Source organism: Actinokineospora diospyrosa (assembly GCF_024171925.1).
GTDB lineage: Bacteria > Actinomycetota > Actinomycetes > Mycobacteriales > Pseudonocardiaceae > Actinokineospora > Actinokineospora diospyrosa.
This window is the reverse complement of the sequence record NZ_JAMTCO010000006.1, coordinates 230,685-461,370: the sequence shown is the minus strand read 5'-3', so window position 1 is coordinate 461,370 and position 230,686 is coordinate 230,685. Positions and strand designations below refer to the sequence as shown.

The 230,686-nt window shown below is 70.8% G+C and carries 155 protein-coding genes and 1 pseudogene (2 of these 156 only partly in view); 78 read left to right on the top strand and 78 right to left on the bottom strand.

Features of this window, described 5'->3' with window-relative positions; translation table 11 throughout:
- Positions 1-36 carry the start of a VOC family protein gene (locus tag LV75_RS13545; protein WP_253887231.1) on the bottom strand. It extends 435 nt beyond the left edge of the window, so the window shows 36 of its 471 coding nt (coding positions 1-36); the start codon lies at positions 34-36; the stop codon falls past the left edge of the window.
- 111 nt (positions 37-147) lie between these two features.
- Between LV75_RS13545 and LV75_RS13540 the strand changes: the two genes are divergently transcribed.
- The 3 genes from LV75_RS13540 (at position 148) to LV75_RS13530 (ending at position 2,425) form a co-directional block, all read left to right on the top strand.
- Positions 148-1,035, top strand: coding sequence for a LysR family transcriptional regulator (locus tag LV75_RS13540; protein ID WP_253887230.1), 888 nt, complete (start codon positions 148-150; stop codon positions 1,033-1,035).
- A 63-nt stretch (positions 1,036-1,098) separates the two neighbouring features.
- Positions 1,099-1,416 (top strand): nucleoside triphosphate pyrophosphohydrolase family protein, encoded by a 318-nt coding sequence (locus LV75_RS13535; protein ID WP_253887229.1) that lies wholly within the window; start codon positions 1,099-1,101, stop codon positions 1,414-1,416.
- A 40-nt stretch (positions 1,417-1,456) separates the two neighbouring features.
- Positions 1,457-2,425, top strand: coding sequence for a nitrilase family protein (locus tag LV75_RS13530; RefSeq protein WP_253887228.1), 969 nt, complete (start codon positions 1,457-1,459; stop codon positions 2,423-2,425).
- On the opposite strand, the gene LV75_RS13525 is transcribed toward LV75_RS13530, so the two are convergent.
- Together LV75_RS13525 and LV75_RS13520 are read right to left on the bottom strand one after the other, a co-directional pair.
- The gene (locus tag LV75_RS13525; RefSeq protein ID WP_253887227.1) at positions 2,400-3,359 is read right to left on the bottom strand and encodes a carbon-nitrogen hydrolase family protein; all 960 of its coding nucleotides are present in this window, start codon (positions 3,357-3,359) and stop codon (positions 2,400-2,402) included. The genes LV75_RS13530 and LV75_RS13525 overlap by 26 nt on opposite strands.
- A 288-nt stretch (positions 3,360-3,647) precedes the next feature.
- Positions 3,648-5,318: a hypothetical protein gene (locus LV75_RS13520; RefSeq protein ID WP_253887226.1), complete on the bottom strand. Its 1,671-nt coding sequence runs from the start codon at positions 5,316-5,318 to the stop codon at positions 3,648-3,650.
- Positions 5,319-5,466: 148 nt separating this feature from the next.
- Between LV75_RS13520 and LV75_RS13515 the strand changes: the two genes are divergently transcribed.
- Positions 5,467-5,694: a hypothetical protein gene (locus LV75_RS13515; protein WP_253887225.1), complete on the top strand. Its 228-nt coding sequence runs from the start codon at positions 5,467-5,469 to the stop codon at positions 5,692-5,694.
- A 71-nt stretch (positions 5,695-5,765) separates the two neighbouring features.
- Here the strand turns inward: LV75_RS13515 and LV75_RS13510 are convergent, their stop codons facing one another.
- The 7 genes from LV75_RS13510 to LV75_RS13480 all read right to left on the bottom strand — a co-directional run bounded on the left by LV75_RS13510 (position 5,766) and on the right by LV75_RS13480 (position 16,292).
- The gene (locus LV75_RS13510; RefSeq protein WP_253887224.1) at positions 5,766-6,368 is read right to left on the bottom strand and encodes a hypothetical protein; all 603 of its coding nucleotides are present in this window, start codon (positions 6,366-6,368) and stop codon (positions 5,766-5,768) included.
- A gap of 67 nt (positions 6,369-6,435) precedes the next feature.
- Entirely contained in the window at positions 6,436-6,684 is a 249-nt protein-coding gene (locus LV75_RS13505; protein ID WP_253887223.1) for a hypothetical protein, read from the bottom strand.
- A 4-nt stretch (positions 6,685-6,688) separates the two neighbouring features.
- Positions 6,689-6,964, bottom strand: coding sequence for a WhiB family transcriptional regulator (locus LV75_RS13500; RefSeq protein WP_253887296.1), 276 nt, complete (start codon positions 6,962-6,964; stop codon positions 6,689-6,691).
- Between the two features lie 221 nt (positions 6,965-7,185).
- Positions 7,186-7,692: an RNA polymerase sigma factor gene (locus LV75_RS13495; protein ID WP_253887222.1), complete on the bottom strand. Its 507-nt coding sequence runs from the start codon at positions 7,690-7,692 to the stop codon at positions 7,186-7,188.
- 340 nt (positions 7,693-8,032) lie between these two features.
- A complete protein-coding gene (locus tag LV75_RS13490) occupies positions 8,033-8,467 on the bottom strand; it encodes a hypothetical protein (protein ID WP_253887221.1) in 435 nt (144 codons plus the stop codon).
- A 23-nt stretch (positions 8,468-8,490) separates the two neighbouring features.
- On the bottom strand, positions 8,491-14,793 hold the full coding sequence (locus LV75_RS13485) for an RHS repeat-associated core domain-containing protein (RefSeq protein WP_253887220.1): 6,303 nt from the start codon (positions 14,791-14,793) through the stop codon (positions 8,491-8,493).
- A 257-nt stretch (positions 14,794-15,050) separates the two neighbouring features.
- The gene (locus LV75_RS13480; protein ID WP_253887219.1) at positions 15,051-16,292 is read right to left on the bottom strand and encodes a phospholipase D-like domain-containing protein; all 1,242 of its coding nucleotides are present in this window, start codon (positions 16,290-16,292) and stop codon (positions 15,051-15,053) included.
- A gap of 197 nt (positions 16,293-16,489) precedes the next feature.
- Here LV75_RS13480 and LV75_RS13475 point away from each other — a divergent pair, with 197 nt between their 5' ends.
- The 3 genes from LV75_RS13475 (at position 16,490) to LV75_RS13465 (ending at position 18,890) form a co-directional block, all read left to right on the top strand.
- Positions 16,490-17,023, top strand: a complete 534-nt coding sequence (locus LV75_RS13475; protein ID WP_253887218.1) for a GNAT family N-acetyltransferase — start codon at positions 16,490-16,492, stop codon at positions 17,021-17,023.
- A 154-nt stretch (positions 17,024-17,177) separates the two neighbouring features.
- Entirely contained in the window at positions 17,178-18,515 is a 1,338-nt protein-coding gene (locus LV75_RS13470; RefSeq protein ID WP_253887217.1) for an MFS transporter, read from the top strand.
- A gap of 21 nt (positions 18,516-18,536) precedes the next feature.
- Positions 18,537-18,890 carry an ArsR/SmtB family transcription factor gene (locus tag LV75_RS13465; RefSeq protein WP_253887216.1) on the top strand — a complete coding sequence of 118 codons (354 nt, stop codon included), beginning with the start codon at positions 18,537-18,539 and terminating at the stop codon, positions 18,888-18,890.
- 794 nt (positions 18,891-19,684) lie between these two features.
- Here LV75_RS13465 and LV75_RS13460 read toward each other — a convergent pair.
- The gene (locus tag LV75_RS13460) at positions 19,685-20,836 is read right to left on the bottom strand and encodes a Dyp-type peroxidase (protein ID WP_301319111.1); all 1,152 of its coding nucleotides are present in this window, start codon (positions 20,834-20,836) and stop codon (positions 19,685-19,687) included.
- A gap of 46 nt (positions 20,837-20,882) precedes the next feature.
- On the opposite strand from LV75_RS13460, the gene LV75_RS13455 reads away from it, so the two are divergent.
- On the top strand, positions 20,883-22,202 hold the full coding sequence (locus tag LV75_RS13455) for a right-handed parallel beta-helix repeat-containing protein (RefSeq protein WP_301319110.1): 1,320 nt from the start codon (positions 20,883-20,885) through the stop codon (positions 22,200-22,202).
- 8 nt (positions 22,203-22,210) lie between these two features.
- Here LV75_RS13455 and LV75_RS13450 read toward each other — a convergent pair whose 3' ends face one another.
- Complete coding sequence (locus LV75_RS13450) at positions 22,211-22,927, bottom strand: hypothetical protein (RefSeq protein WP_253887213.1); 717 nt, start codon at positions 22,925-22,927, stop codon at positions 22,211-22,213.
- Between the two features lie 144 nt (positions 22,928-23,071).
- On the opposite strand from LV75_RS13450, the gene LV75_RS13445 reads away from it, so the two are divergent.
- Positions 23,072-25,591, top strand: coding sequence for an SdrD B-like domain-containing protein (locus LV75_RS13445; protein ID WP_253887212.1), 2,520 nt, complete (start codon positions 23,072-23,074; stop codon positions 25,589-25,591).
- Positions 25,592-26,205: 614 nt separating this feature from the next.
- On the opposite strand, the gene LV75_RS13440 is transcribed toward LV75_RS13445, so the two are convergent.
- The 4 genes from LV75_RS13440 to LV75_RS13425 form a co-directional block, all read right to left on the bottom strand.
- Positions 26,206-26,532, bottom strand: a complete 327-nt coding sequence (locus LV75_RS13440) for a hypothetical protein (protein WP_253887211.1) — start codon at positions 26,530-26,532, stop codon at positions 26,206-26,208.
- Between the two features lie 18 nt (positions 26,533-26,550).
- A complete protein-coding gene (locus tag LV75_RS13435) occupies positions 26,551-27,267 on the bottom strand; it encodes a pentapeptide repeat-containing protein (RefSeq protein ID WP_253887210.1) in 717 nt (238 codons plus the stop codon).
- A 31-nt stretch (positions 27,268-27,298) separates the two neighbouring features.
- Positions 27,299-27,493, bottom strand: coding sequence for a DUF4926 domain-containing protein (locus LV75_RS13430; protein WP_253887209.1), 195 nt, complete (start codon positions 27,491-27,493; stop codon positions 27,299-27,301).
- A 108-nt stretch (positions 27,494-27,601) separates the two neighbouring features.
- Positions 27,602-28,906, bottom strand: coding sequence for a glycoside hydrolase family 18 protein (locus tag LV75_RS13425; RefSeq protein WP_253887208.1), 1,305 nt, complete (start codon positions 28,904-28,906; stop codon positions 27,602-27,604).
- Between the two features lie 346 nt (positions 28,907-29,252).
- Between LV75_RS13425 and LV75_RS13420 the strand changes: the two genes are divergently transcribed.
- The 4 genes from LV75_RS13420 to LV75_RS13405 are packed head-to-tail and all read left to right on the top strand — an operon-like array spanning position 29,253 to position 34,955.
- The gene (locus LV75_RS13420; RefSeq protein ID WP_253887207.1) at positions 29,253-29,780 is read left to right on the top strand and encodes a YbaB/EbfC family nucleoid-associated protein; all 528 of its coding nucleotides are present in this window, start codon (positions 29,253-29,255) and stop codon (positions 29,778-29,780) included.
- A gap of 4 nt (positions 29,781-29,784) precedes the next feature.
- Positions 29,785-30,096, top strand: a complete 312-nt coding sequence (locus tag LV75_RS13415; RefSeq protein ID WP_253887206.1) for a type VII secretion target — start codon at positions 29,785-29,787, stop codon at positions 30,094-30,096.
- A complete protein-coding gene (locus LV75_RS13410) occupies positions 30,097-34,401 on the top strand; it encodes an RHS repeat-associated core domain-containing protein (protein ID WP_253887205.1) in 4,305 nt (1,434 codons plus the stop codon).
- A complete protein-coding gene (locus tag LV75_RS13405; protein WP_253887204.1) occupies positions 34,401-34,955 on the top strand; it encodes a hypothetical protein in 555 nt (184 codons plus the stop codon). Before LV75_RS13410 ends, LV75_RS13405 begins: the two co-directional genes overlap by 1 nt.
- Before the next feature lie 32 nt (positions 34,956-34,987).
- Here the strand turns inward: LV75_RS13405 and LV75_RS13400 are convergent, their stop codons facing one another.
- Positions 34,988-35,458: an NBR1-Ig-like domain-containing protein gene (locus LV75_RS13400; RefSeq protein ID WP_253887203.1), complete on the bottom strand. Its 471-nt coding sequence runs from the start codon at positions 35,456-35,458 to the stop codon at positions 34,988-34,990.
- Between the two features lie 5 nt (positions 35,459-35,463).
- Complete coding sequence (locus tag LV75_RS13395) at positions 35,464-35,829, bottom strand: helix-turn-helix domain-containing protein (protein WP_253887202.1); 366 nt, start codon at positions 35,827-35,829, stop codon at positions 35,464-35,466.
- A gap of 152 nt (positions 35,830-35,981) precedes the next feature.
- Between LV75_RS13395 and LV75_RS13390 the strand changes: the two genes are divergently transcribed.
- Positions 35,982-36,386, top strand: coding sequence for a spore-associated protein A (locus tag LV75_RS13390; RefSeq protein WP_253887201.1), 405 nt, complete (start codon positions 35,982-35,984; stop codon positions 36,384-36,386).
- Between the two features lie 829 nt (positions 36,387-37,215).
- Positions 37,216-37,665, top strand: a complete 450-nt coding sequence (locus LV75_RS13385) for a DUF4383 domain-containing protein (protein ID WP_253887200.1) — start codon at positions 37,216-37,218, stop codon at positions 37,663-37,665.
- Positions 37,666-37,815: 150 nt separating this feature from the next.
- Here the strand turns inward: LV75_RS13385 and LV75_RS13380 are convergent, their stop codons facing one another.
- Positions 37,816-38,340 carry a GNAT family N-acetyltransferase gene (locus LV75_RS13380; RefSeq protein WP_253887199.1) on the bottom strand — a complete coding sequence of 175 codons (525 nt, stop codon included), beginning with the start codon at positions 38,338-38,340 and terminating at the stop codon, positions 37,816-37,818.
- 531 nt (positions 38,341-38,871) lie between these two features.
- Here LV75_RS13380 and LV75_RS13375 point away from each other — a divergent pair.
- Positions 38,872-39,981 (top strand): chymotrypsin family serine protease, encoded by a 1,110-nt coding sequence (locus LV75_RS13375; protein WP_253887198.1) that lies wholly within the window; start codon positions 38,872-38,874, stop codon positions 39,979-39,981.
- A gap of 36 nt (positions 39,982-40,017) precedes the next feature.
- Here LV75_RS13375 and LV75_RS13370 read toward each other — a convergent pair whose 3' ends face one another.
- The 3 genes from LV75_RS13370 to LV75_RS13360 form a co-directional block, all read right to left on the bottom strand.
- Positions 40,018-40,827, bottom strand: a complete 810-nt coding sequence (locus tag LV75_RS13370) for a TIGR02569 family protein (protein ID WP_253887295.1) — start codon at positions 40,825-40,827, stop codon at positions 40,018-40,020.
- Between the two features lie 92 nt (positions 40,828-40,919).
- Entirely contained in the window at positions 40,920-41,363 is a 444-nt protein-coding gene (locus tag LV75_RS13365; protein WP_253887197.1) for an FG-GAP repeat domain-containing protein, read from the bottom strand.
- A 73-nt stretch (positions 41,364-41,436) separates the two neighbouring features.
- Positions 41,437-42,411: a hypothetical protein gene (locus LV75_RS13360; protein ID WP_253887196.1), complete on the bottom strand. Its 975-nt coding sequence runs from the start codon at positions 42,409-42,411 to the stop codon at positions 41,437-41,439.
- Positions 42,412-42,545: 134 nt separating this feature from the next.
- Between LV75_RS13360 and LV75_RS13355 the strand changes: the two genes are divergently transcribed.
- Complete coding sequence (locus tag LV75_RS13355; protein ID WP_253887195.1) at positions 42,546-42,986, top strand: hypothetical protein; 441 nt, start codon at positions 42,546-42,548, stop codon at positions 42,984-42,986.
- A 412-nt stretch (positions 42,987-43,398) separates the two neighbouring features.
- Complete coding sequence (locus LV75_RS13350) at positions 43,399-44,823, top strand: DEAD/DEAH box helicase (protein ID WP_253887194.1); 1,425 nt, start codon at positions 43,399-43,401, stop codon at positions 44,821-44,823.
- A 106-nt stretch (positions 44,824-44,929) separates the two neighbouring features.
- Here LV75_RS13350 and LV75_RS13345 read toward each other — a convergent pair whose 3' ends face one another.
- From LV75_RS13345 to LV75_RS13305, 9 genes are all read right to left on the bottom strand, one after another.
- Positions 44,930-45,331, bottom strand: a complete 402-nt coding sequence (locus LV75_RS13345; protein ID WP_253887193.1) for a hypothetical protein — start codon at positions 45,329-45,331, stop codon at positions 44,930-44,932.
- Positions 45,332-45,390: 59 nt separating this feature from the next.
- Entirely contained in the window at positions 45,391-46,098 is a 708-nt protein-coding gene (locus LV75_RS13340; protein ID WP_253887192.1) for a glycosyltransferase family 2 protein, read from the bottom strand.
- Positions 46,095-47,375 (bottom strand): PIG-L family deacetylase, encoded by a 1,281-nt coding sequence (locus LV75_RS13335; RefSeq protein ID WP_253887191.1) that lies wholly within the window; start codon positions 47,373-47,375, stop codon positions 46,095-46,097. The genes LV75_RS13340 and LV75_RS13335 overlap by 4 nt, the downstream gene beginning before the upstream one ends.
- A complete protein-coding gene (locus LV75_RS13330; protein ID WP_253887190.1) occupies positions 47,372-48,367 on the bottom strand; it encodes an acyl-CoA dehydrogenase family protein in 996 nt (331 codons plus the stop codon). Before LV75_RS13330 ends, LV75_RS13335 begins: the two co-directional genes overlap by 4 nt.
- Before the next feature lie 109 nt (positions 48,368-48,476).
- Positions 48,477-50,717 (bottom strand): catalase, encoded by a 2,241-nt coding sequence (locus LV75_RS13325; protein WP_308210944.1) that lies wholly within the window; start codon positions 50,715-50,717, stop codon positions 48,477-48,479.
- 484 nt (positions 50,718-51,201) lie between these two features.
- Positions 51,202-51,414 carry a hypothetical protein gene (locus LV75_RS13320; RefSeq protein ID WP_253887189.1) on the bottom strand — a complete coding sequence of 71 codons (213 nt, stop codon included), beginning with the start codon at positions 51,412-51,414 and terminating at the stop codon, positions 51,202-51,204.
- A gap of 104 nt (positions 51,415-51,518) precedes the next feature.
- A complete protein-coding gene (locus tag LV75_RS13315; RefSeq protein ID WP_253887188.1) occupies positions 51,519-52,301 on the bottom strand; it encodes an isocitrate lyase/PEP mutase family protein in 783 nt (260 codons plus the stop codon).
- Between the two features lie 95 nt (positions 52,302-52,396).
- Positions 52,397-53,290 carry an SDR family oxidoreductase gene (locus LV75_RS13310; RefSeq protein WP_253887187.1) on the bottom strand — a complete coding sequence of 298 codons (894 nt, stop codon included), beginning with the start codon at positions 53,288-53,290 and terminating at the stop codon, positions 52,397-52,399.
- Between the two features lie 92 nt (positions 53,291-53,382).
- Positions 53,383-54,009, bottom strand: a complete 627-nt coding sequence (locus LV75_RS13305) for an HSP18 transcriptional regulator (RefSeq protein WP_253887186.1) — start codon at positions 54,007-54,009, stop codon at positions 53,383-53,385.
- Between the two features lie 168 nt (positions 54,010-54,177).
- On the opposite strand from LV75_RS13305, the gene LV75_RS13300 reads away from it, so the two are divergent.
- Positions 54,178-54,609 carry an Hsp20/alpha crystallin family protein gene (locus tag LV75_RS13300; RefSeq protein WP_253887185.1) on the top strand — a complete coding sequence of 144 codons (432 nt, stop codon included), beginning with the start codon at positions 54,178-54,180 and terminating at the stop codon, positions 54,607-54,609.
- Positions 54,610-54,762: 153 nt separating this feature from the next.
- Here the strand turns inward: LV75_RS13300 and LV75_RS13295 are convergent, their stop codons facing one another.
- Positions 54,763-54,915: an alpha/beta fold hydrolase gene (locus tag LV75_RS13295; RefSeq protein WP_253887184.1), complete on the bottom strand. Its 153-nt coding sequence runs from the start codon at positions 54,913-54,915 to the stop codon at positions 54,763-54,765.
- A gap of 304 nt (positions 54,916-55,219) precedes the next feature.
- Here LV75_RS13295 and LV75_RS13290 point away from each other — a divergent pair, with 304 nt between their 5' ends.
- Positions 55,220-55,585, top strand: coding sequence for an STAS domain-containing protein (locus tag LV75_RS13290; RefSeq protein ID WP_253887183.1), 366 nt, complete (start codon positions 55,220-55,222; stop codon positions 55,583-55,585).
- Between the two features lie 87 nt (positions 55,586-55,672).
- Here the strand turns inward: LV75_RS13290 and LV75_RS13285 are convergent, their stop codons facing one another.
- From LV75_RS13285 to LV75_RS13265, 5 genes are all read right to left on the bottom strand, one after another.
- Positions 55,673-56,263 (bottom strand): hypothetical protein, encoded by a 591-nt coding sequence (locus tag LV75_RS13285; RefSeq protein ID WP_253887182.1) that lies wholly within the window; start codon positions 56,261-56,263, stop codon positions 55,673-55,675.
- A gap of 224 nt (positions 56,264-56,487) precedes the next feature.
- Entirely contained in the window at positions 56,488-56,832 is a 345-nt protein-coding gene (locus LV75_RS13280) for an STAS domain-containing protein (RefSeq protein ID WP_253887181.1), read from the bottom strand.
- A gap of 107 nt (positions 56,833-56,939) precedes the next feature.
- Positions 56,940-57,404, bottom strand: a complete 465-nt coding sequence (locus LV75_RS13275) for an ATP-binding protein (protein ID WP_253887180.1) — start codon at positions 57,402-57,404, stop codon at positions 56,940-56,942.
- Positions 57,405-57,447: 43 nt separating this feature from the next.
- Entirely contained in the window at positions 57,448-58,749 is a 1,302-nt protein-coding gene (locus tag LV75_RS13270) for a PP2C family protein-serine/threonine phosphatase (protein WP_253887179.1), read from the bottom strand.
- 488 nt (positions 58,750-59,237) lie between these two features.
- Positions 59,238-59,723 (bottom strand): response regulator, encoded by a 486-nt coding sequence (locus tag LV75_RS13265; RefSeq protein WP_253887178.1) that lies wholly within the window; start codon positions 59,721-59,723, stop codon positions 59,238-59,240.
- A 172-nt stretch (positions 59,724-59,895) separates the two neighbouring features.
- On the opposite strand from LV75_RS13265, the gene LV75_RS13260 reads away from it, so the two are divergent.
- The 4 genes from LV75_RS13260 (at position 59,896) to LV75_RS13245 (ending at position 69,994) form a co-directional block, all read left to right on the top strand.
- A complete protein-coding gene (locus LV75_RS13260; RefSeq protein ID WP_253887177.1) occupies positions 59,896-61,188 on the top strand; it encodes a GAF domain-containing protein in 1,293 nt (430 codons plus the stop codon).
- A gap of 521 nt (positions 61,189-61,709) precedes the next feature.
- Entirely contained in the window at positions 61,710-68,597 is a 6,888-nt protein-coding gene (locus LV75_RS13255) for an RHS repeat-associated core domain-containing protein (protein ID WP_253887176.1), read from the top strand.
- On the top strand, positions 68,594-69,064 hold the full coding sequence (locus LV75_RS13250) for a hypothetical protein (RefSeq protein WP_253887175.1): 471 nt from the start codon (positions 68,594-68,596) through the stop codon (positions 69,062-69,064). The genes LV75_RS13255 and LV75_RS13250 overlap by 4 nt, the downstream gene beginning before the upstream one ends.
- Before the next feature lie 183 nt (positions 69,065-69,247).
- Entirely contained in the window at positions 69,248-69,994 is a 747-nt protein-coding gene (locus LV75_RS13245; protein WP_253887293.1) for a class I SAM-dependent DNA methyltransferase, read from the top strand.
- Here LV75_RS13245 and LV75_RS13240 read toward each other — a convergent pair.
- The 7 genes from LV75_RS13240 to LV75_RS13210 all read right to left on the bottom strand — a co-directional run bounded on the left by LV75_RS13240 (position 69,978) and on the right by LV75_RS13210 (position 76,253).
- Positions 69,978-71,249, bottom strand: a complete 1,272-nt coding sequence (locus LV75_RS13240; RefSeq protein ID WP_253887174.1) for an MFS transporter — start codon at positions 71,247-71,249, stop codon at positions 69,978-69,980. The genes LV75_RS13245 and LV75_RS13240 overlap by 17 nt on opposite strands.
- 74 nt (positions 71,250-71,323) lie before the next feature.
- Positions 71,324-72,379 (bottom strand): D-alanine--D-alanine ligase family protein, encoded by a 1,056-nt coding sequence (locus tag LV75_RS13235; protein WP_253887173.1) that lies wholly within the window; start codon positions 72,377-72,379, stop codon positions 71,324-71,326.
- Positions 72,376-73,464: an alanine racemase gene (gene alr, locus LV75_RS13230; protein ID WP_253887172.1), complete on the bottom strand. Its 1,089-nt coding sequence runs from the start codon at positions 73,462-73,464 to the stop codon at positions 72,376-72,378. The genes LV75_RS13235 and alr overlap by 4 nt, the downstream gene beginning before the upstream one ends.
- Positions 73,461-74,060, bottom strand: a complete 600-nt coding sequence (locus LV75_RS13225; protein WP_253887171.1) for a M15 family metallopeptidase — start codon at positions 74,058-74,060, stop codon at positions 73,461-73,463. Before LV75_RS13225 ends, alr begins: the two co-directional genes overlap by 4 nt.
- 117 nt (positions 74,061-74,177) lie before the next feature.
- Positions 74,178-74,507, bottom strand: a complete 330-nt coding sequence (locus tag LV75_RS13220) for a serine hydrolase (RefSeq protein ID WP_253887170.1) — start codon at positions 74,505-74,507, stop codon at positions 74,178-74,180.
- Positions 74,508-74,680: 173 nt separating this feature from the next.
- Positions 74,681-75,115 (bottom strand): VOC family protein, encoded by a 435-nt coding sequence (locus LV75_RS13215; RefSeq protein ID WP_253887169.1) that lies wholly within the window; start codon positions 75,113-75,115, stop codon positions 74,681-74,683.
- 268 nt (positions 75,116-75,383) lie between these two features.
- The gene (locus LV75_RS13210; protein WP_253887168.1) at positions 75,384-76,253 is read right to left on the bottom strand and encodes a M23 family metallopeptidase; all 870 of its coding nucleotides are present in this window, start codon (positions 76,251-76,253) and stop codon (positions 75,384-75,386) included.
- 1,857 nt (positions 76,254-78,110) lie between these two features.
- Between LV75_RS13210 and LV75_RS13205 the strand changes: the two genes are divergently transcribed.
- From LV75_RS13205 to LV75_RS13155, 11 genes are all read left to right on the top strand, one after another.
- Positions 78,111-79,367 (top strand): NAD(P)/FAD-dependent oxidoreductase, encoded by a 1,257-nt coding sequence (locus LV75_RS13205; protein WP_253887167.1) that lies wholly within the window; start codon positions 78,111-78,113, stop codon positions 79,365-79,367.
- Positions 79,368-79,478: 111 nt separating this feature from the next.
- The gene (locus tag LV75_RS13200) at positions 79,479-80,675 is read left to right on the top strand and encodes an aromatic ring-hydroxylating oxygenase subunit alpha (RefSeq protein ID WP_253887166.1); all 1,197 of its coding nucleotides are present in this window, start codon (positions 79,479-79,481) and stop codon (positions 80,673-80,675) included.
- Complete coding sequence (locus LV75_RS13195) at positions 80,672-89,779, top strand: polyketide synthase (RefSeq protein ID WP_253887165.1); 9,108 nt, start codon at positions 80,672-80,674, stop codon at positions 89,777-89,779. The genes LV75_RS13200 and LV75_RS13195 overlap by 4 nt, the downstream gene beginning before the upstream one ends.
- Positions 89,776-97,923 (top strand): SDR family NAD(P)-dependent oxidoreductase, encoded by an 8,148-nt coding sequence (locus LV75_RS13190; RefSeq protein WP_253887164.1) that lies wholly within the window; start codon positions 89,776-89,778, stop codon positions 97,921-97,923. Before LV75_RS13195 ends, LV75_RS13190 begins: the two co-directional genes overlap by 4 nt.
- A gap of 846 nt (positions 97,924-98,769) precedes the next feature.
- Complete coding sequence (locus LV75_RS13185; RefSeq protein ID WP_253887163.1) at positions 98,770-104,688, top strand: type I polyketide synthase; 5,919 nt, start codon at positions 98,770-98,772, stop codon at positions 104,686-104,688.
- Positions 104,681-105,805, top strand: coding sequence for a DNA alkylation repair protein (locus tag LV75_RS13180; protein ID WP_253887162.1), 1,125 nt, complete (start codon positions 104,681-104,683; stop codon positions 105,803-105,805). The genes LV75_RS13185 and LV75_RS13180 overlap by 8 nt, the downstream gene beginning before the upstream one ends.
- Positions 105,802-109,383, top strand: coding sequence for a bifunctional SDR family oxidoreductase/pyridoxal phosphate-dependent aminotransferase family protein (locus LV75_RS13175; RefSeq protein ID WP_253887161.1), 3,582 nt, complete (start codon positions 105,802-105,804; stop codon positions 109,381-109,383). Before LV75_RS13180 ends, LV75_RS13175 begins: the two co-directional genes overlap by 4 nt.
- Positions 109,384-109,414: 31 nt before the next feature.
- Positions 109,415-109,714 carry a hypothetical protein gene (locus LV75_RS13170; protein WP_253887160.1) on the top strand — a complete coding sequence of 100 codons (300 nt, stop codon included), beginning with the start codon at positions 109,415-109,417 and terminating at the stop codon, positions 109,712-109,714.
- Positions 109,707-110,819, top strand: a complete 1,113-nt coding sequence (locus LV75_RS13165; protein WP_253887159.1) for a class II histone deacetylase — start codon at positions 109,707-109,709, stop codon at positions 110,817-110,819. The genes LV75_RS13170 and LV75_RS13165 overlap by 8 nt, the downstream gene beginning before the upstream one ends.
- Before the next feature lie 157 nt (positions 110,820-110,976).
- Positions 110,977-111,810: a thioesterase II family protein gene (locus tag LV75_RS13160; RefSeq protein WP_253887158.1), complete on the top strand. Its 834-nt coding sequence runs from the start codon at positions 110,977-110,979 to the stop codon at positions 111,808-111,810.
- A complete protein-coding gene (locus LV75_RS13155) occupies positions 111,807-113,348 on the top strand; it encodes an MFS transporter (protein WP_253887157.1) in 1,542 nt (513 codons plus the stop codon). The genes LV75_RS13160 and LV75_RS13155 overlap by 4 nt, the downstream gene beginning before the upstream one ends.
- A 66-nt stretch (positions 113,349-113,414) precedes the next feature.
- Here LV75_RS13155 and LV75_RS13150 read toward each other — a convergent pair whose 3' ends face one another.
- Positions 113,415-114,332 carry an AraC family transcriptional regulator gene (locus tag LV75_RS13150; protein WP_253887156.1) on the bottom strand — a complete coding sequence of 306 codons (918 nt, stop codon included), beginning with the start codon at positions 114,330-114,332 and terminating at the stop codon, positions 113,415-113,417.
- Positions 114,333-114,451: 119 nt separating this feature from the next.
- On the opposite strand from LV75_RS13150, the gene LV75_RS13145 reads away from it, so the two are divergent.
- Entirely contained in the window at positions 114,452-115,282 is an 831-nt protein-coding gene (locus LV75_RS13145) for an SDR family oxidoreductase (RefSeq protein WP_253887155.1), read from the top strand.
- A 1,370-nt stretch (positions 115,283-116,652) separates the two neighbouring features.
- Here LV75_RS13145 and LV75_RS13140 read toward each other — a convergent pair.
- Together LV75_RS13140 and LV75_RS13135 are read right to left on the bottom strand one after the other, a co-directional pair.
- Entirely contained in the window at positions 116,653-117,309 is a 657-nt protein-coding gene (locus LV75_RS13140; protein ID WP_253887154.1) for a response regulator, read from the bottom strand.
- Positions 117,306-118,406: a sensor histidine kinase gene (locus LV75_RS13135; protein ID WP_486303610.1), complete on the bottom strand. Its 1,101-nt coding sequence runs from the start codon at positions 118,404-118,406 to the stop codon at positions 117,306-117,308. Before LV75_RS13135 ends, LV75_RS13140 begins: the two co-directional genes overlap by 4 nt.
- A 145-nt stretch (positions 118,407-118,551) precedes the next feature.
- Between LV75_RS13135 and LV75_RS13130 the strand changes: the two genes are divergently transcribed.
- Both LV75_RS13130 and LV75_RS13125 read left to right on the top strand, forming a co-directional pair.
- Entirely contained in the window at positions 118,552-119,463 is a 912-nt protein-coding gene (locus LV75_RS13130) for an ATP-binding cassette domain-containing protein (protein ID WP_253887152.1), read from the top strand.
- Positions 119,460-120,215: an ABC transporter permease gene (locus tag LV75_RS13125; protein WP_253887151.1), complete on the top strand. Its 756-nt coding sequence runs from the start codon at positions 119,460-119,462 to the stop codon at positions 120,213-120,215. The genes LV75_RS13130 and LV75_RS13125 overlap by 4 nt, the downstream gene beginning before the upstream one ends.
- Positions 120,216-121,297: 1,082 nt before the next feature.
- Here the strand turns inward: LV75_RS13125 and LV75_RS13120 are convergent.
- The 3 genes from LV75_RS13120 to LV75_RS13110 all read right to left on the bottom strand — a co-directional run bounded on the left by LV75_RS13120 (position 121,298) and on the right by LV75_RS13110 (position 123,733).
- Entirely contained in the window at positions 121,298-122,425 is a 1,128-nt protein-coding gene (locus LV75_RS13120) for a serine hydrolase domain-containing protein (RefSeq protein WP_253887150.1), read from the bottom strand.
- A 115-nt stretch (positions 122,426-122,540) separates the two neighbouring features.
- Positions 122,541-123,227 (bottom strand): hypothetical protein, encoded by a 687-nt coding sequence (locus LV75_RS13115; RefSeq protein ID WP_253887149.1) that lies wholly within the window; start codon positions 123,225-123,227, stop codon positions 122,541-122,543.
- On the bottom strand, positions 123,224-123,733 hold the full coding sequence (locus LV75_RS13110) for a SigE family RNA polymerase sigma factor (protein ID WP_253887148.1): 510 nt from the start codon (positions 123,731-123,733) through the stop codon (positions 123,224-123,226). Before LV75_RS13110 ends, LV75_RS13115 begins: the two co-directional genes overlap by 4 nt.
- A gap of 213 nt (positions 123,734-123,946) precedes the next feature.
- On the opposite strand from LV75_RS13110, the gene LV75_RS13105 reads away from it, so the two are divergent.
- A complete protein-coding gene (locus LV75_RS13105) occupies positions 123,947-124,711 on the top strand; it encodes a hypothetical protein (RefSeq protein WP_253887147.1) in 765 nt (254 codons plus the stop codon).
- A gap of 302 nt (positions 124,712-125,013) precedes the next feature.
- Here LV75_RS13105 and LV75_RS13100 read toward each other — a convergent pair whose 3' ends face one another.
- Positions 125,014-127,104: a tetratricopeptide repeat protein gene (locus tag LV75_RS13100; protein ID WP_253887146.1), complete on the bottom strand. Its 2,091-nt coding sequence runs from the start codon at positions 127,102-127,104 to the stop codon at positions 125,014-125,016.
- Positions 127,105-127,320: 216 nt separating this feature from the next.
- Between LV75_RS13100 and LV75_RS13095 the strand changes: the two genes are divergently transcribed.
- Positions 127,321-127,857: a GNAT family N-acetyltransferase gene (locus LV75_RS13095; RefSeq protein ID WP_253887145.1), complete on the top strand. Its 537-nt coding sequence runs from the start codon at positions 127,321-127,323 to the stop codon at positions 127,855-127,857.
- A 61-nt stretch (positions 127,858-127,918) separates the two neighbouring features.
- Here the strand turns inward: LV75_RS13095 and LV75_RS13090 are convergent, their stop codons facing one another.
- The 5 genes and pseudogenes from LV75_RS13090 to LV75_RS35495 form a co-directional block, all read right to left on the bottom strand.
- Positions 127,919-129,472, bottom strand: coding sequence for a M4 family metallopeptidase (locus LV75_RS13090; protein ID WP_253887144.1), 1,554 nt, complete (start codon positions 129,470-129,472; stop codon positions 127,919-127,921).
- A 617-nt stretch (positions 129,473-130,089) separates the two neighbouring features.
- Positions 130,090-130,770: a hypothetical protein gene (locus tag LV75_RS13085; RefSeq protein WP_253887143.1), complete on the bottom strand. Its 681-nt coding sequence runs from the start codon at positions 130,768-130,770 to the stop codon at positions 130,090-130,092.
- A gap of 98 nt (positions 130,771-130,868) precedes the next feature.
- Positions 130,869-134,468 carry an nSTAND1 domain-containing NTPase gene (locus LV75_RS13080; protein WP_301319108.1) on the bottom strand — a complete coding sequence of 1,200 codons (3,600 nt, stop codon included), beginning with the start codon at positions 134,466-134,468 and terminating at the stop codon, positions 130,869-130,871.
- 87 nt (positions 134,469-134,555) lie between these two features.
- Positions 134,556-135,044 carry a MerR family transcriptional regulator gene (locus tag LV75_RS13075; protein WP_308210939.1) on the bottom strand — a complete coding sequence of 163 codons (489 nt, stop codon included), beginning with the start codon at positions 135,042-135,044 and terminating at the stop codon, positions 134,556-134,558.
- 33 nt (positions 135,045-135,077) lie between these two features.
- Positions 135,078-135,230, bottom strand: a pseudogene (locus LV75_RS35495) (MerR family DNA-binding transcriptional regulator); the annotation flags it as partial.
- A 122-nt stretch (positions 135,231-135,352) separates the two neighbouring features.
- Here LV75_RS35495 and LV75_RS13070 point away from each other — a divergent pair.
- Positions 135,353-136,447 (top strand): erythromycin esterase family protein, encoded by a 1,095-nt coding sequence (locus LV75_RS13070; RefSeq protein ID WP_253887141.1) that lies wholly within the window; start codon positions 135,353-135,355, stop codon positions 136,445-136,447.
- Positions 136,448-136,451: 4 nt separating this feature from the next.
- Here LV75_RS13070 and LV75_RS13065 read toward each other — a convergent pair whose 3' ends face one another.
- The 8 genes from LV75_RS13065 to LV75_RS13030 form a co-directional block, all read right to left on the bottom strand.
- On the bottom strand, positions 136,452-137,432 hold the full coding sequence (locus LV75_RS13065; protein WP_253887140.1) for a CU044_5270 family protein: 981 nt from the start codon (positions 137,430-137,432) through the stop codon (positions 136,452-136,454).
- Positions 137,433-137,952: 520 nt separating this feature from the next.
- Positions 137,953-138,477, bottom strand: coding sequence for an RNA polymerase sigma factor (locus LV75_RS13060; RefSeq protein ID WP_253887139.1), 525 nt, complete (start codon positions 138,475-138,477; stop codon positions 137,953-137,955).
- Between the two features lie 79 nt (positions 138,478-138,556).
- Positions 138,557-139,324, bottom strand: a complete 768-nt coding sequence (locus tag LV75_RS13055; RefSeq protein ID WP_253887291.1) for an AfsR/SARP family transcriptional regulator — start codon at positions 139,322-139,324, stop codon at positions 138,557-138,559.
- Positions 139,325-139,448: 124 nt separating this feature from the next.
- Positions 139,449-140,633: an ATP-grasp domain-containing protein gene (locus tag LV75_RS13050; protein ID WP_253887138.1), complete on the bottom strand. Its 1,185-nt coding sequence runs from the start codon at positions 140,631-140,633 to the stop codon at positions 139,449-139,451.
- A complete protein-coding gene (locus tag LV75_RS13045) occupies positions 140,630-141,580 on the bottom strand; it encodes a DMT family transporter (protein ID WP_253887137.1) in 951 nt (316 codons plus the stop codon). Before LV75_RS13045 ends, LV75_RS13050 begins: the two co-directional genes overlap by 4 nt.
- Positions 141,577-142,674 (bottom strand): aminotransferase-like domain-containing protein, encoded by a 1,098-nt coding sequence (locus LV75_RS13040; protein ID WP_253887136.1) that lies wholly within the window; start codon positions 142,672-142,674, stop codon positions 141,577-141,579. The genes LV75_RS13045 and LV75_RS13040 overlap by 4 nt, the downstream gene beginning before the upstream one ends.
- Positions 142,671-143,759 (bottom strand): alpha-hydroxy acid oxidase, encoded by a 1,089-nt coding sequence (locus LV75_RS13035; protein ID WP_253887135.1) that lies wholly within the window; start codon positions 143,757-143,759, stop codon positions 142,671-142,673. The genes LV75_RS13040 and LV75_RS13035 overlap by 4 nt, the downstream gene beginning before the upstream one ends.
- Complete coding sequence (locus tag LV75_RS13030; RefSeq protein WP_253887134.1) at positions 143,756-144,673, bottom strand: TauD/TfdA family dioxygenase; 918 nt, start codon at positions 144,671-144,673, stop codon at positions 143,756-143,758. Before LV75_RS13030 ends, LV75_RS13035 begins: the two co-directional genes overlap by 4 nt.
- A 171-nt stretch (positions 144,674-144,844) precedes the next feature.
- On the opposite strand from LV75_RS13030, the gene LV75_RS13025 reads away from it, so the two are divergent.
- On the top strand, positions 144,845-145,309 hold the full coding sequence (locus LV75_RS13025; protein ID WP_253887133.1) for an Lrp/AsnC family transcriptional regulator: 465 nt from the start codon (positions 144,845-144,847) through the stop codon (positions 145,307-145,309).
- Here the strand turns inward: LV75_RS13025 and LV75_RS13020 are convergent.
- Both LV75_RS13020 and LV75_RS13015 read right to left on the bottom strand, forming a co-directional pair.
- A complete protein-coding gene (locus tag LV75_RS13020) occupies positions 145,284-146,621 on the bottom strand; it encodes an MATE family efflux transporter (RefSeq protein ID WP_253887132.1) in 1,338 nt (445 codons plus the stop codon). The two genes, LV75_RS13025 and LV75_RS13020, sit on opposite strands and share 26 nt — an antisense overlap.
- Entirely contained in the window at positions 146,618-152,665 is a 6,048-nt protein-coding gene (locus LV75_RS13015; RefSeq protein WP_253887131.1) for a non-ribosomal peptide synthetase, read from the bottom strand. Before LV75_RS13015 ends, LV75_RS13020 begins: the two co-directional genes overlap by 4 nt.
- 995 nt (positions 152,666-153,660) lie before the next feature.
- On the opposite strand from LV75_RS13015, the gene LV75_RS13010 reads away from it, so the two are divergent.
- The 7 genes from LV75_RS13010 (at position 153,661) to LV75_RS12980 (ending at position 173,089) form a co-directional block, all read left to right on the top strand.
- Positions 153,661-154,677, top strand: coding sequence for a quinone oxidoreductase family protein (locus LV75_RS13010; protein ID WP_253887130.1), 1,017 nt, complete (start codon positions 153,661-153,663; stop codon positions 154,675-154,677).
- Entirely contained in the window at positions 154,678-155,613 is a 936-nt protein-coding gene (locus LV75_RS13005) for an HpcH/HpaI aldolase/citrate lyase family protein (RefSeq protein ID WP_253887129.1), read from the top strand. It abuts the gene before it with no gap.
- Entirely contained in the window at positions 155,610-156,866 is a 1,257-nt protein-coding gene (locus tag LV75_RS13000; RefSeq protein WP_253887128.1) for an aminotransferase class I/II-fold pyridoxal phosphate-dependent enzyme, read from the top strand. The genes LV75_RS13005 and LV75_RS13000 overlap by 4 nt, the downstream gene beginning before the upstream one ends.
- A gap of 34 nt (positions 156,867-156,900) precedes the next feature.
- Positions 156,901-157,434 carry a MaoC family dehydratase gene (locus LV75_RS12995; protein ID WP_253887127.1) on the top strand — a complete coding sequence of 178 codons (534 nt, stop codon included), beginning with the start codon at positions 156,901-156,903 and terminating at the stop codon, positions 157,432-157,434.
- An 8-nt stretch (positions 157,435-157,442) separates the two neighbouring features.
- Positions 157,443-158,720: an MFS transporter gene (locus LV75_RS12990; RefSeq protein WP_253887126.1), complete on the top strand. Its 1,278-nt coding sequence runs from the start codon at positions 157,443-157,445 to the stop codon at positions 158,718-158,720.
- 1 nt (position 158,721) lies between these two features.
- Positions 158,722-172,194, top strand: a complete 13,473-nt coding sequence (locus tag LV75_RS12985) for a non-ribosomal peptide synthetase/type I polyketide synthase (RefSeq protein WP_253887125.1) — start codon at positions 158,722-158,724, stop codon at positions 172,192-172,194.
- A 163-nt stretch (positions 172,195-172,357) separates the two neighbouring features.
- The gene (locus tag LV75_RS12980; RefSeq protein ID WP_253887124.1) at positions 172,358-173,089 is read left to right on the top strand and encodes a discoidin domain-containing protein; all 732 of its coding nucleotides are present in this window, start codon (positions 172,358-172,360) and stop codon (positions 173,087-173,089) included.
- Positions 173,090-173,137: 48 nt separating this feature from the next.
- Here the strand turns inward: LV75_RS12980 and LV75_RS12975 are convergent, their stop codons facing one another.
- On the bottom strand, positions 173,138-173,779 hold the full coding sequence (locus LV75_RS12975) for an SMI1/KNR4 family protein (RefSeq protein WP_253887123.1): 642 nt from the start codon (positions 173,777-173,779) through the stop codon (positions 173,138-173,140).
- A gap of 551 nt (positions 173,780-174,330) precedes the next feature.
- On the opposite strand from LV75_RS12975, the gene LV75_RS12970 reads away from it, so the two are divergent.
- Entirely contained in the window at positions 174,331-176,187 is a 1,857-nt protein-coding gene (locus LV75_RS12970) for a M6 family metalloprotease domain-containing protein (protein ID WP_372504171.1), read from the top strand.
- Between the two features lie 122 nt (positions 176,188-176,309).
- On the opposite strand, the gene LV75_RS12965 is transcribed toward LV75_RS12970, so the two are convergent.
- Positions 176,310-179,909, bottom strand: coding sequence for a BTAD domain-containing putative transcriptional regulator (locus LV75_RS12965; RefSeq protein ID WP_253887121.1), 3,600 nt, complete (start codon positions 179,907-179,909; stop codon positions 176,310-176,312).
- A gap of 102 nt (positions 179,910-180,011) precedes the next feature.
- Complete coding sequence (locus tag LV75_RS12960) at positions 180,012-181,736, bottom strand: AfsR/SARP family transcriptional regulator (RefSeq protein ID WP_253887120.1); 1,725 nt, start codon at positions 181,734-181,736, stop codon at positions 180,012-180,014.
- A 185-nt stretch (positions 181,737-181,921) separates the two neighbouring features.
- On the opposite strand from LV75_RS12960, the gene LV75_RS12955 reads away from it, so the two are divergent.
- The 6 genes from LV75_RS12955 (at position 181,922) to LV75_RS12930 (ending at position 187,605) form a co-directional block, all read left to right on the top strand.
- Positions 181,922-182,278 (top strand): hypothetical protein, encoded by a 357-nt coding sequence (locus LV75_RS12955; protein ID WP_253887119.1) that lies wholly within the window; start codon positions 181,922-181,924, stop codon positions 182,276-182,278.
- A gap of 134 nt (positions 182,279-182,412) precedes the next feature.
- Positions 182,413-183,036 (top strand): helix-turn-helix transcriptional regulator, encoded by a 624-nt coding sequence (locus tag LV75_RS12950; RefSeq protein ID WP_253887118.1) that lies wholly within the window; start codon positions 182,413-182,415, stop codon positions 183,034-183,036.
- 165 nt (positions 183,037-183,201) lie between these two features.
- Positions 183,202-184,464, top strand: coding sequence for an ABC transporter substrate-binding protein (locus LV75_RS12945; RefSeq protein WP_253887117.1), 1,263 nt, complete (start codon positions 183,202-183,204; stop codon positions 184,462-184,464).
- Positions 184,465-184,528: 64 nt separating this feature from the next.
- Positions 184,529-185,401, top strand: coding sequence for a carbohydrate ABC transporter permease (locus LV75_RS12940; protein ID WP_253887116.1), 873 nt, complete (start codon positions 184,529-184,531; stop codon positions 185,399-185,401).
- On the top strand, positions 185,398-186,219 hold the full coding sequence (locus LV75_RS12935) for a carbohydrate ABC transporter permease (RefSeq protein WP_253887115.1): 822 nt from the start codon (positions 185,398-185,400) through the stop codon (positions 186,217-186,219). Before LV75_RS12940 ends, LV75_RS12935 begins: the two co-directional genes overlap by 4 nt.
- 6 nt (positions 186,220-186,225) lie before the next feature.
- Entirely contained in the window at positions 186,226-187,605 is a 1,380-nt protein-coding gene (locus LV75_RS12930; RefSeq protein WP_253887114.1) for a GH1 family beta-glucosidase, read from the top strand.
- A 47-nt stretch (positions 187,606-187,652) separates the two neighbouring features.
- On the opposite strand, the gene LV75_RS12925 is transcribed toward LV75_RS12930, so the two are convergent.
- On the bottom strand, positions 187,653-188,921 hold the full coding sequence (locus LV75_RS12925) for a COG1470 family protein (RefSeq protein WP_253887113.1): 1,269 nt from the start codon (positions 188,919-188,921) through the stop codon (positions 187,653-187,655).
- A gap of 151 nt (positions 188,922-189,072) precedes the next feature.
- On the opposite strand from LV75_RS12925, the gene LV75_RS12920 reads away from it, so the two are divergent.
- From LV75_RS12920 to LV75_RS12825, 20 genes are all read left to right on the top strand, one after another.
- The gene (locus LV75_RS12920) at positions 189,073-189,696 is read left to right on the top strand and encodes a response regulator transcription factor (RefSeq protein WP_253887112.1); all 624 of its coding nucleotides are present in this window, start codon (positions 189,073-189,075) and stop codon (positions 189,694-189,696) included.
- Between the two features lie 129 nt (positions 189,697-189,825).
- Positions 189,826-192,819 (top strand): hypothetical protein, encoded by a 2,994-nt coding sequence (locus tag LV75_RS12915; RefSeq protein ID WP_253887111.1) that lies wholly within the window; start codon positions 189,826-189,828, stop codon positions 192,817-192,819.
- Entirely contained in the window at positions 192,816-193,496 is a 681-nt protein-coding gene (locus LV75_RS12910) for a Pvc16 family protein (RefSeq protein WP_253887110.1), read from the top strand. Before LV75_RS12915 ends, LV75_RS12910 begins: the two co-directional genes overlap by 4 nt.
- Positions 193,493-195,433 carry an ATP-binding protein gene (locus tag LV75_RS12905; RefSeq protein ID WP_253887109.1) on the top strand — a complete coding sequence of 647 codons (1,941 nt, stop codon included), beginning with the start codon at positions 193,493-193,495 and terminating at the stop codon, positions 195,431-195,433. The genes LV75_RS12910 and LV75_RS12905 overlap by 4 nt, the downstream gene beginning before the upstream one ends.
- A gap of 9 nt (positions 195,434-195,442) precedes the next feature.
- Positions 195,443-197,074 carry an eCIS core domain-containing protein gene (locus LV75_RS12900; protein WP_253887108.1) on the top strand — a complete coding sequence of 544 codons (1,632 nt, stop codon included), beginning with the start codon at positions 195,443-195,445 and terminating at the stop codon, positions 197,072-197,074.
- A 109-nt stretch (positions 197,075-197,183) separates the two neighbouring features.
- On the top strand, positions 197,184-198,698 hold the full coding sequence (locus tag LV75_RS12895; protein WP_253887107.1) for a phage tail sheath family protein: 1,515 nt from the start codon (positions 197,184-197,186) through the stop codon (positions 198,696-198,698).
- 11 nt (positions 198,699-198,709) lie between these two features.
- Positions 198,710-199,150: a phage tail protein gene (locus LV75_RS12890; protein WP_253887106.1), complete on the top strand. Its 441-nt coding sequence runs from the start codon at positions 198,710-198,712 to the stop codon at positions 199,148-199,150.
- Complete coding sequence (locus tag LV75_RS12885) at positions 199,147-199,611, top strand: hypothetical protein (protein WP_253887105.1); 465 nt, start codon at positions 199,147-199,149, stop codon at positions 199,609-199,611. Before LV75_RS12890 ends, LV75_RS12885 begins: the two co-directional genes overlap by 4 nt.
- Positions 199,608-199,766, top strand: a complete 159-nt coding sequence (locus tag LV75_RS12880) for a DUF6760 family protein (protein WP_253887104.1) — start codon at positions 199,608-199,610, stop codon at positions 199,764-199,766. Before LV75_RS12885 ends, LV75_RS12880 begins: the two co-directional genes overlap by 4 nt.
- A 2,534-nt stretch (positions 199,767-202,300) precedes the next feature.
- Complete coding sequence (locus LV75_RS12875; RefSeq protein ID WP_253887103.1) at positions 202,301-202,606, top strand: hypothetical protein; 306 nt, start codon at positions 202,301-202,303, stop codon at positions 202,604-202,606.
- 9 nt (positions 202,607-202,615) lie between these two features.
- Entirely contained in the window at positions 202,616-203,041 is a 426-nt protein-coding gene (locus tag LV75_RS12870; protein ID WP_253887102.1) for a phage tail protein, read from the top strand.
- 40 nt (positions 203,042-203,081) lie between these two features.
- The gene (locus tag LV75_RS12865; RefSeq protein WP_253887101.1) at positions 203,082-203,801 is read left to right on the top strand and encodes a CIS tube protein; all 720 of its coding nucleotides are present in this window, start codon (positions 203,082-203,084) and stop codon (positions 203,799-203,801) included.
- The gene (locus tag LV75_RS12860; RefSeq protein ID WP_253887100.1) at positions 203,798-205,567 is read left to right on the top strand and encodes a VgrG-related protein; all 1,770 of its coding nucleotides are present in this window, start codon (positions 203,798-203,800) and stop codon (positions 205,565-205,567) included. The genes LV75_RS12865 and LV75_RS12860 overlap by 4 nt, the downstream gene beginning before the upstream one ends.
- Before the next feature lie 12 nt (positions 205,568-205,579).
- Positions 205,580-205,879: a PAAR domain-containing protein gene (locus LV75_RS12855; RefSeq protein ID WP_253887098.1), complete on the top strand. Its 300-nt coding sequence runs from the start codon at positions 205,580-205,582 to the stop codon at positions 205,877-205,879.
- Positions 205,876-206,379, top strand: a complete 504-nt coding sequence (locus tag LV75_RS12850; RefSeq protein ID WP_308210937.1) for a GPW/gp25 family protein — start codon at positions 205,876-205,878, stop codon at positions 206,377-206,379. Before LV75_RS12855 ends, LV75_RS12850 begins: the two co-directional genes overlap by 4 nt.
- Complete coding sequence (locus tag LV75_RS12845; RefSeq protein ID WP_253887097.1) at positions 206,379-208,322, top strand: putative baseplate assembly protein; 1,944 nt, start codon at positions 206,379-206,381, stop codon at positions 208,320-208,322. The genes LV75_RS12850 and LV75_RS12845 overlap by 1 nt, the downstream gene beginning before the upstream one ends.
- Positions 208,319-208,921, top strand: coding sequence for a phage tail protein (locus LV75_RS12840; RefSeq protein ID WP_253887095.1), 603 nt, complete (start codon positions 208,319-208,321; stop codon positions 208,919-208,921). The genes LV75_RS12845 and LV75_RS12840 overlap by 4 nt, the downstream gene beginning before the upstream one ends.
- Complete coding sequence (locus tag LV75_RS12835; protein ID WP_253887094.1) at positions 208,918-210,006, top strand: NADase-type glycan-binding domain-containing protein; 1,089 nt, start codon at positions 208,918-208,920, stop codon at positions 210,004-210,006. The genes LV75_RS12840 and LV75_RS12835 overlap by 4 nt, the downstream gene beginning before the upstream one ends.
- Before the next feature lie 54 nt (positions 210,007-210,060).
- The gene (locus LV75_RS12830; protein ID WP_253887093.1) at positions 210,061-211,017 is read left to right on the top strand and encodes a LysR family transcriptional regulator; all 957 of its coding nucleotides are present in this window, start codon (positions 210,061-210,063) and stop codon (positions 211,015-211,017) included.
- Positions 211,018-211,290: 273 nt separating this feature from the next.
- The gene (locus LV75_RS12825; RefSeq protein ID WP_253887092.1) at positions 211,291-212,469 is read left to right on the top strand and encodes an esterase/lipase family protein; all 1,179 of its coding nucleotides are present in this window, start codon (positions 211,291-211,293) and stop codon (positions 212,467-212,469) included.
- Between the two features lie 70 nt (positions 212,470-212,539).
- Here LV75_RS12825 and LV75_RS12820 read toward each other — a convergent pair whose 3' ends face one another.
- From LV75_RS12820 to LV75_RS12800, 5 genes are all read right to left on the bottom strand, one after another.
- Positions 212,540-213,118 carry a hypothetical protein gene (locus LV75_RS12820; protein WP_253887091.1) on the bottom strand — a complete coding sequence of 193 codons (579 nt, stop codon included), beginning with the start codon at positions 213,116-213,118 and terminating at the stop codon, positions 212,540-212,542.
- A gap of 81 nt (positions 213,119-213,199) precedes the next feature.
- The gene (locus tag LV75_RS12815; protein ID WP_253887090.1) at positions 213,200-215,005 is read right to left on the bottom strand and encodes a hypothetical protein; all 1,806 of its coding nucleotides are present in this window, start codon (positions 215,003-215,005) and stop codon (positions 213,200-213,202) included.
- A gap of 199 nt (positions 215,006-215,204) precedes the next feature.
- Complete coding sequence (locus LV75_RS12810; RefSeq protein WP_253887089.1) at positions 215,205-216,782, bottom strand: IPT/TIG domain-containing protein; 1,578 nt, start codon at positions 216,780-216,782, stop codon at positions 215,205-215,207.
- 459 nt (positions 216,783-217,241) lie between these two features.
- Entirely contained in the window at positions 217,242-217,994 is a 753-nt protein-coding gene (locus tag LV75_RS12805) for a hypothetical protein (protein WP_253887088.1), read from the bottom strand.
- Positions 217,995-218,017: 23 nt separating this feature from the next.
- Positions 218,018-218,929: a fatty acid desaturase family protein gene (locus tag LV75_RS12800; RefSeq protein ID WP_253887087.1), complete on the bottom strand. Its 912-nt coding sequence runs from the start codon at positions 218,927-218,929 to the stop codon at positions 218,018-218,020.
- A gap of 1,148 nt (positions 218,930-220,077) precedes the next feature.
- Here LV75_RS12800 and LV75_RS12795 point away from each other — a divergent pair.
- Positions 220,078-221,244, top strand: coding sequence for a hypothetical protein (locus tag LV75_RS12795; RefSeq protein ID WP_253887086.1), 1,167 nt, complete (start codon positions 220,078-220,080; stop codon positions 221,242-221,244).
- A 16-nt stretch (positions 221,245-221,260) separates the two neighbouring features.
- On the top strand, positions 221,261-223,327 hold the full coding sequence (locus LV75_RS12790; RefSeq protein WP_253887085.1) for a tetratricopeptide repeat protein: 2,067 nt from the start codon (positions 221,261-221,263) through the stop codon (positions 223,325-223,327).
- Between the two features lie 44 nt (positions 223,328-223,371).
- Here LV75_RS12790 and LV75_RS12785 read toward each other — a convergent pair whose 3' ends face one another.
- The 3 genes in view from LV75_RS12785 to LV75_RS34905 are tightly spaced (at most 9 nt apart) and all read right to left on the bottom strand, a layout consistent with a single transcriptional unit that may run on beyond the window.
- Positions 223,372-223,998 (bottom strand): hypothetical protein, encoded by a 627-nt coding sequence (locus LV75_RS12785; RefSeq protein ID WP_253887084.1) that lies wholly within the window; start codon positions 223,996-223,998, stop codon positions 223,372-223,374.
- 9 nt (positions 223,999-224,007) lie between these two features.
- Complete coding sequence (locus LV75_RS12780; RefSeq protein WP_253887083.1) at positions 224,008-224,535, bottom strand: SMI1/KNR4 family protein; 528 nt, start codon at positions 224,533-224,535, stop codon at positions 224,008-224,010.
- Positions 224,535-230,686, bottom strand: the 3' portion of a protein-coding gene (locus LV75_RS34905) for a LamG-like jellyroll fold domain-containing protein (protein WP_301319104.1). The gene runs 4,441 nt beyond the window's last position; the window shows 6,152 of its 10,593 coding nt (coding positions 4,442-10,593); its start codon lies off the right edge, out of view; the stop codon is at positions 224,535-224,537. Before LV75_RS34905 ends, LV75_RS12780 begins: the two co-directional genes overlap by 1 nt.

Sequence of the window (230,686 nt, the reverse complement as noted above, 5' to 3'; positions counted from 1 at the left end):
CCCGCATCCAAGGCCTGGCTGGGCGGTGTCGTTCAAGGTGGTCTCCTCCGGTTCGGTGGCGCCTGTGCGTGCTGAGGAGAGCCTCCCGCCTGCCGACCCATTCGTCCAATGACAGTAGTTGGGCCAACCCATGCGTACTCTCTATACATGCTGGATATCCTGCGGTTACGGGTCCTCGCGGCGGTCGCCGAACACGGTTCGGTCACCAAGGCCGCCAAGCACCTGAACTACTCCCAGCCCGCTGTGAGCCACCATTTGGCCAGGTTGGAGGCCGAGACCGGGGCGAGGCTCGTCCAGCGGGTCGGCCGGGGCATCCGGCTCACCCCGGAGGGCGAGCACCTGGCCCGCCGCGCCGTCGAGATCATCGGTCGGGTCGACACCGCCGCCGCTGAGCTCTCCGCGATGGTGGGGCTGCGGACCGGTCGCGTCCGGGTCGCGGGGTTCCAGTCGGCGCTGGCCGCGCTGGTGCCGCACGCCGCGGGCACCCTGCGCCGCGAGCACCCCGGCATCGAACTGCACCTGGTGGAGGCCCATCCGCGCGTGGCACTCGACCTGCTTCGGGCCGGGCAGGTCGACGTCGCGGTCGGGTTCGGTTACGGAGACAGCACACCGGGCGACATCCGCGCCGCGCACCTGTTCGACGACCCGATGTATTTGCTCAGCCTCGAACCTGACCAGACACTCGTGGGCAATCGTCACTCCGCCTGGATCGCGGGTTGCGAGAACTGCCGCCGGGAGTTCCTCGTGGCCTGCGACAACGCGGGCTTCGTCCCGCCCATCGCGTTCACCAGCGACGACATCATCGTCCAGCAGGCACTGGTCGCCGCTGGAATGGGCGTGACCACCATGCCGGGCCTGGCCTTGCGCACCCACCGCGCGCCCGGGATCGAGGCCAGCGTCCTGCGCGACTTCCGACGGCACGTCTACCTGGCCACCTACGGCGACCCGCCGGACCCACCCGCTACCAATGCCTTCGTCGACGCGCTGCATCACGCCGTCCAGCAGACTCGACCAGGCGAGCCTCCGAACGCATAGCTGGTGTATTCGTCTCAAGTGGACTATTGTGTCAACGCTGACGTTGGCCTCTAGGGTACTTCCATGGACTTGGCGCGGCTCAGCGATGACGTCGAGGTGGTTTCAGATGGGTATGCCCGTGCGCACGGGTTCGCCCGCGATGAGACGTGGTTCCTCCTCAAGCTCCAAGAGGAAGTCGGCGAGTTGACGCAGGCTTTCCTGATGCGGACCGGTCAGGCCAGGTCCAAGGGGAACTCGCAGGAGGAGTTGGACGACAAGTTCGGCGCCGAGTTGGCGGACGTGTTGTGCCATGTGGTGCTGATGGCTCGGCACCACGGTGTCGACCTGGCGGAGCAGGTCGAGCGGAAGTGGCTGGTGTGGCATCCCGACCGGTCGGCCTGAGTGACTACACCCGTCGACAGCTGTGGTGTTGAGTGGTGACATGACTGAGGTGCTGAGGGTGGGCACGGTGCAGTTCGAGCACCGGGATGACGACAAGGCGTACAACTTGGGGCAGGTGCGTCGGTTCGCTGTCGAGGCGGCTGACGCGGGCGCGCGGTTGGTGGTGTGCCCGGAGATGTGTCTGGTGGGCTATTGGCACCTGCGCCGACGCACCCGGGAGGAACTGTGGGACCTGGCTGAGCCTTCGGACGGGCCGTTGGTGGCTGCACTGCGGGATCTCGCCGGTGAACTGGGCATCGGGGTCGGGGCGGGTTTCCTGGAGAGCGCGGGTGAGCGGCTGTTCAACTCCTACGCGGTGTGCTTGCCGGATGGTGCGGTTCACGTGCACCGGAAGCTGCATGCGTTCGAGCACGAGGAGATCTCCAGTGGGGACACCTACACCGTGTTCGACACGCCGTGGTCGGTGCGGATGGCGGTCTTGATCTGCTACGACAACAACCTGGTGGAGAACGTGCGTGCGTGTGCGCTGGCGGGAGCGACCGTCTTGTTGGCCCCGCACCAGACTGGGGGCACGCACTCGCGCAGTCCGCACGGTATGAAGCCGATTCCGTTGCCAGTGTGGGAAAATCGGCATCTTTATCCTAAGGCCGTCGAGGATGCCTTCCGTGGCACCAACGGGCGGGAGTGGCTGATGCGGTGGCTGCCCTCGCGCGCGCACGACAACGGCTTGTTCGTGGTGTTCGCCAACGGTGTCGGCCGCGATGACGACGAGGTCCGCACCGGTAACGCCATGGTCATCGACCCGTACGGCCGGATCGTCGCCGAGACGTGGGCAGCGGGCGATGAGCTCGTGCAGGCCGACCTCGACCTCGGGTTGGTGCCCCTGTCCACCGGACGCCGGTGGCTGGCCGCGCGGCGTCCGGAGCTCTACGGACCGCTGGTGGAGCGGCTGGGGACCGAGCGCGACCCGAGGACCGCCCGGTTCAGCCCCGATCCGGTCGAGTGGTGACCGCGCGGGGTGGCCGGGGGGTGTGGTCAAGGCGCAGGAGGTCTGGGCGGGAGTAGTGGCCTGTGACGTCCAGGTCGAGGTAGGCGCCGTCGAGCAGGCCCCGGTCGAGGTCGGTGACCAGGAGCTCGGGTTGGCCGAACACCGGACCGGCCAGCAACTCGCCGAACGGGTCGACGACGCAGCTCCCGCCGTTGATCATCGGGTGCTCCGGCGGGACTTGCTCGTCGAGCGGGTAGTCGGCGGGGTAGTCGCCGCGGGTGGCGAACTGGTTGGCCGACAGTACGAAACAGCGCCCCTCAACAGCGATATGCCGCATCGTCGCCGTCCACACGTCACGGGCATCGACTGTGGGCGCGCAATAGATCTCGACGCCCTGTTCATAGAGGGCCGCCCGGTAGAGCGGCAGGTAGCTCTCCCAACAGATCGCCATGCCGATGCGGCCGAGGTCAGTGGGGATGACCGCGATATCGGACCCGTCACCCTGGCCCCAGATCAGCCGCTCGACCCCGGTGGGCATCAACTTGCGGTGATGACCGATGAGCGTCCCTGCCTGGTCGAACAGCAAGGACGAGCAGTAGAGAGTATGCCCGGCCCGCTCGACCACCCCCACCACAACCAGACACCCAGCATCAGCCACCGCAGCCCGCACCCGGTCGAACGACTCACCGGGGATCTCTATCGCAGACCTGCGGTATCTCGCGAACAGTGCGCGCCCTTCGGACGTGCGTTCTCCGACCGTCGCACCGAAGGACGCGCCCTTCGGGTAGCCCCCGAGGAACGCCTCCGGAAACACAACCAACTCGGCCCCAGCATCCCGCGCCCGCCGCAGCAACACCTCAAACAGACCAAGCCCCCCACCCACCTCAAACAACGACGCCGCCGCCTGGACCACAGCCACCCGCACAACACACCTCCGGTCCGCCGAGACCGCCATCATCCCAGGCAGACAACCCGACACACCACCTGAAGCGACTCCGCACCCGGCGGTCCCCCGGCGCACCGGGGACCGCCGGCGCGAGTCAGAGACCCCCGATGAGGACGGGCGCCACGTCGGAGATCCGAGACAGGGTGACGAACGTGAGAGCGGTCAAGACCAGTGGGATCCACTTGCGCATAGGGGCGTGGCCTTCCTCGGCGGGGTGGGTGTTGTCGACCCCCGATTCTAGTACGCCCACTCACCAGTGTTGATCATTCCGCCCCAGCACGACCTGCGGTTTCGCCATCACGTGAGCAAGGTCGTCAGTTCGGATAGGCCGCGGTCTAGGCGGCGGAAGTAGGTGGCACGGCTGAGGTGTAGGTCTGCTGCTACGCGGGTGTGGTCGTGGCGGGCTTGGACGTAGTAGGTGTAGAGGGCGCGGCCTGCTTCCGCGAGTGTGGGGTCGTCTGAGGTGGTCAGGTGTTCTAGGGCGGTCAGGATTCGTGCGCGTAAGGCGGGGGCGCCTGCGTCGGCGAGGGGGTTTTGGGCTAGGGCGGTGTCGTCGCGGAGGTGTTCTAGGGCTTGTTTGATGTCTTGGCGGGAGTTGGGTGGGGTGGTGAGTTTGTCCAGCCAGGCGGGTATGGAGGTGAGGTCTTGGTGGTAGATCTTCGAGTCTCGGCCGCAGGCGTAGGGGTCGTGGCGGGCGTCGCCGATGTAGTGGAAACCTAGGAGTTGGGCCAGGTTCTGGTATTGCGGCCAGGGTGTGGCCACGACGATCCGGCGGGCGCGGATGCCGGTGGCCACGATGTGACGCAGGAGGGCGGCATGGCGCACCGGGTCGTCGCAGATGGCCATTCCGACGAATACGCCGCCGTCGTCGGTCAGGGTGTCGGTGTGTTGTTGCAGGAGGGGCTCGATGGCGGACACGGTCTTGGCGTCGATGCGGGGGACGTAGGCCATGCCGACGGGGCGGTCTTCGTCGTAGACCAGGTGGAAGCCGTCGGGGCTGTGGTCGAGCCAGCCGGTGAGGAGCCGTTCGCAGTGGCGGGCGTCCAGGTCTCGGTGCTGGGCCCAGCGGTGCATGAGCGCGGCGATGCTGTCGTGGTCGCCGGGGCCCGCCGGGCGTGGACGGAGTACGTCGCGGCCGCCGGGGAACAGGGCGCAGCGGATGGCGGGGTTGTCGGTGAGGAACAGGCCGTGCTCGGCGAGGGCGGCGCGGTCGCTGTCGCTGTCGTCGCCGGTGGCGGCCAGGTGCTGTCGGGTGCGGGCGGTGGCCGCAGTGAGGGCGGCTCGGCGGGCGGCTGGGCGACGCCATCGGGCGCGGAGGTCGAGGAGGGTGCGGAACGGCTCGGCGACGGCCAGTCCCCTGTCGGTGGCGTTGACCAGGTCGTTCTCGCTGATGGCGGTGAACAGGTCCTCGTCGGGGAGGAGGTCGGTCAACAGCTCCTCGTCACCGCGTCCGACGACCGCCAGGAGGTCCAAGGCGGCTGTGTCGGGGTGCCTAAGGCGATCCAGGACGTCGCGTAGGGCGTGGTCGGCGAGTGCCCCGGTGGCGTCGGCGGGGATCGGGGTGAGCAGCGCCCGGCACAGACTGCGCGCAACCAGGGGCAACCCACCCGCCAGCCGCACGACCATGTCGACGTCCTCGTCCACGCCGCGGGCCACCACCAGCCGCTCGATCTCCGCGTCGCTCCACTTGGGGACGCGCACGACGACGGCATCCCCCAGGAGCAGCGGCGTGCGGCTGACGACGACCACCCGGGGACCGAAAGACATGCGGCCGTCGGCGTAGTCGGCCCGCCCCGGGGCCTCGGCGGCGATCGCGGCGAGGACAGCCGACTTGCCGACGCCCAGCGGCCCGGTCAGGTTCACCACCAGGGGTCCATCGGCGTCGAGCAGGGCCACGACCTGCTCGACGACCGCGCGCTGCGATTCGCTGTGGACCCGGTCGCGCAAGACGGCGACGTTGGTGAGCATGACCGATCCCTCCCGATGTGTCTGATCACGAGTTCTACCCCAAGCGGCTCCCCGGCCTGGCGGGTATGAGACGCGGGTGAGACTCCACGGCCCCCGGGGACCCCTAGCGTCGGCGGCAGTGACCCGAGGGAGAGGAACCAGTTCCGTGGTGAAGAGATTCGCAGGTGTCGCAGCGGCCGTCGCGCTGAGCATCGGCCTGATGGTGGGCGCGGCCGGAACCGCGAGCGCCAAGCAGTGCACCCCGACGGACGAGGTCAAGGAGACCTACACCTTCGCCTACGTCCTATCAGGCACGAGCGTCTACGTGTACGAGGGCACCAACGGGGGCAAGTACTACTCCAGCACTTGGAAGGGCAGCAGCTTCGACGAGTGCTGACCAACGCCGGGCGCCCTCACCCCCTGTCACGAGGGCGCCCGGCAAGGCGCTGGCTTCTTAGCGGTGACAGATCACAGCGGCTCGGAGTCTTGGTAGACGAGGAAGCGGGTCGACTCGTGCACTGACACGCCCGCCGCGCGCAAGGCGGGGATCCAGGTGTCGGGCAAGCGGTGGTACCAGATGCGGCGCAACCGCACGGGTTGTCCGTTGAGGTCGAGGGTTCCGGCGACCTCTGTGGGGGTGTCCGAGTCGACGAACTGGCTGTATATCAGACTAATTGGGCCCAGGGTCGCTAGTGGATGACTCGTTTGGGTGCCGTCGTGTCTGCGGAGCACCAGGGCGTCACCGGACACCGTTGCTTCGACTACTTCGCGGCGGTAGCCCTTGCGCCACCAGCGGATGGTCGCCAGTAGGCCGCACACGCCAAGGACGTAGCTGGGGACGGTCAGTTCCGGGTGGCGGTGGAACACGTGGCGGACGAGTAGGACCAGTGGTGGTATGCCGATCAGCAGGGTCAGCAGGCCCACCACCGCCGCCCAGGGCACGCCGCCTGCGGACAGCCCGGCGAACCAGCCCAGGGTGGCGACGCCGCTGATGCTTAGGGTCGACCAGGCGGCTGATGCGCGTTGGGCGAGCGGACTCGGTTCCCACTTCCAGGCAGGTTCCGCTGGCATGTGGCCACGGTAGCCAGGTGGGTACCACCGGAGATGCCTGTTCTGGTTGGTGGGAAAGCCATCGCGGCTATTGCCGTCTGCTGGTGCGGAGTGCTCGCCACAAAGTCCCCGTTGCCGCAGCGCCACTGCACAGCCAGGCGATGTGGGGTGGGCTGTGGGCGAGTACGACGAGCGTGCCGATCACGAGGGGCAACAGCACCGTGGCCCCGGCGAGGGACCAGCGCAGGAGGCGCAGTGCGTTGCGGGTCCGGTCGGCGTCGGCCACCACGTAGCCGAGGAGGCCGTGTGGGGACGCGGCGCGGCGGGGTGTGGGCATGTCGTCAGGCGGTTTCGGTTCGGTTCTTGGCGCTGTGCCTGATCCGGGCCTCGTCGAGCAGCTTCCGCCAGGACCGCACGTCTGGCCTGCGCCGCAGCAACGCCCGGCGCTCCCGCTCGGTCAGCCCGCCCCACACGCCGAACTCGATGCGGTTGTCCAGAGCCTCGGCGAGGCACTCCGTGCGCACCGGGCACGCGATGCAGGTCAGCTTCGCCATGCGCTGCTCGGCGCCCTGCGCGAACAGCACGTCGGAGTCCTCGCCCCGACACGCCGCCAGCATCCGCCAACTGTCCGAGGGCGCTGCTGTGTGAGCGGCGGGGTGGTCAGCGACGACCCCGCGTGCCGACCCAGCTTGACCCGCCGCTACCGCGATCGGCACATCGCCGCCGGTCTCCGCCGCCAGCAGGCGGTCCTCCAGGTCAGACCGGGCCGCGCTCAAGTCGTAGTCGGCGTACTGCCGGTCCAGGTCCGTCGCGACGCGTCGTACCGTCTCCTCGAAGTTCACCGCTCCTCCTGCTGTGACCCGTTGTCGAGCCGCTCGAGCCGTTGACGCGCGTACGACAGGTGCGACCGCACCGCCGACTCGCTGATTCCCAAGTACCGCCCGATGTCGGCGGTGTCCTGCCCGAGCAGGGCGTAGAGCGCGAGGCACTCGGCCTGACGAGTGGGCAACGTCGCCAGCGCGCGCTCCAGATCCATCCGGGCCACCAACCCGGCGACGTCGTCCTGGGCGACGAGCCCGTCCAGGTCGTCACCCATCGCCTCGGGCCGCCTGGTCCGCCGCCGCCAGAAGTCGGCCAGCGAGTCCCGCAACACCTTGAAGGCGAGCGCTTCCTGGGACGCGGCCGCCCGCAACGTCGACCGGTTCCGGTACAGCGCCACGAACGCATCCCCGACGACGTCCTCGGCGTCTTGGCGGGTGAGTCCGCGCAGCTCGACGAACTTCACGAAGTTGGCCCGGTGCCGGTCGTGGAACGCGGCGAAATCACCGTCCAGCAGACCGAACACCCGGCACCCCCGAACCTCCCCGGACACAGGCAAGCCCTGCACGGAGACACCCCGGCACTGGTCACGCCCGACTCACCTCGCAAGTGCCCACAGCTCCCCGCCTCCCGACGCGTCCCCGTCCCCCGCTATACCGCTGCGCCAGGGCCAAACGTCCAAGCCCGGTTCCACCATCACCCGTTCGCACCACCGGGAACATGTCTAGTGGCGCGACGCCGATGTACGGCCCGGGTGCCAGCGGGGTGGCCTTGTTCTCCGCAGCTGGCTCGACCGGGGGTATCCCGGAATACGACCGTGACCCCGGTCATCTCGGTGAGACAACCGGGGTCACGGGTGGGGCAGATCAGGGGAGGTCGGGGTGGTCGACCGCCGCGAGGGTGTCGGGGATGAGCTCGGTCAACTGGGGGCGCCAGCCGCGGAACAGGAGGTATTCGAACACCTCGACGCGGAACATGTTCTGGTACCAGTCCTCGTCCACGGTGAACATCCGCCGCATGACCGTCTCGCACCGGCGGACCAGGTCGGTCCCCGCCGGGAGGTCACCCATACCCTGCAGCATCAGCTCGCCGATGTGGTTGGCAATGGGTGACTCGAGGATGACGTCCAGGAAGGTGCCCCGCTCCAGGGCGGAGTCCAGCTCCTTCTTGGCGTGCCGCACGAGGAACGGCCTGGCCTCGGGCAGCACCATCCACGTGATGTCGCCGAGCGCGCCCAGGCTCCACCGCATCCGCCCGGACGCCCACTGCTCGTGTTCGGCGACATCACTGGTGTCGGTCAACAGCGAACCCCCTTCCGCCGCCATCACGCGGGCGTCCAATCGTAGGTGGCGCAGAACATGCCTGTCACGTCGAACGCGACCACCGGTCCGCACGGGTTGCCGTCGGTGAACCCGCGAATGCCTTCGGCGATACCGGGCAAGATACCGATAACCCCCAAGCCGCGCATGAACCCGCGGGTGGTGGGCTCGCGAACCTGGACCGGCTTCTGCTTGGGGTGCTGCTGTTCGAACTTCGCGTCGCTGAAGGACTCCGCGATGGGCAAGCTGTTGATATTCTTCTTGATGTTCTCGAGTTGGGTCTTGCGGCCCGGACTCTCGTTCACGTACTTGGTCGACGCGCCGTCGATGTCTTCCAGTTGGAGGGTCTCGTAGCCGCGCTTGACGATGTCGGTTACCACTTTCCGGTCCTCAGCGGAGTAGAACGGCCTCTTGCGGTCTTCCTCCAGGAGGTTCACCAAGCCGTTCAAGCGATCGGCCGCTGCGACCACGTGGTAGGAACCCCACACCTTCTCACCGGTGAGGAACTCGTGTCGGACCGCGTCCCAGGTTGTCCCGTCACCCTTCCAGCGGGTCTGAGGCCCAGCAGGCAGGTAGATGTCCTTGAGAATCTTCCGGGTGTCCTCGTGACTGACGTGGGGTTGCTGCGCGCGTTCTCCTTGGGCGATCCCCGGCTTGCCCGCAGGTCGCTGGACGGGCGGGACGTAGGTCGGGTTGGTGCCGCCGGGTTTCTGGGAAAAGCGGACCGGCTCGGTCGGGCCCGACTGCAGCGGGATGCCCTCCTCACCCGGGTCGACCCGGGTGAGGCCGGTGGGGTCGCTGGAGGTGGTCGGGGCGTTGTTGGCGTAGCTGTAGGCCGCCCAGGACTGCGGGTCGGCGCCGTCGAAGACCGGGTCGACGCTGATGAACCGGCCGGTGGTGGCGTCGTAGCCGCGGGCACCGATGTCGACCAGCGACGTGCTGGTGTTGGTCGGCATGTCGAGGAAGCCGTGGTTGTCCTGCCACGGTCCACCCTGGACAGTGCCGATCGGGTTGCCGTACGGGTCGAACTCGCGGCGGGTGACCGCGAACCCGACGGCGGCGACCGAGACCTGCGCGGTGCCGTGGTGGTCGGCGTGCAGGTAGACCGGCGACGCTGCGCCCACCCGGCTGGCCACGACCGTGCCGTTGTGGGTGTAGTAGCGGGTCCCGACGACAGTGCCGGTGGCGTTGTCGCGGGCGAACTCCTGGCCGGGCAGGTACAGGATCGTCTTGCCCGGCTCGCGGCGGACCAGCTTGTTGCCGTCGGCGTCGTAGACGTAGGTGGTGTCACCAGCCGGTGACTGGACCTTCGCCAGCTTGTTGTTCTCGTTCCACGTCAGCGTGTGGGTCGCGCCCACGGTCCGCGTGGTGGTGTTACCGGAGCCGTCGTAGCCGTACGAGGTGCTCGACGACCCACCCGGCCCGGTGGTCGCGGTCGAGGTGAGGGTGTGCGGTCGGGTGCCCCCGGCGGCCGGGTAGGTGTAGCTCGTCGTCGTGTCCGCCTGGCCGATGCCGTGCTTGACCTGGCCGGTCCGCAGACCGGTCGGGTCGAACGTCCACGAGGTCCAGTACGGGTCCGGTCCGCCGACGGTGCTCGAGCTCACCGGCGCCGCGCAGGCGTCGGTAGCGGTCCATGCCTGGGTGAGGCGCCGCAGGGCGTCGTAGCCGAAGCACTGGGTGCGGGTGTTGGCGGGACGGGCATTGACGATCTTGGTGACGTTGCCCGCCGGGTCGTAGGTGTAGCGCAGGTCGTCGACCAGCGGGGTGGCGGCCTGCACGGACAGGTTCGTGCCGGTGAGCAGGTGGGTGCGGGCGTCGCGTTCGAAGCTCAGCGTCCCGGCGTTGTTGCCCGAGCTGAGCTGGTACTGCGTGGCCTCCCCCGCCGCGTTGTAGGTCGAGCCGGAGACGTAGTCCCACACGTTGCTGTAGGTCTGCGACTGGTTGCCGTACCGGTCGACGGTGAAGGTGAGCGCCTCACCGGGGAGCCCGCCCTTGGTCGGGGGCGTGACCCCGCTGCGCTGGCCGGTCGAGGTGTAGGAGAACGTCGTGGTGTACAGGCCGTTGAGGCCGGTGTCCGACGCGGGGATCTGCACCACGTTGTTGGTCGGCAGACCCTGCGAGTTGTAGCCGCTGACGCCGACCAGGTAGTTGCCGGTCGAGGTGTAGCGGGTGGAGGACTGGAGCTTGCCGACTCCCCCGGTGGCCGTGTCGTAGGTCCACGACGCGATCTTGGTCCGGCCCGCGCCGATGCCGCTGTACTCGGCGGTGCGGCGACCGAGCACGTCGTAGTCGTAGCTGAGCGACTGGCCGCGGCCGTCGGTGGTGGAGGTGGTCTGACCGGCGAGGTCGAGGACCTGGGTCCAGTGGCCGGTGTCGGGGTCGGTGGTGCCGGTCTTGCGGCCGAGGAAGTCGTACTCGTAGTCCCAGTTGTTGCCCGCCGCGTCGGTGCGCCGGTCGACCTGGCCCTGGGTGTTGTACCGGTTGGTCGAGGTGCTGCTGGTGCCACCGGAGACGACGTTGCCGGTGACCGTCGGTTGGGTGAGGTAGTCGCGCACCTCGGTCTCGCGGCCGAGGGCGTCGGTGACCGACATCCGGGTGGCGCCGCCGGTCGGGCCGAAGGTGGTGACGCGGTCGCCGCCGTGGACGGTCGTCGTGGTCGCCTTCGCGGTGAGGCCCTGGTAGGAGGTCGAAAGCACCTCGCGGCCGCTCGCGTCGTGGCCGGTGACGGTGCGGTCGTCCACGGACGCGTCCGGCACGGTGATCAGGGTCGTCGCGGGGACACCGGTGGTGACGTAGCGGTTGTGCGAGCCGGTCACCCAGCCGTGGGAGTCGTAGAAGGTCTCCGACACCACCCGCTTGGTGACCCCGGTGGGGTCGCTGACGTCGTCGGATTGGGTCTGCCGGAGCTGGCCGGTGGAGTCGAACAGCTGGATCGAGGTGACGTAGTTGGTCCCGGTCCCGTAGTCGACCAGGGTCTTGGTGGTCACCGCCAGCGGCCCGTCGGCGCGGACCAGGTAGCTGAACTGCAGGTTCGCGGCGTCACCGGCGGACTTGGAGCGCCCCGGCTTCCACACGGCGGTGACGCGCCCGAGGCTGTCGTGGCTGGCCTCGGTGATCCGGCCCGCGACGTCGACCGACTTGATCGTGGTGCCGTGGGCGGGTTCGGTGGTGACCGACGAGGTCTGGTTCTTCGGGTTGGTCATGTCCAGTTTGGACAGGACACCACCGCCGCTTGGCGTGTAGGCCGTGGAGCTCTGCCTGCCGAGCGCGTCGGTCGTGGTCAGCGCCCGGCCGAGGGCGTCGAAAGTCGCCGTCTCGGTGGTCGCGTAGGTCAGCGTGCCGCCGGTGTTGGCGGTCGCGGTGTCGGTCCTGGTCAGGTCACCCGCGCCGGGGACGGCGCCCAGGGTCGCCGACAGGTCGTAGTACTGGCGCTTGGCCGCGACGACCGGCGCCGGGGCGCTCACCTGGCCCGTGGTGGGGCAGGTGGCGGTGGAGGAGAAGGTCTCGGCCACCCGGTCGCGGATCCACGAGGTCGTGTTGTCGGCGTAGACCAGCGTGGTGCAGCGGTCGGGTATCCCGGTGGCGGAGTCGGTGGTGGACACCAGGCGGCCGGTGGCGTCGAACCGGTTCGTGGCCGAGGTCGAGCGGGTCCCGCCCGCGGCGAGTGCGGTGATCGTGCGCGTCTTGGTGGTCGCCACGATGTCCGCGGTGTCGGCGGGCAGACCGGTTCGGACCCTGGTCGCGGTGGTGGCGAGCTTGGTCGGCTCCGTGATCGACGAGGTGAGCTGGGCGCCGCCGGACCCGAGGAAGGTCTGGGTCTCGTGCGCCGTCCCGGCGAACACGTCGTCGTCGGCGCGGACCTCGCCGAGGGAGTTGGTGACGGTGGCGGAGCGCTGCTGGTTGCCCGGCAGGGTGTCGCCGTTCATGCCGCGGAAGTAGGTGGTGCGGGTGAGGGTCTGCGCGTCGGCGACGCCGTTGACCACGCGGGCCGGGTCGCCGTTGCGGATCTCGACCTGGCTATAGCCGCGGAACTGGCCGTAGGTGCGGTTGGCGGGTTTGACGAGCTCGTTGTCGTCGTAGTGCCAAGCAGGGTTGCCCAGGTAGCTGTAGTCGGTGCGCTGGGTCGGGGACACCGCGTTGGCGTCTTGGACCAGGATCCGGCTGACCGGGTAGATGTGGAAGAAGTCGAGCGTGGGGTTCTGGTTGAGCGGCAGCGTCCAGTAGACCGGGAAGCAGCGCTTGGTGTTGTTGGCCAGGTCGGTCGGAACCGTGGTCGAGGTGCACTCGGTGGGCAGGTAGGAGATCTGCACCTGGCTGCCGGTCTCGGTCGCCACGTTGGTCATCCGCCAGTGGGCCATGGCGGGCTGGCCGTTGTAGCCGCTGACCCGGTTGTCCAGCAGTTGGCTGGTGAAGGTGACCGGTGGTGAGGCGGTCCCGGTCCCGGCGGCGTCGTAGGCGGTCCGGACGATCTGGTCCAGCCGCAGCTCGGGGTCGCCGACCGTGGGGAACGACTGGGTCAGCGCGTAGGACTCGACCTTGACCGGGCCTGAGCCCGCGTCGTACTTCGTGGTGATGGTGCTCAGCCGCTTGGTGGTCCAGAAGCTGGGCGAGTGGTTGTTGCACGTGGCCCCGGAGAGGCATTGCTGGTCTTGCGGGGTGTCCGGCCAGGACGCGGCGTTGGCGGCGGTGAACTGGGCCGGGGCGCAGGTGATCGCGCCCGACGGGACGCAGCGCTCGGTCACGTCGAACACGACCTGGCCGGGGGCGGTGCCGTAGACCGAGCCGCCGACCTTGCGCAGGCCGTACTGGATGTTCTTCAGGGTGCCGCCGCGGGTGTACTGCACGCCCGTGGTGCCCTTGTTGGCGCCGTAGAAGTTGGTCTCGGGCGCGTAGTGGTAGAGGGTGGCGTTGCCGTGCGGGTCCTCGACGTAGTCCAGGTTCCAGCGCCACGCTTGGTCGCATTTGGACTGGGCGAAGCCCGCGGCGTTGTAGCAGGGGTCCCCGGAGCGGGGGCCGTAGACGGGCGCGGTCCACGTCGAGTTGGTCGGGTCCTGGGTGGTGCGGCCGGGGCCCTCGTTGCGGCCGAAGTAGAACTGGGCGCCGCTGGTGGTGGTGACGCGCCAGTACTCGCCGTTGCGGGCGCCGTTGGCGGCTCCGGTGAGCAACTCGACCCGGCTGCCGTCGTCGCTGGCCGGGCGCCAGGTGCCGTCGGCGTCGTTGCGGATCAGGGAGGTGGAGCGGCCCGCGAGGTGCATCGTCACGATGTGGCCCGCCCAGCACAGGTCACCGGTCTGCTGGGCCTGCGGCAGGGTCGTGTCGCTGGCGCAGGAGCGGTAGGTCCGTTCGACGAAGCCCGGCGTGTAACCCCAGCCCTGGCCGATCCAAGAGCTCTGGTTGTTGGTCGCGGAGGTGCGGCCGTCGACGCTGGCCGAGCTGTAGCCGAGGGTGACCTTGGGGTTGGCCGCGGAGCCCGCGGCGGCGGGCGGTAACGCGATCGGGTACGACCAGGAGAACCCGCCGCTGTTGCCCGCCACGCTCCAGGCGGAGGCGGGGGTCAGCGAGCTGGCCGTGAAGGCGCCGCTGGGGCCTTCCGCGCCCGCGGCGGCGGCCAGGACGGTCGGTCCGGCGGACCGCAGCGGCAGGTCGGCCGCGACGGACTGGGCGACGGCGTTGTTGCGCGAGGCCAAGGGGGTCTGCACCTGGCAGGCGGGCAGATCGGGGGTGGTGAGCGCGCACTCGGGCAGACCCACGAGACGCAGCCTGCTACCCAGGTCGGCGCCACCCGCGTAGCGGAACGAGGCGTAGTCGACGCTCACCGTCGCCGAACCCGGGTCACCCGCGGCGGGGCGCAACGCGAGGACGACCCCGTTGACCTTGGCGCGTTCAGCCAGCGAACGGGCCGCGACCTCGACGCGGACCCCGGACTTGCCCACCTTGCCGGTGGCGACGCGCACGGGCAGGTCACCGGCCTTCTGCGCGGCGGAGCCACGCAGCGAGCGGTCCGGCGCGTTGGCGGCCACGGGGGCGGCGCCCAGCACCACGTCCGCGGCGCCCGCGGCGGGCCAGGTGCTGCTCGACCTGGGGCCGGTGTCGGTCGGCGACGGGCGGCGGGTGCCCGTCAGGGCCACGTCCTGGTGCGGGATCACCTTGTCCGGGGTGGCGGCGGGCAACCTGGACGGCGCGGCCGAGGCAGCGGGTGGGTTGACCACGCTCAACCCCGCGGCGATCAACGCGATAACGGCCACCCAGACCATCAATAGATGTCTTCCCCAGCGAATCCGGGCAGCGTCGAACAAGCGGTACGGCATGTGTCCTCACCCCAGTGCGAGAGCCACTCCCCAGATGGGTGGCCGGGGGTCACTTAACCAGAGCGTGCGCGCGCTATGGAAGTCGCGATTTCGCTATCTCCGCCAGGTTCGGCGGTTTGACCGAAATGCTCCGGGATTTATCGCGCCGTCTGACCGCTATGCCGGAATCGGCCATGAGCATGCCCACTCGACGGCAGGTTCGGACCGCTGAGCCGGGAGGTGACCCGCTCCGCTCGTGGGAGCGGAGCGGGTTCAGGTCAGCGCGGTCCCGGTGTCCAGGCCACGCAGGTGGCGAAGTGCGAGTCGAACCGCTGTTGGAACGGTGTGTTGAGCGGGTGGTTGCGCAGCGCGAGGATGTTCTCGTCGTTCTGGCGCAGGGCTTGGTAAGTCAGGTTCTGACTACCGGTGTAGAGCGTTGATTGGGTGCCACGGCGCACGATCATGAACTTCTCGTGCATCGGGATGCCGCCCTTGTCGATGCTGCACATGTGGACCGGTAGGGCTCGGGCGAGGGCGACCAGGGCGACCATCGGTTCGCCTGCGTCGTGCGGGGCGCCGGACTTCGCGCCGGTGACGATCCGGACTTGGCAGCCCCGTTTGCTTGCGGCTTTCAGTTCGTCGACCACGGCGGCGCGTTGGATCCGGAAGTTGGCGAGGTCGATGCGCGTTCCCCCGGAGCAAGTCGTCCCGCGCAAGATCGAAACGATCGGGTCGTTGGTCGCGTTGCCCGGATTGCGACCCGATTCGCGGCGCGGGAATGTGTAGAGGCTGTGCGGGCCCGCTGAGATCGTCTTTCCGTAGTTGTCGTTTCCGCGCTTGCCGTAGCCCAAGAGATCGTTGAAATACCCCAGGTAAGCCCGGTAGATGCCCGCATCGCTCACGGTGAGTGCGTTCTCGTACGCCGAGTAGTAGTCGAGATTGGCGGAAGAGACGTAGACGATGTCGGAGGCGGTGCCGCCGCCTGCCAGGTGGACTTGCGACACCGTCATGAACTTGTTGTGCATCAGGGGCGCGTTGCGCAGCGGACTTGGTCCCGTGCGGGTGCCCATGCAGGCGGTCGACTTGGTGTCGGGGTTGTGCTTGCCGCACTCGACGACCTTGATCGTCGGGATCTTCTTGAGCGCTTGGTACTGGGCGTGCTTGGCGGTGGTTTGGCCGCCGTCGATCACCACGCGGACGGTCACGCTCCGGGCCGCGGCACGGGCTAGGGCGTCGACGATCTCTTGGCGGTTGAAGAAGTACAGGGTCAGCGAGAGCGTTGCCCCCGGCGACGCCGCGTCGATGAGTCGGCGGACATGGCCCGACACACCGCCGTGCATGTCTTTGTCAGCCTTGGTGTTGAACCACGTGTAGTTGTAGACCTCTTTTCGCGCAACGGGAACAGGCGTGGCGACGTCGGCCGTGGCAGTGGGCGCCGCGGTCACGCAGACCGCGATCGCGGCGACGGCCGCCGCTAAGAACCTGCCAAGACCGGACCGCTTCGCTCGGTCAACTTTCATCGAACCCCCTCGGATAGTGACCTGAGCCAGAGACGACCCGCCAACGACCCCCCTGACGAAGCGGGTCGCCTCGGCTGACACAAACCTTGCCCAGCGGATCTTGGATGGATCTGGGGGAAACCTGGTTCGGCGCTGCTCCCCCAGCCGCGTGCTCTATCGTCACGCGATCGCCCAATGCCACGGAGGTGACGACACCTATGCCTCTCATCGCCGAGCGGCTGGTCCTGCGCCCGTTCGAACCGGACGACGCTGGCGCGCTCGCCGCCTACCGCTCGGACCCGGAGATCGCCCGCTACCAGGCGTGGGAGACGCCGTTGTCACTGGAGCGGGCGGCCGAGAAGGCCGCTGAGTACGCGGGCGACGACCCGGAGGCGGCTGGGTGGTTCCAGTACGCGATCTCCCTAGACGGGGCCCTGATCGGCGACCTCGGCGTGAACCTGCACGAGAACCGGCTGCAGGCCGAGATCGGCTTCACCATCGCAGGGCCGTCGCAGGGGCGCGGGTACGGCACGGAGGCCGTGGCGCGGGTCCTGCGGCACCTGTTCGTCGACCGGGGTCTGCACCGGGTGTCCGCCGAGTGCGACCCCCGCAACGAGGCGTCCGCGCGCCTGCTGGAGCGGGTGGGCTTCCAGCGCGAGGGCCTTCGGCGGGCGAACACGTGGCTGCGCGGCGAGTGGACCGACGACCTGCTGTTCGGCCTGCTGGCGTCCGACTACTGCGCTGGGCGCTAGCCAGGAGTTGGGGTCGCCCAGCGCATGGCCACTGTCCCGTTTGCGCGCCTCTTGTTGTTGACCATGCCTCTCACCTGCACATTCTTGACTGTAGCAACGTCGACGCGTGCGCACACAAGCACGTATGGTGCTGCTGTCGAGGAGGGGGCGGGAGATGTCGGTGTTGGCCGATCGCACCTATCGGCGCTTGTTCGCCGCGCAGGTGGTGGCGCTGTTCGGGACCGGTCTGACGACCGTGGCGCTGGGGTTGCTGGCCTACGACCTGGCCGGGGTGGGCGCCGGGGCGGTGCTGGGCGGGATCTTGGCGGTCAAGATGGTCGCGAACGTCGTGATCGCGCCGGTGGCCACCGCGCTCGCCGACCGGCTGCCGCGGCGGACGCTGTTGGTCGGGTTGGACCTGGTGCGCTGCGCGGTGGTGCTGGCGCTGCCCTGGGTGGACCAGGTGTGGCAGGTCGTCGTGCTGGTCACGGTGTCGCAGGTCGCCGCGGCGGCGTTCACCCCGACCCTCCAGGCCGTCATCCCGCTCATCCTCACCGCGGAACGCGACTACACCCGGGCGCTGACCCTGTCGCGGCTGGCGTACGACCTGGAGGGGGTGTTGAGCCCGGTACTCGCGGCGGCGCTGCTGACCGTGGTCAGCTTCTCGGGGCTGTTCGTCGGCACCGCTCTCGGGTTCCTGGCCTCGGCGGCGCTGGTCGTCACGCTCACCCTGCCCGCGCACGCCCACGAACGCGCCCCGCTATTGGAGCGCACACTCGCCGGAACACGCGTCTACCTGCGCACACCTCGGCTGCGCGCTCAGCTCGGGTTGAACCTGGCCGCGGCGGCCGCGGGGGCGATGGTCCTGGTCAACACCGTCGTCGTGGTTCGGGGTGGTCTTGGGCACGGGAACGCGTCGGTGGCGATCGCCCTGGGGGTGTTCGGCGCCGGGTCGATGGTCGCGGCGCTCCTGCTGCCCAGGGTGCTCGACCGCCGCCCGGATCGGCAGGTCATGACCTGCGCCGGGGTCGCCTTGGTGGTGCTGATGCTCGTCGGCGCGGGGTTGTTCCACCTGGTGAGTGACCCGACCGGGCGGTGGGTGACGCTGCTGGGACTGTGGGTCGCGCTGGGTGTGGCGTATTCGGCGGTGCTCACCCCGGTCGGCCGGTTGATCCGCGCGTCCGCCGCGCCGGGTGACCTGCCCGCGCTCTTCGCCGCGCAGTACGCCCTCTCGCACGCGGAGTGGCTGGTCACGTATCTGCTGGCCGGTCTGCTCGGCAGCGTGTTCTCCCCCGCCGCGACACTGGCGTGCCTGGCCGTGGTCGCGGTCGGCGGTGTCGTGTTCGGTGTGCGCGCGTGGCGCGAGGGCGTCGAGCTGGAGCACGTGCACGCCGACCTCCCCGAGGACGACCCGCACCTCGTCGACGCGACCCACGGCACCGACGGCTGGCGGCACAGCCACCGCTACCTCATCGACCGCGCCCACCGCCGCTGGCCGACCGCACGCGCGTAGGAGCTGCGAGAATGCGCCACCATGCGCGCCCACCGTCCCGCCGCCACCCCGGACTGGCACCACCTACCGCCCGACGAACACGTGACCGTCGCCGTCGACTCGCTGCGCATGCTCGCCGACCCCACTCGCCTGCGGATGCTCTGGCTCCTGTGCGGCGAGGAGTACGACGTCACCACCTTGGCCGCCGCTGTCGGCATCGCCCGCCCCGCGGTGTCGCAACACCTGTCCAAGCTCCGCCTCACCGGCCTGGTCACCCTCCGCCGCGACGGCCGCCGAGCCCTCTACCGCGCCACCGGCGGCCACGTCCGCCACATGCTCGCCGAGGCCCTCCAAGCCGCCCACCACCACGCCGCGGGCATCCCCGACCACGACTGATCCCGCAGCTCAGCGACCACTACCACGGCAGACAGGCGCTTCACCACCGCCACGCCTTGGAAACCAACGCAAACCCACTCGCCCCGACTTCCCGCTTGCCCCCTGTTCGCCCTTCGCGAACCCGCCCTTCTACCGCCGCCCCCACCCCGCCCTCGCCCGCCGCCGTTCATGATCAACTCGACGCCGGGGGCCCGCCCACCCGGGGTTCGGGGTCCCACGTTCGAGGATATCGGGTTGGGGGGCTTGTCAAGGGGGAGTTGGGTTGGCTGTGGATGGTGGGGGAGGTTGTGGACAAGTCGAGTGGGCGAAGCGACAAGAGGGCCGCGGACAGATCGGGGAAGGCGGAAGCGGCGGGTGAGGTGGTCGACGAGTCGAGGCAGGCGCAAGCGGCAAGGGAGCGTGGACAAGTCGGAGTTGGCAGAAGCGGCAAGGGGGCACGGACTGCCGGGATAGGCGAAGTGACAGGGGAGAACGTGGACAAGTCGGAGTTGGCGGACTGTGAAAGGGGGTGTGGGTGACTTGGAGGTCGCGGCGGGGATCATCGCGCGGTTGCGCAAGGCGAGGCTGACGCCGGTGTACTGCGGGGCGACGATCCTGCGGGTCGGCGGCCTGGAGTTGACGGTGGGGTAAGGCAGCAGAAGGGCCGGGAGCGGCGATCACGCTCGGATGCTGCGCGGGCGCCAAGACCTGGCCACCCGGGCGTCACACAGGGGGAATCTGGTCCATATCTGCCTGAGGTAATGCGTGTGCTGTGCGATCGCGGCGGGAAGGACGAGGCGCGGAGGTAGCAACGGCTATGTGTGGAAGAGCGTGCTGCCCAGCGGACGTGTGTCGTCGAAGCCGGGGAGGATTAGGAAGGGTGCGGTGGCGGTTGTGGTGGTGAAAGAGAGCAGCGCGTCGCCGTTGGTCATGTGGGTGAGGGTTTTGGTGAAGGTCTGAATGTCGTTCTGGAAGCTGATGAAGAGAAGGCCGGGAGCGGGGTCGTTGACGCTGTAGGAGCGGCGCAGCATGAGGTTGACGCCGGCTGTGGTGGGGTGGGCTCGGCGTATGTGGGCGTCTGCGGGGATCCGGTAGCGGCCGTCGGGGGTTTTGGCGTTGAGGTTTGGGTCGGTGGCGATGGTGCCGCCGGACAGCGGTTCACCTGTCTCGCGGCGGCGTCCGAAGATCTCCTCCTGAACGGGGATGGGTAAGGCTGCGAATCGGGGGAGGTCGAGGTTCATTCGTCGGATCACGGCGATGGTGCCGTCTGCGACCGGAGAAGGTCCGGGTAGCCACAGGTTCTGTTGCTGTTGGGCGGTTGTGTGGGGGCCGACGATGCCGTCGGTGAAGCCGAAGAGGTTTCGTGGGGCGGTGCGGCCCTGATCGACCGGGATGGTCGAACCGCGGTGGCCGGACTGGCGCCAGCGTTCGCGTAGGCGGTTACTCGTGTGGTCCAGCAGGGCGGCAGCGGCGATCGGCGGGATCATCACGTCGTTGGCGCAGATCTGCATCAGCAGGTCGCCGCCACGGGCTTGCGGTGGGATCTGTTCGTGAGCGAACTCCGGGAGGTCCACCGCACCGGGCAGTGCGGGGTCAACCATGCGCACGAGTCGGGGGCCGATGCCGATGGTCACGGTGAGATCGCCTGACGGGAAGCCGAGCAGTCGCGCGTCCGTTCCCGCAGTGAGTGCCTGGACAGCCTTTCCGAGTTCGGCGAGCAGCGAACCGATCGCCACACCGTCCTCGAGATCAGCAACAACGACCAGCACGTTCGTCTGGGCTTCTTGCGGTGCAACGATCCCCGCTTGAAAGCGCCCGGTTGGCGGTACCGGAGCGATCGTAGTGGGCGCTATCTCCGGCCCGCACCCCGCGGTGAGGCCCGCAGCCGCAACAGCTGCTGTGGCGCCAAAGAACGCGCGACGTGACGGTTGGTCTGCGGCCTGGCGCACCGGTGGAGAGTGCCACATTCGCCCTACTGTCGGCGAATCCGGCGGCCGTGCCAAACTGGGCCTCATGCAACGTCGAGGTCTGACTGCAGTCTTGGCGGTACTAGCACTGGCTGGCTGCGGCTCCGACGGCGGCGGGCCAAGCAAAGGCACGCGACCAGAAGGCACGCGTGTAACCATCCGGGTTCCCGCCGATGCCCCAACGATCTCGGCCGGGGTCTCCCTCGCGCAGCCAGGAGACCTCGTGCTGGTCGCGCCCGGCGTGTACCACGAGTCGGTCAAGGTCGACACGGGGCGGATCACCCTGCGCGGCGAGTCCCGGGACGGGGTCGTCATCGACGGGCAACTGCGGCAACCGAACGGGATCGTCGTCACCGCGCCCGGCGTGGCGGTGGAGAACCTGACGGTCCGCAACAACACGCAGAACGGGCTCCTGGTCACCGGTTCAGCCAAGGCCGCCGCCGGTTCACCCGGGCAAGGCGGCTACAACACCGGCGACGAGCCGGTCGCGTTCCTGAAGTCGTTTCTTGTTTCCCACGTGACCGCCACCCGCAACGGGCTCTACGGCATCTACGCGTTCTCCGCCCAAGACGGCGTCATCGAGCACTCCTACGCGTCAGGTTCGCCCGACTCCGGCATCTACGTGGGACAGTGCAAGCCCTGTCGCATCGTCGTTCGAGACAACATCGCCGAGCTGAACGCGGTCGGCTACGAAGGCACCAACGCCAGCGGCGAGATGTTCGTCGTAGGCAACCGCTTCGTCGGCAACCGAGTCGGCCTCACCACCAGCTCCGACCACCAGGAGAAGCTACTCCCCCAGCAGCACGCCACCATCGCGGGCAACCTGGTGTCGGACAACCAGCAGGCCCCCACCCCCGAGCAGGCCGATGGCGGGTGGGGTATCGGCATCGGCGTGGATGGCGGTAGCGACAACACGGTCGTCCGCAACCGGATCACCGGCAACACCAATGCCGGATTGGTGATCACCGCGACCTCTGATACACCGGCCAACGGCAACGAAGTCGTGGACAACGCGTTCGCGGCCAACGGCGTCGACATCGGCTGGACGTTCCCCACCGCCACTCGCGGGCGTGGCAACTGCCTGCAGGGCAATGACTTGACGACGACAGCACCCGTCGGGCTCGCTGGGTCCGCCGCGTGCCCGGTCGCCGACGTGTCGCCATCAGCCACGTGGGCGCGGCCGAGCCCGCCCCGGGGCATCCCGTTCACCGACGTGGCCGCACCCGCCCCGCAGCCGCAGTTCCCCAACGCCGCCACCGCGGGCCCGACCGTCGTCCCCGACACGCCCGCTCTACCGGACGCCGCGAAAATCCCGCTGCCGCCGATGTCCCTGCTTGCCGATCGGGCATTGGTGCGGATGTCCTGAGTGACGGGCTATCGGATGACCCCGGGCGCAGGTTGTACTGGTACGTATGGCCGGGTGTTGAGGTCGATGACCACCGGCTGGGGCTCCGACGCCACATCGGCCTCCACTCGGTGCAGGGCGCTGTCCGCGTCCACCCAGTAGCGCACGTTGCCCGCGGTGCCGGGCTTCGCACGGGCGGCGGGCCCGGCCATGACATCCACGGTGCGGCCGCTCACCTGGTCGCCGCGAACCCACATGGCTCCGTTCTGCGGCAACAGTTCCGCGTTGTCCGGCCGGTCGTTGCCCAGGCTGAGGGCGATGAGCAGCGCGCTGTCGAGCGAACTGCCGGAGGTGTTCAGCGGGCGCCGGTGCCAGCCAGACCCGGGCGGCGCAACCGGTGGCTCCGCAAGGGAGTCCGTCATCGGATGGACGAACACCTCGGTGGTAGTCCACTGGATCAGCCCATCGCTGGACGTGTCACGGCCTTTGCCGCGCACCACGCCATAACCCAGATGGTCCCGGTAATCGACCGACCCGGTGATCACCAAGCCGCCGGAAGTGTTCGGCACAGTGATCGTCACCGATCGGCCGCCCGCCTGGTAGTTCAGAAACCGCGTGATCGCAAGCCGATTCGCCTCCTCGGCAGTCAGTGGACGCGGGTCCGTTGGTGTCGAAGGGGAATTGGCGATCAGGGCCACCGCCACGCCGACCGCCGCGGCGGCCACGACAGCGATGGCGACCACCATTCGGCGCCGCGGTGACCACGAACGCCGGAAAGGACGCTGTTGAGCTCGAATGCTCCGCACGCGGCGTGATCTTAACGGGCGGCTGATTCACCCCCATGATTCACCCGGTCGCCCGCACACAGCGAGTCACGCTTCTGGTTGTCTGTGGCGGTTCGCGACGACTTCCACGAGGGGACGGCGATGCGCCGGACAACCTGGCGATTCATGGGCGGGCAAACACGAGCGGGACTCGCTGTCGCGGTGCTCGCGTCCAGCGCGATGATCGGGACGCCCGGCGTCGCCGCCGCGGCCGCGCCGGACGGAACCGTGACGGTCCAGGTATTACGAGACTTCTTCGGCACTGGCGTCATCAACGCGACGATGGACGTGCCGCAGCGGGGCATCAACGTCCGGGTCGCCGACCGCGAAGGCCACGTGGTCACCGGAACCACTGATGCGACCGGCAAGGTCGTGGTTCCGCCGTCGACCGTGCTGGTTGGCGGGAGCTACCGCGTCGATGTCACGATTCCGGCGCCGTACAGCGACTACTTACGGGCCGCGCCCGCCTCGACGGCGACCAACCACTTCGACAGCTTCACGACGTTCGTCGAGGTGTCGAACGGCAAGAACGCCTCGGTGGTCACCGGGGTCTGGAACGCGGCGGACTACGCACTGCCGGATTCCCGGTACTTCGTTCCGGTCCAAAATGGAGGAATCGGGACGGACACCCGGGCGTTGGTGGCGTTCGGGGTGAACGCCAGGGGCACGTGTCCCGACCAGGTCGCATGCCCGACGACCCTCGCCACGCAGGCGCAGGTGGGCACGACTTTCGGCTTGGCCTATGACAAGTACCGCAATCGCCTGTTCCAGAGCGCGTTCGCCCGGCGGCACACCCTCTACGGACCCGATGGCGGCAACGCGATCCACACCGTGCCGGTCGACGGCGGCGGCGCACCGACGCTGTTCGCCAAGGTACCGGGCGCCGCGGTGACGCCACACGACACGGCAAACCTGGTCAAGGACGCTGGATTCACTGAGGCGCCGACAAAGGAGAGCATCGGCGGTCTCGCCTTGTCCGAGGACGGTTCCACGCTGTACGCGGTGAACCTCCTGACACGAAGCCTGGTCACCTTCGACGCGACCGGCAGCACCGCCACGACACCGCTGGCCACGGTGCCGATCCCTGACCCGGGTTGCGCGGCAGCCACCGACTGGCGACCTTTCGCAGTGTCCGCACACGACAATGCGCTCTACGTAGGTGGGGTGTGCAGCGCGGAGAGCACCCAGAACCGGGCGGATCTGAAGGCCGTCGTCTACGCCTACAAGGGCTCACAGTTCGCCACGGTACTGACCCAGCCGCTCGGTTTCGAACGCGGCGAGATCCTCGTGGGCTCGACCGGTAGCGCGCAGGGCAACCACTGGAACCCTTGGGACACCGCACTGGCGACGTGGGGCACGCACGACGTGAACGGCGGCGGCTCGATGATCGACCCGCAGCCGCAACTGGCCAGCCTGGCCTTCGCCCGTGACGGATCGATGATCCTCGGCTTCCGCGACCGGTTCATGGACGTCGTGGCCTGGGGCGGGCTGGACCCGCGACCGGGCAACAACGCCGCGCAGAACGGGTTCTCCGGCGGAGACATCAACATGGCTTGCGCCACCCCCGCCGGTGGGTACGAGTGGGAGGGCACCGGGAACTGCCCCGACCACGCGGCGACGACCAACGACGGCCAGCAGGGCGCCGGGGTGGTCGAGTACTTCCCCGGCGACTACTTCGCCCCGTCGGGCCCCGCGACGCGCGGACCGCACCAGGAGTCCGCGCAGGGCGCGGTCGCCTACATCCCCCAGCAGCAATGGGTGGTCAGCACGCAGATGGACCCGACGACCCGCGTCATCACCGGCGGGACCGGCTACTACAACATTGCGACCGGCCAAGGACCCGGCAACAACCCAGCCGCCAACGCGTACGAGTTCGTCGGCCCGAACCAGAACGGGTTCGGCAAGGCGGGTGGGCTCGGCGCCATCGCCTACCAGGCGGCGAACGCGCCCATCCAGATCGGCAACCTGGTGTGGTTCGACGGGGACCACAACGGTGTCCAGGACCCGGGCGACGTGCGGCTGCCGGGCGCGACGATCACCCTGGTGGACGCCGACGGCAAGCAGGTCGCCACCACCAAGACCGACGCGGCGGGCGAGTACTACTTCGGTGGCGTGGGCGCGGCCTACGAGCTCACGCGCGGCGCGAAGTACACAGTCCGGTTCAACGCCTGCACCGCGGACACCGCCAAGGTCCCCGACCGCCCAGCCGCGACCGACCTGCGGTTCACCCTCCCCCTGGTCGGCACCGACCGCGTCCACGACTCCAACGTGCCCCCGCCGACCACCGGCCAACTCTGCGCCGGATCCGGCCCCGTCACCGCGCCGAACAACCCCGGCGAGGTCGACCACACCATCGACGCGGGCGTGTACATCCCGAAACCGGACCCGACAACGACACCAGCCCCCACGACGACCACATCGACGACGACCGCGCCGCCGCCCGCACCGAGCGGCTCGCGCCCGCCGCCCCTGGCTGAAACGGGTGTCTCGGGCATCCCGTGGCTGGTCGGCCTCGGCGTCTTGGTGCTCGGCGCGGGTTCAGCGCTCATCTTCCTGAGCCGGAAACGTCGCACCAAGCGGAACTGAGAGCCTGGTCTGCCCGCCCGTTCAGCTCACGGGCGGGCAGACCACGGCCACGAACGGGTGAAAATCCGGCCCTTCCCCCACAGATCCCAGGTCCGAGTTATCCACAACCCGCCCCGCCATCCACAGCTTTCCGCCGCCCCCTTCCGCGGGGTTGACACCCGGTAGACTGGCACCGGGGCCGCCCCCCGGAGAGGGTGGGGGCCGGGCGCCACTCGTCGCGTGCGCGCGCGGGGAGGGGGCTGGGGGCGGATTGGGTGGTGGGCTTTGAGTGGTCCGGGGGGACGATGTTCGGGTTGTTGGCGGCGGGGGCTGGAGTAGCCAATCCGGCGGAGACGGCAGTGGGCAGGTAGGCGGGGGCGTTCATCTGGGAGTGGAACGGGGATACCAGGCAGCGGGCGTGGGGGCACTTGGCCGGTCGGCATCGCGGCGGGGGCGACGGTCGAGCACGCGGATGGCCGGTGTCGCGGGGGTGCCGTGTAGCGGGAGGATAAGGGGCGTAGAACAGCGACCCGATTGCCTGACGCCGAAGTGCGAGGTCGCCACCCGGTCACGCGGTTGGGCGAATCAGTAGCAGCACGGCCACCGCCGCGAATCCGAACATGTACACGATGTGGTCAGCATCCGTTCGGCTTGCTCGATGTACTGGGGCTGTCGCAGTTCGTGCGCCAGGTCTCGAGCGTGATCTCGATGTGCGCCAGCGAGTGCACCGGCGTTCCGGCACCTCCGTGCTGGACGATGGTGCGGGCCTCGTCGACCCAGACCATGTCGAACCCGTGCAAGTGCTGCAACGCCGAGTCGGTCATCACGTCCTCGACGAGCAGCTCGCCCTCGACCCACGGCGCGGCCCACTCGTGGGCGGCATCACGACTGATGGTGCCGTCCAGCACGCCCCGCCACATCCGTGCGACAGCGTCTCGGGTCGGTTCCTCGGGTGTGGCCACTGGTCCCTCCGACAGAGCTCAGGTGCTCGCGAGTCTGACCAGGTCCACGATCTTGTCGTACATGTCCAGCCCCGCATAGGTCTTGCTGTCCCAGGTCGCGGCCGTGAACAGGAAATGCCGCTGCCCGCCCGCCAAGCGCATCATATCCACTTCCACGGTCGCCACGATCCGCTCTTTGGCAGGGGAATCCGGCCATGCCTTCGCGAGGTCGAGCATCCTCGGCAACACGGTCGCGCCGTCCTCCACGAGGACGACGCCGGAGGTGGGCAACCGCTGGTCGAGCAGGTCGATGCCACCGCGGAAAGCCACTCCGGACAACGTGGCGCCGCTGAAGTCGTTGCCCTCGAACCGGTTGGTCGTGCGACCGATCATTCGCGCGTCCATGGGTGACATGGCGCCCGCGAAGTTGGTCTCACTGATCCGCCCGGTGAACACGCAGTCGATGAGCTCGATCGAGTCGCAGAGCCACTTCACCACGCGGGTGCCGCGGAACGTGCACCGCTCGAAACGCGCGACGCCAGGCGAGAGGGCGCTGAGGTGGGCCTTGTCGAACGTGCAGTCCACGTACTCCGAGGTCTCGACGCCCGCGCCGAAGCACGCCTGGCGGATCCTGGTCCCGTTGAATGAACACCGCTCGAACCGCGCGGCCACCGCCGTGAAGTAGTCGAGGTCAAGCCCCTCGAACGACTCCCTTATGTGGAAACCCTCTACATCCAGGCTCTTACCGGACGGCACAGTTCCACTCCTGCGTTGTAATAGTGGACCCTCACCAGGGCTCAAGTTCTTCAGGGGCAAAGCTTCCCTGGTACAGGGTGCGTCCGTTCTCGTCGGCGACCTCGATCTCGTACCCGGGGACCGGCGCCTCGAAGACGACCACAACCGTGCCGCAAGCGCCTGCTGCGAGGCCCTCTTGCGGCCGTCCGTTCTTGACGCGTACCAGGTCGAACAATGCGAAAGTCATGATCACCTCATCGCCAGGGCCTGGACCAGCATATTCCGGAGGTGGACGACAGGCGGGAATGACACCGCCCCGCTCACCGGGTTGGTGAGCGGGGCGGGCAGGTTGGGGTCAGCGTCGGTGCAGGCCCGAGGACAGGGCACGGATGAGTTCACCCTGCGGGGTGTCACCGTCGAGGGACCAGATCATGGCGCCGCCCAGGTTGCGGTCTCGGATGTAGCGGCCCTTGCGGGTGAGCTCGGTCGGGTCGTCGTAGGTCCAGAAGGTGGTGCCGTCGAACAGCCAGGCGTGGCCCGCCTTGTTGTCGCGGTGCAGCTTGTACTTGCCGCTCGTCAGCAGGCCCTTGAGGATGCGGTAGTCGTCGTAACCCGCTTCGTAGGTGCCGGGCGCGGGGCCGGTGGATTGCTGGAACAGGCCGTTGTTCTGGTTGGGCAGACCGGTCCAGCCCCGGCCGTAGTACGGGACGCCGAGGGTGATCTTGTCGCGGGGGGTGCCGCGCTGCAGGTAGGCGTCGACGACGATCTCGGCGCTGTCCTTGGGGGTGGTGGGGTCGCCGTCGGGGACGCGGAGGGCGGATTGCTGGTTGGCGGTCCGTTCCCAGGCGCCGTGGTAGTCGTAGCCCTGGATGGTGGCGAAGGTCAGCAGCCGGAACACCTCGGTGACCTCGAACCCGCGGTCGAGGGCCTCGCGGTTGGCGGGCAGGAACGCGGTGAGGTCGTAGCGCTTGTGGTCGGCGAAGCCCTGCCGGTCGAGCTGGGTGCGGTATTCGCGCAGCAGCGCGGTGAAGTTCTGCTTGTCCTCAGGCCGAACGACGTTCCCGGTGTTGCCCTCGGTCGCGGGCCATTCCCAGTCCAGGTCGATGCCGTCGAAGATGCCCTTGGCGGCGCCGCCGGGAGCCCCGGGCAGGTTGCCCTTGAGCCACAAGTCGATGCACGACTTCACGTGCGCCGCGCGGGATTGCGGGGTCAGCGCGGCGTTGGAGAAGTACGTGGAGCCGATCCAGCCGCCGAGCGAGATGTAGACGCGCAGCTTCGGGTACTTCTGCTTGAGCTGCTTGAGCTGGTTCAGGTTGCCCGCGAGCGGCTGACCGGGCCGATCGGCCTTGCCGTTGACCGAATCCCGCGCCGGGACCAACCGCTGGTAGTCGGCCACCGGGTCGGAGCTGACGCAGCCGCCCCGTTCGTCGAGCAGGCCGAAGGCGTAGTTGATGTGGGTGAGCCGCGACGCCGTGCCGTTGTCCACGAGGTAGCGGGCGGGGATGCCCCGATCCTTGTAGCTCCACTGCGTGTAGTACCCGACCGTGCGGACCCCATCGCCGCCACCGCCACCGTGGGCCTGAGCTGGCGTCCCGACGACCGCCACCCCGACCGCCAAGGCGCTCGCCGCGACTAAGGCGCCCCACCGCTTCCCGGACATGGTCCTCCTCCAACCGGCATCATGGTCCAGACCAATCTAGGCCAAGATCGAGACTCCCGATACGGCCAGACGGGGCGATCCGGACACCGCACGCCGCGGTCGACGGGGATCCGGTCCGGGCCCACCCACGCCAGTCCACACAGGATCACCCGCACACACCTTGACGTTGCGCGGCCTTGCGGCCTGTGATCTGCGGAGATGTCGCCGCGGGGGTCCACCGAGTCAGGCTTGCCCCGGCGGAACCCGCTCGTGGGGTCGCGCGTCAGAGCACAGATCCGCCCGCCGGCCTCCCCCGGTGGGCGGGGTTTCGCACGGTGTACCAACGATCGACCGCTGGAGCCCTGGGATGAGTGACCCGCTTGCTGACACGGCCAGGATGCTCGACGGTTGGGAGCGTGACGCCGCCGAGAAGGCGGCTCGGTTCCAGGCGTTGAACGAGCGTGTGGCCGGTGTCTCGATCACCGAGTCAGTCGCGGGTGGGGCGGTGAGCGCGACCGTCGGGAACAACGGTTTGCCGACGAACATCGCGATGACCGAGCGGGTGCGGCAGATGTCGCCCGATGAGATCGCCGGGCACGTCATGGCCGCGATCCGCAAGGCGCAGTCCAGGTACCCGCAGGTGCTGTCCGAGCTCGTGGCCGAGACGGTCGGCACGGACCCCGCGGGCCAGTTCATCCTCGACAGCGCCTACGCCAACTTCCCCGCTCCCGTCGACGAAGAGACACCGAGCGGACCGCGGTCGCACATCGGCGAACTACCGGACGAAGTGGACACTCCGCCGCCGCCTCGCAGACGTGCGACGCGCGACAGCAACAACGACAGCAGCGGCGACGAGGACTTCGGCGACTCGTCCATCTTGAGGCGAGGGGACTAGCGAGATGTCCGGCTACGACGTCGTGACCGCGGAGCTGACCTCGCACGCGAGCAAGGTGGCCGCACTCGCGGCCCGGCTGCGCGGCGCGGTCGACGCGGCGAACACCGTGACCATGGACGACAGCGCCTACGGGGTCGTCTGCCAGCCGTTCGCGATGCTGCTGCAGCCGTTCGAGGAGATGGGAGTCCGCGCGCTCCAGCAGGCCACCGACACCGTCGACACCACCGCGGGCCAGGTGCGGGACACGGTCGAGGGCTACGAGTCGAACGAGACCGCGGAGGCCGCTTCCTTCGGCTCGATCGAAGGAGCGCTCTAAGTGACCAACCCGCTCATCGCCCAGCCGAAGGACACCACCACCGCGTTCACCGGCATCGGTATCGCGGAAGCCGCGGACGGGCTGGCCCACGGGATCAGCAACGGTGACTGGGTGGAGGCCGGGCTCTCCGCCGCCGGGGTCGGCCTCGAGGTCTTATCGATGGTGATCGACCCGCTGGGCACCCTGGCCGCCTACGGCGTGTCCTGGCTGATCGAGCACGTCAAGCCACTGAAAGACGCGCTCGACTGGTTCGCGGGCAACCCGCCGGTGATCCAGTCCTTCTCCGACACCTGGCTCAACGTGGCCAACGAGGTCAACGCGGTCGCCGCTGACCTCGCCACGGAGTGCTCGGCGGGCACCGCCGGATGGACCGGCCCCGCCGCCGAGGCCTACCGGGCCCACGCCGCCGAGACCGCGGACGCGGTCACCGGTGCCTCCGCGCTGGCCGAGGGCATCTCGGCCGGGGTCATGCTCATGGGCCAGGTCGTGGCGTTCGTCCGCGAGTTCATCCGCGATCTGGTCGCCGAACTGGTCGGCAGGCTCATCGTCTGGGCCTTGGAGCTCGCCGCCACGCTCGGGCTGGCGACGCCGCTGGTCGTCGCGCAGGCGACCTCGGCGATCTCGAAGGTCGTCAGCAAGGTCACCACGGTCGTGCGCAAGCTGATCAAGACGATCAGCAACGTGGCGCCGCGGATCCGCAAGGTTGTCGACAAGCTGGACGAGATCATCGCGAAGCTGGCCAAGCTCGCCCGCCGCGGCGACGGCCCCGCCGCCCCGCACAGCCCGCACACCACCCCGGCGAAGGTCGACGGCGCCACGGCCCCGTCCGGCTCGACCACCCCCAACACGGCCACGTCCCCGAACTCCACGACCACGCCATCGAGCACAACGACACCGAGCTCGACGACCTCGACGCCTGACACCAGCACGCCCGGCAGTTCGACCACCCAGTCAAGCACGACCAGTCCCACCGGGTCCAAGCCGGGCGGCAACCCCAAGGCCAGGGACAACACCGACCCGACCAAGGACAGCAGGCCCAACGACGGCAAGTGCACCGGCGGCGACCCGGTCGACCTGGCCACCGGCGAGATGCTGATGACCCAGACCGACCTCGAGCTACCGGGCGTGCTGCCGCTGGTGCTGTCCAGGACGCACATCTCGACCTACCGGCTCGGCCGCTCGTTCGGCCCCACCTGGGCGTCCACCCTGGATCAGCGGGTCGAGCCCGATCCCCTGGGTGTCTGCTACGTCGCCGACGACGGCACCACCCTGGCCTTCCCGACCCCGCCCGCCGACGGCTCCCCCGTCCGCCCGGCCCGGGGCGCCCGCTGGGCGCTGCGCGTGGCGGCGGGCGGGTACACCGTGACCAACCCGTCCGACGGCGTCGTGCGCCACTTCACCGGGCCAGGGCTGCTGCTGTCCGGGATCGCCGACCGCAACGGCAACCGGGTCGAGGTCCAGCGGGACGAGGCGGGCACACCGACGGCGCTCTCGCACAACGGCGGGTACCGGGTAGCTGTGGACTCGGCTAACGGCCTGGTGACCGGCCTGCGCCTAGTCCGCCCCGGCAACCAGGACATCGCGCTCGTCGGCTACGGCTACGCGGGGACGCGACTGTCCACGGTGGCCAACTCGTCCGGTCGCGTGCTGCGCTTCGACTACGACGCCGCCGGGCGGGTGACTAAGTGGACCGACCGCAACGGGCACTGGTACGCCTACCGCTACGGCCCCGACGGTCGCGTGGTCAGCACTGACGGCAGCGGCGGCGCGTTGGCCTGCTCGATCGAGTACGACACTGCGAGCCGCGTGACGACCTATCGCGATTCGCGGGGCGCCGTGACCTCTTACCACTTCGATCGGGACTGGCAGCTCACCCGGCAGGTCGACCCGCTCGGCGCGACGACGGCGTACGAGTACGACGAGCACGGCCGCACGAGCGCCACAACCGATCCACTGGGCAACACCACGCGCTACGAGTACGGCCTCGGCGACGACCCGACCCGGGTCATCCGCCCGGATGGCAGCCAGACGTTCACGGTCGAGGACAGCGATGGTCTGCCTATAGAGGTCGTCGAGGCGACGGGTGCGCGGTGGCGCTACCGGCGGGACGAGCACGGCAACATCGTCGAGTCCATAGATCCGACGGGCGCCGTCACACGAACCACCTACAACGCGCTAGGCCACCGGGTCAGCGAGACCGACGCGCTGGGCAACACCTACCGCATCCACACCGACGCGCGAGGCCTGACCGTCGCCGTCACCGACCCGCTTGGCCGCACGACGCGCGCCGACCGCGACGAGTTCGGCCGGATCACCACCGAGGTCGACCCGCTGGGCGGCACGACCCGCACCAGGTGGACCGTCGAGGGCAAGCCGCTGACCCGGGTCCGCCCGGACGGGACCGTGGAGCGGTGGCGGCACGACCCCGAGGGCAACCTGGTCGAGTACTCGGTGGGCGACGGCCCGGCGCTCTCGCTCACCACGACCCACTTCGACCTGCCCACCGCCCAGGTCAACGCGGACGGCAGCCGGGTGGAGTTCGAGTACGACACCGAGCTCAACCTGGTGAAGGTGACCAACGCGCAGGGCCTGGAGTGGCGCTACGAGTACGACGCGGCGGGCGGCCTCGTGCGGGAGATCGACTTCAACGGTCGCGCGATCGCCTACGAGCGGGACGCTGCGGGCAGGCTCGCGCGCAAGACCACCAGCGTCGGCGAGACGACCACGTACCACCGGGACGCGCTGGGCAACGTCGTCACCGTCGAGTCACCCGCGGACACCACCCACTTCACCTACGACGCCGCCGGGCGCATCCTCACCGCGACCGGGCACGCCGCGACGGTCACGCTGACCAGGGATATCGTCGGGCAGGTGACCGCCGAGACGCTCAACGGCAAGACGGTGACCTCGACGTACGACCCGCTCGGCAGGCGGGTCCACCGGCGCACGCCCGGCGGCGTCAAGTCGACCTGGACCTACGACGCCGTCGGCACGCTCGCCGCGCTGTCCTCCGGCGGGCGGCGGCTGGCGTTCGCCTACGACGACGCGGGCCGGGAGGTCAGCCGGTCGACCGCGACGGGGATGCGGTTGACCCAGACCTGGGACGCGGAGGGCAGGCTCGCGGGCCAGGCCGTCGGGGGCAAGCAGCGCGCCTTCCACTACCGCGCCGACGGCAACATCACCGAGATCGCCGACTCCACCACCGGGCGGCGGCGCTTCGATCTCGACCCGTACGGGCGGGTCAACCAGGTGCACAGCAGCCGCTGGTCGGAGCGCTACCAATACGACGTGGCGGGCAACCTGACCGGCGCAACCGCACCGGGCGCCGCTGCCGGTCCGTGGCGGTACGCGGGGACGATGTTGCACGCGGCGGGCGACACGCGGTACCAGTACGACGGCGGGGGCCGGGTGACGCGCAAGGAGCACGGGTCCGACGTGTGGCGCTACACCTGGAACTCCGACGACCAACTGGTCGAGTTGATCACGCCGGACAACAGCGTCTGGCGTTACCGCTACGACGCGCTGGGGCGGCGGATCGCGAAGGAGCGGCACGCGAGCGGCCAGGTCGTCGAACGGGTCGACTTCATCTGGGACGGGACCGCGCTGGCCGAGCAGACCACGGCGGGCCGCACGACCACGTGGGACTACGACCCGAAGAGTCACCGGCCGTACACCCAGATCGTGGACGACCGGTTCTACGCGATCGTCACCGATCTCGTTGGCACGCCTACGGAGTTGGTCGACGAGCAGGGCGCGGTGGCCTGGTTCGGCCAGAGCACGACATGGGGTCTGCCGGTCGTGGAGGGCGGCACGGCGTCGACGCCGCTGCGGTTCCCCGGGCAGTACCACGACCGGGAATCCGGCCTGCACTACAACTACTTCCGTTACTACGACCCGGAAACCGGCCGCTACGCCAGCCCGGACCCGATCGGCCTCGCGGGTGGCTACGCCCCGCACAGCTACGTGCCCAACCCGCTGACCTGGCTCGACCCCGTGGGCCTCGCGCTGCTGGACGTCATCAAGAACGGCGTCCGCATCGTCGTCCACGAGTACGACGTCGACCGGCCCGCGCACGCGCACGTGACCGGCCGGGGCCAAGAGGTCCGCATCGGCCCGAACGGCCACCCGATCGACGGCCAGCCCGAACTGACCGGCCAACAACGGCAGGTGGTCGAGCAGTTCAAGGCGGAGGTCCGCAAGGCGGTGCGCAAACTGGGTCGCCGCAACCAGGCGGAGGAGCGGGCCGAACGCGAGGAACGCGCGCGCCGCGAGGCCGAGCGGGCCTGCCAGCGGGGTCGGCGCTGATGACCCGAGCCGACTTGGCCGCCCTGCTGGCGGCCGCGGACGTCACCGACGTGGATATCGACGCCGCCATGGCCGACGAGCACGTGCGTTCGTCGGCCTACCGGCAGGTCGTGTCGGCGGTCGCGGAGGGGCCGCGCGGCGACCTCGACGAGATCGTCGTACGCGTCTTCTTGCGGGACCCGGTGAACGTGGTCGCAAAGTCCGCCGTTGTTGCGTTCATTGACGCGGTCGCGCCAACTTTCTCTGACTCAGCCGGATTCGAGCGTTGGGCTGCCGCCTTGGCTCCGGAGTTCGAGCATCTCGCCACACCAACCGAACGCGAGTTCGTCCGCCACCGCATCCACGACTGGACGACCTACCTGGCTATCGCGTCGGGCGAGATCCCGGCGGCCGCGGACTTGGCTACGACCAGCAACTGGATGCAGAGCCTGCTGGCAAGTGAGTCCACCTCACTACCAGTCCTCGCCGCGCTGGCGGAATCGGGCAGCACCAAGAAGATCCGGAACGCAGCCCAGAACCGCGCGGGTAGCCGCCAACTCAGAGACGGGCGCTAGTTCGAGCGCCCGCGCGGGTTGGCCGTGCGGCGCTACCCGTGCACGTGGACGAGGAAGTACACCGGGCGCGACGAGGGGAAGAAGCGCCGCCCGTCCACGTCCACCATCTTCCACTTGACCATGCAGGTCGTGGCCGCCGCGGGCGCGGTGACGTTGACACTGATCTTCACCCGGTCGTTGGGCAACGTGTCGCCGATGGCGATGCGGTCAGGGGTCTGACACGCGTCCGGCGCCACCGGGAGGTCCTCGCGTTCGAGGTAGCGGCCACGCCAGATCGCCAGGCCCGCGTTCTCGATCTCCCAGACCTTGGTGAAGTGGGCTCCGGGAGCGACCACCGTGCCATCGGGGATGGTGATGTCGCCGACGAACCGGGCCCGATCATCGGCGACCAGGGGTCCCGGCACCTGCGGGGTGCTCGGCGCCGGTGCTCCCGCCTCGGTGTCCTGGCTGCTCGGGATCAGCAGCACCAGGATGGCGATCGCTAGCGCGGCACCGGCGGCCAACAGGATCAGCAGGCGCCGAGGGCCGCGCTCACGGGCATCGGTGGTGGAGCCGCCGGGCGCGGGTTCGGCTTCTTCGGGTTCGGCTTCCTCCGCAGCGGCATCGCCCGGCCCGGCCGGTGCCGACGCGGCGACCCAGCGCGCTCGCCACTCCTGCTCGTCCCGGCGCAGGCCCGGACGAACTCGCGGGTCGCTTCCCAGGACGGGAGCCGCGCGCCGGAGAGGCAGTCGTGCAAGGTCGTGTGCGAGATACGACCCGAGCGGGCCGCCATCTGCCGCAACGAGGGCTGCCCCGCCGCCGCCCGCAGTTCCCGCAGGTGCTCGGCGAACCGACGAGCAGCCTCCCGCCGCGATTCACCGTGCTCGTCGAGCATCGATGGCTCCCCTGTCAGGACTGTTGTCAGGGTGTGTAAACCCCTGTCGGACAACGTACGGACCGTGTGATCTTCGCAGGGTCGGGCAGCACGGACATCGACTGAACGCGTGATGGCCCGCTGCGCGATCACCCAACGACGAGGGGAACACGATGAGAGTGGCTCGCAATGCGGTCGCTGCCCTGGCGGCGGTCGGGATGGCACTGGGCACGGCGGTCTTGGTACCCGGGGTCGCGACCGCGGCCTCCTACAACGGCGCCTGCGGCAGCGGGTACGGCGTGGTCAACCGATACGACCTGATCGGCGGCACGGTGTTCCTCACCTACAGCAGGAGCAGCGGCCTCAACTGCGTCGTGACCGTGCGCGACAACCCCGGCCCCAAGCTGCCGATGACCGCGAAGGTCTCGCGGTCCGACGAGCTCACCTGGGTCGAAGACATGGGCGACTACGGCACGTACGCGGGTCCGGTGTACCGCCACGCCGCAGGCGTGTGCGTCGACTGGGGTGGGGCCATCGACTCCGACAGCGTGACGGTCTGGCGGACCAACTGCGGCTAGTGGCACGACCCGACCGGCAACCGCTCCCGGGTGGCGGTTGCCGGTCGGCACCGGCGGTGGCGGACGAGAGAGGGCTGCAATGACGGGGTTCTAGTGGCTCGACTCAGAACGTTGGCCGTGTATCGGCGGGTCCACGGCGTGGCCGGCAAGGCGCCGGAACGTCCTCGTACTGGATGTACTTGGGCGTTTCGGCAACGCCGCCAGGCACGTCGTGGGCGGGTCGAGACATGGTCGACGTTCTGGGTCGCGCCACTAGTGGTGCAGGGCTCCGGTGGTCCGCCAATTCGCTGCCCTGGTCCCAGGTGATCGAGTTATTCATGAACTCGGGAAGTTGTGACACGCGTGGGGCAACAGTGCCGCGACTGGGTCGACCTACCTGACCATCGAGATCCCCACGACCGTCAACTTGGCGGCGACGAGCACCTGGATGCAAGGCCTGCTGGCAGTGAGTCCACCTCACTGCCAGTCCTCACCGCGTTGGCGGAATCGGGCGGCACCAGCAAGATCCGCAGAACGGCCCAGAACCGCGCGGGCGGCCGCTTGTTCAGAGGCGGGCGCTAACTCACGTCGTCAGTGCGTGTTGTCCGCCTCGCGCCAACCGGTGGTGATGCGTACCCGCATCACCACGGCTACCTGCCCACGTGCCCCAAGCAGGCGGAGCCGGCCGCCACGTGGAGCGGTCGCCTGTTTACTCCCGTCGCACGGTGGTATCCGGGCCGGGTAGTGGAGGAACTTCGACATCGCTCGAGTACCCCGGCCCCCGGTGCTCATTCCCGCGCCTCTGCAACAGCGCCGCACAGGGCGCCCACCACGATACGAGGAGCGATACATGACCACCTCGCGCACCACGTCCACCAAGCAACCGGTTCAGCTGGCCGCGACCGTCGTCGGCGCGGTGTTCCTGCTCGTCGGGATCCTGGGTTTCATCCCCGGCGCCACCACCAACTACGACCAGCTCACCTTCGCGGGCCACCACTCCGAGGCGGCCCTGCTCGGGGTCTTCGCCGTCTCGGTGCTGCACAACCTCGTGCACCTCGCCTTCGGCGTCGCGGGCCTGGCGCTGGGCCGCACCGCGAGCAGTGCCCGGTCGTACCTGATCGGCGGCGGAGTCGTCTACCTCGTGCTCTGGCTGTACGGGATCGTCATCGACCACGACAGCGCCGCCAACTTCGTGCCGGTCAACACCGCCGACAACTGGCTGCACCTCGGTCTGGCCATCGGCATGATCGGCCTCGGCGTGGCCCTGTCCAGGAATCGCAGCGCCACCTCGTCCCGGTAGTCGCTGCCCTCGACGGCGTTGGGCGCCTGTGGCGACCGTGACCCCGGTCGGCCTCGGACCTGATGGGGCTATCCAGAGCCGGGGTGCTCGGTCGCCACAGGCCGTCGGTGTGCCCGCCTGCTCGGCTTCGCGGTTGGAAACCCGGCCGCTTCAGAGCTGTCGCGCGGTGAACAGCGTGATCCCGTGGACCGGGTCCGACTCCTCCCGTCCGGTCTCGGTGAAACCGACCTTGGCCAGCACTCGGCGAGACGCGGTGTTCCACTCCCAGACCGTGGCCAACAGGCGTGTGTAACCGGAGGCTCTCGCCCAGTCCAGAACGGCCAATGCGGCCTCGGTCGCGTATCCCCTGCCCCAGAACCGGCGGAGTAGCTCGAACGCCAATTCTGGTTCCTCTCCCCCACCGACCAGTCCGCAGTACCCGATGACGTCGCCTGCGGCCTTCAGCTCGACCGCCAGCAACCGCCTCGTCGATGGTCCGTTGGCCCGGATTGCGTCCTCCAGCTCCGCGACCGTAGGACGCCCATCGGCATCGATGTGACGGTGTGGTGGCACTCGCGGGTCGCGTTCGGTCCACAGTTCACGCTGGATGACGGCGTCGGCCACCCGCCACGGCCTGAGCAGCAAGCGGTCCGTCTCAAGTGGAACCCCGTAACCCGGCGTCAACCCAGCTGTCATGGCGACAACCCTGCCATAGACGGACAAGGCCGAGGTGCAGAAGGTCAGGGCAAGCGGACGATCGTCGGTAGCGTGCCGATGCTGAAACACTCCCCCTCCACTGTTGGCCAGTCGGGGGCAATTGCATGCTCGTCTTCATTGGTGTAAAGGCGACGGGGAATCACTACCAGGCTTCCGCGAGATTAACGACTGAGGTTGACAGCAAGAACAGGGGTATCGGGTAACACTGGGTCTGTGCTCCCATGGTTCTCTTCGGGGTAACGGAGGATGCCCGGCGCGAAGTGGTCGGGGTTGTGCAGGTGTTCGTAGCGTTCGTGTCCGTCGACAAGCGAAATGTGCTGGGTCCGTGGTACAGGCCGGTCAGGTGCGTCGGGACTTTCTCATGTTCAGTGAGCTACGAAACTAGGGGTACTGATGAAAATAGCGTTACGAAGAGCCCTTGCGATCGCCGGGGCTCTTGCCGTATTGCCGATAGCGGGGGTTTCGGCGCAGGCAGCACCTCAGGCGCTTTCGGCTGACGTGGTGGCCGCCATGTCGCCGGAGCGGCAGGGGAAGGTGCTGGAGCCGTTGCGGGTGGCCGCCGACGCGGTGGCCAGGGTGGGGCAGGGGGCTCGAGCGGACATCTACACGCAGGTGGAGATGGCCGCCGACTACCGGAAGATCAACGTCTACCTGACCGACGTGCGGCAGGGTCGGGACTTCATCGCCGCGGTGGCCAAGCTGGAACCGAAGGTCGACACCCGGCTGATCACCATCGTGCAGGGGAAGAAGACCTGGCTGCAGGTCCGCGAGGAGCTCTTGGCCGTCAGCAGCCGGTCGGACCTGCCGTTCACGGTGGTCTTGGCGGGCAGCTCGGTCGACGGCGGCACCGTGGAACTCGCGGTGGACAAGCCGGAGGCCGCGCGGGCGCACTTCGCCTCGGCAACCGTCGCGCGGCAGCGGAGCGCGACGGCGGCGCCGGAGATCCGCATCAGCAAGGCACCGACGACCAAGCTCCTGACCCGCTGGAACGACACTGCCCCGTTCTACGCAGGCGCCGCGCTCGGCCCCGCCTCCGGTGGGCAGTCCTACTGCACCAGCGGCATCCCGGCCATCAGCACGTGGGACGGCCGCCAGTGGCTGGTCACCGCGGCCCACTGCTACGGCGTCGGGGCCAACGTCTACACCGCGGGCGGCAACTTCATCGGCCAGGTCAAGTACACCCGGCCCGCGATCGACTCGGCGTTCATCGAGGCGCGGACCAACCGCTACACCTGGGACGGCGTGGACGCGACGGGCTACACCCGTTACCTCAACGGCGTGCGCAACGTAGCGGTCGGTGACTTCACCTGCCAGCTCGGCTACAACTCCAAGGTCATCTGCAACATCAGGACGACCCAAGCGGGCACCGCGAGCTGGTCGGCCAACGGCACGACCGTGCGCGGCAGCTGGGGCGTCCCGCACAGCGGCGGCGTCGTCGGCCGCGGCGGCGACAGCGGTGGTCCGGTGATCTACATCAACGACCCCAACTCCCGCCAGCTCAACGGCATCATCAGCGTCGGCTCCGGCTGCGACGCCAACAAGGTCTGCACCGGCGGCCTCGGTTGGGTCGACGTGTGGTCGATCTTCAACGATTTCGCCATCAAGCTCAATCCGTCCTAGTGGCAATGGTGCCCGGGCACTTGCCCGGGCACCGTTTCACCTGCTGCTGAGAACCAGTGCGATCACGGGTTCGTAGGCGCCGACGTGATCGGGTGTCCACCCTATTGCTCCGAACGCCCGGTCGTGGGTGACGATCCGGTAGATCAACGCGCGGATGAGCATCTGCGGCCACTCGGGCAGGTGTTGCCAGCGGGTGATCAGGTCGGGTTCCGCGTCGTACCAACACAGGGCATCAGCAACCGCGACCGCCGAGGCCCACGCGGTGGGGCGCCAGTACGGGGGCCAGTCAATGATGGCCGGTGGCAGGCCCTCGGCGAACAGGACGTTGCCGGGGAGGTCGCCGTGAACCAATTGGGATATCAGGGACACCGGCCGTCTCGCGTCGAACAGCGGCCGAAGCAGTCGCGTGGCGGGAGCTGATGCCCGGTGGGCTACGTCTTGCCAGGCAACACGATCTCCATGCGACCAGGCGTCGTCGCGCTGCTCAAGGAAGGCCGGACAGGGCAGATCAGCGACGGCGGCGTGAAAGGCGATCCCAGCACGCAACTGGTCATCCGTGCGGCTGACATCCGGCTCCCCTTCGACGAACCGACTCGCCTCCCAGCCCTCGCACACCCAAGCACCGGCCGCCGTCCTCAGTGGACGAGCAACTCGAAACGCGGACGACTCAGCCAGTCCGTCGAACACCTCGGCCCGCCACAACGTCTCGGCCAAGAACTCGACCGGTTTGAGGATCACCTGCCCCGCGCGCCAAGTCCCCCCTTGACCGCCCTCCAACAGAACCGGTTCGTGCCCAACGCCGAACGCGGCGATCACGGAGTCGGGCGGGACAGCGCGCGGTGACATCACGGCGCCGCATCGTACGGACAGCTGGGCGTAACCCGCGAGGAGATTACGACCAGGTCGTCGATGGCACCACAAGCCGGGCGGGCATGGTGTCAACCGTTGTAGGAACTTGTGCCCGCCCAGATCGGTGTGGTGAGGCCGGTCCTGATGGGGTTGCCGCTGTATCCGTTGAAGCCGCCACCGGGGTCTTTGAGGATCACCCGCAACGATCCATCCGCCGGACGGAAGAGAACGACGTCATCGCGGCCGTCACCGTTGTAGTCCAAGACATCGTGCCAGGTTCCTGGCTGGAGGCCTGGTGTGGAGGAACTGGTGGTGAAGTTCGGGGCTACCAACGTAGACAAGGTGGTCCCGCTCCACCAAGCAATGTCGTCGCGCTGCCCGTCACCGTCGAGGTCCGCCACCCCAGCCCACGTGGGAGCCCCGAGCCCGGTCCGGATCGGATTACCGCCATATCCGCTGAAACCGCCACCGGCGTTCTTGAGGATCACCCGCAACGATCCGTCAGCGGGGCGATAGAGGACGATGTCCGGCACAGCACCCTGGCCGTTACCACTCTCGTGGCGCTCGACCGCGTCGCCTATGACAGGCGATGGCTCAAGGGGCACGTCACGGCCGTTCGGAGGACCAGGCCGGGCCGTCGGTGAAGAGGCACATGCCCAAACCGGCTAGGGCGCTTCGGGAGCTGCAGAAGAGTTCGAGCTCGGTCTCCCCGACAGGGGCGGCGCCTGCGCCGAATCGGAAGTGTGGGCTCAGTGGTCCCCAGCCCTCGGTGGTGAACTCGCGTGTGGCGACGAACTCGGCCTCGGGGGCGCGGGGGTCGACGTGGATGTGCCAGAGGTCGGCATGGTCTTCCATGTCGACGCAGTGCATGACGCCCCGTAGGCCGATCATGTAAAGCTCGCCCGCGATGCTGGTCAGCAAGGCGATGTTGTCGTACCCGGTCTTCGTCCCGTCGACGTCGGCGCGGAACTCGACGATGGGGAACTCGGTGTCGAACGTCAAGGCCGGGTCACCGAGGGGGCGCCCGTTGGACCGGTAGAAGTAGGTCTTCCCGCACGGGTCGCTGCCGTAGACGGCGAGCACGTGCTGGTCGCCCAGCTGAGCGATCCCGACGGCGGCCGCGCTCCGGCCCGGCACCGTCACCTGCGGCTCGGGCAACGGCGTCGGTCCGCTGCGCTCGATGTCGCGCAGGTCGTAGAACCGCACCAGCGACGGCAACGACACCTCGGCCGTCGGTTCGACCCCGAGCACCAGGTAGTCCCCGATGACCTGCAGGCCACCCGGGTGCCGCATGCCGCCCGGGGTCGGGATCGGGTGGACCGCGACCTCGCCGGTCTCGCGGTCCCACACGGTGAACCAGCCCGCGTCCCAGATCAGCGTGCTGTGCGTCAGGATCACCCAGCGGTCCCGGTACACGCCCATGCCCTGGTAGTGACCGATCGGATCCGAGTCGACCACCGGCCGGTCGGCCACGCACGACTTCCCCCGCGCAGGCACGGCGGTGAACGCGGCGACCACGTCCACCAGGGGCGTGTTCCCGCCGCGCCCGACCTCAAGCGAACTCCCACGTGTCGCGGCCACGATCCACTCCTCCGCATCCGAACCGACTTGCCCAGACCGTATGGGCGGGGCGCAGACGGACCGCAGATCCAGCGCAGATCGGTGGCGCGGGTGCTGGTGGGCGGGGCGGCGGCGGGGCAGGCTAGTTTGCTCGGGTGAGTCTCCTCGATGACGTGGCCGAACGCGACGGCTGGCGGTGCTGGGTGTGCGACGAGCCGGTCGACGCCGAGATGTCGGTGAACGACCCGCGCGGGCCCAGTGTCGACAGCCGTACCGCCGACCGGAAGGCCAAGCTCGCGGAGCGGCTGGCGCACCGGGGGTGCAACACCCGCAAGGGCGCGGTCAAGGTCGTCATCCCCTGGCCGGACCGGCTGCACGTGGTCGAGCCCGCGCCGCTGATCACCGTCGCCGGGCGGCTGGAGCGCAAGGGCGGTCGCGAGATGGTCGGCCGCTGCCCGACCAAGCAGGACGCGCACGAGACCGCGGAGTGGCTGGTGGACCGCTTCTCCCGGTTGGCGCCCGGGCTACCCGTGACCGCGAACGTCGAACCGGGCGGTGGCCAGTTCCTCGTCATCCTGGTCGCGGGCAAGCGCTGACGATCCGTCAAACAGTCCTGTTAGGACCCCAAGGTCGCCGCGCTGTCGCTAGTGGTCGGATCCGAACACGGTACGCAGTGCGCTCGAGATGATCGCCAGAACCGCGGCCGCGGCTGTCTCAACACCTCGTCACCCACGAAGGCCGCCGGGGCGAGCGACAGTTCCCCGAAGCCGAACAGCCCTCCCTCAACCTCGCCACGCGGTCGCGCACAGCCTGTGTCGACGCCGCCTGCTCGTGCGACGTACGGCCGGTTGGCGCGATTTCATCGCACAGCGGCGGTTCGGTCCTGTATGGTTCAGGGGCGGTCTCGCCCGCACCGCTGCGGGCTGCCTACGCGTCGCGTCCGCGACGTGCGCCTGGATCTAGTGGCCCACGTCGCGCAGACCGTCCCTCAACGTTCCGGAGTACCCTATGGCGGCTCGCCGCCCCAGCAAGACCAGTCCGACCACGACCGATGACACCACGGCGGGGCGCACGTTCGCCCAGCTGGGAGTGCCCGCCGCGCTGGTCGACGTGCTGAGCGCCCGTGGTATCAGCACCCCGTTCCCCATCCAGACCGCCACGCTGCCGGACTCGCTGTCCGGCCGTGACGTGCTCGGGCGTGGCCGGACCGGGTCGGGCAAGACCTACGCGTTCGCGCTGCCCCTGCTCGCCCGGCTCGCGGCGAGCACCCGACCGAGGCGCCCCGGCAAGCCGCGGGCGCTGATCCTGGCGCCCACCCGTGAGCTGGCCGACCAGATCGCCGCCACCGTCGCGCCGCTGGCCGAGGCCCTGGCGCTGACCACGACGACGATCTACGGCGGTGTGCGACCCGGGCCCCAGGTGGCCGCGCTGCGCGCCGGGGTCGACGTGCTGATCGCGTGCCCCGGCAGGCTCGCCGACCACATCTCGACCGGGCGCGCCCACCTCGACGACGTCGAGGTCACCGTGCTCGACGAGGCCGACCACATGGCTGACCTCGGCTTCCTGCCCGTCGTCACCAAGCTGCTGGACAAGACCCCGCGCGGGAGCCAGCGGCTGCTGTTCTCCGCGACCCTGGACGCGGGCGTCGACGTGCTGGTCCGCCGGTTCTTGAGCAACCCGGCCACGCACAGCACCGACCCGCCGTCGGCGCCGGTCACGGCCATGACCCACCACGTGCTGCACGTGCAGCCCGCCGCCCGGCTGCCGGTCCTGGTCGACCTGGTCGCCGCGCCCGGTCGGACGGTGGTGTTCACCCGGACCAAGCGCGGCGCCACGAAGCTGACCCGCCAACTGGTCGCGGAGGGCGTCCCCGCGGTGGAACTGCACGGCGACCTCGGCCAGACGGCGCGCACCAGGAACCTGCTCGCCTTCACCGACGGCAAGGTGACCACCCTGGTCGCCACCGACATCGCCGCCCGGGGCATCCACGTCGACGACGTCGCCCTCGTGATCCACGCCGACCCGCCGGTCGAGCACAAGGCCTACCTGCACCGCTCGGGCCGCACCGCGCGCGCCGGCGCCGCGGGCACCGTCATCACCCTGATGACCGACGCCCAGGTCGCCGACGTCCGCGACCTCACCCGCAAGGCGGGCGTCACCGCGACCATCACCCGCCTGCGCCCCGGCCACCCCCTGCTCGCCGAACTGGCTCCCGGCGAACGCACCTTCGTCGCCCCGACGGCGAAGCCCGCGGCGACCCAGTCGACCCGCAACCCCCGCAAACCGGCCAACGCCAAGCGCCGCCAGGGACCGTCCACCCCGAAGCAGAGCCGGTCGACCGCCCCAGCCGCCCCGGAAGCCCCGGTGAAGACCGCAGGCGTCGCCGCCTTCTCAGCAGGCACCCGCAGCGGCGCCAGGCGCCGCGGCCGGTAACCGGCCTCGGCCACCGTTGCCACGCCCTCGATCGCGCTGAGTCCACACTGGACGCCGATCGAGCGACCAGGACTGAGCGGGTGGGCCGCCTAAACGGCCCACCCGCTCAGACTTCTGGCAGCCAATCCCAGTCGCCAGGACGCGCGCGCAGACCCTTGAAGCAGAAGCGCAAAGCCGCCGTCAACGACACCGCGTCGGTCCGGACCAGCGCGTCAGCAACGACTCCCGGTCCGGACAACACCACCGTCCACGGACGATCACGCTCGGCCGCCCGGACGTCGTCCACCTTGAGGATCACGGTGATGCCCCGCTCCCCCATATCGTTCATCAACTTCTCGACGTCAATCACGCCGCTCATCATCTCCGCCCCGGCAACCCGGTTTCCGCACAACGCCAAAGCGATGCCATCGACTTCAGCGATCTGCCCCTTGGCCAGGATGACGCGCTCCAGGTCCGCTGAGGAAGCACCTGACCTGACGTTGTCGCGCTCGATCAGCTTCTCGACCACCGCCTGCGCTGTTCGCTTGGTGCCATCGTTGTCTCGCGAGACCGTTCCGTCGTCGCTGGTCAGGCTGGGAGGGTGGCCAGGAGGTCGGCTAGGCCGCCGGTGGCGCGGCCTTGGGTTCGGGCGCTGGTGGTGACCGTGATGTGTTCGGCGTAGGTGCGGTGGTGGCCGGTGTGGCCGAGGCGGTGCCAGATGTGGTGGTCTTCGCCGGTGTTGATTGGGCCGAAGCCGCCGACGGTGTCGTAGGCGTCGGCGCGGATGCCCAAGTTGGCGCCGTAGATGTTGCCGTGGCCTTCGGGGATTCGGGCTAGGTCGAGGACTCTGGCGTAGTCCAGGATGGCTGCTCGGGGTAGGCCGTCGAGGTGGGCCATGCCTGCGGTGGCGTGGGTTCCGGAGTTGGCCAGCCGCAGGTGGTCGGTGAGCCAGGGGTCGGGGACAGTGGTGTCGGCGTCGGTCGACAGGAGCCAGGTGGCGGCCGGGGTGTGGGGTCCCAGGTGCTCACGGGCGTGCCGCAGACCCAGGTCGCGGACCTCGCCGAGTGGTCGGTCCCGGTCGTTGACCACGACGAGGGCGGGGTGTCCGTCCAGTTCGGACCGGGCGAGCGCGGCTGTGTCGTCGGTGCAGCGGTCGGCCACTACGCACAACGACCAGGCGACGGTGGGTGGCAACGCTTGCGCGGAGGCGGTGATCGCGCGCAGGCAGGCGCGGATGGTGTCGCGCTCGTCGCGGGCCGGGATGGCGATCGCGATGGCCGTGATCGGTGTCGTCATCGGCGGCGCAGGACGTGGACGGCGAACTCGTGGTCCAGGTGCTCGACCAGCGGGTCGAGGTCTGGGTGCTCGAGCAGGCGGCGGTGGGCGTCCATGCCGTCCCTGGGCGCCTCCGGGGCCCAGGGCAACCAGTGCGCGGCGAGCAGGTGTCCGCCCGGGCGGAGTGCGGCGACTGCCCTGTCCACTGTGGAGTCAAGGTCCGCGTCGTCGAGGTAGTACAGGATCTCGCTGAACACGACCAGATCCGCTGGTTCACCGGGGAAGTCGTCTGGCAACGCGCCGGGTACGACCTGAACGTGGGGCAGGTCCTCGGTGCGACCTCTGGCCCGCTCGACCGCCGCGTCTACCGGGTCGAACGCGGTCAACCGGTCGCACCGAGCAGCGAGTTCCACGGTGAGTTGGCCGATCCCGCACGCCGGTTCCACCGCCACCCCGTACCGCTCGTCCGGCAGGCAAGCGAGGGTGACGGCCCGTTTGCGGCGCTCGTACCAACTGTCGACCACCGACCACGGATCGGTCCGCGCGGCGTAGAGGTCGGCGAACCGGTCGACCGGAGCGCTCTCGCGTGGCGGCTCGCGGAACAGGACCTCCACCGCGCGGTCGAAGTGGCTCAGCGTCGCCGCGTCCAAGATCGGTTCCGAGGTGTCCACCTGGGATGTGAAACGCGCGATGGCGGCGGCTTTCCGTCGGCGCCGCGAGGAATCCATCGACACACCGAACGCACGGGAACGCGGCACGGCGGAGTCGTTGGGGCGCAACCAGTGCCACATCCAGATCGGGTACGACCAGCGGTGCGCGGTCACCGGCGCCACCCGCAGGCCGACCTCGCCCGCGCATTGGTGGTCCGGGTGCGGATCCCCCGGCCATGGCACCACGCACAAGTCGGCTCCCACCATCGCCGAACCGAGTGCCGAGGCCAGCTCGCCGCGGTGTCCGGTCAACTCCGAGTCCGGCAGGCCGAGCCACTGGACCTCGACGTCGTCAAGGCCCTGCACATGTAGCGCCGACATCAGTTCACGGCGCCGGGTGCGGCCAAGCTCGGCGCGTTCGGCGGGCGAACTCCCCGGGAACGCGGCCTCGCCGTCGGTGGCGACGACCAGCCGGATGTCGGTGCCGCGCTCGTGCAGCGCCTGGATCAGCCCACTGGCACCGAGAGTCTCATCGTCCGGGTGCGCGGCCACGACCACCGCGCGGCCGTACGACTCGTCCGGGAACTCGCGCAGACCACTCAGCCAGGACGCCCATTCGCTCTCGTCGGTGGTCGCCCGCCCGGTCACCGCGCGTCCAGCACGGTGCGCCCGAGCGCGGCGAGATCACGCTCGGCGTGGTGCTGCCGGACGTAGACCTGCAGGTCGGCCAGCCGTTGGGCGAACTGGCGGTCCCGGCTCAACGGCGTCGGCCCCACGATGCGCGGCACCCGGTCCACCACCTCCCAGGCAGCGCGTTCCACCACGGCCCGCGACGTGGCCAGGTGGTGGGCGCTCGCCACACCGTGATCCACCAGGCGAGCCACGTGTTCCAGGTGCGCCCCCGCGCCCGCTACGGCCGCGTGCAGCGCTCCGAGGTGGGCCAGCTGGTGCTCATCGGCCTCGCGACCACCCAACACGGCGGCGACGTCGTCGAGCACCCCGACCGCGCCGCCCAGCCACACCGCGGCGACCCCGCCCCCGCCGACCGCGAACCCGCCGCGAGCGGTGTACCAACCGGGCGGTCCGATCACCGCGACGGGCTCGACCCGGTCGAAGGACACGTCCGCGCTGTCGGAGGCGTCCATCCCGATGGCCTGCCACGTCCCCGGGTCTGGTGTGACCCCTGGGTGCGTCAAGTCGACCTCGACCAAGCACGCGCCACCGCCATCGTCCGCGACCACCAGCGCCCGGTCCAGGCCGGTCGCGCCCGAGCAGAACCGCATGGTCCCCTGCACCCGCCCGCGGACCACCCGCGCGCCCACGCCACCGGATCGCGATGCCCACACGCCGTAGAGCGAACCAGCGACCGGCGCCCGCCCCGCCTCAGCCAGGATGGCTACAGCGTCGACGTGCCCCTCGGCCAACCGCGCCACAGCGAGGTCGGTCCGCCCCAGGTCGACCAGGCTGCTCCAGCGCTCCAGCGTGTCCACGCCCGCCAACGGCAGGTCGAGGGCACCGCTGCCGAGCCGCGCCCGCACCTCGGTGATGACGGACGTGGCCGACCGCGGGGCCGGGATCCGCCTCGGGTGCCCGAGATCGAGCCACCCCAAACCAGTGGTGGTGCGCACAGCAGCCGACAACGGGCCTCCCTCGATGTTCCCCCAACGATGCGGGCATACCCCGCTACCAGCGGCTTCACGCTTCCCGGCCGGATGAGGTCGGACACGATCGGGCGCCGGGCCGGTCGGATCAGGTGGCCGACGCCGGGAACCGGTCCCACACGCGGTGACCGGCCAGCAGGTCCAGCACCTGGGGGAACACCTCCGCCGGGTCCTCGCCCACCACCACACCGACGTCGTCGAGTCCGATGCCCGCCTCGGTCAACGCCGCGCTCGCCGTCCCCCACCCGCCGATGACCTTGGCGTGCCGGTAGGCCTCTTGGAGCATGAGCACGATGCGGGGGTCGACGGCGGCGCGGTGCGGGACCGCGTCCGGGGCCGGGGGTGGGGCCGCTGCCACGAGCAGCGCGTCGAACTCGACGGAACGGGCGGTGAGGAAGGTCCGCTGCGCGGTCAACTCCAGTGGCAACTCCCCGCCGCGCGCGGCGATGACCAGCGGGGTCATGCCCGCGTCGGTGATCGCTCGCTGGAGCGCGGGTACCCCGTCGAGGCCGGACGGGTCCGTCGCGTCGACGACGATGCCGATCACCCGGCCGTCGGTCGGCCACCGCTTCCCCAGCTGCGACAGCGCGGGGCTGGGGGTCACCTCCGGTAGCACCGCGGTCGGTTCCGGGGCGGGCAGCCCGAGACCGGCGGCGACCGCCGCGCACAGCTCGGTGTCCACATTGGCCAGTACCCTCAGCTGCCGTTCCTTGATGGCCTGTTCGTAGCACTTGCCGAGTTCGAAGGTGAACGCCCGGATGATGTGCTGGCGCTCGAGGGGTTCGAGGCTGCGGTAGAACAAGCGCGGCTGGCTGAAGTGGTCGGAGAACGACGCAGGCGACTTGCGCTCCTTCACCGCCGCCGCGACCGGCGCGGCGATCTCCGCGTACGCGCCCGTGTCGGCGCCCGCCTGGAAGGGGCAACCGCCGTCGAGGCTGTTGGGCTTGTAGGGCGCGACACCGCTGTGCACCGCGTGCTGGTGGAGCCCGTCGCGCAGCATGTCGTTGACCGGGGCGTGCGGCCGGTTGACCGGGATCTGGTTGAAGTTCGGCCCGCCCAGGCGGCTGAGCTGGGTGTCGATGTAGGAGAACAGCCGGGCGTGCAGCAGCGGGTCGTCGGTGACGTCGATGCCCGGGACCAGGTGTCCGACGTGGAAGGCGATCTGCTCGGTCTCGGCGAAGTAGTTGGTGGTGTTGCGGTTGAGGGTCAGCACGCCGACCGGCCGCACCGGGGCGAGCTCCTCCGGCACGATCTTGGTCGGGTCGAGCAGGTCGATGCCCTCGAAGGTCTGCTCCGGGGTGTCCGGGAAGACCTGGATGCCCAGCTCCCACTGCGGGTAGGCGCCCGCCTCGATCGCGTCGAACAGGTCCCGCCGGTGGAAGTCCGGGTCGACCCCGCTGAGCAGTTGCGCCTCCTCCCACTCCAGCGAGTGCACGCCGAGCCTGGGCTTCCAGTGGAACTTCACCAGCGACGTCGCGCCCTCGGCGTTGACCAGCCGGAAGGTGTGCACGCCGAAGCCCTCCATCGTCCGGTAGGACCGCGGGACGGCCCGGTCGGACATGCTCCACAGGACGTGGTGGGTGGCCTCGGTGTGCAGGGACACGAAGTCCCAGAACGTGTCGTGCGCGCTCTGCGCCTGCGGGATCTCCCGGTCCGGGTGCGGTTTGGCGGCGTGGATGACGTCGGGGAACTTGATCCCGTCCTGGATGAAGAACACCGGGATGTTGTTGCCCACCAGGTCGAAGTTGCCCTCGGAGGTGTAGAACTTCGTGGCGAACCCGCGGGTGTCGCGCACGGTGTCGGCCGAACCGCGGGAGCCGACGACGGTGGAGAACCGCACGAAGACCGGTGTGCTCTCGCCCTCGCGCAAGAACGCGGACTTGCACACCTGCTCGGCGTTGCCGTAGCCCACGAACACCCCGTGCACACCGGCGCCGCGCGCGTGCACGACCCGTTCGGGGATGCGCTCGTGGTCGAAGTGCGTGATCTTCTCGCGCAGGTGGTGGTCCTGCAGCAACGTGGGGCCGCGCGACCCGGCCTTGAGCGAGTGGTCGGTGTCGCGCAGCCGGGTGCCGGTCGAGGTGGTCAGGAAGGCGCCCTGCTGCTCGCGGCTGTTGGCACCGGTCTGCGCGCCCGTGGCCGTGCGGGTCTCGGGTTCGGTTTGGTCGGGCTTGCGCGGCAGCGGCTCCCCCGGCTCGGTGGGTTCGTCCACCGCGGGCGACGTACTGCTCGGCGCACCCGGTGTCGCGGGTGCGGTGAGATCCGCGATCTTGTCCACCGCTCTCTCCAATGCTTCCTTGACGGCGCGGGCGGGCTTGATCGGATCCACAGGTTCCTCCTCGGCACGGCTACTCCCCCGGGCTACCCATCTCGACCAGGACTAGACCTTCGTCGTGCGCGCGGGCCGCTCGCCTCGGTCCAGGCGGGGTGGGTGGGGGCGGTGCTGCGTCGAGCTGTGGCGGTCCAGGCGAGCGAGTCCGCGATGGCCGCCGTGGTGGCGTGGGTACTCGACGACCGGGCCCCGGGGCTGCCGCGGCCGTTCCTGGGCCCGTACGCGGCGGTACTGGCCGAGGCCACGGTGCACCGACCGCGGAAGGCCTCGCCCAGCAGGTCATCGCCTCGGGGACCGCGGCCCGGTAGCGGTCCTGGCCTCGCGGCCGATCCCGAACCGGCCGTGGTCCGGGGGGACGCTGTGCAGGCGGCGCCGCTGGTCGGGACGTGGTCGGTCTTCGCGACAGCGGCAAGTGGATCGGCGTCCGGTGGGAACCGGGTCACCTGCGGGTCCTGCGCTGTGCCCCCGGTCGCAGCGGCGATCACCCGTACGTCGCCTCGGCCACCGCGTCGGCGAAGCCGTCGAGCCGCTCACCCGGCGAGGACCAGCGGGCCCGGTGATCACCACCGTCCTCGTCGCGCCACGCCACCGCGGCAGGTTCCTCGGCGCCCACCGGCCCGGGGTCGTCGACACGATCATCGCCGTCGCGCACCGCGGCCTGCCTGACGTCCCGTTGAACCAGGTCCTCAGGCAAGCCGACGACGCCACCGCGTGATCCGGCCCGCGCTCGTGGGCAGGCACGGGGACTGGTGTGGACTAGTGGCGCGACTCAGAACGTCGACGTTCTGAGTCGAGCCACTAGTTCAGCGGACGGGTGCCCTCCGGAACGCCGCCGCCTTGGTGGACGGTTTCGACGAGTTCGGCCAGCGCGGTGAGGGCGACTCGCTGCGACAGCGGTCCGAAGGACACCCGGGCCACGCCCAGCTTCTCCAGTTCGGCCAGGGAGGGTGTTCCGGGCAGGCCGATCAGGGTCAGCCGCTGCGGGCCGACGGCGTCCACCAGGGCGCTCACCTGCTCGAGGTCCAGCTTGCCCGGCACGAACACCACGGGCGCGCCCGCGTCGAGGTAGGCGCGGCTGCGCTCGATGGCGTCGGCCAGCACCTCGGCCGGATCACGGTCGCCCGCCTTGAGGAACACGTCGGTGCGGGCGTTGAGCACGAAGTCCGGCACGCCCTCCGCAGCCGCCGCCGCGACGACGGCCGCCACCTGCGCGACGGCCTCGGCGAGCGGCTTGACCTGGTCCTCCAGGTTCGCCCCGACCACGCCCACGGCGATCGCGCGGCGCACGGTGTCGGCGGCGTCGCCGTAGCCGCCCTCGAGGTCGGCGGTCACCGGCAGGTCGGTCGCGTCGACGATGTTCTTGACCTCGGCGATCATCTCCGCCACCGGGATCTTCTCGCCGTCGGGGTAGCCGCGGCTCGCGGCGATCGAGTGGCTGGCCGTGGCCAGGGCTTTCGTCCCCGGGACGTCGGCGACGACCTTGGCGGTGATGGCGTCCCACACGTTCACCACGGTGAGCAGTGCGGGATCCCGGTGCAGGCGCAGCAACTCCCGCGCGCGGTCGGACTGGCTGCTGGACATGGGTATCTCCCCAGACTCGGTGTGGCAGGTCGCTGGGCGCGATACTGGCCGAGTTCCGGCAGCGGCGCCAGGTGAGCCACATTGCGGACGCGGTCTCAAGTGATGGGAGACCCGCCGGTGACGGCGATGACCTCGCCGGTGGTGTAGCTCGATTCCTGCGACGCCAAGAAGACGTAGGTGGGCGCCAGTTCGGCGGGCTGGGCCGGGCGCCCGAGTGGCGCTTGGGCGCCGAAGGACGCCACCTTGTCCGGTGGCATGGTCGCGGGGATCAACGGTGTCCACACAGGACCGGGCGCGACGGAGTTGACCCGGATCCCCCGGTCGATCAGGTTGAGCGCCAACCCTTTCGTGAAGTTGACGATCGCCGCCTTGGAGGTGGCGTAGTCGAGCAGGTGCGGCGAAGGCTGGAACGCCTGGATCGACGAGGTCGTGATGATCGACGACCCCGGTGCCAGGTGCGGCAACGCCGCCTTGCAGAGCCAGAACAGCGCATAGACGTTGGTCTTCAGCACCCGGTCGAACTGCTCGGTGTCGATCTCCGGTAGCCCGCCGTCGCGCGACATCTGATAGGCCGCGTTGATGATCAGCACGTCGATGCGCCCGAACGCCGCCACCGCCCGCTCGACCACCCGCGCGTTCTCGGCCTCCACGCTCAGGTCGCAGACGACCACCTCCGCGCGCCTGCCCGCTTCGGTGACCAGCTCGACCGTGGCCCGCGCGTCCTCTTCCTCGTCGGGCAGGCAGGTGATCAGGACGTCGGCGCCCTCGCGGGCGAACGCGATCGCCACGGCGCGGCCGATGCCGGAGTCCCCGCCGGTGATCACCGCCACGGCGTCGGTCAACCGGCCCGAACCGCGGTAGGTGCGCTCACCGTGGTCGGGTTCGCTGTCCATCTGGTTGGTGGGGCCGGGGTGGTCGATGTCCTCGCCCGCGGACACCGGACCCGGGTACTGCGTGCGCGGATCACTGCGGGTGCTCTGGTCGGCCATCTGGGCTCCCCCGTGGGTGGTGGGCGTCGATCGCCGCGGGGATTCCCAGGCCGCCGCCGGTCAAACCCGCGGGTGGCGGTGGCGCAGGTCGGTCAGGACCCCGCCTCGTGGCGGGCGCGGTGGACGTGGTCGGCGACCCTGTCGATCCGGTCGGCCAACTCGGGGTGCGACTCGCGCAGGTGCCGCCCGGCGTCGGCGAGCGGGGTGAGCAGGTCCGCGCTGTCGGCGCCGCCCAGTGCATCGGTGACGTCGTCGACCGAGCGCTGTCCGTCGCGGTCCAGGCCGTCGACCACGCTGACCGCCGCGGCCAGCCGCCGCAGCAGCACCGCGTTGTCCCTGGCCCAGCGCACGACGGCGCGGTCCCCGGCGCGGCGGTCGCGTTCGGCGCGGACCCGTTGCTCGCCGGTGCTCGTCGTCGTGCCGTCCGGTCGGCCCCGCAAGTAGCGGCGCTCGGCGGCCTGCCTGCTGGCCACGCCGAGCGCGGGGGCGATCCGGGCCCAACTGACCCCGGCCGCGCGCGCGGCCTCGATCAACCGCGGCTCCCACCCGGCGAGCTCGTCGCGGATGTGGCGCAGCAACGTGAGCGCGGCCAGCACGTCGGCGGCGTCGGCGGTCTCGTGCTCGGCGACGGTGCGGACCAAGGCGAGGTCGGCGAACGCGCCCTCGTCGGCGGCATCCGCGCGCAGCCACGACCGCGCGTCGCCGCGGTCGTCATCCATCGTGGCTCCCGTTCGTCGTCACTGGGATGACTTTAGCCGGATTCCGGAAGGGTGACGACAGTCTTGTAGGTCATCAGTTGAGCGACATCACAGTTGTCATCGTTGTGATGACATGTTAGAAAGGTGGTGCGCGTTGACGACCGCACGGACAACACAGGAGGTGGAACGATGTTGATGCGCACCGACCCGTTCCGGGAGCTCGACCGCATCGCCCAGCAGGTGTTCGCGGGCGCCCAGGGAACCTGGTCACGGCCGTCCTCCATGCCGATGGACGCCTACCGGGCCGGGAACGAGTTCGTGGTCCGCTTCGACCTGCCCGGCGTCGACCCCGACGCGATCGAACTCGACGTCGAGCGCAACGTGCTGAGCGTGCGCGCCGAACGCAGGCCCCAGGAGGCCAGCGACGGCGTCGAGTTCCAGGTTTCCGAGCGGCCGCACGGCGTGTTCAGCAGGCAACTGTTCCTCGGCGACACGCTCGACACCGAGCACATCAGCGCCGCCTACGACCACGGCGTGCTGACGCTGCGCATCCCGGTGGCCGAACGCGCCAAGCCACGCAAGATCGCCATCGGCGGCAACCGCAAGTCCATCGACGCCTGACCCCCGGGGCGCGCCGTGGGGCCGGGACGGACCCGGCCCCACGGCGTCGTCCACAAGAGTTACTGCAGTTCGGTGCCAGCCCGATGCGACCACAGACCGCCCTAGCGAGGTCGAGCGCGGCGGACACCGGTTGGTGTCCGCCGATCAACCGGCTTAGGCACGAAGGAAAGCGGTCGGCGCGGGCCCGCGGGACCTGCCATAGCCGCGCAAATCGGGGCACACCAACGCGAATCCCTGCTCGACCAGCAACGGCGCTACCCGGTGCCATGTCGAGGAGGGGCGGGAATGGCCGTGCGACAACAACACCGGAGGCCCCGCCCGCCGTGGCGCGCGAAGACACGAGCCGCACCCACGTCGATCGTCGCCTCGGAGAACCCCTCGAACATCGCTGCCACAGGTCGTGGATACCCGCCCAGCGGGGATCACGAACCCTGCCCCGACCACAGCGGGGAGCACACCGCCGAACGACGCGGGTCACTGCTCACCTCGCGGACATCACGCGCCATCGGCGGTCAATCATGCACCGCGAAACATGAATCGATAGTGTTAAGTCACCTATCCGGGCGGTTGAGCACCAGCTGCCCACACCGCGCGGACTGGAGGCACCGGCATGTCCACCCTGTTCACGGTGTCCGTCGAGCAGGAGCCTGACCGCACCACCCTGCACGCAAGCGGCGAGATCGACATGGGCACCGTCTCGACCTTGGCCGACGCCCTCGACACCGCCCAGGAGTCCGGCTCCGCGGTGGTGGTCGTCGATCTCACCGAGGTCACCTTCCTCGCCTCAGCCGGACTCGCCGCCCTGGTCGCAGCCGACCAACGGGCCCGGACGACCGGCGGCGCACTGGTCGTGGTCAGCCCACCGGCAGGCGCGGTGCACCGAGCCATCACCGTCAGCAGCCTCGACCGGGTGCTCACCCTCGCCGAAGACGCGGTGACGGCGGATCGGCAGGTCCGGGAACGGCGTGATACTTAGGACAGTGAAGCGCACGGGGAAGCAGTGGGCCCGCACGGACATCCGCGAACTCTCACCGCTCCAAGACTTCGGTCTGCCTCGTCGTGATCAAGTCACTTGAGGTCGCAGCTCAGACATCCGTTCCGCCAGACGGTCATCCCCGAAGTAGGACACAACTCGACCGGCATTGCGAAAGAACCACTCCGACACCGGCATCCGATAGGCCTCAACCCAGTCGAAGAGTTCCTCGACCGCGCCGCGCAGATCACCCGACTCCACCCGGATGTGCAGCCCGATCAACACCTCGCGGTCGAGTCCACAGGAGACAATCACCAAGTGCCGTACCGAGCGCTCCACAGTGGTTGAGTCGACCACAAGATCCGCCTCTTCCTCCGGCGGCTCAGTCCCCCAGTGAACCTGGCAGCGCAGCCTGGTCACGGCCATCCAGGCACGCTCATAGGCCAGGTAGTCCCCCACCGCCGCCACCTGCCGGAAGTACCGCGGCGTCAGCGATACCTCCTCCTCCATGAGCCAGTCGGTCAGGAAGTCGAACGCGAGCTCCCACTCCCTCTGCGCCACATCGTCCCGGATACCATCGGCCAGCCCAACCGGCAGGCCGGGCATCTGATCGACCAGCAGCCCCAGCACGGCCGCCATGGTGTGCGTATCCACAACCACAACCCGTTCCGATTCGGTCATACCCGTCATCTCACCAGCAATTCCGATAAACGCCAACGTAAGCAGCGTCCTCCACCCGGGTCAGACCGGACGTCGACTCGGAGAACAGAGCGGCCAGCATCCTTGATCCCTGGGTCAGCCGCCGCGCTGGCCGGGCCGACCACGCGAACGCCTTGCCCACGGCGGCACCAGACGACCGTTCATCCCGGCGCACGGGTGCGGCTGCCTTCGTCGTCGCGTGAACGCTAGTTGCGACCGTGGAGCAGGGCCTTGTCGACGGTGGTGGTCATGGTGAGGACGTTGAGCAGGCCGGTGATCTCGAGTACTCGGTGGGGTGAGCCGATGTGGTCGGCGACGATGATCATGGGGGTGGGGTTGTCGTTCTCGTGGATAGCGACCAGGGCCGCGACCCCGGCGGAACCCATGAAGTCGACGTCGGTGAGGTCGACGATCAGCTTGTGGTGCGCGGCGTTGTGGGCTCGGTCGAGGGCTTGGCGCAGTTGGCTGCCGGTGAGGAGATCGATGTCCCCGGCGACCCGCAGGACCACGGCGTGGTCGACGGTCCGCACCCTGGTCGAGAACCGCCTCATGCTCGATCGCCTTCCACGGTGATCGCGGCGGCCTGCCGCCGCGGTTCGGCGGACAACCTACTCGTCCCGGTGGCGTCGAGCCGGGAATGTGACCGGAGACCGGTCACTCAACCGGGGCGGCGGAAGCGGGCCGTGAGCGTGGTGTGACCATCGGTGTGGGTGACCGCCATCGTCTCGGCGAGCGACTTGATCATCGGTAGGCCCCAGCCGTGGGAGACGCCAAGACCGTCCTGCGCGGGTCGCCAGTGGCCGTGGTCGAGCACGGTGACCACGATGGCGGTGCCGAGCAGTTCGACCGAAAGCCGCACCTCGCCGGTGGTGTCGCCGCGGTAGCCGTGCTCGATGGCGTTGGTCACCGCTTCGTCAGCGCACAGGACCACGTCGTCGAGCACCCCACCCGCGACTCCGTGTCCCGCCAGCCACTGTCGGAGGCTCCGTCGAGCGTGGGCCACACTGGTCGGCTCACCGGGCAGGCTCATCGAGAACAGCGCGGAGTTGCCCGCGCCGGGGGGCACCATCTGGTTCACCGGCCGCACCGGGCGGCAGGGGGTGATCGCCGCGCGAGTACCCACCCGCCGGTCACGACCGCGTCCCCGGAACCCTGCCCCTCGGGTTTCACGGCGCCTCGCCGGTAGGCGGTACGCGTAGTGCGAGCAGGGCGGTGTCGTCGCTGGCCCAGTCGTGGGTGTGGTGGGCGATGGCGTGGTTGAGGCGGTCGATGGTGGCCGCGGCGGTGAGGTCGTGGCAGTCGGCGAGAGCGTGGATGAGGCCGTTGTCGCCGAACATGGGGCCGCTGGCGTGGTCGGCGCGGGCCTCGGTGGCGCCATCGGTGTAGAGCAGCAGTGTGTCACCGGGGTTCAGGTGGAAGGCGACGTCGACGAGGTCGACGGTGGGCAGGATGCCGAGGAGGGTGCCTGGGGTGCCGAGGGGTTCCACGTGGCCGTTGGCGTGGCGCAGCAGTGGCGGTGGGTGCCCGGCCAGGCACAGCAGGCCGGTGAGGCCGTCGCGGGTGACGCGGAAAGCGAGGTGCACGGCGGTGAGGAAGCGGCCGTCGTCGCGCTGGGCCATCAGCGCGGAGTTCAGGCGAGTCAGCACAGCGGCGGGTTCGGGGTGGTGGCTCGCTTCGGCGCGCACGGTGTAGCGGGCCAAAGCGGTGACCTCCGCGGCGGCGACACCCTTGCCGCACACGTCACCCAGGACCGCGTGCCACTGGTCGTCTTCGCCGCGGAACAGGTCGTAGAAGTCGCCGACCACGGCGATCCCACCGCCCGCCGGTACGTAGGAGGCTGCCGCCTCGACCCCGGGGACCTGCGGCAGCAGCGGGGGGAGCAGGCTGTCTTGCAGACTCCGAGCCAGCCCCGCGCTCAACTCGTGGGCGGCGACGGCCTCGGCGAGGGTTTGGCGCATGCTGATCTCGGTGCTGACCGCGCGCGCCAGGGTCGCCAACGAGGCCAGCACCGCCGGTTCCCACGGGTGCGGTCGGTCGTCGATGACGCACAGGCTGCCCAGGACCCGGCCGTCGCGGTCGAGGATGGGGTGCCCGGCCCAGGCGCCGATGTTCATCGGCCGCACCGACGGGTGGTCCCGGGTCCGCGGATCGTTCGGGGCGTCTTCCACCGCGAACGCGTCGCCCAAGCCGACGAGGAAGTAGCAGAAGCTTTCCCGCACCGGGTTCTGCCGGTCGGGGACCTCGTGCAGGTCGACCCCGATGCAGGCCTTCCAGAACGAGCGCCGCTCGTCGACCAGCGTCACGAACGCCCGGTCGCACCCGGTCAACCCGGCAGCCAGTGACGCGAGGTCGTCGAACGCCGCCTCCGGGCCGGTGTCGAGCAGACCCGTCGCCCGCACCGCGGCCACCCGGACCGGATCCGACAGGGCCGCGGGCAGGCCGTCCTGGCGCACTCCGCTGGGAAACACCACAGTCCCAGCTCTCACAACAGCTCGGCCCTTCCCAGCCCACCATCGATCGCGGTGGGCGAACAGCCACACACTACAAAGTGGACTACCCAGTGCCAACGCTCCCAGTACCCGGCACTGCCGACTCGCGGATCCTCCGCTCGACGATCTCCGACGCAAGCGCGCTGCACGGCCGCGTCCCACTCCCCCTCGTTGTCGTCCCCGACCGTCCCCTGGTCACAAGCCCGCCACGGTGATACCCACAGCGCTCGCTCGTCACACCTGCAGCGTGGTCGGATTCGACACTCACCCGTTCGCGAACGGGTGAGTCACCAGGACCGGGTCTTGTCTTGACGGGCGACGGCTGGTCGTGCGGATCGCCGGTGTGCTGCGCACGTTGTGCGGTCAGGGAGAAGTCGGATCACGTCAACGTCCAAACCCGCTACGCCACCGTCACCGGCCCCCGACAGCGGCGTTCGGTTCGCCTCGACACGTGACCACCAGGCGGGTCAGTCGCCATCCGACGGCGCGGGGAGGCGGACGGTGCCGCCGAAGAACTCGTCGACCTTGCCGATCGCCGACATGAACTCGTCGAGGTCGGCGGGCTTGGTCACGTAGGCGTTGGCGTGCAACGAATAGCTGCTCACGACGTCGTCGTCCGCGGCGGAGGTGGTCAGCACGACCACCGGGATCGAGGTCAACGCGGGGTCGTCCTTCACCTGCGCGAGGACCTCGCGGCCGTCCATGCGCGGCATGTTCAGGTCCAAGAGGATCAACTGGGGCCGCGGTGCGTCGTGGTACTGCGCTTCCCGGCGCAGGAACGCCACCGCGTCCACCCCGTCGTTGACCACGTGCAGCCTGCTGCGCTGCCCGTGCAGCTCGAACGCCTCACGGATCATCAGGATGTCGCCCTCGTCGTCCTCCACGACCAAGACCTCGATCGGAGCTGGCGGCAGGTCGGTGGAGTCGCCGCGCGCTGTGGTCTGGTCGGTCATGAGAGCTCCTGGATCCTGGGCGGGCAGGACGGGGCCGAGCCGGTGAATCGTGTCATGCCGCGCGGCGCGCTCCAGCGGCGACTGAGCGCCGGGGGTGGGCGAGCGTCCGTGTCACGCCCGATCGTGTCTTCGGTACTACGGTGATACCCACTAGACGAGGAACGGACAACACATGACCGCGGCACCTGGCCAGTACTCCTCCAGCACGGCTTCCGGGGTCGCCGGGCGGGCGGAGGAGGACCTGCGGGCGCTGTTCGGGCAGTCCATCGCCCTGTTCGCCTCGCTCTCGGGGCCCGCGCACCTGGTGGAGACCGCGAACCCGGCGTTCTTGGCCACTGTCGGTGCGGGCCGCACCGGGGTCCCACTCGTCGAGGTGAGGCCCGAACTGGCTGGTCAGGGCTTCATCGGCCCGCTCGATCAGGCGTACCGCACCGGCGAGTCCCACACCGGCCGCGATGTCCGGCTCGTGCTCGACGCCGGTCCGCACGCGCGGGAGGCGTTCTTCGACTTCACCTACGAGCCGCGACGCGACGCCGAGGGCAGCGTGATCGGGGTTCAGGTGATCGGCGTGGAGACCACGCAGGTCAAGCACGCCCAGCAGTTGATGGTCGAGCAGATCGCCCTGCTCGAGCAGATCGCCCGGCAGGCGCCGCTGACCGAGGTCCTCGACGGGATGGCCCGGTGCATCGAGAACCTCACGCCGCAGGAGGTGCTCGTCTCCGTGCTGCTCGCCGACCCCGACGGCGCGCACCTGCGGCACGGGGCCGCGCCCAGCCTGCCCGACTTCTACAACCAGGCCATCGACGGGATCGCCACCGGCGAGGGGGTCGGCTCGTGCGGCACGGCCGCCCACCGCCGGGAACCGGTGATCGTCACCGACATCACCACCGACCCGTTCTGGGCCGACTTCCGCGACCTGGCCGACCGGGCGGGGCTGGCCGCGTGCTGGTCCACGCCGATCCTGGCCCGCGACGGGAGCCTGTTGGGCACCTTCGCGATGTACCACCGGGTCCCGCGCGTCCCGCAGGACTTCGACCTCGCCCTGGCCCGGGTCTTCGCGGGCACCGCGGCCCTGGCCATCGAACGCCACCACGGCGAGCAGGCCCGCCGGGACGCCGAAGCCCGCGCCGAAGCAGCACGTGCCGAGTTGGCCGAGGCGATCCGCACGGAACGGGAACTGCGCGCCGAGGCCGAGCAGCGCGCCACCGCGGCCGCCGAACTGACCGCCCAGGTCCGCGCCGCCGCGGACCTCCAAGCCGCCCTGCCCCACCCCGAACACTGCCAACTCGGCGGCGCCAACGGCTGCACCGCCCCAGCCGAACTCAAGGTCGCCGACTCCTGGGGCGACGCGGGCTGGGGCTGCCCCACCCACGTCGAGGAAGCCATCGTCCACGTGCGGTCGGCCTTCATCGCCAGCGAAGAACTCGGCGGCCTCACCGCCTACATCAACCGCCGCCCCGGCTGAGCGCACCAAACAACTCCAGACCGCGCCGCCCGCCGGTCAACGTGGAGCTACCGAAGAGGTCTTGGCATCGCGCCACGCTGCCGGGCAACGATCCGAAGCCCCCGCGGCAGACAACGTCGAGATTGAGACGAAAGCCTTTTGGGGCACACAATGATCGAAATGGCAACCCCGGAACACCGGCAGGATGACACCGGCAGAATTCCGTGAGGGCCCGACCAGAATAATCGAAGAAAGGTAAATCTCCGCCCTGGATGCCTCGAACAGCCCTCTCGTGACGAGCACTGCTGGCGTCCCGGTCGAAAGTAGAGCCAGGTCAAGCGCCTCGCGCGATCGGCGATCATAGCGGAAAGCCGACACGCCCGGAAGTGCGCGAACCTCCAGAGGCGCACCACAGGCTAACCAGTCCAATGGCCAGGCCGGCAAGCGCCCACTCCATTTAGGGGATTCTCGGCACGTTCTCCGTGTGGTTGAGTACCGCACTGTTTGCAGTGATCTGGGGCGATTCTCACTGGGGTGAGGTAATGCGGGACAAATCACAGGTTCATCACGTCCACCTTCCACCGACCCGGCTGTTGCTGTTCGCCCTGTTGGTGGCCATGGTCGCCTCGGCACTCGCGGCCATCGCGCCTGCCCCGTCGGCGGCCGCGGCGTCGAAGCTGCCCGCACCACCTCGGGAGAAGGTGATCGCACACCAGGTCGTTCCGGTGAACACCGGCCGGACGGTGCAGGCGGCCCAACCCACCTCCCGTGCCGGGACGACGTGGCCTGCCGCGGGGGTCGCCGAGGTGGTTCTCGGCACCGAGGCAACAGCGCCCGGGGGTAGGAACGCCGCCGAACGCGGGGCGAGCAGCGCGCGAGCTCGCCAGGCCGGGGCCTTGCCAGTCCGGGTCGCGGCTGGGCCCAGCGCCAAGACGCCGAAGCCCGCGGTGCGCGTGGAGGTCGCCGCCCGTTCCGTCGCCGAGCGCACGGGAACCGCCGTGGTCCTCGCAGTGCGCCCGTCGGCCGGTGACATCGACTCCGCGACCGTGTCCCTCGACTACTCCTCGTTCCGCCACGCGGGTGGGGCTGACCTGGGCAGCAGGCTGCGCCTGGTCCGGTTGCCCGCATGTGCGTTGAGCACACCCCAGGTCGCTTCCTGCCAGACCCGGACGCCGGTGCCCTCCAGCAACGACGTCGCCAACCAGACGGTGACCGCCACGCTCCCGATCACCGCCGAGGGCCGCGACCGCTCAGCGGCAGGCGCGACCGTGTTGGCGGCCGCCGCCGACGCGGATGGCAGCAACGGCGCGTTCAGCGCGAGCTCGCTCAGCCCGGCCAACACCTGGGGCGTCACCGGGAACACCGGTGGGTTCACCTGGTCATACCCGATCACCGTGCCGCCGATCGCCGCGGGCACGTCGGTCCTGCCGTCGATCAACCTGGGCTACAGCTCGGCGAGCGTCGACGGCCGCACTGCGGCGACCAACAACCAGGGTTCCTGGATCGGCCAGGGGTGGTCGTACTCCCCGGGCTACATCGAACGGACCTACCGCTCCTGTGCCGACGACACGACCCTGCCGCAGGCCAGTCAGACCGGTGACCTGTGCTGGGCCGGGCACATCGTGTCGATGAACCTGGGTGGTCGCGCCACCTCGTTGGTGCGCAACGACGCCGACGGCAGCTGGCGCCCGGCCTCGGACGACGGGACCCGGGTGGAGTTGCTGACCGGCGTGGCCAACGGCGCGCGCAACGGTGAGCACTGGCGAGTCACCACGACCGAAGGCGTCCAGTACTACTTCGGGCGCGACGCCGGTCCCGGCCGCACCAACCAGGACACCACCGGTTCCACTTGGACGGTCCCGGTCTACGGCCCCCGATCCGGGGACCCGTGCTACAACGCCGCGGGATTCGCACAGTCCTCTTGCGCACAGGCCTGGCGTTGGAACCTGGACTACGTCGAGGATCCCCACGGCAACGCGGCTCTGTACTACTACACGCCGGAGAGCAACTACTACGGCGCCAACAAGGGCACCGCTGGCGTGAAGTACACCCGCGGTGGCGTGCTCAAGCGCATCGACTACGGGATGCGCAAGGTCTCGGGTTCGGTCTACGGCGCCGTCCCGGCCCAGGTCGGGTTCGACGTCGCCGAGCGGTGCCTGCCCGCGGGCGGATTCACCTGCGACCCGGCGCAGTTCACCGCCGCGAACGCGAGCAAGTGGCCGGACACCCCACAGGACCAGCAGTGCCTGGTTGGTGCCACCTGCAACAACCACGCTCCCAGCTTCTGGTCCACCAAGCGGCTGACCACCATCACCACGAAGTACGACGTCGGCGCGGGCCCCAAGACCGTCGACAGCTACGCGCTCACGCATGCCTTCCCGAGCACGGGCGACCCGGAACTGCGGCTGGACGGCCTTGTCCGCACCGCCCACGACAGCGCGGGCGTCGGCACCGCGATGGCGCCGGTCACCTTCACCAGCCAACTCCTGGACAACCGGGTCAGCGGGTACAACAACCAGCCTGCCATGGCCCACTGGCGGCTGACCGGCATCAACACCGAGACCGGCGCCCACTACCTGGTCTCGTACCTGCCGGTCGAGTGCACGGCGAGCACGGTGCCCGCCGCCCCGGCGACCAACACCAAGCGCTGCTACCCCGTGTACTGGCACCTGCCGCTCAACCCGAACCCGGTGCTGGACTACTTCCACATCTACCCGGTGAGCCAGGTCCTGGTGCAGGACGGCAACGGCCTGTCCCCCACCCGGCGGTCGGACTACGCCTACCTCGGCACCCCGGCCTGGCACTTCGACGACAACGAACTGGTCAAGCCCGCGCACCGGACCTACGGGCAGTTCCGCGGCTACGCCCAGGTCGAGGTCCGCACCGGGGACCCGAGCTTCACCGGAAGCGGGGCCCCGGACGCGCAGCGGCTCACCAGGACGACCTACTTCCGCGGGATGCACGGCGACACGCTGCCGGGCAACCAGCAGCGGACGGCATCGGTCACCAACTCGCTCGGCGAAACCTACGTCGACGACGCCCTCTTCGCCGGTGTCGCGCACGAGGAGCAGACCTTCCTCGGTTCCGGCGGCGCCCAGTTGAGCACCGCTGTGACCGAGCCGGTGAAGATCGCCACCACCGCGACGCGCGCCCGAACGGGGCTGGCCGCAGCCACCGCCGACATCGTGCAGACCGCCCGCACCCGCGAGATCACCAATCTCGCCGCGGGTGGCGTCCGCACGACGTCGGAGATCCACCGCTACGACGCGCTCGGCCGCGTGGTCGCCACCACCTCGGCCGCGGACGCCACAACCGACCAGTGCGCCACGTTCGCCTACGCCGACGACACCGCGGCGTGGATCCGCGATCGGGTCGCGCAGAGCTGGAAGTCCACCGCGGCCTGCCCGACCACCGGCCCGGTCACCGCGCCCGCGCCGGTCGTCGAGTCGACCCGGCAGTACTTCGACGGCCAGAGCACCCTCGGCGTGGTCGCCGGTCGCGGCAACCTCACCAAGACCGAAACCGCCGTCGCCAACGCGACCGACTTCCAGACCACCGACACCGCGACCTACGACCTCACCGGTCGGGTGGTCTCCCGCAAGGACGCACTCCTGCGTGAGGCAACGACCGCCTACACCCCTGCCGAAGGCGGCATCCTCAGCCAGTTCACCACCACGAACGCGAAGAACCAGACCGCGACCGTCACCCTCGATCCCGCGCGTGGATCGACCACCGCGATGGTCGACGTGGCGGGCAGGCGCACCGATGCCACGCACGACAGCTTCGGCCGGGTCACGGCCGTGTGGAAGCCGGGTCGTTCCAAGGCGGGCGGCGAGAGCGCCAACAGCGAGTTCAGCTACCTGCTGCGCGCCGACGGGCCGCTCGCGGTGACCTCGCGGGGCCTGGTCGACTACGGCACGGGCACCAACTACGTCACCAAGATCAGCCTCTTCGACGCGTTCGGCCAGCAACTGCAGACCCAGGCCGACGACCTCAGCGACCCGACGGGCGTGAGCAACCGGGTGGTGAGCCACCTCAGCTACGACTCGCACGGCCAGGTGATCCGCAGCCAGAACCGCTACGTCACGACCGGGATCCCCGGTACCGCTGTCATCTCGGTCCCGGACGCCTCGGTCGACGACCGGACGGTGACCTCCTACGACGCCGCGGGCCGGGTCATCCAGACAGCCGACTACCAGGGCACCACGCTCAAGGCGACCACGACCACCGTCCACGGCGGCGACCGGGTGACGGTGTTCCCGCCCACCGGCGGCGTCACCAAGACCAGCATCACCGACTCGCGCGGCCGGGAGGTCGAGACCCGCAGCTACCAGACCCAGCCCACCGTCACCGGGAACGTGGTCTCCGGCGGGACCGCCGTCAGCACGACGTTCCGCTTCGACGCGGCGGGACGGCTGGACCGCAGCACGGACACGGCGGGCAACAAGTGGGAGTTCGAGTACGACTACCTGGGCAGGCAGACCGGGGTCGTCGACCCGGACGCGGGCCACTCGACGCGCGCCTACGACCTGGCCGACCAGATCACCACCGCCACCGACGGGCGCGGACAGGTGCTCAGCTACGACTACGACGTGCTGGGCAGGCGCCTGGCGGAGTACAGCGGGGCCGCACCGGCCACCAGGACCAAGCTGGCTTCGTGGGTGTTCGACACCGCACCGGGTGGCACGGGCCAACTCGCCTCGACCACCCGCTTCACCGCGGACGGCAACTACCAGGTCGGGGTCAGCGGCTACAACGCGCTCGGGCTGCCGCAGAACAACATCGTGTCGGTCCCGTCGCAAGAAACCGGCCTCAACGGCCTCTACACCACGACCTACTCCTACACCACCACCGGCCACCTGACCGGGATCGCCCTGCCGACCAAGGGCGGCCTCCCCGGTGAAGCGCTCGCGATCAAGCTCAACCGGTACGGGAGCCCGACCGAGACCTACAGCAACGTGTGGGACTACGTGTCCGGCACGAGCTACAGCCCGGTCGGCGAGGAGTCGCAGTACCTGCTCAGCTCGGGTTCGAACGCGGGCACGCTGACCTTCGAACGCGACCCGCGCACGCACGCGATCAACCACACCAACCTCTCGGTGCAGCGGGCCAACCCGCTGGTGGACGACCTCACCTACACCCGAGACCCGGCGGGCAACCTCCTCAAGATCGTCAACACCCGCGGTGGCGTACCCGCGAACACCAGCCGCACCCAGTGCTTCGGCTACGACGCCCTGAACCGGCTGTCCACCGCGTGGACGGCGACCGACGGGTGCGCGGGCCAGCCGAGCACCACACCGGGGGCGACGAACGTCGGCGGCCCGGACCCGTACTGGACGTCGTGGACGTTCACCGCGAACGGCCTGCGCACCGGCCAGACCCGGCACGGCATCGGCCAAGCGGACACCACCACGACCTACACCTACCCCGCCGCGGCCGGTGCCCGCCCGCACGCGCTGACCTCGACCTCGACCACGGGCCCCGGTGGCAACACGGGCAGCAGTTTCGCCTACGACAACGCGGGCAACACCACCAGCCGCGACATCAACGGCACCGTCCACACCTTGACCTGGACCGAGAACAACCGGCTCAAGCGGGTCCAGTCACCCGCGGGCGACACCACCTACACCTACGACGCCGACGGCACCCAGCTCGTCCGCCGCGAACCGGGCAAGGTGATCCTCTACCTGCCGGGCCAGGAGTTCGCCCGCGACACCGCGACCGGCACGATCACCGGCACGCGGTACTACACCCACAACGGCACCAAGGTCGCCCGCCGGGTGGGCAGCGGTTCGCCGGAGTACCTGCACGGTGACCAGCACGGCACCGCCCAGGTGTCGGTGTCGGCCGTGGGCTTCGCGGAGACGCGCCGGGAGATGGACCCCTACGGCAACCCGATCGGCGCGGTGCAAGGCGGCCCGTGGGCGGACAACCACGGCTTCCTGGACAAGCCGACCAACGCCACCACCGGCCTGGTCGACGTGGGCGCCCGGCAGTACGACCCGGCGCTCGGCCGCTTCGCCTCGGTCGACCCGGTGCTGGACCCGGCGGACCCGCAGTCCTGGACCGGCTACGGGTACGCGAGCAACAACCCCACGACGCACTCCGACCCCACGGGCCTGTTCTGCGACGGGTGCGCCGCCGGTTCACCCGCCAACACCAGCGTCGGCTGCTCGACCGGGCGCGCGGTGTGCTCGTCGGATGCGGAGCGGCGCGAGGAGAAGGAGGTCGAGGAGTTCCTGACGGGCAGGAACACCGACCGGTCGAAGCAGCCCAAGATCGCCGACGTCGTCGTCCCGACCTTCAAGGAGCTCAAGGAGCGCTACCCGCTGCGCGACTACCAGGAGAACGAGTACGGGCTCGCCATCCACCACTGGGCGGAGCGGATCTGCGGCGGCGGCAGCATGACCTCCGGGCCCGAGGCGTTCTGCCTCGAGTCCTTCGCGCAGGGCCTGCTCGACACCGACAACCAGGTGCTCCTGCAACTGCTGCCCGGCTACGACGCGTTCATGTGCCTCTCGGGGCAGGACAGCGCCGCCTGCATCACCGCCCCGCTGGACTTCATCCCGTTCGGCAAGCTGAACAAGTTCGCCAAGTCCCTGGTGCGCACCGGCGAGCGCGCCGTGCTCTCGGAACTGGCCGAGAGCTACGGCAAGAACATCATCCCGGCGGCGTGCAACAGCTTCGTCGGTGGCACCCGGGTCCTGATGGCCGACGGCAGCACCAAGGCCATCGAGGACGTCGAGGTCGGCGACGTGGTGGCCAGCGCGGCACCGGGCGGCGCACTCGAGTCGCACGCGGTCACCGCGCTGCACATCACCGACAAGGACACCCGCTACGTCGCTCTAGGTGTCGGCACCGGGGAGGTCGTGGTCACCGACCACCACCTCGTGTTCGACTCGGCCAAACGTGTCTGGGTGCGCGCGGACGAACTGGTCGTGGGCGATCCCCTCCAGTCGCCCGGCGGTGGTGCGGCGGTCACCTCGACCAGCGTCCGCACGATGGTGGCGCGCACCTACGACCTGACCGTGGACACCCGGCACACCTACCACGTGTTGGCGGGCGACACCCCGGTCCTGGTGCACAACTGCCTGACTGTCCTGCGCGACTGGACGAGCAAGCGGTACATGTTCGGCAACCAGTCGTTCCTGCTCGACAAGCGGGGGATGGACCACATCCTCACCCGCCACCACCCGACCTACTGGAACGGCTCGGTGAAGGCGACGCAGACCTTCCTCGACCGGAAGATGTCGGTGAACGACGTCCAGGACACCGTCAGCAACGTGCTCAGCCAGAACCGCGACACGCTGGCCACCCGCGGATCCCGCGGCATGTACCAGGTCCGCGGCAAGGTCAACGGCCAAGAGTACGTGGTTGGCCTCAACAACGGGCGAGTCGGCCAGTTCTACCCGGTACCCTCCACACCGTGATCGAGGTCGAATCCTACCTCCGGCTACCGGGCGGCGAGTTCCGCCCGGTAGCCGGGTGTGCCTGGACACCACCGGTGCCGACGCACATCGAGGGCGCCATCGAACTGCGGCTCAACGGCAAGGAGATCATCGACCAGTCCATGTGGGACTACGTGGACCAGCTGTGGGCCTACATCGTCACCATGCTCGAAGAGTTCACGACGGCACCGCGGGTGTCGACCTACTTCCCCGACCAGCCGATCGAGCTCTCGTTCGAGGCGAGGCACGGCCGGGTCGAGGTGACCAGCCGAGCGGGCGCGGCCGTTCGGCGGTCCAGTGTGGACCGCGGGGACTTCGTGGCCGCCCTGAAAGCCGCGGGAGACAGGTTCTTCGCCGACATGGCCGAGGTGGCACCGAGGAACGCGGGAGACTACTCGCTGCTGCGGGCGAGGTTGGCGGCCGCCTGCCCGGACGCGCCATCCAGGTGACCCGATCTGGCACGGCTCCGTTGTCGCTGACGAGCAGTGCGCCGAGGCTGGGAAGTGGCGGCGGACCGACCGCGACCGGTCCTGGCGGGCTGAGCTGGGGCGAAAGGGTAGACGGTTCGCCGGGCGTGGAAAACGGGGTGAGGAGTACGCGGGACGGGAGTAGCGTCGATCGGCGTGATTGCTGTGAGCGCGGGCGATGACCCGGCGGATGGTTGGTTTCCGGAGAGTGTGGCGGCGGGCTATGACGGGCCTGGGGGTGCGAACGGGGCCGAGGCGGTGACGCCGGTGGTGGATGTGCTGGAGGGGTTGGCGGATGGGCCGGTGCTGGAGTTCGCGGTCGGGACCGGGCGGATCGCTGTGCCGTTGGCGGGGCGGGGGGTGTCGGTCAGCGGGATTGAGTTGAGCCGGGCGATGGCGGCTCGGATCCCGGGTAGGCCGGGTGGGGACGCGGTCGCGGTCACGATCGGGGACATGACGTCCACGCGTGTGGATGGCGAGTTCTCGTTGGTGTACTTGGTGTACAACACCATCAGCAATGTGACCACACAGGACGGACAGGTCGAGGTCTTCCGCAATGCGGCCGCGCACCTGCGGCCGGGTGGGTTGTTCCTCATCGAGGTGGGGCTACCCGACCTGCGCCGACTGCCACCCGGGCAGGACGTCGTGCCCTTCGCGATCTCGCCGGATAGTGGCTACGTGGGGTTCGACCAGTACGACGTCGCCACGCAGGAGTTCACGTCGAACCACGTCACCGTGTCGCCGGACGGGACGGGGCGGTTCCTCCGGGTTCCCTTCCGGTACGCGTGGCCCGCGGAGATGGACCTGATGGCCCGGATCGCGGGCATGCGCCTGAAGCACCGCTGGGCGGACTGGGACCGCTCGGAGTTCACCGCCACGAGCACCAAACACGTTTCTATCTGGGAGAAGTGAGCTCAGCCTGCAGGTCGCGCATTCGTCGTAGCGGCGAGAAGAACACCCAACCGACCGCGAGCCACGCACCCAGGGCGGACACGAGCAGAACCGGCCGCAGGCCCACCGCGTCGCCGAGGAGGCCCGCGAGGAGACTCCCGATCGGGATCACGCCGCGGATGGTCCAGCGGATGGCGGCGTTCATCCGGCCGCGCAGCTCCGGCGGGCAGACCGACTGGCGGTAGGTGATCTGCAGGACGTTGTACAGGACAACGCAGGAGCTGTTGGCGAACAGTCCAATGGAGACCATGAGCACGCCGGGGCCGTTGGGGGCGAACGGGATCAGCGCGGTCAGCCAGCCGACGGAGAGCTTTCCCAGCCAGAGCAGGCGGGACTCCCCCACGCGGGCGGCGAGCCGGCGGACGAGCAGTCCCCCGACCACTCCCCCGGCGGCGCCGATCCCCAACACGATGCCCGTGGTCGAACTGGACGCGCCCAAGTCCCGCACGAGGAAGACGACGACCAGCGTGGTCGTGATCGCGTCGAAGAAGTTCGCCGTGGCGCTGCAGGCGACCACGCGGCGCAGCACCGGGTGGTTCCAGGCGAACCTCAGCCCACCCAGCAGCTGCTCCCGGACGTCCAGCTTCCGCGATGGCGCAGGACGGTCCTTGGCCCGGATGAACAGCAGCGTCGCGGCGCTGACCGCGAACGACACGGCGTCGATCAGAAGCACGCCCGTGACAGGTACCAGCAGGATCGCCAGTCCGGCCAAGCTGGGCCCGACCACGGCGGCGACAGCGTTCGTCGTCGCGATCCGGCTGATGCCATCGGTCAATCGGTTCGTGGGCAACAACTCGGGAACGTAGCTCTGCCAAGACACCTCGAACACCACGGCGAACGTCCCGAGCAGGAACGCCACCACGACCAGGTGCCCGATGTGCAACCCACCGAGCACCGCCGCCACTGGCACCGCCGCAGCCACAACACACCGGACAACATCGCAGAGCACCATCAGCCGCCGCTTCGCCACCCGGTCGACCAGGGCACCCGCCGGAAGCGGAACGAGCAACCACGCCACTGTCGCGGCGGCACCGAGCAGCCCGACTTCGGTGGTCGACGCGTCCAACGCGGTGACGGCGATCAACGGCAACACCAAGACCGTCATGGCCGACCCGAGATCACTGACCGTTTGACCGGTCCAGAGCGACATGAAGTCGCGGTCCCGCCACAGCGACCCGTGCGCGGTGGACGAATCAGCGGACGTCTTCCCACTCACGGTGCTCCCCCATCGCCATGACCGCTCCCGAGCCAGTCTGGGGGTGGTGGCCGCTCAGGCGGTCGCGAGATCGATCACCTCGCCGCGCGCAGCAGGAGGTCGAGCAGGTCCGGGTACGGGAGCCCGGCCGCGGCGAACATCTTCGGGACCTGCGATGCCTCGGTCATACCGGGCATCGTGTTGACCTCGTTGAGCACCGGTCCCGATGCCGTCAGGAAGAAGTCGACGCGAGCCACGCCGCGGCAGCCCAGGGCCTGGTAGACGCGATGAGCGGCGGTGGTCAGCGCTGTCGACTCCTCGGCCGAGAGCGGGGCAGGGACCAGGAACTCCGCTTCGCCGCCGTACTTGGTGGTCGTGTCGAACAGGTCGCCGGTGACCACGACCTCCAGCGGTGGCCCGGTCAGGAAGCCACCCGTGGGGGTGTCGAGGATCGCGATGTCGATCTCGCGGCCGGTCACCACGTGTTCGACCAAGACGCGGTCGTCGTGGTCGAACGCGGCATCCAGGGCGGGGCGCAGGTCAGCCGACTGGCGCACGAGCCGCACGCCGAAGCTCGAGCCCGCGGCGACCGGCTTCACCACCACCGGCCGCTCGAAGACGACCTCGTCCCCCGCCGTCACGAGCCGTCCCGGTGCCGTGCGGACACCGACCGCCTCGGCCACGAGCTTGGTCGCCCACTTGTCCATCGCCAGCGCCCCCGCGCGCGGCGGCGACCCCACATAGCGCAGGCCCGCCAACTCGCACAGCGCCGCGATCGCGCCGTCTTCCCCCAGCGGGCCGTGCAGCAGCGGCAGCACGACCTCACAGCGGGCCAGCACCGGCAGCGCGCCCGCGAGGCTGGACGCGGGCGACGTGCCGAACGGCAAGCCCGCGGCGTCGCACCAGACCCCGTCGCGGCGGATCGTGAACGCCACCGCCTCGTACCTCTCCGGGTCGAGCGCGGTCCGGGCGGACGCGGCGGAGGCCAGCGACACCTCGTGCTCGACGTTCTGGCCACCGCCGATCACAGCCACCCTGGTCCGCTGCGCCACCACACGCTCCGGCCCGGTCCACACAGACTCCGCCCTGGTCAACGCATACCCCACTCCAGTAGACCCCACTCCAGTAGGCACCGACTCGGCCCCCGTCATCGCACGCTCCGCCCCACCCGGTGACCGATGCCGGTCACGATCTCGTGCGGGATGGTCCCCGCCCACGCCGCCCACTCCTCGACCGCCGGTTCCGCCCGGCCCGGGCCGAACAGCACCGCCTGGTCCCCCGGTTCGACCGGCACGTCACCCACGTCCACCACGGTCTGGTCCATCGAGATCACCCCGATGACCGGGCACCGCCTGCCCCGCACCAGCACCTGCGCCCGCCCCGAGGCCGACCGCGGCAACCCGTCGGCGTACCCGAGCGGCAGCAGCGCCAGCGTGGTCGGGCGACCGGTCACGCCCGTGTGCCCGTACCCGACGCCGACCCCCGCGCCGACCCGGCGGACCTGCGCGACCGGCGCGGTGAGCCGCAGCGAGGGCCGCAGCCGGGTGCTGCCGGACGGGTCGATGCCGACCAGGCCCGCGCCGATGCGGACCAGGTCCAGGTGCGCGCTGGGGTCGGTGAGCGTCGCGGCGGTCGCGGCCAGGTGCCGCAGCGTCGGGCGCAGCCCGGCCTGTTCGGCCAGCGCGACGCCGCGGAGCAGGGCCGACTTGCCCTGGGCGTTGCCGGGGTGCCCGGGTCGGTCGGCCATCGCCAGGTGGCCCATGACCCCGACGACGGTGACCCAGCCCGCCACCTCGGCCCGGCGCGCGGCGGCCATCAACCCGGCCCACTCCTCGGGCGCCGCGCCGTCGCGGGCCATGCCGGTGTCCAGCTGCAGGTGCACGCGGACCGGGTGCCGGGGCTCGGCGGCGACGATGGCCGCCAGGTGGCGCCCGCTCGGCACGGCCAGGTCGATCCGGTGCCGCAGCACCGTCGGCACGTCCACCTGCACCGGGTTCAGCCAGCTCAGCACCGGCACCGTCACCCCGGCCGCGCGCACCGCGACCCCTTCGGCGACCGAGGTGACCCCGATCCACGTCGCGCCGTTGGCCACCGCCGTCCTGGCCACGTCCGCCAGCCCGTGCCCGAACCCGTCCGCCTTCACCACGGCCAGCACCGCCGGGGATCCAGCCCGCACGAACCGGCGGGTGTTCTCGGCGACGGCGGACAGGTCGATGGTCAGCGTGGCCGCGCTCACACCGCCACCGGCGCGTACAGGGCGTGCCGGGCGCCGGTCATCAGCGCCCAGTAGCGGTCGCCGTAGGACCAGTGCCACCACTCGGTGGGGTAGTTGACCAGGCCCGCGTTCCCGAGGACGCGGGCGAGCAGCGTCCGGTTCCGGCGCGCCTCCCGGTCCACCTCGGCGTGGAAGTAGCACGCGCCGCCGCTGATCTCCGGGGTGTCGTCGATCCGCGTGCCCAGCCACAGGTCCGCGCCGTCGCGGTCGACCAGGGTCAGGTCGACGGCCGCGCCCGCCACGTGCGGCGCGACCGCCACCGGCGCGACGAACCGGCTGTACAGGCGGGTGATCTCGACCTCGTCGGCGTCCGGGTGCGCGGACCGCAGTTCGCCGGTGTAGTGGTCGATGATCGCTTGTTGGTCCACAACGGACCGGTGCCCCTCCACCACGCGCAGGTCCACACCGGCGGGCAGCGCGGCCCTGGCCAGCACCAGCCTGCGCGCCAGGCCCGCGCGGACCACCACAGTGGACGCGAAGGGCAGTGGGACCAGGGGGTCACCGTTGTCGACCACGCGCACGGCGTGGACGAGCGGATCGGAGAGCAGGATCGCCATGCCGCCAGATGCTAGGAACGGCGCGCCGGTCCCCGAGTCGTCCGGAAGTACGGGGTCGATGACCGAACGGCCGACCCCCGCTGACCGATCGGCCGACCCCTGGCCAGGCGGTCGACGTCAGCCCAGGACGCGCGCCACGACGCGGGCGGCGTCGGCGACCAGGGCGTCGGATCGTTCGGCGCCCTGCTTGTCCCGGCTGGTCAGCACGACGATGACGATCGGGTGGCGCCCCGGTGGCCACAGCACGGCGATGTCGTTGCGGCCGCCGTAGTCGGCACTGCCGGTTTTGTCGCCGACTGTCCATTCTTGGGGGACACCGGCTCGGATGACGTCCTTGCCGGTGGTGTTGGCGCGCAGCCAGTCGACGAGGAGGGTGCGGTCGTCGTCGGCCAGGGCGGTGTCCACAGCGAACTGGCGGAGATCGGTTGCCAGGGCGGGATCGTCCACCACCGGAGTGGTTGAAGTGCTCGACAGCGGTGTCTCGGTCTCCGCTGGAGGTTGACTCGGCGATGACGAGCACCCTGCGAGGGCAACCACGACCGCCACGACCCACAACCGCCTGCGCACGCCGCGCGAGCTCCCCGTCACCACTTGGCTACTTGAGGTCGGAAGACACCAGGTCAGTCGAGACAAAACTCGTTGCCTTCGACGTCCTGCATCACGATGCAGGACTCGTTGTCTTCATCGGCTGGCAGCAACTGGACGCGCGAGGCACCGAGTGCGATCAGCCGCGCGCACTCGGCCTCGAGGGCGGCTAGGCGCTCCTCCCGCACCAGCCCGGTGCCGACCCGGACATCGAGGTGCACCCGGTTCTTGACGACCTTGCCCTCGGGAACCCGCTGGAAGTACAGCCGTGGACCGACGCCTGCCGGATCCACGCAGGCGTACGCCGCCCCTTGGCGCTCGGGGGGCAGCGTGCGGTCGAACTCGTCCCAATCAGCGAATCCCGGCGGTGCGGGCGGCAGGACGTAACCCAGCACCTCGCACCAGAACCGGCCGACGCGCGCGGGTTCCGCGCAATCGAACGTGACCTGAACCTGTTTGACCGACGCCATAAGCCCACCCTAGTGGCGTATGTCGTCACGCGCCGAGGGAATAACCGGCGGTACCCGTCCGGCACTGAAGTCGTTCAGCAGAGCTAGTGGCGCGACCCAGAACGTCGACCCACTAGGAACTGGTGGACGGCGGCTTCGGCCTCGGCCCTGAGTTGGGGCGGCGCCGGGGGCTGTTTGCCCAGCAGGGCCCGGATCTGGTGGTCGCGGACCAGAGAAGGACGCCGCGCGGCGCCCGGTGTGCAGAACCGGGCGCCGCGCGGAGTGGTGATCAGCAGTTCGGAATCGTGGCGGCGGTACTGGTCAACGCGGCAGCGACGTAGTCGGTGTCGGTCAGCCGGTACCAGACGTTGCTGTTGTTGACCGTGCTACCGGTGGTTTTACAGCTGATGGCCAGGGCGCGACCGTTGGGGGCGGTGTACATGACCGTGCTCGAAGCGGAGTTGGTCCCACTCCGGACATTGGCGCCGTTGGAGGAGTTGACGGTGCCCGCGTAGGGACCACTTCCGGCGTAGCGGCCGTAGTTGTAGAGCGTGCCGCCGTCCTGAACCTTGGACGTGCCGTGGGTGGCGTAACCGTCGTAGTTGGACCCGTTGGTGTGGAACGTCCAACCACCAATGGTCTTCCCGATGACAGACTCGAACGCGAGGTTGTTGCGATCACCAGAACGAAGGGTGAAATGAACGTGCGCGCCGTTGGCACTGCCGCCGCAGACGGTGTTGGTGCCTGCGGTACCCAGCGAGTAGCCGAGATCCACGGAGGTGCCATCAGCCGGGAACCCACTGCGCTGGTTCAGGTGGTAGTAACCCGTCGTGTACCCGTTCGCATGCACGATGAGAATCAGCGCGGTCTGGTTCGAGTTGGCGTCAACACAAGCGCGGTAGATCTTGCCCGCCGCTGCCGCCCGGATCTGGGTACCACTACCCCCGAAGTCCAGCGAACTGTAGAGCGACCCTTGCCCGTCGTTGGCGTGCGGGCCGCCACCCCACCCAACGCTGCTTGAGGCATTGACCGGCAACGCAAGCCCAGTCTCCACCGACCGCGCTGCGGCCCCCGGCCCCGCAGCCGCGCGGTTCTGCTTGAACAACGCCTTCTCTTCCGCGCTGACCACGGAAGTAGGAGCCTGACGAGTCAAGCTCACGAACGTTTCACTACCAAGAACCCCGACCTGCCAACGACCGGCCACCCGGTGAGCCACATACAAACTGGCATCCGGCGCATGGTCGTTCGCGTCACCCGGGATCGTGGCAGCCCCGAACGACCACTCCGACACCGACCGCCGAGGCTCAACCACGGCCTCCCGCGCCAACGCCGCCACCCCGCGCTGGGCAGCGACCACAGGCCCCCGCTCAGCGAGCAAGGTGTCGGTAACGCTCTCAACAAGCCCGGCCTGCTGACCGGCCTCGGCGGACAACGGAACAAACGCAGCAGTAGCCGCGGCCACGGCAAGCGCCACAGCGGCATACCTACGAGGGTGGGGACGTTTCATCTCTGGGACTCCGGCCATACGCAGGGCAAGACACGAACCACGGCGCGGACCGGACATGACCCCACCGAGCTCGTTCTTGTTTGTCAGGGTGTGCGAACCCCGAAACTAGCCGGCAAATCCCCACCACCTCAACCCTTCTGTTCCGCGTCAGCAGTGGGCGCCATTACCACCCGAAACCACAGTTCAGGGGTCCTCCAGCGAAACAGTTTTCAACAGCCGCAGGAACTCACCGGTGCCACTCCACCCCGCCGAGTCGGCCCTGCCACCAATCCCTGAACACCCGGAAGCCGCCGGGTCCCGCCCGCCCCCCGCGCAAGATCATCTGCCGCAAGAGCCCCCGATATACAGCCTAACGAGGAGGCCTGACAGAACCGGGGCAGCGATCAATGCCTGTGGACACCAGAACACGTTGTGGATAACCACCCAACCGGCCCCCGGACACCCGGACCCAGCGGTGCCAACCCAACTGCCGCCAGGACGAGCCCAGCCCACCTGCTCAGCGCCTGGACAGTCGGACCCGTCGGTGCCAACCCGCCTGCCGTCAGGTCCGCCCCAGCCACCTACCCAGCCCCTGGACACTCGGAAGATCCGGTGCCATCCCAGCCCGCTCTCGCCGACGCTGCCAACCCAGCACCTGGACAGTCGGACTCGCTGGTGCCAACTGCTCGATGGGGTGGACCTGTTTTGTGTGGGGGGACGGCACCCGTAGCGTTTCCGCGCGGCAGGGCCAGTCTTTTCGGCCCCTGCTTTGCGGTTCTGCCACGGGTGTCGTAGGGGCCCCGCACAAAACAGGTCCACCGCATCGAGCTTTTTCGCATTGTCGCGGATCGGGCCCGATGTTGCCGCCAGGCAACGAGGCGTCCGATCCCCGGGTCGCCGAGCTCGCCGCCAGGCGACGAGGCCGACCCGCACGCCGCGAAGTCGCAGGCGAGCCGACCCCATTACCCCTATAACCCACCCACATACCGGTACCCCACCACTCAATAGGGGTTCACAAACCCAAGTAGACGATCACAAGCCTCAAACACGAATCGGTACCGCATACGCTCCCGCACCGTCCACCCAGCACGCCCCTTGACCGCCAGAGCCGTTGGCGCTAAAGCGATCCATCGTGGACCACCGCTACTCCGCTCGGTGCACAACAGACCTCCTAGGACACCGGCAGCGACCGCCGCGGCACGCCCGTGCTCCCTTTGGCCCAATTTGCCCACAATAGGTGCATTGAGCGCGCGCCTCATGGTTCACTCGAATCGCACGATCGGGAGTGAACGGACACACCGCCCACACCAACTGGGCGACCTCCAGACACATCGGCGTCCGCGTCGATCACCCACCGCGACAACGGTTCCCGTGGTCTCCACGGCAACGCGTCGTTAACGGGCTCGACATCGAAGTCGGCCCAGACCGCCATTCCCCCGCACACCAGCACCCCTGCGAGCACGACCAGGTGTGGCGCTTTGTAGCGCCCACCGGGCGCCGCGGTGGGTGCAGCCAACCAACCTCGGAGAGGTGGACCTCGCCTTGTACGACGTCATCATCGTCGGTGCCCGGGTCGCCGGTGCGCCCACGGCCATGCTGCTGGCCAAGCACGGGCACCGCGTCCTCGTGCTGGACCGGGGCTCCTTCCCCAGCGACGCGGTCTCGACCCACTACATCCACCAGGCGGGCCTGGTGCAGCTGCAGAAGTGGGGGCTGCTCGACGAGGTCGTCGCGGCGGGGACCCCGGCCATCCGGCTGATGAACTACCGGCACGGCGACATCGACCTGATCGGGTTCGCTGACCCGATCGAGGGCATCGATGCCGTCTACTGCCCCCGGCGGACCGTCCTGGACGAGATCCTGGTCAACGCGGCGCGCCGCGCCGGGGCCGAGGTCGTGGAGCAGTTCACCGTGACCGACCTGGTGTTCGGCGAGTCCGGCGAGGTGCTGGGCGTGCGCGGGCGCGAGGGCGACGGCGAGGTGCGCGAGCTGCGGGCGCGGCTGGTGATCGGCGCCGACGGCACGCACTCGCAGGTGGCCAAGCGGGTGGGCGCCGAGCTGTACAACGTGCGGCCCGCCGCCGGGTTCATCTACTACTCCTACTTCTCCGGTGTGGACGACTGGGGCCTGCACCACAAGACCGGCTTCAACCACCGCTGGTTCGGCTCCTGGCCGACCAACGACGGGCTGACCATGGTCGCCACGATCTGCGCGCTCGACCAGCTCAAGGAGTTCCGCACCGACCCGGAGACCGCCTTCCAGGCCGTCATCGACGACGTCGAACCCGCCATGGGCGCCCAGTTCCGCGACACCGCGCGCCGGGCGGAGCCGCTGCGGCCGATGCGCTACCCGGACAACTACTACCGCCGCGCGCACGGCCCGGGCTGGGCGCTGGTCGGCGACGCCGGCTACCACAAGGACCCGATCACCGGCTGGGGCATCACCGACGCGTTCCTGCACGCCGAACTGCTGGCCGACCGGGCGCACGAGGGCCTGGCGGGCGAGCGGGCGATGGCCGACGCGCTGGAGGAGTACGTCAAGATCCGCGACGAGATCAGCGCGGGCGTCTACGACTTCACCACGGTCATGGCCTCGATGGAGCTGCCGCCGTTCTTCGACGCGGTGCTGCGCGCGATCGGCAAGACCCCGCACTGGACCAACAAGATGCTCGGCCTGATCGCGGGCGGCGTCGAGGACCACGAGATCTTCTCGCCGGACAACCTCGAGCGCATCTACGAGGACGCGGGCTTCCCCGAGGCCAAGCGCATCTACGACCCCACCGCCTGAGCGGCAGCCCGTTCGGCCCCCTTTCCCGCTCTCCTTCCCCACCCGCCCGCAAGCCCGATCTCCCTTCCCGCCCCCCTCCTGACCGCAGCGCCACGAGGAGCCCAGCGCCACATGACCAACAGCATGTTCGACCTGATCAGCGAGCAGGACGAGGACCGCCCGTACTTCGCCACCGGGGGTCGGGGCCGCACGCACGCGTTCTACACCGGCGAGGAGCAGTTCCGGCTGGAGATGGAACGGGTGTACGGCAAGAAGTGGCTGCCGGTGGACCACGTGTCCCGGTTCCCCGAGAAGGGGTCCTACGCCACGCTCAACATCGGCAGCGGCTCGATCCTGCTCCTCAACGGGGACAACGGGATCCAGGCCTACCACAACTACTGCCGCCACCGCGGCTACAAGCTCGTCGAGGAGCCCGCGGGCAAGCGGCAGAGCATCGTGTGCATCTACCACTGCTGGGTCTACGACCGCAACGGCAAGCTCAAGAGCCTCAACGGGACCTACCTCGACCACTTCTTCGCCAAAGAGGACAACGGGCTGATCCCGGTGCGCACCGAGGTCCGCTTCGGTGTGGTGTTCGTCGCCTTCTCCGACGAGGCCGGTGACCTCGACGAGGCGCTCGGCGAGTTCGGCCGCTTCGCCGAGGTCTACGACCTGGAGTCGCTGGTGTGCGCGCAGGCCAAGGACTACCCGGTGGCCTCGAACTGGAAGCTGGTGGCGCACAACGTCAACGAGAGCCTGCACTTCCCCACCGCGCACAAGGACCTGCACAAGATCACCGACTTCGACGACGCGGGCACCTACGAGCTGCGCGGCGACATCGTCGGGGCCTGGCAGGTGATCCGGTCGAAGTACAACTCGGTGTCGATGACCGGCCGCAGCGACCGGGCGCCGATGCCCAAGGTGCCGCCGGGCGACCTGCACAAGATCAACTGGATCACCATCCTGCCGAACCTGCTGTTCGGGTTCACCGCCGACTACGTGATGATGCAGTGGGTCTGGCCGGAGAGCCCCGGCACCTGCACGGTGCGGCACTTCTGGCTGTTCCACCCGAGCGAGACGGCCAAGCCGGACTTCTCGCACGAGGCCGTGTTCGCGTTGTGGGACAAGGCGAACTACGAGGACTGGGAGCTCTGCGAGCGCACCCACCGCGGCCTGTCGAACCCGATGTGGTCGCCGGGGCAGCTCTCGCTCGACGAGGAAGTCGTCTCCCAGATCGACGAGTGGGTGGCCCGGCTGACCCAACCGGGCCAGACCGCGCCGGAGCAGACCGGGGCGGGCGTCACCGGCACGGGGGCGGCCCGGTCATGACCGACAGCGTCGACTGTGTGGTCCTCGGCGGCACGCGCGTGGCGCTGCGGGTCACCGCCCGGCTGGTCGAGGCCGGGGTGCTGGTCCGCGCGGTGCTGACCGACGACCCGGTGTTCGCGGCCTGGCTGGCCGAGCGGGACATCCCGGTGCTGGCGCCGACCGCGGACCTCACCGCGCTGCTGGCCGGGAACCCGGTGGACTACCTGGTCAGCGTCATCAACTTCCGGCTGCTCACCGCGGCCGAACTCGCCCTGCCCCGGGTCGCGGCGATCAACTTCCACGACGGCCCGCTGCCCCGCTACGGCGGCAGCAACGTCGCGGCCTGGGCGATCTACGAGGGCGCGGCCCGGCACGCGGCGACCTGGCACGCGATGGTGCCCGCGGTGGACGCGGGCCCGGTGCTGGCCGAGCGCTGGTTCCCGGTGCGCGAGCACTCCACGGCGCTGTCGCTGACCTACGAGGCGGCCGAGGTCGGGATCGCGCTGTTCGAGGACCTGGTGCCGCACCTGGCGGCGGGCACGCTGCCCGAGCCCGTCGACACCTCAGACCGGGAGCGGCGGTTCTACCGGCGCGCCGACCGGGTGCCCGGCCTCATCCACGCGGGCACCGACGCCATCGAGGCCGAGCGGATCAGCAAGGCCATGGACTTCGGGTCCTTCCCCAACCCGCTGGGCATCCCGGCCGTGGTGACGCCGCTCGGCGCGGTGTTCATCCAGCAGGTGCGGCGGATCCCGCGCGAGGGCACGACGACCGGGCTGGTGGCCGCCGCGTCGACCGAGTCCGCGTTGAAGCTGGCCGCTCCCACGGCCGACCTGGTGATCAGCGACCTGACCGCCGTCGACGGCACCGCCCTGACCGGTCGGGCCGCAGCCCAGCGGCTGGGCATCACCCTCGGCGCGGCGGTCCCGGCGGCCGACCCAGAGCTGCTGGCGTCCATCGCGGACGCGCTGGCCCCGTTGCGCCGCCACGAGCCGTGGTGGCGCGAGCGGCTGGCCCACCTGCGGCCCGCGCCGGTGCCCGCCAAGGACTTCTCCGCCGCGACCGCGCACTACCACCGCTGCGAGCTCGCGTACGTCCCCACCGACCAGGACGAGACCCGGGCGTTCATCGGGACGTTTCTCGCCGTGCTGGCCGAGCACATGGGCGAGCCGCGGTTCGACTTCTCTTGGACGACCTCGACCCTGCTGTCGCGCTCGGACGCCACGCTGGGGCTGGCCTCCCCGCGCGTGCCGGTGGGGTACGACGCCGAGGCGCCCGAAGACCTGCCCGCCCGGTTCGGCGAGGCAGCCGGGAAGCTCGGCTACGCCACGGACCTGGAGCTGAGGCTCGGTCTGCTGCGCCGCACGCACGGCGCCGACGGCCCCACCTTCACCCGGATCGTGGTGCTCGAGCGCGAGGACGACGAAGAGGCGTCGGTCGACGCCGACACCGAGTTCGCGCTGCTGTGCCGCGCCGGGCTGCCGCCGACGCTGTTCGTGCGCGAGACGGCGATGGCCCAGGACGCGGTGTTCGACCTGGTCGACCGGATCGAGGACCTGGCGTTGAGCGACCTGGTGCACGGCACGGCCCCGACGACCACGCACGTCGTCGAACTGCCCGAGCCCGAGCCCATCGCGCAACCGGCCGAGATCGCTGCCGAGGAGCCGCGGGTCCCGGCGACGGTGCTGGACCTGATCGCGGCCGCGGCGGCTGCCCAGCCGGACGCGGTCGCGGTCCAGACCTCGCGCGGTGACCTCACCTACGCGCAGCTCGTGTCCTGGTCGGACTCGATCGCGACCCGCCTGTACGACGAGGGCATCGACGGCGACTCCGTGGTGGGCGTGCTGACCGAGCGCGGCCCGGAGCTGCTGCCCGCGATGCTGGGCGTGCTCAAGGTCGGCGCCGCGATGCTCCCGATGGACCCCGGCTTCCCGGCGGAGCGGCTGGCCCGCTACGCGGCGGTGGCGGGGTGCGACCTCGTGCTCACCGATTCCTACACCAGGACCGCCGCCGAACCGCTCGGGGCGGCCGAGATCGGCGTCGACGACGGGTCCGCGCTGGCGATCCCGCCTGCCGTCGGTGGCGACGACCTGGCGTACGTCCTGTTCACCAGCGGTTCCACCGGTGAGCCGAAGGGCGTGGAGATCCAGCACGCCGCCCTGGCGAACTTCCTCGTCGGCATGGCGCAGCGGCTCGGGATCACCGAGGACGACCGCGTCCTGGCGCACACCACCACCGCCTTCGACATCTCGCTGATGGAGTTGCTGCTCCCGCTCACCACGGGCGCGACCGTGGTGCTGGCCTCGCGCACCGAGGCGGCCGACCCGGCCCGGCTGGTCGAACTGGTCTCGCGGGCGACGATCGCCCAGGCCACGCCGAGCCTGTGGCGGTTGCTGCTGGACCTGGACTGGACCCCGCACGCCGGTCTGACGGTGTGCTCCGGCGGCGAGGCGCTGCCGCCCGCGCTGGCCCGGCGGCTGGCGACCGGCGCGGCGCTGTGGAACCTCTACGGGCCGACCGAGGCCACCATCTGGGTCACCGCGCACCGGGTCGAGACCGTGGGGTCGTTCCTCCCGCTCGGCACCCCGCTGCCCGGGGTCGGCCTGCACGTGCTCGACCACGACGGGCACCCGTGCGTGGAGGGTGAGCTGCACCTGTCCGGCGCGCAACTGGCCCGCGGGTATCGCAACCGGCCGGACCGCACGGCCGAGGCGTTCGTGACCCGTGGCGGCCAACGGCTCTACCGCACCGGCGACCTGGTTCGCGCGCACGACAAGGGCACCATCGAGTGGCTGGGCCGGATCGACGGTCAGGTCAAGGTGCGCGGCAACCGCGTCGAGACCGGCGAGGTCGAGTCCGTGCTGGCCGAGGTCCCCGGCGTGGCCGCCGCTGCGGTGGTCGCGGTGCCGTTCGAGGGCAACGGTGAGCCGAGGCTGACCGCGTACCTGGTCGGTGACCGGGTACCGGGCAAGGTCGAGCTGGACGCGTTCGTCGCGGCCCGGCTGCCCGAGTACATGGTTCCCGGTTCATACCTCGTGTTGGCCGCACTCCCGTTGACCGACAACGGGAAGGTGGCCCGCAAGCTGCTGCCGGTGCCGACCCGCGACACCGTGCTGCGCACCGAGCCCGTCGCAATCCCCCAGCAGGCTGCCATCCCCGAGCAGGCAGCCGTGCCTGTGCAGGTACCTGTGCGCGCAACGGTGCCGGTACCCGCCGCGCCTCCTGTCGCCGAGTCATCCACTGTGGACCTCCCAGCGGTGGTGGCCGAGGTGTTCGCGCAGGTGTTGGGGCACCGCGAGTTCGGCGTGCACGACAACTTCTTCGACCTGGGCGGGGACTCGGCGTCCGCGCCGGTCGCCGCGATCGCGCTGGGCAAGCGGTTGGGCATCGACATCACCCCACCCGCCCTGTTCGCGACCGGCACGCCCACCAAGCTGGCCGACCTCCTCGGCGGCAGCTCCACAGCTCCCGAACCGGCAGCGCCCAAGCCCACAGCACCCGAGCCCGAACCCGTGGCGACCGCCACACCGGAGCCGGTCGTCGCGGTGTGCGCGACCGAGGTGATCGCACCGGTGCGGCCGGACCCGCGGGACCAGGACCTGGCGATCATCGGGATGGCGTGCCGGTTCCCCGGCGCGGCGACCCCGGACGAGTTCTGGTCGAACCTGGCCGCGGGCCTGTCCTCCGTCGGTGCCGCCCCCGAGGGCCACCGCGGCTGGGCACACCTGTGGACCGACGAGGACGAGGTCCCGACCGGCTGGCTGGAGCGGGTCGAGTGGTTCGACCCGGCGCGGTTCGGCCTAACGACCCGCGAGGCGCGCAGGCTGGACCCGGCGCAGCGGCTGCTGCTCAGCGTCACCGCGGAGGCCCTCGAGGGCGCCGGGCACGACGCCCGGTCGCTCGGCGCGGGGACCGGCGTGTTCGTCGGCACGATCTCCAGCGACTTCCCCGAGTTGGTGGCGGGCAGCATCGGCTCGGCCGACCCGCACGTGGCCACCGGCACCGCGCTGTCCATGCTGGCCAACCGCCTCTCGCACGTGTTCGGCTGGTCGGGCACGAGCGTCGCGGTGGACACCGCGTGCTCGTCTTCCCTGGTGGCCCTGCACATGGCGGCGCTGCACCTGCGCACCGGCGAGCTGGACGCGGCCGTGGTGGGCGCGGCGAACCTGGTGCTGACCCCGACCAAGACACGGTCGTTCGCCCGCAACGGCATGCTCTCCCCCACGGGCCAGTGCCGGGCGTTCGACGAGGCCGCTGACGGTTATGTGCGCGGCGAGGGCGCTGGTGTTCTGGTGCTCAAGCGGCTCAGTGACGCGATCGCGGCCAACGACCCGGTGCTCGCTGTGGTTCGCGGCACGGCCGTCAACCACGTCGGTGGCGGCGGGTTCCTGACCGCCCCCAGCGCGACCGCCCAGGAAGCCGTCATCCGGCGGGCGCACACGGTCGCCGGGATCGACGGTTCCGGCATCGGGTACGTGGAGGCGCACGGGACCGGGACCCGGCTCGGCGACCAGATCGAGTTGGAGGCGCTGCGGTCGGCGCTGGCCGGGGCGGCGCCGGGTTCGGTGCCGGTCGGGTCGGTGAAGACCAACGTCGGGCACCTGGAGCCCGCGGCGGGCGTGGCCGGGTTGATCAAGGCCGTGCTCGCGGTGCAGGCGGGTCAGGTGCCGCCGTCGGCGAACCTGAGCGCGCCGACCTCGGCGTTCGCCTTCGAGGACTCGCCGCTGTTCGTGCCGGACCGGCTGGTGCCGTGGACCGGACCGCGGGTGGCGGGGGTGAGCAGCTTCGGCTTCGGCGGCTCCAACGCGCACGCCGTGCTCGCCGCGGCCCCGGACCGCCCGATCGCCGACTCGCCCGGACCGCACCTGGTGGTGCTGTCCGCCGCGTCGGCCCCGGCATTGCGGACCTTGGCCGACCGGTTGGTCCGGATGTTGCGCGCGCCTTACTGCCCGCCGCTGGCCGCGCTGGCGTCGGCGAGCCGGGAGCGGGTGCCTCTGGCCCACCGGCTGGCGTGCGTCGTCGACTCGGCCGAGCAGCTCGAAGACAAGCTGATGCTGTTCCTGGCTGACGTCGTCGGCGCTCGCCTGCACTTGGGTGTCGCCGGGGATGGTCGCCCATCCCTCGCCGAACCCGCTGGCGACCGGAAGGCGCTGGAGCGGGCCGCGAGTGGCTTCGCGGCGGGTGGTGACCTGCCGGTGCGCCCGCGTGGTGCGGCGGTGCGGTTCCCCACGGCGCCGCACGAGGAGCAGCACCTGTGGCTGGAGCCCCGGGTGGTCGAGCCGCAGCAGCCGGTCGAGCGGACCCGGACGTGGCCGGACCTGGCTGAGGCGGTCGAGCACGTGGTCCGCGGGATCCCGACCCTGCCGGGTGCGGCGTACCCGGGCAAGGTCGCCGAGCTGGTCGGACGGACCCGCTTCGGGCTGCGCGACCTCACGCTGCGCGACTCCGTCCGCTCCCCCGGTTCGCTGACCGGCCGGATCGACGGCGACGCGGTCGTCTTCCGCGACAGCGCGGGGACAACGGTGTGCGACGCCCGGGTCGAGGAGCCGTCGGCTGAGGTGCCGACGATCCCCGAACTCCCGGCCGCATCGGTCGACCTGGCGCGGTTCTACCGGGACTTCGCCGAGGCGGGCTTGGCCTACGGCCCTGGATACCGCTGCGTGACGGCGTTGTCCGCCGGGGACGGGTTCGCCACCGGCACCATCCACGTCGACGCGGCGAACGGGATTGTGGACGCCCGGCTGCTCGATGGCGCGTTCCAGGTCGCGTTGGCCGCCTGCGGCGCGCAGGGCCTGCACGTGCCGTTCGCGTTGCAGCGGCTGTCGGTTCTCGGTCCTGTGCCCGCCACGGCACGGGTCCAAGCGGTCCGTGATCGCGAGGGGTCGGGTCTGCTGACCGCGTCTCTGGTGATCTTCGACGGGGCCACGCCGGTGCTGATCGCTCGTGGGGTGACGTGGAAACGCGTCGAGGCACCGACACCGATCCAACCCGCGCCTGTCGTCGCCGTTCAGCCGCCGGTCGCACCGGTCGTCCGGGTAGGTGGGGCGCTGGCCGCCGCGGTGACGCAGTGGGTCGCCGCGGCGCTGGAGACCGACGCCGCCGCGTTGGAGCGGGACCGGCCGCTGGAGGAGCAGGGCCTGGACTCGATGGTCGCCGTGTCGCTGGCGCAGGACCTGCGCGCCCGGCTCGGCGTGGACATCCCGGTCACCCTGGTCCTGGAGGTCGGCACGGTCGACGCGCTGGTCGCCGAACTGCGCGAGGGCTACGGCGTCACCGCCGTACCCGACGTAGCTGCTGCGCCCGCCGGGATCCCCGCAATGAACGGAGCGGGCCAGGACCCTTCGGTGGCGGAGGTCGCCCAGCCCTCGACCTCCGCCGTTGACCGACCCCTGGGCACACCCGCGTTCACCAACCCCGCATCCGCCGCCCCCGAGCACCCCGAGATCACCGGTACCGACATCGCGGTGATCGGCTTCGACGGGGTGTTCCCGAACGCCGCCGACCCGCAGGAGCTGTGGCGGGTGCTGACCGGCGGCGAGGACTGCCTCACCGAGGTGCCCCGGTCCCGGTGGGACCTGGACGCCTACTACGCCGAGGACTCCGGTCCCGGCACGGTTTACCTGCGCCGCGCCGGGTTCGTCGACGAGCTGACCGGGTTCGACGCGGGCTTCTTCCGCATCGCGCCCGCCGAGGCGCGGTGGATCGACCCCCAGCAGCGGCACCTGCTCCGCGTCGTGTGGCGGGCCATGGAGGACGCGGGCATCTCGGGGCGGTCTGGCCGCTCAGTCGGGATGTTCGTGGGTGCCAGCTACCAGCACTACCGCGACCAGGTCGTCGGTGACGTCGTGCAGACCGCGGCCGGATTGGGCAACCACAACGCCATCCTGGCGAACCGGGTCAGCCACTTCCTGGACCTCACCGGCCCCAGCATGACCATCGACACCCTGTGCTCGTCGTCGCTGGTCGCCCTGCACACCGCCGTGCGCAGCCTGCACGACGGCGAGTGCGAGCAGGCCGTGGTCGCCGGTGTCCACTTGGCGTTGTCGCCGCACTACTTCCAGCTGGGGTCGCGGCTGCGGTCGTTCTCCCGCACCGGCGCGTCGCGGGCGTTCGACGCGGGCGCCGACGGGTTCGCCCCCGGTGAGGGCGTGGTGGCGGTGGTGTTGAAGCCGCTGGCGGCTGCCCTGCGCGACGGGGACCGGGTGCGCGGTGTCATCAAGGGCACCTCGGTCAACCACGGTGGCCGCACGAGCGGGTTGACGGTGCCCAGCAGCGCGGCGCAGCACGACGTGATCTCCGCTGCCCTGGCCCGGGCGGGCGTCAACCCGGAGACCATCGGGATGCTGGAGGCGCACGGCACGGGCACCGGTCTCGGTGATCCCATCGAGGTCGAGGGCCTGACCAAGGCTTGGCGCAAGCACACCGATCGCACCCAGTACTGCGCGATCGGGTCGCTGAAGTCCAACATCGGCCACCTCGAACCGGCTGCCGGGCTCGCCGGGCTGGTGAAGGTGCTGCTGGCGATGGAGCACGGCCAGATCCCGCCGACGCTGCACGTGGACCGGCCGAACGACCACATCCGGTTCGAGGACACGCCGTTCTACATCGCCGACCGGCTGCACGAGTGGACGTCGGACACCCTGAGGCGGGCGGCTGTCTCCGCGTTCGGCATGGGTGGCGTCAACGCCCACGTCGTGCTGGAGGAGCCGCCACCCCAGGCGGCCCGCGAGGTGTCCACTCAGGACACCACGCTGGTCAGGGTCAGCGGCGCGACCGAGAACGCGGTCCGCGCACTGGCCTCGCACTACGCCGATCACCTCGACCGGTACCCGGGTACCGAGCTGGTCGACTTCGCGCACACCGCGAACGCGGGCCGCGCCGAGCACCGGTTCCGGGCGGCGGTCTTGGCGGGCGATCGCGCCGACCTCGCCACCCAACTGCGGGCGGTGGGCGGTGGGGACCGGCCGGTGGTCCGGTCGAGCGCGAAGGCGCCGGTGGCGTTCCTGTTCACCGGTCAGGGCTCGCAGTACCCGGGCATGGCGCGCGGGCTCTACGACAGCGAGCCGGTGTTCCGGGCCGCGCTGGACGAGTGCGCAGACCTGGCGATGCTGTTGCTGGGCAAGGACTTGCGGCATCTCGTGTTCGCCGCGCCGGAGGAGGAACTGACAAGGACCGAGCACGCCCAGGTCGCGATCGTGGCCGTGCAGGCCGCGCTGGTTCGCCTGCTGGCGGGCTGGGGAGTCGTGCCTGATGTCGTCGCCGGTCACAGCGTCGGGGAGCTCGCCGCAGCCCATGCGGCAGGCGTGTTGACCCTGGCGGACCTGATCGAGCTGGCGGTGCGCCGCGGTGCGGCGATGGCCGCACAGCCCGTGGGCGGCGCGATGGCGGTGGTGCACGCCGACGCTTCGGTCGTGTTGACGGAGCTGGTCGAGCACCCCGAAGTGGAGTTGGCGGCACTCAACTCGCCCACCAACACCACGGTGTCCGGGCCGCGTCCGGCGCTGGAGCGGTACCTGGCCGCCACGGCGCACCGGCACACGGCGCTGACCGTGAGCCACGCGTTCCACTCGGCGATGATGTCCGGCGCGGTGCCGGTGTTCGCCGACGCCGTGCGCTCAACCCGGTTCGCCGACGCCACGGTGCCGTTCGTGTCCACCCGCACCGGCACCTGGCACACGGGCGAGTCGCTGCGCGACCCGGCGGGCTGGGCCGCGGCGATCCGCGAACCCGTGCGGTTCACCGACGCGGTGACCGCCGTGCACGAGGCCGGGGCGCGGGTGTTCGTCGAGGTCGGGCCCGAGCAGGTGCTGCTCCCGCTGGCGCGGGCGGTGCTCCCCGAGGGTGCGGGCCGGTTCCTGCCGACGCTGCGCAAGCGGGTCGCCAACCAGACCTCGCTGCTGACGACCCTCGCCGAGCTCTACCGGGACGAGGGTGTGGCCGTGGACTGGACGGCCGTGCACGCGGGTCGGGGCGGGCGCACCACCACCATCCCGGCGTACCCGTTCGAGCTGAGTCAGCTGGCCGCTCCGGCCGTGCAGGAGAGCGTCGCCACCGGGGCCGTTCGCCCCGCCCCGGCGCACCCGCTGTTCGACAACCACTACGAGCGTTCGAGCGAGGACCAGTGACCCGCGCAGGCCAGATCGCCGAGACGTACGAGAAGTCGTTCGCCGACCACGAGCCGCTGATCGCCCAGCACCGCTCCGGCGGCGCGGGTCTGCTGCCCGCGGCGGTGCAGGTGGAGATGGCGGTGCTCGCGGTGGCCAGGCGGGCCGCGCCCGGTCAGCGGGACGTGCCCCCGATCGAGCTGACCGCGGTGGCCTTCCGCAGGCCGGTCGCGGTCGCCGACGGGGGCCGGGCGGACCTGCGGATGGAGGTGGTGTCCGGGGCGGACACCGGCTTCACGCTGGTGACCGCCGCGGGCGCCGTGGTGTCGTCGGGGTCCGGCCGGGTCCTGCCCCGGCCCGACCGGGCCCCGGTGTGGAGCGTGTCCTGCCCGACCCGCGTGGACCCTGCGACGGTCTACGCGGGGTGGGCGGCGACGGGACTCGAGTACGGGCCGCTGTTCCGCACCGTGGCCTCGCTCGCGGTCGGGGACGGCACGGCCGAGGCGGTGCTGCGGACCGAGCGGACCGCCGCGCCGTGGCACGCGCACCCGTTGCTGGTCGACGGGGTGTTCCAGGTGGCGAGCCGCGCGATCCAGGGCGCGAGCCCGCTGCCGGTGCTGCCGATCGGCGTCGACCGGCTGGTGTTGCACGGGGCGTTGTCCGGGTCAGTCACCGAGGTCGCGGTTCAGGTGCGCCGCACGTCGGTGGAGGGCGCGTACTCGATGGCCGATGCGCTCGTGCTCGACACGTCCGGCGTGGTGCTCGCGGAGTTCACCGGCATCCGGATGCGCGCGCTGCCCGGGCGGGAGAACCCGCTGGTCACGCGCATGGTGTGGGAGCGTACTGAGGCCGCTGCGCCGCGCGACAAGGCGAGCGGGACCTGGGTGGTGGCCCACCGGGGTGTGGCCGCGGCGCTGCGTGCCGAGGGCGCGGTGGTGGTCGGTTCCCTGGACGAGGCGGACGGCAAGGTCGAGGGCGTTGTGGTCGTCCTCGGCGAGGAACTTCGCGACACGGTGCACGGGACTGTCGAGCTGCTGAAGGCGTTCAGCGCCCGTCAGCGGCAGGGCAGGCTGTTCGTCGTCACGGAGAACGGGCAGCCGGTGCTGGATGGGGACCGCCCTATTCCGGCCAAGGCGGCCGCATGGGGTCTGCTGCGCAGCGCGGCCATCGAGTACCCGGGGCTGCGGCCTCGGCTGATCGACGTCGACGCGGCCTCGGTGGGCTCGCTGGTGAGCGAGCTCGGCGATGGGCCGGTGGAGATCGCCTACCGGGCGGGCGTGCGGTACGCGCCGCGTCGGGTGACCGCGCCGCTGACCGCTGACCGGCCGGGTGTGCGTGAGGGCGGCCGGTACCTGTTGCTGGGTGGGCATGGCGGCCTGGGAGTTGTTGTCGCTGAACGGTTCGCCGCGGCGGGGGCGTCGGTCGTCGCCCTGGTGAGCCGGTCGGGTCGTGCCGATGCGGAGGCGGTCGCGGCCATCGAGGCGCACGGTTGCCGCGTCGTCTCGTATGCCGCGGATGTCGCGGTTCCCGGCGTGCTGAGCGAGATGGTGGCAGCCTTCCGGCGCGACCACGGCGAGCTGCACGGTGTCGTGCACGCGGCGGGCACTCTGTCGGACAAGCTGATCCGTTCGATCACGGACGAGGACCTGGACCGGGTACTGCGGCCCAAAGTGGACGGTGCGACGGCCCTCACCGCCGCGCTGGACGGGCTGGACCTGGACTTCGTCGCGTTGTTCGCCTCGGTGTCGGGCACCTTCGGCAACCTGGGGCAGGGTGGGTACGCCGCGGCGAACGCCTATCTCGACGCGGTCGCGCACACAGCGGGGGCGCCGTGGGTGGCGATCGACTGGGGGTTGTGGGGCGAGACCGGAATGGGCGTGGCGGTCGCCGACCAGTTGCGCGCGCGAGGGGTGCGGCCGCTGGGCACGGAAGAGGCGCTGGCGGCGCTGTTGGACACGCTGCGCGCCGACGTCCGCCAGGTCGTGATCGCCCATCGCGACACCTCGGACCCGGCGTTCGCCACGCCCGCCGCATCCAAGCCTGTTACCGCTGCCGTGGGCGACGAAGAACGGGTGCTGGCCGCTTTGGGCGAGTTCGTCGCTGAGTGGCTGGGGTTGCCCGAGGTCGACCCGGCGGCGGCGCTGACCGACCACGGCATGAGCTCGATCATGAGCGTGGACTTGGCGGAGAAGCTGACCCGGCGCTGGGGCGCCACGGTTCCCGCCACCCTGTTCCTGGAGTACCCGGACCTGCGCTCGGTCGCCGAAGCGCTGGTGCGGCGGCACGGCGTCAGCCTGCCGAGCGCCACCGAACCCGCTGCCGCGCGGGCTGTTGCCGATCCGGCCGCTGTAGAGCCGGTTGTCGTCACGCCAGTTGTCACCGCACCGGTTGAGCCCGAACCGACTCCGGTCGCGGACCTGCCGAGGCGGGACATGAGTGGAGCGATCGCTGTGGTCGCGGTGTCGGCGGACTTGCCGGGCGCGAGCACCCTGGACGGGTTTTGGGCGATGCTGCGGGAAGGCGGCGACGCGTTCACCGAGGTGCCCGAGCAGCGCTGGTCGATCGACGAGCACCACCGCCCGCGCTCGCCGGAGATGGACGGCACCTACTGCCGCATCGGCGCGTTCCTGTCCGATGTGGATCGTCTGGAGCCTTCGTTCTTCGGGATTTCGGTTCGTGAGTCGGAGGAGTTGGACCCACAGCAGAAGTTGCTGCTGGAGCACTCCTGGTCGGTGCTCGACGAGGCGGGCATGGCGGGTCGGCGTGATGTCGGGGTGTTCGTCGGCGCCACGTACACCCACTTCCGCGACGCGCGGGGGCTCGACCAGGTCGGGCCGCACACCGCGCTGGGGTCGATGAACGCCGTGCTGGCCAACCGGGTGTCTTTCGCGCTCGACCTCACCGGACCGTCGCAGACGGTGGACACGCTGTGCTCGTCATCGCTGGTGGCGGTGCAGCAGGCCGTGACCAGCCTGCGGGCCGGACAGTGCGCGGCCGCCGTGGTCGCGGCCTGCCACGTCGGCCTGACCCCGTGGTACTACCGCAGTCTCAGCCAGCTCGGCGCGCTCTCGACTGAGCGGCCGCGGCCGTTCGACGACCGGGCGGCGGGATTCGTCCCCGGCGAGGGCGCGGTCGCGGTGTTGCTCAAGCGCCTAGAGGACGCCGAGCGCGACGGCGACCACATCTGGGGTGTCATCCGGGGTGCGGCGGTGAACCACGGCGGTCGGGGCAGCGGGCTGTCGGTGCCGCGCGGTGAGGCGCAGACCGCGGTGATCCGCACCGCTCTCGCTGACGCTGGCGTCGAGGCGTCCGAGGTGTCGCTGGTCGAGGCGCACGGGACGGCGACGCGGTTGGGTGATCCGATCGAGGTGGCCGCGCTGAACGAGGTGTTCGCGGGGGGTGAGCGGCCGGTCGCGGTCGGGTCGGTGAAGGCGAACATCGGGCACCTGGAGCCCGCTGCGGGCTTGGCGGGCCTGGTGAAGGTGTTGCTGTGCCTGGAGCACGAGGAGATCCCGCCGCTGGCCGGGTTCGAGACTCCGGGTACTCACCTGGACCTCTCGGCTGGTGTGCTGTCGCTGCCGACCGAGGTGACGCCGTGGACCGGCCCCCGGGTGGCCGGGATCAGCGCTTTCGGCATGGGCGGGACGAACGCGCACATCGTGGTCTCGTCGCACGAGTCGTCGAGGCAGCCGCGGGCGAGCACCGGCGAGCAGGTCGTCCCGGTGTCCGCGCACACCCCGCAGGCATTGGCCCGGCGCGCCAAGACTCTGGCCAGGTTCCTGGAGTCGGCACCGGTCGACGCGGCCACGGTGGCGTTTTCCGCAGCTGTTGGTCGGGCGCACTTGGCGCATCGGATCGCTGTGCTGGGCCACACCTCTGCTGAGCTGGCCGAGGGTCTGCGAGCGGCGGCGGACTCCCCCGGCACCGTGTGGCGCAGTGAAACCGACGCCTCGTTGCCCGCGGAGTTGGCGGCGAGGTTTGTGTCCGGTAAGGATGTCAACTGGCGGGAGCTGCACCCGTTCACGCCTGATCGTGTTGTGCTACCGCCGTATCCGTTCCGCCCCGAGTCTGAAGTGGACCACTCGACTCTGCTGGCGGCGCATCGGATCTTCGGTGAGGATACGGTTCCGGCGGCACTGCTGTTGGAGCTGGCGTTCCAGGTTTCCCCTGCGCTGGTGCGGGTACACCTGACAGCTCTGGGGACCGGAGAGGGGCCGACGACCCTGGGCGTGTCCGGCAGTGAGATCGAGTTCCGCCACGGGCAGCGGGCGATCGGACGGGCTGAGGTCGCCGCGCCCGGAACCATGCCTACGCGGGTTTCACTGGACGATCTTCGTGGTCTCTGCCCGCGGGACCTCGCGCCGGAGGGGTTGTACGCGTGGTTCGCGGCGAAGGCGATGGACCTGGCGCCGCCACTGAACCCGATCACCGAGATCCGGTTCGGCGGGTACGACGCATTGGTACGTCTGCGCCTCACCGGCGATCGGGTGGCAGCCGCGTTGGACGGCGCGTTGCAGAGCATGGCTGTGTTGACACTGGCCGACCCGACCGCTGACCACGGCACCTACCTCCCGGTCTCGCTGGGGCGGGTGACGCGATGGGCCGATCCGGGTTTGGCCGCGTACGCCCACATAAGACTGTCCCCCGGTACTGGTGTCGACCGCTGCGGGACGATCGCCCTGCTCGACGAGGCCGGACAGGTCTTGGTCTCGCTGGAGGACGTGGTGTACCGGCCGGTCGCCCCGCCGCGGGCACGCCAGGTCGAGGAGCTGGATCCCCTGCGGCACTTGGACACCGTGGTGGACGCGGTGCGCTCGGTGCTGCACGACCCGTCGGTGACCGCCACGACCGGGCTGGTGTCGGCGGGCATGGACTCGATGCTGGCCACCATGGTCGGTGTTGAGCTGCAGCGGCGACTCGGGGTCGAGCTGACACCGGTGGACGTGCTCGACGCCCGCGACTGCCAGGCACTGGCTGCCACTGTGGCCTCGCTTGTGCCATCGGAAGTTCCTGCGGCGAAGACCATCGTTTTGGGGGACAGCCCGGTTCGGACTGAGGACATCGCCGTGATCGGGTTGTCGTGCGCGCTGCCGGGCGCTGTCGGGCCAGACGAACTGTGGGAGATGTTGTCCCACGGGCGAGACGGGGTCGACCGGGCGCCGCGCGAGCGGTGGGTGGGCGCGGACGAGGCGCTCGGCGGGTTCCTCGGTGTGGCCGACGAGTTCGACGCGGAGCTGTTCGGGTTCTTCCCGAAGCAGGCGGAGGTGCTCGACCCGCAGGTGCGGTGGCTGCTGCGCGGGGTGTGGGAGGCGTGGGAGTCGGCGGGCATCGCACCGCTGTCGGCGCCGCGTTCGACCGGCGTGTTCGTGGGCGCCAGCTACCAGCACTACAAGGACCACAACATCGACCCGGAGCTGGACGCGCACGCCGGGTTGGGCAACCACAACGCGTTCCTGGCGAACCGGGTCAGCCACTTCCTGGACCTCACCGGCCCCAGCATGACCATCGACACCCTGTGCTCGTCGTCGCTGGTCGCCCTGCACACCGCCGTGCGCAGCCTGCACGACGGCGAGTGCGAACAGGCTGTGGTCGCGGGCGTGCGGTTGGCGTTGTCGCCCCTGCACTACACCGCGATGCGGAGCCTGCGGGCGCTGTCACCGACTGGTCAGTCGCGGGCGTTCGACGCTGATGCCGATGGGTTCGTCCCCGGCGAGGGCGTGGTCACCGTGGTGCTGAAGCCGTTGGCGGCCGCGCTGCGTGACGGCGACCCGGTGCGTGGTGTCATCAAGGGCACGGCGGTCAACCACGGCGGCCGGACCAGCGGGTTGACGGTGCCCAGCAGCGCCGCCCAGCACGAGGTGATCACCGCGGCCCTGGCCCGGTCCGGGGTGTCGCCCGCGTCGATCGGGTTGCTTGAGGCGCACGGGACCGGCACGGAGTTGGGTGATCCGATCGAGGTCGAGGGTCTGTCGAAGGCGTGGCGTGAGCACACCGACCGCACGCAGTTCTGCGCGATCGGCTCGCTGAAGTCCAACGTGGGGCACCTCGAACCGGCCGCGGGTTTGGCGGGCGTGGTGAAGGCGCTGCTCGCGATGGAGCGCGGCGAGATCCCCCCAACACTGCACGTGAACCGGCCCAATGACCACATCCGGTTCGAGGGCAGCCCGTTCTACGTGGCCGACCGGCTGCACCCCTGGCCCGCTGGCGCTCCCCGGCGCGCTGCGGTGTCCGCGTTCGGCATGGGCGGGGTCAACGCCCACGTCGTGCTGGAAGCCGCACCGGATCATCCTGTTGGTACGTCTACTGTGGAGGAATTCGCGGTTCGGGTGTCCGCCGCCACGGAGCGAGCGGTGCGGGAACTCGCGTCCCGCTACGCCGACCGGTTCGAGCGGGCCACCGACATCGCCGACCTGTGCCACACAGCGAACACCGGTCGATCGGTCCTCGAGTACGGGGCTGTGGTGCGTGGGAGGACTGTCGCGGAACTGGTGTCGGCGCTGCGCTCAGGCTTCGAGATCACACGGGGGCCGGTCGAGGCTCCGGTGATCCCCGGCAGGCGGGTACACGACCTTCCGACGTACCCGTTCGCCCGCGATCGGTACTGGCACCACCACCGGGCTCCGGCTCCGGAGGCCCTGCGGACTCGATGGGTCGCGGATCCCACTACTGCCCCACGTGTGGCTGGCCCGGTGACGGTGCTGTGCGGTGACGCTGCGCTGGTCGCACGGCTCGGGCACGAGGGTCTGACCGCCGTCGTCGTCGAGCCGGGTCAGGCGGGCTTCTGGAATGGACTGCGCGACCTGCCCACGAGCGGTCGGGTCGTGTGGGTGGAACACGGCGCGGCGGCGGTGCGTGGCCAGGGTGATCCCGAGGCAGCGGCTCGGCTGCACGCGGTTCGGGCCACGGCCGCGGAAAACGGGCTCGAGGTGACCACCATCGACCTCGACCCGCATGACCCCGTGGCGGCTCGGGCCGGGCAGGTGGTGGCCGAGTTGGGCAGTGGGTCGACGGTCGTCTACCGCGGTGGTGTGCGGTTCACGGCCGTGGCCGAGCCCGCTGCTCCCGGCTCGACTGATCTGTCGGGTGGCGGCTACGTCCTGGTCACCGGCGGTCTCGGCGCGGTCGGTGCGCTGCTGGTGCGCCAACTGGTCTCGATGGGTGCGCGCCGCATCGGCATCGTCGGGCGGTCTGCTGCGACGGCGCCGGTTCTCGATGCCGAGGTGCGGTACCTGCGCTGCGATGTGACCGACGCCGAGGCGCTCAGAGCGGTGGTTGACCAGCTCTCGCAGGCTTGGGGTCGGTTGCGCGGCATCGTGCACGCTTCCGGTGGGGTCAACCCGATCGGCGCGGTGCGACGACGCGAGTGGTCCGCAGCGGCGGCGGTGACGGCCCCCAAGGTCGAGGGCACCCAGGCGGTCCTGCGGGTAGCGGTCGACCGGGACGCCGAGTTCGTCGTCCTGGTGTCCTCGCTCGCCGGTGCCCGGCCCGAGGCCGGTCGGGGCGTGGTCGACTACGCCCTGGCCAACGCCTACCAACTCGCCGTCGCCGACTCCTGGCGGGCGGGTCCGGTGGTCACCGCCCACGCCTGGCCCAACTGGACCGACACCGGCATGGCGGCGGACCCGTCCTTCGCCGCGCAGCACTCGCTGACCCCCATCGAGGCCCTAGACCTCTTCACCGCCCACCTCACCACCGGCGGCGCGATCGTCTTCCCCGGCACTGCTACACCGGAATCTGCAGTACCGAAGCCTTCTCGATCCGCGCCGGAACTCGTTGTGGCAGAACCAGCCACTGTGAAGCCCGGTGTCGTGGCCGCGAACCCCGGCGTCATCGAGGCAATCGGCCAGGCCTTCCACACCGTCCTCGGCGCCCACCCCGGCAACCGCAACCTGGCCGACCTGGGCCTGGACTCCATCACCCTCGCCGAACTCACCGCCGCCATCGAACGCCAACTGGGCACAACCGTCGACCCGGGCGCCCTCCTGCGCTCCCGCACCATCGCCGACCTGGCCACCGAGATCACCCCCGGCACGGCCCTCCCCGCCCCCCGCCCCGAACCGGCACCCGCTCCGAGCGGAACGGACACCGCCCTCGGGTCACTGTTGCGCGGCCTCATCACGACCAACGGCCATGCTCCCGCCAGCCTGACAGGAGACCCCCGATGACCGACCAGCGCACCACGGTCATCAACACAGCCACACGGCCAACTGAGGCGAAACGCAGCACCCGACCATCCAGCCAACAGCACACCGGCACGGCAACCCGACAGGAAACGGCACCCCTTGCCCGGGTGACCGCCGCTCCCCTACGCGGTCCAGTTGAGCACCGCGTTCGGCGCCGCGCCGAAGCCGCCACCACGCGACCCCAGCGCGACCACCGGTCTGGCTGGCGAGCCGCGAAAGCCGAGACCAGCCCAAGCACAACAGCAACACCAGGCGCTGCGCCCGCAGCGCCGCTCAACGCCCACAACAGCACCGCCCTAGCCCTCCTGCTAGGAGACATGTTGATGACCGACCAGCGCACCACGGTCATCAACACAGCCACACGGCAGCCTGAAGCAAAACGCAGCACCCGGCCATCCGGCCAGCGGCACACCGGCACGGCAACCCAACAGGAGACAGCACCCCTTGCCCGGGCGGCCACCGCTCTCCCGCACGGTCGACCTGAGCACCGGGATCGATGCCACGCCGAGCTGCTCCCTACGCCCGCAGCAGCGCTCAACGCCGCCAGCAGCACCGCTCCGGCCAGCCAATTAGGAGACCTCCGATGACCGACCAGCGCACCACGGTCATCAACACAGCCCCAGGGCCGCTTGAGGCGAGATGCAGCACCTGGCCTTCCAGCCAGCGGCATACCGGCCGCGCCGAGGCTGCCACCGCGCGGCTCCAGCGCGAGCAGCGGTCTGACGGGGCAGCCGCGACCGGCCCGAGGACAACGCCAGGGGCCGCGCCTGCGGCACCGCTGAGCGTCACCAACAGCACCGCTCCGGCCAGCACGTTAGGAGACCTGCGATGACCGACCAGCGGATCGCGGTGATCGGGATGGCCGTGCGGCTGCCCGGTGCGGAGGACAGCACTGATCTGTCCAGCCTGCTGCGCACCGACACCATCGAGGTCGGGTCGGTGCCGCCCGCCCGGTGGGCCAAGGAGCGCTACTTGGGCGATGGGCCACACCGCGGGACGCACGAGCGCGGTGCGTTCCTGCCCGACCCTTTTGCTTTCGACCACGCGGCGTTCGGCCTGTCCGAAAGCGACGCGCGGTTGCTTGATCCGCAGCAGCGGGTGATGTTGGAGGTCGGGGCCGCGGCGCTGGAGGACTCCGGGTACTTGGGGGTTCGGCGGAGGTTGGCGGCTGGGGTCTACATCGGCGCGCGGATGAACTCTTACGGGTTCGACCACGGTCGTGGCGTTGGTGCCGGGGAGGCCGAGGACCCGGTGGCCGCCGCGTTGTGGGGGCGGTCGCAGAACTTCGCGGCGGCGTGGCTGTCGGATCGGCTTGATCTGTCGGGGCCGAGTCTGGTGGTGGACACGGCGTGTTCGTCGTCGCTGACGGCGGTGTGGTTGGCGTGTCAGGGGTTGCTCGCCGGATCAGCCGAGGTTGCGGTGGTCGGGGCGGTTGACCTGCTCATCGACCCGCTCACCTACGTGCTGCTCTCCCGCACCGGCGCGCTCTCGGCGGACGGGTTATGCCGGACCTTCGATGAGCGGGCCGACGGGTATGTGCCCGGTGAGGGCGCCGCTGCGCTGGTGCTCAAGCCGTTGGCCGCCGCGGAGCGGGACGGGGATCGGGTGCTGGCCGCGATCAGCGGGTGGGGCGCGAACAACGACGGCGCCACGATGGGGGTGACCACCCCGAACCTGGACGCGCAGATCGAGCTGCTGCGGTCGGTGTACTCCACTGTGGACCCGGCGTCGGTCCAGTACATCGAGGCGCACGGGACCGGGACCGCCATCGGTGACCCGATCGAGGTCCGGGCGCTCACCGAGGTGTTCGGCGCGCACGGGGTCACGACCGGGTCAGTGGCGCTGGGCTCGGTGAAGCGGCGCATCGGGCACCTGCACTCCGCGGCGGGCATGGCCGGACTGGCGAAGCTGATCACCTGCCTCACCGAGCGCAGGCTGCCCGCGACCGCCGTCGAGCGGCCCAACCCCCGGCTGCGCCTGGCCACCAGCCCGTTCCACCTCCCGACCGAACACGGCCCCTGGCCGGAGGTGCCGGTGCGGCGAGCCGGGATCAGCGGCTTCGGCTTCGGCGGCACCAACGTCCACTTGGTACTGGACGGCATCGACCACACCCCCACCCCAGGCACCCGCCAAGCCGAGGTCCTCCCGATCTCCGCTCACACTCCCGAGGCGCTACGGGAGCTGGCCGCGCAGTGGACCGGTTTCCTCACCGCGAACGCCAACGACCTCGCCGACATCTGCGCGACCGCCCGGCTGGCCCGCCCGCGCCGAGCCGAGACCATCGCTGTGTCCGGTGTGGACTCCACCCAACTGGCCGCGGCCCTTCGATCGTGGTTGCTCGAGAATCCGACGTCCAGCGGACCGATCGTGGTGCGGGAACCAGACGCCGCAACACCGCCGAGCTGGTTGATCGAGCTGGACCGGGCGGTCCCCGAGGTGGCCGCAGTCCTGGATCGGTTCGAAGCCGCCGTCGGACTCCCCCTTGAGCGCTTCGCCGGACCCTTGGTGCCGGTCAGCGCCATGGTCGCCCAACTAGTCGCCTTGCGCGCCAACGGGATCCCCGAGCAAGCACTCGACGTGCCGAGCAAGTGGACCTCCGTCGCCGCCGCCTGCTACGGGCGAGCCGACCTCGAACAGGCACTCGCCGAGGCGCTCACCAACTCCAACGGCCACCCGACCACCACACCGGACGGCTTCGACCTCGGCGCACGACTGCGTGACGACGATGTCGCCGCCGTGTTCGCTGCCGCGGTGGCGCACGCCCACAACGCGGGACACACCGTCGACTGGACCGCTTTCCAGGCCGACGCACCGTGGCACAAGCGGACGCTCCCCGCCGTACAAGCCACCGGCCGCTCCCTGAACCTCCCCGAACCGCTGCGCTCGGCCGAACCCGGCAGCGCACTCAAGGTCGAGCCCACACCCGACGGCTATACGTTCTCCCGCCTCTTCGGTCCCGCAGAGACACCCATCGCGCAGCACTCGGTCTATCGGACGGCCATGCTGCCCGGGGTTGGCTGGTTCGACTTCTTGCGCCAAGGCGTGGAAGCGGCGGGCGAGGTGTTCCACGGTGTCGACGACTTGCTGTTCCACCGGCCGCTGATCCCCGAGGCACCAAGCCTGGTGGTGTGCCAGGTCAAGGGATCCGCCTTCACCGTCACCGACGAGAGCGGCGCGGCGTACGTGACCGGCGCGTTGGCGGGCTCCACACCCGAGCCAGTCACGGTGCCGGTGCGCGACCTGCTCGACCAGTGCGGCCCGCTGCACGCCGGATCGCGGGTGTACCGGTGGCTGCGGCGCATCGGCTACACGCACGGCCGCTACTACCGCAACATCTCCTGGGTCGCGGGCATCCCGGGCGGCGGCACGCTCGCGCGGATCGAGGGCGGCAGGCAGCGCGCGCTCAACCCCGACGACGTCGCCCTGTTCCCCGGGCTGCTCGACAGCGTGACCATCGCCGCGATCGACCCGGACAACCCGGTGTTCGGCGCCGACGACGCCTCGGCGTTCATCCCGCTGTCGGTGGGTCGCACCCGCTGGCACGGGCCGCTGGAGCAGGCCGCGTACGTGCGCACCGAGGTGGCGTTCTGGAACCACGAGGCCTGCCGGGTGACCCAGCTGGTCACCGACGCGGACGGCCGGGTGTTGCTGGAGTTCGGTGACATCTCGTCCAAGCGCGTGCCGCTGCGCGCCTTCAGCAGCGATGGCGCCCTACCCGCCGCGGAACCGGCCCAGCCCAAATCTGTTGAACCGCAACCACTGAAGTCCACAGTGGAGCGACCCAGGGACACCCTGTCCTGGTTCCTCGCCGAGTCGGGCATTGATGGCGCGCACGCCGACACCGAGTTCCTCGCCGCCGGGTTCGACTCGGTCGGCCTGGTCGAACTGAGCGACCGGCTGTCGCGCGACCACGGCCTGTCGTTGTACCCCACGGTGTTCTTCGAGTACCCGACCCCGCGTGGCTTCGCGGAGTTCCTGGAATCCGAGTCGTTCACCGTCCCCCAGAACACACAGGTCCCCCAACCCACTCTCGAGCCTGAGCCGCTACCGACGCCACCCGCTCGCGCGATCACCGTCGAGGCACCCGAGCCCCAGGCCCGCGACATCGCCATCGTCGGCGCGGCCATCCGGGTGCCCACCGCGCACGGGCTCGACGAGTTCTGGGACCTGTTGCGCACCGGCCGCGACACCGTCGGCCCGGTTCCCGGCGAGCGGCGCGGCTCCCGACCGGACGGGCAGGCGTCCTTCCTGGACCAGGTCGACCTGTTCGACCCGGCCCCGTTCCGGATCTCCGCGCGCGAGGCCCCGCTGATCGACCCGCAGGCCAGGGTGGTCTACGAGACGATCTGGGAGGCGCTGGAGCACGGCGGGCGCATGGGCCAGCGGGCCAGGTCGAGCCGGACCGGGCTGTGGATCGGTTACAGCCACGACCACTACCACGAGGAGCGGGCCAGGCACGGGATCGCGGCGGGCCGCGGGCTCGGCCTGGAGGCGATGATCCCGAACCGGCTGTCGTACCTGATGGACTGGCACGGCCCCAGCGTCCTGGTGAACACGCTGTGCTCCTCGACCCTGGTCGCCCTGCACACCGCGGTGCAGCACCTGCGCTCGGGCGACATCGACACCGCCGTCGTCGCCGGGGTGCACGCCGCGATCAGCCCCGAGTACTTCGAGTCGATGCGGGAGCTGGCGGCGCTGTCGCCGCGGTCGCGGTGCCGGGCCTTCGACGCCTCCGCCGACGGTTTCACCCCCGGTGAGGGAGCCGTGGCGGTGGTGCTGCGCAGGCACACTGACGCCGTGGCGGCGGGAGACGACGTGCTGGCGCTGGTGAAGGGCATCGCGGTCAACCACGGCGGCCGCACCACCCGCTACTCCGCGCCCAGCCCGCGCGCCCAGCGGGAGGTGATCACCGCCGCCCTGGCCGACGCTGGGGTGACCCCCGAGGGCATCGGGCTGCTGGAGGCGCACGGCACCGGCACCAGCCTCGGGGACCCCATCGAGGTCGAGGGGGCGAGCGCGGCGTGGCGGGCGCACACCGACCGCACGCAGTTCTGCGCGCTCGGCTCGCTCAAGTCCAACGTCGGCCACCTCGAACCCGCGGCCGGGCTGGCGGGCGTGCTGAAGGTGCTGCTGGCCATGCGGCACGGCCAGGTGCCGCCAACGCTGCACGTGAGCAGGCCCAACGACCACATCCGGTTCGAGTCGACCCCGTTCTACCTCGCCGACCGGGCGCACGCCTGGCCCCGCGGGGACGAGCCGAGGCGGGGCGCGGTGTCGGCATTCGGGATGGGCGGGGTCAACGCGCACGTCATCCTGGAGGAGGCGCCCGCGACGCCGATCACCCCGGCCCCGGCGCGCACCAGCCACGTCGTGCGGGTCAGCGGGGCCTCGGAGCGGTCGGTGCGCGAGCTCGCCGCCCGCTACGCCGCGCACCTGGCGCCGGACACGCCGCTGGTCGACTTCGCGCACACCGCCAACACCGGCCGGGCCGAGCACCGGTTCCGGGTGGCCGTACGCGGAGCGGACGCGGGGGAACTGGCGGCAGCGTTGACCGAGGTGGCGTCGGGTCGCACCCCGGTCGCCCGGCTCACCACCACGAGCCCTCCCGCCGCCTTCCTGTTCACCGGGCAGGGCTCGCAGTACGCGGGCATGGGCCGTGAGCTCCTCGACGCCGAACCGGTCTTCCGCGAGGCCATCGACGAGTGCGCCGAGCTGCTGCGCCCGCACACCACGACCCCGCTGCTGGACCTGTTGCACGGGGCGGCGAGCGAGCAGCTGACCGACACCGCGAACGCGCAGGTCGCGATCGTGGCGACCCAGGTCGCGCTGCTGCGGCTGCTGGCGGCCTGGGGCATCCGCCCGGACCTGGTCGCCGGGCACAGCGTCGGCGAACTGACCGCCCTGCACGCCGCGGGCGCGATCACCCTGCCCGACCTGATGCGGCTGACCGCCCACCGCGGCAGGCTCATGCAGGGTATGCCCAGCTCAGGCGGCATGGCCGTCGTGCACGCCGACCCGCGCACGGTGCACAGCGCGCTGGCCGGCCACCCCGAAGTCGAGGTCGCCGCCTACAACTCCCCCGACAACACCACGGTCGCCGGTCCACACGCGGCCCTGGCGGCGTTCCGCGAGGCGTGCGCGCACCGCACGACCGCGCTGACGGTCAGCCACGCCTTCCACTCCGCGGCGATGACCGGGGCGGTGACCGCGTTCGCCGAGGCCGTCGCGGGCACCGACCTCACCGAGCCGACCATCCCGGTCGTGTCGACCCTCAGCGGCGACTGGCACACCTCGGCCACCGTCACCGATCCGGGCACCTGGGCGCGGGCGCTGACCTCGCCGGTGCGGTGGAGCGACGCCGTCGGCAGGCTGCACGCCGCCGGGGCGAGGACCTACTGGGAGATCGGGCCCGCGCCGGTGCTGGTCGCCCTCGCCAGGGCGAACCTGGCAGGCGTCGACAACCGCTACGAGCACGTGCTCCGCCGCGGCCACGACCCGGTGGCCCGGCTGCACGCCGCCGTCGTCGACCGCTACCTCGGCGGCGACCCCGTCGACTGGACCGCGACCACGCCCGGCCGGGCGAGAGCGATCCCGGCCTACGCCTTCGACCGGGCCCCGCACTGGGTGCCCACCGGCCCGTCGGCGCAAGATCCGCACGCGCCCGATTCGTCCGGGACGTCCGCCCAATACGATCCGCCCCGATTGATCGACGGTGTGCCCGCGATGGGGAGGAACGGCCATGGCTGAGCAGGAATACGGGTTGAAGCGGCACTTCAACGAGGACGCGGCGGAGCTGATCGGGGCGAAGGTGCGCGCGGTGCACCCGGGCTTCGACGTGGCCGGGTACGCCGAGGAGGTCGCCGCCCGCATCCCGGGCAAGGAACTCAAGGACCGGGTGCTGGTGCTCACCGAGGGCCTGCGCGACCGGCTGCCCGCCGACTACCCGGCGGCGGTCGAGGTGCTGCTGGCGATCCTCGGCGCGGAACTGGCCGAGGGCGAGGGCATGTTCAACGAGTCCTGGTTCCTCATGCCGGTGGCCCGCTTCGTCGAGGAGTACGGCCACGACCACCCCGAGGTGTCGCTGCGCGCGCTGGAGGAGATCACCCGCAGGCACACCGCCGAGTACGCGGTCCGCCCGTACATCGAGAAGCACTACGACCTCGCCATGGCCACCCTCGCCGAGTGGACGGCCTCACCGAGCCACAACGTGCGCCGGGCGGCCAGCGAGGGCTGCCGGTCGCGGCTGCCCTGGGCGAAGACGCTGACCAGGTTCGTCAAGGACCCCCGCCCCGTGCTGGAGATCCTGGAGCCGCTGCGCTCCGACAGCTCGGAGTACGTGCGCAAGTCGGTCGCCAACAACCTCAACGACATCACCAAGGACGACCGGGAACTGGCGCTGGCCACCGCGACCCGCTGGCTCGCCGAGAGCCCCACCCCGGAGACCGCGTGGATCGTCAAGCACGGCCTGCGCACCCTGGTGAAGAAGGGCGACCAGGACGCACTGCGGCTGCTCGGAGCCACCGGCGGCGAGCACATCGAGGTCCCGGCCGTGCGGATCGCGCCGACCGCGATCTGGCTCGGCGAGTCGGTGACCATCCGCGTCGACCTGGTCAACGGCGACAGCAACCCGCACTCGGTCACCGTCGACTACGTCGTGCACCACGTCCGCCAGGGCGGCAAGGCCATCCCCAAGGTGTTCAAGCTCGCCACCGTCGACCTGGGCGCCGGTGAGCGCCGCACGCTGGAGAAGGTGCACAAAGTCCGCGAGATCCAGACCCGCCGCTACTACCCCGGCGACCACCTCGTCGACATCCAGGTCAACGGGACCGTCCTCGCCAGCGACAGATTCGAGCTGAGGCTGTGACTACTACCCGCCCTGAGGCCACCACTCTGCCTTCCCCCACCACGCTTACGCCTAGAGACGTTGCTGTCGCCGACCACCGGGTAGGCGGGTCGCCCGTGTTGCCCGCGGCCGCCCAGGTGGACCTGCTGCTAGCGGCGCTGGACGTGCGGCAACCGGACCGGACCTGGCACCTGGACCAGGTGTCGTTCCTGGCACCGGTTCGCGTGCTGGACCCGGTCGACCTGCACGTCACCGAGGACGGCGGCGCGATCGCGTTGCGGTCCGGGTCGACCCGGCACTGCCAGGCGGTGGTGTCCGGTCGACCGCTCCCGCCACCGACCTACGTGGACACCGCCGAGCTGCGCGCGAGTTGCCCGGACGGGGTCCCGCTGGGTGAGCTCACGGCGTGGCGCGAGTCCAGCGGGATCGAGTACGGGCCGACCTACCAGGCGATCCGGTCGCTGCACCGGGGCCCGTCGAAGGTGTTGGCGCTGGTCAGCTCCGGCGACGCGCCGACCGGTGTGGTGCCGCCCGCCGTGCTGGACAGCGCGTTCCAGTGCCTTGGGCTGCTCGACGGGGGCGCCTCCGGTGGGTGCCTGCCGTGGGTCGTCGGCCGGATCTCCGTGCGGCGGCACGTGCGCGGCACGGTCCTGGTCTTGGTGGAACGCACGGGTGAGCCACGGCCGGGACTGGTCCGCGGCCGGGCGACGGTGTGCAGCCTGCAGGGTGAGGTGCTGGTCGAACTCGACCGGATCACCCTCAAGGGCACACCCGCTCGGCAAGCCGGGCTGATCACCGCCACCCGGTGGTCGGAGGTGACACCGACGCCCGCCGAGTTCTCGCCGGTGGTGGTGTCGCCGGTCGGCGACGGCGAGAGCGCGGTGTTGGACCTGTTCGCGCGGGTGCGGGACCTGCTCACGCAGAGACCGGTGCCGGACCTGGTGTTCCACACCCAGCGAGGTCAGGACGTGCGCGGGGGCGAGGACGTCGACCCGGTGCACGCGGCGGTCTGGGGATTGGCGCGGACGCTGCGGTTGGAACACCCGCGTACCCGGATTCGCTTGGTGGACGGTCCTTTCAACGGCTCTGTGGCGTTCGAGGAACCGGAACTGGCCCTGCGAGACGGGAAGTGGTTCGCGCCTTCGCACGATCCGGTGCGGGCCCGGGGATCGCGCCGGTCGTACGCGGGTGGTCGGTTCCTGATCACGGGAGGCATGGGCGGGCTCGGGCTGGCCGTCGCGGAGGCGTTGGCCGCCGCGGGCGCCGCTCACCTGACCCTCGTGGGGCGGACCGTGCGCACCGACGAGCGGCTGACCCGGTTGGCCACCCGGTGCGACGTGCGCACGGTCGGCGCGGATGTCCGCGAGTTACCCGAGCTCGGGGAGTTCGACGGGATCATCCACGCCGCCGGGGTCCTGCGCGACGGACTGGCGCGGACGCTGACGCCGGAGCGGATCGCGGAAGTGTTGGCGCCCAAAGTCGGTGGCGTGCACGCGCTCGGAACGGCCCCGGGGTTCGTCGCGCTGTTCTCCTCGATCTCGGCCGTGCACGGCAACCTGGGGCAGAGTTCCTACGCCGCGGCGAACGCCTACCTCGACGGGTACGCCGCTTCTCGGCGGGCCCACGGCGAACCCTGGTACAGCCTCAACTGGGGGCTGTGGGCCGCCGGGATGGGCTCGGACGTCGCCGAGGGCGCGGCCAGGCGCGGAATCCCCGCACTGACCACCGACGACGGAATCGCGTTGCTGCACAACGCCTTGGCGCTCCCGCCGGGCAATTACACCCTCACCGCCAAAGAACCAGCCGCCGCGCAACCAGGGGAAGAGACGATGACGACCACACCCATCGCACCGTCGAGCACCAACGGCCTGTGGCCCGCGCTGTCGGCGATCATGTGCCGCACGCTGCACGTCGACAGCATCACCCAGGAGGACGACCTGCTGGAGCTGGGGCTGGACTCGATGATGGCGGTGGAGGTCGCCGCCGCGCTCGCGGGCGAGGGCATCGAACTCGACCCGGCGGCGCTGTTCGACCACACCAACGTCGGCGCCCTGCTGGCCCACCTGGGCACGCTCGCCCCGGCCGGAAGCCCCGCCCTGCCCCCGGTCGTCACGGCCGCACCGACCTTGAGCCCCGTCACCGCTCCCCCGGCCGCGCCGGTGCACGTCACCACGGCACTGCCCGTCCCGGAACCGGCCCCGGTGTTCGTGCCCGACTGGGACCGCTTCCGCGACACCCCCGCGCCCCAGCCGGTCCTGCCGCCCGTGTCCGTCCCCGCGCCCCAGCCGGTCGCGCCGACCGTGCCCGCCCCCCGCGGTCGCGCCGTCGAGTCACTGGCACCCCGCCCGGCGGCCCGGCCCTCCGGGACACCGCGCCGGACGCTGCCGACCCGGTTGTCCGACGCTCCCGGCGGTTCCTTCCTCGACCGGCGCATCGACGCGCTATCGGTCGACGACCGGGCCATCGTGGCCAGGGGCGACTACTTCTACGAGCCGGTGATCGAGGCGACCGAAGGCTCCCGCATCCTCATCGAGGGCCGCTGGCTGCTGAACTTCGCCTCGTACAGCTACCTCGGCCTGATCCGGCACGACTACGTCGATCAGGCCGCCGAGCGCGCGGTGCGCGAGCACGGCACCGGGGCGCACGGCGTGCGGCTGCTGGCCGGAACCCTGCACCTGCACCGCGAACTCGAGCTGACCATCGCGCGGTTCCTCGGCACCGAGGACGCGGTCATCTACACCAGCGGCTACATGTCCAATGTGGCCACGGTCGCCGCCCTGGTCGGACCGGGCGACCACGTGATCGGCGACGTGCACAACCACGCCAGCATCCTCGACGGGTACCGGCTCTCCGGCGCGACGGTCACCTCGTACGCGCACAACGACCTGGCGGACCTGGAACGGGCGCTGCGCAAGGCCGGCAGCGCGGGCAAGCTCGTCATCACCGACGCGGTGTTCAGCATGGACGGCGATGTGGCCGACATCCCGGCGATCAGCGAACTGTGCCGCCGCTACGACGCCGCGCTGATGGTCGACGAGGCGCACTCGATCGGCGTGCTCGGCGCGACCGGGCGCGGCGTGGTGGAGCACTTCGGGCTGGACCGGGCCAGCGTGCCGATCCGGATGGGCACCCTGTCGAAGACCATCCCGAGCACCGGCGGGTACGTGGCGGGTTCGGCGGACCTGGTGTTCGCGCTGAAGAACAACGCGCGCGGCTGGATGTTCTCCGCCGCGGGCACACCGCCGCAGGTCGCCGCCGCGAAGGCCGCGTTCGAGGTCATCGAGACCGCGCCCGAGCTGGTCTCGACGCTGCGGGCGCGCACCGACCGCTACCGGTCCGCGTTGCGCGCGCTCGGCTTCGACACGATGGGCAGCACCACACCGGTCGTGCCGATCCGCTGCCGCGACACCGCGCAGGCGCACGAGATGGCCCGCCTGTCGCAGCGCGGCGGGGTGTTCACCCAGCCGATCACCTACCCGACCGTGCCCAAGACCCTGCCCCGGCTGCGCACGATCGTCACCCTGAGCCACACCGACGCCGAGTTGGACCAAGCGGTGGCCGTGCTGGCCGACGCGGGCCGCGCCGTCGGCCTCATCTGAGCCAGCCACCCCGAACCAGGAGGAGACGGACATGAGCGAGATCGACACCAGGGCGTTCTTCAGCGCGGTCCTCAAAGCGATCGCCTGCACCCGCAACCACAACGCCGACCAGTCCGGCTACGCCGACGGCGTGCTGGCGCCCGCGGCCGCGATCCGCGCGTTCGAGAAGGACCTGGGTGAGCGGCCGGTGACCCGACCGGAGGCCGAGAAGGTGCTGGCCCAGTTGGAGTCGGTGTTCCGGACCAAGCTGACCCCCGCCGAGGAGCGCGAGCACTACCTCGGCCGGATCGCCGAGCTGTCCGGGCTCAGCCTGGTGCGCACCGGTGCCTGAGCCGGCCCAACCCGGCTGGTACAGCCACGAACTGTGCCACTGGCACGACCCCGGCGCCGGGTCCGGCTACGTGCCGGTCGGGCCGGGGGTCGAGCCGCTGCGCCAGTTCGCGGTGGACCCCGACCTGCGCCGCGCCGAAGGATTGGTGCGGGCCAGCGGGGTGCTCGACCTGTTCACCACGGTCACCCCGACCCCGGCGACCGACGCGGACCTGCTGCTGGTGCACACCCGCGCGCACATCGACCGGGTGGAGGCCACCTCGGCCCTCGGCGCGGGCGACGCCGGGGTGTACGCGCACGTCAACCACCACAGCGCCCGAGCGGCACGGCTGGCGGCGGGCGCGTGCGCCCAGGCGGCGGAAGCGGTGCTGGCGGGCCGGTTCTCGCGCGCCTACTGCGTCGTGCGGCCGCCGGGGCACCACGCGGAGCCAGACCGGGCGATGGCGCTGTGCCTGTACAACAACGTGGCCATCGCGGCCCAAGCCGCCCGCCGCGCCGGGGCATCGCGGGTACTGGTCCTCGACTGGGACGTCCACCACGGCAACGGGATCCAGCGGGCGTTCTACGACTCCCCGGACGTGCTGTACGTGTCGATCCACCAAGACGGCCTGTTCCCACCCGCGTCCGGTTCGGTGCGGGAGACCGGCAACGGCGCCGGTCTGGGCACGACGCTGAACGTCCCGCTGCCACCGGGGTCCGGGCACGAGGCCTACCTCGCGGCGCTGGAGCGGGTGGTTGAGCCCGCCGCGCGCGCGTTCCAACCGGACTTGATCCTGGTGGCGGCCGGTGTCGACGCCAGTGCCCACGACCCGATGGGCCGGATGATGTGCACCAGCCGCACCCTCCACGCGATGACCGCCCTCATGTGCGCCTTGGCGGACGATCTCACCGGGGGCCGGATCGTGTTCGCCCACGAGGGCGGGTACTCAGCCTGGTACCAGCCGACCTTGGTCCTGGCGACCGCCGCGGCCATCGCGGGTCTGCCCGCACCGGAGGACCCGTTCCTGCACTCCTTGGAACACCTGCCCGGTCAGCGTGCTCAGCCGCACCAGACCCGGGTGCTCGACCACCTCCGCGCCCACCACCCCCTCCTGGCGGCGCGATGACCACGCTGATCAGATCCCGCGGACCCGAAGTTCGGCGTCCGGGAGCCGGACCGGACACAGTGGTGCCTGCCAGCGGGGACACGGCTTGGCAGCGGGTTCGCGGGTGGGACCTGTTGTCCGTGCGGCACTCCCGGTTGGCGGCGCTATGACGTGGTTGGTGGAGTTGCGGGGGGTCGAGGTCCAGCGCCCTGAGGCGCGGGTGATCGCGTTGGCGCACGCGGGTGGGTGGCCGACGGCGTTTCGGGGGTGGCGGGAGTTGTTGCCGCCGTGGGTGGAGTTGGTTGTCGCGCAGTTGCCGGGGCGGGCGGTCCGGGCCGGTGAGGCCGGGGTGGACCGGGTGGAGCCGTTGGCCGCCGAGTTGGCGCGGGCTGTGTCCGAGTTGGAGCCCCTGCCGTTCGCGGTGGTGGGGCACAGTTTTGGGAGCGTGCTCGGGTACGAGACCACCAAGCTGCTGGAGGCGGCCGGGCAACGGGCTCGTCTGTTGGTGGTGTCCGGCAGGCAAGCCCCTTGTCTACCGAGTGAACCGCCCTTCCTGCACCAAGGCAGCGACGCGGACCTGATGGCGCACCTGGACCTCATCGGCGGTATCCCCGCAGGTCTCCGGGCTCGTGAGGACTTCGTGCAGGCCACTCTGCGCGCGATCCGCGCCGATCTGGCCGCGTTGGAGACCTACCGCAGGCCGATGTCGGGGACCGGTGTGGACGTACTGGCGGTCGGCGCCGCCGATGATCCGATCGTGAACTCGGCACGGCTCCACCTGTGGTCGCTCGAGACGTCGGGGGCGTTCGCTTGCCGGCTGTTCACCGGTGGGCACTTCTTCCTTTACCAGCCGGACGCCGCGGCCGTCGTCGTGCGCGAGGTGGTCGAGGCGTTGGGAAGCAGTACCCCTAAGTTTGTCCGAAATGTCGGACCGATGCGGCACACTCCGGTCGCACCACACCGGGACCGGCTCGCGGTCTCGGCAACCTCCGCAGGAAGGGATTTACCGTGAACTCCTCAGCACCCGTGCGAGCGGGGACCCGGCAGTGGCTGGGCCTGGCGGTGCTCGCGCTGCCGACGCTGCTGGTCGCGATGGACGTCAGCGTGCTCCACCTCGCCGTCCCGGAGATCAGCTCGGGGCTGGGTGCCAGTGCGCAGGAGACGTTGTGGATCGTCGACATCTACGGCTTCATGATCGCCGGTTTCCTGGTCACGATGGGCACCCTGGGCGACCGGGTCGGTAGGCGCAAGGTCCTGCTGATCGGTGGCGCCGCCTTCGCGGTGGCCTCGGTGCTGGCGGCCTACGCGTCCGACCCGGTGCTGCTGATCGCCGCGCGGGCGCTGCTCGGTGTCGCGGGCGCGACGCTGATGCCCTCGACGCTGTCGCTGATCGTGAACATGTTCACCGACGACCGCCAGCGCGGGTTGGCGATCGCGGTGTGGGTGACGATGTTCTCGGTCGGCACCGCGCTCGGCCCGGTCATCGGCGGCCTGATCCTGCAGTGGTTCTGGTGGGGCGCGGTGTTCCTCATCGCGGTGCCGGTCATGGTCCTGCTCCTCATCCTCGGCCCGGTGCTGCTGCCGGAGTACCGCGACCCCGACGGCGGCAAGCTCGACCCGGTGAGCGTGGTGTTGTCGCTGGTCGCGATCCTGCCGATCATCTTCGGCCTCAAGGAGCTCGCCACCGAGGGGTCCCCCGCCCTCGCCGCTGCGGGCATCGTGGTGGGCGCCGCGTTCGGGTACGTGTTCGTCCGCAGGCAGCGCGCGTCCGAGCACCCGCTGCTCGACCTGCGCCTGTTCACCCGCCGCGCGTTCGCCGTGGCGGCCTCCGCGCTGCTGCTCACCATGTTCGTCGCGGGCGGCACGTACCTGTTCATCACCCAGTTCCTGCAGCTGGTCGCGGGCCGCTCGCCGCTGACCGCGGGCCTGTGGCTGCTCCCCGCCGCCTTCGCCCTGATCATCACCTCGATGTCCTCCCCCGGTCTGGCGGCCCGCTTCGGCCCCGCCCCGGTGGTCGCCGCGGGCCTGGCCATCTCCGGCGTCGGTCACCTGCTGCTCCTGCTGGTCACCCCCGGTGAGGACGTGACGCTCCTGGTCACCGCCTTCGCCGTCCTCTACGCGGGTGGCGGCCCGGTCGTCGCCCTGGGCACCGACCTGATCGTCGGTTCGGCGCCCCCGCAGATGGCGGGCTCGGCGTCCGCGGTCTCCGAGACCAGCACCGAGCTCGGCATGGCCCTCGGTGTGGCGATCCTCGGCAGCCTCGGCACGGCCATCTACCGGGCCCAGGTCACCGTCGCCCCCGGCACCCCCGCCCCGACGGCGACGGCCATCCAGGACAGCCTGGCCAACGGCGTGGCGGCGACGAACTCGCTGCCCGCGGACACGGCCGACACCTTGTTGAGCTCCGCCCGGGAGGCTTTCACCTCCGGGCTCGCGGGGATCGCGTTGACGAGTGCGATCCTGTCGTTCGCGCTGGCCGGGTTGGTGCTGTGGGGGATCCGAACCGGGGCGGAGGAGTCGGCGGAGTCCGACGCCGTGCCGGTGTCCTAGTCGGCCTGACCGCGTTCCGCCTGGTGTGGAGGCTGTACTTCCACCACCGGTCTCCACACCAGGCGGCTAAGTGGCTTCGACGCCATTGGCCACCGGCACACCGCCTGCCCCACGCAGAGCGCTTGGGCTGAACCCCCGCCTGCGTTTGAACGCCGCACTGAGCGCGAAGGCGTTGGCGTAGCCCACCTGCCTGGCGATCGCCGCGACCGTCGCGCTGGTGTCCCGGAGCAGGTCGGCGGCGCGGGCCAGGCGCAGGTCGGCCAGGTGCGCCATCGGGGTCTGCCCGACCTCGGCGGTGAACCGGCGGGCCAGCACGGCGCGGGAGGTCCCGGCCGCCGTCGCCAGCGCCGCGACCGTCCACGGGTGCGCGATGTCCGCGCCCAGCAGCCGCACCGCCGTGGCCACCAGCGGGTCGGCCGTGGTGGCGGTGCCCTCGGTGGCGAACCAGGTGCGCAGGGTGGAGATCAGGGCCAGGTCCAGCAGCCGGTCGAGCAGGGCCTGCTGGCCGGGCCGGTCCGGGGCGACCTCGGCGGCCACCTGCGCGAGCACGGCGGGATCGGCGCCGCGCACGACGAGCAGGGTGGGCAGCGTGGCGAGCAGTCCGTCGCCGACGCCGGAGCGCGCCTCGTAGGCCCCGCTGAGCAGCACGGTGGCGCCGTTGGGGTCGCCGCAGGTCCGCGGTGGCGCGGCGGCGTCGCGGGCCCGGTCGCAGTAGTCGTCGCGGGTGATCACGCGCGGCGGCCCGACCGCCGGGTGCTCCCCCACCGTGAACGGCGCGGGGCCGCGCAGCACCGCCACGTCACCGGGGTCGACCACGGCGGTCTCCTCGGCCGACCCGACCCACGCGCGCCCCCGCAGCGGGCTCACCATGGTCAGGTACGCGCCGCCCGCGAAGCGCACCGACCAGCCGGGCTCCAGCGCGGCGCGCACGACGAGGGCGGCCCGAGCGCGCACCCCGTCGAGCAGGTCCGTCAACGTGTCCACACCCCCGACACTAGCGGCGCGGCGCAGAACGTCGACCCGCTCACGATCCGAGACGCTGGGACATCCCCCGCGGTGCCCGGAACATGGCCCACGGCTGGCGAAGCGGATTGACTCAGCCCATGACTGATCACCCCATCCTCATGACCGGCGGCACGGGCAAGACAGGTCGCCGGGTGGTGTCCCGACTGCGGGACAAGGGCATCGCCGTTCGCGTGGGGTCGCGCAAGGGCGACCCGCCGTTCGACTGGGCCGCACGCGACACTTGGGACGCCGCCACGCGCGGTGCGGCGAGCGTCCTCGTCGTGCCTTACGACAAAGACCCGCTGACACGGCCATTCGTGCGCCACTGCGTGGAAGCGGGCGTCCGACGAGTCGTGCTGCTGTCCGGACGCGGCGTGGACACACCGGACTACGGCGACTTGGACAGCCTCGCGGGCCGGATCCACGTCGACGGCGAGGACGCGGTACGCACGAGCGGTCTGGAGTGGACGATCGTGCGCCCGACCTGGTTCGCGCAGAACTTCACCGAGGGCTTCTTCGCCGACGCCGTGCGCTCCGGCGAACTCCGCCTCCCCGCAGGCGACGGCGCCGTGAGCTTCGTCGACGCCGAGGACATCGCCGCCGTCGTGGTCGCGGCGCTCACCACCGATAAGCACGTGGGCGAGACCTACGAACTGTCCGGCCCACGCGCCCTGACCTTCGCCGAGGCGGCAACCGAGATCTCCCGCGCCTCCGGACGGACCGTGCGCTACGTCCCTTTGCCCGCACCGGAATTCATCACCGAACTAGTCGCCGCCGGCTGGCCCCCTGCCGACGCCGAGGCCTTCGCCGACGTCATCGCCCCGATCCGCAAGCACCTAGACACCCACATCTCCGACGGCGTACCCCGGGCACTGGGACGCGCACCCCGCGACTTCACCGAGTTCGCCAAGTCGACACCCTGGCCTTAGCTTCAAGTCGGCCCCTGTCGCAAGCCCAGCAACACGACGCAGGCGGCGCCCCGCCCCCGCGCTCCTCGGAGTCGCCGCTGTCAGCCCGGTTCCCTCAGGTGCGCAAGATCATCTGCCACAAGAGCCCCCAATACACAGCCTAACGAGGAGGCCCGACAGATCCGGGGCAGCGATTGGGGCTTGTGGACAACAGAGCACGTTGTGGACAACCACCCCCACAGCCCACCCAACCCGACCCATGGACCCACGGACCCAGCGGCCAACCCACCCCCGCCAGAGCCGGCCCAGCCCACCTAATCAAGCCGCACTCCTCGGAGCCACCGCTGTCAGCCCGGCTTCCGCCAGGTACGCAAGATCATCCGCCACAAGAGCCCCCAATACACAGCCTACCGAGACACCCCGACAAAACCGGGCCAGCGATTGGGGCCTGTGGACAACAGAACACGTTGTGGACAAGCACCCCACAGCCCACCCCCACCAGGGCCAGCCCCGCCCAGTTACTCAACCCCGCACTCCTCGGAGTCGCCGCTGTCAGCCTGCTTCTGTCACTTGCGCAAGATCATCCGCCACAAGAGCCCCCGATATACAGCCTAACGAGGAGGCCCGACAGATCCGGGGCAGTGATTGGGGCTTGTGGACAGCAGAGCACGTTGTGGACAACCACCCGCCAGCCCACTCAACCCAGCACCTGGACACTCGGACCCTGCGGTGCCAACTGGCCTGCCGTCAGGTCCGCCCCAGCCCACCTGCTCAGCGCCTGGACACTCGGCCCCCGAGGGTGCCATCCCAACTCCCGTCAGGACCGGCCCCAGCCCACCTGGCCAGCCCGTGAACACTCGGACCCGGCGGCGCCAACCCGCCTGCCGTCAGGCTAGCCCCAACCCACCTGATCAGCCCCCGGCCCCTCGGAAGATCCGGTGCCATCCCAGCCCACTCTCGGCTGCCCTGCCAACCCAGCCCCTGGACACTCGGACCCGTCGGTGCCAACTCGACCGCCGTCAGGTCCGCCCCAGCCCACTTTCCCAGCGCGTGGACAGTCGGAGTCGCTGGTGCCAGGTGCTCGATGGGGTGGACCTGTTTTGTGTGGGGGGACGGCACCCGTAGCGTTTCCGCGCGGCAGGGCCAGTCTTTTCGGCCCCTGCTTTGCGGTTCTGCGTCGGGTGTCGTAGGGGCCCCGCACAAAACAGGTCCACCGCATCGAGCTTGTTCGCATTGTCGCGGATCGGGCCCGATGTTGCCGCCAGGCGACGAGGCCGTCCGATCCCGGGTCGCCGAGCTCGCCGCCAGGCGACGAGGCCGACCCAGAGCCGAAGGCGACAGCCACGCAGTCGAACCCGGTGCCCACCACCTGCCAACCATGACAAACAGAATCAGGCGCCGCCCGCAGCAAGCAACCCCGACTCATAGGCGATGATGACCAACTGGGCCCGGTCCCGCGCCCCCAGCTTCGCCAACAGCCTCCCGATGTGCGTCTTCACCGTGGCCTGCGACAAGTGCAACCGCAACGCCAGCTCCGTATTGGACAAGCCGCGGGCGATGAGGATCAGCACCTCCCGCTCCCGATCCGTCAACACATCCAGTTCCCGAGCCAGACGAGCGGGATCCTCAGGCCTGCGCGCGAACTCCGTGATGAGCCTACGAGTGACGCTGGGAGCCAAGAGTCCGTCTCCGCCAGCCACCACCCGGATAGCGGTGCAGAGGTCGGCGGGTTGGGTGTCTTTGAGCAGAAAGCCCGCCGCACCGGCACGGAGGGCGGCGAAGACGTGGGCGTCCAGGTCGAACATGGTGAGGATGAGGACGCGGACGTCGGAGGTGGCGCGGATGCGGGTGGTGGCCTCGATGCCGTCCATCTCGGGCATGCGGATGTCCATCAGCACCACGTCCGGCTGGAGCTCGACGGCCAGCCGGACCGCCGCCGCACCGGTGGCTGCCTCGCCGACCACCGTCATCCCCGGTTCGTTGTCGATGAGCATGCGGAAGCTGCCCCGCAGCAACGCTTGGTCGTCGGCGACCAGCACGCGGATCACGTGTCCCCCTCCGTCCGGTACGGCAGGCTCGCCCGCACCAGGAATCCACCTTCCGGGCGTGGTCCGGCGCTGAACTCGCCGCCGTAGAGCGCCACCCGTTCTTCCATGCCCACCAAGCCGTGCCCGCGCCGACGCTCCGCCGGTACGGGCCGGGAACCGTCGTCGGCCACCTCGATGCGAACCTCGGAGTCCTCGGCGGTGACACTGACCCGGCACCGCGCGGGGGCGGCGTGCTTGACCACGTTGGTCAGCGCCTCCTGCACGATCCGGTACGCGTTGAGCCCCACCGATTCCGGCACGTCCTCCGCCGCGACCGACAGCGCGACCTCGACCTCGGCCATCGCCGCGCGCTCGGCCAACTCGGCCAGTCCGGCCAATCCCGGCGCTGGCGCGAGGTCGGCGTCCTCGCGGAGCATGTGCAGCAGCCTGCGCATCTCGGCGAGCGCGTGCCTGCTGGTCTCCTCGATCACCCGCACCGTCTCCCTGGCCTCCTCCGGCCACTCGCGCGCGATGTGCAGCGCCACCCCGGACCGGACCGCGATCAACCCCATGCCGTGGGTCAACACGTCGTGGACCTCGCGGGCGATCCGCAGCCGCTCATCGGCGAGGATCCGCTCCTCCCGCTGCCGCTCGAACCGCGCGGTCTGCTCTTGGCGCGACTGCACCGCGCGACCGGACACCCAAGCGATCCCCAACAGCGGCAAGCCCGCCACATACGTCCACGGCGAACTCCACGACAGCAGCACTGCCGCGACGACGACTCCCCCGCCGGTCGCTGCCGCGATCGCCGCTTTGCGTTGGGGCAAAGCCACAACGACGGCGTAGAGCGCCAACGACAGGGCTAGGAAGGGGTCCCAGAGCACGCCCAACGCCGCAGCGGTCAGCGACACGACGGCGATCACACCGAACACGGCCACGGGGAAGCGCCTACGCAAGACAAGTGCGGCACCGAGCACTAACCCCGCAGCAGCAGAGGCGGACAGGCGCCATGAGTGGTCGTCCCGGAGGTAGTTCCCCGCCAGGCCAACCACCAGAACCACCAGAAGCGCGCTGGCCACCACATCACCTGCGACGGTTCGGCGGCTAGAAGTGGGCACGGAACGAAGCTACACGGCCATCGCAAAGCCGTCTGCTCGTCATACCTGGGTATGACGCCGGGCCCCGAGTACGACCGTGGGTGCACGGCGAAGATCGAGGCGTGGTCCGATCCGCCGACCCGGTTCTGCGGGCAGCCTTAGCACCATGATTGAGATCAGGGAGCTCACCAAGCGCTACGGCGACACTCTCGCCGTCGACGGGCTGTCTTTCCACGTGCGGCCCGGTTGCGTCACCGGTTTCCTCGGCCCGAACGGGGCGGGCAAGTCCACCACCATGCGGACCATCCTCGGCCTCGACGCGCCCACTTCCGGTGCCGCGCTGGTCAACGGCAAGCGCTACGCCGACATCACCCGACCGATGACCGAGGTCGGGTCCTTGCTCGACGCCGGTGCCGTGCACGGCGGGCGCAGCGCGTTCAACCACCTCTACTGCCTGGCCCGCAGCAACGGGATCGGCAAGACCCGGGTGCGGGCCGTGTTGGAGAGGGTGGGCTTGAGCGGTGTCGCGAACAAACGCGTCGGCGGCTTCTCCCTCGGCATGAAGCAGCGGCTGGGCATCGCGACCGCGCTGCTGGGTGACCCGGGCACGTTCCTGTTCGACGAGCCGATCAACGGCTTGGACCCGGAGGGCATCCGGTGGATCCGCGACCTCATGCGGTCGCTGTCGGTCGAGGGGCGCACCGTGCTGGTCTCCAGCCACCTGATGAGCGAGATGGCGGTCACCGCCGACCACATCGTGGTCATCGGGCGGGGCAAGCTGATCACCGAGGCGTCCATCGCCGACCTCAACGCCCGGTTCCAGCGCGACGTGCTGGTGCGCACCCCGCACGGACCGGAACTGGCGCACGCGCTGGAGGCCAAGGGCGCCACCGTGCAGCGCGAGCCGGACGGCCGCCTCGCGGTCGGCGGTCTCGACGCCGAGGCGATCGGCGGCATCGCACTCGCGGCGCGGTTGGCCGTGCACGAGCTGACCCCGCGCAGCGACACCCTCGAGGACGCCTACCTCAAGCTCACCAACGACAGCACCGAGTACCGCGCGGAGAGGGTCGCACCATGATCGACGTCATCGCGTCGGAGGCGGTCAAGACCCGCACCGTGCGCTCCACCACCGCACTGGTCGGCTCCTGCGCGGCCGCCATCGCCGTCGGCGCCGCGATGGCCCTGATCTCAGCGGGCGTCTGGGACGCCTCCACCACAGCCGAACGCTCCAGCTTCGGCGGCGTCGGCGACGGCACAGACGTCCTCTTCGTGGTGCGGATGTGCCTACTTGCCCTAGGCATCCTGGCCGCCACCAGCGAGTACGGCAGCGGGATGATCCGCACCAGCCTCACCGCGGTCCCCGCCCGCCGCGAGCTGGTGCTGGCCAAAGCGTGCGTGGTGGCGGCCCTGACCCTGGTGGTCGGCGAGATCGTCGCGGTCCTCACCTTCCTGGCAAGCCGCCTGATCATCGGCAACCGGGCGATCGGCGACCTCGGATCGGTGACCGACGGCCTGCCACTCATCCTCTCCGAAGGCTTGGCGATGACCGTCATCGCACTACTCGGCTTCGGCGCAGGCCTGCTCCTCAAGTCGACAGCTGGCGCACTTGTGGCGATGGCGGTCCTGCTGTTCGGCGTACCGATGCTGCCCCTGTTGCTGCTACCAGAACCTTGGGGCGCCCGCATCGCCGCCGTGATGCCCTCAGAACTAGCCACCGAACTCGGCGCGTCGACGCACCTCTCGCCGCTGGGTGCGCTCGTCGCAATGACGGCGTGGGTTGCAGTGGCGCTCTACCTCGGCGTGCGAGCGGTCGCGCGCCGAGACGCTTGATGGTGGTCCCTTGTGGATGATGACTGCGGTGGCCGCGCTCCTGGGGGGCGCGGCCGCCGTGGTTGTCACTTGGTCGTTGCTTTAGAGCTCTCGCTGAGAGTGGTTGTTGTGGGCGTGGTTGTCCACAACGTCTTCTGTTGTCCACAGGGCGTCGTTCGCTGCTGCCGGTGTGTCGGTGCTGCGCGGTAGGCTGTGTATTTGGGGGCTTTCGATCAGGTTGATCTTGGCGTAGGCCGTGGTTGGGGGTGCGGGGGAAGGGGTTCGGTGCCTTCGGGTCGGCTCGCCTCCGGCATCGCGACCCGGGATCGGACGGCCTCGTCGCCTGGCGGCGACCTCGGCGCCCGATCCGCGACAATGCGTAAAAGCTCGATGCGGTGGACCTGTTTTGTGCGGGGCCCCTACGACACCCGACGCAGAACCGCAAAGCAGGGGCCCAAAAGACTGGCCCTGCCGCGCGGAAACGCTACGGGTGCCGTCCCCCCACACAAAACAGGTCCACCCCATCGAGCATTTGGCACCAGCGACTCCGACTGTCCAGGTGCTGAGAAAGTGGGCTGAGGCGGACCTGACGGAAGGCCAGTTGGCACCGCCGGGTCCGAGTGTCCAGGCGCTGGGTTGGCAGGGCTGACGAGAGCGGGCTGGGATGACACCGGCCGTTCCGAGTAACCAGGCGCTGGGCAGGTGGGTTGGGGCGGACATGACGGGGGGCGGGTTGGCACCGTTGGGTCCGGGTGTCCAAGGTCGGCCAAGTGGATTGGGGCGGACCTGACGGGGGCCGGTTGACACCAACAGCTTCCCGCAGCCGGTGGCTGGACAGGTGGGCTGCGGCCGAACCCTACGGAGGTGGGCTGGCGCTGCAGCTTCCTATAGGTGGGTGGCGGGCTGGGGGGCTGCGGCTGGTCTTGGCGGGAGTTGGGCTGGCGCTGGCGACTTCCTATAGGTGGTGGTAGCCGAATGGGTTGAGGTCGGTCCATGTGGGGTTGGGGTGGTACTGAGGGCTGGGCTGTCGGTAAGAGGTTGGTGTGGATGTAGAACGGCGGTGGCCGCACTCCGGGGGAGCGCGGCCACCGCGGTTCGTGAGGTCAGCCCTGTTTGCCCATCATCTGGCAGACCATGGTGTTGACGGTCTTGTCGAAGAGGGAACCGGGGTCCTGGTCCAGGTCTGTCGCCACCATGAGGGTGGCGCTGCGGCGGCCGGTGCGGTCTTGGTAGGCGATGGTGTGGTAGCCGGGGAAGTCGCCCGCGTGGCCCCAGACTCGGCCGCAGGGGGTGTCGATGTAGTAGATGCCCAGGCCGTAGCCGCCGTGGCGTTCGGGAACGTCGACGGTGGTGAGCATGTCTCGGAGGCGGGGTTGGGCGAGGAGGTCGCCGGAGAGCAGGGCTCGGTAGAAGCGGGACACGTCCTGCGGGGTCGACACCATCGCGCCCGCCGCGCCTGCCATGGTGGGGCTCCAGGTGGTCGTGTCGGTGTAGGTGCCGTCGGGGTTGGGCTGGTAGCCGTGGATGTGGCCCGGGCGGACTCGGGTGTCGGTCGCGAAGTAGGTGTCGCGCAGGCCAAGCGGACCGGTGATGCGGTCGGTCACCAGTCGCGCCAGGGGGCGGCCGGTGAGCCTCTCGGCGATCAGGCCCGCGAGGACGTAGTTCGTGTTGTTGTAGGCCCACTGGGCACCCGGCTGGGACACCGGTGGGTGTGACACCGCGACGGCGACCAGTTCGCGGCCGGTCCAGGAGCGGCTCGGGTTGGCCAGGGCGGTCGAGAGCCAGGTCTGGTCGTCGGTGTAGTTGTACAGGCCGCTGGTGTGGTTGAGCAGTTGCCGCAGCGAGATGCCGCGGCCGTTGGGCACCACGCCCGGGAGCAACCGTTCGACGGTGTCGGTCAGTCGTGCCTTGCCCTCGTCCACCAACTGCAACACGATGGTCGCCACGAACGACTTGGTGACGCTCGCGATCCGGAAGTCCGCCGAGGTCCCGATCGGCCGCGGCGGGTCCACTGTGGTCACCCCCCGGCCGATGGTCTGGACCCGCCGCCCGTCATCCACCCGGACGACCACCCCGGTCACGCCCGAGCGCACCAACGCGTCGAGCGACTCCCGCAGTGCGCCGTCCGACCGGTTGCCCACCCGGCTGTCCACCTGGCTGTCCGCGACCGCCGTCGCCGTGGGCACCGCGACCAGTACGGCCGCGGCCCCAATTGCCATCCACCTGCGCACGCTGACTCCCTCTTGTTGAGCTTCGGTGCCACAAGCACACCGGAACCGCCGCACCGCGCGCTTCAGGAATCAGCCGGAGATCTCCCGTAGTCCCGGGGCGTACCCCAGGAGGGCGCTACCAGTCCCAGGGTGGCGGGGGAACGTCTCCACCTGAAGCGCGATAGCGGGTGTTGAAGGCGTTCAAGGCGTCGGTGACTTTGCCGTACCGGATGACCGCGCCGCCGGTGACGGTGCCGCAGTTCATGTCGAATTGGACCGACCACTGGCCGCCGGTGGGGTAGTCGAAGATCATCTGGTATTGGCGGGAGAGGGCCAGGTTGCAGGCGAGCACCTCGACGCCGGGGTGGGCGTCCCGGTGCTCCTCGAAGTCGTCGAAGCCGTTGAGGGTGTCGATCAGGGGGCTGAGGTCGCCGCTGGTGGTGGCGGTGGTGGTGACCCACTCCACGCGGGCGCTCTGGGTGTCCGGGGTGAAGGTGCAGAGGGTGACCCGGGTGGCGCCCTCGGGGACGACCTGGCCGGGGGCTCCCTTGCCGTTCGGACCAGGGATGTTGTCGGGAGCGAAGCAGGTCTTGGGTGGGCCGGGCGCGGGCATGGGCATGGGCGCCGCGGGCGCGCTGGGCGCGGCGGTGGGGATCAAAGCGACCACGCCGAGCACGAGCAGCACGGCGGCAGCGGCGGTGGCGGCGATCCGGGTGCCGCGCACGCGGGAGGCCCGGCGGCGGACCAGGTCGACGGGATCCGCCGGGGCGGGCAGGTCGGGGACGGCGGTGGTCAGCAGGTCGCGGACGTCGTCCTCGGTCATCGGTCGCCTCCTCGCCGGGCCAGGTCGCGCAGGGTGTCGTCGGCGCGCAGGGCGGCCAGGGCGCGACTGGAGTGCGTCTTGACCGCGCCGGTCGAGCACCCCAGCACCACCGCGGTGTCCTCGACCGTGCGGTCCTCGAAGTAGCGCAGCACCAGGACCGCGCGCTGGCGCTTGCTGAGCCGGGCCATGCCCGCGTCCACCACCAAGCGCCGCGAGACGTCCTCGGCGTGGTCGGCGGCGCCCGCGACCTCGGGCAGCTCCGCGGTCGGGTGCTCGAACCGCCAGCGCCGCCGCCACCAGGTGATGTAGGTCGTGTACAGCGCCCGCCGCGCGTACGCGTCGAGGTCGACGGCCACCGGGCGGCGCAGCCACAGCCGGGCGAGCACGGTCTGGACCAGGTCCTCGGCCTTGTCCCGGTCCCCGGTCAGCAGCCAGGCCGACCGCACGAGTGAACCCCACCTGGCCGCGATGAACGGGGCCAGGTCCTCCTCAAGGTCTGCGCGCATGACACCTCCGCCCCCAAGACGACTTGGCACCCGCGCGGCGTTGACACGCGTCGGGAAGTCGCCGCGCCGCCGGGTCTTGGCCAGAATGCCGACATGTCCGAGGAGAAGTCCGGCGTTCACGTCGACGCGGGCTAGCGGCGCAGAACTGTCAGTGGCCCGACGTACTGTGAAGGTGTTCGGGACTACTGGGGTTGTTCAGCATGGGGAGAAGACTTGAGAGTGCGCATGGTGTTCGCCGCGCTGCTTATGGTGGCCGCGGGTGTGGGGCTGGCTGGTCCGGCGGTGGCGGCGCCGGAGCGGCCGACGGTCACACCGGCTATGACGGGGAACGACTACAACGGGTTCTACGTGATCCGGCAGAACTACGAACTGGTGTACTGGGACAAGCCGTACGGCACGTACCAGTCGCACCTGATCGGGCCGGGCTGGCAGGGGACGCGGCTCATCGCGGGGCTCAGCACCGACCAGCTCCTGCAGGTCCGCGACGACGGCACGCTGTGGGACTGGAAGAAGGACTACACCGACAACGACCGCTGGAAGGGCTACTTCGTCGGCGGCGGCTGGGGTGACGTCACCCAGATCACCGGGTTGGGTCCGGGCAGCTTCATGGCGTTGACCAGCGGAGGGATCCTCAAGCAGTACTACGCCCCCGGCAACCAGCTCAACTACGCCCAGACCGGGTACTGGGTCAGCCCCGGCGGCTCGGTCAAGATCACCGGCCGCGGGCAGGGCTCGTTCTTCGGCATCAACGGCACGGGCGGCGCCTACACCTACGCCTGGAACGCCCCCTCCTGGACGAGCACCTACGTCGGCCCCGGCTGGGGCAACGCCCGCCTCCTGGCCAGCGTCACCCCCTTCCGCTTCGTCGTAGCCCGCGACGACGGCGTCCTCGTCGAATGGAACCAGATCGGCGTCTTCGGCCCCTGGCAGGGCACCACAATCGGCGGCGGCTGGAACGACGCACGGTTACTCGGCTAGTCCTCTGTGGAGTTCCCCGGGGATTGATCTCCGGGGAACTCCACAGGGATCGTGCCTCGTAGACGGGGCATCGGACTGACGACGATCGCCTGTTCTCGCGCGCGGCCACGAACGCACTGCGCCGCTCGCGATGGCGGCAAAGCGATGGGCTGAAGGCGCCCGCGACTGTTTGGCCAGTCCTCCTGTGGAGTTCCCCGGAGGCCGACTCCGGGGAACTCCACAGCCTCGTACCTCGCTACCCGTAGACCGAGCGTCGAGGCCGAGTTTTTGGTTGCCTGGCCATCGTGCGCGCCAACTGGCGCCTAGGCAAGGGCGTCCAGTTGGTGGTGGAGGCGTTGAGCGTCTTCGGTTCGGCCCTGGTTTTCGTACAGGGCCAGAGCTTCGCGCCACACCGTGCGTGCTTGGTCGGTTTCGCCGAGGGCCAGGTAGGGGTCACCGAGTTTGTCCAGGATGGGGCCGATGTCGTAGGTGTCGCCGAGGGAGCGGTAGAGGGTCAGGGCTCGCTGGTAGTGGTCGACAGCCTCGGTGTGGTTGCCGGTGTGGTGGGCGATGTAGGCCAAGCCGCAGCGGATGTCTGCTTCGCCGCTGGGGTTGTTGTGTTCGCGGTATAGGGCGAGGGCGGCTTGGTACTGGGTGCGCGCTTGGTCGTGGTCACCCAGCCGGGCGGTGTGGTCGCCCACCATCGTCAGTGTGATGGCTTCCCAGGTGGCGATGCCCAGCGCGCGGAACAGGTGCAGGGCCTGGGTGGCGTGCTCCAATGCCTGGTGGTCGTCGCCTCTTTGCGCCCAGGCGGACGCGATCGCTTGGTGGGTGTAGGCCATGCCGGCGCGGTCGTCCGCCTGCTCGAGTCGGGTGAGGGCCTGGCGCAGGTGAGTTAGACCTTCGTCGAAGCGGCGCATCCGCGTGCATGCCCGACCTAGTTGCCGGTGGGCGTGAATCTCGATGGCAGGGTCACCGAGTTGCTCGGCGGCGGCCAGGCCCGACCGCCAGAGGGCGAGGTGGTCGTGGAGGTGTCCGCGCCGGTAGTGGAAGGTGTTCAGGCTCCACGCCAGTCGCCACACGGCCTTGTGCCAGCCGTGGTCGGCCGCGACGCGGACTGCGGCGAGCAGGCACGGGTGCTCGGCCTCGAACCAGTCCAGGGCGGCCGTCTGATCGGTGAGCTGGAGTGGCAAGCAGCCTGGCGCAGGCGGGTCAAGTTCGATGGGTGCGCGGTGCGGGGACAGGCACACATCGGCGCTGTGGGCGGTGTGGAGGTAGAAGTCGACCACCCGACGCAGTGCCTCGGTGGTCTCGTCAGGGCGCGCTGTGGCCGTCGCGTACCCGCGGATCAGGTCGTGCATCGAGTAGCGCGAGTCCGGGTGCCGGGTCAGCAGCGACGCGTCCTCCAGGGCGCGAAGCACCGCGCGGATCCGGGGAAGCGGCAACGCGGTCAGGGCAGCGGCGGCCTGCAAGCTGATGTCCGGACCTGGAGCTGCACCCACCAGCGAGAACACCCTTAGCGCCGAGTCAGACAACCCCCGCACCGACAAGGACAGCACTGCGGGCAGGCTGGCCGTCGGGTCGTCATCGTCGAGCGCGTCCACTCCGAACTCCCGCAACTCCGCCGCGAACTCCGTCAACGGCACCTGTGGCTGCCCTTGGGCGCGGGCCGCGACCAGGCTCAACGCCAACGCGGACCCTCCGCACAACGCGACCAGCTCGGTCGCCGCTGCCGTCATCCGCCCCCGCCCCAGCCGCTTGGCCAGCAGGGCCCACGCCGCATTGTCGTCCAGCGGTTCCAGTCGCAGGGCGTGCGCGCCGTAGCGGCTGATCAGCCCGGCCAGTCGCTCCCGGCTGGTCACCACCACGACGCTGCGACCGCCCGGCAGCAACTGCTCGACCTGCCCCGTGGTGGCCGCGTTGTCCAACACGACCAGCATTCGCCTGTCCGCGACCAGACTCCGGTACAGCGCCGCCTGCGCGGCCAAGCCGTCCGGCACCCGCCCCGCCTCGACCCCGAGCGCGTCAAGGAATCCCCGCACCGCGACCGCCGGAGCCATCGGCCCCTCGACCGGGCTGAATCCGTGCAGGTCGACGAACAACTGCCCGTCCGGGAACCGCCCCACCCGCCGGTTCGCCCACGTCAGCGCCAACCACGTCTTCCCGATCCCGCCCGCCCCGCCGATCACGACCGTCGCGCCCGCCGCGTCGAGCTCGGCCAACTCGGCTGTCCGCGCCACGAACCGGTCCGAGGCGGCGGGCAACTGACGCGGCACCACCGCGGGCGGTCCGTGCAGGTGCAGCCCGCCGTGCACCACGCCGACCTGCACCACCCGCCCCACCGACGTGGCGACCAGCTCACTGCGCACGACCTGCCCACCACCGGGCAACGACGAGCCCTCCGGTGCCTCCATGCTCGGACACCTCCACGACAACCCGCGCAGAGCCACAACCGTGCACCCAGGCTGCCCCCGCCACCGTGACACCAGCACCCGAACGCCCCTGCTTCACCCGTTCGATCGCAACACGCCGAGTCGCGGCGACAGTCATTGGACGGCAAGGCGCTTCACCACTGTGGACTACGCGGCGGACGACCTCGGTGATCCCCGGCGTGCGATAGGTTGCCCGCCATGACCGAGCTCGGACCCGTTGCCTGGCCGCCCGACCCGATCACGACCGAGCGGCTTGTACTCCGGGCGTCGCAAACCCGGGACCGCGCGGCGTTCATCGACCTGTTCGCCTCGCCGGAGGTGTACGCCTACCTGGGTGGTCCGCAGCCACGCGCCGAGCTCGAGCGCTCGACACCCGAGGTGCCCGGGCAGCGGCCCGGTGTCTTCGTCGTGGAACTCGACGGGGAGCTGGTCGGGGTGATCACCTTCGGCAGGCGGGAGGCGGAGCGACCAGGGCGGCTGCGGCCGGACGTCGAGGAGGTCGAGTTCGGCTACCTGTTCCAGCCGCGGACGTGGGGGTTCGGCTACGCGGCCGAGGCGTGCGAGGCGGCGCTCGACTGGTTCGCCGCGGCGTTTCCCGGTGAGCCCGCGGTGCTGTGCACCCAGACCGCCAACGAGCGCTCGGTGCGCCTCGCGGGGAAGCTGGGGTTCGACGAGGTGGAGCTGTTCGAGGAGTTCGGCGCCGAGCAGTGGTTCGGCGTGTGGACGGCCGGGTGAGCGGGACGCGACGACAGGTGGGGTGGGACCGAGGCCCCACCCCACCTGGTTCAGCTGAGTACTAGGCGGTGCAGGTGGGCTCGCCAGCCTGGGCGGGCAGCGAGATCGCGTTCCACGCGGCCTTGGTCTTGTTGTACAGGTTGCAGGTCGCGTCGAGGTTCTTCGCGGCCGTCAGGGTGGTGACGCGGTACTTCTTGTAGGTCATGCCGCTGGTCTTGAGCAGCATGCCGCCGTAGAAGATCTTGCCCGCGTTCTGGATGCCGACGCCGGTGACCGTGGTGCTGTTGCAGGTCGGGCTGGTCGGCTTGCCGCCACCGGGGTTGGAACCCTCGGCCAGCAGGTAGAACCAGTGGTTGAGCGGACCCGCGGCCTTGTGCACCTCGGTGTTGGGGATCGAGGAGCTGTAGCAGTTCGGGTCGCTGTTGACCAGCGACGGGTTGTACATGTTGCGGATCGGGCCGCGGCCCTGCAGGTCGACGGTCTCGCCGACCAGGTAGTCGGGGCGGTCCTTGGCGTTGTTGGCGTAGGCCTCGGTCAGCGCGCCGAAGATGTCACCGGTGGCCTCGCCGAGACCGGCCTCGCGGGACGTGCCGCCCGGGGTGTTCTGGTCCAGGCCGTGGCCGTACTCGTGGCCGACGACGTCCATCGAGGCGATCCACTTGCCTGCGGAGTTCTTGCCGATGGTGACCGTCGAGCCGTCCCAGTAGGCGTTGAGCTGGTTCAGGCCGACCTTGGCGGGCCAGCTGCGGCCGGAGCCGGTGTGGCCGTTGCGGCCCAGCCAGTCCTTGAGCATGTTCCACTCCTGCTGCGCGGCGTAGAGCACGTCACCGCAGCCGGTCTCCTTGCTGGTGCCGTTGCCGGTGCCCCAGGAGTCGGTCGACTTCGAGAAGACCGTGTTGTTCGCGTAGTCCGCGCACTGCAGGCCGGGACGGGTCGTGTCCAGCAGCCGGTAGGTGCTGCCGGACTTCGAGGTGGTGATGGTGACCTGGCCGTTGAGCTCGCTGTTGAGCGAGCCCGCCGCGGCGTCCTCGACCTGGTCCAGCACGGCGCCGGTGGTCGCGTCCACCCACACGGTCAGGTGGCTGGGGCTGCCGTCCTTCTTGGTGCCGACCAGCAACTGCTCCCAGGCCAGCGCGGGCTTGTCCTCGGTGACCTTGACGACCAGCCTGCTCGGCTCGGCCTTGCCGGTGCTGGCCTGCGCGGCGCGCGCGGTCCGCTCGGCGGCGGCCTGGGTGATCTTGGCGGTGGTGGTGGGGACGGCCACCGCCGCCCTCGTCCCGGCCACCGTGGCCTTGACCTGGCCCTGGCCGTTGACCAGCACGGTCGCGTCGCCGCCGACGACCGGGACGCCGCGCCAGGTGCGCTGGTAGCTGACCGAGTACAGGTCGTTGAGGTACGGGGTGACCAGGTCCCTGGCGTAGACCTCCTCCGGGCCCTTGGCCAGGGCGTCCAGGCCGCCGGCCGCGGCCCGGTCGGCGGCCGAGACCGCCAGTGCCTGGCGGTCCGGGGCCTGGTTGAGGTCCTGGCCTGCGAACACCGGTGGTGCCGCGAACGCGACCACACCGCTGGCGAGTACGGCGAGGGCTACCCCGGCCGTCATCGTCGTGCGCTTCATTGAGCTCTCCTCGTGGGCAGGGACGCGTGCCCGGCACAGCTCGCCGGTGCCTCTCACCCGGCGGCGGTGCTGGCGACGCGGAGGTGCTCGTTCGTCACCGAACGCAACGAGCATTCAGAGCCCGTCGCGGTGCGGTCAACGGAGTCAGCGGTGGGAATGGGTGTTTGTCAACATCCGGCAAATCGACCAGAAGTGGTGATTTCAGTGAACCGCCAGGTAAGAGCGGCTGTGATCGCGCCGCGGTTTCCGAACTGTGAAATCTGTTATCCCGAGGTCTGATGTCGGGCGTGCCGACGATATGGCCCTGAATGGCCGGGAACGGGTGGCTGATCCGGCGCCGACCAGCCACTACCTGGCAACTGGTAACATTCCGGTAGCGTTGAACAATCCTCACGAACGACCACTGAAGCGATTCCGGAGTTGTCACCATCGGCGCGATAAACCGCTATCGGCGGCCGACTGGGATACCGAACTCGACTGCTCGCACCGGAATCGTCTCGGCGCGGCGGGCCGGTCGTGGCGGGTGACCCTGAACGCGATCGCCTCCTCGAACCGCGTGGTTCGAGGAGGCGATGTCACCGGTGGTCTCTGTGCGAGCCCTCGGCCTGGGGTTAGCCCTAGCCGAGGTTGATGTCCAGGTCCAGGTTCAGGGCCAGCAGCTCGGCGAGACCGAGGTCGGCGTCGAGGCCGAGGGCCGTGAGCAGGTCCGCGTCGGGCGCGTGGCCGCGAACCAGGTCGATGTCGACGTCGAGGGTGGCCCGGCCTGCCGTGCCGGTGGTCAGGGCCGTGCCGAGCGCGTCGTTGACCGCGGCAGCGAAGTCGGGGTCGAGGGTGATCCCGGCCTCGGCCAGCTTGAGGGTGACCGTGCTCGACCCGACCCGCTTGACGGCCTCGACGGTGGTGTGGGAGTTGACCACGCCGACCCGGACCCCCGCCTGACCACCGACCTTGGCGGTGATCACCCCGGTCGCCACGGTCACCGACATCCCGGAGATCAGCACGGTGTCGGCCCCCTTGGCGAGCCGGACGCCGCCCAGCAGCAGGACCCGACCGCCGGTGAACGCGCGGCTGTACGAGATCGAACTGCCCTTGGCGACCTTCAGGTTCACATCACCATCGATGTGCCCGGACCCGCCGATGGTGCTCTCCGTGACCCCTTGAGCCCCAAGATCAAGCGCCCCGTAGAAGTCGATGGTCAACCCCGCCCCGGTGATCGGCGAACTCGCCAACACCCGAGCCTGGGCGACCGGCCCCCAGGCCACCAGGCACACGGCCGCCAACAACATCGCTTTTCTCATCCACGCAGCACTCATGGCCCTGTTGCTACCAGCCACCCCCCTCCCCCACGACCCCGCTCACACGATCGCGTACAACCGCTCGCGCGACCGAACCGCCGTCAGCCCACCTCGTGGTCGGCGTCGGTGCTCCACAGGAGGACGTTGCCGTCGTTGTCGGCGGTGGCCAGTCGGTCGCCGGTGGGGCTGAAGGCCAGCGCGCGCACCGCGTCGGTGTGTCCACTGAGGATGGCCAGCGGTTCCCGCCGGGTGTTGTCCCAGAGGGTGATGGTGTTGTCCACGCCGCAGTAGGCGAGCAGGCGCCGGTCGGGGCTGAAGCGGGGTTCGCCGGGGCAGTCCCGGTACCCGGGAAGGTCGGTGCGCCCACCCGTGTCGAGGTCCCAGACCCGCACCACCGGCACCTTGGCGTCGACCGAGGCCAGCGCGCGGCCGTCGGGGCTGAACTCGGCCCACCGCACCGGGGCCTCGTGCCCCGGCAGGACCGATCTGGGCGTTGACGTGCGGAGGTCCACCACGGCGAGGGCGAACTCATCGCCGGACACCGCGGCGAGCTGACCGTTGGTGCTCAGGTAGTGCGTGTACCCCGGTCCGGGCGGTCGCAGGACAGCCGGGTCCGGCCGTCGGGTGTCCCAGCTGGTGAGCGTGTCGTCGGAGATGCCCAGCACCTGTCCCGGCGCGCTGAATACCAGGCGGTCGGGGGTGAAGGTGCGCGCGAGGTCGGATTTCAGCGGTGCGCGCAGGTCAGCGGGGTCCCACAGTTCGAGCCGATCGCGGGCGGCGGTCGCCAGGCCGCCACCGGACGGGTCGTAGGCCAGGGCAAGGATCTGCCGGGGCAGCACCTGGCGCGGCCTGCGGTCCGCGAGGTCCCACAGTGCCATGCGGTCGTAGTCAGCCACGGCCAAGACCTCACCGCGCGGGTCGAAGGCGAGTCCGGTGACCAGCCCCGCGTGGATCACCGGCGACCGGGTGAGGTCCCAGACCGCGACGTTCCCGCGCTCCCCGGCCACGGCGAGGTGGGTCCCGGTCCGGTCGAAGGCCACCGCGTGCACGTCGGTCTCGTGACCGCTCAGCGTGGCGCGCGGAATCCGGTGCTCGGTGTCCCACAGCACGACCTGCTGGTTCGACATGGCGACCGCGAGCAGGCCGGTGGTGCTGAAGGCCAGCGCACGAGCCGTGCCGTCCTGGTGGTCGAGGGTGATCGCGACCCGAGTGGTGAGGTCCCACAGAACGACCTGCCCAGCCCCGTCCACCCCTGCCAGGAGGTGCCCCGTTGGGCTGTACCCGAGCGACGAGACGGCGGGGCCGGTCAGCACGGCCTCACGGGCTTTGGTCTCGGTGTTCCACAGCGTCACGGCCCCGTCCCGGCTGGCACTCGCCACGGTACGACCGTCCGGCGCGAACGCGAGGGCGTCAACGGTCGCAGGCAGGTGGCCCAACGTCGCTTGTTCGGACGCGGTTCCCCGGTTCCACAGCCGGATCCCGCCGTCCTCGTGAGCGGTGGCGAACCGGGTGCCATCCGCGCCGAACGCGATGGCACCGATGGTGGCCACCGAACTGGTCGACGGGTTCCACACATCCGATCCCTCACCAACGGCCACGTCTCGCACGACCAAGCGGCCACCGGGGAAGCCGACCGCGACCGCCCCGCTGTCCGCACTCAGCGCGGCCGCGGTCGCCTGCTCGGACCCGAAGTCCCCCGCGTACATCTTGTGGTCGGCGAGCCTCATGCCCCACTGGGCGCCCGTGGTGTCAACGATTCGGACGTCCGCGCTGTCCGGGGTGAATCCGACTTCGATCAGCGTGTTGCTCCCCAAGGAGAAGGTCTGCCGCTGCTGGCGACGAGCGGACAAGCTCAGCAGCACGCTGCGGGCCTCCAGTGTCGACGCGGTGCGGTAGGCACGCGCGGCCAGACTCCTGGCTTCCCCAGGGGACGACGCGCTGAGTACCTCGGCCTGGGCGGCGAGCTGGCGGGACAGGCCGACCCGCTGGGCCTCGACCGCCTCGTGGCGTTGCCGCAGGGCGACGACGCTGATGGCGGTCATGGCGACGAGCAGGACCGCGAGTCCCAGCGCGAGCGCGCGCAACTGCCGGACCCTGCGGCGGGTGGTGTGCCGTTCCCTGGCGCGCGCGGCGACGCCCGCCAGCACGAACTCGTGTTCATCCCGGTTCAGGGTGTGCTGGTCGCCCCTGGCCTCGACCCACTCGCCCGCGGCGGCGAGCCGGGCACCGCGCAGGAGCGCACCCGGGTCGCGGTCGTGCCGCAGCCAGACATCGGTCGCCTCGGTGATGTGCCGTTGGACGCGCAGGTCGTCGCGGCCCTCGTCGAGCCAGGTGCGCAATCGCGGCCACGCGTCGATGAGGACTTCGTGGCTGAGTTCGACGGTGTGCTCGTCGAGCACGACCAGTCGCGCGCGGGCCATCTGCTCGAGCATCGGGTCGATGTCGGCCAAGCCGTCGAGTTCGTGGCGCCGGAGGCGTCGTTTGGTGTCGCTGGTCCCCTCGCCGAAGGCGACCAAGCGCATCATCAGGGCACGCAGCACGAGTTGCCGCGCGGGCGTGAGCGAGTCGTGGATCGCCTCGGCGGTGCGGGCGAGCGCGCCCTCCAGGCCTCCGGTGGCCTGGTAGCCGTCCAGCGTGAGGGTGGTGCCCCGTCGTTTGCGCCAGGTCTGGAGCAGGGCGTGCGCCAGCAGCGGCAGCATCCCCACCTGCCCCGATGCCCGGGCCACGAGTTCGGTCACCAAAGCGCCTTCGACGACGCAGCCCGCGTGCACTGCGGGGGCGGTGATCGCGCGGCGGAGGTCGGCTGTGCCCATTGGCCCGAAGGTGATGACCGCAGCGCTTAGCGCGGTGGCGAGGTCGGGGTGTTGCGCGCAGTGCGGCAGGAAGTCCGCCCGCGCGCACAGCACGACCCGACAGCGGCTGGTCGGCGCCTGGGCGGTGGCCAGGAGCATGGCGAGGAACTGTTCTCGTTCGTGGTGGTCGTGGCAGAGCGTGAACAGTTCCTCCAGTTGGTCGACCACGATCAGCAACTCGGCGTCGGGATGCCCTGCCAGGCCTTGCAGGCACAACCGGTGCAGGTTCTCTGGACCCGCGGTCAGGTCGGCGAGCACCTGGGGCACGGTGTGGCCGAACGTGTTGGCAACCTGGACAGCGCACTCCTCCACCGGTCTGGAGCCCGGGGTGAAGACGATGACCGGGCGGTGGTTGACGTGCTTGCCCTTGCGTCGCCAAGCGGGTACGACACCGGCGCGCAGCAATGACGTCTTGCCCGCGCCGGAGGCTCCGAAGACCGCCAGGAAGCGATCGCCGGCCAGTCGGTCGACCACGCTGGTCACGACGTCTTCCCGGCCGAAGAACCATTCCGCGTCCTCGGCTGTGAAGGCGGCCAGTCCTCGATATGGCGCCGCTTCCTGGTCCGCTTCCCCGCTGTCCTCCGCAGGGGCTTCCGCAGCCAGGGCACGCCACCGCCGCTCCCACGCTCCGCTGTCTCCCCCGCACGCGCGCACATAAGCTTGGAGGACAGCGAGACTGGGTAGGCTCCGTCCATTGGCCGCACTCGACAACGTCGCGATGGAATAGTGTGCTCGCGCGGCAAGCTCTCGATAAGTCGGATTTCCCGCTTCTTTGCGCAATGCTCGCAAATCGCTCGCAAACCGCACTAGTTCATCGTCGCCCTCTAGCGGACGCTCCGTTCGACTCATGTTCTCCCCCATATCGCCCAGTGCGAGTGTCCACGAGCGCCTTGTTCAGCGCCACCATGGCGATGCTGAACAACATCAACGCAGGTCTTACTGGTCGAGGAGGGTGAGATAGGCGTCGAGGTGGGCGGCGGCGGTGAGGAGGTTGCGGCTGCGGGTGGTTAGGCGGGTCTGCCAGGCGGTGAGGAATGTGGTTAGGGTGGTTGTGTCGCCCACTGTTCGTAGGGAGTCGATGAATTGGGCGATTCGGGTGAGTGGGTATCCGCCTTGGCGTAGTTGGTGGGCTATTTCGGCGTCGCGGATTGTGGTGGGGGTGTATTGGCGGTGGCCGGTTGTTGGGGAGCGGGTGGGGTGCAGGATTCCTTCGGCTTCCCAGGTGCGCAGGGTTGCCGGGTGCAGGCCCAGGCGGCGGGCTAGTTCGGAGGTGGTCAGGGGTGGACCGTGGAGTGGGGTGGGGGTGGTGTCGGCCAGGGCCGCGGCGACCTTGGTGTGGGTGTCGCGTTCGGTGTGGAGGGCGAGGTGGGTGGTGTCGATGAGGCGGTAGGCGGAGTCGAGGTCGCCGCGGTTGGTGGCGCGCATGATCTCGGTTGCCTGGTGGTGGCCGTGGCCGTCGCGGAGGGCGAGGAAGGTGCGGAGGGCTTGCGCGTGCAGGGGTGTGTAGCGCCGGTAGCCGGTGTCGGTGCGGTCGGTTGGCGGGAAGATGCCCGCGTCGTCGTAGTTGCGGATGGCTTGGGTGGACAGGCCGTGTTCGCGGGCGAGGTCGATGGGGCGCAGGGCGCACCTCCGTTTGAGGCTTAGGGCTGCACAACCTGGGCTGATATCGGTCGAAGTCTCAACCGAGTCTTCAACGATAGCGTCGAGGGTAGTTCCTTCCGAGAGGGGTGCTTGTGTCCACTGAGACGTCGCTGCGTGGGATCGCTCGTGATCTGGCGCAGGTCTTCGATGAACTGCCCGCCGTGTTGGCCCTCGGCGAACCGACGCACGGGATCGCCGCGTTCCCGTTGCTGCGCAATGAGCTTCTCGGCCACCTCGTCGACTACGGGTACCGGTCGATCGCGATGGAGACCGACTTCTTCGCCGCGTCCATTGTGGACGACTACGTCAACGGGGCTGTGGGCGACCTTGACACGGTGCTGGCAAAGGGGTTCAGCCACGGGTTCGGCTCAGTCCCGGGCAACCGCGAGCTCGTCGAATGGCTTCGGCAGCACAACACCGACCGCGCACCGCGAGACCGGGTTCGCTTCTACGGATTCGACGCGCCCACGGAGTACGCCGCCGCACCGAGTCCGCGCCGCGCGCTGTTCTCGGCGATAGAACTGCTCCCCGCCGCACTCCGTCCGTCGACCGACGACCTCGATGCGCTCCTGGGCGACGAGGCGGACTGGACAAACCCCGCAGCCATGTACGACCCGTCAGCCTCGATCGGTGACTCCGACCGCGCCCGGGCTCTGCGCACCATCGCTGACGAGGTGGCAGACGCACTACGCCCTGTGACACCGGCGGCCGCCCGTACCGCCCAGGGTTTGCTGCGGTACCACGCGGCGATGGCCGGCGACACTCCTGACCGCATGGCGAACCTGATCAACGTGCGCGGCGAGATGATGGCCGACAACCTGCTCGCGATCGTCGCGGACGAGCGGGAACGGGGGCCGAGCCTGGTGTTCGCGCACAACATGCACCTCAACCGCCGCGGCCGCACGGGCGCACTGGTCAGTCAGGCCCTCGGCGAGGACTACTTCGTCGTGGTGACCGACGCCAACCCGCGCAGCACACCGGGGACCCTCCAGGGCATGCTGGCCGAGGCGACCACCCGCCGTGCGCTGTTCCCGACGCCAGCCCTGCGCGCAGCACTCCCGGAGCCGCTCAGTGCGGGCGAACCCATGGTGCGCGGTCACATCCCGCTGGATCCGGCCGAGCTGGACGGCACCGATGCGGTCATCTTCGTCGCGGACACCGACGGGAAGCAGTACCGGTACTGGTGATCGGTCACCGGAACTCGGTGCGGACGTAGGTCTCGTACTCGATCACCGCAGGGACGGTCACGTTGAGGGCGCCCGCCGAGGTGGTGAGAGTTTCCTCGTTGCCGAGGATCAACCCCGAATCCGGTGCCACGAGCAGGGTGTAGCGGGCGGGCAGGCCCGCGTAGGCGGACTCCATCGAGAAAACCTCGGCGTGCCTGCCGATCCGGTCGGTCGTCACGCCGTCGTAGGTCACGCCTGGCAGTTGGGCGAGCAGCTCAAGCACGGCGGCGCGTTCTGCCGGGGTCAGGACCCGTTCCCTCAACAGGTCTTTGACGGCTTCGAGGGTCTTGATGGGACCGATGTGGTCGGGAGGGTTCTCCCGGTACAGGAACCGGGCCATGCCCGCGGCGGTCACCGGCGGACGACCACGGGGGAACGAGGACTCCCGACCTCCCGGTCCCCACGACTGGCTGCTCGACCCGCGCAACGACGGCACCCACGCGCGCCCATCGGCGGCGGCCCGGAACTCGGGTTCGGACCACTCCTGGTCGATGCGCCCCGAGCCGTCGGGGAACCGCCAGGTGCGGTAGACCTCCGGCACCACCGCGGACACCGTGATGCCCCCGGACACCTGGCCGTTGAGGTACCAGGCGCGCATCTCGACGTACTCGGCGGTCCCCTCGGACCTGGGTACGCCTGAGGACCGCGCTGTTGCGGCCAAGTCGGCTAGGCGTTGGCCCGCGGGGGTCGGCTGCGCGGGGGCGGTGATCACGAGCGGATCGGGGGTGACCGCTTTGCCGCTGGGGGCGGTCGGGCCCGCGGCTTGCCACAGCAGCAGGCCGATGACCGCGGCGATCGCGGTCCCGAAGGTCAGCGCCATGCGGTTGAGCACGGGTTTGCGCGCGCGCTCGAACGCGGGAAGCACGGGCAACGGCGGTGGCGGGACGGTGGGCTCGTCGCGCATGGGGTCGAGCGGGCCAAGGAGTTCACGGATCCGGGGTCGCATCAGCACGCTCCCTGCGTGATCGGCACGGTTGCGAGGGGGCGCGAGTGTCCCCACCCGGGCGGATCGGGCGTGATTGCTGTGCGATGCCGCACCAGCGGCGCGATGACGGTGGCCATCGCGGAGATCGACACCGGCCGCCGCTTGATCGAGCGCCGCGCGGTGGGGTGAGCAAGATCGAATCGCGCTGAGCAGCCCCCGGTATACAGCTTACCGGCGGCCACCGACGGGACGGGGTGGGCGAGTGGGTGGGCTGTGGACAGCTGGGGAGCGCGGGGGTGTGGGGCGAGGTGAGGCCACTCGAATGGGTGGTTTCTGTTCTGAGCAGCCCCCAATACACAGCCTAGTGGGAGGCACCGACGGAACGGGGTGGGTGCGTGGAGGGCTGTGGACAACTCCGGGGTGGTGGGTGCAGTGGGGGTCAGGGGCGTACTCGGGCCGGGTTGGCGCGACGGTGATGGCCGTGCCTGCTCGAAATGGCGGGAAGGCCGCGCGACGCTGAGTTCTCCGGTGCGGATCGGCATCAGTGCACTCCCTGTCTGACCGGCGCGACCTCGGCCTGGGCCAGTGCGCGCAGCAGGCGTCGGCCCGCGCGGGAGACGCGCATCGCGGCGGTGGTGCGCCCGCAGTCGAGGACGACGGCGATCTCGGCCGCGGTCAACTGCTCCCAGGCCACCAGCCGCAGGACTTCCTGGTCGCGTTCGGGCAAGGTGTCGAAGGCCGCCGCCAGGACCAGCCGGTCGACCACCGCGTTCGACCCGTCGCCCGGTGGCTCGTCGGCGAGGCCGCCGATGCGCAGCACCAGGCGGTCCGCGCGCCGGGCGCGGCGGAACTCGTTCGCCAGAACCAGCCGGGCGACGCCGTACAGCCAGGGCAGGACGCGGTCGTCGGCGGGCAACTCGGCCAGTCGCCGCCAGGTCACCACGAACACCTCGGCTGTCGCGTCGTCCACGTCGGCGGCGGTGAGCCTGCGGCCGAGGAAGCGGCGGACGGCGTCATGGTGGCGCCGGTAGAGGCGGTCGAACGCGTCGTGCGGTTTCTCGGCCATGTCACCCCCTGTCTACCGGCCTATGTCCGGCAGGCCGCGGGGTGTCACACCAAGATCAGCACCGAAGTCAGCCCCGGATTCAGCATGGTGCGGCAGCGCGTTTGGGGGCGCGTGGCAGGACGGTAGCGAAGTGCGGGGAGCGGGAGTCGGTGAGGATCGTGTGGTGTAGATGGCGCAACTGCGGGGACGGATCGATGCCCGCGCCGGTGCGCAAGGCATCCTGGGCGGCACGGTAGGCGAAGAGGGCGTCAGCTCGGCGGCCGCTGTGGTAGAGGGCGGTCATGAGGAGGGCGTGCAGGTTCTCGCGCAGCGGGTGGGCCGCGGCCAGGGCGGAGAGTTCGCCGATGGCCTCCTGGTGGTCGCCGACCGCCACGGCGAGGCGAGCGGCCTGTTCGGCCACGTGGACGCGCTTTTCCTCCCACCAGCGGGTTTCCGGGGTGAGGTGCGGGATGTCCAAGCCCTGCAGCAGGGGCCCGTGCCACTCGGCCAGGGCGTCGCGGTAGCGGATCAGAGCGACCTCGGGGTGCCCGCAGTGTTCGAGGCGGGCGGCCTCGGCCGACAGGTGCACGACCCGGCCCAGGTCGGTGGCCGCGGCGGGGACCAGGGCCGTGTAGCCGCCGGGTTCGGTGGCCAGCAACCCCGCGAGTCCGTCGGCGGCGAGCCCCCTGCGGATGCCGTGCACGCAGACCGCGATCTGGTTCTCCGGGTTCTTGGGCTGCTCAGCGCCCCACACGGCGGCGGCGAGCCTGCTGACGGGTTGGGTCTGGCCCGGGTTGAGCAACAGCACAGCGAGCACGATCCGCTGCCTGCGCGCGGTGATCGGGACCTGCCGACCGGCCGCGACCACGCGCAACGGTCCCAGTAGGCGAAAGTCTGCGGATGTGGTTCCCCCATTGCGGTGCGACACAACATTTAGCGTACTCGGCGAGCAGTGGGTGAATCCGCAACCGAACGGGTGAAGGGGACAATGTTCACATGGTGATGCGAAAGGCGTCAGCCGCCCGCTCAGCCGCGGCGGCGGCCGTGGCGGCGGTGTCCCCCGCCGTGATCACCGCGCCGAGGATGGACGACTTGTAGTCGGCGGGCGGTTGCCGCACAAGGGAACCCACCGGTTGCTCCACGACGATATGCCGGACCCCAGGCGTCCTGGCCACCTCGTCGAGCCCTTCCACCGTCCGCACAACGCCTTCCGAGCTGGTGACCAGCTTGCGCACGCACGCCCCCGCACGCGGCCCGGTGCCGAGCAGCGGCGCACACCCCGTCGCGACGAGGAGCGCATCCTCCACAAAGGAGCGACCGGTCGACAGCCCGACCAGGTGCGAGGCGATGAAGTCCCCGCCACCCCGGGCGCCGATCTCCACCAGCCGCACCCGCCCGTCCGGGCCGACCATGCACTCCAGGTGGAACGCGCACGAGTCCAGCCCGAGCGCCCCGACGACCCGCGTGGTCAGCGCCAAGACGGCGGACTGGACTTCCTCGGGCAAGCCCGTGGGCTGCAGGTGCGCCAGCTCGATCCGAAACGGCTCCAGGGTCCGCTTGTCCGTGATGGCCGCGACCAGCACTTCTCCCTTGTGGACGAACCCTTCCACGCTGTGCTCCGACCCGGGCATGAACTCCTCGTAGACCAGGTCCCCGAAACCAGCCAGGTGGTCGTGCGCGGCACGCGCCTCGGCACGATCACGCACGATGAAGATGCCCCTGCTCCCCGAGGACGCCGCGGGTTTGAGCACGCCCGGCACCCCGACGACATCCAGCGCACGCCCCAGGTCTCCCGCCGTGGTCACCGCCGCGAACCGGGGCACGTCCCCCGGCGCGACGGCGGCCACCGCGGCCCGCATGGCGACCTTGTCCCTGGCAAGGCGGGCCGCCTCGACGCCCGGCCCCGGCAGCCCCAAGCGGACCGCGATCCGGCTGACCGCGCGCACGTCCTTCTCCGAGAAGCCGAGCACACCGTCCACTGTGGCCAGACCGGCGAGCACCGCGTCCACCGCGGCGTCGTCGGTGGTGTCGACCCGGTGCGGCCGAACGCCACCGGGCAAGCCCTCGGGCACGGAGTCGCACAGCAGGACCACGTCGTGCCCCAGCCGGTGCGCGGCGTCGAACACCGCGGACCGCTCCAGGTGGGTGCGCCGGACGTTGACGTAGAGCAGGGTCACACGCTCACGACCTCGCGCACCGCCGTCGACCGGCGCGCCACCGCGATCTGCGCCAGCACGATCCCGACCAGCATCGCCGCGGACCCGGCCCACTGCGCGGCGTTGAGGTGCTCGCCGAGCAGGACGGTGGCCAGCACCCCGCCCACGATGATCTCCACCGCCGCGATGAGGCTCGCCGAGGTGGACGGGATGGACCGCTGCGCCACCGCGCTGAGCAGGATCGCCCCGGCCATGCCGATGAGCCCGACGTAGAGCACCAGCGCCCACACCGGCGCGCTGATCGACCCCACGGCGCTCACCGTGCCCAGCACGTGCCATGGGAACGGGGCGACCACGCCCGCCGCGATCAGCGCGACCGACCCCAGCGACGCCCCCCAGGTGGCCATCACGAGCGGGTCGTAGGTGCGCAACCCGCGTTCGGCCAGCAGGAACCGGGCGGCGAGGGTGACCGCCGCGATGAGTCCGAAGAGGACACCGAGGCCGTCCAGGGCCGCCGCCGTCCACACCTGGGTGACCAGCGCGAGCCCGGCGAGCAGCACGACGATCCCGATCCACAGCAGCCGCGGCACGTCGCGGCGCTGGACGAACCGCACCCACAGCGCGACCAGCACCGGCGCGAGGTACTCCAGCAGCAGCGCGACGCCGACCGGCAGCCGCGCCAGCGCCACGGTGTACACGACCTGGTTGATCGCCAGCGTCAGCACCCCGTACACCGCGACCAGCCACCAGTCCTCCCGCCGCACGGCCATCCTGCCGCGCCGCAGCACCAGGGCGGCGACCAGCAGGGCGATCGCGCCGACGACGGTCCGCGCCTGGATGACGTTCACCGGCGACAACTCGGTCACCGCGAGCAGTTTGAGGGCGGGCGCGGCGCTGCCCATGGCGACCGCGCCCACCGCGCCGAGGGCCAGCCCCAGGGCAAGGCCCCCGGCGGGTGGGCGGTTCACCGGCCGACCAGCACGTCCGCCAGGGCACGCGCGCCCCGGGCGAAGTCCGACTCGGGCAGCGCCTGGAACGGCAGGCGCAGGAACAGCTTCCCGTCGGGCAGGCGGCCACCGGGGAAGAACGCCGACCCCGGCGCGAACGTGACCCCGGCCGCCTTCGCGCCGGCGACCAGTTCCGCCTCGGTCAGCCGGGATTCGGCGAGCACACTGAGGAAGTAGCCCCCACCCGGCTCGGCGAGCAGCGCGTCACCGAACGCCGCACGGGCGGCGGCGACAGCGGAGTCGTGCCGTGGCTTGAGGAACGCCACGGCGTCGGCGATGGCGCTGTCGACCACCCCGTACTCCAGCGCACGGGCGGCGACGGCCTGGGTGAGCGGCGTCGGGGTGAGGTAGGTGCCCTCGGCGCGCACCGCGATGCCCGCCACCAGCTCGGGCGTGCCGACCGCGTACCCGACGCGCAGGCCGGGGCTGAGCACCTTGCTCAGCGACCCCACGGTGATGACCCGCTCCGGCGCCAAGTCGGCGATGCTGGGCAGTTCGACGCCGTGGTAGCGCAGGGCGCGGTACGGGGTGTCCTCCACGATCGCGAACCCGTGCCGCTCCGCCAGGTCGACCAGGGCCTGCCGCTGCTCGACCCCGGCGCAGACGCCGCTGGGGTTCTGGAAGTCCGGGATCGTGTAGACGAACGCGGGCCGCACCCGGGCGACCACGTCGGCGAGGGCGTCGACGGCGAACCCGGTCGAGCGCAGCGGGACGCCGGTGACCTGGCCGCCGTGCCGCTCGAAGATCTGCCTGGCCCGGTCGTAGGTCGGTTCCTCGACCACGACGGACTTGTTCTCCCCGCTGAGCAACGCGGCGGCGAGCAGGTCGAGGACCTGCAGCGAGCCGTTGCCGACGAAGACCCGCTCCGGCGTCGTGCCGAGCCTGCCAGCCAGGGCGGCCCGCAGGGCGTCGTCGCCGAGGTTGGCGCCGATCCTGGGGTACTGGAACAGCTCGACGGGCCGTTCGCTGAGCACCTCGGTGGTGAGCTTGACCAGCTCGGTCACCGGCAGCACCTGCTCGGGTGGGACGCCGCGGGTGAAGGGGATCGGGGTCATCGGCTACCACGCTTCCTGGTGTCGGGGGCCAGGCTGGCCCGGTCGAGGTCGGCCACCGTGGCCAGGCCGAGTTGGCGCAGCGCGTCGCGCAGCTCGGCGTCGATCAGGTCGAGGACGCGGCCGACGCCGTCGGCGCCGCCGAGACCGAGGCCCCACAGGTACGGCCTGCCCAGGCAGACCGCGTGCGCGCCGAGGGCCAGTGCCTTGGCCACGTCGACCCCGGAGCGGACGCCGCCGTCGACCAGCACGGCCGTCTGGCTGGGCAGGGCGGGCGCGATGTCGGCGAGCGCGACCAGGCTCGGCACCACGCCGTCGAGCTGGCGACCACCGTGGTTGGACACCACGACCCCGTCGGCTCCCACGTCGACGCAGCGGCGCGCCTCTTCAGCCCGCAACACGCCCTTGACCAGCAGCGGGAGCCGGGTCAGGGAACGCAGCCAGGCGAGGTCGGCCCAGGTGACCGGCAACCGGTCGAGCCTGCCGGAGGCGGGGGTCTGGCCCTCCAGCACGCCGAGCGCGCGCAGCGTGCCGTAGTCGACGTCGTCGGGCAGCTGGAACCCGGCGCGCCAGGTGCTGGTGCGCCGGGCCGCGTCGGAGGCATCGACGGTGACCACGAGGGCGCTCGCCCCGGCGCGTTCGGCCAGCTCGACCGTGGCGGCGACGGTGTCGCGGTCGCGGTACCCGTAGAGCTGGAACCAGGTGAGCCCGGGCGCGGCGGCGGCGATGTCGGGGAACGGGTGGTGGCTGTCGGTGCTGACGATGCTCAGCACGCCGCGCTCCTTCGCCGCCCGGGCGGTGGCGAGCTCGGCGTCGGGGTGCAGCAGCCGCTGCGGGCTGGTCGGGGCGAGCACGACCGGGGTGGCGAGGTCGTGGCCGAGCAGCGTGGTCGCGGTGCTCGGTTCACCGACGTGCGAGCGCAGGCCGCGCGGGGCGAGCCACACGTCGTCGAACGCCTCGCTGTTGTGCCGGACGGTGCGCTGCGTCCCCGCGCCGCCCGCGACGTACTCGCGCACCGGGACCGGGGTCCGGTCCCGCCAGGCCGATTCGACGTCGGCCAGGTCGAACGGGGAGTCGAGGGCGCTCACCAGACACCTCGGATGTCGGCGAGGGCGGGGATGACCGAGCCGCCCGCCATCAGGTCGCGGACCACGCGCGGGATGGCGCGCACCGAGTAGAAGCGGCGCAGCCAGCGGTCCTGGCCGTCGTAGCGCGGGGTGAAGGTGGACCGCCCGTGCGCGACGACGTTGTTGTCCAGCACCACCAGGTCGCCCGGTTCGAGCACGATGTCGTGGCACACCGACTCCAGCGCCTCGGTCAGCAGCCCGATGGCGGCCCTGGCCCTGGGGGTGGTGGCGAAGGTGTTGTGCGAGTTGAACCGCAGGTACGGCCGGTCGCGGTCACCGAAGTACACCGGGTGCGGACCCGCGGGCAGCAGTTCGCCGCCGGTCTCGCGGGTGAACGAGGTCGGGTGGTTGCTGTGGAACACCGGCTGGCGCAACGCCTCGACGGTGTCGTCGTCGAGCAGCGCCACCGCGGCCCGGCCGGAGGCGACCCGGGTGGCCGCCACGCCGTCGTGGTCGCGGCGCAGGCACAGCAGGCCGAGGTAGTCCGGGCGCAGCGGGTGGTGCACGTTCTCGGTGTGGAAGTCGAAGGCGACCGCGCCGGAGTTCTCCACCCGCCGCTCGTCACCGGGCACCGGGCGCACGTCGTGCACCAGCGCCCCGCCCTTCTCGTCGGCGTAGCCGACGTGCTTGCCCAGCGTGTTGGCGACTTCCGCGAGCAGCGCGGTGCTCGGGTGCTCGCCGAGCGGCACCGGCAGGCCGTCGCGGTCGTGCGTGGGTGGGACCGCGCCGATCGGTACTCCCCTGACCACGACGAAACCGTCACGGCCGCTGTCGTCGGCGAACTCGGTCAGCACCGCCCGCGTGTCAGCGGGAAGGACACCGACGGCGACATCGCCGTGAATGGTGTGGACGGGTATTGTCGCAACCCCGGTCATGCCTGGTTCACGCCCTTTTCATTCCGCTCGCTCGTGCATTGCCAAAACCGAAGCTAGCCTTCCCGAGTTCGCTTCGGCTTCCGCCTCGATTTCGTGCGAGCACGGCACACGATATCGGAACCGCGGTGGGACGCGATTGAGCATTTCCCGACTTTCGCGCAATAATCTTGTGTGCCCGCGAACCTGGACGACACCGACCACCGGCTACTCGAGTTGCTGCAGCACGACAGCGGCCGCACCCTGGCTGCGCTGGGCGAACTCGTCGGCCTCTCCCCCAGCGCGGTGCAGCGCCGGATCGACCGCTACCGGGCGAACGGGCTGCTGCTGCGCGAGATCGCCGTGCTGGACCCGTCGCCGGTGCTGCTGGCCGTGTGCTTGGTCACCCTCGACCAGGAGTCGCCGGAAACCCACACCCGGTTTCGGGAGTGGGTGTTGGCGGCGCCGGAAGTGCAGCAGTTCTACAACGTGTCAGGCGAACACGACTACGTGGTGGTGCTGGCCACCACCGACATGCGCCACCACCGGGAAACGGCGGAGCGGGTCATCAAGAACGCGCCGCACCTGCGCCGCTATTCCACGATGTTCGTGCTCGACCCCGTTCGCACCACGCTCACCGTCCCGACCCGGGGGAACTAGCGGACTGGCGGATCAGGATCGCCGCGCCCACCAGGCCCGCGATCAGGTCGGACAGCAGTTGGCCGGTGGGGATGCCCGCGGCGCCGGACAGGGCTGTGGCGGCGGTGATGGCGGGTACGAGGAGGATCCCGTTCCTCAGCAGGGTTGTGGCCAGGGCTGGGCGGGGTCGGCCTTGGGCCTGGAAGAGGGTCGTCGCCACGACCACGAGGCCTAGCGCGGGTAGGCCGGAGAACACGACGGGTAGGGCGTCGGCGATGAGGTCGCGGACGGGGCCTGGGGCGGCGAAGAGGCTGGCGATGCTGGTGGGGAGGAGCCAGACCAGGGCGCTGAGCAGGGCGGCTACGGCAAGGACGTAGAGGGTGAGGATGCGCAGAATGGCCCGCATCCTGGAGTGGTCGCCGCGGCCCACGGTGTAGCCGAGTAGGCCTTGGGAGCCCGTGCAAAAGCCGGTGACCACGAGGACACCCAGCAGGTACAGGCGGAGTACGACACCGATGGCGGCCAAGTGGTCGGCGGAGTACCCGGCAGCGATGCTGTTGAGGTAGCTCTGGGTGACGCTGCTGAGGAGGAGGCCGATGGTGGTGGGAGCGCCGATGGCCAGGGCCGGGCGGAGGATGGCCAGCCGGGTTCGCGCGGTGGCCGGACGGAGGGTGCCGGGGCCGGAGCGGAAGTACCAGCGGTAGGCGAGGGCGGCAGCGGCTTGGGCGATCAGGGTGGCGATCCCGGCGCCCGCGACGCCGAGGTCGAGGCTGAAGATGAGCAGCGGGTCCAGGGCCAGGTTGGTGACGAACGCGATGAGCTGGGTGCGCATCGAGAACCGGGTATTGCCTTCGGCCCTGGCCAGGAACCCGCACAGGACGTTGATGGTCATCACGACGTACGCGGCTAGCGTGGGCACCGCGTAAGCGACGGCCAGATCCCGGATGTCCTCTGGGACGCTGAGGAGAGCGAGGCCCCCGAGGGCCAATGCCGCTCCCAGCGCGGCCGCCAAGATCGCGCCCCCGGTGACGCCTACGATGAGCCCGGTCCGCGCGGCCGTGCTCGCGGTGTCGTGGTCTTCCGCGCCCAACGCCCGCGACACCACCGACGACAGCCCCTGTCCCAGCCCGGATGCGGCAGCGGTGACGACAAGCGTCACCGGGAACACCACCACAACGGCGGCGACCGCACTCACGCCGATGCGGGCGACGAAGAACGTGTTCATGAACTGGTACGCGACACTGGCCACCAACCCGACAACAGTCGGAACGGCCAGCGCGGGAACCAACCGCGCGGGCGAACCAGTCCGCAACCGCTCAACAGACGCGCTCATGCGAAGGCTCGGAGGCGGGCGGCCAGGTGGGCGGCGATAGCGCGGCTGTCGGTGTGGGTGAGGCGGGAGTACTGGATGAACAGGCGGAGGGCGCCATCCACGAAGTCGATGTGGGTGCGGAGCCAGTGTTGTTGGTTGGGGGGCATGGGGTCGCCGAGGAAGATGTCGGCTTCGGTGGCGCCGGAGAGGAGGCGGGAGCGCATTCCGCCGAGGGGGGCTCGGTGGTTGAGGACGACCCTCGGGGCGGGGAAGGCTCGGAAGACGTCGCGGTGTTCGGCCAGGCCGGGGAGTTCTCGCATGGCGCGGAAGCTGACCCCGGCCAGCGGCGCGGTCAGCCGGTGCCGGGCGACCGAGGCGACTTGTTCTTCCACAGTGGACTCCAAGTCGATCACGCACGGGAACGGGACCAGTTCCGCGGTGAAGGCGAGCGCGCTGGACAGGTCCACCGAGGGCAGAACCGGGGTGCGGCCCATCATCAGGCTGTCCACCCAGAGAGCCCGGGACCGCTCCCCCGCGCCGAGTTCCAGGGTCAGCGCCACCATCAGCGCGTCGTGCAGACCGACGGCGCCGAAGCGGGCCAGCAGGCGGTCTGTCGTATCCGAGTCCAGCCGCACATAGCGCACGGACAGCAGGTCGCAAAGGTTCTCGAACTCAGGTCCGCCCTCCCCCGCAGCGAGCATCTCGCGGACACGGGCTCCAGCCGACGGATCCACCTCAGCAGCGGCGGGCGCGACCCAGGAAAGTCGGGAAGGATCTAAAGCGTCCCAAGGTAAAGCCGACCAGTAGGCGGTGATCTCGTCAGCGCGCTCAGCGCACGCCCGCTCCAGACCACCGGTCCACGCGCGCATCACTGCGCCGTCGTCGTGGGCGGGCAGAGCCGTCGGGTCGGCGAGAAAGCGTTCGAGGTCGGAGATCAGCAGGCGGTAGGCGTAGCCGTCGAGGAGGAAGTGGTGGGCGAGCAGGAGGACCCAGACCCGGTCTCCCGCGTCGAAGCGCAACAGCCGGATCAGCGGGGACGACCCGTCGAAGCGGAACTCGTGTTGGGCAGCACGGGCCACCTCGCCGACCGCAGCGCGCGGGTCGGCCGCTCGGGTCAGGTCGTGCTCCTCGAGGACGAGCCGGGGTACCTCTGGCACGCGGAGTTCGAGGTCAGGTGTTCGGGCCATGGCGGCTGACAAAGACGGGTAGGCCGCGACCAGTCGATCCAGTGCGGATCTCAGAGCCGCTGCGGAAGGGGCTTCCTCGCCGAACTCCCAGCAGTCGCACATGTTGTAGTGCTCGGCGAAGCCCTGCAGCCGGTGCATGCTCAGCGCGGTCGGGGACAGTCCGATCACCCCAGGCGCGACCGAAGCCGACGACTCCGCCCGGTTGACCAGGTGCGCCAGATCGCGTAGTACCGGAGCGTCGTGGAGGTCGGCGACGCGGACCCGGATCCCGGCGTGGCGCAACCGGGTCACGCACCGGACGCTCAGCATCGAGTCGCCGCCAGCGGCGAAGAAGTCGGTGCCGCGGGTGACGTCGACACGCAGCAGATCCGCCCAGACACCGGCGATGGCCCGCTCGGTGTCCCCGCTCGGTGGATCATCCACATCAGACACATCAGCCACGGGCAGGGGTAATCGCGACCGGTCCAGTTTGCCCGTCGCCCCTCGCGGCAGGGCGGACAGGGTGACGACCCGAGCCGGGACCAGGTACGCGGGCAAGGTGGACGCCAACGCGGCACGCAGCCCGGTCGAGTCCACGGTCACGTACCCCACCAAGAGCTCCTCGTCCGGCCACCACTGCGCCGCAGCCTCGGATCCACTGTGGAGGGATAGCGCGTTCGCCACCTCGTCGAGTTCCACCCGGTAGCCGCGGATCTTCACCTGGTCGTCGGTGCGCCCGGCGAACTCCAGCTCCCCGGCGGCGTTGATCCGGCCACGATCCCCGGTCCGGTACACCCGCTGCCCGTCCAGGTCACCGAAGTGCCGCGCGGTCAGGTCGTCATCGTTCCAGTACCCGGTGGCCAGGCACGAGCCGAGCACACCGATCTCACCCACCGCGCCGGACGGGACGACCGCGCCACGCTCGTCGAGCACGACCAAGGTGACGTTGTCCACCGCGACACCCAACGGTATCGCCTCGTAGACGCGATCGCGGTCCACCTCATGCCAGGCGGCGTTGGAGCTGCATTCCGTTGAGCCATAGAGGTTGTAGAGGGTCGTATTCGGGAAGTCGCGATACCACCGCGCTGCCAAGGCGGGTGGCAACACCTCCGTGCTCGACGTGACCAGGCGCAAGTCCGGGGCACGGCCCGGACCCCCGACCTCCACCAGGCCGGACAGGATCGGCGGTGACGCGAGCAGGCGCGTGACGCGGTGGCGTTCCAGAAGGGTCAGGAACCGATCCGGGTCGCGCAGTTCGTCGCCCGACACCAGCACGGTCGGCACGCCGCGCAGGAGACCGCCGAACAGCTCCCACGTGCTGGCGACGAGGCTGAGCGACTTCTGCAGCACCACCACCTCGCCGTCGACGAACGGGAACTCCCGCCACATCCAGTGCAGCCGGTTGAGCACCGCGCTCTCCGGCACCACCACGCCCTTCGGTGTCCCGGTCGAGCCCGAGGTGTACACCACGTGCAACACGCCACGCAGGTCCGGCGTCGCGCAGGAGTCGATCGCCCGCACCCGACCACCCTCGATCACCGCGGACGGGCTGAGGTGCGCGGTGATCTCAGCGACCCGCGCGGGTGGGCAATGCTCGGGCAGCACCGCATACACCCGCCCGACCCGCACGCACGCCAGCACGGCGACGACGCCTGCCCGCGAACGGTCGTCGGCAATGAGCACTGGCCGGCCGGGATCGGTCCCCCGCAGCGCACCTGTCAGCGTAGCCACCTCGGCATCCAGATCAGTGAAGGTGGCCGAACCCGCAGAGGACAGCAGCGCAACAGCATCCGGAGTCTCGCGCACCCTCGCGGCGAACAGCGCCGCCAGACCATCCGGAGAAGCAGTGGTGTCAGCGCCGGCAATCTGCTTGGTGGGCAACGGCAACTCGCCGATAGTCGTCGAGGGAGCGGCACGGAGAGTGTCGGCCAGAGCCGCCAAGACAGCGGCCGCGAACCCGTCCGGGAGAACGGCTGTGCGCCAGGATGCTTGGAGATAGATGCCGTCGGCTTCCTCTTGGGCATAGATCGTGAGGTCGTACTTCGTGTGCCCGGTCTCCAGCTCACGCACACGCACCCGGAGCTCACCATCAGCCACCGGCTCGGCGCGTTCGGAGTAGACGTTGACCATCACCTGGAACACCGGCGAGGTGGCCGCACCCCGGTCCACCCGGGCGTCGGCGACCATGGCGCTGAACGGGTAGCGCGCGTGGGACAGCGCCTGCCGGACCGTTTCCCGTACCCGGTGGTGCAGGTCGCCCACGGTGTCCTCCGCGCGGACACCCGCCCGGATGGGGAGCATGTTGAGGAAGAACCCCAGCAGGTCCTCGGTTCCCGGTTCCTCACGCACCACATGCGGTGACCCGATCACCAAGTCGTCCTGACCGGTGTACCGGTGCAGCACGGCCAGGACCCCGGTGACCAGCACGCTGTAGAGCGTTCCCCCCGTGGACGCGGCGAAGGCGCGCACTCCTTTGGTAGCAGCGGAATCCAACCACACACCGGCAGACGCACCCGCGCTCCTGGCCTTGCGCGCGTCACGGCGCCGGGGTAGCCGCGTTGGGACCAGTTCGCCCTTGAGCTGCGCAGCCCAGTGTTCACGGTCGGCCGGAGCCGGAACCGGTTCGTGGGCGGCGTAGTCGCGCAACCCGATGGCGGGCGGCGGGAGCGGCTCGGCGCCAGTAGCGAGCGACGCGTAGACCGAGCGCAGGTGGCGAGTCAGGACCGACAGCGACCAGGCGTCCATGACGATCTCGTGCGTGGTGAGCAGGAGCGTGTGCCGGTCACCGCTGCGGCCATTACCGCCATGACGGAACAGGACCAACCGGAACAGGCGGTCGTGCTCCAGGTCGAACCCGCGCGCGAGTTCCTCCGCCCGCCGCTGCGGCATCGGGGAGTCCGCGGTCTCGATGGCGGGCACGAAGGGATCGTCGATGACGAGCAGCGGACGACCATCACGGGCCGGAAAGTGCGCTCGCAAGGTGTCGAACCGCCGCACGAGCTCAGCCCACGTCTGGCGCAGGATGTCGAGGTCGAGCGGGCCGTCGATCTCAAGAGCCGCTTGGAGGACGTAGTCGCACTCCCCCGGGTCGAGCTGCCAGAGGAACCACAGGTGTTGCTGGATCCGCGTGGGCGCGACCTCGACCTCGGCTGGCACCGGCGCCGCGCGGACCGACGGGGTCAAGCCGACGAGCCGCTGCGCCAGCGACTCCAGGTCCGACTCGAACAGGTCCCCCACCGACACCGTGGCGCCCTCGGTCCGTAGCCGGTTCACCACGCGGATGGCGGTCAGGGAGTCGCCGCCCAGGTCCACGAAGCGGTCGTGGCGTCCGATCAGGCGAACGCCGAGGACGTCGGCCCAGATGTCGCGCACCCGGCTCTGTGGCCCGGGGAGTGGTTCGACGTAGCGGGGCGCGCCGAGTGGGCGTTGCGACTCCGGTGCGGGGAGCGCAGCGTGGTCGAGTTTTCCGTTGGCGGACAACGGGAAGCTGTCGACCTCGACGAGCCAGTCCGGGATCATGTGCGACGGCAGCAGGTGGGCGGCGTGGGCGTGCAGGTCGGCGCGGGTGGCCGGGGAGTCGTGCCACTGGAGGTAGCCGACCAGCCGGGCGGGGGCGTCCTCGGCGGGGATCAGCGTCTCGCGGGCGGTCAGCTTCTCCGACGCTCCCGCTCGCAGCACGACCGCGGCCGCGCGGACGGCGGGGTGTTGTTCGAGGACGGTCTCGATCTCGGCGAGCTCGACCCGGTGGCCGCGCACCTTGACCTGGCGGTCCAGGCGTCCGTGGCACTCGAGGAGGCCGTCCGGGCGCAGGCGGGCGAGGTCGCCGGTGCGGTAGGCGCGGCCCGCGCCGAACGGGTTGGCGACGAAACCGCCCGAGACCTCGCCCGCGTAACGGCCGACGCCTGCCCCGGTGACCAGCAGTTCACCAACCTCGCCCGGTGCCACCTCGTCGTCGGTGCCCGGCGTGACGACGTATGTGCTGAGCCCCGGGATGGGGCGGCCGATCGGCGTCCACCGCTCGCCGGGCGGCAGCGGCGCGGTGAGCAGGTGGTGGGTGACGCCGTCGGCGCACTCGGTCGGCCCGTAGTGGTTGAGCAGCGGGACGTCCGGGTGGCGCGCGAACCAGCGGGCGACGGTGTCCGGCGGCAACTGCTCGCCGACGGTGGCGATCACCCGGAGGTCGGGCAGCGGCTGGGCGGGTCCGCCGAGGAACACGCGCAGCAGCGAGGGCACGAATTGCGCCACGGTCACCCCGCGGTCGCGCAATTCGGCCGAAAGAACGCCCGGATCCCGCTGAACGGCCGCATCCACGATTGCCGTGGAGGCGCCCGCGCAGATCGGTGCGAGGAATTGCCAGAGCGAGATGTCGAATGTCTGTGCGGCCGTCTGGGCCACGACGTCCGACGGCCCGAGGGACAGGTCGGTGATCTTGGCCCGCAGGTGCCCGACCAGCCCGCCGTGGTCGATCAGCACCCCCTTCGGCCGCCCGGTCGTGCCGCTGGTGAAGATCACGTACGCCGTGTCCCCGGGTTCGGGTTCGGGTGCCTGCCGCGGCGATGGCGCTGCCGCGAGTTCCGCCATGCTGACAACCAGGTCCATACCGCCTGACCTGCGGTCGGTCACGACCAGACGCGCCCCGGAACGGTCCAGGACATACTGTTCGCGCTCCGCCGGGTGGGCCGGGTCCAGGGGCAGGTACGCCGCCCGCAGCCGGAACAGCGCCAGCATCGACACCAGCGTCAGCGGCTGCCGGTCGAGCCGGACCCCGACCACGTCCCCCGCCCGCACCCCGGCCTCGGCGAGCCGCCCGGCCAACGCCGCGGCCGCCGCGTCCACTTGGCCGAACGTGAACGACCGACCGCCACCGGAAACCGCGATCCGTTCCCTGTTAACCGCCACCGAGGCCAGAAAGCCGCCTAATACGGATCGCACCCGAACCCCTCGCATCACGACACCGGCCGAATCGAGCGCCACAATAGCGATGCCCGCGAAAAAGCAGCCGATTCGCCCAGTATTCGGACCCGCATCACCCACCCCGCCATCTCGCTTAGCCCGAACGGTCGCCATCGCGGGCGCCACCCGGCCCACCCTCCACACCAGATCCGGTCGGCGCCTGGGCGATCATCCACTGCGGACCACCCGCACAGTCCCCCGCTGAACGCCGGGCCAGTCGTGTCCACCGGGGCGATGCCCCGCCGAGATCATCGGGCCGGGCAGGCCCCGTTGGACCGAATGCCGGACCCCACGGGCCACGCCGTCGAGTCGGCGAACCACCCATCGCCAGCCTTGCGGACCGGCGAATCACCTCGGCCGCGAACCCAGCGCGGTAATCAACAACGGGCCGGATCGCACGGAGTGCGGAATATGCCCATACCGTGAACGCTAGACCCACATGACCACGCGGCGGGCCGCATCGGCGAAACGAAGATCGAAAACCGGGCAGCGCGGGTGAACATGATCTCGACCGCTCCGGTGATCCGCTGACAATCCTGCCGACGCGGCCCCCGAATGGCGGTGCCTAGCAGGGCGGCGCACGCGGCAGAACCGCTGATCGGTCCACGCGGACGCGTCGTGGCCAGGGCTGTTGATCCATGCGGGTGCGGAAATGAAGCCGAACGGGGTCTTATCCCGCCGTTCAAAGCACCGTTTGGATATGGGGGGCAGGCGCGGTGTGAAGGGGGAGCTCTGTGCGAGGGGACTTGCCTGTCACGATTCCGCTGTATTGCGGTGTTTCCACGAGCTGCCGCCGGGTCCGCGAGGACCGGTATGGCCGCCCGCGCTGAGCGCTCGATCCAGTCCGCAGACATTCACCCGACGCTAGGACCAGAGCCGATGCCCCGAATCGCCGAACACCGCCAACCAAGGTCCGCCTTATCCGCGCAGCGGAGGAGACCGTGACAGCCCCGAGCACCCCGCAGGCGCCCGCCCGCGCACCCGCCGACCTGATGCGCGCGGCCGTGATGCGCGCCGTCGGGGAGCCCGACGTCCTGGTGGTCGAGCAGATGCCGCTGCCGGTGCCCGAGGACGGGCAGAGCCTGGTCGACGTGTCCTTCGCCGGGATCAACTTCGACGACCTGGAGCGCCGCGGCGGCGACACGCCCGCGCCCGACCTGCCCGCGGTGCTCGGGGTGGACGTGGTCGGTCGCAGGCGACGGGACGGGCAGCGGGTGGTCGTGCTGATGCGCCACGGCGGCGGCTACGCGCAGGTCGTGGCCGCCACCGACGCGTACTCGATCGACGTGCCCGAGGACATCACCGACGAGCAGGCGCTCGGCATCTTCGAACAGGGCGCCACCGCCTACGGCGCGCTGGCGTTGGCGGGCCGGATCCGCACGGGCGAGTCGGTCGCGATCTCGGCGGCGGCGGGCGGTGTCGGGCACCTCGCGGTGCAGCTCGCGGTCGCCCTTGGCGCGCGGCAGGTCATCGGGATCGCCTCCACGGCGGCCAAACGCGCGCTGGTCACCGAACTCGGCGCGCACCACGCGCTGGTCCCCGACGACCTCGACGAGGGGCTGCGCGAGGTAACCGGAGGGCGCGGTGTCGACCTGGTCGTGGACGCGACCGGCGGCGACCAGACCCGCGCGCTGCTGCGCGGCCTCGCCCCGTTCGGCAGGCTGGTCAGCTACGGCTGGCGCGCGCCGGGACCGGGCCGGGGCACGGTGTCGGTATCCACCGAGGAGCTCACCGACCGCTCGATCGGCTGCGCCGGGTTCTGGATGCGCCACGTCGTCGACGACCGGCCCCGGTTGAGCGCGATCGCCCAGGAGTTGTTCCGGCTCGCCGGGCAGGGCCGGTTGCGCGCGCACATCGACCGCGTCGTCGCGCTCGGCGGCGTCGGTGCCGCGCACGCCGCGATCGCCGCCAGGGCCACCTCGGGCAAGGTCCTGATCGATGTGAACCGGGAGCGTTGAGTGTTCTCGCGCTACTGCCGCTCCGTGCTCAGCGTCCCGGCCACCGCGCCGGAGCGCTTCGCCTCCTGCCACGCCTCGGGCGCCGACGCGTTCGTCGTCGACCTGGAGGACTCGGTTCCGCCGCACCGCAAGGAGGAGGCCCGCCAGAGCGCCGCCGCCTTCTTCAAGGACCCGTCCTCACCCCGGTGCGGCATCCGGGTCAACGCCGTCACCGAGCCCGACGGGTTGCGCGACCTGCTCGCGGTGCCGCACTACCCGGTGCGGCCGACCATCGTGCACCTGCCCAAGGTGGAGTCACCGAGGGACGTGGAGATCGTCGACCAGGTCCTCGGCGGCGCCGACCACCCGCTGGAGCTGTTCGCCGTCGTGGAGACCCCGCGCGGCGTGCAGAACCTGGCCGCCATCGCGGGCGCCTCGCCGAACCTGCGCGGCCTGATCTTCGGGGCCGCCGACTACGCCGCCGCGCTGGGCATCGGCCTGGACTGGGAACCGCTGGCGGCGGTGCGGGCGATGGTGGTCAACGCGGCGCGGGCGGCGGGCCTGCACGCGATCGACGCGCCGACCTTCGAACTGGTGGACATGGCGCTGGTGCGGGCGGAGTCGACGCAGGCGCGGCGGCTCGGCTTCAGCGGCAAGATCGCGCTGCACCCCAGGCAGGTGCCGGTGCTCACCGAGGTCTTCTCCCCCGACCCCGACCAGTTGGCGCACGCGGGCCGGATCGTGGCCGCGGCCAGGCGCAGCGGCCAGGGAGTCGCCACCGTCGACGGCCGGATGGTCGGCAGGCCGTTCTTCGAGGAGTCCCGCAGGCTGCTCGAGGAGTTCGGACCCCCGCCGGAGCCGAGCTCGATCCCGGTCGCGCTGCCGCCCCCGCTGCCCGAGCACGACCCCCAGACCGCACTGCCGCTGCTGCCCAACCCCCATGGAGGAGTCCGATGACCGAGACCGACGTCCGGGAGATCACCGGTCCGCGGAACTTCCGCAACAGCACCGCGCTGGTCGACAACGCCGACCCGGTGTGGCAGGCGGCCGCGGACAACGGCCTGATCGGGATCGCCGTCGACCACGAGTCCAACAACCGGCTGGTCGTGCCGGGGACCGGGCACGCGTTCGCGAACATGTGCTCCTGCTCCTACCTGGGCCTCAACCGGCACCCGGCGGTGCTCGACGGCGTGGTCAGCGCGGTCCGCGAGACCGGCACGATCGAGCTGATGACCTCCACGACGCGCATCCGCCCCACCATCCAGCTCCAACTGGAGGAAGAACTGGGTGAGTTGTTCGGCGCGCGGATCCTGCTCAGCACGACGTGCAGCACGGTGACCGCGGGCCTGCTGCCGCTGCTGGCCTCCGGGCACCTCGCCGAGGGCGGCCCGCGCGTGATGATCTTCGACCGGCACGCGCACTTCTCCATGTCCTACGTGAAGGCCACCTGCGCGCAGGAGAGCCTGGTGCTCACCAGCGGGCACAACGACATCGACTTCATCGCCGACGCCTGCCGCAAGTACCCGAGCGTGGCCTACATCGCCGACGGCGCCTACTCGATGGGCGGGTCCGCGGCGCTGGAGCAGTTGCTGGAACTGCAGGACCGGTACGGGCTCTACCTCTACTTCGACGACTCGCACTCGCTGTCGATCATGGGCGAGCACGGCGAGGGCTTCGTCCGCTCGCACACCGCGCCCGGCCCGCTGACCACCATCGTGGCGAGCCTGGGCAAGGGGTTCGGCAGCGGCGGCGGGCTCGCGATGCTGCACAGCGCCAAGCAGGTCGAGTTCCTCGCCCGCCACGGCGGGCCGCTGGGCTGGTCGCAGAACCTGTCGGTGCCCACCATCGGCGCCGCGCTGGGCAGCGCGACCATCCACCGGTCCCCGGAGCTGGGCGAGCTGCAGGGCGAGTTGGCGGCGAACCTGGCGCACTTCGACGAGCTGCTGCCCACCCACCTCGCGGGCAACGGGCTGCCGGTGCGGCGCATCGACGTCGGTGACGCCGACCGGGCGGTGCGGCTGTCGACCGAGCTCTACCGGCGCGGCTACTACAGCTCGGCGGTGTTCTTCCCGATCGTGCCGCGCGGTGCGGCCGGGCTGCGCATCATGATCCGGTCGGACATGGAGCGCGCGGACCTGAGCGCGTTCGCCGGTCACGTCACCGAACTGCTCGACACCGAACTGCTCGGCACAGACACCGCCGCGCTCTAGCAGGCCCAAGCCCTCGATGACAGGAGAAGCGCCAGTGCAGGAGCAGCAGCACCCGGTCGGCTACCGGCAGGTCGGCGAGAACCGGTTCCGGGAGGTCGTCGGGTTCTGCTACGAGGACCTCATCGTCGGCGCGGTGATCGAGCACCGGCCGGGGCGGACGGTGACCGAGATGGACAACGTGCTGATGTCCATGCTCAGCATGAACGCCGCGCCGCTGCACATCGACACCGCCTACAGCGAGAAGGGGATGTGGGGCAGGCCGCTGGTGTCGAGCCTGGTGACGCTGAGCATCGTCGCCGGGATGGCCGCGCGCAGCACCAGCGGCCGGGCGCTGGCCAACCTCGGGTGGGAGAACATCCGGCTGCCCGCGCCGGTGTTCGTCGGCGACACCCTCTACGCGGAGAGCGAGATCACCGGCAAGCGGCTGTCCAAGAGCAGGCCCGGTGACGGCATCGCGCACTGCCGCACGGTCGGGAAGAACGCGGCGGGCGAGGTGGTGCTCAGCTTCGAGCGCAGCTTCCTGGTGGCCACCCGCGACAACGACGGCGCCGACGCGTCGGGGTACTGAGCCGCGCGATGGCGACCGGGACCGCGGTGGCGACACCGGAGACGGCGGACATGCGGCGCTTCCGGCTGCTCGTCGGGGGCAACGCCGCCTCGTCGTTCGGCAGCTTCCTGAACATGGTCGCGCTGCACCTGTTCGTCTACGAGGCGACCGGCAGCGCGTTCGCGACCGGCGTGTTCCTGATGGTGCGGATGGCGTGCGGGTTCGTGGCGGGCATGGTCGGCGGGGTGGTCGCCACCCGGCTGCCGCGCAAGGCGGTGATGATCACCTGCGACGTGCTGCAGGCGGTCGTGCTGGTGGTGTTCGCGCTGCTGCCCTCGTCCGCGCGGGTGCACATGCTGCCGGTGGTCGCGGTGTCCATCGGGCTGCTGACCACGACCAGCGGGGTGGTGCTGCGCAGCAGCGTGCCCGATCTCGTCGGGCCGGAGAACCGGTTGCGCGCCAACGGGTTGCTGGTGACCGGGCGCGCGGCCTCGATGGCGGTCGGGTTCGCCTGCGGCGCGGTGCTGGTGTCGGCGGTCGGCTACCAGGTCGCGTTCCTCATCGACGCGGGGACGTTCCTGGTGTCGGCCGCGATGCTCATCAGCACGCCACTGCGGTTCCCGGCTAGATCCAGCGCGGCGCGGGTCACGAGCGGCGGCGGGTTCCGGGCCAAGCGGCGGGCCGTGGTGGCCGCGCTGGTCGCCGCGCCCGCCGTGCTGGCGATCGTGTCGATCCGGGCGGTCGACGCGTTCGGCTCCGCGTCGCACCAGGTCGGTGTCCCCGTGCACGCGACGCAGGTGTCGCCGGAGGCCCCGGCGAGTTTCGTCGGCGGGTTCTGGGCGGCGTGGGCGGTCGGGCTGTTCGCCGCGCACCAGGTGGCGTCCCGGCTCTACCGGGGTGACCGGCGCCGGGTCGAGTGGGCGTTCGCGGTGGGCACGGCGACGATGTCGCTGGCGTTCATCGCCGCGTTCACCGACGTCGGCTACCTGTGGGTGCTGCTGGTGCTGCTCGTCGCCGGGATGGCCGACGGGTTCACCGAGATCAGCTACACGACCCGGGTGCAGGCCGAGCCGGAACCCGCGCGCGGGCACTTCTTCGGCCTGACCGCGATGGCCGAGAACGCCGGTTTCGGCGTCGGCGTGCTCGTGGCGGGTGGGCTGCTGGAGGTGTGGCGGCCCTTCACCGTCGTGGCGCTGATGCACGGGGCCGTGGTCGTGATCGCGCTGACCTACCTCGTCGTCGCCGTGGCCCGCCGCGACCGCGGCCCCCGGCCCGCCGACAACCCGATCCCCAGCGAGAGGACTTGACGTGTCCGTGGCAACGCTGCTGGCGACCCTCTCCCGCCATCCGCTGGTCGCCGACGCCGCGGTCGTGCCGCGCGCCGCCGAGGACGGCCGCGAGTTCCGGGTCGCGTACGTGGTGCCCACCTCGGGGACCGACGCGGCGCGGGTGCGGGCGGTGGTGGCGGCGCTCGCGAGCGTCGACCGCGATGGGCCTCCCGTGCTGGTGTCCGCGGTGACCGCGATCCCGCGCGATGAGCGGGGCGAGCCGGATCAGGCCGGGCTCGCGCTGTTGCCGGTGCCGGAGTCGGTGGTCGCGCACCCGGTCCTGCTGCCCGCACCGGAACCTGGACGCCGCCACCTCGCGGACTTGGTCGAGTTGCCGCCGCAGTGGGCAGCGGGTCCGGTCGCCGCGCCCGCCGACACCCCCGATTCGGCCGCAGGTCCGCCCGCGCGTTGCTGGGGCGCGGAGCCGCGGTTCCTCGACGGTGACCCGGAGACGCTGGTCGACGCGCTGTACGCCTCGGCACGCTCCTTCCCCGACCGGGGGATCCACCTCGAGCGGGACGGCCAGACCACGCTGCTGAGCTACCCGGCTCTGCTGCACGGGGCACGCCGCGTGCTGACCGGGCTCCGCGACGCGGGGATCACGCCGGGCGACGCGGCCATCCTGCACACGCCGTCGTTGGCCGAGCACTTCGTCGCGTTGTGGGCGTGCATGCTCGGCGGGATCCGGCCGCTCGCGGTGGCCCAGTCGGCCACTTACGACTCCCGCACCGCCGTGCTGGACAAGCTGGAAAACGCCTGGCTGGACCTCGATCGGCCCGTTGTCCTCGCGGGCGGCGGCACGGTCGCCGGGTTGCGCGGCTACGGCGCCCGAGCGGGCTGGACGGGACTGCGGGTGCTCGACCTCGCCGAGTGCGCGGCCGCTGACCCCGCCGCGGAGACCCACCGGCCCGATCCGGCGGATGTCGCCGCGCTGCAACTGTCGTCGGGCAGCACCGGCAAGTCGAAGGTCATCCAGATGACCCACCACGGGCTGGTGCGCTACGCCCAGGGCGCGCGGCAAGACAGCCGCATGGATACCGGGGACGTGTTCGTCAACTGGCTGCCGCTCGACCACGTCGGCGCGCTCATCCTGTCCCACCTCGGTCCGATCGTGCTCGGCTGCGACCAGGTGCACGTGCCGACGGCGCAGGTGCTCGCCGACCCGCTGCTGTGGCTGGACCTGCTGCACCGGTACCGGGCCCAGCACAGCTGGTCGCCCAACTTCGGCTACGGGCTGGTCGCCGACGCGCTGGCCGCGCGGGGCGGGCGCGACTGGGACCTGAGCAGTGTGCGGTCCCTGATCAGCTCGGGTGAGCAGAACACCGAGCCGGTCCTGCGGCGGTTCCTCGACGCGGTGCGGCCCTTCGGGGTCGAGGAGCACACGCTGCTGCTCGCGTGGGGCATGGCCGAGACCTGCACGGTCATCGCCTACCAGCCCTTCGGTCCCATCGCGGTCCAGCACGTGCGGCAGTCGGCGCCGGGTGGCGCGCTCGAGCTGCTGCCCACCGCCGAGCCGGGCAGCACGACGTTCCTCAGCGTGGGCAGGCCCGCGCCCGGCTCGCAGTGGCGGGTCACCGGGCCCGACAGCCAGACCGAGCTGCCGGAGCTGCACATCGGGCGGTTGCAGGGCCGTTCGGAGCGGATGACACCGGGGTACCTGAACAACCCGGAGGCCAACGCCGAGGCGTTCCCCGGCGGCGGGTGGTTCGACACCGGAGACCTCGCGTACATCGTGGACGGTCGGGTGACGATCACCTCGCGGGCCAAGGAAATCATCATCATCACCGGCACGCACTACTACTGCCACGAGATCGAGGACGTGGTCGGGGCGCTGGACGGGGTCGCGCAGAGCTTCGTCGCCGCGTTCGCGGTTCCGGGGCCGGACGGGGTCGAGCGGCTGGGTGTGGTGTTCGTGCCCTCAGCCGGGGCGGACCTCGGCACGACCGTCGGTGCGGTCCGCGCCCGGCTGCACGAGCGCTTGGGGCTCGCGTCGGTCCTGTTGGTGGCGGTGGACCAGGACTCGTTCGACAAGACCACCAGCGGCAAGATCCAGCGGACCGCCATGCGCGGGCGTCTGCTCTCTGGTGGGCTTGACCAGCAGCTGCGGGCCGTCGAGCTGGCCGAAGCGGGTCCGCGCACGGTCGCGGACGCCGTTCACAGTCCTGAGTGGACCGCGCGGGTGCCGACCGGGCGACGGGCGCCAGGACGGGTGCTGCTGCTCACCAACGATCACGCGCTGGGTGCGGCGCTACCGGGTGCGGTGGTGGAGGATCCGCGCGGCCAGTGGCGAGACTCGTTGGCGGGCGCCGACGTGGTCGTATCCACTGTGGATAGTGAAGCCTTCGAGCTGGTCACGGCGTTGGCGGCGGAGGGTTGGACCGGCGAGCTGGTCACGGTCAGCCGGGGGCGGTATGTGATCACCGGGTCCGAGCCGAGCGGCTACGCGGGAGCCCTGGCCGAGGCGGTCGGCGAGGTGTTCGCGCTGGAGCGCCCCGGGGTGCGGGCGTGGCACCTCGACCTGCCCGGCGACGAGCGCGACGCCCAAGCACTGGCGGAGGCGCTCACGTGGGCGCACCGGGAGCCGGTGCTGGCGTGGCGCGGGGTCCCGCTGGTGCGCGGGTTGCGGCAGGTCGACCTCGGTCCGGGCACGAGCGTGGTCGAGCCGGGGTCGTGTTGGCTGGTCACCGGCGGTCTGGGCGGCATCGGTCGGGCGATCCTGCCGGGCCTGGGGCTGCGGCTGCTGGTGGTTGGACGCGGCCCGGGGTCCGATGTGGACGAATTGGGCGAAGACGTCCGGTATGCGCGGCTCGACGTGGCCGACAGCGCGGCGCTTGAGGCCGCCGTCGCTGAGGCGGAGCGGGCCTGGGGAACCGGGCTGACCGGTGTGCTGCACCTGGCCGGGGTGTCCGAGCGGGCGACGATCACCGAGACGACGGCGGCACGGTGGCAGGAGCTGACCAGGGCGAAAGTGGCGGGCTCGTTGGCGGTCGCAGAGGTGTTGCGGCGCAGGCCGGGGAGCAGGCTGGTGGCGTTCTCGTCGCTGCTGTCGACGTTCCCCGCGGTCGGCACGGGCGCGTACGTCGCGGGCAACCGGTTCCTGGAGGCGCTCTGCGAGCACCTCGGGCGGGAGTTCCCGGTGCACTGCCTCGTCTGGGGTTCGTGGCGGGGCACCAACACCCACGACGAGGCGGCGCTGCGTGGCCAGATCCTGACCTTCTCCCCCACAGAGGGTCGCGCGCTGATGGCCGCCGCCCTGCGCCAGCCGCCGGGAACGCTGCTACTGGGGACGCACCCGGCGGGTCCGCGTGCCCAGGCGATGCTGCCCGCTCGGCCGTTGGAAGGCGCGACCGAACCAGTCCGGGACCTGTTCGGGGTCGTCGTCCCCACGGCTCCCCCTCGCCCAGTCGTCCGTGAGCGCGCGCCGGGGCCGGGCAACGTGAGCCGGACCGTGCGCGACACCCTGCGCCAAGTCCTGCCTAGCGGAATCCCGGCCGACACACCGTTCTACGAAGCGGGCCTCGGTTCGCTCGAACTGGTGCGCCTGCACACCCTGCTGCAGGACGCCCTGGGACGCGAGTTCCCCTTGACGACGCTGTTCGCGCACGGCACGGAAGCGGCGCTGACCCGCCATCTCGCCTCCGCCGCGGAGGAGCGCAGCACCACTGCACGACGAGGCGAGCGGCGGGATCGCCGGATCGCGATCATCGGTATGGCCGCGCGGTTCCCCGGCGCGGACACCCTCGACGACTACTGGCGGAACCTGCTGGCGGGCGAGGTGAGCACGCGGCGGTCCACAAGGGACGACCTCATCGCCGATGGTCTTCCTGCCTCCCTTGTGGACGATCCGGACTTCGTGCCGGTGACGGGCGCGCTCGCCGACATCGCCGGGTTCGACGCCGCCCTGTTCGGGATCAGCCCGGCCGAGGCGACGCTGATGGACCCGCAGCAACGGCTGTTCCTGCAGATCTGTCACGAGGCGCTCGAACACGGCGGCTACGCGCGGGCACCCGGCCGGGTCGGGGTGTACGCGGGCAGCGGCATGAACCTGTACTCGCTGCGGACCTACCTGCGCGAACGGCTCGGCGACACCGACGCGGGCGACCAGTTGAGCGCGCTGCAGGTGGCCATCGGCAACGAACCCGACTTCCTGCCGTCGCGGGTGTCGTACCGGCTTGGGCTCACCGGGCCCGCGGTGTCGGTGAAGTCGGCGTGCTCGACCTCGCTGGTCGCGATCCACACGGCCGTCACCGCGCTGCTGGCGGGCGACGCCGACATGGCGTTGGCGGGTGCGGCCGCCCTGCACGTCCCCCGCCTCGCCGGGTACCGCTACCAAGAGGGCTCGATCCTGTCCCGCCGGGGCGAGTGCCGGGCGTTCGACGCGGACGCCGACGGCACGGTGGGTGGCAACGGCGTGGCCGCGGTCCTGCTCAAGCCGCTGGAAGCCGCCCTGGCCGACGGCGACACCGTGCACGCGGTGATCCTCGGCTCGGCGATCAACAACGACGGCTCGGCCAAGGTCGGCTACACCGCGCCGGGCCTGGTGGGCCAGGTGTCGGTCATCCGCGACGCGCTCGCGGCGGCCGACCTCGACCCGGCGGCCGTCGGGTACGTCGAGGCGCACGGCACGGGGACCGCGCTCGGGGACCCGATCGAGGTCGAGGCCCTGCGGGAGGTGTTCGGGTCGCGGACCGAGCCGGTGCTGATCGGGTCGGTGAAGGCGAACATCGGGCACCTGGACAGCTGCGCGGGCATGGCCGGTGTGATCAAGGCGGTGCTCGCGCTGCGCCACGCGACCGTGCCGCCGCAGCCGAACCTGCGCACCCCCAGCCCAGCCCTGCGCCTGGGCGACGGCCCGATCGAGGTGCCCACGAGCGCGCGGGCCTGGCCGGTCGCCGGGGTGCGCCGGGCCGGGGTGACCGCGCTCGGGGTGGGGGGCACGAACGCCCACGTGATCTTGGAGCAGGCACCGGACACCACTCGGCCCGCCGAGGAGCCAGCGCCCTGGGTGGTGCCGCTATCGGCCCGTGACGAGACGGCACTGGCCGAACTGGCCGACCAGCTGGCCACGGTCGTCGAGTCTGGCACGACGTCCCCCGCAGATGTGCTCACCACGCTCGGCGTGGGCCGCCGTCGGTACCCGCACCGCCTCGTCGCGTGGGGTGACGACACGGCAGAGGCGTTGCGCGCGGGCGGTTCGCTGGCCGGGGTGGCGGTCAATCCCGGGCCGGTGGTGTTCGCGTTCTCCGGCCAAGGCACAAACCTCACAGGTGCCGCCCGGGCCCTGATGGCCCACCCCGCAGCGGCCTCGGTGCTGCGCCGCTGCGCTGAACAGCACCGCGACACCTGGGGCACTGACCTGCTGGGCCCTTTGTTGGCCGACGAGTACGGGTGGACCACCGCGACCGGCCAACCCGCGCTCCTGGCCCTGCACCTGGCCCAGGTCGCCCTGCTTGACCACCTTGGCGTGCGCCCGGACCTGGTGATCGGCCATAGCGCGGGCGAATACGCGGCGCTCTGCGTGGCAGGGGCACTGTCCCCTGAGGACGCGATGCACCTGGCCGGGGTGCGGGGCGCGGTGCTCCAAGGCGTCGCTGAGGGCGCGCTGCTCGCGGTCTTCGACGAGATCGACGCGCCTGCGGGTTTGGAGCTCGCGGTGCGCAACGCCGCCGGGCAGACGGTGTTCGGTGGCCCTGCCGAGGCGGTGGACGCCGCGGTCGAGGTCCTCACCGCGCGCGGGGTGGACTGCAGGCGAGTTCCGGGTGATCGGGCGTTCCACACGTCCATGGTCGAACCCGCTCTGGACGAGCTGGACAGACAAGCCGCCAGGGTCGAGTGGCGACCGACCCGGCTGCCCGTGGTGACCGGCCTGGGCGGCGCCCTCCTGCCACCCGGCACGGTGCTCGGGGCCGAGCACGTGCGCGCCCACACCCGGGCGGTCGTGGACTACCGCGCGGGGGTTGACCGGCTGGTGGCGGGCGGTGCCAGCACGTTCGTCGAGGTGGGGCCACCTGGTCCGCTGAGCGCCTTGGGACGACAGTGGCCGGGGACGACGTGGTTGCCGGTGCTGCGGCGGGGAGCCGACAGCGTGGTCCCCGGGCTCGCGGGGCTGTTCTGCCACGGCGTCGATGTTGAGTGGGGCGCTCTGCACCCGGGGCGGCGGGTGCCGCTGCCCACCTACCCGTTCCAACTGGTCCGGTACTGGGCCGAACCGGCGGCTGTGAAGGGATCAGCGATGGCGGGAGGCGAAGTGACCGAGGGGACAGTGCTGCTGCGGGACGTGGTCTTGCGGAAGGTGCGCGAGGTGACCGCCCACTACCTCGGCGACAAACCGGACCGCATCGGCCCTGACGTCGCCTTCGTCGAACTGGGCGCCGATTCGCTGCTGATGGTCAACATGGTGCGCGAACTGCAGACCGCCTTCGGTGTGCGGGTCGCCATGCGTGAGCTGTTCGGCGACGCCGACACCCCCGACAAGGTGACCGGGGTGATCGTGGAGCGGATGTCCGTCGAGCAGCGCGCTGCCCTGGTGCCGACCGAGGCCGCGCCCCCGGCGGTCACCACGGCGAGCCCGGCACCCGCCGCGCAGTCCGCGCCGTCAGCACAGCCCGCGCAACCCCAGTTGCCCGTTCCGCCGCCGGCGCAGGTGTCGGGGGCAGGCCACGAGGCGATCTTGCGGGACCAACTGGACCTGATGGAGCGGTTCGCGCTGATCATGTCCGACCAGGTCGCCCTCCTGGCAGGCACACCCGCTCACACCCCCACGCCGCCCCCGGTCGAGCCGACGCCCGCAGTACCGGCAGCACAAGTCCACACAGGACAGCCCCCAGTGGAGGTCCAGGCGCCCCTTGATGAGCGTCAGCGCGCGCACGTGGCCGACCTCGCACGCCGCTACACCGAGCGGACGGCGCGATCCTGGGATATCGCACGGCGCCACCAGCGGGCCGACGACGAGTACCCGATCGTGGCCCGACGGGCGCGCGGAGCACACCTGGAGGACATCGACGGCAACACCTACGTCGACATCGCCCTGGGTTTCGGCGCCCTCCTGTTCGGCCACGAGCCCGCGTTCGTGACCGACGCCGTCAACGCCCACCTAGCCGACGGCGTGCGTCTCGGGTCGGGCGTCGAGGACGCTTGGCAGGCCGCCGAGCTGCTGCGCGAGCTCACCGGGCACGACAAGGTCACGTTCACCGCCGACGCGGAGACCAGCGCGTTCCGCCTGGCTCGCGACCGCACCGGTCGTCAAGAGGTCGTCACCTTCGACGGCGCCAACCTGGACGTGATCAGGGCGCGTGCGGGTGAGCTCGCGGCCGTCCGCGTCGAAGCAGTGCCCGGCAGCCGGGTCGATCTCATCCGCACTCTTCGCCAGCTCTGCGACCAGCACGGGGTCGTGCTGATCATCGACGAGGTGCTGAGCGGATTCCGCGCCCACCTTCAAGGTGCGCAAGGCATCTTCGGCGTGCGAGCGGATCTCGCGATCTACGGCGGGGTGCTCGGCGGCGGCTACCCGATCAGCGCGGTCGGCGGTCGCGCGGACATCATGGCGGCCGCGATCGACGACGGGAGTCACCCGGTTTCGTTGGTGGCAGCCAAGTCCGTGCTGACCTGGCTGCGCGACCAAGGCACTACCTTGCAGAGCAAGCTCACTGAGCGCACCACGGATCTCCTCCGGACCCTCGACGAGTTCTTCCGCGTCGAGGCGTTCCCGGTGTCCACGCGGCAGTTCGGGTCGAGGTTCCGGTTCACCCACGACGGCCTCGATCCGCTCTACCGGCACCTCGCCCTGGAAGGCGTGCACGTCGGGCGCCAGCGCGACTTCTTCCTGTCCACCGCGCACACCGACCAAGACCTCGACTTCATCGCCAACGCCGTGCGCAACAGCCTGTACGACCTGCGCCGCGGCGGTTTCCTGCCCGGCGGCCGGGTGCCGCGCACCGCACCGCGCGTGGCACTCCCCCGCGTCCCCGTGACCGTCACCGCTCCCCTCGCCGAACCCGAGGCGGTCGAGGTGGCCGCGACCACACCGGCCTTCAGCCTGTACTTCTTCGGCGACTACCCGCACGACGCCACCGGCGACAAGTACGCCGCGATCCTCGCCGCCGCCCGGTACGCCGACCGGGCCGGGATGCACGCGGTGTGGCTGCCGGAACGGCACTTCGACTCGTTCGGCGGGGTGTTCCCGAACCCCTCGGTGCTCGCCGCCGCGATCGCCGCGCAGACCGAGCGGGTGCGCATCCACTCCGGCAGCGTGGTGCTGCCGCTGCACGACCCGATCCGGGTGGCCGAGGAATGGTCGGTCGTGGACAACCTGTCCGGCGGCCGCGTGTCCCTCGGTGTCGCGTGCGGCTGGCACGCGCGGGACTTCGTGCTCGCGCCGCAGGTCTACGGCCGCCACCGCGAGGCGATGTACGAGGGCGTCGAGACGATCCGGGCGTTGTGGCGCGGTGAGCCGATCAGCCGGACCGCGGGCAACGGCGAGCCCGTGGACGTGCGCCTGTACCCACGGCCGGTGCAGGGCGAAGTCGACTTCTACACGGCCATCGTCGGCAACCCGGACAGCTACCGGCAGGCCGGGGCGGGCGGGTTCGGGGTGATCACGAACCTGATGGCGCAGAGCGTCGACGAGCTCGCCACCAACATCGCGCTGTACCGCGAGACCCGCGCCGCGCACGGCCTCGACCCGGCGACCGGGCGCGTGGTCGTGCTCCTGCACACCTACCTCGGCGAGGACACCGCGCGGATCCGCGCCGAGGCGTTCCGGCCGTTCTGCGACTACCTGCGGTCCTCGCTCGCGCTGTTCAGCCAGCTGACCAACAGCCTGGGGTTCTCGATCGACCTGGAGAACACCCCCGCCGACGACCTGGACTTCCTGCTGTCGCGCGCCTACGACCGGTACTGCGCGGACCGGGCGCTGATCGGCAGTCCCGCCGACGTGGAGCCGATCGCGCGGGCGCTGGCCGCGCTCGGGGTCGACGAGATCGCCTGCTTCGTCGACTTCGGCCTGCCGCCCGCACGGGTCACCGCGGGCCTGCCCGGGATCGGCGCGCTCCGGTCGGCGTTCCTCGCCCCAACCGCACCCCCCGCCGCTCCAGTCATCCCCGCGCTTCCGCTCCCTGCCGTTGCGGTCGCCCCCGCGGTCCCCGCGGTGGTGGCGCGCGAGCAGGAGATCCAGGAGATGACGATCGCCGAGCGGCAGATCTGGTACCTGGAGCAGGCGTTCCCGAACCGGCCGACGCACAACGAGACCCTGGTCGTGCTGCTCGACGGAGATCTCGACGTCGCCGCGCTGCGGGCGGCCTTGGCTGCCGTGGTCGGCAGGCACCCGTCCTTGCGCGCGGTGTTCAGCGAGGTCGACGGCGAACCGCGGCGGATCGTGGCGCCCACCCGGCAGGTCGACCTCCCGGTGGTCGACGACCTCGGCGCCGATCCGGCCGAGGCGGCGAACCGGATCGCGGCCGTGGAGACCGGCCGGGCGTTCGACCTCGCCACCGGCCCGCTGTTCGAGCCGTGGCTGGTCCGGCTGGGCCCGCACCGGCACCTGCTGGTGCTGCGCATGCACCACCTGGTCATCGACACGTGGTCCGCGGGCATCCTGTCCACCGAGATCGCCGCCTGCTACCGGGCCGCGCTGGCGGGCGCCAAGCCGGAACTCCCCGAACCCAGCGCCCGGCGATCGACGTCCCCGGTGCCGTCAGACTCCCTGGCCTACTGGACGGACCTGCTCGCCGACGCCCCCGCCGAACTGGCACTGCCCACGGACCGACCGCGGCGGGCCCAGCCGTCCGGGCGGGGGGCGACCACCGGCGTCGACCTGGGGGTGGCCACGACCGCGGCCGTGCGCGACCTCGCGCGGCAGGTCCGGGCCACGCCGTTCATGGTCGTGCTGGCGGGCCTGGTCCTGGCGCTGCGCAAGCTCAGCGGCCAGACCGACATCGTGGTCGGCACCCCGATCGCGCACCGGCCCGAAGGCACCGAGCAGACCGTCGGTTTCTTCGTGCACACCCTGCCGCTGCGCCTGCGGGCGCCGAACGGGGACACCTTCGCCGACCTGGTGCGGGAGGTGCGCGAGCAGGTGCTCGGCGCCCAAGACCACCGGGCGGTGCCGCTGCCGGAGATCGTCCGCGCGCTCGGTGGGTCGTCCGACCCCTTGCGGAACCCGCTGTTCGACGTGGTGGTGCGGATCAACGGCGACGCGCCGTTCGAGCTGGACCTGCCCGGCGTCGTGGCCACCTTGCAGGAGGCGGCGATCGATCGGGCCCCGGTGGACTTGGCGCTGCTGCTGACCACCCGGGGCGACTCGATCCGCGGCAAGCTGAACTACGCGGTCGACCTGTTCGACGCCCGCACGGCTGAGCACGTGGTGGCGACTCTGCGCGAGGTGCTGACCGCGGGGATCGCCGCGCCCGATCGCGTGCTCGGCGACCTGGTTGCGCTGACCGACGCCGAGGCGCGGGACATCGCCGCGTGGCAGGACGGTGGCGCACGGGTGAGCCGGCCATCCCTGCTACACAGTGGACTGTCCGAAGTGGATGGTGTGGCAGTCGTCGATCGAGCGGGAGAACTGTCCAGGTCGGCGCTGTTCAGCAAGGCGGCCGCGGTGACCGCAGCGCTCGAGTCGGTCGCGGCCGGGCCGGTGGGGGTGTACCTGCCCCGCGGTGGCGATGCGGCCGTGGCGCTGGTCGGCGTGACGCGGTCTGGTCGGGCGTTCGTACCGCTGGACCCGGCGCAGCCCGTGGGTCGGATCGCGATCATGCTCGCCGAGGCCGAGGTGACCGCGGTCGTGACGCACTCGACCCTGGCCGACGCGGTACCTGGCGAGCTCCCCGTGGTGCTCATCGACGACCTGCCCGACGACCTGCCCGAGGCGCTCGCCAGCGAAGTCGTGGCGCGCGTCCCCGAGGACGTCGCGTACGTGCTGTTCACCTCGGGGTCCACCGGGGTGCCGAAGGGGTGCGTTGTCGAGCACCGGGCGATCACCAACACGCTCGACTGGCTGTGCCGGGACTTGGGCATCACCGCGGCGGACCGGCTGTGCTGGTTCTCCAGCCCTGGTTTCGACGCCTCGGCGATCGAGGTGTGGCCCGCCCTGCGCACCGGCGCGACCCTGTACGTCGTGCCACCGGAGCTGCGGCTGGACCCGGCGGGCCTGCGCGATTGGTTGGTGCGCACCGGGATCACCGTGGCCTTCGTGCCGACGCCGGTGTGTGAACTGCTGCTCGACCTGGAATGGCCAACCCCCGCGTTGCGCCACCTGCTGACTGGCGGCGATCGGTTGCGGCGGCGTCCGGCGGAATCGCTGCCGTTCGCGGTGTGGAACGTCTACGGGCCGACGGAGGCGTCAGTGGTGTCCACGTGGACCCGCGTCTCGCCGCACGGCGACGGCCCGCCGACCATCGGACGGCCGGTGCCCGGCACGTGGGTGCGGGTGCTCGACGCCCAGGGCGGACAGGTTCCCGCCGGGGTCGCAGGCGAGCTGTACTTGGGCGGCGAGCAGTTGGCGCGGTGTTACGTCTCCGCCGAGGAGACCGCCGCGCGGTTCGTGAACCATCCCGAGCACGGGCGGCTCTACCGGACTGGCGATGTGGTGCGGTGGCGGTTCGATGGCGAGCTGGAGTTCCTGCACCGCAACGATTCCCAGGTCCAGATCCGCGGCTACCGCGTCGAACCCGGCGAGGTCGAGCACCAGCTGCGGGCTCTGCCGGGAGTGCGGGACGCCGCGGTTCGGGTGTTCGGCACAGCGCTGGCCGCCTATGTCGTGACAGATTCGGCCACTGTGGACTCACTGCGCGCTGAGCTGGGCACCAGACTGCCGGACTACATGGTGCCCGCCACGTGGATGGTGTTGCCCGCGTTGCCGTTGAACGCCAACGGCAAGCTCGACCGGGCCGCGCTGCCGGAGTTCACCGGTGGCGCGGTCACGACACCGGTGACAGCTCTGGAGCGGCGTCTGCGCGAGGTGTGGTGCGCCGAACTGGGGGTGGAGTCGGCCAGTGTCACGGCCACGTTCTTCGAGCTGGGCGGGCATTCGCTGACCGCGATCCGGATGGTGAACCGGCTGCGGGCCGAGTTCGGGCCGGTGCTCGGCGTGCTCGACTTCCTGCGCACACCGACGATCCGCGGGCTCGCCGACCGGCTGACCCCGAAGCACGAGGTCGAGCGGACCGCGCGGGCGAGCCTCGGGCAGCTGCACGGGTACCGGCTGATGCGCACCAGTGACACACCGAGCGTCTTGACCATCGCCATGCGGTTCGCGCTGCGCGGCGCGGTGGACGCCGCTGCCCTGGAAGCCGCCCTGACCGCGCTGGTGCTCCGGCACCCGGCGCTGCGCACGAGGTACCGGTACGAGGCCGAGGAACTGTGGCAGGAAGTACTGGTGCCCCAGCCGGTGTCGCTGCCCGTGGTCGCGATCTCCCCGGCGGCGCTCGACGCCACGGTGACCGAGTGGGCCGCGCGGCCGTTCGACCTCGATGGTGCACCGGCGTTCCGGCCGGTGCTGTTCACGGTGTCGGCCCAGGAGTCCGAACTGCTGCTGGCCGTCCACCACTCGTTCAGCGACGGCTGGTCGATGGCGATCATCATCACCGAACTCGGTGAGCTGTACCGGGCTGAGCTGACCGGCACCGGGGCGTCGCTGACCGGGCTGACGGCCGACTACCTGGACTTCACCCGCTGGGAACGGTCCTATCTGGACTCGGCCAGGACCCAGGAGCAGATCGCCGGGTGGGTCGCGCAGGTCAGGGCGGCCGGTGCCGGACCGCTGCTGCTGCCCGTGGACCGGCCCAGGGCCGAGCGGCTGACCGGGGTCGGCGAGTCGGTCACCGCGGCGCTGCCGCCGGGGCTGGTCGAGCGGGTGAACGCGGCGGCGGTCGACGCGGGGACGACCCCGTTCGCGGTGCTGCTCGCCGCCTTCGCCGCGCTGGGCCACGAGCTCACCGGGGCGGCGGTCATCGCCCCGCACAGCAGTGCCGCGAACCGGCCCGAGGCCGCCTTCGAGGACGTGGTCGGCGTGTTCACGCACACGTCGTGGCTGGTGGTGCCGGTCGCGGGCGCCCGCTCGTTCCACGACCTGGTCATCCGCGCCACGGAGGCCCTGTGGCAGCGGCTGGACCTGCAGTCGGTGCCCGCCGCGGTGCTGAACGAGGCGCTCGGCGGACCGTTCCGGGGCACCCCGCCGCGGGTCCTGTTCGGCCTGTACAACTCGCCGCTGCCCGACCTCGACCTGACCGGTGTCGCCCCGGCCCACCCCGAGGACGTGACGTTCCCGGTGGCCCGCGCCGAGCAGGGGTGGGCGCTGGCGCCGACGGCCGACGGCGGGCTGCTGCTGTACGTGGAGTACTCCACCGACCTGTTCGACGCGGACACGGTCACGGGGTGGACCGCGCGCTTCGTCGACCTGCTCGAACGCGGCCTGGCCGCACCCGACGCGCAAACCTGGAATAGCCATTCCCAGTAGTTCACCGGAATTGGCGGATCGCCTCGGTCATCTCGATGGTCGTGTTTATGGATGGCGCATTGTTTCCCGCGTGAATCCTTTTCGGGTGTGATCGTTTTAGGTAGCCTCGCGGTGCCGTCCCACCGCGTTTCACCTCCTCACCCTGATTCGAGAGGAACCACCGGTGCGCCTCCTCGCACGCACGCACGTCCTCCCAGCCGCCCTGGCGCTGGCGAGCATCGCCCTGATCGGGGTCCTGGTCCCGGTCGCGTCCGCGGGCCCGCGGGCGGAGGGCTCCTCGGACGTCCTGCTGACCACGTTCCCGCCCAGCTCGCCGCCGTCGACCACCGGCACCTGGGACCCCTGCTACCAGGGCCCGCCCTCGAGCCCGCCGTCCGGCACGACCTACCTGGCCACCCCCACGCAGACCGTGCCGACCAGCAACACCATGCCGTCCGCGCCGAGCAGCCCCCGGCCGCCGCAGCCGGGCGAGAACTTCGCCCTCTCCGGCGTGGCGAGGTCGTCGTCGAACCTCACCAACTACTACCTGCCGGGCAAGGTCAACGACGGCAACGTGGGCACCGCGGCCAACTGCCAGTACGCCTGGGTCAGCGCCAACCGCGGCCTCGACAACATCGAGTGGGTCTCGGTCACCTGGCCCGACCTGCGCAGCGTCAGCCACGTCGTGGTGTACAACACCCTCGGCCTGGAAACCCGCGACTTCGACATCCAGCTGCTCAACGAGAACGGCCGGGTCTGGGACACCGTCGCCACCTACAACAACAACACCAACACGGTCGTCAAATCCTGGTTCGGCGCCCGCACCACCCGCGGCGTCCGGATCCTGGTCAAGGTGGGCACGACCGCGAGCCCGTCCATCGCCCGGGTGAACGAGATCCAGGCATTCGCTTACTAGAGTCGTCGTTCGGTGGTGGGGTGCGTTGAGCACCCCACCACCGGCGAACTAGGTGATCTCAAACCTGATCGGCGTGCCTTCCGGCAAATCCCTTATCTGCACGGCGATGCTTCCACGCACGCGCATCCCCTCAACCGCGTCGAGCAGGTAGAGGTTGTCCACCTCGTACTTCCCGCCCGCGACGAAGGGCATCTTGGGAAGCAGCCGGGAGCCCGGCGGCAACGCCCCGAAGCGCTCCTGCCAGGCCCTGGCCAGCGGGTGCCCGGTGCGGTAATCCGCCTCTGCCAACACCTCCGCCGCCCACGCGCCAAGGCTGTCGGCCACCCGCTCCACACCCGCGGTCTCCGGGTCGAACAGCACGACCCGCTCGCCGTCCGCCGACACCGCGTACTGGAACCCGAACACGTCCTCGGCGAAGAACAGGTACCCCTCCGCCGAACCCGCGTAGGCGTCCCGCCAGCACTCCCCCGCGTTCCACCGCTCCAGGTCCGGCGACTCCGCCGCCCCCAACCCGAACACGTGCAGCGCGGACTCGAAGGCGTAGAACCCGTTCCGGCGACCGAGCAGCTCGGCCAATTCCACACCGATTCGCCCCCGGTCAGCCAACCACGCCGCGATCTCGTGGTTCGGCCGTTCGGCAGCCAGCGAGAGGCTGGCGACATCGACGAGTTCAGCGAGGCTGCTGTCCATGGCCGAAGACTACAAATCGCGCCGCGGTCGCGCCCCGGCACAGCAGCGGCGCCACACCACGTCGACCGGATCGGGTGATCGGCGCGAGACGGCCATGGCGGGCTCGGGCCGAGCACCACCACCCGGTCGCGGCGCGGGGTCGTGGGTTGCAGGTCGCGGGTCGCGGAGGTCCACCTGTACCACGACGGCCGGTGCGGCCAGTTGGGCGATCACCGGGAGTCACGACGATTTCCGTTAACTGGCAACGGTTTCGTCCGGTGGTGGGGCCGCTAGCATGAGCGGACCGACACTTCGGAGGCTGCATGTACCTCAGGCGGGTTCGTCGACGGGGCCCCGTTCTTCTGGGCGCCGCGCTGTTATCGGTTGGCGCGCTGATCGCGGGGGGCACGGGCGCGGTGGCCGCGCCCCCGCCCGGACCGGAGCACCAGTGGCAGTACGACCACTGGCCGCAGCAACAGCCCTGGCAGCAGAGCCGGGACGAGGTCAGGGTCGCGGCGCAGGGCGGGTTCCCCGGTCCGGTCGACCCGCAGAACTGGGTGAACCCGGACCACATGACCTGGGAGCGGGACTACCGCAAGGTCCCCGGCACCACCTGGGCGGACCCGGCGGCCAAGGGGTCGCTGCGGACGTTCAAGGGCGCGTTGGTCCTGTTGGACTACTCGAACCAGCCGTTCGTCGTGACGCAGCCCGCGCATTCGACGGTGTTCGGCAACCCCAGCACTGAGGCGAATGGCGTACCGCGCGAGCAGGTCGGCCAGTTCTACCAAGACTTCCTGAACAAGCCGGGCAAGCTCAACCGCGGTCACACCGTGCACGAGTACTGGATGGAGAACTCCGGTGGGCGCTACGGCGTCGACCTGAAGGCGTTCGGCCCGTACACGGTGCCGGGCAAGGACCACGAGTACGGCATGGAGTTCCAGGCGGGCACCGGGTGCCCGGCCGGGGACAACTGCACCCGCGACCTGCGCACCGACGGCAAGGCGGCGTGGGTCGCCGACGTGGGCGCGCAGGTGCCCGCCGGGTTCGACTTCGTCTACTTCCTCTCCGCGGGCCAGGACGAGACCAGTACCTGGCAGGAGTTCGGGACGATGAAGTTCCCGGCCAAGGAGAACGTGACCGACGCGTTCGGCCCGCCGGACGAGGCGCTGCCGAACTGGTCGAAGACCCGCTACGTGGACTGGACCTCCTGGGCGTCGGGCTCCACCCTGTGGCCCAACGCGGGCGGCGGGTCGTCCACGCAGGCGGAGAGCTCCGGGCAGGGCGTGTACGCCCACGAGCTGAGCCACCTGCTCGGCATCGGCGACAACTACAACAACCCGTTCGGCAGCCCGCCGCGGCGCGACTACTCCGGCATCTGGGACATGCTCTCCCGCGGGTCGTTCAACGGGCCGGGCGGGCCGCACTCGCGCTGGGTGATCCCGGCGACCGGCGGCGCGTCGATGGGCGCGCAGCACATCCTGCGCAACAAGATCAAGCTCGGGATCGTCGACGAGCGCAACGTGCTGCGGCTCTCCCGGGAGGCGCTGGCCGACTCCGGCGTGGTCGTCGCCCAGGTGACCGCCCGCGCGGTGCAGGCGGGCCGCAACGGGCTGTCCGGGGTCAACATCGCCTTCGGCACCGGCGACCACACCCCCGCGTGCGACATCACCACCAACCCGTACTGCGACGGCGGCGGCTACGAGAACTACACCGTCGAGGTCGTCGACCGGATGGGCTCGGACTCGTTCACCCCGGACGCGGGCGTGCTGTTCGCCAAGACGAAGAACGAGGACCGCGCCCCGTTCGCGTGGGTGGTCGACGCCAACCCGCAGGACATCGGGATGACCGACTACGTCAAGCCCGACGGCACCAAGGTCCCCATCACGATCGGTGACTACCGTCAGCTGTCGGACGCGCTGTTCCACGCGGGCACCAACTCCGGCAGCGAGTACGAGTTCGTGGACCAGGCCAACCGCCTGCACTTCTACGTCCTCGACGTCAAGCGCGACCACAAGGGCGTGCTGTCGTACACGGTCGCCATCCGCTCCCTCGACGGCGCGGGCCCGCAACGCCGCGGTGTCCGCCTGGAGCCCACCGTCAGCCGCACCGGCGGCCACGGCGTGGCGACCTGCCAGTTCCCGCTGCTCAACACCGGCCGGGGCACCAAGCCCGCGGGCCAGCACCCGGAGGACGTCAGCGCCTACCTCGACAACGACGTCTACCGGTTGTCCGCCAAGGCCTCCGGTCGTGGCTGGACCGTCCAGCTGCCCAACGCCCTGGCCACGGCCAAGTTCGGCCGCCAGGTCCAGGTCCCGGTGCACGTCAAGCGCGACGGCGGGTCCCCGATCACGAAGGTGACCCTGACCGCCACCTCGGAGAGCAACCCCGCCGCGACCGCCACCGCCACGTGCGTGGTGGTCAGCCGGTGAGGTTGGGGAGCGGGCACTTTCGCGTGCCCGCTCCCACCCCGACGGTCACTGTCTCTCTCACTGTCACTGTCACTATCACCGCCACTGTCACTGCACTGTCACAGTCGCCGTCGATGTCACCGTCACGGCTGGACGAGGGAGGTGAGGCCGGAGCGGGAGGTGGAGCCGAGTTTGGTGAGGATGGTCGCCACGTGGGACTGGATGGTTCGGCGGGGCAGGGACAGGGTGTGACCGATGTCCGGGTTGGACATCCCCCGGGCAACCAGGTCGGCGATGCGCTTCTCCAAGGGGGACAAGGCTTCGGGGCCGGTAGCAGGCGGCAGGGTGGCGTCGCGGGGATGGCCGAGGTCCAGCATGCGGCTGTCGAGGCGGTGCAGGTCCCAGTGGGCGGAGTTCGCGGTGAACAAGGCGGTGGCTTCGGCGCGGGTTGTGGCCGCCTCAGATGAACCCGTTGCGGCCAAAGCGATCGTGGCATCGGCCAATGCGGCGGCGAGCTCAACGGGCCTGCCGACAGCGCGGTAGTGGGAGGCGGCCGACTGGGCGGGGGCCGGGTCGCCGGTCAGGATCGTTTGGCAGTGAGCCAAAGCAGCGGCGGCACGGGCCGGGGTGACCTCCTTGGCGGTCTCCTCCGCGCACAACCGGGTCGCCGCCTCAGCGACTTCCGTGGAGCCCGCGGCCATGGCCAGCCGGGCGACGTGGGGCAGCCATTGGTGGCGCAGCATGAGGCGGGCGTAGTCGGGGCGCAGGACCGGCTCGAAGTGGCGGAGGGCCTCGGTCAGGTCGCCGCGTTGTTCGGCGGCCAAGGCGTTCGCGGCGAGGTGGAAGTCGCAGCTCTCCCGTTCGGAGTCGGTGCTCGGCAGGTGTGCCCGCGCGGCGTCGAGGTGGGCGGCGACCTGGGCGTGGTCGCCGCGGTGGCCCGCGATGAGGGCGGCGACGCCGTGTAAGAGCAGGGCGGCTGAGCCGGGTTCGCGCATGCCGTAGAAGGTGATCGCCGGGCCGTCCTCGGTGACGGTCTCCAACTCGGCGAGCGCCTGGTCCCACCGGCCTGTCCAGTAGTGGTGCACCGCGGCCGACACCTGCATCCCGGCGGGCAGGCTGTTGCGCGCCGCGACGGACCTGGCCGTGCGCAACGAGTCCTCGGCCTCGTCGAGCCGGTCGAGGTTCTGCAGGGTGAACATCCGGTTGTCCAGCAGGTCGAAGAGCAGTTCGGCGTGCGGGCCCACCTCGGCGATCGCCCGGTCGACCCACGTGAGCGCCCGCTCGTGGTCGCGGCGGATGGAGTGCACCAGCCACAACGTCTGCGCGGCGTGCGCCTTGGGGTACGGGGCGTCCGCCTCGATGTGCGCGTCCAGCGCCGCCCGCTCGGCGGCCGCCAGGTCGGCGAGGTCACCGCGGCCGAAGTTGGCCAGCAGCGACTGGTGGCGGACCCGCCACAGCTCGGGCACATCCGCGACCGCCAATGCCGCTCGCAGCCGGGTGATCGCCGCCGCGGTGTGGCCCGCGCGGTGGCACGCCGCGGCCAGCAGGTGCCGCATCTCGGCCGCCTGCGCCGGATCGAGGCCCGAGGCCAGGGCGGTGGTGGCCGCGCGGGACGGGTCCCGGCCGAGCCGGAACCGCGCGCGGGCGAGCGCGGCGTCGAGCGCGGGCGCGTGGGCGCCGGTGTCCACCACCCGCTCCAGCACGGCGACGGCGACGAGCGGCGCCCGGTTGACGATCGTGGCGTGGTGGGCGACGAGCCACCCGGTCACCCACAGGTCCGCCGGGACCCGGCCAGCGGCCAACTGCTCCGCGACCCGCTCGACCGACGCGCCGACCCGCGTCAATGCCTCTGCCGCAGCGCGGTGCGCGAGCGCCCGCTCCCCCACCGACACGCTCTCGTACACCGCTTGGCGCAGCAGGGAATGCCGGAAGGCGAGCCGATCCCCCGCCTCCACGACCACCGACGCCGTCACCGCCTCGTCCAGCCGCGCGACCAGCTCGGCGACGGTCAGCCCGGCGACCTCGGCCAACTCCTCCACCCCGAACTCAGCTCCGAGCAACGCGGCCGACCGCAGCAGCGCGCGGGTGTCCGGCGAGAGCAGCTCCACGGTCTGGTGCACCGCCGACAGCAACGACCGGGGCGCGAGCGCGACGGTGCTCGGCGCGACCTCGGCGACCCCACCGCTCACCTCGACCGCGCCGGTCCTGGTCAACGCGTGCGCCATTTCCCGCAGGTACAGCGGATTGCCCGCGGCACGCTCGGCCATCGCGCGCAGCCGGGGTCCCGGTCCGGCGCCGACGAACTCACCGAGCAGCGCCTCCGCGTCGGCCGTGGCGAGCGGGTCGAGGGTGAGCAGGTGCCCGCCCCTGGCGAGCACGCCGCGGCGGGCCCGGCCGACCTCGGGGTTGCCCGGCGCGGGGCGGGTCGCGGCGACCAGCAGCAGCGGGAGCTGGCGGGTGGCGGCGGTGAGCCGGTGCCAGACCAGGACGCTGGCCGGGTCGGCGCGGTGCAGGTCGTCGACCACCAGGACCAGGGGCGCGGTCGCGCAGACCCGGTCGACCAGGTCGAGCAGCCGGTCGACCGCGGCCGGGGTCGGGTCGGCTGGCCCCCAGCCGTGGTGGGCGGGGTCGCGGGTGAGTTGGGCGGCGAGGTCGGCCCGGCGCGGGTCCGCCGAGCCGGGGTGCACGGCGAGGCAGCGCAGGATCACCTGCAGCGGCGCGTGCTGGTCGGCGGGGGTGGCCCAGGCGAGCTGGCCGCCCAGGTCGGCGACGTCGGCGAGGGCGGCGGCGAGCAGCGCGGACTTGCCCAGGCCGGGTTCGCCCTCCACCCACACCGCGGTGCCGCGCCCGGCCACGGCCGCCTCGACCAGCCCGCGCAGGGTCGCCACCTCGGCCGACCGGCCGAGCAGCGCGGAGCGCTTCGCTGTGGCGGGCACGACCAGCAGCCGGTCGGGCGCCTGGTCGGCGGGGTGGCGCAGCGCGGGGTCGCGCGTGGCGATCCGCTCGCGCAGCACCCGCAGGGTCGGCCCGGGTTCGATGCCGAGTTCCTCGGCGAGCACCCGGCGGGTGTCGTCGTAGACGGCCAGCGCCTCGGTGCGCCGGTCCGCGCGGTGCAGGGCGAGCATCAGGTGCTCACGCAACCACTCGTGCCGGGGATCGCGGGCGACCAGCTCGGTCAGCTGTGCGACCGCCTCGGCGTGCGCGCCGAGCTCCATGACCGCGCGCACGCGCAACTGCTGGGCGCGGGCCCGGGACTCGGCCAGCCGGTGCCGCTCCAGCTCGGCGGACGGCCCGGGGACCCCGGCGTAGGCGTCCCCGTGCCACAGGTCCAGCGCGTCGTCGAGGCGCCCGCGGGCCCCGCGCCAGTCACCGTCCTCGCCCTGGCGCGCCGCAGCCGTGCGGGCGAGGTCGAACGCGGTGGCGTCGACCGCGGCCGGGTCCAAGTGCAGGCGGTACCCGGCGGTGGTCGACTCGAGCAGGGTCCGCGCCGGACCCAGCGCGCGGCGCAGTCCGGACACGTAGGTGTGCAGGCTGCCGCGGGCGCTGGCCGGTGGGTGCTCGCCCCACACCCCGTCGACCAGGTCCGTTGTCGGCACGGCGATCCCGGCCCGCGCCGCGAGCACGCCGAGCACGGCGCGCTGCCTGGCCGGACCCAGCGCGAGTTCGGTGCCACCGCGCCACGCCCGCATCGGCCCGAGCACGCGCACCCGGACCGGCTCCCCGTCGGCCGCCACGACTCCCATCGGTTCCACCCTCCCGTCACGGATGGGGTCGGCGGGAGGTTCACGCCCGGTTCATCCCCCGTTCGGCGGCGAGTAGTTAGCCCGCCAGAAGTAATTGATCGCTCAGGTCGGCACTCTCGCGCCGCCCACGAGGAGCAGGCGGACGAGGGTGGCGGTGAACTCCGTGCGCGTCGCCGCGGGGAGGTCGTCCTGGGCGATCGCGTGGCGCAGCAGCCGCACGGCGAGCGCGGGGGCGAGCGCGTCGAGGTTGTCCACGAGCCAGTCGCGGGCCCAGCCGTGCGGGGGCGTCGCCCCGTCGAGCAGGTGGGTGCCGACCAGGTCGGCGGGGGCGGCAGCGGCGGCGAGGTCCCTGGCCAGTTCCCGGTGCAGCACGACCCGCACCGCCCGGGGCATGCCCTCCACCAAGACCCGGCGCACCGCAGGCTGGGCGAAGTCCACGTGCCCGCCCGACTCCCGCAAGACACCCGCAGCCACCGCGTCCGCCAGCCAGGCCGTACCCGGGTGCGCCGCCATGACCTCCCGGCGCGTGCGGTCCGCCCCCAAGAGCGCGACCCGGCGCAGCGGGTCCAGCAGCGCGGCGGGCAGGACCCCGACCCTGGCGTGCGCGACCCGGTCCACATCCCCGGCGGCGGCGACCAGCGCGGCGGCGAAGCCGGGATTGCCGCCGGACTCGCGGACCACCACGCGGGCGAGGTCGGCGGTGGCCATGGCGGCGAGGTCGGCGTCCGCGAGCGGCCCCAGCGTGATCACCCGGGCGGCCCGGTCGCGCAGGGCGGCGAGATCGGCGCGCGGCCGGGTCGCCACGACCAGCGCGCGCCCCTCGCCCAGCAACCGCGAGCACCGGCGGATGGCCCGGTCCCCGGCCCAGTGCAGGTCGTCGATCACGACGACGTCCGCATCCGGTGGTTCGGTCATCTCGCCCGTGCGCTCCGAGATCTCGCAGCAGGCGGCCCCGGTGCCGGAGAGCGCCTCCCGCAGCAACGCCGACTTCCCCGCGCCCATGGGCCCCTCGATCCAGAGCAGACCAGCGGGTCTCGCCGCGACCGCGCGCACCGCCGCCACCTCGGCGGAGCGGCCCACGAACCCGCTGGCGACGCGGCCGGGCTGGGTGCCGGTGAGGATGCGCTCGTGCAGTGCCCGCAGGCCCGGCCCGGGTCGGCCGCCCTCGTGGAACACCTCGATGGCCCGCGCCGGGCGACCGCTGGCGGCGAGCGCGGTCATCAGCAGGAGCCGCAGGCTGTCGCGGTCGGGGTGCTCGGCGGCGAGCACGGTCAACTCGGCCGCGGCGTCACCGGCCCGACCCGCGTCGACCAGCAGCCGCGCCCGGCGCTCCAGCAGAGTCAGCCGGACCTCGGTGAGCCGGGTCCGCTGGCCGTCGGCGAACGGGCCGGTCACCCCGGAAAGCGGCTCACCGCGCCACAACGCCAAGGCCGCGTCCACGGCGGCGAGGTCTGTGGCGGTGCGGGCCCGGAGGTGATCGAGGGCGCGCACGTCCGAACCGTTCTCGGGCAGGTCCAGCAGGTAGCCGGTGTCGGTCGTGCGCAGCACCTGCCCGGAGGTCCACCTGGCGCGGTCTGGCTCCAGCACCCGGCGCAGGTCGCCGACGTAGGTCTGGATGATCCGCGCGGCACTGGCGGGCGGGCGCTCCCACAACCCGTCAACCAACCGGGCGCGGGGGACGACCTGGCCCGCGCCCATGGCCAGGATCGCGAACACCGCCTGCCTGCCCGCCGACCCGAGCGGCAGCGCGACACCACCGCGGCGCGCCTCGACCGGTCCGAGCAACCCGACCCACAGCGGTCCCGCGTCACCCTCCGCCGTACTCACCCCACCATCACCCTGCGCTACACCCCCGTCACGACGACGGTAGGGCCGTGTCCGGCGCGGCCGCAACCACCCCGGTCACACCGTCCCGGCGGGCACACCCGTCGGTGTGACCGGGCAGAGCCGGGCGCACGTGCTTCCGCGAGTGCCACCGCGCGTGGTGCGCTGGGCGCGTCTGCGGAGGTGTGATGGACATCTGGTCCGGGGAAGAGAGCGGGCCCGGCGACGGCGACGGGTTCGCGGGTGAGTTGTTCCTCCAGCTCGCCGAGCGCGGCTGGCTGGTGGTCGAGCCCGAGGTGGGGCTGCGGGTGATCGCGCAGCTGCGGCAGACGCTGGAGGTGGTGCGCGACCGGGTGCGGCTCGCGGAGCTCTCCCGCAGGCTGCGCGACACCGCGGGCGGGGACCTGGAGCCCGAGGTGGACCAGGCGGCGGTCGACTCGGTGTTCGCCGAGCAGATCACCGCGGGCCGCTGGGAGCAGGCGCTGGTCGAGCTGCCGAAGTACATCGAGGCGTTCCGGCGGGCGGCGGGACTGCCCGACCACTAGTGGCGCGACCTAGAACGTCGACCATGTCTCGGCCCACTCAACGCCCTCAGTCGAGCCACTGGCGGCGTGAAGGATTCGTTGAGTCTGGCCCGACAGGCTGGTGCCATCCGGGGGTGTCGGGGAGGGGAAACGTGATGGCGCGAGTCAACGTCGTGGTGCGGTCGGCGGATCCGCTGACCCTGGCCGGGCTGGTCGGGCAGCTGGGCGCGCAGCCGAGGATCCAGGTCGGCACCGGCGAGCAGGGCGCGCAGACCCAGGTGGTCGTCGTCGGCGCGGATCGGCTCACCCAGGAGCTGGTCACCGAGCTGCGCGCGGCGGCCGAGGAGTTCGGCACACCGGTGGTGCTGGTCGCCGACGGGGTGACCGAGGCGGAGCTGCTGGCGGCGGTGCAGTGCCGGGTGGTCGCGGTCGTACCGCGTGCGTCAGCCACTGGGGGGCGGTTGGCGCACGCGGTGCTCGCGGCGGCCGACGGCGGCGGGGTGCTCGGGCCGGACCTGGTCGGGGGCCTGCTCAAGCACCTCGACCGCATCCAGCGCGAGCTGCTCGCCCCGCGCGGGCTCACCGCGTCCGGCCTCACCACCCGGGAGATCCACGTGCTGCGGCTGATGGCCGACGGGCACGACACCGCCGAGATCGGGGTCCAGCTCTGCTACTCCGAGCGCATGATCAAGAACGTCATCCACGGCCTCACCCGGCGGCTCAACCTGCGCAACCGCTCGCACGCGGTCGCCTACGCGCTGCGGGCCGGTGTGATCTAGCCACAGTGATCTAGCGCCGCTGTCCGATCGGGCAGTGATCCGTAGGGGGAAAGGGCAACGGGGACGCCGAGGCGCTGTGGTGGCCCACTTGACGCGAGCACCGTGGTGCCGGGATCGCGACGTCATCGCAGGGGGTCGTCGCGCGGTCGGCGAGGGAGGACGCGGATGCGACGGGGACGGGTGCCGTGGGTGCTGGCGGTGATCGCGCTGGGGGTCCAGGCGCTGGCCGGGTGTACGGCGAGCGCGGGGCAGGAGCGGGTACGGATCACCGTGGCGACCTTCGGCGAGTTCGGCTACGAGCCGCTGTTCGCCGAGTACGAGCGGCTCAACCCGGGGATCGACCTGGTCGGCCGGGTCACCGACTTCGACTCGCACCACAAGGGGTTGATCACCGCGCTGGCGGCCGGTCGGGGCGCGGCGGACGTGGTCGCCGTCGAGGAGCAGTACCTGCCCGCGTTGCGGCACTCGCGCGACAAGCTGGTCGACCTGGCCCGCTTCGGCGCCCGTGACCTGGCCGGGCGGTGGGCGCCGTGGAAGTGGGAGCAGGGGGTCGTCGGGGACGCGGTGCTCGGGCTCGGGACGGACATGGGCGGCCTGGCCATGTGCTACCGCACGGACCTGATGGCCCGGGCCGGGTTACCGACCGACCGCGACGCGCTCGCCGCGCTGTGGCCGACGTGGCAGGCCTACGCCGAAGTCGCCGACCGGTTCGCTGCCCGGGTGCCCGACGCCAAGTTCGCCGACTCGGCGGGCACGGTCTACACGGCGATGCTCAACCAGGCCGAGGAGAACTACTTCCGCACCGCCGACGACGCGTTCATCGGCGACAGCAACCCGGCCGTGGCGCGCGCGTTCACCCTTGCGGGGGCGATCGGCGCCCAGCACCGGACCGCGGCGCTCACCACCTTCACCCAACCGTGGAACGTCGGGATCAACCAGGGCGCGTTCGCCACGATGACCTGCCCGGCGTGGATGCTCGCCCAGATCAAGCAGGCGGGCGGGCCGGGTGCGGCGGGCACCTGGGACGTGACGACCGTGCCAGGCGGAGCGGGCAACTGGGGCGGGTCGTACCTCGTCGTGCCCGCACAGGGACAACACATCGAGGCCGCCTACGCCGCGGCGGAGTGGCTGACCGCCCCCGCGCAACAAAAGCGGCTGTTCGAGAGCGACAACATCCTGCCGAGCCAACCCGAGGTCTACCGCGACCCGACAGTGCTGGCACGTACCGACCCGTACTTCCGCGACGCGCCGGTCGGGCGGATCTACGCGGCCTCCTCGGACGCGGTCCGCCCCAACCACCGCGGCGTGCGCGACGCCGACATCCGACCGATCTTCGGCCGAGCCCTGGGCCGGATCGAGGACGGCAAGCAGACCGTGGACCAGGCGTGGCAGCAGGCGGTTGACGAGGCACACGCGGTGCTCCGGTGAGCTGTGCCTCGGGCCGCGACGAGGACCGAGAACAGGCAGCCGACCAAGCGCGCACGGTGCCGTGGTGAGGCGGACGCTCACCCCGTACCTGCTCGTCGCGCCGTTCTTCGTGGTGTTCGGGGCTTTCGGGGTGTTCCCCTTGCTGCGCACCGCGTGGGTGTCGACCCACCGGTGGCACCTGATCTCCGGGGACGAGGGGTTCGCCGGGCTGGACAACTTCCGGCACCTGCTGGCAGACCCGTTGTTCTACAACGCCTTGGGCAACACGCTGAGCATCTTCCTGCTGGCCACGGTTCCACAACTGGGGCTGGCGCTGGGGATCGCGGCGCTGCTTGCCCGGCGCGGACCCGCTTGGCAGGTGTTGGTGCTGGTGCCCAACGTGGTGCCGGTGGTCGCGGTGGCGTTGGTGTTCGGCCAGCTCCTCGGCCGCGACTACGGCATGGTCAACTTCTTGCTCGGCCACGTCGGGGTCGAGCCGATCGCCTGGCAGGCCGACCGGTGGGCGGCGCACCTGGGTGTCGCGGTGATGGTGATGTGGCGGTGGACGGGCTACACCGCGCTGCTCTACCTCGCGGCGATGCGTTCGGTGCCAAGGGAGTTGTACGAGGCGGCGGAGCTGGACGGGGCGGGCGCCTGGCACCGCTTCCGGGTGGTGACCCTGCCCGGCATCCGCCCCACCCTGCTGTTCACCGTCGTCGCCTCGGCCATCGGCGGTGTGCAGATGTTCACCGAACCCCAACTGTTCGACGGTTCCGGGCTGGCGGGCGCGGGTGGCAGCGACCGCCAGTTCCAGACCGTGGCGATGTACCTGTACGAGGTGGGCTTCGGCCGCTTCGACGCGGGCTACGCGGCGGCCATGACCTGGGTCCTGTTCGTGCTGTGCGCCGTGTTCACCACCGCGGCGGTGGGCCTCGTCCGGCGGGTGATCAGTCGATGACCGGCCGGTTCGGACGCGCGGTCGTGTTGGGCTTGCTCGTGCTGTTCTCCCTGTCCCCCTTGTACTCCGCGCTGGTGGTGGCCTCGCGCGACAACGCGGACCTCGCTCGGGCGACGCCACCGTTGCTACCGGGTGGGCACCTGTTGGAGCACGTGGGCGAGCTGGTCGAGCGGGTGGACCTGGCGCAGGCGATGGTCAACTCCGCGCTGATCGCGAGCGCGGTCGCGGTCGCCAACGCGGTGTTCTGCACGGTGGCCGGGTTCGCGTTCGCGCGGTTGCGGTTCCGGGGCAGGGAAGCGCTGTTCGCCGTGGTGCTCGCGTCGGCCATGGTGCCGACCCAGTTGGGCATCGTGCCGGTGTTCATGGTCGTGGATGCGCTCGGGTGGTACGACACGTTCGCCGCGGCGATCGTGCCCGGCCTGGTCAGCGCGTTCGGGGTGTTCTGGATGCGCCAAGCCTGCCTGGAGGCGGTGTGCGAGGAGCTCGTGGACGCCGCGCGGGTCGACGGGTGTTCGTTGGCGCGGGTCTACTGGCACGTGGCGCTGCCCGCCGTGCGCGGTCCGGCCGCGGTGCTGGCGATGTTGTCGTTCGCCACGTCCTGGAACGAGTTCAGCTGGCCGTTGGTCGCGCTCGACCCGAACGACACCCCCACCGCGCAGGTAGTCCTGTCGCGGCTCGCGGGTGGCTACTACACCGACTACCCGTTGGTGCTGACCGGTGTGCTCGTGAGCGTCGTGCCGGTCCTGCTGCTGTTCGTCCTGTTCGCCAGGAAGGTCGTCGCCGTGCTCGCGCGCGGCGCGGCCGAGACCGGGAGGTGATGTGCTGTGGCAGGGGAACGGGTCTTCCCGCCGGGGTTCCTGTGGGGTGCCGCGACGGCGGCGTACCAGGTCGAGGGCGCGGTGGCCGACGACGGGCGCGGACCGTCCATCTGGGACGTGTTCGCCGCGGTGCCGGGCGCGGTCGAAGGGGGTGTGAGCGGCGCGACGGCGTGCGACCACTACCGGCGCTACCGCGAGGACGTCGCCCTGCTCGGCGACCTCGGGCTCGGCGCGTACCGCTTCTCCACGGCGTGGCCGAGGGTCATGCCCGACGGCCGCACCCCGAACCCGGCGGGCCTGGCGTTCTACGACCGGCTCGTCGACTCCCTCCTCGAGCGCGGCATCACCCCCGTGGTCACGCTCTACCACTGGGACCTGCCGCAGGCTCTGGAAGACCGCGGCGGGTGGCTCGAGCGCGACATCGCCTCCTGGTTCACCGACTACGCCACCACTGTCCACAGCAGACTCGGCGACCGGGTCACGTACTGGACGACGCTCAACGAGCCGTTCTGCTCGGCGTTCCTGGGCTACGGAACGGGCGTGCACGCGCCAGGTCTGCGCGACCCGAAACTCGCATTGCGCGCCGCCCACCACCACCTCCTCGCCCACGGTCACGCGACGCGGGCGCTGCGAGACGCGGGAGCGGCCAGCCTGTCCATCGCGTTGAACTTCTCCCCCGCCCTGCCCGACGGCCCCGACGACCACGACGCCGTCCGCCGGTTCGACGCCCTGCACAACCGGTTCTTCCTCGACCCGGTCGTGGGCCGGGGCTACCCGGCGGACCTGCTGGCGGACGTGGCCCACCTGGACGCGCTCGAACCGGCCATCCGCGACGGCGACCTCGACGTCATCGCCGAGCCGATCGACTGGCTCGGCGTCAACTACTACGCGCCGACCCGGGTCACGTCACTGCCGGACCGGACCGAACCGAGCAACTGCCCACTGCCCGGCCTGCGCGGCATGTCCGTCCTGCCCCCGCAGGGACCGCTCACGGTCACCGGGTGGGAACAGCACCCCGAGTCGCTCACCACCCTGTTGGTACACCTGGGAAGCCACGGCCTGCCGCTGGTGGTGGCCGAGAACGGCGCGGCCTTCCCGGACACCATCGACCCCGACGGGCGGGTGCGCGACCGCGACCGGGTCCGCTACCTGGCCGAGCACCTGCGGGCCGTGCACGCCGCGATCGAGGCGGGCGCCGACGTCCGCGGCTACCTCGCCTGGTCGCTGCTGGACAACTTCGAGTGGGCGTCGGGCTACGGTCCCCGGTTCGGGGTGGTGCACGTGGACTTCGCCAGCCAGCGGCGGATCGTGAAGGACAGCGGGTGGTTCCTCGCCGAGGTCGCCGCCCGCAACGCCGTCCCGGCCGCTGACGACCACCCCGGCTGACCCACTACTGGCTGACTGCTACCGGCTGACCCACTACAGGCTGACCACTACTGAAGGTCGGCGAGCTCGCCACTGACGTTGAGCAGTTCGAAGCAGGTGCGGGCTTGCCGACCGGTCGCCGGGGTGCCCGGCTTGGCGCAGGTGACGTTCACCGCGACCGCGGCGCCCGCGGGGATGTCGATCGGGGTCACCCAGTGGTAGTCCTGGTTGCGGAAGGTCTCCAGCGCGATGGTGGTGACCGTGCGCTCGCCGAAGATGATCGTCAGCACGCCCTCGTCGCCCTGGTGGTTGCCGACCAGGATGTCGGTCACGCGGAACACCTTGCCCTCGGGCACCACGTACGTGCCCTTGCCGAGACCGCCGGTGTTGGTGCGCACCTCGATGGTGCTGGAGCTCTGCGTGCCACCGCCGGACACGCTCTGGCCGTCGCCACCGGGCTCCCCGACCTCGTCCCCGCCACCCGGCTCCGGCGCCGAACTGGTGGGCGGGGGCGGCGGGGGCACCGGCGTCTGCGCCTGGGTCTGCACGGCCTCGGCGATCTCCTGCGCCCGGTCGTCGGCCGCTTCCCGTGCCGCGCTGCGCACCGCGGGCCGCACGAGCAGCAACCAGGCGAGCAGCAGCGCGAGCAGGGCGGCGAGCAGGGCGAGCAGCCACCGCGGGAACACCGGTAGCTGGATGAACTCGCCCGCCAGCTCGTGCTCACGCGGTTCGGGTTCCTCGGCGACACCGCTCAGCCGGATCGGCCAGGTGACCGGTTTGCCGAACCACAGCACCTTGCCGACCCGCACCCGCACCGGGATCTCGGTCTCGGCGCCGGGCTCGACCGGGGTCGGCGCGTCGGCGGTGGTGTAGCGGAGCCGGTCGTCCACCTCGACGGCCGCCAACTCCAGCGCGACCGGGGTGTTGCCGTCGTTGTGCGCGAGCACCCGGTAGCGCGCCGACCGCCACGCCCTGCGCCGCTCGGGCACCAGTTCCAGCCGTTGCTCGGCGAACGGCGCGATGTCCACCACGGTCTCCGACACCGCGGCCGAGTCCGGGCGCTCCACGGGCAGCACCCGGATGCCCAGCGGTGTCTCCCCGGCGCGGACCGCGGGCGAGCGCGGTGGTCGCATCCGCACCAGGACCGTCTGCGAGGTGCCCGGGTACAGCGACAGCCGGGCCGGTTCGACCTCGGTCCACGGCGCGCAGTCGCCCACCACCTGGAACCCGTATGCCTCGACGATGTCGCTGTCGTTGCGCACCGTCAGCGCCGTGGTGGTCTCCTCGCCGGGGACGACCCGCACCGTGCGCCGCTCGAAGTCGGTCGATGTGCTCACCCCGGTGACGCTAGCCACGCCGGATCGCCGCGCGGCAGGGGGAAAAGGGCAGTCGGTGGGCACCTCGAGTGCACAGCGCGGCCCCGGCGGCTGCCCGGGCCCGCTGCGCGGGCGCAGGATCGGGGAAGTCACCCAGCGTCAGGAGGACAGCGTGAACAGAATCCCGGTAGCGGTGTACGCGGACGACCCGATCCTGCGCGGCGGCACCGTGCACCTGCTGCGCTCGCGCCCCGAGGTCGAGCTGCTCGGACCGGAGGACGAGGCCACCGCGACGGTGTCGCTGGTGGTGGTCGACACCGTCGACGACGAGACGGCCCGGCTGCTGCGCGGCCTGCGCCGGGGCGGGGCGACCAGGACCGGCCTGGTGGTCGGCCGGTTCGACCAGAACTCGCTGCGCACCACCATCGAGTGCGGGGTCGCCGCGGTGGTCCGGCGCGCCGAGGCCACCCAGGACCGGCTGGTCGGCGCGATCACCGCGATCGCGGGCGGGGAGGCCGTGCTGCCGGGTGACCTGCTGGAGACCCTGCTCGCGCACGTCGGCAGGCTGCAGCGCGGGGTGCTCGACCCGAACGCGCCCACACTGTCCACTTTGTCCTCCAGGGAGTCCGACATCCTGCGGTTGGTCGCCGACGGGCTCGACACCGCCGAGATCGCGCTGAAGATGTCGTACTCGGAGCGGACCGTGAAGAACGTGCTGCACGAGGTCTCCACCCGGCTGAACCTGCGCAACCGGGCGCACGCCGTCGGTTACGTCATGCGGCACGGGCTGATCTGACCCGAGCGGGCACCCGGGGCCGCCCGCCGGGGCAAGGGGTGCGCCGCGGCGGTGCCCGCCGGGACCTCGGCCCCACCACGCCACCGGGGTGACGATCACCGCGTGGCCCAACACCGCGAGAGGACACCCGTGTCCAGAACGCTCGTCGTGCTCACCGTGCTGGCCTCGTTGAGCACGGTGGTGACCGCGGCGGCACCGACGGTGGCGCAGGCGCCGCGAGAACCGGTCCCGACCAGGATCGCGTTCGCGGGCACCGGCCACCGCGGCATCGGCGCCGTCGACGACCCGGTCCCCAACCGGCTCGACCCGAGCAGGCCGCTGTTCGACGACGGCGCCGCGCACCACGACGACGACGTCTTCGCGCGCGGCGACCTGGTCGTGTTCACCAGCAGGCGGGACAGCCCCCGGCCGCAGGTGTACGTCGCCGAACCGGATGGCACGGTCCGCAGGCTGACCGCGGACCGGGACGCCATGCGGCCCGAGCTGTCCCCGGATCTGCGCACCGTGGTGTTCGACTCGGTCGAGGGCGGGCAGCGGGACCTGTGGGCGGTGGGGGTCGACGGGACCGGGGAGCGCAGGCTCACCAGTACGCCCCTCGACGAGACGGCGCCGACCTTCTCCCCGGACGGGACCGAGATCGCGTTCGCCCGCTCCGGTGAGATCCTCGCCCAGCCACTCGCGGGCGGCCCGGTCGAGCGGCTGACCGACGAGCCGACCGGGCAGGCGAGCCAGCCCGCGTGGAACCCGCGCGACGGGCGCCTCGCCTACACCCTGGACCTCGGCGCGGCGGGCACGCGCATCCACGTCATCGGCGGCGGCGCCAGGGCCTTCGCGGGCACCCCCCTGCTCGGTGGAGGGCAGGCGAATTGGAACGTCCACTCGCCTCGGTGGAAGCCGGATGGGATCAACCTGCTGTTCTTGACCAAGGACCAGGACTGCACCTGCACAGCTGATCCGGCGGTGCTGAAGGTGTATTGCATCGACGCGACCGACCTGCCCTCGGCAGCGCTGCCGGACCTCCTGCTAGCTGAGGATCGCGCGGTCTCTTCGCCTACCTGGCAGGTGATCGGCGGCACCCAGAGGTTGCTGGTGGCCCGCACGAACGCGATGACGGCCAACACCGCCACGCTGCAGGACATCCAGCCGGACGGGACGGATCCCCGGGACCTGGGTGTGGTCGTGCTGCGGGAGGACCCGGAGGCGGTGAACGACCCGAACCTGCTGTTCCACCCCCGCGCGGGCTTCGACCCGTGGACCCAGCGGCAGTCCTACTCGCCGGACGGGCGGCGGATCGTGCTGAGCCGGTTCGAGGACGAGGCGGGCAGGCGGGTGCAGCGGCTGTGGCTGGTCGACGCGGACGGCGCCAACCCGCGCCGGATCCCGGTGGCCGACCGCCAACCCGCGGACTGGGAGTTCGACCCGGCCTGGTCACCCGACGGTCGCTCGATCGTGTTCGCCCGACGCTCCCCCGGCGGTGTGCGGCCCGCCGGGGGTCCCAGTCGCGTGGTCGTCATCGACGCCGAGTCCGGGGCGGTGCGCGGTCGGCTGCAGCCACCGCCGGAAGTCGCCGACCAGGAGGACACCCAGCCCGCGTGGTCACCCGACGGCCGGACACTGTCGTTCACCCGGGGCGTGGTGACCGACGGGCCGGGCGGCGAGGTGCGCGACAACCACGTGTGGACTGCCCGCGCGGACACCCTCGGCGGGCAGCGCGACCTGAGCGCGGCGGTGTGCGGGTTCGACTGCCTGGTCACCGACGACAGCTCGACGTTCAGCCCGGACAGCCGGACGCTCGCGTTCAACCGGGAGAACGACGGGGTGCTGCTGGTGTCGCTGACCGGTGCCGACTGCCGGGTGGTGCTGCCCGCGGGCGCCTCGTCCTGCTCGACGCCGCTGACCAGCGCGACGGGCCCGTTCCAGCCTCGGGACGTGGCGTTCTCGGCGGAGGGCGACCGGCTGGTGCTGACGACCCGGCGGGCGGGTGACGCCCGGTCGCCGGAGGCGCTCGCGGTGCTCGACCTGACCACCGGGGAGCTGACCCGGCTCGACTGGGACCTGCCGGGCAGGCAGAAGGAGCCGACCTGGCAGCAGCCGGTCAACCTGGCCGTGCTGGCGCCGCCCCGGCTCACGGCGAACGTGGGTGACCCGGTGGAGGTGCCGGTGGACGTGACGAACCAAGGTCCGGCCGACACCCCGAGCGCTGTGGTGACCGCGTCCGTTCCCGAGGGGCTGCGGTTGGACGAGCTGCGCGTCCCCCGAGGGCGCTGTGACGTGGTGGAGCGGCGCTGCGTCTTCGAGGACCTGGGGCCTGACACAACAGTGCGGATCACGGCTGTGTTCACGGCTGTCGTGGCGGGGCGGTGGACGGTCCAGTGGACGGTGGCGGGGCCGATCCTGGACTCCTCCCCCACCGACAACGGGACCGCGACCGTGGTGGAGGTCGACTCCCCCGCGCCGCCCGCTCCCCCGCCACCTCCACCCGCCGGGCCCGCGCTCACGGTGGGCGTGACCCCGAACCCCTCCTATGTGGATGGTCGGGCGATCATCACCTACACCGTGCGCAACGGCGGACCCAGCCTCGCCACCGGGCTGCGCTTGGACTTCACGCTCCCCGCCGGGATCCCCGTTGCCGCGGTTCCGCCGGGTTGTACCGCTGCGGGCTGCGCGTTGCCCGACCTGTGGCCCGGCATGGTCGCGTTGGCGCAGGTGGTCTTGGCCCCGCAGGCGCCGGTGACCACGGAGGTGCGTGGACTGCTGCGCACGTCCGGCACCGACAACGACCTGGCCGACAACGCCGCTGTGGCCCCGATGCGGGTCCTGCTGCCGAAGATCGTCGCCGTGCCCGACATCGGCGAACCGCGCTTCGTCACGTCCGTGCGCGGCGTCGACTTCCCACCCGGCGCACCGGTGACCCTGACCTGGACACCCGGTATCACCGCGGCGGCCGCACCCACGACACCCGCCGCCGACGGCCGGTTCATCGCGCAACTGCTGATCCTCGCCAAGGACCAGACCGGACCGCGCACGATCACCGCCAGCGGCACCGGGTTCCGCCCGGCGACCACCCCGTTCCTCGTGGTGCCCGGGACGATCGCCCCGCCGGACATGGTGGGCCGACGATGATCCACGAGGTGGACGAAGCACTGCGCGCGCTGCTCGCCGACGGCGGGGTGCCCGGGGGCGGTGGTGAACTGGCGTTCGAGGCGCCCACCACGGACTGGACGGCCCGGCGCACGGTGCCGACGATCAACGTGTTCCTCTACGACATCCGGGAGGACCGGGCGCGGCGCAGCACGGGAACGATCGAGGAACTCGACGAGCACGGCACGGTCCTGGGCTGGCGGGATCCCCCACGCTGGTTCCGCCTGTCGTACCTGGTGACGGCGTGGACGAACCGCCCCCAGGACGAACACCGGCTGCTGTCGCAGGCACTGGCCTGCCTGGTCCGCCGGGAACGCGTCGACGACCGGTGGCTCACCGGGACCCTTGCCGAACTGGGCCTCTCGGTCACCTTGGAGGCCGCGGGGCCGGTGTCGCAGGGCAGCGCCGCCACCGACATCTGGTCCGCCCTCGGCGGCGAACTCAAGCCCGCCATCGACGTCTTGGTCCTCGCGCCCCTCATCGGCACCTACACCCCAGCGGGCCCACCGGTGACCGAAGGCGTCGTCCTCCGAACCCCCCACCCGACCGAACCCGGCCACCACCTCCGCTACGAAGGCCCCACCACCGCCGAAGGCGAGGGCTTCGCGATCACCCGCCCCCGCCCCACCCGCCGCACACGCGGTGGCCCCATCCGATGAACCCGCTCTTGGCCCACCTGGCCGACCTCGAACGCCGCGTGCGCGCCGCCATCAGCGACCGCGCCGGCAACGACCCCGGGTTCGCCGATCCCCGCCGGGCGCTCTACATCACCCAGGCCGACGCCGAGCGCGTGCTGGACGCGCCCCTGGATCCGGTGCGGGCCCAGAACCCGGTGCCGCCATCTGGGCGAATGGCAGACCTCGCAAAGAGATTCGGGCTGGACGAGACAGACGTGGAGCTCCTGTTGGTGGCCATCGCGCCTGACATCGACGCACGGTTCGAGCAGCTGTACGGGTATCTCAACGACGACATCAGCAGGCGTCGGCCCACGGTCGGGCTGGCGTTGCGGTTGTGCGGGCTGCCGCAGGCCGGGATGGGGCGGTTCAGGCTGTCCCCGACCGCGCCGTTGATCGCGGGTGGGTTGGTCGAGATCGGGGACGCGAGCGCGGCCGCCCTGTCTCGGACGTTGCGGGTGCCGGACCGGGTGGTCGCACACCTCCTCGGCGACGACAGCCCGGCCCCGGTGCTGGACTGCCAGGTGTGCGTCGCGGACCAGTGCGGCCCGTTCGCCGAGCGGGTGCGCCAAGCGACCGCGGCGGGGCCGGTCCACCTGCACGACACCACCGGTGAAGCGCACAGGATCGCGGTCGAGGCACTGGGCACGGCAGTCGTGGTTGATCCCAGCGCGCTGACCGAGTCAACAGTCGTTCCGTTGCTGAGGGAGGCGCTACTGCGCGACGCGGGCGTCGTCGTCGGACCGTTGGAGGCTCCCGAAGGGGTGCGGGCCCTGCTGGCGAAGGCAACCGTGCCCGTGATTCTCCACAGTGGACTCACCTGGGACGCGAGCTGGTCGCCGCGCACGGTGCTGTCGATCCCCACACCGGACTCCGCCGCCACCTCGCCGAACACTTGGGCGAGCGCGATCACGGCGACGACCGGCGCACCCGTCGACGCCGCGGTGGTGGCCGCTGTCGGCGCATACCGGGTCAGCGGCGCCCAGGTCGAGCGGATCGTGGCGGTGGCGGCCCGGCACGCGGCACTGGACGAGCGGCCACTCGGGCTGGACCACCTCCGAGCCGGGGTGCGCGCCGCCAACGGCTCCGGACTGCGCCGACTCGCCCGCCGGATCAGCCCCTCGGTCGGCTGGGACGACCTCGTGCTCCCCGACGCCACCCGGAACCAACTGCGCGAACTGGCGCGGCGCGCGCGGTTGCGCGACCGGGTCCTCGGCGAGTGGCGGATGCGCCCCGGCGGCGGGCGGGGCCGTGGCGTCGTCGCGCTGTTCGCGGGCGAGTCGGGCACCGGCAAGACGATGTCGGCCGAGGTCGTCGCCGCCGCCATCGGGATGGAGCTGTACGTGGTCAACCTGGCCACGGTGGTCGACAAGTACCTCGGCGAGACCGAGAAGAACCTGGAGCGGATCTTCACCGAAGCCGAGCGGGTGCAGGGCGTCCTGCTGTTCGACGAGGCCGACGCGGTGTTCGGCAAGCGGTCGAAGATCTCCGACGCGCGCGACCGGTACGCCAACCTGGAGTCGGCCTACCTGCTGTCGCGGCTGGAGTCCTTCGGCGGGGTCGCCGTGCTCACCACCAACCTCCGGTCCAATGTGGACGAGGCGTTCACCAGGCGGCTGGACGTGATCGCCGAGTTCGCCCTGCCCGACGCCGCGCAACGGGCCGCGTTGTGGGACCGCTGCCTGGGCACCGCGATGCCGCGGGCGGACGACATCGACCTGGCGGTGTGCGCGGACCGGTTCGAGCTGGCGGGCGGGTCCATCCGCGCCTGCGCGATCAGCGCCGCCTACGCCGCGGCCGCCGACGACCGGCCGGTGGCGATGGCCGACCTCGTCGCCGCCGTGCGCCTGGAGTACCGCAAGCTCGGCCGACTCGTGTTGGACGACGAGTTCGACCCGCCAGCGATCCACTTGACCGGCTGAGGAGGCACCTTGCACGACCACGGGCACGACCACGAGCACGACCGGCCCGAGCGGCAGTCCGCACCCCGCCGCACCGCCCAGCCCGACGAAGCCGGGCCCGGGACACGGACCGTGCACCAGCTCCAGCGGTCGATGGGCAACGCGGCCGTGGCGCGGCTGTTGCAGGGGGCCGAGGAGGAGACAGCCGAGCCCACAACGGTGCCCGAGGTGCTGAGCGGCTCGGGCCGCCCGCTCGACGCCGGGAAGCGGACCGACATGGAATCCCGGCTGGGCGCGGACTTCTCCACCGTGCGGGTGCACAACGACACCGCGGCCGCCCGCTCCGCTGACGAGATCGGCGCCCGGGCGTACACCTCGGGCGAACACGTCGTCCTCGGCCGCGGCGGCGCGGAAGACCACACCCTCGCGCACGAGCTGTGGCACGTGGTGCAGCAGCGCGAGGGACCGGTCTCGGCGACCGACAACGGCACCGGCGTTGCCCTCAGCGATCCGGGCGACCGGTTCGAACGGGCAGCCGAACAGGCCGCGACCCAGGCCATGAGCAACGCCGCAACCCAGGCGCACGACCGCAGCGGACATGACCGCACCGAACACGACCACACAGGGCATGACCACTCAGGACCGGGCCACGTGTCGGGCGAGGCCGCGGTGCAGCGGAGCCCGCGCGACTGGCGGCACTCCGACTCCGTCCGCGACGCGCTCACCGCCGAGCCGGGCATGGGCCTGCGCTCCTACTGGCCGCCGATCGTCCAGGCCGTGCGCCTGTACATCTCCATCCTCGACGACACCCAGGTCGACCAGCGCGCCCAGGTCCTGGACCGGCTGGACGGCGCCCTCGACTCGTGGGAGGGCAACCAGGGCGCGGCGACCACCATCAACATCACCGGCCAGGCCCGCAACAAACGCGCCATCGTCAACGCGCTGCGGGCGCTGATCACCACTGAGCGCAGCGAGATCCGGACCCTGCGGCAGGGGCCGCCCGCCGCGGCGGCGCCGACCCCGGCCGCGCCGATCCCGATGGCCGTGCCCATGGCCATCGGCGGCGCGTCCCGGCAGCGGCCCGGTGAGGAGTCCGAGGACAGCAGCCCGGAGACCGGGGTGCCGCTGTCCACCCTGCGCGACCGGTTCCAGTCAGCGGGGGCGCTGCCCACCGGCATCGACATCCACCTGCACATGACCAGCGGGCGCAACCTGCCCGGCATCCACGCCCAAGGTCTGCAGCCGGGTGCCGGGCAGGGCATCGGGCTGCCCGACACCGAGCGCCAGGGGGACAACAACTTCATCTACCTGCTGTCCAGCTCACCCGACGCCAAGACCTACGTCGGCCAGGAGTCCGGCGGCCGGGGCGTCGGCGTGATCAGCTCGGGCGTCGCGTTCGGACCGGACACCAACTACGACGGCGGCGCCTACCAGCACCACGGCTCCGCGCCACCCGCCAGGGGCGCCGCCCAGGGCGACGGCCCGTTCTCGTTCACCCTGCCCGCCACGCCGAGGACCCGGGCGGGTCTGCGCGACTTCGTCAACGGGCACCTCGACAACGGGCAGCAGCCGATGTCGGAGAACGAGGCCGTGCAGCGCGTGCTCGCCGCGCTGTGGAACGAGTTCGGCCTGCTCGTCGCCCGGGACCTGTCGCGCACCTGACCGGGAGGGCAGCCGCCGTGCCCCGCGCGGGAGTCCGGCGGACCTGTCGCGCACCGCGGTACCCGCGCGAACCTGTTCCCAGGCACCAGATCCGAGATGAGGAGCGACCATGCCGCAGTACCTCTCCCCAGGCGTGTACGTGGAGGAGGTCCAGTCCGGTGCGCGACCGATCGAGGGCGTCGGCACGGCGGTCGCCGCCTTCGTCGGTTTCACCCAGCAGGGCCCGTTCCACCGGCCGACCCTGGTGACGAGCTGGAACCAGTACGCGCAGCTGTTCGGCGGGTTCGCCGACGGCGCCTACCTCCCGCACGCCGTCTACGGCTACTTCACCAACGGCGGCGGCTCCGCCTACGTGGTGCGCGTCGGCGGCCCCGCGCCCGACGCCGCGCCGCCCGCGCCGGTCCCGGTCACCCTCGGCGGGCTGCTGGTCGCGCCCCGCCCGGACGCCGGTCCCGACATCTCCGTCGAGATCACCGACGCCGACGGGGAGAGCCCGCCGGAGGACCGCTTCAAGCTGCTGGTCCGCCAGGGCGCCAAGGTCGCCGAGACCTTCGACGTGTCGACCCGCAAGAACGTCAAGAACTACGTCGTCACCCAGGTCGCCGAGCGGTCCAAGCTGATCACCGTCACCGAGCAGCCCGGTACCTCGCTCACCCGGCCGGACCGGCAGTCGATCACCCTCGCCGCGCCGGACAAGCCGCGTGAGTCCACGGCCGTGGACGCGGGCGAGTACATCGGCGACGCCGAGGCGCGCACCGGGTTCGGTGGTCTGGAGTCGATCGACGAGGTCACCATGGTCGCCGTGCCGGACCTGATGGGCGCCTACCAGCGCGGCGCCATCGACCTGGAGGGCGTCAAGACGGTCCAGCTCGCGGTGATCGCGCACTGCGAGCAGATGGGCGACCGGGTCGCCGTGCTCGACACCCCGCCCGGGCTGTCCGCGCAGCAGGTCCGCGACTGGCGGCAGGACATCGCGGGCTACGACTCCAAGCACGCGTCGCTCTACTACCCGTGGATCAAGGTGTTCGACCCGGCAGCGGGCCGCAACACCATCATCCCGCCCTCCGGCCACATCTGCGGGGTGTGGGCGCGCAACGACGTCGAGCGCGGCGTGCACAAGGCGCCCGCCAACGAGGTCATCCGCGGCGCGGTGGACCTGGAGCTGACGCTGAGCAAGGGCGAGCAGGACCTGCTCAACCCGATCGGCGTCAACTGCGTGCGCGCCTTCCCCGGCCGGGGCATCCGGATCTGGGGCGCCCGCACCCTCTCGTCGGACCCGGCGTGGCGCTACCTCAACGTGCGCAGGCTGTTCAACTACCTGGAGGAGTCGATCCTGCTCGGCACCCAGTGGGTGGTGTTCGAGCCCAACGACGACCGGCTCTGGTCGAGCATCCGGCGCAACATCACCGCGTTCCTCACCGAGCAGTGGCGCCGGGGCGCGCTGTTCGGGCGCACCGCGGAGGAGGCGTTCTACGTCAAGTGCGACCGGGACAACAACCCGCGCGAATCCATCGACCTGGGTCAGGTCGTGTGCGAGATCGGCGTGTCGCCGGTGAAGCCCGCGGAGTTCGTGGTGTTCCGCCTGGCGCAGTTCTCCGACAGCACCAGCCTTGTCAGTGAATAGGAGGTAGACCCATGGCAGAGGGCGACGCACTGTCCACACACGTCTTCGGCGTGCAGCTGGGCGGGTACGAGGTCGAGTCGCTGCAGGAGGTGAGCGGCCTGGTCGTCGAAGAGGACGTCGTCGAGGTGTCCCAGGTGACCCCGCAGGGCAAACCGCTGCTGCGCAAGCAACCCGGGGCGCGCAAGGGCGGCGAGATCACGCTGACCCGGGGGCTCGACCAGAGCAGCGAGTTCACCAAGTGGCTCAAGGAGACGCTCAACAAGGGCGCGGTGGCCTCGGCGCGGCAGAACATCACCATCGAGGTCAAGGACAGTGAGGGCACCACGGTGCGCCGGATGCAGCTGATGAACGGGTGGGCCAGCAAGTGGGAGGGCCCCTCGCTCAAGGCGGGCGAGTCCTCCGCGGCCACCGAGAAGGTCACCATCACCTTCGAGGACATCGAGGTCGAATGAGGCGCCGGACGGTGAGCCTGGGCGACCTCGACGAGCTGGTCGAGGTCGGCAGGAAGGACAAGGGGCGGTCGGTAACGCACTCGGAGCACTCGGCGCACACCGAGTTCGACTTCGAACTGCCGCGCGGCTACGTCGACCAGAACGGCGCGACCCACCGCGCGGGCCGGATGCGGCTGGCGACCGCGCGCGACGAGCTGCGGCCGCTGATCGACCTGCGGGTCAAGGAGAACCCGGCGTACTTGAGCGTGGTGCTGCTCAGCCAGGTGATCACCGAGCTCGGCACGGTGTCGGACGTGCACGCCGGGGTGGTGGAGCAGATGTACGCCACCGACATCGCGTTCCTGCAGGACTTCTACCGGCGGATCAACAGCGAGGGCCACACCAGGGCAGGCGTGGCCTGCCCGACCTGCGGCAGCACCTTCGACGTCGACCTGGCGGGTGGGCGCCTGGGGGAATCGTGACGTACGCGCCCGACCGGCTGCTGGAGGAGGTCGCGTACGTGGCCTACCACTTCCACTGGCCGCGCGCGGAGATCCTCGACCTGACCCACGACGAGCGGGCGCGGTGGGTGCGCGAGATCAGCCGGATCAACACCAGGATCAACGAAGGGGGGTGAGCGGGGTGTCCTTCTGGGACCGGTTCCGCGGGACCCGGCGGGCCGACGCCCGCCCCGCGTGGGACGGGGGGTGGCGCGCGGTGGCCCCGCTCGCCCCGGTGTCGGTGCGCGGCGGTGTGTCCGTTTCGGACGGACTGGTGTTCCGGTCGACGCTCTCCTCGTGGCACGACCCGTCGCTGGTGGGCGAGATGGCGCACTCGGTGTCCGCCACCGCGCCTTCCGGGGTCGCGCACGGGGTGGTGCGCCCGGCGACGGGCACGGCGGCGGCGCGCGGACCACTGCTGTTCGCCGCCAACAACGACCGCGCTTCTCATGAGCCCACCACCAATGGCAGTGCGGCGAATGGGCATGGCGCGCCGCCTGGTCTGACTCCCGCGACTCCTGAGACCGTCTCGGTACAACGCAGCATCCGGCAAACGGACACTAGGGCGGCTGTCGTCCAGCCCCCCGAATCGCCACAGTCACCCAACGGCCAGGTGGTCCAGCGCCGTCCCCGCGACAGCAAGCCACAGGTCACCAACACCCGGCCGGTCGATGCAGCACCGGCCCCCAGTGGTGGCACGGTCCTCGGACTCGGCCGACCTCAGTCCCGCCCGGTCCAGCCACCCCGACCGACCTCGCCGGACACCACGCTCGTCCGGCCCCCGGCACTCGGCGGACCACCACGCCAGGCGCCCCCGCTCCCCCGCTCGCCCGTCCGCCCCACGGCCCCCGGCGACAACCAGGCCGCACCTCCCCGTTCGCCCACCCGGGGCGCCGAAGACCCGCACAACAGCCCTGTTCACAGCCTCAGCACGCCAGCGCAGGCCCCAACGCTCGCCCAACGCGCACCCCAGGACACCGCTCCGGGCCCCAGTGCCCTGCCCGAATCCCCCACCAGCGCGGAAGCGCGCCCCCGAGCCGCGACGCTCATCCAACGCGCCGCACTCGGCGAACACACACCCCACGCGCCAGCCCACTCCGGCGACGGTCCCAATCGACCGCAGGGCCCAGTACCCAGCACAGCCCACCCGCGTACCCAGATCGCAACACCCGGCGAGGGCTCGGTCACCAGAACTCCCCCAGCGGGGCGTCCAGTACTCGCCCAACGGGCTCACCAGGCGTCGCCCACCGCGCAGGATTCCGCCTCGCGCCAAGCTCCACCGAGCACGCCCCACGCGGACACCGCCCACCCGCGACCCCAAACGCCGACACTCGCCGAACGCGCGCACCCCACGCCCACCCACACCGGCGACGGCCTCAACACCACGGCCCCCGCAGCGAGCACTCCCCGCTCAGGCACCGCACACCCTCAAGCCCCGGCACTCGCTCACCGCGCACCCCAAGCGAACCCCCACACCGCACCGACAGCACCGCAGGCCCACTCCAGCGAGGGCCACAACACCGCGACTCCCACACCGCAGGGTCTAGCGCCCAGCACCACCAGTTCAGGCAACGCGCACTCGCAGGCCCCTGTGCTGGCCCAACGCGCACCCCAAGCGAACCCGCAGACCGCACAGGGTGCCAACCCCATGGCGCCACCGCAGTCCCAAGCCATCAGCACAACCCACCCACGGCTCCCAGCGCCGACACTCGCCCACTCCGGCGAGGACCTCCGCACGCCTTCTTCCCCGCACGGGCCAGCGCCCAGCACTACCCACTCAGGCAGCGCGCACGCCCCAACACTGGCCCAACGCACACCCCAAGCGAACCCCCACGCACCGTCAGCACCGCAGGCCCAAGCATCCAGCACATTTCACCCACGCCCCCTAGCGCCGACCTTCGCCCAACACGCGCATTCATCCCACCCCGGCGAGGGCCGCAACACGGCGACGCCCTCCCCTCAGGCGCCCAGCACCACCCATTCAGGCAGCGCGCACTCGCAGGCCCCTGTGCTGGCTCAACGCGCACCCCAGACACCAGCGGGTAGCGCACACGACCACACCCGGCCCCCCAGCACGAGCCACTCGCCAACGCTCGCCGAGGGCCTCAACACGACTCTCGTCCCGCAGGAGCCAGCACCCGGCGCGCACCCGCGAACCAAGACCCCAACGCTTGCCCAACGCGCGCCCCAGGCGACCGCGCAGGGCCTCAACACCACTGCCCTCCCGGCACCCGGTCCAGCCCCACAGCCGCGCACCCAAGCCCCAACACTCACCGAACGCGCGCACCCATCGCCGTCAAGCGCCAGCGTGGCCCCTGCCACCGCAGCGCCGCAGAGTCCAACGCCCAGCGCCGCTCACTCGGGCAACACCCCGACACCGGCCCAACGCGCACCCCAGACACCTCCGAACACCCGGCCACCCACCACGGCCACCCCAAGCACCCTCGCCGACCGCCCCAGCCCACTGACCGCCGCGCTCCTGGGGGCACCCCAGCCAGTCCAGCAGCGGCGCACGTCCGGGCCACTACTGCCCAGCACCCCGCTGACGCGAATCCACGCAGCGTCCACGGCACGAGGACCGCAGACGAGCGTCCAGCGCAAGCCGACCCTGGGCCGCGACACCGCCTTGGTCCACCAGGCGGTCCCAACGGCGGAGCCCAGCCAGCGGCCAGTGGTCCGGCCCCGATACGTCGAGCCAGCCAAGCCCCCGCCCCCCGCGGTACGCCAGAACCCCACGCCCCCGGTCCGCGCCCCCGCGCCGAGCAAGCCCGCGCCGCCCGCGCGAACCCCACCGCGCACACCAGCACCGGTCCAGCGCAGCACGGTTCCCGCCAAACGTCTCCGGCCGGAGAAGGCGCCGGGCCAGGACCTGGAGGAGTTGGCGCGCGGGCTCCTGGACCCGCTGATGCGCCTGCTGCGCGCCGAGTTGCGCCACGGCCGGGAGCGGGCCGGGCGCCGCAACGACCACCGCCGCTGAGAGGACCCCATGACCAGCACCGTTTTCGCCACCACCGTGTTCTTCCAGTTGACCATCGGCGGCAACGACCTCGGCGCGTTCCACACCTGCCAGGGGTTGGGCGCGCAGATGGAGGTCGAGCAGTTCACCGAGGGCGGCAACAACGGGTTCGCCTGGCAGCTGCCGTCGCGGATCACGTGGTCGAACATCACCATGACCCGCCCGGTCACCGCGGACTCGGCGAAGGTGGTGCGCTGGCTCAACGAGGTGGTGCGCCGGGTGGAGCGCAAGAGCGGGGAGATCGTGGCGCTGGCGCCGGACGGGACGCCGATCACGCGGTGGCAGGTGCAGGGCATCGTGCCGGTGCGCTGGGCCGGGCCGTCGTTCGACCCGGCCGACTCGCAGCCCGCGGTGGAGACGCTCGAGTTCGCCCACGAGGGGTTGCTCGCCTCCTGAGGCGGGCCGGACGAGGAGTGCCGGACGAGAAGGGAGTGCGATGTCGACGCAGAGCCTGGCGCGAGCGCGGTTGGTGATCATGGAACCGCCCGCCAAGGTCGGCGCGAAACCGGGGGCGCGGTTGGCGAGCGTGCCGTTCCAGTTCAACCCGAACTCGCTCGCGCTGGCCAAGAACATCGAGTGGCGGCGCAAGCCGTCGCGGATGGCGGGGCAGACGTCGTTGCCGGAGTTCGTGGGCAGCGGGCCCAGGACGCTGTCGGTGGAGATCTTCCTCGACGCGACCGCCACGCACGACAACTCCGTGGAGGAGCGGGTCGAGAAGCTGATGGTGGCGTGCGTGCCGACCAAGCAGAGCCTGGCGCGCAAGAAGCCAGCCAGCCCGTGGGTCCGGTTCGAGTGGGGCACCGCGAAGACCACCGCGTTCGACGGGGTGCTGGCGAACCTGTCGGTCGACTACGCGCTGTTCGATGTGGACGGCAAGCCCTTGCGGGCGACGTGCTCGCTGTCCATTGAGGAGGCCGGGGTCGACACGCCCGGCCAGAACCCCACATCGGGGTCGCCCGGGGCACGCCGCACGCACCGGGTCGTCGCCGGGGACAGCCTGCCGCTGCTGGCGTGGCAGGAGTACGGGGACGCGACGCTGTGGCGGCCGATCGCCGAGGCCAACGACATCGACGACCCGATGGTGCTGCCGGTCGGCCGGGAGTTGCTGCTGCCCGGCGCCGCGGACGTCACCGGGGACCTGGAGGGAGCAGCGTGAGCGGTCGATCCTTCGCCGCCGACCCGATCGTGGCCGCGCCGGGGCCGTTGCCGCCCGCGTGGGACCGGCAGTTGGTGAGCTGCGTGGTGGACGAGAGCGTCGGCCTGCCGGACGCGGCCGTGCTGACCTACCGCGACGGCGACCACGAACTGCTCGTCGAGACCGGGATCACGATCGGCACGCCGCTGCGGGTGTCGGTGTCCACCGCGCGCGGTACCGCCCAGGAGTTGCTGTTCATCGGCGAGGTGACCGCGTTGGAGCTCGACGCGGATTCGACCGGGTCGTTCACCGTGATCCACGCGATGAGCAAGGCGCACCGGCTGTTCCGCGGCCGCAAGGTGGAGGCGTTCCGCAACATGACCGCCGCCGACATCGTGCGCAAGGTGGCCAAGGGCGCGGGTCTGACCGTCGGCAAGGTGGAGTTGTCGCCGGTCACCTACTCGCAGCTCAGCCAGGCCGGGGTGTCTGATTGGGACTTCTTGTCGCAGCTCGCCTACGACCACGGCGTCGTGCTGCAGGTCGACGACAAGGGTGTCCTGCAGCTGACGAAACCGGAGCCCGCGAGCAAGGCGCCGTCGCCGAGCACGTCGGCCGCGCGCGACCCGCTGGTGCTGCAGCACGGCGAGAACCTGATGGCCCTGCACGCGACGCTGACCAGCGCCGAGCAGGTCAGCGCGGTCGAGGTCCGGGCGTGGGACGTCAAGACGAAGAAGGCGCTGGTGGCGGTGGAACCCGCGCTGACCAGCCGGGCCGTCGTGCCGGGGCTCGCCCCGTCGCCGAAGTTCGGACCGAGGGCGCGGCTGCTGGTCACCGACACCCCCTACGGCACTCAGGCGGAGACCGCGGCGGTGGCGCGCGGGGTCGCGGCGGCGGCAGCGGCGGGCTACGGCGAGATCGAGGCGGTCGCCGAGGGCAACCCCAAGTTGCGCGCCGGGGTGCCGGTGGCGCTGGGCAGCGCGGGACCGGCGTTCAACGGCCGCTACACCGCGACCGCCGTGCGCCACGTCCTGGAGCCGGGCACGGGCTACCGCACCACGGTCACCGTCAGCGCTTCGGCCGACCGGTCGATGGCGGGTTTGGTGGCCGGGGCGAACGCGCCCGCCCGCTCACAGCGGATGCCGGGGTTGGCGATCGGGGTGGTCACCGACATCAAGGACCCGACCGAGCGCGGCGGTGTGCGGCTGAGGTTCCCGTGGCTGGACGACAACTACGTCACCGACTGGGTGCGCACCGTCCAATGGGGCGGCATCCGCGGCGGCGGTGTGTTCAGCCCGGAGGTAAACGACGAGGTGCTGGTCGGCTTCGAGCAGGGCAGCCTCGACCGGCCCTACGTGTTGGGCGGGCTCTACAACGGCGTGGACAAGCCATCCCAGCACGACTTGCCGCTGGTCGACCGCAAGACCGGGAAGCTCAACCGGCGTTCGCTGGTCTCGCGCACCGGCAACCGGCTGGAGCTGCTCGACGGCACCGCCCGGTCCGGGGTGCGGATCGCCAGCGGTGACAAGCGCCTAGAAGTCGTGCTGGACGAGAAGACCGGCCGGATCGACGTCCGAGTGCGGGGCCGAGGCGGTGGTCGGATCCTGAGTTCGTTGCGCTTGGACGAACGGGGCATCACGGTCGACGCCAAACGCGGCGCTCTTGTCCTCAAAGGACGAACGGTGTCGGTCGACGCCACGACGTCCGCGTCGGTCACCGGCGGGACGTCGGCATCGGTCAGCGGCGGCACCGAAGCCGTGCTCAAGGGCCTGACGGTCCGGATCAACTGAGAGGAACGCGCGATGTTGTTCGCCGCACGCCTAGGCGACAAGACCAGCCACGGTGGAACCATTGGCCCACCGCCGCCGATGGCCGCGGCCAAGGTGGCGACCGTGCTGATCGAGGGCAAGCCCGCGGCTGTCATCGGCAGCACGCACCTCTGCGTGATCCCGCAGCACCTCGCCCTGGGCCCGGCGAACGTGATCCAGCCGCGGTTCGGCCGGGTGCTCATCGGCGGGCTCGTGGCGGCCAGGGTCGGCGACAAGACCGGCTGCGGGGCGAACGTGGTCTCCGGCGCACTGACCGTCCGCATCGGAGGGTGAGCGTGCGCGCGGACTTCATCGGCCGGGGTTGGGGCTTCCCGCTGCGGGTCGGCCCCACCGGCGGCATCGGCATGGTCGTGCGGGACCAGGAGATCGAGGAGGCCATCTGGCTGATCCTGGGCACCGCGCCGGGGGAACGGCAGATGCGCCCGGAGTTCGGCTGCGGCATCCACGACCACGTGTTCGCCGCGACCGACGGGGCCACCGCGGGGCACATCGCGCGCGAGGTCCGGGTTGCGCTCGACCGGTGGGAGCCCAGGGTGGAGGTCACCGCGGTAGACGTCGACTACGACCCGGTCGAGCCGGGCACCCTGCACATCTCCATCCACTACACCATCCGCGCCACCAACGACCAGCGCAACCTGGTGTTCCCCTTCTACACCATCCCCTCCGACGGCGCCCAGTCCGACGGGGCTCCGCTCGATGGTGCACTGCTCAATGGTGCACTGCTTGATGGCACCCGCTTTGACGGCGTTGCGGCAGAGGGCGAGGCGGTCTGATGGCTCTGCCCGCGCCCAACCTGGACGACCGCCGGTTCCAGCAGCTCGTCGACGAGGCGAAGCGGTACGTGCGCAACCGGTGTCCGGAGTGGACCGACCACAACGTCTCCGACCCCGGCGTGACGCTGATCGAGACCTTCGCGCAAATGGTCGACCAGCTCGTCTACCGGCTCAACCGGGTGCCGGAGCGCAACTACCTGGCCTTCCTCGACCTGCTCGACGTGCGGCTGTTCCCGCCGACCGCGGCCAGGGCGGACGTGACGTTCTGGCTGTCGGCGCCCCAGAACGAGGTGGTGCTACTGCCGGTGGGGACGGAGGTGGCGACCGCGCGCGCGGAGACGACCGAGGCGGTGGTGTTCGCCACGACCGAACCGCTGCCGATCGTGCCGTGCGAGCTCACCGCGCTGATCACCCGCACCGCGGCGGGCGAGCACGCCGACCGCACGAAGGACATCACGGCCGGTCAGGACGTGCGGTGCTTCCAGGCGACCCCGGTGCCGGGTGACGCGACCCTGTTCGGCCTGTCCGCCGCGACCCCGCGCTGCGTGGTGGTCCTGCGGTTGGACAGCCGGGTGGAGGGCATCGGCGTTGATCCGCGCCAGCCACCACTGGTGTGGGAGGCCTGGGACGGGCACGGGTGGACCGTGTGCGAGACCGACGAGGACAGCACCGGCGGGCTCAACCGGCCCGGCGAGGTCGTCCTGCACCTACCCGCCACGCACACCGAGTCGGTCGTGTCGAACAGGCGGGCGGGGTGGGTGCGCTGCCGGGTCACCGAACCCGAGCACGGGCAGCCGTTCTACGCCGAGTCGCCCACGGTTCGCGTCGCGGAGGCCTTCACCATCGGCGGCACCACCGTCGTCGAGCACGCCGAGGTCGTGCCGGATGTGCCGCTAGGGCAGTCACAAGGCGTGCCGGGGCAGAGATTCACATTGCCGAGGACACCGGTGCTGACCGACGGCGACCCCGTCATAGTTCTGGTGTCCGAAGGGGACGGTTGGCAGGAATGGACGGCGGTCGAGCACTTCGGCGAGTCCGGCCCGCACGACCGGCACGTCACGCTCGACGCGACGCTCGGCGAGGTCCGGTTCCCGCCCGCGGTCCGCGAGCCCGACGGCGATCTGCGGTACTACGGGGCCGTTCCGCCGAAGGGTTCGGCGATCCTGGTGGAGCGGTACCGGACCGGGGGCGGTCGCGCGGGCAATGTCGCGCGCGGCTCGATCTCGGTGCTGCGCAGCTCGGTGCCGTACATCTCGTCGGTGGAGAACCGGGAGGCGGCCACGGGCGGGGTCGACGGCGAGACCGTGGCCGAGGCTAGGGAACGCGCCCCGCACCAACTCCGGGTCCAGGACCGCGCGGTGACCGCGTCGGACTACGAACGGATCGCGCACCAGGCCGCGCCCTCGTTGGCGCGGGTCCGATGCCTGCCCTCGGCCGACGAACCAGGCGCGGCCCGGATCCTCGTGGTCCCGTCGGCGACGACCGGACCCGGTGAACACCTGCGGATCGAGCAACTCGTGCCGACCGACGACGTGTTGGCGACCGTGGCGCGACAGCTGGATGCCCGGCGGTTGCTGGGGACCCGGGCCATCGTGGGTCCGCCGCGCTACCAGGGGATCACCGTGGTGGCCCGGCTGGTGGCCGCGGACGCCGAAGTCGACCGGGTGCGGATCGCGGCGCAGGACGCGCTGCACGGTCACCTGAACCCGCTGACCGGGGGCGCGGACGGCACGGGCTGGGAGTTCGGGCGCGCGGTGCAGTACGGCGAGGTTTTCGCTGTGCTACAACGGGTTCCGGGCGTGAGCGTGGTGGAGGAGATCCTGATGTTCCCGGCCAACCCGCTGACCGGCGCGCGCGGCGCTCGGGTGGAGCGGGTGGAGCTCACCCCGGACGCCCTGGTGTTCTCCCACCAGCACCAGGTGACCGTGGTGGGGGCGCCGTGAGCCGCGCCGCGCTCCCCGAGGTGCCGAGCACACACCCCATCGGCGCGCTGCTGCCCGCCCTGTACGCCGCGGACGACTTCGCCCTGCGGTTCACCGCTGGGCTCGACGACGTGCTGTCCGCCGTCCTGTCCACTCTGGACAATCTGACCGGGTACCTCGACCCGGCGCTGGCCCCGGCTGACTTCCTGGTGTGGCTGTCCTCGTGGGTCGCGGAGCGGACCGACCCCCGCTGGCCTGAGCCGGTCCGCCGGGAACTCGTGCGGCGGGCGGTCGGGCTGCACCGCGACCGCGGCACCGCGGCGGGGCTCGCCGCGCGGCTGCGGCTGGCGCTGGGCGTCGGCGTGCGGATCCTCGACGGCCCGGGGGTGGCGTGGTCGGCCTCGCCGGACGCCGAGCTCCCCGGAGCGGCGCCGGAACTACTCGTGCAGGTGTGGCCGGACCGGGCGGCGGTGGACCGCCAGCAGGTCATGGCGGTGGTCGCGGCGCACTGCCCGCTGCACCTGGTGCCCCGGGTCGAGGTCCTCGCCGCCGCACCGGAGTCGACAACAGAACCGGAGTCGGCGGCCGCACCAGGATCCACAGAACCGGAGTCGCCATGAGCACCCGGCCCTGTCCGGTCTGCGGCAGCACCGTCGAGGACACCGACGACTTCTGCGGCAACTGCGGCACCTACCTCGGCTGGTCCGCCAACCCCACCACTCCCCCGGCAGGCCCGGCTCCGAGCGACGCCCCGGTGGCCGACACCGCATCAGCCGAACCCGCGCCCGCTGACGCGGCTCCCGTCACGCCCCCTCAGGCCCCGCTCACTGGCACAGCACCTCGTGACGGCGTCGCCGAGGACCGACCAGTTGACCTGTCCCCGGTTGAATCGACGCCAGCGGCCCCACCGCCCCCTGAGCCCGTACCGGTGAAGCAGGCGGAGGACACCGCACCGGTACTCCCCGGCAAGCCGATCGCCCCGCGCCCCACCGCGACCACCACCGTCACAACCGCCGTGGAGGGCCCACCCTGCCCCAACTGCGGTACCCCGAACCCGCCCGACCGCAGGTTCTGCCGCCGCTGTGCAACGCCCCTCACACCGCAAGACGCCACCTCCGCCGCCGCCGCGAAGCGACGCCGCTGGTCCTGGCACGGTGACCGCTCCCGCTGGCTGCGCGCCCTGGTCGCCCTGCTCGTGATCATCGCCCTGGTGGTCGTCGGCATCCTGCTCTACCCCAAGCTGGACGACGCCGTCCAGGACATCCGCGACCGGCTGGCCACCCCGGCCCCCATCGCCCCGCGTACCGTCACCGCCACGGCCGAACTCCCCGACCACCCCGCCAAAGCGGCCGCAGACGGCCTCTCCAACCGCTACTGGGGCACGCCCGCCCCCGGCGCCCAGGCCACCTTCACCTTCGCCGAACCATTCCGCCTGTTGTCGGTGGTGATCCACACCGGCCCGACCGCCGAACGGGACCGCTTCGCCGAGCAAGCCCGGCCCACCGCGTTGACCCTCACCACCACCAGCTCCGACGGCTCGACCCGCAGCACCCCCATCACCCTCGCCGACGAACCCGGCCCCCAACGCACCGACCTCGGCATCTCCGACGTCGCCGAGGTCCGCCTGGAGATCCGCGCCAGCGCCGGGCTGGGCGGCGGCAACCACATCGCCCTGGGCGAGGTCGAGTTCTTCCGCCGCCCGTGACCGGCCACTGTCCACGCCTGTCGTCGCCGCGATACCTGGCTATATGGTGCGTCGATGGACTTGGAGATCCGGCACCTGCGCGCCCTGGCCGCGATCGCCGATTCGGGGAGCCTGTCGCGGGCGGCGACCGTCCTCGGGATCTCCCAACCGTCGTTGACCACGTTGCTGCAGCGGGTCGAGCGCGCTGTCGGCGGACGGCTGTTTGAACGCAGCCGAACCGGGATGGCGCCCACGGCATTGGGTGAGCGGGTGCTGCGGCGGACCCGGCCGCTGTTGGCGGAGTTGACCGCGATCAGCGCCGACCTGGCCGGGCCCGGCGAAGTGGGGGCAGTACGGATCGGTTCGGTGCACATGGAGTGCGTGACCGTCCTCTACGAACACCTCGACCAGGCGCTCCCCGAGGCCGAGGTGACCTTCACGGTCGAGCCGTCGTGCACCGAGTTGGTGCAGTCGTTGGTGCGCGATGGGCTCGACCTGGCGGTGCTGGCGGTCTCGGAGGGCCAAGACGTGCCGATCGCGCCGGAGTTGGGGCATCGGGTGGTGGTGCCGAGGGTGCCGGTGTTCGTGGCGCTCTCCGCCGAGCACCGGTTGGCCAAGGCGGCGGAGATCTCGCTGGCCGAGCTGGCGGACGAGGCGTGGATCAACCCGCCGGGCCCGGAAGACGGGGCGCTCGCGTCGTTCCGAGCGGCGGCCAGACGCGCCGGGTTCACGCCGCGGATCCGGTTCGAGGTCCCCAGCGGCGGCGGCCGCGGCCTGATCGCCGCGGCCAGGGCGGTGCAACTGGTCGAGCCCACATCCCCTGGCGTACCGGGGATCGCAGTACGACCGTTGGTGGGCGACCCGATGCGGATGCGGCTGTCACTGGTGTGGCACCGGCACCGGATCGGTCGAGATCAGGTGGACCGGGCCTACCGCGCGGTCGCGTCCGTCTACACGCGGTACGCGCTGGCGAGCCCGGCGTTCCGGCCCTGGTGGGAGCGGCACCGCGAGGTCCACCCGCTCGTGGAGTGACGCTCCGGTGGGAGCGTTCCCACCGGGACCGGAGCATCGCAGCCGCGGTGCGACACCGCCCCATCTTCCGGCCGCCTCCGCCTTTCGGCGGGATGGCGCAACGGGTATGCGGCCTGACGGGTGATGGTCGGGTCGGCTGAGCGACGCCGGGTGGGTGTGGTTCGGCTGGGGGTATGAACTGCTCCGGCTATCAGGTGATGAGGGTTCCCGGGGCGGTGCCCGCGCGGCCAGGGTGGGGGAAGTTGATCATCTACGACCCGGGAGCAACCTCCTATGTCCGAACAGGACCAGCCTGTCATCGAGCCGTTCGGCTTCCTCGCGCCGCCCAAGCCCGTGCCAACGCCCGCCCCCGATCCGGACGACACCTGGCCGCTGCCCGGCGGTACGGCGTGGGTCTACTACGCGGAGGGGCAGAAGGGCGTCGTGCGGCCGGTGCTCCTCGCCGACGGGTTCAACAGCGGCCCGAGCGACCTGAACGAGCTGTGGGAGGGCTTGGACCGGGGCGAGTACGCGTTCATCTCCGAGCTGCGGCGGCGTGGACGCACCCTGGTGCTCATCGGCTACGACGAGCGCAGCGAGTCGATCCTGCGCAACGCCGACGCCGTGACGGCCGCGATCCACCGCACGCACGCCGAGCAGACCGACGAGGCCCGGCTGCTGGTCGGCGGTTTCAGCATGGGTGGGCTGGTCACCCGGTACGCGCTGGCCAAGCTCGAACTCCAGCGGGTCGACCACCGCGTCGGCGTCTACCTGTCCTACGACAGTCCGCACCGCGGCGCGTGGGTGCCGATCGCGCTGCAGAACCTCGCGCACTTCCTGACCTCCGTGCCCGCGTTGTCCGAGCAGATCAACAGCCCGGCCTCGCGCCAACTCCTCTGGCGCCACGTGGAGAGCGTCGGCGCCGAGCCCCGGGTCGACCCGTTGCGCGAGGAGTTCCTCGCCGAGTTGGCCCGCGTGGGCGGCTGGCCGCGCATCCCCCGGCTGCTTGGCGTGGCCAACGGCGTCGGCACCGGCCAGGGCAACGGCGTCCCGGCGGGCGAGAGCGCGCTGAAGGTCGACAGCGGTTGGTTCACCGGCACCGACCTCAAGACGCAGTCGGTCGGCGAGGCCGACGTCGCCCGGCTCAAGGGCCTGCTCAACGAGCACGAGATCACCACGTCCGGGCTACCGGAACTCGACGGCGCCCCGGGCGGCACGTTGGAGACCTTCGGCATCGCGGGCGACAAGCTCAAGATCACCGGCAAGGTGACGATCGCCCACCGCACGGTCGGCTTCGTGCCCACCGCCAGCGCGGTGGCCATCGGCGACCTCGACGACCCCTACGTCGTGGTGAACGACTTGGCGCCAGACAAGAGCGAACTGGACGACTTCCTCGTCTCCGGGCAGAACGACCCGCACACCAAGATCACCGCCGAGCTCGCCGAGTGGATCCTGGACCGGTTGCCGGACTAGGCCATCGCCGATGTGCCGACCAGGCAGACTGGTCGGCACACCACGCGGCCGCCGCGGCGGGCTTCCTTGGTCAAACCCCAGTGATCTGGAGCAGGATGGTGCCGTCCTGGGTGGTGAGGCCGCCGGTTGTCAGGCACAGCAACGGGTTCACCAGCGCGTAGATCCACGTGATGGTGGCGCTGGCACCGGTGAACTCGCCCGCGGTGACGGTGCCGGTGGCTGTGTTCTGAACGATGCCGCCGGTGGCGGTCAGCGTGCCGACGAGACCGGTGAGGGTGGAGGTCTGTCCGTTGTTCCAGTAGATGGTGAGGGTGCCGCCTGCGGGGTTGAGCTCGATGTCGTTACAGGCGGCACCTGGGGCGGGGTAGGAGAAGGGGCCGCCGGTGATGACACTGGTCAGCGTGGGGTCGGTGGACGTGCAGGACGGGACGGTGTCGGTCTCGGTCACCGTGACGTTCTGCGGCGTGAGGGTCAGGCCGGGTGCGTACGTGACGTGGCTGCTACCGACGCAAGTGACCGAGCCGACAGCGGCGTGCGCGGCCGGCGCGGGCAGCAGGCTGCACAGCGCGATCACCGCGGCAACCGCGCATGCTCGACGCCAGGACCCGACCGCCGCTGTGCGCCGGCCGGGATAGGTGGTGGTGTTCACCGGAGCCTCCGTTTGTGCTGGGTCCATGGGCACGAGTGGGCTGGTGCGCCTGCGGGTCGCGGGAGCACCAGCCCACAGTGCTCAGCAACTACTGGTGGTGTCGCCGCCATCGACAGTGCAGGTGTCCGAGCCGAGACCACCGTTGGCGGTGTCGCCGCCGACGCCGTCTTGGACGTCGATGGTGTCGTTGCCGGTGGAGCCGCTCATGGTGTCGGTGCCGTCGTGGTCGACGATGGTGTCGTTGCCGTTCTGGCCGTCGAGGTCGTCGTTGCCGGGGCCGCCGTAGATGTGGTCGTTGCCGTTGTCGAACAGGTACAGCAGGGACCCGAGCAGGGTTTCGCCGTAGTTGGTGTCGTTGCCCGCCGCGCCGTAGAGGTAGTCGGCGCCGTTGCCGCCACCCATGACGTCGTCGCCATCGCCGCCATACAGCGTGTCGTCGCTGTTGCCGCCGTCGATCGTGTCATCACCGGCTGAGGCGTAGATGGTGTCGTCACCGTTGCCGCCGTCGATGATGTCGTTGCCCGCGCCGCCATAGATCGTGTCGTTGTTGTTCCCGCCGTTGATGATGTCGTTGCCACCCAGTCCGCAGATGACATCGTTGCCGTTGCCGCCATTGAGGGTGTCGTTGCCGGGTGTGCCGGTGATGGTGCAGCCCAACGCGTTGTTCACCGTGGTGGACTCAGCGTCGGTGTTGTTGCCGCTGCTCGGGTCCGTTTCGGTGGCCGACACCGTTGAGGTGGCGGTGATCGTGCCGGTGGCCGAGGGAGTGACCGAGATCGTCACGGTCGCCGAACCCGATGCCGCGACGGCGCCCAGGGCGCAGGACACGGTCGGGGCGCTGATCGAGCACGAGCCTTGCGAGGAGGTGGCGGAGTTGATGGTGCGGTTGGCGCCGGACAGGGTGGTCGACACCGAAACCCCGGTCGCCCCGGAAGGTCCGGCGTTGGCCACGCTCACCGTGTAGGTGTACGGAGAACCCCCGAGGGAGACCGGGTCAGCCGAGTCGGCGACCGACACCGACACGTCCGCGCCCGGCGGTGTGGTCGGGATCGACCAGTCGGTGGGGATCGCGCTCGCGTTGCCGTAGAGGATGGTCTTGCCGGTGCCGTCGGGGCTCATCGACAGCACGCCGTAGCCCTGCCGGAAGGCGATGATCTTGGTGCCGTCGGGCGACCAGACCGGGGAGAACTCGTTCTCGCCGTTGTTGGAGAGGTTGGTCAGGTTCGAGCCGTCGGCGTCAACGGTGTGGATCTGCGCGGGGAAGCCGGTCCTCGACCGCGAGAAGGCGATCTTGGTGCCGTCGGGCGACCAGTCCGGCTCGGCGTTCGCCTGGGTGGGGCCCACCGAGGTCAGGGTGGTGTCCCCGGTCCCGTCGGTGTTGATCGTGTGGACGTTGCCCGTGCCGATGTAGGCGATCTTGGTGCCGTCCGGTGACCACGACATGCTGGTCCCGGACACACCCAGCGAGAACGGGTCGGTGCCGTCGGGGTCGATGGTCGTGATGTACCCGCCGACGACGTAGACCAGCCGGTCCCCCGCGGGCGACCACGCCAGCGAGTTGCTGAAGGCGGCGGACCCGGTGGTCACCTGCGTGACGTCCGTTCCATCGGGGTCCATTGTGTACACCTGACGGGTCCCCGTCTGAGTACCCAGGAACGCCACCTTGGAGCCGTCCCCGTTGACCCGCGGTTCGGACGCGGTGCCACCGGTGCTGGTCAGCTGAGTCAGGTTGCTGCCGTCCGGGTCGACCGTGTACACCTCGCCGGACAGCCGGAGAAGGATCTTGCCGTTGGCACCGGGGAACGCCGCGTGCGCCGGGGCCACCACGGCCACCAGCAACACCGACACAAGCGACATCACATAGCCGAGAGCACGCACCCGCCGCATGGGGGCGGAATGCGTTCCGGGTCTTCTGCGAATGGACAAAGCAGCCTCGATTCGATGTGGTGGGTGATTGCTCTCTCGACTCAGTTCGGTTCTGCGCGATCGCAACGGGTGGATCAATGTGGTGGGACACCTGTCGCGCACGACCCGTCACCCAATTCCCATCTCCGGCGACAGCAGGTCGCAGTGCCTTTGGTCCTTGTCAGTGGTGTTGGATCAGATAGCCGTATGCGGTGGCGGGGGCGAGCGTGGCGCTGCCCGCGAAGGTAGCCTTGTAACGGCCCGCGAGCAGGGCTAGCAGGACCGGGCACGGGCCGTGGCAGGTGGCCACCCCCGCGGCGTTGGTGACTGCTGTGCAGACGGTGGTGGAGCCGACGGTGAAGGTGATCGTCTGGCCCGCGACCGGGTGGCCGGTGGTGGTGTCGGTCAGCGTCGCCGACAGGTTCAGCGTGAGGAAGAGGTGACCGGGGACCACGGTGAACAGGATCGGTCCGGCGGTGAGCTGCGTGGTGTCGGCGGTGTAGGTGTACTGGTCGGCGGGGCTGGTGGTGCTGGTGCCCGAGGGGGTCGTCACGGTGATGTCGACCGGACCTGTCACGGTGGCGGCGGGTGCGGTCGCGGTGATGGAGTTGTCGCTGTTCACCGTGAACGTCGCGGCCGTCCCTCCGAAGTGGACGGCGGTGGCGCCGGTGAAGTCCGCGCCGGTGATGGTGACGGTGGTGCCGCCCGCCGCCGGGCCGGTGGTCGGGGACACGCCGGTGACCGTCGGTGCCGGGGGCGCGGTGGACGGGCGGACGACGATGGCGTCGGCGGTCTGGAATCCGCTGAGGGTGCCGGTCACGGTGTTCGTGGCGGTGTCGATGACCGACGCGGTGGTCCCGTGGGTCGCGTAGGCGGTGCTGCCGTCCGCCGATATCGCGACACCGGTCGGGAAGGAACCGACCGACACGGTGGCGGTCACGGTGTTGGTGGTGGTGTCGATGACCGACACGGAGCTGCTGCTCAGGTTGGTGACGTAGGCCGTGCCACCGGACGGGGAGAGCGCGACCGCGCTGGGGAAGGCGCCCACCGGGATCGTCGCGCCGACCGTGTTGGTGGTCGTGTTGATCACGACCAGGGTGTTGTTGCTCCGGTCGGCCGCGTACAGCACGGTGCCTGCGGGGTTGACCGTCACCGCGGAGACGCTGCCGCCGATCGGGATGGTGGCGGTCACGGTATTGGTGGCGGTGTCGATCACCCGGACCGCGTCCAGGTCACCGACGTAGGCGCGGGTGCCCGTGGGATTGAACGTGACCGACAGCGGGAAGTCGAGTCCGGGGATCGTCGCGGTGACGGTGTTGGTCGTGGTGCTGATCACCGACACGGAGTCGTCGCTGGCGTTGGTGACGTAGACGGACTGGCCATCGGGGTTGACCTCGATCCCGCCCGAGTTGCGACCGACCCCGACGGTGGCGATCACGGTGTTGGTGCCGGTGTCGATCACCGAGACGGTGCCGTTGACGATGCCGTTGGCTGAGTTGGCGACGTAGACGCGCGTGCCGTCCGGGGTGATCGACTCGTCGCTGGGTTGCGACCCGACCGGGACCGTCGCGGTGATCGTGCCGGTCGCCGCGTCGACGACCGAGACCGTGTTGGCCCTCTGGTTGGCCACGTAGAGCGTGCCGGTCGTCGCGGCCTGCGCGACCGAACCGGTCACCACCGACAACGCGGTGGCGACGATCGTCGCGCCGAGACCGAGCGCGGCCCATCTGGGTCGTCGGACCTGGGTGTGTCGAGCCATGCGTGCCTTCCTCTCCTGACAGGGGCGGCAGCGATGTCGGATGGCCGATGAATTCGCGACGCCGGCTCGTACAAGTATCACCGCGTATGTCGAAAACCTATACGCACGGAACCTTTCGCCCCGACCACGAACACCAGATCACCTCGTTGGCCCACTATCGGAGGCGGGACCTCGCGTATGGGTGGCAATGAGAAATCAAGAGTTCACCCAACTGCCAAGCGCTATCGCGATCGTTATTTTCACGCCGGATCCGACCATTTTCCGATCAATGAGGAAAGCTCGACATGAACGTCGCAGAAATTCGACGGGCGCCCCAACCCCACGCTGCCCGGGGAAGTCCTCCCGTAGGTCAGGATCCGACCTCGCGTCGACGTCGATCCCGGTGGTCGTGCCGCACACCTCCACCGCTGACGGTCCGGTGGAGGTGTGCCAGGGGGTCCGCGTTCGTACCTGGGCGGATCAGACCTGCATTGACAGCTTCTCGGCGACGGCGAAGGTGCGCTCGACCGACGAGAGCATGTCGCGGCATATTTGGGCTTCGTCGTCGGTGAGGTGGGGGGACAGCCGGGCGACCTTGGCTTGGGTTTCCTCGATCGACCGCGCGCAAATCCGGCTGTTGATGTGGTCGACTTCCTGGTCTGACAGGGTGTACGCCTTCAGGTCCGGGGCGTAGCGGTATCCGACCTGGCCGGTGCCGATCTCGGGGTTGATGAGGGCGAGGCTGACACCGCGGATCATGGTGAGGTCGTCCGGTCCTTCTTCTGCCGAGAGGCTCCTCTGCAGGGTTGGGAACGGCTCGTGGTCTTCGAACATCCGCGTGGACGCCTCGGTGTCGGTGGCGAATGTGTAATAGCCCTGCTCTGAACAGGTTGCCACGACGGTCTCGTTCGGTCCGAGGAGTGGCAGGAACAACGACCGGTCGGACGGGAAGCAGGGGCGGTAGCCGACTGCGTGGAAGAGGTGGGCGAGTTCGGTCTTCCACTCGAAGGCGACCGCGAACTCCTCGCCGATCCGCGGGCGCACGAGTCCTATGTCGACGCCCATTTCCACGTGGTGGTGGATCACTTTGGCGATCCGGATCGTGGCGAGCGCGGCGCTGACCGTGTTCGCGATCTCCTCGCTGCGCCGGGCGAGGCACTTCAACGAGTGGGTGTGGATGTAGATGCGACGGCCGCCGGGCATGGGTGGTTGACCCGGGATCTTCGGGGGCATGTCTCCGCCTTGGGTTGAGTGGTTCACAGCCTGTGTCCGCCGGTCCAGATGTCGCGCAGGACCGAGTTCTCGTGCCGGTTCCCGAAGAAGAACCCGCCGCATCGCACGTGGGACCCGTAGGGCCTCCACACCGACTTGCACGTCACGTCGAGGGCTTTCAACTTGTGGTGCGGAACGCTGGGGAACCAGTGGTGCAGCAGGTGGTAGATGTCGTCGGAGTGCGATCCGATCAGCCACCGGCTCACCGGGTTCCCGCGCCAGTTCCTGCTCCCCCACGACCAGCCGAACGCGCGGAGACCGCCGTGTTCGCCGAGCTCGGCCCAGTAGCTGATGCACTGGAAGGTGGTGAGCCACGGGACGATCCAGCAGAAGACGACGACGTGGGCGACGACCGACCCGGTCGCGGACAGCACCGCCACGGCGACCGCTGTCAGGGCGGCGACGACCAGGAGGCGCATCCGGTCACCGATGAGCGTTCGGTAGAGCCGCCACAATGGCATGACCGGGATGAGCACCAGCAGGACGTGCTCCACGACGAACCTCGCGAACGAGATCCGCTCCCGGGAAGCGTGTTCCGTTCGAGTGGAGGCGTAGAGGTCGAGATCCGGGTCTTGCGCGCTCCGCCAGAGATGCCTGTGGTGCAGCCCGTGTTCGACGACGAACCTCCGGAAGGGGATGAAGATCGGCCACGAGCACAGGACCGCGCCCACCACGTTGTTCACCCTGCGGTTGCGGAACAGTTTGGAATGTCCGGCTTCGTGCATCAGGTTGGCCAGTGCCCGCATCCTGCTGCCGATGAGTACCGCGACGAGCAGGTAGACGAACGGATCGGCGACGAGCAGGTGCAGCCAGACGGCCCCGACGATGACCGACCAGTCGACCGCGAGGAAGAGCCAGTTCCGCCAGTTGTCCCGCGTCGACAGAGCTCTGACCAAGGCCTTGACCTGCACAGGAGGCCCCTCTGCCGTCCTGACGCCACTAGCCGCCCCGCCCATGTGACCCACCCCTGCACGCATCGGATCGAACCCGCTCCACCGGACCTTGGCCGGATCGCCCCGTGGCGATCCCTGAATGCGTGATTCCGTGAGCGGACTCCCTTGATGGGCTGCGTTGGATGCCGATGGTCATCATCGGCACCGCCATCGGGACTGTTACGCGGACGTCACAGGTTGAGCCGAATGGCCTCAATTCCCTCCCATTCAGCCCCCGCAGAACAGCCATCTTTGAATCGGCCACGAAGGCGGCGAACAGGGCCATGTCGTCGAAGCCGCCACACCATAGACCACCTCTGTCACCACAACCACGACTAGCGACTTCGTCACAGTTACCTAACAGCAACGAAATGCAGCCCTGCTCTTTGCTAGGCGGTCCGCCGGGCCAACGACAGCAACCTGCGGGCAGGCCCAATCGCGCGATCGAACCAGGTCGCCGATGCCCGGCTCGGCGGCTTCCACGCGGTTCGATCGGCATCCGCACGCCGCTGCACCGGGGTGGATGCTTGTCCAGCGGGCAAACGGGTTTTCGTCTACACCTGATCAGCCCAAGCGCCGTAACACCGCGTCACCAAAAGGTCCAGACCGCCCAGGGGAAACCCGTCCGTCCGCGCGAGGTCGTCGATCACGACCGGAGCAGTCGACTACCCCGCGTGCCCGCCACCCATCGCGCCGAGCGGCGCAGTGCCACCGGCGGTTTTCCCGCGTCCGGCCCACAACCGGGTCCACAGCGGACCCTTTCGGCCCACCGGTCGCGTGCGGTCGCCGAGTGCTCAGGCGTTCATCTGGCGGACACCTGAGCGGCCCCTTGACCGTTTCGCACTCTGGGATCGAGAGTTGTCGCAGTCCACCCGATCAGCGGTGGATCCTTTCTCCAGCAACGGTTCCGCCTCCTGTCAAGAGTCGGGGCGGTGTTGCGACACGACCAGGAGGCACACATGAAGAAGATCAAGGTGCGCAAGGCCGGTTCGGTCCGCCTGACCGGGGCGGCCACCCTCTACTCCGGTGGCTGCGGGCCGATCTACGTCTGACCGACCCGGGCGCCCCGGTCCCCGCCGGGGCGCCCTCGGAGACCACACCGTGAGGCGTCCATGACCGCACCCGCGCTCGACCTCGATCGACCGCTCGCGCTGCACCCGCTGACCTTCCACGCCGACGGCGAGGAGGTGACCGTCGGGCGCGCCGACATCGGGCTGTTCGGGGTGTTCCCCCCGGACGGGGCCGAACTCGTGCGCAAGTTGGCCGACGGGGTGACCCCCAACGCGGCCGCGGCCTGGTACGCCGAGGAGTACGGCGAGACCGTCGACATCGGCGAGTTCCTCGAGATCCTCGTCGAGTACGAGATGCTCGTCGGCGACGGAGAAGTCGTCGCGGCGGTGGAGCCGGTGCGCTGGCGCGGCCTGGGCAGGGCGCTGTTCTCCTGGTGGGCGTGGGCGGTCTACGCGCTCGTCGTCCTCGGCGGGGTGGCGGTGATGATCACCGTGCCCGGACTGGCGCCGCACGCGAGCAACATGTTCTTCACCGAGTCGCTCGTGGTGGTGCAACTCGCGCTGTTCTTCGGGCAGGTGCCGCTGATCCTGGTGCACGAGTCCTTCCACGCCCTCGCCGGGCGCAGGCTCGGCATCAACTCGTCGCTGTCGATCGGCCGCCGCTTCTACTTCCTCGTCTTCGAGACAAGGATGGACGGGCTGGTCGCGGTGCCGCGCAAACAGCGCTACCTGCCGATCCTCGCGGGCTTGTTGGCCGACGCCGTCGTGCTCGGTCTGTGTGCGCTGGTCGCCGCCGTCGTCGGCCCGGAACACCTGGTCGGCCGGGTGGCGCTCGCGTTCGCTTTCATCACCTTGCTGCGGGCGGTGTGGCAGTTCTACTTCTTCCTGCGCACCGACCTGTACTACCTCGTGTGCACCGTCCTGGGCTGCAACGACTTGCAAACCGTCGCCGGGCAGATGTTGCGGCTGAAGGTCGCCAAGTTGTTGCGCCGCAACAGCACCCCGGTCGACGAGTCCTCCTGGCACCCGCGTGACCGCGAAGTGGCGCGCTGGTACGTGTGGCTGTTGGTCGCGGGCTACGCGTTCCTGGCGCTCAGCGGCCTGTTCGCCCTCGTGCCCGCCGCCGCCCACGTCGTCCAGGTCATCGCGACCAGGCTCAGCGGCGGCCCCACCGCCCTCGGTCTGCTCGACGCAGCCCTCTTCCTCGTCCTGACGATCGGTCCGGTCATCGCCGCCGCGGTGCTGGCCTACCGGTCGCGCCGCGCCTGACCCCTTGGAGGCAACGATGTCCGCTCCCGGCCACCACTGGGTCCGGCTCCCCCACCGGGTCGAGCCCGCTGCCCTGCCCGCCCTGCTAGCCGAGCACCTCCCGACCCTGGCACCCGCGCTGACCGAGCCCGTGGACGCGCACCGCAGGCTGCGCGGCCCCTACACGGCCACGGGGACCATGTTGCGGGCCGTCGTCCCGCACGCGGATCCGGACCTGGTGCGCAGACACGAGATCGAGCTGTTCTCGGCCGCGCCCGAGCTGCGCGAGACCGTCACCGGCGCCCGGGAGACGCTGACCTCGCTCGCCGTTCCCAAGGAGCGCACCAGGTTCTACTCGCGGTTGCGCACGCAGCGGATGGCGCACGGGATCGTCGAGTTCCTGCACGCCCACCTGGCGGGATCCGCCCCCAGGTCGCTGGTCGTGCTCGCGGCCGAGGCCGACCGGACCGATCTCGAGTTCCTCTCCGCCCTGCTGCGCCGAACCGATCCCGCGGTGTTGACCGTGGTCGTCTGCGACACCGGTGAGCCCCCGGGTGAACCTCTCGCCGCGGATCTGGCCGAGCACACCACTTTCCACGAGGTGACCGCGCCGCGCTTAGAGTCCACTGTGGATGCTCGTCTGTTCGTCGCCGCGGACTGCGTTTCCGACGATCCCGGGTTGGTGGCGGCTTACGAGCGGCTCTCGCCTGCCGAGCGCGCCGAACTGCACGACCGGCGGGCGGAGGAACTGGCGGCACGCGGTGAGTTCTCGCTGACCCTTGGCGCGATCCCATACCACCGCCAACACGGGTCGGACCCGGCCGTGAAGGGGGCGGACGCACTCGCGCACGCGCTGAACCACTGCCTGGACATGGGTTACTACCACGCGACCATCGAGTTGGGACAGCGCGGCCGCACCGTCGTCGACGTCTCCGACCTGGCCCGCTGGTGGGTCTTCACCACCAAGATGACCACCTCCCTCGCCGCGCTCAACCGTCCGCGCGAGGCCGAGGCGCTCTACACCGAAATCCTCGCCGAGACCCAGGACCCAGGCGTCCACCTGCAGGCCTGCTACGCGGTCGGCATGCTCTACACGCGACACCACGCCGAGCAGGACCGCGACCACGTGCGCGCCAAGGGGCTGATCAACCAGGCCGTCGCCCTGGCCCGGCTCTGCTACACCGGCGCGGACCGGGTGTTCAACACCGTCTTCCAGCGCAACGGCCTCGCCCTCGTCGAGGCCCACATGGGCAACCCGCAGGAGGCGCTGCGGTTGGTGACCGAGGGCATCGCGGAGATGGACGCCGAACTCGGCGCCGACGAGCACGCCCTGCACCGCTCGGTCCTGGTGCACAACCAGGCCCAGGTGCTCACCGGCCTCGGCCGCCTCGACGAGGCCCTGGCCTGCTACGACGAGGTCATCGCCCGCGACCCCAACTACCCCGACTACCACTTCGACCGCGGCAACCTCAACCAGCGCCTGGGCCGCGACGACGAGGCCATGGCCGACTACGAGACCGCCATCCGCCTCGGTCCCCCGTTCCCCGAGGCCCAGTACAACCGCGCCGAACTACTCCTCCGCCGCGGCGACGACGAGGCCGCCCTGGCCGGGCTCAGCTACACCCTCACCCTCGAACCCGACATGGTCGACGCCCTGGTCAACCGCGCGGGTCTGCACCTGGACCTAGGCAACCTCACCGCCGCCCGCACCGACGCCGAGCAAGGCCTTCGCTACGCCCCGGACAACGCCCACCTCCACGCCGTCCTGGGCCAGGTCCACAGCGCCCTAGATGAGCACGTTGAGGCCAGAGCCGCCTTCAACCGCGCACTCACCGCCGACCCCACTCTCGTAGCAGCTCTCGCAGGCCGCGCCGCCACCGCCGACGCCCTAGGCGACCCCGACCAAGCCCTAGCCGACCTCGACGCCGCCCTAGCCCTCACCCCCGACGACCCCGCGCTGCTCTACAACCGCGCATACCTCCACGAGTCCGCCAACCGCCCAGCTCTAGCGGTCGCCGACCTCCTCTCCGCCCACCAAGCCGACCCAGAAGACGAAGACGTCGCCGAGGCCCTCGCCCGCTGCCAAGCCCTCGTCCCGGCATAGCCGCGTGTCCCAACAGGACTGTCTTACCGCGCTGGGTTGCCGCGTCAGTCCCGCGGCAACCGCACGTGGCGCAAGGACGGCCCGGCGGCCACGCTGATGCGGTCCCACTCGGCCTGCGGAAACGGGCGGAAAGCGGGCACCGACACGGATCGTGGTTCATGAGGGCCGGGGTTGATGTCCCGGCTGGAGACCTCCCCGGTCACGACCCCCACCAGGAATTCAACCGCGCCCATGGCGAACCGCTCCAGCACGGGGTCGTCGTCCTCCAGTCGCCAGATGCCGCCGTTGGACACGACAACGGACCAGTCGGCGGGGTCCCACAGCAGCAGCGGCCTACCCGACCGCGCCCACGGCAACAACCCATCCCGCTCCGGGTACACCGCGTCCGGGACGTCGTCCGGGTGCTGATCGCGCCAGTCGCGCAACTCGCCCAACTCTGCCCTGAACTGCCAGGTGTGGTCCACGACACCCGCCACCCGGTACGGCGGCTGGACGATGATCGAATCACTGTTTGGGCCATGAAAGCTGCCCGGCGGGTACACCTCGTGCAACAGCTTGTAGTCCGCAGGCAGCGCGATGCCGAGCCGCTGCTCGACCACGTCCCAGTCGGTGGCCGCGTAGGACTGTCCTGTCCAGCCGGTCACCCGCACGAGGTCATCGATCGCTCCCATCGGCCTGCCTTAGTCGGGCAAGTCTTGGAGCGACTCATACAGCGGCAGAAGCGGTTCCGCGGGCAGGATCTCGCTGGGCAACCGTCCGGAGAGGAACGCGGTCAGTACCTCGACGGCGCCTCCGTCGAACTGCTCCCAACGCATGTGGTTGAGGTCGGACACCAGCACGGGCCACCGGTTCGGGTCGGGGTCACCGGTCAGCCAGAACAGCTCCCCCACGTCGCCGTCCAAACCCTCCGCCCACGGCAGCAGGCCTGGCACGTCCGGGTGGATCGGATACGGGACGTTGTCGAGCGAGTCCAGGACCTCCAAGACTTCCTCGAACAACGCCGCGAGGTCCCCCTCCCGACCGGTCACGGTCGGCGGCTGCACCAGGAAGGTGCCCCCGTACTCACCGACCGGCAACACTTCCAGCAGCCGCTTGTAGTCATCGGGTAGTGCGAACCCGAGCAACCGCTCGGTCACTGACCAGTCCGGCACCATCTTCGGGGTGCTGGACCAGCCAACGAGTCGGGCGAGGTCATCGACGGCTGTCATCAAGACCCCTTGCAGCTGTCTTCGAACTTCACCTCGAGCAACTCCACGTGGAAGTTCGACATGTTGGGGATTGTGCCATGACACAGCCAACCGTTATTACCTCGCGCGTAGAACTTGATCGCGTACGGCACCATGGTGTTGAACTCGTCGTACACCGGGGCGACGATCATGTGCACCGGGTTCTTGGCCTCGACCTGTTGGCCGATGATCTTCTCCACCCCGTGCCACATCCACGCGTTGTTGGTCTTGTCCTGGTAGCAGGGGACGAAGTTCCGCCGGTCGCTACTCGAACCGTTCAACGAGTGCGCGATCAGGTGGCACCGGGCCATGCCCGTGTCGCTCTTCTGCCCCGGCAGGGCGAACCCCAGTACGGGCCGCTCCTCGCTGTTCGTCGAGACCACGCAGGCCGCCGCCCAGGTGGCCCGCAGCGCGCGGCGGCCGTTGTAGGTGACCTGCTGCCGCTCGCCGTACTGCTGCCAGTTCTCCCGGCACCCGTCGTCCTCGTCCTCGTCGGTACCGGTGCCGCCCGGCCCGCGGGGGTCAGAGCCCGGGTCGGGTGAAGGGATGGGGCGGTCGTCCCGGTCGGCCAGTGCGGTCTGCTGGATGGTCTGCCCGGTGACCACCGAGGCCAGGATCGTGCCCGCGTCGGCGATCAGCTTCTGCACGTCGGGCGCGAGCGTGGGACCGGACGGCGGCTTGGGCGTCGGGGTCAGCGCCTTCTCCAGCACCTTGGCGGCCATGGCAGCCGCCGCTGCGGCTGCGAGCGCGGCCGCGGTCGGGCCACCACCGCCACCACCCGGGTTGCCGTTCCGCGTCGTGACGCGCACGTTGCCACCCGGCCCCCTCGGGCCCTTCGGGCCGCCCCCGGCACCACCGCCGCCGGGCTTGGCCTGGGTGCCGATCGGCGCCGGTGGGGTGCGCGGTCCGACACTGCCGCCACATCCCCCGAGCGAGCGGCAGTTGATGACCTCGTCGGGTCGGTCTGATCCGAACCGCGGGCGCACGTTCAACCTGTTCCTGAAGGAGCCCGTGGTCCCGTTGATGGCCGAGTCAGCGAGGTAGGAGATCCCCGTACCTACCGTCGCCACGCCCGCCCAGGCCGCGACCTCCAGAAGGGTGGTACCCACGACGCAGGTTGCGCCAACCGCCACCGCCACGGGCGGCGCGGCCGCCGTGGCCAGCGTCGGGGCGACACACACCGCCTGAGCGAGGTGGCCATCGGGGTCGTTGTAGTTCATCGGCGAGGCCGCGCCGTAGGCGAAGCGGTTGTGGCCCGCCACGCCAGGACCGCCCGCACCCGCGATGTCGTCGCGGCTGTAGAAGGTCGCGGTGGCGGGGTTGTACCAGCGCGCGGCCATGTTGACCCGGCCGGTCACGTCGTCGGTCCACCCGGACTGGAAGCCGAGCGGGTGGGCCGACCCGGTCCTGGCCAACACCTCACCGAACGGGTTGTAGGCGGTGGAGTCGACGATCGCCCCGGCGGCGGAGTAGGTCGCCACGAGGTCGTCGTGCTGGTCGGTGAGCGCGAGACCGCTGGCCGCCCCCTGGGACAGACCGAGCAGGTCCCCGTTCGGCAACCTGCTGTAGGTGGCCGTCCCGTCGGCCGCCAGGTCGTTGCCGAGGTCGCTGTAGGACATGCCCGGCTTGATCAGCCGATCGAGGCTGTCGTAGGCGTAGGTCCGGCTGCCGTCGATGGCCAGCCGGTCGAAGGCGTCGAAGCGGTAGGTGGTGGTGACCCCACCGGTCGTCGTGCCCTCAAGCGCCCCGCGCGCGGTGAAGTCGTAGGTGGTGCTCCCGGCCGTGACCAGGCGGTTGCGCTGGTTGTAGGTGTAGGAGACCGCGCCCGCGGTGAGCCGGTTGCCCGCGTTGTCCCAGGTGTAGCCGGTCGTGGTGGCGCCGTTGGTCCAGGTCGTGAGCCGGCCGGCCAGGTCGTAGCCGTAGGTGTTGCTCGCCGCGCCCGCGGTGCCGGTGGTGGCCTTGCTGGTCAGCCGGTCCGCGACGTCGTAGCCGTAGGTGATCGTCGCGGTGTCGGTACCCGCCGGGTTCTTCACCTTGTCGCTCACCAGGCGGTTGAGGTCGTCCCAGGCGTAGGCCCGCGACCCGTTGCCCGAGCCGTAGCCGACCGAGGTCGACCGGCCCGCGTCGTCGTAGCCGTAGGTGGCGGTGGCACCGGTCCTCGGGTCGGCGGCGGAGAGCAACCGGCCCGCTGAGGTGTAGGTGAAGGTGGCCGTCCCCGCCGCGTCCGCGCGGCTGGTCAGCCTGCCGTTGTCGTCGTAGGCGTAGGTGGCGTTGCCGGACGGGCCCGCCATGCTGAGCAGGTTGCCCCGGTCGTCGTAGGTGTAGTTGTTCGTGCCGGACCCGGACTTCGCGGAGGTCAGTCGACCGGCGAGGTCGTAGCCGAGTACCCGCTCCGCGGTGGTGGCCACGGTGCCGGTGCCGGTCTCGTTCGTCAGGTTGCCGAACACGTCGAACACCCGGTTGCGGACCACGTTGCCCGGCTGGAGCAGCCGCACCGGCCTGCCCAGGACGTCGTAGCTCGTCGTCCAGGTCCGGTTGGACGCGGCCGAGTGCTGCGGGGTGACCGGCTCGATGACCGACTCGACCAGGTTCCAGGTGTTGAACTTGGTGATCGTGGCGTTGCCGTTGCCGTCGGTGAGCCGCGTCCGGTTGCCCGCCGCGTCGTACCCGTAGCCGACGCTGGTGTTCGCGTTGGTGGCCACCGGCTGGGTCTCGCTGACCAGGCGCCCGAGCGCGTCGACGGCGATCGTCGTCGTCACGTTGAGCGCGTTGGTGCTCGAGGTGACGTTGCCCGCCCGGTCGTAGCCGGTGCCAGTGGTGCGCAGGACCTGCCCGGCCGCGTTCGACTGGGTGACCGCGACCTGCCGCCCGGCCTGGTCGTACTGGGTGCCGACGGACAGCCCGAGCGGGTCGGTGACCTTGACCGTGCGACCGAGGTGGTCGTAGGCGAAGGTGGTCACCTTGTTCTGCGGGTTGGTCGAGCTCACCTGCTCGGCTAGGCCGTTGTAGGCGTACTTGGTCTCGGCGCCGTCCGGGGTCTTGACCGACTTCACGGTGCCGGAGTCGTTGTAGGCCGTCGTGGTGGTCAGGTTGCGCCCCGGGGCCGGGTAGCGCTCCACGACCGTCTCGGTGATCCTGCGCCCGAGGTCGTCGTAGGTCGCGGTGGTCGTGGCACCGGTGACACCCGTGGCGGACAGCAGTTCACCCAACGGGGTGTAGCGGAACGTGGACACGCCCGCGGGGTCGGTGCCGCGCACCGGGTCGGTGCGCAGGGTCAGGTTGCCGAGCACGTCGTAGCCGAACGTCGTGGTGGCGCCGCCCGCGTCGGTCACCGAGCTCGTCCGCCCGGCCCCGTCGTAGGTCGTGGTCGTGGTCGGGGTGATCGCGGTACCACCGGGCGGTGTGTACGCCGGCGCGGTCGTGCTCGTCTGGCGGCCCAGCTTGTCGTAGGCCGCGGTGGTGGTGTTGCCGTTCGGGTCGCGCACCGACGTCGCCGCGCCGAAGACGTCGTACCCGGTCTTGGTGACCGGCCTGCCGACCTGCGCGGCCGCGCCGTTGGACTCCAGCGAACCGGGTGGCTGGGTGACGGTGGTCAACCGCCCGGCGGCGTCGTAGGCGTAGTTGGTGGTGAACGCCGGGTCCGGGGTGGGCCCGGTGGTGCCCCTCGGGTCGGTCACCGCCGTCACCAGGCCCGACTGGTCCCGCACGGTCTTGGTGACCAGGGTGGTGGCGCCGTTGACGACCGACCGCGTGGTCTCCCGCCCGACGGCGTCGTACCCGAGGGTGGTGATCGTGGGCGTGGTGGAGTCGCTGTCGGTGCTGGTCACAGTCACCGGGTTGCCCAGCCCGTCCACGGTGTAGCGCGTGGTCCGCTGCTCGCCCTGCGGGTCGCCCACCGAGGCGACCAGGTACCCGGCCGCGTCGAAGACCCGCTCGGCCACCACGCCGCCAGCGGTGGTCCGGGTCTGGTTGCCCACCGCGTCGTAGTCGAACGCCGCGATCTGAACATCGCGGGTCGACCCGTTGGCCTCGCGGAACCCGACCCTGGTCTGCGTGGCGAGCAGGCCGTCGTCGAAGTAGCGGTAGGCGGTGGTCCGCCCCATGGCGTCGGTCGTGGTCGCCAGTCGCCCAGCGGGGTCGTAAGCGTTGGACTCCAGGGTGACGTCCCTGGCGGGTTGCCCGTCACCGCTGAAGGACTTCACGCCCGTGGTGGCCAACTGGTTGGTCGGTGTGTAGGTGTAGGTGAACTCCGTACCCACGGGGTCGACCACCTTGGTGCGGTTGCCCAGTGTGTCGTGGGTGTAGGTGGTGACACCACCCTCGGCGTCGGTCACCGTGCGCACCCGACCGCGGTCGTCGTAGTCGTAGCTGGTGGTCCGGGCGATCGCGGTGCCGTTGACATCGGAGGACGTGCTCGTCGCCAGCGCCCCGTTGCCGTGGTAGGTGTTGAGGACCCGCGACTGCCGGGTCACGCCCGTCACCGCGTCGGTCGTCACCGGACCGGTCGAGGTGAGCACCCGCGACGCCCCGTCGTAGGTCGTGCTCGACGTGCTCGCCCCACCCGGGAGGGCGGAGGAGACGACCTCGGTGGTGACCGGGCGCCCGAGCCCGTCATAGGTGTAGCGGGTGATCTTGCCCGCCGGGTCGGTCGCGCTGACGAGGTCGCCGAATCGGTTGTACGCGAAGCTGGTGACACCACCCGCCGGGTCCGTCGTGGACGCCAGCAACCCCTTGGGCTGCGTACCGCCACCGGTTCCGGCAGGAGCTGCCTCGGTGCCCGCCGTGTACAGGTTGGTCGAGGCCCGCCCATCCGGCACGTCGTCGGTCGACGGCGTGCGAACCGAAGCCAACTCCCCCTCGGCGGTGTAGGTGTAGGTCGTGAGATAGGTCGTGTCGTCCTTGTTCGCCGATCGCGCGTCACGCGAGGTCAGCAGGAGACCGTTGCGCGGGTCAGCGGGATCAGCGGGATTGGCGTAGTACCCGTAGTACGCGGTGTTGCACTGGGTCTGCGCACGACACGTGGACTGGGAAACCAGGTTCCCCTGCGCGTCATACCCGGTGTTCGTGGCATTGCCATTGGCGTCGGTCACCTTCGCCAAGAACCCACCCGCGTCATACTCGTAGTGCTGAGCCGCCCCCTTGGCATCAACCTTGTACGCCAACCGATCACCGCGATCGTGGTCGAACCCGTAGACGATCTTGCGCCCAGCCGGGTCGACAACCGTGACCGAGTAGCTCTTCGCGTAGCCCTCGCGCACGTGGGTCAGGACCTGGCTCGAGGTGAGCGCGCGGGGGTAGAAGTTCAGGTACGAGATCGTGCCGTTGAAGTGCCCCCACGAGTCGGCGGGTTCGCTGGGCCAAGCCTCGTCCGCCAGCCAGCCGACGCCCGCTTGGATGACCCGGTCGCCGATGGCGGCCGACCCGCTGCGGTGCCCGACCGCCTTCCCGTCCAGGTAGAGGACCTGGCTGGTGCCGTCACTGGTGATCGCGGCGTGGTGCCACTGGCCGTCGTTGACGGGGGCCGTGCTGCGCATCGGATCCACGCCCGTGGGCGCCAGACCGCCGTAGAGCTTGCCGTCGGTCCCGATGTAGAGCAACGGCCGCCCGGTCGGTGTGCCGGACTCCGCGGGGTTCTTGTTCCCAGCGCCGAGCAGGACCCCACCCGCGACCGAACTGGACTGGAACCACAGGTCCACGGAGTACTTGCCGCGCCCGAGCAGGTGGTACGGGGGCAGCACGGCGTGGGAGGTGGACCCGTTGAACGACCCCGAACCACCACCGTCGGTGATGAAGGGGTTCTGGTCCAGCGGGACGTTGACCAGGGTCGCCCCGCCGAGCGCGGGATCCAGCTTCGGTTCGTCCACGTCGTTGAAGAGCCGCCACTGGTGCGGGACATCGGGGTAGACAGCGCCGCGGAACGAGGTGAGGGACCCCCGCGCGGCGTAGTGCGCACTCACCCGCGCGGCGGGCAGCGCACTCCGGTAGGAGATCAGGTGGGCCACATCCACGGCCAGGAAGGAGAAGCCGCTCGCGGGCCGCGCGGGCCACGGGCGGGCGTCGAAGGTGCCGATCGCCACTTCGACGTGGGTGGCGTCGCTGGAGATCGACCCGGCCAGGGTGCCGACAAGCGCCG

Coding starts and splice junctions, on each gene's coding strand:
- LV75_RS13540 (WP_253887230.1), top strand. CDS start 148: ATGCTGGATATCCTGCGGTTACGGGTCCTCGCGGCGGTCGCCGAACAC.
- LV75_RS13535 (WP_253887229.1), top strand. CDS start 1,099: ATGGACTTGGCGCGGCTCAGCGATGACGTCGAGGTGGTTTCAGATGGG.
- LV75_RS13530 (WP_253887228.1), top strand. CDS start 1,457: ATGACTGAGGTGCTGAGGGTGGGCACGGTGCAGTTCGAGCACCGGGAT.
- LV75_RS13525 (WP_253887227.1), bottom strand. CDS start 3,359: ATGGCGGTCTCGGCGGACCGGAGGTGTGTTGTGCGGGTGGCTGTGGTC.
- LV75_RS13520 (WP_253887226.1), bottom strand. CDS start 5,318: ATGCTCACCAACGTCGCCGTCTTGCGCGACCGGGTCCACAGCGAATCG.
- LV75_RS13510 (WP_253887224.1), bottom strand. CDS start 6,368: ATGCCAGCGGAACCTGCCTGGAAGTGGGAACCGAGTCCGCTCGCCCAA.
- LV75_RS13505 (WP_253887223.1), bottom strand. CDS start 6,684: ATGCCCACACCCCGCCGCGCCGCGTCCCCACACGGCCTCCTCGGCTAC.
- LV75_RS13500 (WP_253887296.1), bottom strand. CDS start 6,964: ATGCTGGCGGCGTGTCGGGGCGAGGACTCCGACGTGCTGTTCGCGCAG.
- LV75_RS13485 (WP_253887220.1), bottom strand. CDS start 14,793: ATGCCGTACCGCTTGTTCGACGCTGCCCGGATTCGCTGGGGAAGACAT.
- LV75_RS13480 (WP_253887219.1), bottom strand. CDS start 16,292: ATGAAAGTTGACCGAGCGAAGCGGTCCGGTCTTGGCAGGTTCTTAGCG.
- LV75_RS13475 (WP_253887218.1), top strand. CDS start 16,490: ATGCCTCTCATCGCCGAGCGGCTGGTCCTGCGCCCGTTCGAACCGGAC.
- LV75_RS13470 (WP_253887217.1), top strand. CDS start 17,178: ATGTCGGTGTTGGCCGATCGCACCTATCGGCGCTTGTTCGCCGCGCAG.
- LV75_RS13465 (WP_253887216.1), top strand. CDS start 18,537: ATGCGCGCCCACCGTCCCGCCGCCACCCCGGACTGGCACCACCTACCG.
- LV75_RS13460 (WP_301319111.1), bottom strand. CDS start 20,836: ATGTGGCACTCTCCACCGGTGCGCCAGGCCGCAGACCAACCGTCACGT.
- LV75_RS13455 (WP_301319110.1), top strand. CDS start 20,883: ATGCAACGTCGAGGTCTGACTGCAGTCTTGGCGGTACTAGCACTGGCT.
- LV75_RS13450 (WP_253887213.1), bottom strand. CDS start 22,927: ATGGTGGTCGCCATCGCTGTCGTGGCCGCCGCGGCGGTCGGCGTGGCG.
- LV75_RS13430 (WP_253887209.1), bottom strand. CDS start 27,493: ATGACTTTCGCATTGTTCGACCTGGTACGCGTCAAGAACGGACGGCCG.
- LV75_RS13425 (WP_253887208.1), bottom strand. CDS start 28,906: ATGTCCGGGAAGCGGTGGGGCGCCTTAGTCGCGGCGAGCGCCTTGGCG.
- LV75_RS13420 (WP_253887207.1), top strand. CDS start 29,253: ATGAGTGACCCGCTTGCTGACACGGCCAGGATGCTCGACGGTTGGGAG.
- LV75_RS13415 (WP_253887206.1), top strand. CDS start 29,785: ATGTCCGGCTACGACGTCGTGACCGCGGAGCTGACCTCGCACGCGAGC.
- LV75_RS13405 (WP_253887204.1), top strand. CDS start 34,401: ATGACCCGAGCCGACTTGGCCGCCCTGCTGGCGGCCGCGGACGTCACC.
- LV75_RS13395 (WP_253887202.1), bottom strand. CDS start 35,829: ATGCTCGACGAGCACGGTGAATCGCGGCGGGAGGCTGCTCGTCGGTTC.
- LV75_RS13390 (WP_253887201.1), top strand. CDS start 35,982: ATGAGAGTGGCTCGCAATGCGGTCGCTGCCCTGGCGGCGGTCGGGATG.
- LV75_RS13385 (WP_253887200.1), top strand. CDS start 37,216: ATGACCACCTCGCGCACCACGTCCACCAAGCAACCGGTTCAGCTGGCC.
- LV75_RS13380 (WP_253887199.1), bottom strand. CDS start 38,340: ATGACAGCTGGGTTGACGCCGGGTTACGGGGTTCCACTTGAGACGGAC.
- LV75_RS13375 (WP_253887198.1), top strand. CDS start 38,872: ATGTCGCCGGAGCGGCAGGGGAAGGTGCTGGAGCCGTTGCGGGTGGCC.
- LV75_RS13370 (WP_253887295.1), bottom strand. CDS start 40,827: ATGTCACCGCGCGCTGTCCCGCCCGACTCCGTGATCGCCGCGTTCGGC.
- LV75_RS13350 (WP_253887194.1), top strand. CDS start 43,399: ATGGCGGCTCGCCGCCCCAGCAAGACCAGTCCGACCACGACCGATGAC.
- LV75_RS13340 (WP_253887192.1), bottom strand. CDS start 46,098: ATGACGACACCGATCACGGCCATCGCGATCGCCATCCCGGCCCGCGAC.
- LV75_RS13315 (WP_253887188.1), bottom strand. CDS start 52,301: ATGTCCAGCAGCCAGTCCGACCGCGCGCGGGAGTTGCTGCGCCTGCAC.
- LV75_RS13310 (WP_253887187.1), bottom strand. CDS start 53,290: ATGGCCGACCAGAGCACCCGCAGTGATCCGCGCACGCAGTACCCGGGT.
- LV75_RS13305 (WP_253887186.1), bottom strand. CDS start 54,009: ATGGATGACGACCGCGGCGACGCGCGGTCGTGGCTGCGCGCGGATGCC.
- LV75_RS13300 (WP_253887185.1), top strand. CDS start 54,178: ATGTTGATGCGCACCGACCCGTTCCGGGAGCTCGACCGCATCGCCCAG.
- LV75_RS13290 (WP_253887183.1), top strand. CDS start 55,220: ATGTCCACCCTGTTCACGGTGTCCGTCGAGCAGGAGCCTGACCGCACC.
- LV75_RS13285 (WP_253887182.1), bottom strand. CDS start 56,263: ATGACCGAATCGGAACGGGTTGTGGTTGTGGATACGCACACCATGGCG.
- LV75_RS13280 (WP_253887181.1), bottom strand. CDS start 56,832: ATGAGGCGGTTCTCGACCAGGGTGCGGACCGTCGACCACGCCGTGGTC.
- LV75_RS13265 (WP_253887178.1), bottom strand. CDS start 59,723: ATGACCGACCAGACCACAGCGCGCGGCGACTCCACCGACCTGCCGCCA.
- LV75_RS13260 (WP_253887177.1), top strand. CDS start 59,896: ATGACCGCGGCACCTGGCCAGTACTCCTCCAGCACGGCTTCCGGGGTC.
- LV75_RS13255 (WP_253887176.1), top strand. CDS start 61,710: ATGCGGGACAAATCACAGGTTCATCACGTCCACCTTCCACCGACCCGG.
- LV75_RS13235 (WP_253887173.1), bottom strand. CDS start 72,379: ATGACGGGGGCCGAGTCGGTGCCTACTGGAGTGGGGTCTACTGGAGTG.
- LV75_RS13225 (WP_253887171.1), bottom strand. CDS start 74,060: ATGGCGATCCTGCTCTCCGATCCGCTCGTCCACGCCGTGCGCGTGGTC.
- LV75_RS13215 (WP_253887169.1), bottom strand. CDS start 75,115: ATGGCGTCGGTCAAACAGGTTCAGGTCACGTTCGATTGCGCGGAACCC.
- LV75_RS13200 (WP_253887166.1), top strand. CDS start 79,479: ATGACCAACAGCATGTTCGACCTGATCAGCGAGCAGGACGAGGACCGC.
- LV75_RS13195 (WP_253887165.1), top strand. CDS start 80,672: ATGACCGACAGCGTCGACTGTGTGGTCCTCGGCGGCACGCGCGTGGCG.
- LV75_RS13185 (WP_253887163.1), top strand. CDS start 98,770: ATGACCGACCAGCGGATCGCGGTGATCGGGATGGCCGTGCGGCTGCCC.
- LV75_RS13180 (WP_253887162.1), top strand. CDS start 104,681: ATGGCTGAGCAGGAATACGGGTTGAAGCGGCACTTCAACGAGGACGCG.
- LV75_RS13170 (WP_253887160.1), top strand. CDS start 109,415: ATGAGCGAGATCGACACCAGGGCGTTCTTCAGCGCGGTCCTCAAAGCG.
- LV75_RS13145 (WP_253887155.1), top strand. CDS start 114,452: ATGACTGATCACCCCATCCTCATGACCGGCGGCACGGGCAAGACAGGT.
- LV75_RS13130 (WP_253887152.1), top strand. CDS start 118,552: ATGATTGAGATCAGGGAGCTCACCAAGCGCTACGGCGACACTCTCGCC.
- LV75_RS13125 (WP_253887151.1), top strand. CDS start 119,460: ATGATCGACGTCATCGCGTCGGAGGCGGTCAAGACCCGCACCGTGCGC.
- LV75_RS13115 (WP_253887149.1), bottom strand. CDS start 123,227: ATGACCGAGGACGACGTCCGCGACCTGCTGACCACCGCCGTCCCCGAC.
- LV75_RS13110 (WP_253887148.1), bottom strand. CDS start 123,733: ATGCGCGCAGACCTTGAGGAGGACCTGGCCCCGTTCATCGCGGCCAGG.
- LV75_RS13100 (WP_253887146.1), bottom strand. CDS start 127,104: ATGGAGGCACCGGAGGGCTCGTCGTTGCCCGGTGGTGGGCAGGTCGTG.
- LV75_RS13095 (WP_253887145.1), top strand. CDS start 127,321: ATGACCGAGCTCGGACCCGTTGCCTGGCCGCCCGACCCGATCACGACC.
- LV75_RS13090 (WP_253887144.1), bottom strand. CDS start 129,472: ATGAAGCGCACGACGATGACGGCCGGGGTAGCCCTCGCCGTACTCGCC.
- LV75_RS13085 (WP_253887143.1), bottom strand. CDS start 130,770: ATGAGAAAAGCGATGTTGTTGGCGGCCGTGTGCCTGGTGGCCTGGGGG.
- LV75_RS13080 (WP_301319108.1), bottom strand. CDS start 134,468: ATGAGTCGAACGGAGCGTCCGCTAGAGGGCGACGATGAACTAGTGCGG.
- LV75_RS13075 (WP_308210939.1), bottom strand. CDS start 135,044: ATGCGCGCCACCAACCGCGGCGACCTCGACTCCGCCTACCGCCTCATC.
- LV75_RS13065 (WP_253887140.1), bottom strand. CDS start 137,432: ATGCGACCCCGGATCCGTGAACTCCTTGGCCCGCTCGACCCCATGCGC.
- LV75_RS13060 (WP_253887139.1), bottom strand. CDS start 138,477: ATGGCCGAGAAACCGCACGACGCGTTCGACCGCCTCTACCGGCGCCAC.
- LV75_RS13040 (WP_253887136.1), bottom strand. CDS start 142,674: ATGACCCCGATCCCCTTCACCCGCGGCGTCCCACCCGAGCAGGTGCTG.
- LV75_RS13030 (WP_253887134.1), bottom strand. CDS start 144,673: ATGACCGGGGTTGCGACAATACCCGTCCACACCATTCACGGCGATGTC.
- LV75_RS13020 (WP_253887132.1), bottom strand. CDS start 146,621: ATGAGCGCGTCTGTTGAGCGGTTGCGGACTGGTTCGCCCGCGCGGTTG.
- LV75_RS13000 (WP_253887128.1), top strand. CDS start 155,610: ATGACCGAGACCGACGTCCGGGAGATCACCGGTCCGCGGAACTTCCGC.
- LV75_RS12990 (WP_253887126.1), top strand. CDS start 157,443: ATGGCGACCGGGACCGCGGTGGCGACACCGGAGACGGCGGACATGCGG.
- LV75_RS12975 (WP_253887123.1), bottom strand. CDS start 173,779: ATGGACAGCAGCCTCGCTGAACTCGTCGATGTCGCCAGCCTCTCGCTG.
- LV75_RS12970 (WP_372504171.1), top strand. CDS start 174,331: ATGACCTGGGAGCGGGACTACCGCAAGGTCCCCGGCACCACCTGGGCG.
- LV75_RS12965 (WP_253887121.1), bottom strand. CDS start 179,909: ATGGGAGTCGTGGCGGCCGACGGGGAGCCGGTCCGGGTGCGCGTGCTC.
- LV75_RS12955 (WP_253887119.1), top strand. CDS start 181,922: ATGGACATCTGGTCCGGGGAAGAGAGCGGGCCCGGCGACGGCGACGGG.
- LV75_RS12950 (WP_253887118.1), top strand. CDS start 182,413: ATGGCGCGAGTCAACGTCGTGGTGCGGTCGGCGGATCCGCTGACCCTG.
- LV75_RS12945 (WP_253887117.1), top strand. CDS start 183,202: ATGCGACGGGGACGGGTGCCGTGGGTGCTGGCGGTGATCGCGCTGGGG.
- LV75_RS12935 (WP_253887115.1), top strand. CDS start 185,398: ATGACCGGCCGGTTCGGACGCGCGGTCGTGTTGGGCTTGCTCGTGCTG.
- LV75_RS12910 (WP_253887110.1), top strand. CDS start 192,816: ATGATCCACGAGGTGGACGAAGCACTGCGCGCGCTGCTCGCCGACGGC.
- LV75_RS12905 (WP_253887109.1), top strand. CDS start 193,493: ATGAACCCGCTCTTGGCCCACCTGGCCGACCTCGAACGCCGCGTGCGC.
- LV75_RS12895 (WP_253887107.1), top strand. CDS start 197,184: ATGCCGCAGTACCTCTCCCCAGGCGTGTACGTGGAGGAGGTCCAGTCC.
- LV75_RS12890 (WP_253887106.1), top strand. CDS start 198,710: ATGGCAGAGGGCGACGCACTGTCCACACACGTCTTCGGCGTGCAGCTG.
- LV75_RS12885 (WP_253887105.1), top strand. CDS start 199,147: ATGAGGCGCCGGACGGTGAGCCTGGGCGACCTCGACGAGCTGGTCGAG.
- LV75_RS12870 (WP_253887102.1), top strand. CDS start 202,616: ATGACCAGCACCGTTTTCGCCACCACCGTGTTCTTCCAGTTGACCATC.
- LV75_RS12865 (WP_253887101.1), top strand. CDS start 203,082: ATGTCGACGCAGAGCCTGGCGCGAGCGCGGTTGGTGATCATGGAACCG.
- LV75_RS12855 (WP_253887098.1), top strand. CDS start 205,580: ATGTTGTTCGCCGCACGCCTAGGCGACAAGACCAGCCACGGTGGAACC.
- LV75_RS12845 (WP_253887097.1), top strand. CDS start 206,379: ATGGCTCTGCCCGCGCCCAACCTGGACGACCGCCGGTTCCAGCAGCTC.
- LV75_RS12835 (WP_253887094.1), top strand. CDS start 208,918: ATGAGCACCCGGCCCTGTCCGGTCTGCGGCAGCACCGTCGAGGACACC.
- LV75_RS12830 (WP_253887093.1), top strand. CDS start 210,061: ATGGACTTGGAGATCCGGCACCTGCGCGCCCTGGCCGCGATCGCCGAT.
- LV75_RS12825 (WP_253887092.1), top strand. CDS start 211,291: ATGTCCGAACAGGACCAGCCTGTCATCGAGCCGTTCGGCTTCCTCGCG.
- LV75_RS12815 (WP_253887090.1), bottom strand. CDS start 215,005: ATGCGGCGGGTGCGTGCTCTCGGCTATGTGATGTCGCTTGTGTCGGTG.
- LV75_RS12810 (WP_253887089.1), bottom strand. CDS start 216,782: ATGGCTCGACACACCCAGGTCCGACGACCCAGATGGGCCGCGCTCGGT.
- LV75_RS12805 (WP_253887088.1), bottom strand. CDS start 217,994: ATGCCCCCGAAGATCCCGGGTCAACCACCCATGCCCGGCGGCCGTCGC.
- LV75_RS12795 (WP_253887086.1), top strand. CDS start 220,078: ATGACCGCACCCGCGCTCGACCTCGATCGACCGCTCGCGCTGCACCCG.
- LV75_RS12790 (WP_253887085.1), top strand. CDS start 221,261: ATGTCCGCTCCCGGCCACCACTGGGTCCGGCTCCCCCACCGGGTCGAG.
- LV75_RS12785 (WP_253887084.1), bottom strand. CDS start 223,998: ATGGGAGCGATCGATGACCTCGTGCGGGTGACCGGCTGGACAGGACAG.
- LV75_RS12780 (WP_253887083.1), bottom strand. CDS start 224,535: ATGACAGCCGTCGATGACCTCGCCCGACTCGTTGGCTGGTCCAGCACC.